General features: G+C 62.0%; 212 protein-coding genes, 2 tRNA genes and 2 pseudogenes (1 of these 216 running past the window's edge). 117 read left to right on the plus strand and 99 right to left on the minus strand.

The genetic code is table 11. From position 1 onward, the window contains the following. The 10 genes from sseA to OOT43_RS01200 all read right to left on the minus strand — a co-directional run. Window positions 1-727, minus strand: the 5' portion of a protein-coding gene (gene sseA / locus OOT43_RS01155; protein ID WP_266022816.1) for a 3-mercaptopyruvate sulfurtransferase. The gene continues 128 nt to the left of window position 1, outside the view; 727 of the gene's 855 nt are visible here — the first part of the coding sequence; it begins with the start codon at window positions 725-727; the stop codon falls past the left edge of the window. A 388-nt stretch (window positions 728-1,115) separates the two neighbouring features. Beyond that, window positions 1,116-2,249: a succinyl-diaminopimelate desuccinylase gene (dapE, locus tag OOT43_RS01160; protein WP_266022817.1), complete on the minus strand. Its 1,134-nt coding sequence runs from the start codon at window positions 2,247-2,249 to the stop codon at window positions 1,116-1,118. Continuing rightward, window positions 2,246-2,587, minus strand: coding sequence for an arsenate reductase (locus tag OOT43_RS01165; RefSeq protein ID WP_266022818.1), 342 nt, complete (start codon window positions 2,585-2,587; stop codon window positions 2,246-2,248). The genes dapE and OOT43_RS01165 overlap by 4 nt, the downstream gene beginning before the upstream one ends. Window positions 2,588-2,589: 2 nt before the next feature. Next, window positions 2,590-3,168 (minus strand): DUF2726 domain-containing protein, encoded by a 579-nt coding sequence (locus OOT43_RS01170; protein WP_266022819.1) that lies wholly within the window; start codon window positions 3,166-3,168, stop codon window positions 2,590-2,592. Between the two features lie 123 nt (window positions 3,169-3,291). Continuing rightward, window positions 3,292-5,079: a succinate dehydrogenase flavoprotein subunit gene (gene sdhA / locus OOT43_RS01175; protein ID WP_266022820.1), complete on the minus strand. Its 1,788-nt coding sequence runs from the start codon at window positions 5,077-5,079 to the stop codon at window positions 3,292-3,294. 5 nt (window positions 5,080-5,084) lie between these two features. Continuing rightward, on the minus strand, window positions 5,085-5,465 hold the full coding sequence (sdhD, locus tag OOT43_RS01180; protein ID WP_266022821.1) for a succinate dehydrogenase, hydrophobic membrane anchor protein: 381 nt from the start codon (window positions 5,463-5,465) through the stop codon (window positions 5,085-5,087). A 5-nt stretch (window positions 5,466-5,470) separates the two neighbouring features. After that, on the minus strand, window positions 5,471-5,887 hold the full coding sequence (gene sdhC / locus OOT43_RS01185; RefSeq protein ID WP_266022822.1) for a succinate dehydrogenase, cytochrome b556 subunit: 417 nt from the start codon (window positions 5,885-5,887) through the stop codon (window positions 5,471-5,473). A gap of 84 nt (window positions 5,888-5,971) precedes the next feature. After that, the gene (locus tag OOT43_RS01190) at window positions 5,972-6,184 is read right to left on the minus strand and encodes a DUF2970 domain-containing protein (protein ID WP_266022823.1); all 213 of its coding nucleotides are present in this window, start codon (window positions 6,182-6,184) and stop codon (window positions 5,972-5,974) included. Between the two features lie 43 nt (window positions 6,185-6,227). Further along, window positions 6,228-6,668: a hypothetical protein gene (locus OOT43_RS01195; protein ID WP_266022824.1), complete on the minus strand. Its 441-nt coding sequence runs from the start codon at window positions 6,666-6,668 to the stop codon at window positions 6,228-6,230. Between the two features lie 10 nt (window positions 6,669-6,678). Then, window positions 6,679-7,071 carry a hypothetical protein gene (locus OOT43_RS01200; RefSeq protein ID WP_266022825.1) on the minus strand — a complete coding sequence of 131 codons (393 nt, stop codon included), beginning with the start codon at window positions 7,069-7,071 and terminating at the stop codon, window positions 6,679-6,681. A 199-nt stretch (window positions 7,072-7,270) separates the two neighbouring features. Between OOT43_RS01200 and metH the strand changes: the two genes are divergently transcribed. The 7 genes from metH to OOT43_RS01235 are packed head-to-tail and all read left to right on the plus strand — an operon-like array spanning window position 7,271 to window position 15,925. Continuing rightward, the gene (metH, locus tag OOT43_RS01205) at window positions 7,271-10,984 is read left to right on the plus strand and encodes a methionine synthase (protein WP_266022826.1); all 3,714 of its coding nucleotides are present in this window, start codon (window positions 7,271-7,273) and stop codon (window positions 10,982-10,984) included. After that, window positions 10,974-11,210 carry a glutaredoxin family protein gene (locus OOT43_RS01210; RefSeq protein WP_266022827.1) on the plus strand — a complete coding sequence of 79 codons (237 nt, stop codon included), beginning with the start codon at window positions 10,974-10,976 and terminating at the stop codon, window positions 11,208-11,210. The genes metH and OOT43_RS01210 overlap by 11 nt, the downstream gene beginning before the upstream one ends. Window positions 11,211-11,229: 19 nt before the next feature. Beyond that, a complete protein-coding gene (locus OOT43_RS01215; RefSeq protein ID WP_266022828.1) occupies window positions 11,230-12,639 on the plus strand; it encodes a class II fumarate hydratase in 1,410 nt (469 codons plus the stop codon). Between the two features lie 32 nt (window positions 12,640-12,671). After that, window positions 12,672-13,454: a succinate dehydrogenase iron-sulfur subunit gene (locus tag OOT43_RS01220; protein ID WP_266022829.1), complete on the plus strand. Its 783-nt coding sequence runs from the start codon at window positions 12,672-12,674 to the stop codon at window positions 13,452-13,454. Then, window positions 13,451-13,708: an FAD assembly factor SdhE gene (locus tag OOT43_RS01225; RefSeq protein WP_266022830.1), complete on the plus strand. Its 258-nt coding sequence runs from the start codon at window positions 13,451-13,453 to the stop codon at window positions 13,706-13,708. The genes OOT43_RS01220 and OOT43_RS01225 overlap by 4 nt, the downstream gene beginning before the upstream one ends. Next, complete coding sequence (locus OOT43_RS01230) at window positions 13,702-14,124, plus strand: protein YgfX (RefSeq protein WP_266022831.1); 423 nt, start codon at window positions 13,702-13,704, stop codon at window positions 14,122-14,124. Before OOT43_RS01225 ends, OOT43_RS01230 begins: the two co-directional genes overlap by 7 nt. Before the next feature lie 10 nt (window positions 14,125-14,134). Then, complete coding sequence (locus OOT43_RS01235) at window positions 14,135-15,925, plus strand: VWA domain-containing protein (protein WP_266022832.1); 1,791 nt, start codon at window positions 14,135-14,137, stop codon at window positions 15,923-15,925. Window positions 15,926-15,989: 64 nt separating this feature from the next. Here the strand turns inward: OOT43_RS01235 and OOT43_RS01240 are convergent, their stop codons facing one another. Then, complete coding sequence (locus tag OOT43_RS01240) at window positions 15,990-17,114, minus strand: PilT/PilU family type 4a pilus ATPase (protein ID WP_266022833.1); 1,125 nt, start codon at window positions 17,112-17,114, stop codon at window positions 15,990-15,992. 14 nt (window positions 17,115-17,128) lie between these two features. Beyond that, window positions 17,129-18,163, minus strand: coding sequence for a type IV pilus twitching motility protein PilT (locus tag OOT43_RS01245; protein WP_266022834.1), 1,035 nt, complete (start codon window positions 18,161-18,163; stop codon window positions 17,129-17,131). Between the two features lie 53 nt (window positions 18,164-18,216). On the opposite strand from OOT43_RS01245, the gene OOT43_RS01250 reads away from it, so the two are divergent. From OOT43_RS01250 to OOT43_RS01265, 4 genes are all read left to right on the plus strand, one after another. After that, entirely contained in the window at window positions 18,217-18,906 is a 690-nt protein-coding gene (locus OOT43_RS01250) for a YggS family pyridoxal phosphate-dependent enzyme (protein ID WP_266022835.1), read from the plus strand. Between the two features lie 67 nt (window positions 18,907-18,973). Further along, window positions 18,974-19,801 carry a pyrroline-5-carboxylate reductase gene (proC, locus tag OOT43_RS01255; RefSeq protein WP_266022836.1) on the plus strand — a complete coding sequence of 276 codons (828 nt, stop codon included), beginning with the start codon at window positions 18,974-18,976 and terminating at the stop codon, window positions 19,799-19,801. Continuing rightward, complete coding sequence (locus tag OOT43_RS01260; protein ID WP_266022837.1) at window positions 19,801-20,379, plus strand: YggT family protein; 579 nt, start codon at window positions 19,801-19,803, stop codon at window positions 20,377-20,379. Before proC ends, OOT43_RS01260 begins: the two co-directional genes overlap by 1 nt. Window positions 20,380-20,515: 136 nt before the next feature. Continuing rightward, window positions 20,516-23,986, plus strand: coding sequence for an EAL domain-containing protein (locus OOT43_RS01265; RefSeq protein ID WP_266022838.1), 3,471 nt, complete (start codon window positions 20,516-20,518; stop codon window positions 23,984-23,986). Here OOT43_RS01265 and trmB read toward each other — a convergent pair. The 11 genes from trmB to OOT43_RS01320 form a co-directional block, all read right to left on the minus strand. Then, the gene (gene trmB / locus OOT43_RS01270) at window positions 23,971-24,663 is read right to left on the minus strand and encodes a tRNA (guanosine(46)-N7)-methyltransferase TrmB (RefSeq protein WP_266022839.1); all 693 of its coding nucleotides are present in this window, start codon (window positions 24,661-24,663) and stop codon (window positions 23,971-23,973) included. The two genes, OOT43_RS01265 and trmB, sit on opposite strands and share 16 nt — an antisense overlap. An 85-nt stretch (window positions 24,664-24,748) precedes the next feature. Further along, on the minus strand, window positions 24,749-24,964 hold the full coding sequence (locus tag OOT43_RS01275; protein WP_266022840.1) for a DUF2905 domain-containing protein: 216 nt from the start codon (window positions 24,962-24,964) through the stop codon (window positions 24,749-24,751). Beyond that, window positions 24,951-25,877, minus strand: a complete 927-nt coding sequence (locus tag OOT43_RS01280) for a vWA domain-containing protein (RefSeq protein ID WP_266022841.1) — start codon at window positions 25,875-25,877, stop codon at window positions 24,951-24,953. Before OOT43_RS01280 ends, OOT43_RS01275 begins: the two co-directional genes overlap by 14 nt. Beyond that, the gene (locus tag OOT43_RS01285) at window positions 25,874-26,428 is read right to left on the minus strand and encodes a YbbN family protein (protein ID WP_266022842.1); all 555 of its coding nucleotides are present in this window, start codon (window positions 26,426-26,428) and stop codon (window positions 25,874-25,876) included. The genes OOT43_RS01280 and OOT43_RS01285 overlap by 4 nt, the downstream gene beginning before the upstream one ends. Continuing rightward, complete coding sequence (locus OOT43_RS01290) at window positions 26,422-27,399, minus strand: vWA domain-containing protein (RefSeq protein WP_266022843.1); 978 nt, start codon at window positions 27,397-27,399, stop codon at window positions 26,422-26,424. The genes OOT43_RS01285 and OOT43_RS01290 overlap by 7 nt, the downstream gene beginning before the upstream one ends. Further along, a complete protein-coding gene (locus tag OOT43_RS01295; RefSeq protein WP_266022844.1) occupies window positions 27,396-28,289 on the minus strand; it encodes a hypothetical protein in 894 nt (297 codons plus the stop codon). The genes OOT43_RS01290 and OOT43_RS01295 overlap by 4 nt, the downstream gene beginning before the upstream one ends. A gap of 10 nt (window positions 28,290-28,299) precedes the next feature. Further along, complete coding sequence (locus OOT43_RS01300; protein ID WP_266022845.1) at window positions 28,300-29,139, minus strand: DUF58 domain-containing protein; 840 nt, start codon at window positions 29,137-29,139, stop codon at window positions 28,300-28,302. After that, window positions 29,136-30,164: an AAA family ATPase gene (locus OOT43_RS01305; RefSeq protein ID WP_266022846.1), complete on the minus strand. Its 1,029-nt coding sequence runs from the start codon at window positions 30,162-30,164 to the stop codon at window positions 29,136-29,138. The genes OOT43_RS01300 and OOT43_RS01305 overlap by 4 nt, the downstream gene beginning before the upstream one ends. 86 nt (window positions 30,165-30,250) lie before the next feature. Further along, entirely contained in the window at window positions 30,251-30,583 is a 333-nt protein-coding gene (locus tag OOT43_RS01310; protein WP_266022847.1) for a hypothetical protein, read from the minus strand. Window positions 30,584-30,807: 224 nt separating this feature from the next. After that, window positions 30,808-31,017, minus strand: coding sequence for a cold-shock protein (locus OOT43_RS01315; RefSeq protein WP_266022848.1), 210 nt, complete (start codon window positions 31,015-31,017; stop codon window positions 30,808-30,810). Window positions 31,018-31,106: 89 nt separating this feature from the next. Beyond that, window positions 31,107-31,928: a 4'-phosphopantetheinyl transferase family protein gene (locus tag OOT43_RS01320; RefSeq protein WP_266022849.1), complete on the minus strand. Its 822-nt coding sequence runs from the start codon at window positions 31,926-31,928 to the stop codon at window positions 31,107-31,109. A gap of 186 nt (window positions 31,929-32,114) precedes the next feature. Here OOT43_RS01320 and OOT43_RS01325 point away from each other — a divergent pair, with 186 nt between their 5' ends. From OOT43_RS01325 to pta, 3 genes are read left to right on the plus strand one after another with little or no spacing between them, the layout of a single operon-like run. Next, window positions 32,115-33,380 carry an MFS transporter gene (locus OOT43_RS01325; RefSeq protein ID WP_266022850.1) on the plus strand — a complete coding sequence of 422 codons (1,266 nt, stop codon included), beginning with the start codon at window positions 32,115-32,117 and terminating at the stop codon, window positions 33,378-33,380. A gap of 3 nt (window positions 33,381-33,383) precedes the next feature. Next, window positions 33,384-34,367, plus strand: coding sequence for a hypothetical protein (locus tag OOT43_RS01330; RefSeq protein WP_266022851.1), 984 nt, complete (start codon window positions 33,384-33,386; stop codon window positions 34,365-34,367). Then, the gene (pta, locus tag OOT43_RS01335; protein WP_266022852.1) at window positions 34,364-36,466 is read left to right on the plus strand and encodes a phosphate acetyltransferase; all 2,103 of its coding nucleotides are present in this window, start codon (window positions 34,364-34,366) and stop codon (window positions 36,464-36,466) included. The genes OOT43_RS01330 and pta overlap by 4 nt, the downstream gene beginning before the upstream one ends. Before the next feature lie 28 nt (window positions 36,467-36,494). Here the strand turns inward: pta and OOT43_RS01340 are convergent, their stop codons facing one another. Together OOT43_RS01340 and OOT43_RS01345 are read right to left on the minus strand one after the other, a co-directional pair. After that, window positions 36,495-36,896 carry a GIY-YIG nuclease family protein gene (locus OOT43_RS01340; protein WP_266022853.1) on the minus strand — a complete coding sequence of 134 codons (402 nt, stop codon included), beginning with the start codon at window positions 36,894-36,896 and terminating at the stop codon, window positions 36,495-36,497. 111 nt (window positions 36,897-37,007) lie between these two features. After that, complete coding sequence (locus tag OOT43_RS01345; protein ID WP_266022854.1) at window positions 37,008-38,747, minus strand: cation:proton antiporter; 1,740 nt, start codon at window positions 38,745-38,747, stop codon at window positions 37,008-37,010. A gap of 302 nt (window positions 38,748-39,049) precedes the next feature. Here OOT43_RS01345 and OOT43_RS01350 point away from each other — a divergent pair, with 302 nt between their 5' ends. The 6 genes from OOT43_RS01350 to OOT43_RS01375 all read left to right on the plus strand — a co-directional run bounded on the left by OOT43_RS01350 (window position 39,050) and on the right by OOT43_RS01375 (window position 47,732). Next, window positions 39,050-39,367, plus strand: a complete 318-nt coding sequence (locus OOT43_RS01350) for a hypothetical protein (RefSeq protein WP_266022855.1) — start codon at window positions 39,050-39,052, stop codon at window positions 39,365-39,367. A 20-nt stretch (window positions 39,368-39,387) separates the two neighbouring features. After that, the gene (locus OOT43_RS01355) at window positions 39,388-41,142 is read left to right on the plus strand and encodes a tetratricopeptide repeat protein (RefSeq protein WP_266022857.1); all 1,755 of its coding nucleotides are present in this window, start codon (window positions 39,388-39,390) and stop codon (window positions 41,140-41,142) included. Beyond that, window positions 41,132-42,751 (plus strand): methyltransferase domain-containing protein, encoded by a 1,620-nt coding sequence (locus OOT43_RS01360; protein ID WP_266022858.1) that lies wholly within the window; start codon window positions 41,132-41,134, stop codon window positions 42,749-42,751. The genes OOT43_RS01355 and OOT43_RS01360 overlap by 11 nt, the downstream gene beginning before the upstream one ends. Before the next feature lie 341 nt (window positions 42,752-43,092). After that, entirely contained in the window at window positions 43,093-43,791 is a 699-nt protein-coding gene (locus tag OOT43_RS01365; RefSeq protein ID WP_266022859.1) for a glycosyltransferase family protein, read from the plus strand. Window positions 43,792-43,822: 31 nt separating this feature from the next. Then, window positions 43,823-47,215 carry a tetratricopeptide repeat protein gene (locus OOT43_RS01370; protein ID WP_266022860.1) on the plus strand — a complete coding sequence of 1,131 codons (3,393 nt, stop codon included), beginning with the start codon at window positions 43,823-43,825 and terminating at the stop codon, window positions 47,213-47,215. A gap of 103 nt (window positions 47,216-47,318) precedes the next feature. Continuing rightward, complete coding sequence (locus OOT43_RS01375; protein ID WP_266022861.1) at window positions 47,319-47,732, plus strand: pilin; 414 nt, start codon at window positions 47,319-47,321, stop codon at window positions 47,730-47,732. Window positions 47,733-47,778: 46 nt separating this feature from the next. On the opposite strand, the gene OOT43_RS01380 is transcribed toward OOT43_RS01375, so the two are convergent. The 8 genes from OOT43_RS01380 to soxC form a co-directional block, all read right to left on the minus strand. Then, window positions 47,779-49,827: an O-linked N-acetylglucosamine transferase, SPINDLY family protein gene (locus OOT43_RS01380; protein ID WP_266022863.1), complete on the minus strand. Its 2,049-nt coding sequence runs from the start codon at window positions 49,825-49,827 to the stop codon at window positions 47,779-47,781. A 57-nt stretch (window positions 49,828-49,884) separates the two neighbouring features. After that, entirely contained in the window at window positions 49,885-50,589 is a 705-nt protein-coding gene (locus OOT43_RS01385; protein WP_266022864.1) for a glycosyltransferase family protein, read from the minus strand. Window positions 50,590-50,757: 168 nt separating this feature from the next. Continuing rightward, the gene (locus tag OOT43_RS01390; protein ID WP_266022865.1) at window positions 50,758-51,582 is read right to left on the minus strand and encodes a glycosyltransferase family 2 protein; all 825 of its coding nucleotides are present in this window, start codon (window positions 51,580-51,582) and stop codon (window positions 50,758-50,760) included. Between the two features lie 249 nt (window positions 51,583-51,831). Further along, complete coding sequence (locus OOT43_RS01395; protein ID WP_266022866.1) at window positions 51,832-52,356, minus strand: hypothetical protein; 525 nt, start codon at window positions 52,354-52,356, stop codon at window positions 51,832-51,834. After that, entirely contained in the window at window positions 52,353-52,652 is a 300-nt protein-coding gene (locus OOT43_RS01400) for a nucleotidyltransferase domain-containing protein (RefSeq protein ID WP_266022867.1), read from the minus strand. The genes OOT43_RS01395 and OOT43_RS01400 overlap by 4 nt, the downstream gene beginning before the upstream one ends. Before the next feature lie 147 nt (window positions 52,653-52,799). Then, window positions 52,800-54,494: an MFS transporter gene (locus tag OOT43_RS01405; protein WP_266022868.1), complete on the minus strand. Its 1,695-nt coding sequence runs from the start codon at window positions 54,492-54,494 to the stop codon at window positions 52,800-52,802. Window positions 54,495-54,513: 19 nt separating this feature from the next. Further along, window positions 54,514-55,050: a c-type cytochrome gene (locus tag OOT43_RS01410; protein ID WP_266022869.1), complete on the minus strand. Its 537-nt coding sequence runs from the start codon at window positions 55,048-55,050 to the stop codon at window positions 54,514-54,516. Then, entirely contained in the window at window positions 55,037-56,296 is a 1,260-nt protein-coding gene (gene soxC, locus OOT43_RS01415; protein WP_266022870.1) for a sulfite dehydrogenase, read from the minus strand. Before soxC ends, OOT43_RS01410 begins: the two co-directional genes overlap by 14 nt. 287 nt (window positions 56,297-56,583) lie before the next feature. On the opposite strand from soxC, the gene OOT43_RS01420 reads away from it, so the two are divergent. The 5 genes from OOT43_RS01420 (at window position 56,584) to glcF (ending at window position 61,951) form a co-directional block, all read left to right on the plus strand. After that, window positions 56,584-57,486, plus strand: coding sequence for a hypothetical protein (locus tag OOT43_RS01420; protein WP_266022871.1), 903 nt, complete (start codon window positions 56,584-56,586; stop codon window positions 57,484-57,486). Further along, on the plus strand, window positions 57,483-58,196 hold the full coding sequence (locus OOT43_RS01425; protein ID WP_266022872.1) for a rhomboid family intramembrane serine protease: 714 nt from the start codon (window positions 57,483-57,485) through the stop codon (window positions 58,194-58,196). The genes OOT43_RS01420 and OOT43_RS01425 overlap by 4 nt, the downstream gene beginning before the upstream one ends. A 74-nt stretch (window positions 58,197-58,270) precedes the next feature. Then, entirely contained in the window at window positions 58,271-59,668 is a 1,398-nt protein-coding gene (locus tag OOT43_RS01430; RefSeq protein WP_266022873.1) for an FAD-linked oxidase C-terminal domain-containing protein, read from the plus strand. 6 nt (window positions 59,669-59,674) lie between these two features. Beyond that, window positions 59,675-60,742 carry a glycolate oxidase subunit GlcE gene (gene glcE / locus OOT43_RS01435; RefSeq protein WP_266022874.1) on the plus strand — a complete coding sequence of 356 codons (1,068 nt, stop codon included), beginning with the start codon at window positions 59,675-59,677 and terminating at the stop codon, window positions 60,740-60,742. Next, window positions 60,743-61,951 (plus strand): glycolate oxidase subunit GlcF, encoded by a 1,209-nt coding sequence (gene glcF / locus OOT43_RS01440; protein WP_266022876.1) that lies wholly within the window; start codon window positions 60,743-60,745, stop codon window positions 61,949-61,951. Window positions 61,952-61,956: 5 nt separating this feature from the next. Here glcF and OOT43_RS01445 read toward each other — a convergent pair whose 3' ends face one another. The 7 genes from OOT43_RS01445 to OOT43_RS01475 all read right to left on the minus strand — a co-directional run bounded on the left by OOT43_RS01445 (window position 61,957) and on the right by OOT43_RS01475 (window position 68,192). After that, the gene (locus OOT43_RS01445) at window positions 61,957-62,415 is read right to left on the minus strand and encodes a hypothetical protein (RefSeq protein ID WP_266022877.1); all 459 of its coding nucleotides are present in this window, start codon (window positions 62,413-62,415) and stop codon (window positions 61,957-61,959) included. A 9-nt stretch (window positions 62,416-62,424) separates the two neighbouring features. Further along, window positions 62,425-63,573, minus strand: coding sequence for a transporter (locus OOT43_RS01450; RefSeq protein ID WP_266022878.1), 1,149 nt, complete (start codon window positions 63,571-63,573; stop codon window positions 62,425-62,427). Between the two features lie 182 nt (window positions 63,574-63,755). Beyond that, window positions 63,756-64,250 carry a nucleoside deaminase gene (locus OOT43_RS01455; RefSeq protein ID WP_266022879.1) on the minus strand — a complete coding sequence of 165 codons (495 nt, stop codon included), beginning with the start codon at window positions 64,248-64,250 and terminating at the stop codon, window positions 63,756-63,758. A 38-nt stretch (window positions 64,251-64,288) separates the two neighbouring features. Then, window positions 64,289-65,056: a glycosyltransferase family 2 protein gene (locus OOT43_RS01460; RefSeq protein WP_266022881.1), complete on the minus strand. Its 768-nt coding sequence runs from the start codon at window positions 65,054-65,056 to the stop codon at window positions 64,289-64,291. Then, a complete protein-coding gene (locus OOT43_RS01465; protein ID WP_266022883.1) occupies window positions 65,053-65,829 on the minus strand; it encodes a lysophospholipid acyltransferase family protein in 777 nt (258 codons plus the stop codon). Before OOT43_RS01465 ends, OOT43_RS01460 begins: the two co-directional genes overlap by 4 nt. Before the next feature lie 18 nt (window positions 65,830-65,847). After that, window positions 65,848-66,867: a chorismate transformation enzyme, FkbO/Hyg5 family gene (locus OOT43_RS01470; protein ID WP_266022884.1), complete on the minus strand. Its 1,020-nt coding sequence runs from the start codon at window positions 66,865-66,867 to the stop codon at window positions 65,848-65,850. Next, window positions 66,867-68,192, minus strand: a complete 1,326-nt coding sequence (locus OOT43_RS01475; RefSeq protein ID WP_266022886.1) for an NAD(P)/FAD-dependent oxidoreductase — start codon at window positions 68,190-68,192, stop codon at window positions 66,867-66,869. Before OOT43_RS01475 ends, OOT43_RS01470 begins: the two co-directional genes overlap by 1 nt. A gap of 415 nt (window positions 68,193-68,607) precedes the next feature. On the opposite strand from OOT43_RS01475, the gene OOT43_RS01480 reads away from it, so the two are divergent. The 15 genes from OOT43_RS01480 (at window position 68,608) to hrpA (ending at window position 87,163) form a co-directional block, all read left to right on the plus strand. Beyond that, window positions 68,608-72,267 (plus strand): cellulose binding domain-containing protein, encoded by a 3,660-nt coding sequence (locus OOT43_RS01480; RefSeq protein WP_266022888.1) that lies wholly within the window; start codon window positions 68,608-68,610, stop codon window positions 72,265-72,267. Window positions 72,268-72,277: 10 nt separating this feature from the next. Beyond that, window positions 72,278-73,543, plus strand: a complete 1,266-nt coding sequence (locus tag OOT43_RS01485; RefSeq protein ID WP_266022889.1) for a DUF1552 domain-containing protein — start codon at window positions 72,278-72,280, stop codon at window positions 73,541-73,543. 93 nt (window positions 73,544-73,636) lie between these two features. Continuing rightward, window positions 73,637-74,833, plus strand: coding sequence for a succinyldiaminopimelate transaminase (gene dapC / locus OOT43_RS01490; RefSeq protein ID WP_266022890.1), 1,197 nt, complete (start codon window positions 73,637-73,639; stop codon window positions 74,831-74,833). Between the two features lie 11 nt (window positions 74,834-74,844). After that, window positions 74,845-75,660 carry a 2,3,4,5-tetrahydropyridine-2,6-dicarboxylate N-succinyltransferase gene (gene dapD / locus OOT43_RS01495; RefSeq protein WP_266022891.1) on the plus strand — a complete coding sequence of 272 codons (816 nt, stop codon included), beginning with the start codon at window positions 74,845-74,847 and terminating at the stop codon, window positions 75,658-75,660. Between the two features lie 39 nt (window positions 75,661-75,699). Beyond that, window positions 75,700-76,104: a hypothetical protein gene (locus tag OOT43_RS01500; RefSeq protein WP_266022892.1), complete on the plus strand. Its 405-nt coding sequence runs from the start codon at window positions 75,700-75,702 to the stop codon at window positions 76,102-76,104. Between the two features lie 83 nt (window positions 76,105-76,187). Then, the gene (tatA, locus tag OOT43_RS01505) at window positions 76,188-76,406 is read left to right on the plus strand and encodes a twin-arginine translocase TatA/TatE family subunit (protein ID WP_266022893.1); all 219 of its coding nucleotides are present in this window, start codon (window positions 76,188-76,190) and stop codon (window positions 76,404-76,406) included. A 7-nt stretch (window positions 76,407-76,413) separates the two neighbouring features. Continuing rightward, window positions 76,414-76,728, plus strand: a complete 315-nt coding sequence (gene tatB, locus OOT43_RS01510; protein WP_266022894.1) for a Sec-independent protein translocase protein TatB — start codon at window positions 76,414-76,416, stop codon at window positions 76,726-76,728. Beyond that, window positions 76,715-77,521 (plus strand): twin-arginine translocase subunit TatC, encoded by an 807-nt coding sequence (gene tatC, locus OOT43_RS01515; RefSeq protein ID WP_266022895.1) that lies wholly within the window; start codon window positions 76,715-76,717, stop codon window positions 77,519-77,521. Before tatB ends, tatC begins: the two co-directional genes overlap by 14 nt. Before the next feature lie 30 nt (window positions 77,522-77,551). Further along, on the plus strand, window positions 77,552-78,271 hold the full coding sequence (locus OOT43_RS01520) for an SAM hydrolase/SAM-dependent halogenase family protein (RefSeq protein ID WP_266022896.1): 720 nt from the start codon (window positions 77,552-77,554) through the stop codon (window positions 78,269-78,271). Between the two features lie 229 nt (window positions 78,272-78,500). Further along, the gene (locus tag OOT43_RS01525) at window positions 78,501-78,737 is read left to right on the plus strand and encodes a hypothetical protein (protein WP_266022897.1); all 237 of its coding nucleotides are present in this window, start codon (window positions 78,501-78,503) and stop codon (window positions 78,735-78,737) included. A gap of 141 nt (window positions 78,738-78,878) precedes the next feature. After that, the gene (locus OOT43_RS01530; protein WP_266022898.1) at window positions 78,879-79,802 is read left to right on the plus strand and encodes a hypothetical protein; all 924 of its coding nucleotides are present in this window, start codon (window positions 78,879-78,881) and stop codon (window positions 79,800-79,802) included. Window positions 79,803-79,879: 77 nt separating this feature from the next. Next, entirely contained in the window at window positions 79,880-81,208 is a 1,329-nt protein-coding gene (locus OOT43_RS01535) for a hypothetical protein (protein ID WP_266022899.1), read from the plus strand. Window positions 81,209-81,585: 377 nt separating this feature from the next. Further along, the gene (locus OOT43_RS01540; RefSeq protein WP_266022900.1) at window positions 81,586-82,515 is read left to right on the plus strand and encodes an ATP-binding cassette domain-containing protein; all 930 of its coding nucleotides are present in this window, start codon (window positions 81,586-81,588) and stop codon (window positions 82,513-82,515) included. Then, window positions 82,508-83,272: an ABC transporter permease gene (locus tag OOT43_RS01545; protein ID WP_266022901.1), complete on the plus strand. Its 765-nt coding sequence runs from the start codon at window positions 82,508-82,510 to the stop codon at window positions 83,270-83,272. Before OOT43_RS01540 ends, OOT43_RS01545 begins: the two co-directional genes overlap by 8 nt. Window positions 83,273-83,278: 6 nt before the next feature. After that, entirely contained in the window at window positions 83,279-87,163 is a 3,885-nt protein-coding gene (hrpA, locus tag OOT43_RS01550) for an ATP-dependent RNA helicase HrpA (RefSeq protein ID WP_266022902.1), read from the plus strand. 137 nt (window positions 87,164-87,300) lie between these two features. On the opposite strand, the gene OOT43_RS01555 is transcribed toward hrpA, so the two are convergent. Beyond that, window positions 87,301-90,003 carry an Rne/Rng family ribonuclease gene (locus OOT43_RS01555; protein ID WP_266022903.1) on the minus strand — a complete coding sequence of 901 codons (2,703 nt, stop codon included), beginning with the start codon at window positions 90,001-90,003 and terminating at the stop codon, window positions 87,301-87,303. A 653-nt stretch (window positions 90,004-90,656) separates the two neighbouring features. Here OOT43_RS01555 and rluC point away from each other — a divergent pair. The 3 genes from rluC to OOT43_RS01570 all read left to right on the plus strand — a co-directional run bounded on the left by rluC (window position 90,657) and on the right by OOT43_RS01570 (window position 93,268). After that, window positions 90,657-91,613: a 23S rRNA pseudouridine(955/2504/2580) synthase RluC gene (rluC, locus tag OOT43_RS01560; RefSeq protein ID WP_266022904.1), complete on the plus strand. Its 957-nt coding sequence runs from the start codon at window positions 90,657-90,659 to the stop codon at window positions 91,611-91,613. A gap of 69 nt (window positions 91,614-91,682) precedes the next feature. After that, window positions 91,683-92,666 carry a signal peptide peptidase SppA gene (gene sppA, locus OOT43_RS01565; protein ID WP_266022905.1) on the plus strand — a complete coding sequence of 328 codons (984 nt, stop codon included), beginning with the start codon at window positions 91,683-91,685 and terminating at the stop codon, window positions 92,664-92,666. Then, the gene (locus OOT43_RS01570) at window positions 92,666-93,268 is read left to right on the plus strand and encodes an NUDIX domain-containing protein (RefSeq protein WP_266022906.1); all 603 of its coding nucleotides are present in this window, start codon (window positions 92,666-92,668) and stop codon (window positions 93,266-93,268) included. The genes sppA and OOT43_RS01570 overlap by 1 nt, the downstream gene beginning before the upstream one ends. Before the next feature lie 15 nt (window positions 93,269-93,283). On the opposite strand, the gene glgA is transcribed toward OOT43_RS01570, so the two are convergent. Further along, the gene (gene glgA, locus OOT43_RS01575; protein WP_266022907.1) at window positions 93,284-94,765 is read right to left on the minus strand and encodes a glycogen synthase GlgA; all 1,482 of its coding nucleotides are present in this window, start codon (window positions 94,763-94,765) and stop codon (window positions 93,284-93,286) included. Then, on the minus strand, window positions 94,762-96,984 hold the full coding sequence (gene glgB / locus OOT43_RS01580; protein ID WP_266022908.1) for a 1,4-alpha-glucan branching protein GlgB: 2,223 nt from the start codon (window positions 96,982-96,984) through the stop codon (window positions 94,762-94,764). Before glgB ends, glgA begins: the two co-directional genes overlap by 4 nt. A 150-nt stretch (window positions 96,985-97,134) precedes the next feature. Between glgB and glgC the strand changes: the two genes are divergently transcribed. Continuing rightward, the gene (glgC, locus tag OOT43_RS01585; protein WP_266022909.1) at window positions 97,135-98,409 is read left to right on the plus strand and encodes a glucose-1-phosphate adenylyltransferase; all 1,275 of its coding nucleotides are present in this window, start codon (window positions 97,135-97,137) and stop codon (window positions 98,407-98,409) included. 104 nt (window positions 98,410-98,513) lie between these two features. Next, window positions 98,514-99,998 (plus strand): 4-alpha-glucanotransferase, encoded by a 1,485-nt coding sequence (gene malQ / locus OOT43_RS01590; RefSeq protein ID WP_266022910.1) that lies wholly within the window; start codon window positions 98,514-98,516, stop codon window positions 99,996-99,998. On the opposite strand, the gene nadB is transcribed toward malQ, so the two are convergent. Then, window positions 99,968-101,611, minus strand: a complete 1,644-nt coding sequence (gene nadB, locus OOT43_RS01595; protein WP_266022911.1) for an L-aspartate oxidase — start codon at window positions 101,609-101,611, stop codon at window positions 99,968-99,970. The two genes, malQ and nadB, sit on opposite strands and share 31 nt — an antisense overlap. A gap of 178 nt (window positions 101,612-101,789) precedes the next feature. Here nadB and rpoE point away from each other — a divergent pair, with 178 nt between their 5' ends. The 19 genes and pseudogenes from rpoE (at window position 101,790) to lnt (ending at window position 118,505) form a co-directional block, all read left to right on the plus strand. Beyond that, entirely contained in the window at window positions 101,790-102,368 is a 579-nt protein-coding gene (gene rpoE / locus OOT43_RS01600; RefSeq protein WP_317134080.1) for an RNA polymerase sigma factor RpoE, read from the plus strand. A gap of 20 nt (window positions 102,369-102,388) precedes the next feature. Continuing rightward, a complete protein-coding gene (locus tag OOT43_RS01605) occupies window positions 102,389-102,886 on the plus strand; it encodes a sigma-E factor negative regulatory protein (protein ID WP_266022913.1) in 498 nt (165 codons plus the stop codon). A gap of 18 nt (window positions 102,887-102,904) precedes the next feature. Next, window positions 102,905-103,903, plus strand: a complete 999-nt coding sequence (locus tag OOT43_RS01610) for a MucB/RseB C-terminal domain-containing protein (protein WP_266022914.1) — start codon at window positions 102,905-102,907, stop codon at window positions 103,901-103,903. Window positions 103,904-103,914: 11 nt separating this feature from the next. Next, window positions 103,915-104,355, plus strand: a complete 441-nt coding sequence (locus OOT43_RS01615; protein ID WP_266022916.1) for a SoxR reducing system RseC family protein — start codon at window positions 103,915-103,917, stop codon at window positions 104,353-104,355. Window positions 104,356-104,413: 58 nt separating this feature from the next. After that, a complete protein-coding gene (locus OOT43_RS01620) occupies window positions 104,414-105,835 on the plus strand; it encodes a DegQ family serine endoprotease (RefSeq protein ID WP_266022917.1) in 1,422 nt (473 codons plus the stop codon). Continuing rightward, window positions 105,832-107,637, plus strand: coding sequence for a translation elongation factor 4 (lepA, locus tag OOT43_RS01625; RefSeq protein ID WP_394358027.1), 1,806 nt, complete (start codon window positions 105,832-105,834; stop codon window positions 107,635-107,637). The genes OOT43_RS01620 and lepA overlap by 4 nt, the downstream gene beginning before the upstream one ends. A 14-nt stretch (window positions 107,638-107,651) precedes the next feature. After that, window positions 107,652-108,440 carry a signal peptidase I gene (gene lepB / locus OOT43_RS01630; RefSeq protein ID WP_266022918.1) on the plus strand — a complete coding sequence of 263 codons (789 nt, stop codon included), beginning with the start codon at window positions 107,652-107,654 and terminating at the stop codon, window positions 108,438-108,440. 3 nt (window positions 108,441-108,443) lie between these two features. Further along, on the plus strand, window positions 108,444-108,821 hold the full coding sequence (locus OOT43_RS01635; RefSeq protein WP_266022919.1) for a DUF4845 domain-containing protein: 378 nt from the start codon (window positions 108,444-108,446) through the stop codon (window positions 108,819-108,821). Next, a complete protein-coding gene (gene rnc, locus OOT43_RS01640) occupies window positions 108,818-109,510 on the plus strand; it encodes a ribonuclease III (RefSeq protein ID WP_266022921.1) in 693 nt (230 codons plus the stop codon). Before OOT43_RS01635 ends, rnc begins: the two co-directional genes overlap by 4 nt. Beyond that, window positions 109,507-110,388: a GTPase Era gene (era, locus tag OOT43_RS01645; RefSeq protein WP_266022922.1), complete on the plus strand. Its 882-nt coding sequence runs from the start codon at window positions 109,507-109,509 to the stop codon at window positions 110,386-110,388. The genes rnc and era overlap by 4 nt, the downstream gene beginning before the upstream one ends. A 75-nt stretch (window positions 110,389-110,463) precedes the next feature. Further along, entirely contained in the window at window positions 110,464-111,183 is a 720-nt protein-coding gene (gene recO / locus OOT43_RS01650; protein WP_266022923.1) for a DNA repair protein RecO, read from the plus strand. Window positions 111,184-111,483: 300 nt separating this feature from the next. Next, a pseudogene (locus tag OOT43_RS01655) lies at window positions 111,484-112,366 on the plus strand (transposase). Window positions 112,367-112,423: 57 nt separating this feature from the next. After that, window positions 112,424-112,546 (plus strand): annotated as a pseudogene (locus OOT43_RS20500) (BBE domain-containing protein); the annotation flags it as partial. A gap of 126 nt (window positions 112,547-112,672) precedes the next feature. Then, a complete protein-coding gene (locus OOT43_RS01660; protein WP_266022924.1) occupies window positions 112,673-113,209 on the plus strand; it encodes a hypothetical protein in 537 nt (178 codons plus the stop codon). A 134-nt stretch (window positions 113,210-113,343) separates the two neighbouring features. Further along, window positions 113,344-114,717 carry a tRNA (N6-isopentenyl adenosine(37)-C2)-methylthiotransferase MiaB gene (gene miaB, locus OOT43_RS01665; RefSeq protein WP_266022925.1) on the plus strand — a complete coding sequence of 458 codons (1,374 nt, stop codon included), beginning with the start codon at window positions 113,344-113,346 and terminating at the stop codon, window positions 114,715-114,717. A 13-nt stretch (window positions 114,718-114,730) separates the two neighbouring features. Continuing rightward, window positions 114,731-115,696 carry a PhoH family protein gene (locus OOT43_RS01670; protein ID WP_266022926.1) on the plus strand — a complete coding sequence of 322 codons (966 nt, stop codon included), beginning with the start codon at window positions 114,731-114,733 and terminating at the stop codon, window positions 115,694-115,696. Then, window positions 115,693-116,145, plus strand: a complete 453-nt coding sequence (gene ybeY / locus OOT43_RS01675; protein WP_266022927.1) for an rRNA maturation RNase YbeY — start codon at window positions 115,693-115,695, stop codon at window positions 116,143-116,145. The genes OOT43_RS01670 and ybeY overlap by 4 nt, the downstream gene beginning before the upstream one ends. After that, complete coding sequence (locus tag OOT43_RS01680) at window positions 116,142-116,996, plus strand: HlyC/CorC family transporter (RefSeq protein ID WP_266022928.1); 855 nt, start codon at window positions 116,142-116,144, stop codon at window positions 116,994-116,996. The genes ybeY and OOT43_RS01680 overlap by 4 nt, the downstream gene beginning before the upstream one ends. A gap of 3 nt (window positions 116,997-116,999) precedes the next feature. Beyond that, the gene (gene lnt / locus OOT43_RS01685; RefSeq protein WP_266022929.1) at window positions 117,000-118,505 is read left to right on the plus strand and encodes an apolipoprotein N-acyltransferase; all 1,506 of its coding nucleotides are present in this window, start codon (window positions 117,000-117,002) and stop codon (window positions 118,503-118,505) included. Here the strand turns inward: lnt and OOT43_RS01690 are convergent. After that, window positions 118,502-119,278, minus strand: a complete 777-nt coding sequence (locus tag OOT43_RS01690) for a ParA family protein (RefSeq protein ID WP_266022931.1) — start codon at window positions 119,276-119,278, stop codon at window positions 118,502-118,504. The two genes, lnt and OOT43_RS01690, sit on opposite strands and share 4 nt — an antisense overlap. A gap of 114 nt (window positions 119,279-119,392) precedes the next feature. Between OOT43_RS01690 and leuS the strand changes: the two genes are divergently transcribed. Genes leuS through OOT43_RS01710 form a run of 4 tightly spaced genes read left to right on the plus strand, consistent with a single transcriptional unit; the run spans window position 119,393 to window position 123,836 of the window. Next, window positions 119,393-122,083: a leucine--tRNA ligase gene (gene leuS / locus OOT43_RS01695; RefSeq protein ID WP_266022932.1), complete on the plus strand. Its 2,691-nt coding sequence runs from the start codon at window positions 119,393-119,395 to the stop codon at window positions 122,081-122,083. 2 nt (window positions 122,084-122,085) lie between these two features. After that, window positions 122,086-122,598, plus strand: a complete 513-nt coding sequence (locus OOT43_RS01700) for an LPS-assembly lipoprotein LptE (protein WP_266022933.1) — start codon at window positions 122,086-122,088, stop codon at window positions 122,596-122,598. After that, window positions 122,595-123,599: a DNA polymerase III subunit delta gene (gene holA, locus OOT43_RS01705; RefSeq protein ID WP_266022934.1), complete on the plus strand. Its 1,005-nt coding sequence runs from the start codon at window positions 122,595-122,597 to the stop codon at window positions 123,597-123,599. The genes OOT43_RS01700 and holA overlap by 4 nt, the downstream gene beginning before the upstream one ends. Before the next feature lie 24 nt (window positions 123,600-123,623). Beyond that, window positions 123,624-123,836, plus strand: a complete 213-nt coding sequence (locus OOT43_RS01710; protein ID WP_266022935.1) for a hypothetical protein — start codon at window positions 123,624-123,626, stop codon at window positions 123,834-123,836. 324 nt (window positions 123,837-124,160) lie between these two features. Here the strand turns inward: OOT43_RS01710 and OOT43_RS01715 are convergent, their stop codons facing one another. From OOT43_RS01715 to OOT43_RS01795, 17 genes are all read right to left on the minus strand, one after another. Next, window positions 124,161-124,763 carry a hypothetical protein gene (locus tag OOT43_RS01715; protein WP_266022936.1) on the minus strand — a complete coding sequence of 201 codons (603 nt, stop codon included), beginning with the start codon at window positions 124,761-124,763 and terminating at the stop codon, window positions 124,161-124,163. Between the two features lie 381 nt (window positions 124,764-125,144). Continuing rightward, complete coding sequence (locus tag OOT43_RS01720; protein WP_266022937.1) at window positions 125,145-125,801, minus strand: TMEM175 family protein; 657 nt, start codon at window positions 125,799-125,801, stop codon at window positions 125,145-125,147. 101 nt (window positions 125,802-125,902) lie between these two features. Then, window positions 125,903-126,292, minus strand: a complete 390-nt coding sequence (locus tag OOT43_RS01725; RefSeq protein WP_266022938.1) for a hypothetical protein — start codon at window positions 126,290-126,292, stop codon at window positions 125,903-125,905. Further along, window positions 126,289-126,756: a DUF302 domain-containing protein gene (locus OOT43_RS01730; RefSeq protein WP_266022939.1), complete on the minus strand. Its 468-nt coding sequence runs from the start codon at window positions 126,754-126,756 to the stop codon at window positions 126,289-126,291. Before OOT43_RS01730 ends, OOT43_RS01725 begins: the two co-directional genes overlap by 4 nt. 110 nt (window positions 126,757-126,866) lie before the next feature. Then, window positions 126,867-128,270, minus strand: coding sequence for a cytochrome B6 (locus tag OOT43_RS01735; protein WP_266022940.1), 1,404 nt, complete (start codon window positions 128,268-128,270; stop codon window positions 126,867-126,869). Between the two features lie 101 nt (window positions 128,271-128,371). Then, window positions 128,372-129,325 (minus strand): alpha/beta hydrolase, encoded by a 954-nt coding sequence (locus OOT43_RS01740; RefSeq protein WP_266022942.1) that lies wholly within the window; start codon window positions 129,323-129,325, stop codon window positions 128,372-128,374. Between the two features lie 118 nt (window positions 129,326-129,443). Then, window positions 129,444-129,746 carry a ferritin-like domain-containing protein gene (locus tag OOT43_RS01745; RefSeq protein WP_266022943.1) on the minus strand — a complete coding sequence of 101 codons (303 nt, stop codon included), beginning with the start codon at window positions 129,744-129,746 and terminating at the stop codon, window positions 129,444-129,446. A gap of 657 nt (window positions 129,747-130,403) precedes the next feature. After that, entirely contained in the window at window positions 130,404-131,978 is a 1,575-nt protein-coding gene (locus tag OOT43_RS01750; protein ID WP_266022944.1) for a hypothetical protein, read from the minus strand. Between the two features lie 48 nt (window positions 131,979-132,026). Continuing rightward, window positions 132,027-133,286 (minus strand): cytochrome-c peroxidase, encoded by a 1,260-nt coding sequence (locus tag OOT43_RS01755; RefSeq protein WP_266022945.1) that lies wholly within the window; start codon window positions 133,284-133,286, stop codon window positions 132,027-132,029. Window positions 133,287-133,546: 260 nt separating this feature from the next. Then, window positions 133,547-136,822 (minus strand): BTAD domain-containing putative transcriptional regulator, encoded by a 3,276-nt coding sequence (locus OOT43_RS01760; RefSeq protein WP_266022946.1) that lies wholly within the window; start codon window positions 136,820-136,822, stop codon window positions 133,547-133,549. Window positions 136,823-137,193: 371 nt separating this feature from the next. Then, the gene (gene pqqE, locus OOT43_RS01765; RefSeq protein WP_266022948.1) at window positions 137,194-138,315 is read right to left on the minus strand and encodes a pyrroloquinoline quinone biosynthesis protein PqqE; all 1,122 of its coding nucleotides are present in this window, start codon (window positions 138,313-138,315) and stop codon (window positions 137,194-137,196) included. Then, entirely contained in the window at window positions 138,284-138,565 is a 282-nt protein-coding gene (gene pqqD, locus OOT43_RS01770; protein ID WP_218806996.1) for a pyrroloquinoline quinone biosynthesis peptide chaperone PqqD, read from the minus strand. Before pqqD ends, pqqE begins: the two co-directional genes overlap by 32 nt. 5 nt (window positions 138,566-138,570) lie before the next feature. Further along, the gene (gene pqqC / locus OOT43_RS01775) at window positions 138,571-139,296 is read right to left on the minus strand and encodes a pyrroloquinoline-quinone synthase PqqC (protein ID WP_266022950.1); all 726 of its coding nucleotides are present in this window, start codon (window positions 139,294-139,296) and stop codon (window positions 138,571-138,573) included. A gap of 8 nt (window positions 139,297-139,304) precedes the next feature. After that, the gene (gene pqqB / locus OOT43_RS01780) at window positions 139,305-140,219 is read right to left on the minus strand and encodes a pyrroloquinoline quinone biosynthesis protein PqqB (RefSeq protein ID WP_266022951.1); all 915 of its coding nucleotides are present in this window, start codon (window positions 140,217-140,219) and stop codon (window positions 139,305-139,307) included. Between the two features lie 86 nt (window positions 140,220-140,305). Continuing rightward, window positions 140,306-140,380 (minus strand): pyrroloquinoline quinone precursor peptide PqqA, encoded by a 75-nt coding sequence (gene pqqA / locus OOT43_RS01785; protein WP_010960722.1) that lies wholly within the window; start codon window positions 140,378-140,380, stop codon window positions 140,306-140,308. A 171-nt stretch (window positions 140,381-140,551) separates the two neighbouring features. Continuing rightward, window positions 140,552-140,938, minus strand: a complete 387-nt coding sequence (locus OOT43_RS01790) for a hypothetical protein (RefSeq protein WP_266022952.1) — start codon at window positions 140,936-140,938, stop codon at window positions 140,552-140,554. 41 nt (window positions 140,939-140,979) lie between these two features. Then, window positions 140,980-141,156: a hypothetical protein gene (locus tag OOT43_RS01795; protein WP_266022953.1), complete on the minus strand. Its 177-nt coding sequence runs from the start codon at window positions 141,154-141,156 to the stop codon at window positions 140,980-140,982. 409 nt (window positions 141,157-141,565) lie between these two features. Here OOT43_RS01795 and OOT43_RS01800 point away from each other — a divergent pair, with 409 nt between their 5' ends. From OOT43_RS01800 to OOT43_RS01810, 3 genes are read left to right on the plus strand one after another with little or no spacing between them, the layout of a single operon-like run. Continuing rightward, window positions 141,566-143,173, plus strand: coding sequence for a SulP family inorganic anion transporter (locus OOT43_RS01800; RefSeq protein ID WP_266022954.1), 1,608 nt, complete (start codon window positions 141,566-141,568; stop codon window positions 143,171-143,173). 55 nt (window positions 143,174-143,228) lie between these two features. Then, complete coding sequence (locus OOT43_RS01805) at window positions 143,229-143,873, plus strand: carbonic anhydrase (protein ID WP_266022955.1); 645 nt, start codon at window positions 143,229-143,231, stop codon at window positions 143,871-143,873. A 53-nt stretch (window positions 143,874-143,926) separates the two neighbouring features. After that, the gene (locus OOT43_RS01810) at window positions 143,927-144,562 is read left to right on the plus strand and encodes a class I SAM-dependent methyltransferase (RefSeq protein WP_266022956.1); all 636 of its coding nucleotides are present in this window, start codon (window positions 143,927-143,929) and stop codon (window positions 144,560-144,562) included. Between the two features lie 8 nt (window positions 144,563-144,570). Here the strand turns inward: OOT43_RS01810 and OOT43_RS01815 are convergent, their stop codons facing one another. Genes OOT43_RS01815 through OOT43_RS01860 form a run of 10 tightly spaced genes read right to left on the minus strand, consistent with a single transcriptional unit; the run spans window position 144,571 to window position 155,377 of the window. Further along, on the minus strand, window positions 144,571-144,978 hold the full coding sequence (locus OOT43_RS01815) for an ATP-binding protein (protein ID WP_266022957.1): 408 nt from the start codon (window positions 144,976-144,978) through the stop codon (window positions 144,571-144,573). A gap of 4 nt (window positions 144,979-144,982) precedes the next feature. Then, a complete protein-coding gene (locus OOT43_RS01820; protein ID WP_266022959.1) occupies window positions 144,983-146,188 on the minus strand; it encodes a PP2C family protein-serine/threonine phosphatase in 1,206 nt (401 codons plus the stop codon). Then, a complete protein-coding gene (locus OOT43_RS01825; RefSeq protein ID WP_266022961.1) occupies window positions 146,189-147,685 on the minus strand; it encodes an NDP-sugar synthase in 1,497 nt (498 codons plus the stop codon). Further along, window positions 147,682-148,839 (minus strand): hypothetical protein, encoded by a 1,158-nt coding sequence (locus OOT43_RS01830; protein WP_266022963.1) that lies wholly within the window; start codon window positions 148,837-148,839, stop codon window positions 147,682-147,684. Before OOT43_RS01830 ends, OOT43_RS01825 begins: the two co-directional genes overlap by 4 nt. Before the next feature lie 37 nt (window positions 148,840-148,876). After that, complete coding sequence (locus tag OOT43_RS01835; RefSeq protein WP_266022964.1) at window positions 148,877-150,193, minus strand: WecB/TagA/CpsF family glycosyltransferase; 1,317 nt, start codon at window positions 150,191-150,193, stop codon at window positions 148,877-148,879. A gap of 1 nt (window position 150,194) precedes the next feature. After that, a complete protein-coding gene (locus OOT43_RS01840; RefSeq protein WP_266022966.1) occupies window positions 150,195-150,713 on the minus strand; it encodes a serine O-acetyltransferase in 519 nt (172 codons plus the stop codon). 5 nt (window positions 150,714-150,718) lie between these two features. Then, entirely contained in the window at window positions 150,719-151,693 is a 975-nt protein-coding gene (locus OOT43_RS01845) for a glycosyltransferase family 2 protein (protein ID WP_266022968.1), read from the minus strand. Continuing rightward, window positions 151,680-152,870: a glycosyltransferase family 2 protein gene (locus OOT43_RS01850; RefSeq protein ID WP_266022970.1), complete on the minus strand. Its 1,191-nt coding sequence runs from the start codon at window positions 152,868-152,870 to the stop codon at window positions 151,680-151,682. Before OOT43_RS01850 ends, OOT43_RS01845 begins: the two co-directional genes overlap by 14 nt. 18 nt (window positions 152,871-152,888) lie before the next feature. Next, window positions 152,889-154,118: a glycosyltransferase family 4 protein gene (locus OOT43_RS01855; RefSeq protein WP_266022971.1), complete on the minus strand. Its 1,230-nt coding sequence runs from the start codon at window positions 154,116-154,118 to the stop codon at window positions 152,889-152,891. Then, on the minus strand, window positions 154,115-155,377 hold the full coding sequence (locus OOT43_RS01860; RefSeq protein ID WP_266022972.1) for a glycosyltransferase family 4 protein: 1,263 nt from the start codon (window positions 155,375-155,377) through the stop codon (window positions 154,115-154,117). Before OOT43_RS01860 ends, OOT43_RS01855 begins: the two co-directional genes overlap by 4 nt. Window positions 155,378-155,556: 179 nt before the next feature. On the opposite strand from OOT43_RS01860, the gene OOT43_RS01865 reads away from it, so the two are divergent. The 7 genes from OOT43_RS01865 (at window position 155,557) to OOT43_RS01895 (ending at window position 163,145) form a co-directional block, all read left to right on the plus strand. Continuing rightward, window positions 155,557-155,901 (plus strand): STAS domain-containing protein, encoded by a 345-nt coding sequence (locus OOT43_RS01865; protein WP_266022973.1) that lies wholly within the window; start codon window positions 155,557-155,559, stop codon window positions 155,899-155,901. 61 nt (window positions 155,902-155,962) lie between these two features. Further along, window positions 155,963-156,964, plus strand: a complete 1,002-nt coding sequence (locus OOT43_RS01870; RefSeq protein WP_266022974.1) for a polysaccharide biosynthesis/export family protein — start codon at window positions 155,963-155,965, stop codon at window positions 156,962-156,964. Between the two features lie 10 nt (window positions 156,965-156,974). Then, window positions 156,975-159,104 carry a GumC family protein gene (locus OOT43_RS01875; protein WP_266022975.1) on the plus strand — a complete coding sequence of 710 codons (2,130 nt, stop codon included), beginning with the start codon at window positions 156,975-156,977 and terminating at the stop codon, window positions 159,102-159,104. Beyond that, window positions 159,101-160,159 (plus strand): glycosyltransferase family 4 protein, encoded by a 1,059-nt coding sequence (locus OOT43_RS01880; protein ID WP_266022976.1) that lies wholly within the window; start codon window positions 159,101-159,103, stop codon window positions 160,157-160,159. Before OOT43_RS01875 ends, OOT43_RS01880 begins: the two co-directional genes overlap by 4 nt. Next, on the plus strand, window positions 160,152-161,168 hold the full coding sequence (locus tag OOT43_RS01885) for a glycosyltransferase (protein ID WP_266022977.1): 1,017 nt from the start codon (window positions 160,152-160,154) through the stop codon (window positions 161,166-161,168). The genes OOT43_RS01880 and OOT43_RS01885 overlap by 8 nt, the downstream gene beginning before the upstream one ends. 4 nt (window positions 161,169-161,172) lie before the next feature. Next, a complete protein-coding gene (locus OOT43_RS01890; RefSeq protein WP_266022978.1) occupies window positions 161,173-161,763 on the plus strand; it encodes an acyltransferase in 591 nt (196 codons plus the stop codon). Beyond that, window positions 161,763-163,145 (plus strand): O-antigen ligase family protein, encoded by a 1,383-nt coding sequence (locus OOT43_RS01895; protein ID WP_266022979.1) that lies wholly within the window; start codon window positions 161,763-161,765, stop codon window positions 163,143-163,145. The genes OOT43_RS01890 and OOT43_RS01895 overlap by 1 nt, the downstream gene beginning before the upstream one ends. Here the strand turns inward: OOT43_RS01895 and OOT43_RS01900 are convergent. After that, complete coding sequence (locus tag OOT43_RS01900; RefSeq protein ID WP_266022980.1) at window positions 163,140-165,959, minus strand: MFS transporter; 2,820 nt, start codon at window positions 165,957-165,959, stop codon at window positions 163,140-163,142. The genes OOT43_RS01895 and OOT43_RS01900 overlap by 6 nt on opposite strands. A gap of 124 nt (window positions 165,960-166,083) precedes the next feature. Between OOT43_RS01900 and OOT43_RS01905 the strand changes: the two genes are divergently transcribed. From OOT43_RS01905 to lapB, 13 genes are all read left to right on the plus strand, one after another. After that, window positions 166,084-166,812, plus strand: a complete 729-nt coding sequence (locus OOT43_RS01905) for a glycosyltransferase family 25 protein (protein WP_266022981.1) — start codon at window positions 166,084-166,086, stop codon at window positions 166,810-166,812. Next, a complete protein-coding gene (locus tag OOT43_RS01910; protein WP_266022983.1) occupies window positions 166,785-168,662 on the plus strand; it encodes a cellulose-binding protein in 1,878 nt (625 codons plus the stop codon). The genes OOT43_RS01905 and OOT43_RS01910 overlap by 28 nt, the downstream gene beginning before the upstream one ends. Window positions 168,663-168,755: 93 nt before the next feature. Then, the gene (gyrA, locus tag OOT43_RS01915) at window positions 168,756-171,338 is read left to right on the plus strand and encodes a DNA gyrase subunit A (RefSeq protein ID WP_266022984.1); all 2,583 of its coding nucleotides are present in this window, start codon (window positions 168,756-168,758) and stop codon (window positions 171,336-171,338) included. A gap of 130 nt (window positions 171,339-171,468) precedes the next feature. Then, window positions 171,469-172,551 carry a 3-phosphoserine/phosphohydroxythreonine transaminase gene (serC, locus tag OOT43_RS01920; RefSeq protein ID WP_266022985.1) on the plus strand — a complete coding sequence of 361 codons (1,083 nt, stop codon included), beginning with the start codon at window positions 171,469-171,471 and terminating at the stop codon, window positions 172,549-172,551. Window positions 172,552-172,560: 9 nt separating this feature from the next. Next, window positions 172,561-173,739, plus strand: coding sequence for a phosphoglycerate dehydrogenase (locus OOT43_RS01925; protein ID WP_266022986.1), 1,179 nt, complete (start codon window positions 172,561-172,563; stop codon window positions 173,737-173,739). Between the two features lie 25 nt (window positions 173,740-173,764). Next, window positions 173,765-174,853: a prephenate dehydratase gene (pheA, locus tag OOT43_RS01930; RefSeq protein ID WP_266022987.1), complete on the plus strand. Its 1,089-nt coding sequence runs from the start codon at window positions 173,765-173,767 to the stop codon at window positions 174,851-174,853. Between the two features lie 10 nt (window positions 174,854-174,863). Beyond that, window positions 174,864-175,979: a histidinol-phosphate transaminase gene (gene hisC, locus OOT43_RS01935; RefSeq protein ID WP_266022989.1), complete on the plus strand. Its 1,116-nt coding sequence runs from the start codon at window positions 174,864-174,866 to the stop codon at window positions 175,977-175,979. Further along, on the plus strand, window positions 175,976-176,848 hold the full coding sequence (locus OOT43_RS01940) for a prephenate dehydrogenase (protein ID WP_266022990.1): 873 nt from the start codon (window positions 175,976-175,978) through the stop codon (window positions 176,846-176,848). The genes hisC and OOT43_RS01940 overlap by 4 nt, the downstream gene beginning before the upstream one ends. Further along, a complete protein-coding gene (aroA, locus tag OOT43_RS01945) occupies window positions 176,841-178,154 on the plus strand; it encodes a 3-phosphoshikimate 1-carboxyvinyltransferase (protein ID WP_266022991.1) in 1,314 nt (437 codons plus the stop codon). Before OOT43_RS01940 ends, aroA begins: the two co-directional genes overlap by 8 nt. 6 nt (window positions 178,155-178,160) lie before the next feature. Further along, complete coding sequence (gene cmk / locus OOT43_RS01950; RefSeq protein ID WP_266022992.1) at window positions 178,161-178,829, plus strand: (d)CMP kinase; 669 nt, start codon at window positions 178,161-178,163, stop codon at window positions 178,827-178,829. A 118-nt stretch (window positions 178,830-178,947) separates the two neighbouring features. Then, a complete protein-coding gene (gene rpsA / locus OOT43_RS01955) occupies window positions 178,948-180,615 on the plus strand; it encodes a 30S ribosomal protein S1 (RefSeq protein ID WP_266022993.1) in 1,668 nt (555 codons plus the stop codon). Between the two features lie 74 nt (window positions 180,616-180,689). Continuing rightward, window positions 180,690-180,977, plus strand: coding sequence for an integration host factor subunit beta (locus OOT43_RS01960; RefSeq protein WP_266022994.1), 288 nt, complete (start codon window positions 180,690-180,692; stop codon window positions 180,975-180,977). Between the two features lie 77 nt (window positions 180,978-181,054). After that, entirely contained in the window at window positions 181,055-182,260 is a 1,206-nt protein-coding gene (lapB, locus tag OOT43_RS01965) for a lipopolysaccharide assembly protein LapB (protein ID WP_266022995.1), read from the plus strand. Here lapB and asd read toward each other — a convergent pair. The 4 genes from asd to OOT43_RS01985 all read right to left on the minus strand — a co-directional run bounded on the left by asd (window position 182,226) and on the right by OOT43_RS01985 (window position 186,319). Next, a complete protein-coding gene (asd, locus tag OOT43_RS01970) occupies window positions 182,226-183,092 on the minus strand; it encodes an archaetidylserine decarboxylase (protein WP_394358028.1) in 867 nt (288 codons plus the stop codon). The two genes, lapB and asd, sit on opposite strands and share 35 nt — an antisense overlap. Continuing rightward, entirely contained in the window at window positions 183,089-184,015 is a 927-nt protein-coding gene (locus OOT43_RS01975) for a hypothetical protein (RefSeq protein WP_266022997.1), read from the minus strand. The genes asd and OOT43_RS01975 overlap by 4 nt, the downstream gene beginning before the upstream one ends. Before the next feature lie 48 nt (window positions 184,016-184,063). Beyond that, window positions 184,064-185,035, minus strand: coding sequence for a 2-hydroxyacid dehydrogenase (locus OOT43_RS01980; protein ID WP_266022998.1), 972 nt, complete (start codon window positions 185,033-185,035; stop codon window positions 184,064-184,066). 96 nt (window positions 185,036-185,131) lie between these two features. Then, complete coding sequence (locus OOT43_RS01985; RefSeq protein WP_266022999.1) at window positions 185,132-186,319, minus strand: aminotransferase class V-fold PLP-dependent enzyme; 1,188 nt, start codon at window positions 186,317-186,319, stop codon at window positions 185,132-185,134. Window positions 186,320-186,595: 276 nt separating this feature from the next. On the opposite strand from OOT43_RS01985, the gene OOT43_RS01990 reads away from it, so the two are divergent. Beyond that, window positions 186,596-186,672 (plus strand) — tRNA-Met (locus OOT43_RS01990). 309 nt (window positions 186,673-186,981) lie between these two features. On the opposite strand, the gene OOT43_RS01995 is transcribed toward OOT43_RS01990, so the two are convergent. Both OOT43_RS01995 and OOT43_RS02000 read right to left on the minus strand, forming a co-directional pair. Continuing rightward, on the minus strand, window positions 186,982-187,521 hold the full coding sequence (locus OOT43_RS01995; protein ID WP_317134035.1) for an ATP-binding protein: 540 nt from the start codon (window positions 187,519-187,521) through the stop codon (window positions 186,982-186,984). Then, window positions 187,443-187,832 (minus strand): hypothetical protein, encoded by a 390-nt coding sequence (locus tag OOT43_RS02000; protein ID WP_266023000.1) that lies wholly within the window; start codon window positions 187,830-187,832, stop codon window positions 187,443-187,445. The genes OOT43_RS01995 and OOT43_RS02000 overlap by 79 nt, the downstream gene beginning before the upstream one ends. A 268-nt stretch (window positions 187,833-188,100) precedes the next feature. Between OOT43_RS02000 and OOT43_RS02005 the strand changes: the two genes are divergently transcribed. Continuing rightward, window positions 188,101-188,352, plus strand: a complete 252-nt coding sequence (locus OOT43_RS02005) for a hypothetical protein (protein WP_266023001.1) — start codon at window positions 188,101-188,103, stop codon at window positions 188,350-188,352. A 411-nt stretch (window positions 188,353-188,763) separates the two neighbouring features. On the opposite strand, the gene OOT43_RS02010 is transcribed toward OOT43_RS02005, so the two are convergent. The 4 genes from OOT43_RS02010 to OOT43_RS02025 form a co-directional block, all read right to left on the minus strand. Then, window positions 188,764-189,675 (minus strand): hypothetical protein, encoded by a 912-nt coding sequence (locus OOT43_RS02010; protein WP_266023002.1) that lies wholly within the window; start codon window positions 189,673-189,675, stop codon window positions 188,764-188,766. Between the two features lie 261 nt (window positions 189,676-189,936). Further along, window positions 189,937-190,275 carry a hypothetical protein gene (locus OOT43_RS02015; RefSeq protein WP_266023003.1) on the minus strand — a complete coding sequence of 113 codons (339 nt, stop codon included), beginning with the start codon at window positions 190,273-190,275 and terminating at the stop codon, window positions 189,937-189,939. 281 nt (window positions 190,276-190,556) lie between these two features. Then, window positions 190,557-190,967 carry a helix-turn-helix domain-containing protein gene (locus OOT43_RS02020; protein ID WP_266023004.1) on the minus strand — a complete coding sequence of 137 codons (411 nt, stop codon included), beginning with the start codon at window positions 190,965-190,967 and terminating at the stop codon, window positions 190,557-190,559. Between the two features lie 370 nt (window positions 190,968-191,337). After that, window positions 191,338-191,592: a hypothetical protein gene (locus OOT43_RS02025; RefSeq protein ID WP_266023005.1), complete on the minus strand. Its 255-nt coding sequence runs from the start codon at window positions 191,590-191,592 to the stop codon at window positions 191,338-191,340. A gap of 310 nt (window positions 191,593-191,902) precedes the next feature. Between OOT43_RS02025 and OOT43_RS02030 the strand changes: the two genes are divergently transcribed. The 9 genes from OOT43_RS02030 to OOT43_RS02070 all read left to right on the plus strand — a co-directional run bounded on the left by OOT43_RS02030 (window position 191,903) and on the right by OOT43_RS02070 (window position 197,568). Next, entirely contained in the window at window positions 191,903-192,085 is a 183-nt protein-coding gene (locus tag OOT43_RS02030) for a hypothetical protein (protein WP_266023006.1), read from the plus strand. Between the two features lie 89 nt (window positions 192,086-192,174). Next, a complete protein-coding gene (locus OOT43_RS02035) occupies window positions 192,175-192,477 on the plus strand; it encodes a hypothetical protein (RefSeq protein ID WP_266023007.1) in 303 nt (100 codons plus the stop codon). Beyond that, the gene (locus tag OOT43_RS02040) at window positions 192,474-192,665 is read left to right on the plus strand and encodes a hypothetical protein (RefSeq protein ID WP_266023008.1); all 192 of its coding nucleotides are present in this window, start codon (window positions 192,474-192,476) and stop codon (window positions 192,663-192,665) included. The genes OOT43_RS02035 and OOT43_RS02040 overlap by 4 nt, the downstream gene beginning before the upstream one ends. A gap of 5 nt (window positions 192,666-192,670) precedes the next feature. Then, entirely contained in the window at window positions 192,671-193,717 is a 1,047-nt protein-coding gene (locus tag OOT43_RS02045) for a phage/plasmid replication protein, II/X family (RefSeq protein WP_266023009.1), read from the plus strand. Window positions 193,718-193,788: 71 nt separating this feature from the next. Further along, a complete protein-coding gene (locus tag OOT43_RS02050) occupies window positions 193,789-194,088 on the plus strand; it encodes a single-stranded DNA-binding protein (protein WP_266023010.1) in 300 nt (99 codons plus the stop codon). Between the two features lie 73 nt (window positions 194,089-194,161). Then, window positions 194,162-194,359: a major capsid protein gene (locus OOT43_RS02055; protein WP_266023011.1), complete on the plus strand. Its 198-nt coding sequence runs from the start codon at window positions 194,162-194,164 to the stop codon at window positions 194,357-194,359. 434 nt (window positions 194,360-194,793) lie between these two features. Continuing rightward, a complete protein-coding gene (locus tag OOT43_RS02060; RefSeq protein WP_266023012.1) occupies window positions 194,794-196,218 on the plus strand; it encodes a virulence factor TspB C-terminal domain-related protein in 1,425 nt (474 codons plus the stop codon). A 1-nt stretch (window position 196,219) separates the two neighbouring features. Beyond that, entirely contained in the window at window positions 196,220-196,498 is a 279-nt protein-coding gene (locus OOT43_RS02065; protein ID WP_266023013.1) for a DUF2523 domain-containing protein, read from the plus strand. Continuing rightward, window positions 196,495-197,568, plus strand: a complete 1,074-nt coding sequence (locus OOT43_RS02070; protein ID WP_266023014.1) for a zonular occludens toxin domain-containing protein — start codon at window positions 196,495-196,497, stop codon at window positions 197,566-197,568. The genes OOT43_RS02065 and OOT43_RS02070 overlap by 4 nt, the downstream gene beginning before the upstream one ends. A 97-nt stretch (window positions 197,569-197,665) precedes the next feature. Here OOT43_RS02070 and OOT43_RS02075 read toward each other — a convergent pair whose 3' ends face one another. The 3 genes from OOT43_RS02075 to OOT43_RS02085 all read right to left on the minus strand — a co-directional run bounded on the left by OOT43_RS02075 (window position 197,666) and on the right by OOT43_RS02085 (window position 200,161). After that, window positions 197,666-198,100 carry a DUF29 domain-containing protein gene (locus OOT43_RS02075; protein ID WP_266023015.1) on the minus strand — a complete coding sequence of 145 codons (435 nt, stop codon included), beginning with the start codon at window positions 198,098-198,100 and terminating at the stop codon, window positions 197,666-197,668. Continuing rightward, a complete protein-coding gene (locus tag OOT43_RS02080) occupies window positions 198,081-198,791 on the minus strand; it encodes a DNA-binding protein (RefSeq protein WP_266023016.1) in 711 nt (236 codons plus the stop codon). The genes OOT43_RS02075 and OOT43_RS02080 overlap by 20 nt, the downstream gene beginning before the upstream one ends. Window positions 198,792-199,696: 905 nt before the next feature. Beyond that, entirely contained in the window at window positions 199,697-200,161 is a 465-nt protein-coding gene (locus OOT43_RS02085) for a helix-turn-helix domain-containing protein (protein ID WP_266023018.1), read from the minus strand. A gap of 1,305 nt (window positions 200,162-201,466) precedes the next feature. On the opposite strand from OOT43_RS02085, the gene OOT43_RS02090 reads away from it, so the two are divergent. From OOT43_RS02090 to OOT43_RS02105, 4 genes are all read left to right on the plus strand, one after another. Next, window positions 201,467-202,036 carry a molybdopterin-dependent oxidoreductase gene (locus OOT43_RS02090; protein WP_266023019.1) on the plus strand — a complete coding sequence of 190 codons (570 nt, stop codon included), beginning with the start codon at window positions 201,467-201,469 and terminating at the stop codon, window positions 202,034-202,036. Window positions 202,037-202,377: 341 nt separating this feature from the next. Then, window positions 202,378-203,505: a hypothetical protein gene (locus OOT43_RS02095; protein ID WP_266023020.1), complete on the plus strand. Its 1,128-nt coding sequence runs from the start codon at window positions 202,378-202,380 to the stop codon at window positions 203,503-203,505. 34 nt (window positions 203,506-203,539) lie between these two features. Beyond that, window positions 203,540-203,944 carry a group III truncated hemoglobin gene (locus OOT43_RS02100; RefSeq protein ID WP_266023021.1) on the plus strand — a complete coding sequence of 135 codons (405 nt, stop codon included), beginning with the start codon at window positions 203,540-203,542 and terminating at the stop codon, window positions 203,942-203,944. Beyond that, complete coding sequence (locus OOT43_RS02105; RefSeq protein WP_266023023.1) at window positions 203,941-204,387, plus strand: hypothetical protein; 447 nt, start codon at window positions 203,941-203,943, stop codon at window positions 204,385-204,387. Before OOT43_RS02100 ends, OOT43_RS02105 begins: the two co-directional genes overlap by 4 nt. Window positions 204,388-204,440: 53 nt before the next feature. Here the strand turns inward: OOT43_RS02105 and nifK are convergent, their stop codons facing one another. The 9 genes from nifK to OOT43_RS02150 form a co-directional block, all read right to left on the minus strand. Continuing rightward, window positions 204,441-206,000, minus strand: coding sequence for a nitrogenase molybdenum-iron protein subunit beta (nifK, locus tag OOT43_RS02110; RefSeq protein WP_266023024.1), 1,560 nt, complete (start codon window positions 205,998-206,000; stop codon window positions 204,441-204,443). Window positions 206,001-206,172: 172 nt separating this feature from the next. Next, a complete protein-coding gene (gene nifH / locus OOT43_RS02115; protein ID WP_266023025.1) occupies window positions 206,173-207,054 on the minus strand; it encodes a nitrogenase iron protein in 882 nt (293 codons plus the stop codon). A 362-nt stretch (window positions 207,055-207,416) separates the two neighbouring features. After that, complete coding sequence (moeA, locus tag OOT43_RS02120; protein WP_266023026.1) at window positions 207,417-208,682, minus strand: molybdopterin molybdotransferase MoeA; 1,266 nt, start codon at window positions 208,680-208,682, stop codon at window positions 207,417-207,419. 96 nt (window positions 208,683-208,778) lie between these two features. After that, on the minus strand, window positions 208,779-209,984 hold the full coding sequence (locus OOT43_RS02125; protein ID WP_266023027.1) for an NAD-dependent formate dehydrogenase: 1,206 nt from the start codon (window positions 209,982-209,984) through the stop codon (window positions 208,779-208,781). A 130-nt stretch (window positions 209,985-210,114) separates the two neighbouring features. Further along, window positions 210,115-211,032, minus strand: a complete 918-nt coding sequence (locus OOT43_RS02130; RefSeq protein WP_266023028.1) for a LysR family transcriptional regulator — start codon at window positions 211,030-211,032, stop codon at window positions 210,115-210,117. Between the two features lie 176 nt (window positions 211,033-211,208). Then, the gene (locus OOT43_RS02135; protein WP_266023030.1) at window positions 211,209-212,186 is read right to left on the minus strand and encodes a foldase protein PrsA; all 978 of its coding nucleotides are present in this window, start codon (window positions 212,184-212,186) and stop codon (window positions 211,209-211,211) included. Further along, a complete protein-coding gene (locus OOT43_RS02140; protein WP_266023031.1) occupies window positions 212,186-212,473 on the minus strand; it encodes a BolA family protein in 288 nt (95 codons plus the stop codon). The genes OOT43_RS02135 and OOT43_RS02140 overlap by 1 nt, the downstream gene beginning before the upstream one ends. Further along, the gene (locus OOT43_RS02145; protein ID WP_218809110.1) at window positions 212,470-212,772 is read right to left on the minus strand and encodes a YciI family protein; all 303 of its coding nucleotides are present in this window, start codon (window positions 212,770-212,772) and stop codon (window positions 212,470-212,472) included. The genes OOT43_RS02140 and OOT43_RS02145 overlap by 4 nt, the downstream gene beginning before the upstream one ends. Before the next feature lie 5 nt (window positions 212,773-212,777). Then, entirely contained in the window at window positions 212,778-213,320 is a 543-nt protein-coding gene (locus OOT43_RS02150) for a septation protein A (protein WP_266023034.1), read from the minus strand. Between the two features lie 178 nt (window positions 213,321-213,498). Here OOT43_RS02150 and OOT43_RS02155 point away from each other — a divergent pair, with 178 nt between their 5' ends. Further along, the gene (locus tag OOT43_RS02155) at window positions 213,499-213,810 is read left to right on the plus strand and encodes a DUF1244 domain-containing protein (protein ID WP_266023036.1); all 312 of its coding nucleotides are present in this window, start codon (window positions 213,499-213,501) and stop codon (window positions 213,808-213,810) included. Here OOT43_RS02155 and gloA read toward each other — a convergent pair. After that, window positions 213,807-214,199, minus strand: coding sequence for a lactoylglutathione lyase (gene gloA, locus OOT43_RS02160; RefSeq protein WP_266023037.1), 393 nt, complete (start codon window positions 214,197-214,199; stop codon window positions 213,807-213,809). The genes OOT43_RS02155 and gloA overlap by 4 nt on opposite strands. Before the next feature lie 424 nt (window positions 214,200-214,623). Further along, complete coding sequence (locus OOT43_RS02165) at window positions 214,624-219,339, minus strand: putative Ig domain-containing protein (protein ID WP_266023038.1); 4,716 nt, start codon at window positions 219,337-219,339, stop codon at window positions 214,624-214,626. A gap of 333 nt (window positions 219,340-219,672) precedes the next feature. Here OOT43_RS02165 and OOT43_RS02170 point away from each other — a divergent pair. The 10 genes from OOT43_RS02170 (at window position 219,673) to OOT43_RS02215 (ending at window position 227,850) form a co-directional block, all read left to right on the plus strand. After that, a tRNA-Ser gene (locus tag OOT43_RS02170) sits at window positions 219,673-219,763 on the plus strand. 200 nt (window positions 219,764-219,963) lie between these two features. After that, window positions 219,964-221,172 carry a tyrosine-type recombinase/integrase gene (locus tag OOT43_RS02175; RefSeq protein WP_266023039.1) on the plus strand — a complete coding sequence of 403 codons (1,209 nt, stop codon included), beginning with the start codon at window positions 219,964-219,966 and terminating at the stop codon, window positions 221,170-221,172. Between the two features lie 172 nt (window positions 221,173-221,344). Continuing rightward, entirely contained in the window at window positions 221,345-221,899 is a 555-nt protein-coding gene (locus OOT43_RS02180; protein ID WP_266023040.1) for a hypothetical protein, read from the plus strand. A gap of 81 nt (window positions 221,900-221,980) precedes the next feature. Continuing rightward, window positions 221,981-222,259: a helix-turn-helix transcriptional regulator gene (locus OOT43_RS02185; protein WP_266023041.1), complete on the plus strand. Its 279-nt coding sequence runs from the start codon at window positions 221,981-221,983 to the stop codon at window positions 222,257-222,259. Then, window positions 222,256-222,456 (plus strand): hypothetical protein, encoded by a 201-nt coding sequence (locus OOT43_RS02190; protein ID WP_266023042.1) that lies wholly within the window; start codon window positions 222,256-222,258, stop codon window positions 222,454-222,456. The genes OOT43_RS02185 and OOT43_RS02190 overlap by 4 nt, the downstream gene beginning before the upstream one ends. Further along, complete coding sequence (locus OOT43_RS02195) at window positions 222,453-224,990, plus strand: DUF3987 domain-containing protein (protein ID WP_266023043.1); 2,538 nt, start codon at window positions 222,453-222,455, stop codon at window positions 224,988-224,990. Before OOT43_RS02190 ends, OOT43_RS02195 begins: the two co-directional genes overlap by 4 nt. 695 nt (window positions 224,991-225,685) lie before the next feature. Further along, window positions 225,686-226,330 carry a hypothetical protein gene (locus OOT43_RS02200; protein WP_266023044.1) on the plus strand — a complete coding sequence of 215 codons (645 nt, stop codon included), beginning with the start codon at window positions 225,686-225,688 and terminating at the stop codon, window positions 226,328-226,330. Between the two features lie 4 nt (window positions 226,331-226,334). Further along, window positions 226,335-226,745, plus strand: coding sequence for a hypothetical protein (locus OOT43_RS02205; RefSeq protein WP_266023045.1), 411 nt, complete (start codon window positions 226,335-226,337; stop codon window positions 226,743-226,745). Between the two features lie 495 nt (window positions 226,746-227,240). Next, window positions 227,241-227,639 carry a J domain-containing protein gene (locus OOT43_RS02210; RefSeq protein WP_266023046.1) on the plus strand — a complete coding sequence of 133 codons (399 nt, stop codon included), beginning with the start codon at window positions 227,241-227,243 and terminating at the stop codon, window positions 227,637-227,639. A 4-nt stretch (window positions 227,640-227,643) separates the two neighbouring features. Beyond that, entirely contained in the window at window positions 227,644-227,850 is a 207-nt protein-coding gene (locus OOT43_RS02215) for a hypothetical protein (protein ID WP_266023047.1), read from the plus strand. 308 nt (window positions 227,851-228,158) lie between these two features. On the opposite strand, the gene OOT43_RS02220 is transcribed toward OOT43_RS02215, so the two are convergent. Together OOT43_RS02220 and OOT43_RS02225 are read right to left on the minus strand one after the other, a co-directional pair. Continuing rightward, window positions 228,159-228,452, minus strand: coding sequence for a BrnA antitoxin family protein (locus OOT43_RS02220; protein ID WP_266023048.1), 294 nt, complete (start codon window positions 228,450-228,452; stop codon window positions 228,159-228,161). Next, window positions 228,424-228,711 (minus strand): BrnT family toxin, encoded by a 288-nt coding sequence (locus OOT43_RS02225; RefSeq protein WP_266023049.1) that lies wholly within the window; start codon window positions 228,709-228,711, stop codon window positions 228,424-228,426. The genes OOT43_RS02220 and OOT43_RS02225 overlap by 29 nt, the downstream gene beginning before the upstream one ends. Window positions 228,712-229,489: the final 778 nt, after the last annotated feature.

A 229,489-nucleotide genomic window follows, 5' to 3' on the forward strand; every position in this document is an offset into this window, starting at 1 on the left:
CGCAGGTGGCAGCCACCGGGCGGGCAAGGTCGATGCCGGCTTCGCGGTAGAGCGCTTCCAGTTCGGCAACCGGTTTAAGGCCTTGGGTTGCTTCGTCGATAAGGCGTTTGAAGAACAGATTACGGCTGCCCGGAATATGCCCGGAGCGCAAGCCGGCCCGCGGTTCCGGCTCGGTGCCGGCGAATCGGCCTGGCGAGCGGGCATCCAGAACCTGGACGGTCCGGTCATCGCACAGCCGCCGCATGGTTTCGAGATTCAGTACCAGTTCTGGACGGAATCCGGGCCGGAAGGCGCGGTCAGGGCCGGCCGTGTCTTCGCTGGATACCGGCAGGCCCAGCGCCTGCCACCGCCTGAACCCGCCGTCGAGCACCGATACCCGATCATGGCCAAACACCCGGAACGTCCACCAGACCCGGGCCGAAGCCATGAAGTCGTTGCCGTCGTAAGCGATGACATGGCTGTCGTTGGCTATGCCCAGCCGGCCAACCTGCTCGGCGAAGAACTCAGGGGCAGGCAGCATGTGGGGCAAGGGATTGCAGGTGTCCGCGATCGCGTCGACGTCGAAGAAGCGGGCGCCCGGAATGTGGGCGGCGGCGAATTCGGCCCTGGCGTCGCGCTGCTGGGCCGGCATGAAGAAGCTGGCGTCGACTACCGCGACCCGGGGATCGTGCAGGTGCTCGGCCAGCCAGCGGGCCTCGACGATGGGAGGGAAGACAGTGTCGGGCATGGAACAGTCCTGAAATCTCGAAGGGTCTCAGGATGATACCATCGCCGTCTGCCCATCCGGCGGACAAAAAAAGACCCGCCGAAGTGGCAGGTCAAGCGTGAGCTCTATGGCACACGAGGAGGAGACCGTCGATGTGTGGGAAATCGGGCTCGGCGCCTATTTTCCGAGCGAGCGGTAATGGTTCCAGCAATAGCCGACGCTGCCGGCGAAGGTGCCGAAGACCGCCGTGAACAGGACAAGTTCGAGACCAGTCATAAGAAATACCTCGAGCCTGGAAAGTGGAACACGGCTCTAGGTTATAGAGATGCCATTGTGTTGACAATGGTGGGCAGCGGTAATTAATTGTTAACTGAACGAAGCGTATTTGCTGTGGTCCGCTTCGGCGGGATCAGGCCGTTGCCTGCAGATTGTCGAGGATGCGTTCGTAAATCGCGGACAGTGTTTCGATGTCCTCGAGGTCGACGTGTTCGTCGATCTTGTGGATGCTGCCGTTGAGCGGTCCCAGTTCCACCACTTGGGCACCGGTCGGGGCTATGAAGCGGCCGTCGGATGTGCCGCCGCCGGTGTCGGCACGCGTGCTGCGGCCGGTGACTGCCGCGATGGCGTCGCGGGTTGCGTTCACCAGCTCCTTTTCCCGGGTCAGAAAGGGCGCGCCGGACAACCGCCAGCTCAACTCGTAGCGGAGGCCGTGGCGGTCGAGAATGGCTTTGACCCGCCGCTGTATGTCCTCTACCGTGAGTTCGGTCGAAAAGCGGAAATTGAACAGGAGCTCGAGCCTGCCGGGAATGACGTTGTCCGCACCGGTCCCGGCGCGGATGTTGGAGACCTGGAAGCTGGTGGGCGGGAAGAATTCATTCCCCTCATCCCACACTTCGGACGTCAGTTCGTGGAGTGCGGGAGCGAAGCGGTGGATGGGATTGTCCGCCTTATGCGGATAGGCGACATGGCCCTGCACGCCCAGAACCCGCAGCACGCCACACAAGGAGCCGCGGCGGCCGACCCGGATGACGTCGCCCAGCAGATCGAAGCTCGAAGGTTCGCCAACCAGGCACCAGTCGATCGCCGTGCCTCTTGATTTCAGGACCTCCACCACTTTGACCACGCCGTCGTGGGCCGAGCCTTCCTCGTCGCTGGTGAGCAGGACGGCGATGGAACCCCGGTGCTCCGGGTGCCGGGCGACGAAGCGCTGCAAGGCCGTGGTCATGGCGGCGATGCTGCCCTTCATGTCGGCCGCTCCACGCCCGTACAACCTGCCGTCGCGGATTTCGGGCTCGAAGGGTGGGGACGACCAGTCTTCCAAGGGACCCGGCGGTACTACGTCGGTATGGCCCAGAAACACGAAGAGCGGCGCCGCATCGCCGCGCCTGAGCCAGAGGTTCTTGGTGTCGCCGAAGTTCAGCCATTCGGCACGGAAGCCTTGCGGCGCCAGCCATTCGATCACCAGGTCCATGCAGCCGGCGTCTTCGGGGGTGACGGACTCGCGCCGGATCAGTTCGATGGCGAGGCTAAGAGTATCGCTCATGGGTCGGACAGGAAGTCGGCAAGGCCGAGAAAAAATTTGCCCGCGTCTTCGATGACCGGGCGCTTGATCAGCGCGGGGTGTTCCAGCATCAGTTCCATCGCGCGGGTCCGGTCGAGCGGCGCGCGGGCGGCTTCCGGAAGCGCGCGCCACGTGGTACTGCGGCGGTTGAGCAGGTTCTCCCAGCCCAAGCCGATCTCCATGCGTTCGAGCAGCAGAGGGTCCAGCCCGTCGGTACGGAGATCGTGGAAGCGCGAGGCGCGACCCCGGCTTTCCAAGGTTTGGCGCGCTTTGCGGCAGGCATCGCAGCTGGCGATGCCATAGAGGGTGAGGGTGGCCATGTTCAGAACTTGAGGTCTTCCAGGCTCGATATCCGCGGCTCGATCCGGCCACCCTCGCTGTCGCCGTGAATGATCGCGGGTTCCCGGCGGATTTCGTCCCTGACCTGCCGGGCGATTTCACCCGGGTCGTAATACGGGCTGGCCGGAATGCGGATCAACGGCAGTCCGGCGGCGTGGCACAGCAGCGCGACCGGGTCGTCCGCTTCCTGAGACTTTCGTCCTGCCGCGTGCTCGGTAAGCTCTACGATCCCTGCGACGGACAGGTCGGCCTTGTGGCAGAGCACGAACGTGAAGCGGCGGCCAGCCATCGACTGATAAAGTTCAGCCGCCTCCTTGCGGGCAATGCTGCGATGCGGAGACAGGATGTCGCTCGCGCGGATTTTGGCGAAGATTTCGAATTCTTCCTCGACTGCGCTTTTCAGAACGGCAAACAAGGCATGTTCTTCCGGGGAGAACAGGACCCGCTTGATTTGGCAGGGAAGGCTGCGGGCGCGCCTAAGCCTGCGGCGGGGGATGGCGCGCATCAGCCCGCCGACTGCCACGAGAGCCGCCGCGCCATAAATGTACCAAAGCCAGTTCATCGGGATGCCGAGTTGACGCAGGGAAATTTGGTTAACGCGTAAAGATACCAGAGCTGACGCGCGATTTCCCGCAAGGTTGGGAAAATTCGGGAAGCGGTGTCTTTCCGCGGAGGGAATGGCAGCTCAATACACCCGCCTCTGGGGCGGTATCGGCTCAACGTCTGAGGTCAAAGTATGGAGGTGGACCGGCCGGTAGCCGATGGTCGTGTCGTGCCGTTCATCGAGCCAAAGCAGCGAATGCTTGAGCCAGTTGACATCGTCCCGCTCCGGGAAATCCTCGCGGGCATGGCTGCCGCGGCTTTCCTCCCGGTTGAGCGCCGCGGCGACGGTCGCCATCGCCTGCTGGAGAAGGTTTTCCAACTCCAGGGTTTCGAGCAGATCGGTGTTCCAGATCAATGAGCGGTCCCGAATGCACACATCACCGAAGGATTCCAGGATCCGCTTGAGCTCTTTCACCCCGTCCCGCAATACCTCGCCGGTCCGGAACACGCTGGCGTGGCGCTGCATCGTGCGCTGCATGTCCAGTCGGATTTCCGCGGTGCGGCGGCTGCCGTCTGCATGGCGCAGTCGGTCGAAGCGGGCCAGGACGACGTCGCAGGCGCCCTCGGGCAGCGCCTTGTGCGTCTGGCGCGGACGGATCAATTCGGCGCAACGCAGCGCGGCTGCCCGCCCGAAGACCACCAGGTCCAGGAGCGAGTTCGATCCGAGCCGGTTGGCGCCGTGCACGGAGACACAGGCGCCCTCGCCGATCGCCATCAGGCCGGGCACTACGGCTTCCGGATTCCCGTCCTTCAGAGTCACGACCTCGGCGCGGTAGTTGGTGGGAACGCCTCCCATGTTGTAATGCACGGTCGGCAGTACCGGGATCGGTTCGCGGGCCACGTCGATGCCGCCGAAGATCCGGGCGGTTTCCGCGACGCCGGGCAGGCGTTCGTGGATGACCGCCGGGTCGAGATGTTCCAGATGCAGATGCAGATGGTCCTTTTCCGGGCCGAGGCCGCGGCCTTCACGGATCTCGATTGTCATGGCACGGCTGACCACGTCGCGTGAGGCGAGATCCTTCGCATGCGGGGCATAGCGCTCCATGAAGCGCTCGCCTTCGGAATTGGTGAGAAAACCGCCTTCGCCCCGCACGCCCTCGGTGATAAGGCAGCCGGCGCCGTAGATGCCGGTGGGATGAAACTGGACGAATTCCATGTCCTGCAAGGGAAGCCCGGCCCGCAGCGCCATCGCATTGCCATCGCCGGTGCAGGTATGGGCCGAAGTGGACGAGAAATAAGTCCGTCCGTAGCCGCCGGTCGCAAGCAGCGTCATGTGCGCCCGGAATAGATGCAAGGTGCCGTCGTCCAAACGCCAAGCCAGCACACCGCGGCATTCGCCTTCATCCATGATGAGATCGAGCGCGAAGTATTCGACAAAGAACTCGGCTTCGTGTTTCAGCGACTGTTGGTACAGGGTCTGCAGGATGGCATGGCCGGTATGGTCTGCCGCGGCGCAGGTGCGCTGGGCTACGCCTTTGCCGCAGCGCGTGGTCATGCCGCCAAAGGGGCGTTGGTAAATCTTGCCGTTTTCGGTGCGCGAGAACGGAACGCCGTAGTGTTCCAGTTCGATGACCGCCGGCACGGCCTCCCGGCACATGTATTCGATCGCGTCTTGGTCGCCCAGCCAGTCCGAGCCCTTGACTGTGTCGTACATGTGCCAGCGCCAGTCGTCCTCGCCCATGTTGCCGAGCGCGGCGCTGATGCCGCCCTGGGCTGCCACGGTATGGCTGCGGGTGGGAAATACCTTGGTGATGCAGGCGGTCTTGAGGCCCTTCTCGGCCATCCCCAGGGTGGCGCGCAATCCCGCACCGCCGGCGCCGACCACGACGGCATCGTAGGTGTGTCGGATGATTTCGTAGGCCTTGCTCATTTCTGCTACGCGAATACGATGCGGAGGGTGGCGTAGACCGCTGCCAGCGTAAGAAAACAAACCACCAGCTTGACGCCGAGAATGCCGACCAGCTTGAGCCAGTCGAGATGGACGTAGTCCTCGATGATGACCTGCAAGCCGAGCATGGTGTGGTAGAAGACGATCAGTATGAAGGACAGGAGCAGCAGGGTATTCCATGGCACGTTGAGCCATGCCACCAGTTCGGCATGACTGGCGGAAGGAAGCAGCGCCACGCTGAAGGCGAACCAGAGTCCCAGCGGAACCAGGGCTACCGCCGTTACCCGCTGCCGCCACCAGTCATGCAGTCCTTCGCGGGCGGAACCGAGGCCGCGGGCCCGGGCGAGCGGGGTCCGGTAATTCTTCATCGGCTTCAGCTCCGGGCGATGGTGGCGACGGCGACCGCCAGTAACATCACCAGGGTAGCCGCAAGTTCGCCCAATGCGTAGTAGGTCAGGGAGTTCCGCGAGAAACCGTGTCCGGTATCCCAGGCGAGATGCCGAATGCCGTGGCATAGATGAAAAAGCAGAGCGGCGATCCAGGTCCAAAGCAGGATTCTGCCCGCGATGCCGGACAGGAATGCGTGGACCGGTGCATAGGCCGACGGCCCCTGTACCACCGACATGAGCACCAGCACCAGCCCGACCAGTCCCAGACTGAGCAGGATTCCGGTGATCCGGTGGGTGACGGAGAGCAGCGCGGTGACCGGCAGGCGATAGGCCTGGAGATGAGGGGAAAGTGGACGTTCGCAGACGGACGTGCGGGGCGGCTCGGTGTTCATTCTCTCCATGGGCGGCGCGGTATCCTCCCGGGTCAGGTTCCGCCGCCGCGTGTGGCTCGCTCGCGATCGCACCGGAGGCTCATGGCGCCGGTGTCACTTTCCAGTGCCGCTTAGAACGAGCTTTACCACACCGTACACCGTCAGGACAAAAAGGACCGTTCCGATGATGCCAGCCACGATGTACGCCTTGGCGGAGCCATGCTGGAAATCGCGGAGCCGGTTTTTTTCGCTCTGTACGCCGAACGCGCCGGCCAGCGTGCTGGCGACCACTTGCAGCAGATTGGGTTTGTCTTGGGTATCGGACATGCTGGGTGTCGAGTTCGCGGAACGTCCCTGTTCCAGCCGTCTGTCAGGATGCCGGACTGGATGAATTCTTCCGGAGCAGATAGTACTTGATTCCGAAGGCGCCAGCGATCACCAGGAGCACCAAGCCCACGGCGATCTTGTCGCTGCTGATCACGTCTTCGTCCACGTTCAGGCCATAAGTGCGCACATAGGTGCTCAGGAAATAAAGCGTCTGAACCGTGGCGATGGAGAGAGTCAGGGAGACGATGAACTTGTCGGCGATCGGGTGCTCCGAAAATGCCATCTTGTCGAAGAAAAGCTTGGTGATCAGATAGCCCGGTACGAACATTTCCAGGATAGTGATCACGAAGCGTTCGACCCAGTAGAACGGGGAGGTCGTGGCGAACACCGACAGCAGGATGATGACGATAGCGCTCACGCCGGCGATGCCGATCCAGAGCTTTTTGTCTACTTCGCTGAATTCCAAAAAGTCGCTGATTTTCATTATTTTTCTCCTAGCGTTTCTTGAAGAAATAGAAACCCTCTATTCCCCCTTTCAAAATCATGCTGTCGGCGGATTTTTCCTGAACCGCGTAATCGATCGTCTTGCCGGGGCGGCCGGGATCGTCGGCGGAGATCTTGCCGTTCACGATCTGGTACTTCCATTCGTGCACGTCATTCATCTTCAGGTGCCGGTTGTAGCCGGAGGTCACGATGACGCCGTCGGCGCGGAAGTCCCAGGTGCGGTTCTCCTCGATGCGAGGGCCTTTCAACGACGAAGACACCGTTTCGAGCTGCCAGGTCCCCACGATTTCGCTCGCATCCTTCAGGAAAACATCCGCGACTGCCGTGCCTGCCGATAGTCCCGCGAGCAGCGCAATGCCCGTCAGGGTGGAAAAACGCTTCATTCCGATCCTCCTCATAAGTGCCCGTTGCGGGATGATGCCTCTCCTTCCGTCCGGACGGGAATCGGAGGAAAGCGCTCGTCGTAACCCGAGTTCCTTTCAATTGTCTCCCGGTTGACTCGCATCTGGCAAGGAACCCGCCAAGTTTATCCATGGGGCCCAAGCGAATACAATGGAGCGCTTTTCGCCTTAGCTCTGGACCATGACCATTGCCGTTACCGCTGCGGAGCGCTCGTCGCTTCTAAGAAGCCTGCTCAAGGAGCGCATCCTGTTTCTCGATGGCGCCATGGGTACCATGATCCAGCGCTACAAGCTGGAGGAAGCCGACTACCGGGGCGTGCGCTTCGCCGCATGGCCGCAGGATGTCAAGGGCAACAATGATCTGCTCTCGCTGACGCGTCCGGACGTGATCGAGGCCATCCATTGGGCCTACCTCGAAGCCGGCGCCGACATCCTGGAAACCAACACCTTCAACGCCACCCGCATCAGCATGGCGGACTACGGCATGGAGGCGCTGGTTTACGAGATCAACGTGGCTTCGGCCCGGCTGGCACGGCAAGTGGCGGACCGCATGAGCGAGCGGACCCCGGACAGGCCGCGCTTCGTCGCCGGCGTGCTGGGGCCGACCAGCCGGACCGCGTCGATTTCGCCTTCGGTGAACGACCCGGGTTTCCGCAACATCAGTTTCGACGAGCTGGTGGCGTCCTATACCGAGGCGGTGCAGGGTCTGGTCGACGGCGGCGCCGACATCGTTCTGATCGAAACCATTTTCGACACCCTTAACGCCAAGGCGGCGATTTTCGCCGTGGATCAGTTCTTCGAGCGGCAAGGCATCAGCTTGCCGGTGATGATCTCGGGGACCATCACCGACGCTTCCGGCCGCACCCTGTCGGGCCAGACCGCGGAAGCCTTCTGGAATTCGCTGCGCCATGCCCGGCCGATTTCGATCGGCCTGAACTGCGCGCTCGGCGCCAAGCAGTTGCGGCAGTACGTCGAGGAGCTGTCGCGCATCGCCGATACCCATGTCTCGGCCCATCCCAACGCGGGCCTGCCCAACGAGTTCGGCGAGTACGACGAATCGCCCGAGGCCATGGCGCGCGAGATCGCCGACTGGGCCGAACAGGGCTTCCTCAACATCATCGGCGGCTGCTGCGGCACCACGCCGCCGCACATCAAAGCGATCCACGATGCGGTCGAACATTTCCCGCCGCGGCGGATCCCCGGGATTCCCCCGGCCTGCCGGCTGGCTGGGCTGGAGCCCTGCAACATCACCGCGGACTCGCTGTTCGTCAACGTCGGCGAGCGCACCAACGTCACCGGCTCGGCGGCATTCCGGCGCCTGATCCGCGACGAGAAATACGACGAGGCCCTGGACGTCGCCCGCCAGCAGGTCGAGAGCGGCGCCCAGGTCATCGACGTCAACATGGACGAGGGCATGCTGGATTCGCGTGCCGCGATGGTGCAGTTCCTCAACCTCATCGCCTCCGAGCCGGACATCGCGCGGGTACCGGTGATGATCGATTCGTCCAAGTGGGACATCCTGGAAGCCGGGCTCAAGTGCATCCAGGGCAAGGGCATCGTCAACTCGATCTCGCTCAAGGAGGGGGAGGAGGCCTTTCTCCACCATGCGCGGCTGGTACGCCGCTACGGCGCGGCGGTGATCGTCATGGCCTTCGACGAGCAGGGCCAGGCCGACACCCGCGAGCGCAAGATCGAGATCTGCGAGCGCGCCTACGAACTGCTGACTGAACAGGTCGGGTTCCCGGCCGAGGACATCATCTTCGATCCGAATATTTTCGCGGTGGCGACCGGCATCGAGGAGCACAACCGCTACGGCCTGGATTTCATCGAAGCCGTGGCCGAGATCAAGGCCCGGCTGCCGCATGCGCTGATCTCCGGCGGCGTCTCCAACGTGTCGTTCTCGTTCCGTGGCAATAACCCGGTGCGCGAGGCGATCCACGCGGTGTTCCTGTATCACGCCATCCGCGCCGGGATGGACATGGGGATCGTCAACGCCGGCCAGCTGGCGATTTACGAAGAGGTGCCGGCGGATCTGCGCGATGCGGTGGAAGACGTCATCCTGGCGCGGCGCGAGGATGGGACCGAGCGCCTGCTTGCCATCGCCGACCATTACCGGGGCGAGGAGGGCGCCGTGGCCGAGCGCAAGGCCGACCAAGCCTGGCGCGCCCTGCCGGTGGACAAGCGGCTGGAACATGCCCTGGTCAAGGGCATCGACGAATTCATCGAAGCCGATACCGAAGAGGCCCGCCAGCAGTTCGAGCGGCCGCTGCACGTCATCGAGGGGCCGCTGATGGCCGGGATGAACGTGGTCGGCGATTTGTTCGGCGCCGGCAAGATGTTCCTGCCCCAGGTGGTCAAATCGGCCCGGGTGATGAAGAAGGCCGTGGCCTACCTGATGCCGTACATGGACGCGGAGCGGAGCGGCGGGGTCGCCAGCTCCAACGGCAAGATCCTGATGGCGACGGTGAAGGGCGACGTGCACGATATCGGCAAGAACATCGTCGGCGTGGTGCTGCAATGCAACGGCTTCGAGGTCGTCGACCTGGGCGTGATGGTGGCCTGCGACAGGATTTTGCAGACAGCCCGCGAGGAAAACGTCGACATCATCGGCTTGTCCGGCCTGATTACGCCATCGCTGGACGAGATGGTGCACGTCGCCAAGGAAATGGAGCGGCTCGGCTTCGAGATTCCGCTCATGATCGGCGGCGCGACGACTTCGCGGGCGCACACGGCGGTCAAGATCGAGCCCAATTACCGGGGGCCGACCGTTTACGTGACCGATGCCTCGCGCAGCGTCGGTGTGGCGAGCAGTCTCCTGAGCGGAGATCTCAAGGACGAATTCACCGCCAGGGTGCGCAAGGAATACGAGGAGGTGCGGCGGCATCACGCAGGACGGCGGGCCCAAGGCACGTTGCTGAGTCTGGAGCAGGCGCGTGCCAAGGCTTTCCGTACCGACTGGGCGCATTACGCGCCGCCGAAGCCGCGCATATTGGGGCTGGAGGTATTCGACGCCTATCCTCTGGAAGAGATCGCCGAGTACATCGACTGGTCGCCGTTCTTCCACACCTGGGAACTGGCCGGCAGCTATCCGAAGATCCTCGACGACGAAGTCGTGGGCGAGCACGCCCGCACCCTGCTGCAGGACGCCCGCGCCATGCTGGCGCTCCTGATCGAACAGCGCTGGCTCACGGCCCGCGGCGTGATCGGTTTTTTTCCGGCTAATTCGGAAGGGGACGACATCGTGCTGTGGACCGACGAGAGCCGGACCGAGCGCTTGGCGGTGCTGCACCATCTGCGCCAGCAGCAGGAGAAACCGGGCGGCCAGCCAGACTATTGCCTGGCGGATTTCATCGCGCCGGTCGGCAGCGGGGCGGCGGACTACGTGGGCGGTTTCGCGGTCACCGCGGGGCACGGCATCGAGGCGCAGTTGGAGTGCTTCGCGCAGGCCCACGACGACTACAGCGGCATCATGTTGAAGTCCCTCGCCGACCGGCTGGCCGAGGCTTTCGCGGAGCTGATGCACCGGCGGGTGCGGCGGGAGTTCTGGGGCTATGCGCCGGACGAGGCGCTGGCCAACGAACATCTGATTGCCGAGGAATACCGCGGCATACGGCCGGCACCGGGCTATCCGGCCTGCCCCGACCACACCGAAAAGGCCACGCTGTTCCGCCTGCTGGACGCCGAAGCCAACACCGGCATCGCGCTGACCGAAAGCTTCGCCATGTATCCGGCTTCCTCGGTGAGCGGCTGGTATTTCTCGCACCCGTCGGCGAAATATTTCAACGTCGGCAAGCTCGGCCGCGATCAAGCCGAGGACTATGCCCGGCGCAAGGGGATGGCGGTACGCGAGGTCGAGCGCTGGCTGGCTTCCAGTCTCGGCTACGATGCCGACTGAGTCCGGCTTGCTTTTATACGGCACGGACGGTTGCCATCTGTGCGAGGAGGCCGAGTCGGTGCTGGCGAGTCTGGGGGTGGCGGCGACGGCGGTGGACATCGCCGGCGATGACGATCTGTTGCAGCGGTACGGCATCCGGATTCCGGTGCTGCGGGACGGCGCGGGGCGCGAACTGGGCTGGCCGTTCGACGCCGCGGCGGCGCGGCGGTTTCTTGAGCACGAATGAATCGAAGGGGAATCAGACCATGAGCCACAACGACTATCGCATCGAAAAAGACAGCATGGGCGAGCTGATGGTGCCGGCGGCTGCGCTCTACGCGGCCCAGACCCAGCGCGCCATCGACAATTTCCCGGTGAGCGGGCTGCGCTTGCCGCCGGCGTTCATCCGCGCCATCGCCCGGATCAAGCAGTGCGCCGCCAAGGTCAACGTGGCTCTGGGGCATCTGGAGGCCGCCAAGGGCGGGGCGATCGTCGCAGCGGCCGAAGACATCGTCGGTGGCGCCTACGCCGAACAGTTTCCGATCGACGTGTTCCAGACCGGCTCCGGCACCAGCACCAACATGAACGTCAACGAGGTGCTGGCGACGCTGGCTTCCCGGCGCTTGGGAACGCCGGTGAGCGCCAACGACGACGTCAACATGGGCCAGAGCAGCAACGACGTCATCCCCACGGCGATCCACGTCAGCGCCGCGCTGGCGCTCAACGAGCAGCTGATCCCGGCGCTCGAGCACCTGGCGGCGACGATCCGCTACAAGGGCGCGGCGCACCCGGACGCAGTCAAGACCGGGCGCACCCATTTGATGGACGCTATGCCGGTGCGGCTGGAGCAGGAGCTTTCCGGGTGGGCGCTGCAGATGGCCAACGGCGTCGACCGGCTGCGGGCGAGCCTGCCGCGGCTGTACAAGCTGGGGCAGGGCGGCACCGCGGTGGGCACCGGCATCAACGCCGATCCGGCCTTCGCATCCGGCTTCGCCGAGGCGCTGGCCGATGCCACCGGACTGCCGTTCCGGCCGAACGATTCGTTCTTCGAGAGCCTGAGCTGCCAGGACGCGGCGGTGGAACTGTCGGGCCAGCTCAAGACCATCGCCGTCGGGATCATGAAGATCGCCAACGACCTGCGCTGGATGAATTCCGGGCCCTTGGCCGGCCTGGGCGAGATCGAGCTGCCCGCGCTCCAGCCCGGCAGTTCCATCATGCCGGGCAAGGTCAATCCGGTGATCCCGGAAGCCGCCTGCATGGCGGCGGCGCAGGTGATCGGCAACGATGCCACCATCACGGTGGCCGGGCAGTCGGGTTCTTTCCAACTCAATGTGATGCTGCCGGTGATCGCCTACAATCTGCTCCAGAGCATCGAGCTGCTGGGCAACATCGCCCGCCTGCTGGCCGACAAGGCCATCGCCGATTTCCGGGTGCGCGAGGACAATCTGCAGCGCGCGCTGGCGGTCAATCCGATCCTGGTCACCGCTCTCAATCCGGTCATCGGCTACATGAAGGCCGCGGAAGTCGCCAAGACGGCCTACAGGACCGGCCGTCCGGTGCTGGAGGTGGCGATGGAGCTGACCGGCATGGCTCGCGAGGAACTGGAGCGTCTGCTGGACCCTGTGGCGCTGACCACCGGCGGCATCCACGGCACACCGACCGGCGGGGCGGGCTGATTCGATATCTCAACACCTTTGGGAGCGGCGCCATGGGCTTGTTCAATTTGCCCAAGAATTCGGTGGTCCAGCCGGGCAAGACTTATCCGGCGCCGGAAGGCGCGCGGCGGATCAAGGTCGTCCAGGTCTACCGCTGGGAACCGGATGCGGGCGGAAACCCGCGGCTCGACACCTACCCCATCGACCTGGACCGCTGCGGGCCGATGGTGCTGGATGCCCTGATCAAGATCAAGAACGAGATCGACAGTACCTTGGCGTTCCGCCGCTCCTGCCGCGAGGGCGTGTGCGGTTCCTGCGCCATGAACATCGACGGCTGCAACACGCTGGCCTGCACCAAGCCCCTGAGCGATTGCGGCGAACCGGTCAGGATCTATCCGCTGCCGCACCAGCCGGTCGTCAAGGATCTGGTACCGGACCTGACCCATTTCTACGCTCAGTATGCGTCGATCAAACCCTGGATCGCGGCTCAGACGCCGCCGCCCGCGGACTGCGAGCGCCTGCAGAGCAAGGCGGAGCGTTTCGAGCTGGACGGCCTGCACGAATGCATCCTGTGCGCATGCTGTTCCACCTCGTGCCCGAGCTACTGGTGGAACGGCGACCGCTTTCTGGGGCCGGCAGCTCTGCTGCAGGCCTACCGCTGGATCGCCGACAGCCGGGACGAAAACACCGGCGAGCGCCTGGATGCGCTGGAAGACCCCTTCAAGCTGTTCCGCTGCCACACCATCATGAACTGCACCCAGGCTTGCCCGAAAGGCCTCAATCCGGCGCGGGCGATCGCCGAGATCAAAAAACTGCTGGTCGAGCGTCAAAAATGAACGGACAGGGCCGGCTGCTGTGGCGTTGCCGCCGGGGAATGGCCGAACTGGATCGGATGCTCGCGCTTTATGTGGACGGCGGTTACCGGCATGCGGACGCCGCCGAGCGGGATGCATTCGAGCGTCTCCTGGACATGCAGGACACCGAACTCTGGCGTTGCCTGACCGGCCTCGCCGGTCTGGACGATCCGTCGCTGGCCGCCATGGCGGCCAAACTCCGCGCTCTCGCCACCGGTGAGCGTGCGGCATGCTGATCGTCGAACCCGCGCCCTCGCGTATTCATTCACTGGCCACGTGCGCCGTCGGCCTGCTGGCTTGCGCCGGCATCTGGACCGCGGGAATTCCGCTGCCGGCCAAGCTGGGTCTGATCATGGGCCTAGCTGGATACGCCGCTTTGCTTCGGAGTCGCCGAGGCTTCGGTGTGCGTTTCGACGGCACGGATGCCTGGCGCTTGATTTCATCCGGCGGAGAGACCTTCGCGGCGAAGCTGATGGCATCGAGTTTCGCTTCTTCGCTTTGCGTGGTGCTGCATTTCTCGACGGAGGGCGGCAGGGTCGCAGTCCCCGTGTTCAGGGACAGCGTCGACGCCGAAACCTACCGCCGCCTCCGCGTCCATCTGCGATGCGGCGCGATGTCGCAACAAAGCCGGAATACCGGCATTCTCCGTTGAAGCTGCGCCGATGAGCCGTCTCCGCATTTGCCGATCCCCCGCCGCCGCCTACCCGCTCCCGCACGCCGACCGGCCGGATGCGGCATTGCACGCACGGCTGTGCGAGGCGATGCGGCGTCATCTTTCCCCCGCCGCGGCGACCCTCCTGGCAGAGCCGGCGCCGAGCGGGGACGGAGCATGGATCGATTGGTACACCGGGCTGGCGGGCCAGCCCATTCCGCTGCGTTCTCTGTCCGGGGAAGCCTTACGGCGTGCGCGCAACCTGCTGGACGACCGTATCCAGGCCATGCAGGCGCTGGCGGAGCGGCTGGCTTCCGCCGATCCGAGCCTGGCCGAGGCGATGCGGCGGGCGGCGGATTTTCCCGATGAATCCGCGGTCTATGTGGTCGACGGCCAGCCGGTACTGACGTTCTGGGGCTACGGCGTCGCGACGCGGATCGAGCCTGCCGCTTCGCCTTCCGGTCGATCGTCGGCGAAGCTTTTCCGCCGGCTATGGCTGGCCATGGCCGGCCTGTTGCTGGCAGCCGGCCTGGGGTGGGCCGCGCTCCATCTCGACCTGTGGCGCTGGCCGCCTTGGGGGCCGGACTACGTGGCCATGCTCGCCGCCGAGCGGCAGGCCGGCGACGATTTGCGGCGCGCTCTGCTCGAACGCCAGTCCGAGCTGGCAAGGTCCCAGGGCCTATGCGCGCTTCAGGCCCAGCGCGATGCCTTGGCGCAGGAGGGGGCGCTGTTGTCGGGGAGACTGGAGGCACTGACGGCTGAATTGGCTCGAAACCTGGAAACATGCCGGGACAAGGCGGCGCTGGAAGCCATGGCGAAGGAGCACGACGCCCTGAGCACCCGGGTCAGCGGCTTGCGGAGCGAACTGGCGGCTCGGCTTGAAAAGTGCGGCAATGGCAAACTGAGCGGCGAACTGGCCGAGTCGGCGAGGCTGCGCACCAAGCTGACCGCTTTGAAAGCCAAACTCGCAGCCAAACTGAGCCGCTGCGGCAAGAAGCCGCCGCCCGAGAAGGCCGAGGCGACCGCGGCTCCCGGCGTTTCGCCCGTTCCGGAAGCATCGCCCAAGCCGGCCAAGGCGGCGGAGGGCCTGCCGCCCTGTCCCGGTGAACGTCCCCCCGAGGACGCGCCGGATGTCGCGATCGTGCTCGACGCTTCCGGCAGCATGCGCATCCCTTCCGTTCTCGACGGGAACAGCGCCCAGCTCATTGCCCGCTTCGAACGCTGCATGATGGACAGCGGGCTGCTCGCCCCCGTGGTCTGTGCGGATCTCATCGGCGCCTACGAGTCGATCACCCAGGCCGGCCGCGGCCCCACCCGCCTGATGGCCGCCCAGCGGGCGGTCAACAACGTGGTGAGCGGCCTGCCCGGCGACGTCGACGTCGGCCTGGTGGTACTGGAAGACTGCCCGCAGGCTTCCGACTACGGCATGTACGACAGTGCCCGCCGGGGCCAGCTCCTGCAGCGGGTCAACGGCCTGATTCCGCGCAAGGGCACGCCACTGGGCAACGGGATCGTGCAGGCCGCGAACAAGGTGGACGGCGTGAGGGCGCCGGCGGTCATGGTCGTCGTGTCGGACGGCAAGGACAGCTGCAACGCCAACCCCTGCTCCATCGCCGCGGCGGTCAAGGCGGCCAAGCCCAAACTCAAGATCAACGTGGTCGACATCGTCGGCGACGGCGCCGTGAGCTGCATTGCCCAAGCCACGGGTGGAGATGTGCTGACGCCGAAATCGGGCATGAGCCTGGACCAGATGGTCAGGCAGGCGGCAAAGGACGCCGAGAAGCCTGCGCACTGCAAGTAGCCGGATAGGCGGGAGCGGGTTTTAGCCCGCGACCATCCCCGGAATCGCGGGTTAAAGTTCATTTCTACTCGTCGTCCTCGACGATCCGGATTGAGTCGTCCTTGGGCGCGTATTTGTCGATGCTGCCTTCTTCGCTGAGCTTGATCATCAAGCGGACTTCGTTTTTGGAATCGGCGGAGTAGAGGGCATCCTCGTAGCCGATCCTGCCCGCCTTGAACAATTCGAACAGCGCCTGGTCGAAGGTCTGCATGCCCTGTTCGCGCGACTGTCTCATCACGTCCTTGAGCTTGTGGACCTCGCCCTGGCGGATCAGGTCCGAGACCAGAGGGGTATTGATGAGGATTTCCACCGCTGGATAGCGCCCCTTGCCGTCGGCGCGCTTGACGAGCTGCTGGGCGACGATGGCGCGCAGGTTCAGCGACAGGTCCATGAACAGCTGCGGATGCATGTCTTCCGGGAAGAAATGGAGGATGCGATCCAGCGCCTGGTTGGCGTTGTTGGCGTGCAGGGTGCTCAGGCAGAGGTGGCCGGTTTCGGCGAAGGTGATGGCCTGCTGCATGGTCTCGCGGGTGCGGATCTCGCCGATGAGGATTACGTCCGGCGCCTGCCGCAGGGTGTTCTTCAGCGCGACTTCGTAGGATTCGGTGTCGATGCCGACTTCGCGCTGGGTGACGATGCAGCCCGCGTGCGGGTGTACGAACTCCAGGGGATCCTCGATGGTGATGATGTGGCCGCTGGAGTGCTCGTTGCGGTACTTGAGCATCGCCGCCAGCGAAGTGGACTTGCCGGTGCCGGTCGCGCCCACGAACAGGATCAGGCCGCGCTTGGTCATGACCAGGTCGTTGAGGATGGGTGGCAGGTTGAGCTGTTCCACGGTGGGAATCTCGGTTTCGATCCGGCGCAGCACCATGCCGGGACTGTTGCGCTGGATGAAGGCGCTGACCCGGAACCTGCCAAGCCCGGTCGCGGACAGTGCGAAGTTGCATTCGTTGGTGTTTTCGAACTCGTCGCGCTGGCGCTGGTTCATGATGCCGAGTACGAGTTGACGCACCTGTTCGGCGCTCAGCTTGGTGCTGGACAGCGGCACGATGGCGCCGTCGACCTTCATGCAGGGCTCCTTGGCCGCGGTGATGAAGAGATCGGACGCTTTCTTCAGTACCATCAGCTTGAGCAGCGATTCGAATTCCATCGTGGGGCTCCGGGCTAGAACGCGGCTTTATTGACGGCGATTTGACGGGCGACCTGGCGGGTCACGACCCCTTTTTCCACCAGTTCCTGCAGGTGCTGGTCCAGGGTCTGCATGCCGTCCTTGCGGCCGGTTTGGATCGCCGAATACATCTGGGCGACCTTGGCCTCCCGGATCAGGTTGCGGATGGCCGGGGTGCCGACCATGATCTCCCAGGCCGCGGTCCGGCCGCCGCCGGCTTTCTTGATGAGCGCCTGCGAGATCACCGCCTGCAGCGATTCCGAGAGCATGGAGCGGATCATCTCCTTTTCCGCGGCGGGGAATACGTCGACGATACGATCGATGGTCTTGGCGGCGGAACTGGTATGCAGGGTGCCGAACACCAGGTGGCCGGTTTCGGCCGCGGTGAGCGCCAAACGGATGGTTTCGAGGTCGCGCATTTCACCCACCAGGATCACGTCCGGGTCTTCGCGCAGCGCCGAGCGCAGGGCTTCGTTGAACCCCAAGGTGTTGCGGTGCACCTCGCGCTGGTTGATCAGGCATTTCTTGCTCTGGTGCACGAATTCGATCGGATCTTCGATGGTCAGGATATGGGAGTAGTCGTTGGAGTTGATGTAATCGATCATGGCCGCGAGCGTGGTGGACTTGCCCGAACCGGTGGGACCGGTGACCACGATCAATCCGCGCGGCTGGCGGGTGACGTCCTGGAAGAATTTCGGGCAGCCCAGTTCCTCTAGTGTGAGGACCTTCGAGGGGATGGTCCGGAACACCGCCGCTGCGCCCCGGTCCTGGTTGAACGCGTTGACGCGGAAACGCGCGACGCCGGGCAGTTCGAACGAGAAATCGGTTTCCAGGAATTCCTCGAAATCGCGCCGCTGCTTGTCGTTCATGATGTCGTAGACCAGGGCGTGGACTTCCTTGTGCTCCAGCGGCGGCACGTTGATGCGCCGGATATCGCCGTCGACCCGGATCATCGGGGGCAGTCCGGACGATAGATGCAGGTCGGAGGATCTGTTTTTGACCGAGAAGGCGAGCAGTTCGGCGATATCCATCGGGCGCAGTCGGGTAAAATTCGGAACGAAAAGTATAGCCAACGGTGTGTGCGATGCTGGAACTCGAGGCAAATTTACAGGCGGTGCGGCGGAGAATTCGGGCGGCGGAGTTGGCGTGCGGCCGTCCAGAAGGCTCGGTGCGGTTGCTGGCCGTCTCGAAAACCCAGCCCGCAGCGGTGTTGCGTACGGCCCATGGATTGGGCCAGCGGGAGTTCGGCGAAAATTATCTGCAGGAGGCCATGGAGAAACAGGACGCCCTTGCCGACCTCGACATCCTCTGGCACTTCATCGGTCCGATCCAGTCGAACAAGACCCGGCCCATCGCCGAGCGCTTCGCCTGGGTGCACGGTATCGACCGCCTGAAAATCGCCCAGCGCCTCAGCGACCAGCGCCCGGAAGACATGATGCCATTGAATGTCTGCATCCAGGTCAACATCGGCGGGGAGTCGACCAAGGCCGGGGTGGCGCCGGCCGGTCTGGCCGGGCTGGCGCATGCGGTCGCCGCCTTGCCGCGGCTGCGCCTTCGGGGTCTGATGGCGATTCCGGCGCCGACCGCCGAAGCCGGGGAGCAGCTTGCCGCTTTCCGTCGCCTGCGGGAGCTGCTGAATGGACTGGACATGCCGGAACTCGATACGCTGTCCATGGGCATGTCCGATGACCTCGAGGCGGCGGTGGCGGAAGGGGCGACCCTCGTGCGCATCGGCACCGCGATTTTCGGCCGGCGCCCGCGCACCGGGATCTGACGACGGATTCCGAAGTGCTTGCGATAAACTATGACATTGCATGTTTCTCAGTGGAGAGGGCAGGAAAATGAAGCACAAGACACTTGGGTTCATCGGGGCCGGCAACATGGCCTCGAGCCTGGTGGGAGGCCTGGTGGCCGATGGTTACCCGGCCCGTGACATCTGGGTATCGGATGTGGATGAAGCCAAGCTGGATGCGCTTTCGCTGAAATTCGGCGTGAACGTGAGCGGAGACAACCGGCGGGTGGCCGGGCTGGCGGAAATCCTGGTCCTGGCTGTGAAGCCGCAGATCCTGCGGGGAGTGGCGGAAGGCGTGGCGGACCTCGTTGCGGAAACCCGGCCGCTGGTGCTGTCGGTCGTGGCCGGCGTCGGCGAGTCCGCCATCGACCGCTGGCTGGGCGGCGGCCAAGCGATCGTCCGCTGCATGCCGAACACCCCGGCGCTGGTCAAGAGTTCCGCGACCGCTCTGCATGCGAACGGCAAGACGACCTCGGCCGAGCGCAGCGAGGCCGAGAGCATCCTACGTGCCGTCGGCGTGACCGTCTGGGTCGAGCGGGAGGAGGCGCTGGACGCCGTCACGGCGATTTCCGGCAGCGGACCGGCCTACTTCTTCCTGCTGATGGAAGCGATGGAAAATGCCGCCGCGGACCTGGGTCTCGATCCGGCGATCGCACGCCTTCTGGTACAGCAGACCGCGCTCGGGGCCGCCCGCATCGCCATCGAGTCCGAAGAAGGTCCTTCTCAGCTGCGGCAGCGGGTCACCTCCCCCAAGGGGACGACTGAGCAGGCCATCGGCGTGTTCGAGGAACGAGGGCTGCGTGAAATCGTGAAAGAAGCCGTATCGGCCGCTCATGCGCGAGCGATCGAGCTGGCGCGGGACCTGGGAGAGGAGTGATGGACTTGGGCTATCTGGTCAATCCGGCGGTGTTCTTGGTGGAAACGCTGTTCGGCCTGTACATACTCGCCGTGGTCCTGCGGTTCCTGCTGCAATGGACCGGTGCGGACTATTACAACCCCATATCGCAATTTCTGGTCAAGGTCACTCATCCGCCGCTCAGGTTGCTGCGGCGCTTTATTCCGGCACTCGGCAGGGTCGACACCGCTGCGCTGGTCCTGATGCTGGCGCTGCAGATGCTGGCTAGCTATCTGGTGTTTCTGCTTCAGGGCACCGTCGCTGTTTCGGTTGCTGCCCTGGCGGTTTGGTCGGTTCACGATCTGCTCGATCTCGTATTCAACATCTTTTTCTTCTGCATCATCGCCCGCGCCCTGCTGAGCTGGTTCGGTCGGATGCCCTACAATCCGGCCGCCTCCCTTCTCACCGGTTTGACCGAGCCGCTGCTGCGCCGCTGCCGCCGCCTGCTGCCGCCGGCCGGCGGGCTCGATCTTTCCCCGCTCGTGCCGCTGATCGGCATCCAGTTGGCCAGGATGCTGATTCTGCCGCCGCTGCAACAACTCGCGGCCTTTTTGAACTAATGCGGCATCGGTCGGTCACACTTCCTCGATAGATGGTGGCGCCTCTTCTCGTGAAGAGGCTGGTGGAAAACACGGGTGTCAGCAGGCTCGCGCCGGGACAGGGCGCGGGATGTGGGCCTCGGCATGGCGGCAGCAAATGGGCTACCTGACTTTCTGTTCGAGTGTTGCTTTCGTTTTACCCGTGCTGGCCTGCGCGGTCCTGTGCAGAGACAGGCCGTGGATCTGGCTGCTGGGCTCCGGCGCGTTTTTCGGGACTTGGCTATGGCTGGGGCCGCTTCAGGCGGGATTTGGCGATTCGGCGCCGGTTTCGGGCGTTTCTCCGGCCGTCATGGCGGCCGCCCTCTCGGCGGTGCTGCTGGTGCCAGGCATCGTCGCCAGCCGCCAGCGGCTCCGTGAAGCCGCGGCGCGCACGGCGCACAGTGAGCGGCGCTACCGTATCGTCGCCGACTTCACTTACGACTGGGAATACTGGCAGGCGCCGGATGGCGGGCTTCGATATGTATCGCCCTCCTGCGAAAGAATCACCGGCTATACCGTCGAGGCCCTGTCCCGGGACCCTGGATTGCTGGAGCGTATGGTGCATCCGGACGACCGGGCGCTGATGGCCGGCCATCTCATGGAGTTCGCCGGCCGGCCGTCCGAGATGGAATCTGACTTCCGCATCGTCCGCTCCGATGGCGAGATACGCTGGATCGGCCATGTCTGCAGGCCGGTTTACGGCGAACACGGCGAATATCTGGGGCGGCGGGTCAGCAACCGCGACATCACGCCCCGCAAGCAGGCCGAGGAGGCACTGCGGCGGAGCGCCTTCCATCTGCGCGAGGCGCAGCGGGTGGCGAATCTCGGCAGTTGGGAACTCGATCTGGCCGAAGGCCGGCTGGCGTGGTCGGATCAGGTCTACCGGATTTTCGAGATCGATCCCGAACAGTTTGGGGCGTCCTACGAGGCGTTTCTCGCCCTCGTGCATCCCGACGACCGGGAAGCGGTCGACGAGGCATACCGCCGCTCGGTCGCCGAAAGGCTGCCTTACGAAATCGTTCACCGTCTGCTCATGCCGGACGGACGGCTCAAGTATGTCTGCGAGCGCTGCGAAACCTTCTACGGCGACGACGGCCGGCCCCTGCGATCAGTGGGGACAGTGCAGGACATCAGCGAGCAGCGTAGGCTGGAGGACGGCAGCCGCCTGCTGGCGGCCATCGTGGAAGCCAGCGACGATGCGATCATCGGCGCCAGCCTCGAGGGGATCGTCATCAGCTGGAATCGGGCGGCGGAACGGATTTACGGTTATTCCGCTGGCGAGATCGTCGGCCAGCCGGTGATTCGCCTATGTCCTACCGACCGGCGGGAAGAAGCCCGGAACCTCCTCACCCGCGTCGGCCAAGGGGAGCATTTCGTCCAGTTCGAGACGGTCCGGCGGAGGCGAGACGGAACGGACGTTCCGGTTTCCCAGACGGTGTTTCCGTTCCACGACTCCGCGGGACGGACGGCCGGCGTCGCCGCAATTTCCCGCGACATCACCGAGCGCAGGCGCGTCGAAAGGGAAAACAAGGAGCGGTTCGACCTCGCCGAGGCGGTGTTCAATCACAACGTGGGATGCCTCGCCATTCTCGACCGCGATTTCAATTTCGTCAGGGTCAATCCCGCCTATGCCCGTGCGTGCCGCCGGGAAGTTTCCGAATTCACGGGCCGCAATCATTTCGAGCTCTACCCTTCGGAGGCGCGTTCGATCTTCGACGAAGTCGTTCGCAGCGGACTTCCCTACGAAACGTTTGCGCGGCCGTTCGTATTTCCCGATCAGCCGGAGCGGGGGACGACCTACTGGGACTGGAGTCTGGTGCCCATCCTGGATGGGGAGGGAAGGGTGGAGTATCTGGTCCTGTCGCTGTACGAGGTGACTGAACGCGAGCGAGCCGAAGAGCAACTGCGCCTGGCAGGGGTGGCATTCAGCCATACCCGAGACGCCGTCATGATTACCGATGCCCAGGGGACGATCGTTTCGGTCAATCAGGCTTTCGAGAGCATCACCGGCTACCCGTCCGGGGCGGCGCTTGGGAGGAATCCGCGATTGCTGAACTCGGGACAGAACGATGCCGACTTCTACGCCCAGTTCTGGCACACGCTGCAAACCGAAGGCTACTGGAGCGGAGAAATCTGGAACCGGCACCGCGATGGCCATGTTTTTCCGGAATGGCAGTCGATATCGGCAGTCAAGGGAGCCGATGGGCAGACGACGCACTACGTCAGCATTTTTACCGACATCACCGAGTTCAAGCAGGCCGAAGCGCAGATCCGCTACCTTTCCTACCACGACGACCTGACCGGTCTGCCGAACCGGGCTTTCTTCCAGGTACGGCTGGATCAGCTCATCGAGGCGGCGGAACGGGACCGGAGCCGGATCGCCTTGCTGGTGCTCGATCTGGATCATTTCAAGACCATCAACGATTCGCTCGGGCACAGCGTGGGCGACCAACTGCTGCAGCAGGTGGCGGACCGGCTGAAGGCCAATGCCGACCTGGGCGACACCGTGGCGCGCCAGGGCGGGGACGAATTCATCATCGCGCTGGCGAGCTGCGATGCGACGCGAGCGGCACATGTCGCGGACGACATCATGTCGTCCGTCGCAGAACCTTATGCCGTCGGCGGCCAGACACTCGTCGTAACGCCGAGCCTCGGCATCAGTCTCTATCCCCACGACGCCGCCGATGCGGAGAGTCTGATCAAGAGTGCGGACGTCGCCATGTACCATGCGAAATCTCTGGGCCGCAACAGCTACCAATTCTTCTCGGCAGAGATGAGCGCCGTCGCCGCCGAGCGGCTTGCCCTGGAAAACGCATTGCATCAAGCCGTGTCGAACGGGGAGTTCCTGCTTTACTATCAGCCGCAGATCGAGGTGTCTTCCCGCCGGCTGGTCGGCCTGGAAGCGCTGATCCGCTGGCGGCATCCGGAGATGGGCTGGGTGCCGCCGCTGCGTTTCATCCCGGTGGCTGAAGAAACCGGTTTCATCAATCAGATCGGCCGGTGGGTGCTGGAGGAAGCCTGCCGCCAGCAGCGCGCCTGGCAGGCTGACGGGCTCAGCATCGTCCCCATCGCGGTCAACCTGTCTGCGCTGCAGTTGCAGAAAGGCGATTTCGCGGAGCAGCTCGATGCGCTGATGTCGCCCACCGGGCTCGATCCCGCTTTTCTCGAACTGGAGCTGACCGAGACCGCGGTCATGCGCGATGCCGGGCGGATGGCTGAAATGTTGCAGAAACTCAGGGAGCGGGGCATACGGTTTGCTATCGACGACTTCGGGACCGGTTACAGCTCGCTCGGACGCTTGCGCCGTTTCCCCGTCGACAAGCTGAAAATCGACCAGTCCTTCATTCGTGACGTGACCGGTACGGAGGACAACGCCACGATTACGCGCGCCATTATCGCGTTGGCCAAGCAACTGCGTCTGAAGGTTCTCGCCGAAGGTGTGGAGACGGCGGAGCAGTTCGAATTTCTTGAGGAGGCGGGGTGCGACGAGGTGCAAGGGTATTATTTCAGCCGGCCGGTGCCGGCGGCCGAGGTCGTACGATGGCTGTCGGGGGACGGGATCGCGGGCGAAATTCAGGATCGTAGATAAACCAGATCCCACACCCCGTGGCCCAGCCGCTGGCCGCGGCTTTCGAACTTGGTCAGCGAGCGGTACGGCGGCCGTTCGCTGAAGCGTGCGTCCGGCGCCCGGTTTGCCAGCAGCTCGCAGCCGTTCAACACCTCCAGCATCTGCATCGCATAGTTTTCCCAGTCGGTGGCGGCATGAAACACGCCCCCCGGCGCCAGCCGGGAGGCGGCCAGCCGGGCGAATTCCGGCGAGATCAGGCGGCGCTTGTGGTGACGCTTCTTGTGCCAGGGATCGGGAAAGAACACCAGGATGCGCGCCAGGCTGGCTTCCGGAATGCGTTTCTCAAGCAATTCGACGGCATCGGTCCGGAACACCCGGACGTTCTCCAGCCTGCGCCGGTCCAGCTCGATCAGGAGATGGCCGACGCCGGGCGGATGGACTTCGGCGCCGATGAAATCCTCCTCGGGCAGGCTCTCGGCCATCGCCGCCAGACTGTCGCCGTTGCCGAAGCCGATTTCCAGGGTGAGCGGACCCTTGCGGCCGAATACCGCGACTGGGTCGAACGGTGCGTTCGGGTCCAGGCCGTAGCGTGGCCAGAGATTGTCCAGGGCGCTTTTTTGCGAATCGGTGATGCGGCCTTGCCGGAGCACGAAGCTGCGGATGCGGCGGGGCGGGGTAAGGTTCTCGGGTTCGGTCATGGTTATAAGGGTGGTAACAATGTAGGAGTGGGCTTCGGTCCGCGATTGTTTGCGGACTGAAAGCCGCCCTCACAGGTTTGCTTGCTCAGCGCCGGAAAAACAGATTCAGTATCAGGCTGATGACGATGCTGATCACGATCATGGAAGCGATGGGAATGAAGACGGTGCGGTTTTCGTCGCCCAGCCTGATGTCTCCCGGCAGCCGTCCGAACCAGCCGAACAGGCCGGGCGCGAAATGCAGCAGCGCGCCCAGGGCAGCGACGCCGAGCCCGATGACGATCAGCAGCTTAGCCGGAGACATGGCGAGCCTTCAAGTTCGGGACGATATGGGGCCAGAGTACCAGCACCCAGGCTCCGAGGGCGAGTATCCAGCCGATGCCGGTGGGCACCCGGCGCAGCTCGCCGAGTCCGGGATCGCGCAGGGCCCGGCTCAGGGTTTCCGGCGCATCGAGCCGCAGATAGCCCAACCCGGCCGTGTTGGCGAATTCCTTCAGCTCCGCTTCGTGCAGCCAGGACAAATACAGGCTGCCGTCGTTCTTGCGCCGGTGGGTGGAGTCGGTGGACGCGTCAAGGTAAGCGGTGGTCGTCACCGGCGCCAGGATGTCGGCTTTTTCCCAGAACCCCAGCGGGCGGTTTTCGCGGTCCAGCCTGGGCACCGGCACCGGTTTGACGTCGCCGGTGCCGACGATGAGCCCTTGGACTTCGCCCGGCTTGACTTGGAGCTCCGGCCGGACCGGATCGTCCGGCGTCTGCTGGCCGTCGCTGAGGAACACCAGCCGGAGGCCGGGCCCGCGCTTCTTCACGATGCGCAGCGCAGCGTTAAGCCCCTGGGCGATGTAGCTGTCGGCGGCCCAGGCCGTACGCCAGTCGATGTGCTCCAGCACGTCCTCGATCACGCCGGCATGGCGGCAGACTTCCAGCGGCTCGAACAGCAGTTCCACGTTCTGGGTGGTGAACAGCCCCAGCCCGGCTTCGGAACCGCAAGGCAGGTCGGCGATGGCGCGGCGCATCGCGGCTTTGGCGAAGCCGAGCCGATCGGCGGGCAGGCCTTCGAGGTGGTAGTCGCGGGTGTTCATGCTCTGGGTGATGTCGAGCACGAACAGGTAGCGGAACACCGGCTGTTCCAGCGGGATGCGCGGATCGGCCCAGGCCAGCAGGGCGAGCAGCGCGGCCATCGCCAGCCCCGCGAAGGGCCGGCCGAACCGCGGTTTCACGGTCCGCCTCCGGGGATGCCGGGCAGGGTGGAGAACACGGAGGACTTGGTGCCCTGCCAGTTGGCCTTCTCCTTTTCCTTGGGCGGCGGGGTGATGCGGAAGGCGTATTCCAGATTGAAGCGGGCGTCCTGGTCGTCCGGGTTCAGCCGCAGCGCTTCCTTCAGATTCTCCTTGGCCATCTCCACCAGGGCATGGACGCGAGCGTATTCCAGCACGCCGCGGGCATTCCACAGGCTGGCCGCCTCGCGCAGATAGATCGTGCCCATGTTGTAGTGGACACGTTGCCGGAATGCCGGGACCGGGTCGTTCTGGATCGTGTGATAGAGCCTCAGCGCCTCTTGGTAGTCGCCCTCCCGGTCCAGTGCCTGGGCCTTGGCGAAGACCACTTCCGGTGCCGTGTCCTCGTCCAGAGTCACGTCCCGTGGATCGTGGATGGCTGCGTTTTCCCGCGCCAGGACGATCAGGCGATAACCGGAGCCGGCGGCGACCGCCAGGCCGAGCAGAAGGAGTCCGGAGGCGAGGGCCTCGCGGAGCTTGACTCCGGTTACCATGCGCGCACCTCCAGGGATTTGGCCGCGAGCAGGGGCAAGAGCAGAACCGCGGCGCAGCCGTAAAAGAAACGGGACCAATCCTGTTTGGGGATTCTTTCGAGGTAGCGCAAGGGCTGGTTGGCCAGGCGTTCGACGTCGGCGATGGCGTCTTCCACCGCCTGTGGATTTTCCGCTTCGTAGGCCGTGTAAGGTACCCCCAGGCTCTGGAAATACCGGTGCAGCAGGTATTCGGACGAGGCGTTTTCGCTGGTCTCCGTCGGTGCCCGCTCCAGCGGCGCGCTGTTCTTGCTTCGCAGGTAAATCCAGTGCAGCCGCGCCTGGCCGTCCTGGAACCACTGCCGGATCAGGTCCTGGGACTCGTCCTCGATGCGGGTGGCGCCGTCGGAGACCAGCAGGATGATGCGGGCGCCGGTCACCGGTTTGCCGTTGAAGAAATCCAGCGCCATGGCGAGGCCGGGCGCGATGTTGGTGATGCCGTGGCCGCGGTCGCCGATGCTGTCGATGGCGGCCCGCACCGCCTCGCGGTCCTGGGTCAGCGGCATCACGTAGCGCGGCGCGGCGCTGAAGCCGACCACGGCGAACAGGTCGTCGCTGCGCCGCTGCACGAAATCCGACAGCAGCCGGCGGGCGACGGCGTTCTTGGATTCGCCGGCGGCGCCGCCGAGATACCGTCCCGAGAAGTTTTCGTTCATGCTGCTGCTGCGGTCCATGAGCAGGACGATGTGGGCCCCGGTGCCGAGCCGTTCTTCCCACTGCTCGAGCGCATAAGGGCCAGCGATGCCCGCAGCGAGCGCCAGCAGCGCCAGCGAAGCCAGGGCGCGCAGTCCGCGGTCGATGGCGGCGGAGAGCCGGTCCTCCGGAATCATGGCAGCGCTGGAATAGTCCACGGCGGGCTGGCCGGGGCGCAGCCAGGGCAGGAAAGCGCCCACACCGAGCAGCAGCCACCAGGGGGAGGCGAACCCGAAGCTCATGACGTCCGCCTCTCCAGCCGCCGGGCCTGGCGCGCGAGTTTCAGGCAAAGCGCGTAGGCTTCGCCATCGGAGCCGTCCTCGAAGAACAGCCGGCGCGACGAGGCGAAGAATTCGACCAGCGTCCCGCGGAGGCGGCCGAATTCCGGGTGGCGGTCGAGGAAGGCCTCCAGGCCGCTGGCGAATACCGCCTCTCCGGCGGTCTCGTTCAGCGCCCGGTGCAGGACGAGGCAGGCGGCCCGGCCCGGCGAAGGCTGATTCGCCAGCCGCTGCAATTCGCGGCTGGCGCGCCGGAACGGCAAAGGGCCGGCGAACGGCGGCAAGAGCCCGCGCATCCACATCAGGTAGACGAGCCCAGCGCCGAACGCGCCTAGGCCGAGAGCCAGCCATTGCGGGTACGGTGAATAAGTCCGAGGTTCGGCCGGGCGGAGGGCACGGATGGCTACCTTTTCGTCGGGAATGCCGGGCGGGATCAGCGGCATGACGCTGACCGGCAGCGCCGGCGCCTCGACGTCCGGCGAGCCGCCGTCGCCTTCGAAACGCAGCCGCAGCGGCGGGAGTTCGGCGGTTTCCGGGCCGCGCACGCCGTAGAAGACCTGGTAGGTGATGCGGACTCGGGTCTGTTCATCGGTTGAAGCGGTTTCCACCGTGCGGATTTCCGCCCATTCATTGATCGCGCCGGGAGCGGGGAGGGACGCCGGATCGATGTGGACGCCGGCACCGGTGGACACGACGACGTCGCGCACGATCGGGTCGCCCATCGTGTGGGTGGCGGCGTGATCGTCCTGGCTCTCGAACTTGGCCGGTGCGGCCCCGTCGTTGGCGTTCATCAGCAGCGCGAAGACCACAACGACGGCTAGCATGATGGCGAGCGGTAGGGTGAACTTGCGCATGATGCCGCCTTCAGGTCTCGTAGAAATACCGGGTCAACGCGTCGGCGTCGAAGCGGCCTTCGAGAAAGAACGGGTCGCGGGCGCCGTGATGGATGGCCAGCTCCCGCAGACGATCCCGCCGTGCCTGGAACGCGTCCCGGACTTGTCGCTTGAGGGCGGGGCGCATGAATAATCGCCGTCGCTGGCCGGTTTCGGGATCGCGCAGATGGATCAGTCCCCAATCGGGGAGCGCGTCATATTCGGCGCGGCTCCACATAGCCACCGGCACGACGTCGTGGGGCCGCAGCGCGTCGAACAGCGATTCCAGGAAGGCATCGTCCAGATGGAAGTCGGACGCCAGCAGCACCAGGGCCCTGCCGCGCCCGAGATGGGGCACGGCGTCTTCCAGGGCCGCGGCGCTGCGGGCGACGGGCCGGACCCTGGCGAGGCCGTCAGCCGTGTCGGCGGGCAGCCCGCCCTTGTGCCAGCGCAGCGGCAGGCTGAGATCCCAGTGGATGGCCTCGCCACAAACCAGGAGGCCGAAAGGATCGCCGCTGCGGTAGGCGGAATAGGCCGCGGCCGCGGCGAGCTCACTCAGCACCTGTGCCTTGCCCGCGAAGGCCATCGAAGCCGACAGGTCCGCGATAACGAACACCGGAATCGCGCTGCGCTGGCGGAAGGTCTTCACCATGAGCTGCCCGAAGGGATCGTTCAGGGTGGCGTGGGCGTCGATGTTGCGCGGGTCCGGGAAGGCCGCGAGCGGTACATGGCCGGCGAATTCGTAGCCGCCGCCGGTCTGATGGCCGGCGTGGCGGCCGGGATGCGCGCCGCCGGCGCGCCAGCGGACCCGGTAGTGGAACTCCGGGATCACGGCGCCGCGACCCTTTGCCGGATGGCGTCCAGGAGTTCGTCGATCAGCGCCGTCCGCCGCAGTTCGTATACCGGATTGAAAAACACGCGGTGGGCGATGGTCTCGCGGAACACGCCGTGAATGTCCTCCGGCACGACGAATTCGCGGCCGTCCAGCCAGGCCGCAACCCGGGCGGCGCGCATCATCATGCTCACGCCGCGGGCACTGGCTCCGGCCAGGATCAGCCGGTCCATGTCGATGCCGTCCAGCTTAACCCCATAGCCGGCCGGGCGGCGGGTGGCCTCCCACAGGTCCAGCGCATACTGCTGCAAGGTCTCGCTGGCTGCGACCGATTGTTGGATGACGGGCGCGATCTGCGGGATTTCGCGGTAGGGCAGGAGGCCCGGCGTCAGCGTATCGAGCAGGCGGTCGACGTCGTGGAACTTCGGGTCGAACATCAGGGCGCGGCGCAAAGCCGGGTCGGCCGGCGTCTCGATGTGCAGCTCCATCATGAAGCGGTCGCGCGCCGCCGAGGGGATCTCGAAGGTCTCTTCCTTCTCCACCCGATTGCGGTCGGCGAAGACCTGCAGGTACGGGAAGAAATGTTCGCGGTTGAAGGCGCTCACGGCGTGTTCGGCCATGATCCGGAGCAGCAGCGAATGCACCTGCGGGCGGGCGCGGTTGACCTCGTTGAAGAAGAAGACGGAGAGGTCCTCGCCGTGCTTGAGCACCGGGCCGGGGTCGACCTGCGGCTTGCCGAACTCGTTGATGTAGGTGTGGTAGACCAGGTCGTTCGGCATCAGGTCGATGGTGCCCTCGACGCGCTCATAGGCGCCCCCCAGGCACCTCGCCACGGCGCGCAGCAGGGTGGTCTTGCCGACGCCGACGTCGCCTTCGAGCATCACGTGGCCGCGGGCGAATACGGCGATCAGGATGTGGCGGATCGGCTGGTCCAGCCCGATCACGGCCTTGCCGACTTCGCGCTCGAAGCCCAGCGCACGCTGGCGCCAGTCGGCGAGTTGGGTTTGTTTCAGGTCAGCGGACATGGCGAATCCGGAAAGTACAGGGTCTTAAAACGAGCGATGCCCGGCGGCGCCGGGCATCGGGGAAACGTCGGGACGACCCGGAGCGCTCAGCTCTTGCCGGCCTGTTCGGCGGCGATGAGGTCGTCGAAACGCTTCAACTGGAAGCGGGTGAATTCGATCAACTGGTAGCCGACATCGAAAACCAGCTTGTACAGCGAGGGCGCGAGGTAGACCTTGTAGCCGACATAGCCCAGGGCGCCGATGCCGACCAGAGCGGCGATGACCGTGGGAAAGCCGATGCCCGCGAAGATGCGGATGACCTGGAACATGATGTCCAGCGGCAGCAGGATCAACAGCCCGGCGTAGACCAGAATGATGAAGCTGAAGAACACGAAGGTGATGAACTTGAATACGTAAGCCAATATCAGGTTAATTTTCATATGTTTTGCCCTTCCCGGGATTTTTCTAATCGAATCTTCGTCTGCATATCGGTCCGGTCTCCGGGCGCGGATCGGGATGGCGGCACGCCGGGAGCGGGACACAACCTCAAAATGAGCGGCATTCTAGCACAGCCGGGGTCCAAGCTCCGAACGCGATAGCGAAACGAGGTGCAAAAAAACAGGCCCCGCAGGGCCTGTTTTTCGGAGACATCCGGTTCCGGAAGTCAGATGAGGTTGACCTGATCCGCCTGCGGACCTTTGGCGCCCTGGACTTCCACGAAGCTCACCCGCTGGCCTTCCTTCAAGGTCTTGAAGCCCTCGCCCTGGATGGAGCGGAAGTGGACGAACAGATCGGCGCCACTTTCGCGCTGAATGAAGCCGTATCCTTTTGTTTCATTGAACCATTTAACGGTGCCCTGCTGAACTTGACTCATCTCTCTCATCTCTCAGTGTGGATCGAACTATGCCGCTGCCGACGGCGACCGGGCGAACTGGTAGCAGGAGATCGATGGCGCAAGTAGCTTTACCGGGAAGGGTACCGCGATGAATCCGCTGCCGCGTTGTTTCCCAATACGCAGTCGGGCGTAGCATACAGAAGCGATTTGAGCTTTTCAAACTTCAGAGTTTCGCCGTCGAGCCCGATTCCACCCCAGTAAAACCGGGCATTCGCGGCGTGTACCGTGACTGCGGCCTCAAATTCTTCCCGAACCGGAATCTCGGCGAGCGACCAGCTTCCCACGGGACCGGATTCCGGTGGAATCTCGAGCCAGCGCGGTGGGCCCGCGAGGCTGGACACGCAGCGCTGAAGACCCAGCGCCATGCCGCGTCCGGAGGCCTTGCCCAATGCCTCCTTACGCACCCAAAGGCGGAGGAAACCGCGGGTCATGGCATCGGTGTCAAGGCCGCTGAGCTCCGCGTATTCGCAAGGTGCAAGGCAGCGCCGGGCCAATGTGTCCAGATGATCCAGCCTGCGTCGGGCCTCGATGTCGACGCCGACCGGTGTGTCCCGTGCCAGGGCGAGCATGATCCGCCCGCCGGAATGGCTGATATTGAATTCCAGTCCGGGGGTACCGCGAAGCGCCGGCTTTCCGTATTCGCCGATGCTGAATTCGAGCGATGCCGGGTCGCGCCCCAGATACTGCCCCAGTACCGCCCGCAGGACCGTGCGGGCGGCGATGAACTGCGCTTTCGGGGTCTCCAACGAGAAACGGTCGGCCCGGGCCTTTTCTTCGGCGGAAAACCATTCCTGGCGGAAAGGGCGGACGTCGCCGACTGCACAGTGCCACACGTGAACCTGCCCCCCGGCGAGTGGCGCCGGCAAGGACGGGCCGGTCTCAAAGTCCATGTGTCGGGGCATCTGCGGGCTTGAAGTGGATGGGGCTTGCGACTTGGGGTGCCGTTTGCAGCCGGCGTACGGGATTGTAAGTCCCGCTGGACCCGTTGGCGAGATTGAGCTTGTCACGCGCGTCACATTTCCGGACGATATCCCGTTCCCCTGCCCCCTTCCGGAAAACAACTCGGCAAACGGTCCATGACTATGGCGACCTCGGTGTATCCCCATCGCAACCGCATCATCCTCGCCGGCCTGATCGGCAACGTGATGGAGTGGTATGACTTTGCCGTTTACGGCTATTTCGCCGGAGCGATCGGCAAGCTGTTTTTCCCGGCGGACGATCCCGCAGTCTCGCTGATCGCCTCGTTCGGCGCCTTCGCCGCCGGCTTCCTGGTTCGCCCGATCGGCGGCCTGCTGTTCGGCCGGATCGGGGACCGGGTGGGGCGGCAGCAGGCGCTCAGCTGGTCCGTCGTCGCCATGGCCGTGCCTACGGTGCTCATGGCTTTGCTGCCGACCTACGCCTCCATCGGTCTTGCCGCGCCGGTCGCCATCGTCCTCCTCCGCATCGTTCAAGGCCTGTCCGTCGGCGGAGAGTTCACCAATTCCCTGGTATTCCTGGTTGAACACGCGCCATGCAACCGCCGGGCATTCACCGCGGTGTGGGGAAGCTGGGGCGCCTCCGCCGGCATACTCCTGGGTTCGGGGGTTGGCGACCTGCTGACCCATGTGCTGAGCGAAGCGCAGATCCTGAGCTGGGGTTGGCGCCTGCCGTTCGTCGCGGGCGGCCTGGTGGCGCTCACAGGGTATTGGGTTCGGCAGGGGCTCAGGCCGGAACTGCCGGGCGGCGAGCGCGCGAGCCCGGTCCGGGCCGTTTTCGCCAGGCATAAGGGGGCGATGCTGCGCGTCGCGCTGCTGAACTTGGGTTTCGGCGTCGGATTTTATGCGGCCTTCATTTATGCGGTGAGCTACATCAAGAATATCGACCATTTGCCGGAGGCGACGGTGTTCAACCTGAATACCTCGGCCATGGCCTTGCTATTGGTGCTGCTGCCTGCCGCCGCCTGGATTTCCGACCGGCTCGGCCGCAAGCCGGTGCTGATCGCCGGCTTCGGCCTGCTCGCCGCGGGCGCGATCCCCTTGTTCCAATTCATGCATTCCACCGATCCTTTCACCATTTTCACGGGCGAAGCCGGCTTCGCCGCGATCATCGGTTTGATTAGCGGGGGCATCGTCGCCACCAACGTCGAATTGGTGCCGGCGGAGGTGCGCTGTACCGGGCTGGCCTTCGCCTACAACGCGGCGGTGGGCTGTTTCGGCGGAAGCACGCCGCTGATTGCGGCCTGGCTGATCAATCGAACCGGGGATCCGATCATGCCGGCCTACTGGATCGCCGCGACTGCCACCGTATCGCTGGTCACGCTCCTCCTGTTCGTGCGTGAATTCCACTTTCACATGCCCCGCTAGGCCGTGTCCGGCATCGCTGATCGCCGCCCGGATGGTGCGCCGCGTCCCGAGCGGGCCGAGTCCCTCCTCCGCGACCGGATCGGCGCGCTGGCCGAGCGCTGGCACAACGGCGCTATCGGCGACGCCCAATATGCCACCGGCTACTTTCTGATCTGGCAGATCGCATTGCACGGGGCGCGATTCGCCTCCCGCAAAAGCCGGTGCGATCCCAGGGCCGCGCCCAAGGACTGGCTCGATACGATCGATCACGCGGAGGCCGGAGCGCTGACCCCAGCCCTTTGCGGCCGCCTCGAGCGGCACCAATTCCGCGGCGTGATCCCGGCGGTACCGGCGGCGCTGCTGGCGTGGCTCCAAGGCCGCTGGGCACTGCGCCTGACCGGGCGGATTCCCTCGCCGCGGGAGGTTCTGGCCATGCAGGGCAGGGGAGAACGGCCGGTGACCCTGCTGTCCGCCTATCCGCGGATGCTCGAGCCGGTTCTGTCCAAGGCCAATGGCTTCGAGTTCTTCCTGCACGATCTGGAACACGCCTACAAATTCTTCCACGATGCGGCATTGCACGCCGGACAGCGGGCTTTCTTCCTCGCCGTGGCAGCGGCGCTCGATGGCGGTTGTTTCGGGGAGTGCCTGGCCGATCCCGGGTTCTCGGCGCGCTTCGATTACCTGGTCAGCGACATGAACACCCATGTCGTCCACAGCCTTCAATATTTGCGCGCTATCCTGATCGAAAGAGTCCTGCGCGTCGAAGGCAAAGCTCCGAACGAGCGGATGTCCGCCGGCGGCAGGGATTCGATCGCCGCCCTGCTCGCTGCGCTGGGAGAGCGCTGGCGCTTCGGCCGGGCGGCGCGCGTCGCGCTGGCGAGGTTGCTTGACGGCTGTCCGTCCGGCGTTGATGCCTTGGCCATCGAGCGCGCTCTGGCCGAATTCGCGAGAGCGGAAGATGTCGCCCGACTTCAAACCGCTTTTCCATCCAACCGGACGCAAGCATGACCCGATCACTCTATGTCGCGGCAACCGAAGCAGACAGCGGCAAGGCCCTGGTGGCGCTCGGCCTGACCGAACTCGCTTTGAGGAAAACGACGCGCGTCGGGTTTTTCCGGCCGGTGGTTCCGGACGGCGGCAGTCGCGACGAAGACATCGCCCTCGTGCTCGAAAATTTTGCCCTGCAGCAGCACTACGAGGATTCCTGCGCGCTGACCTATCGTGAGGCGCAGGCGCTGCTCAGCGAAAACCGGGCCGACGAACTGCTGGAGCGGATCATAGCGGCTTACAAGAGGCTGGAAGCGGGCTGCGATTTCATCATCTGCATGGGCACGGACTATCTCGGCGAGATGGCTTCCCTCGAGTTCGAGCTCAACTGCGAGATTGCGCGCAATCTGGGGGCGCCGGTCCTGATGGTCGGCAGCGCTGAGGGAAAGACCCTGGACGAGGCGGTGCATCCGTTGGCGATCGCCGTAGATGCCTGCCGCGAGCGAGGCGGGCAGGTGGCCGGGGTATTCCTGAACAAGGCCGACCCGCAACGCCTGGACGCCTGCCGCGACGCGCTGGCCGGCCATTTCGGCGACAGGATCGGGCTGAAGGCGGTGATCCCGTTCGATGCCAGGCTCGGCAGTCCCACCGTGCGGGAGATCGCTGCACGGCTGGGCGCGGAAATCCTGAGCGGCGGAGAGCGCCTCGACGGCCTCGTGTCCGGCTATCTGGTAGCGGCCATGCAGTTGCAGCACGCTCTGACCTGGCTGCGGGAAGGGCAGTTGGTCATTACGCCGGGAGACCGCGGCGACATCATCATCGGCATGCTGCAGGCCGACCGCTCGGCCAGCTATCCCTCGCTGGCCGGGCTGTTGCTGTCGGGCGGACAGCGGCCCGAGCCTTCGATCCAGAGCCTGATCGAGGGCCTGCCGGATTCGTTGCCCATCATCGCGGTGCCCGCGGATACCTACACCACGGCGACCCGGGCGCTCCAAATCAAAAGCAAGCTCAGCGCAGGCGACCGCGGAAAAATCGAACGCAGCATCACTGCCTTCAACGAGCATGTGGACACTGAATGTCTGGAATCCCAGGTGCGCGATGTCCGCTTCGAAGGCGTTACGCCGCGGATGTTCACCTACAATCTGATGCAGCGCGCCAAGGCGGACAAGCGCCACATCGTGCTGCCCGAACCCACCGACGCCAGAGTGCTGCGGGCCGCGGCCCTGCTCATCGAGCGCGAAGCCGTCCGGCTCACCTTGCTGGGGTCCAGGCAGGAGGTTGAGAAAGCGCTGAGGCGGCACGCCATTGTTCTGGACGCCGAGGTTCTGGACATCGTCGACCCGGCCACCGACGGCCGGCGCGAATCCTATGCGGAAACCTACTTCGAGCTGAGGCGGCACAAAGGCATGACCCTGGATGCCGCCCGCGACTGCATGCTCGACGTCTCCTATTTCGGCACCATGATGGTCTACCGCGGCGATGCGGATGGCATGGTCTCGGGAGCCATCCACACCACCCAGCATACCGTCCTGCCGGCCCTGCAGATCATCAAGACCCGGCCCGGCTGCTCGATCGTGTCTTCCGTGTTCTTCATGTGCCTGGAAGGCGGCGTGGTCGTATACGGGGACTGCGCGGTCAATCCCAATCCCACCGCCGAACAGTTGGCGGAGATCGCCATCAGTTCCGCCGATACGGCGAAGACCTTCGGAATCGAGCCCAGGGCCGCACTGCTGTCCTATTCCTCCGGAACCTCGGGGGCAGGGGCGGACGTCGAGCGGGTGAGGGAAGCGACCCGCATCGCCCGTGAACGCCGGCCCGATCTGCTGCTGGAAGGGCCGATCCAGTACGATGCCGCGGTCGATGCCGGCGTCGCCGCCCAGAAAATGCCGGGGTCGCCGGTGGCCGGCCGCGCCACCGTGTTCGTGTTTCCCGATCTGAACACCGGCAACAACACCTACAAGGCCGTGCAGCGCGAAACCGGAGCGCTGGCCATCGGCCCCATCCTGCAGGGCCTCGCCAAGCCGGTGAACGATCTCAGCCGCGGCTGCACCGTGGCCGACATCGTCAACACGGTGGTGATTACGGCGATTCAGGCACAGGGCGCCATGGCCAGCAGGTAGGAAGCTGCAACCGAGGCTCGTAATGAGGTCATTCCGGCAGGGAGTGCCGGACCAATCCGCCGGGAGCGGATTGGCACTGGCCCGAAGGGTGCCGGGTAGGACAGCCCGGCATGAACCCAGGTTCCATGGACGAACTCGCCAGAATTGGCCAGAGATCTCGCCACTCAGGATTGGCGCGCTCGATCAGATTGATTTTCGCGCCACGAGTCCACTTCTTGATCTGTTTCTCGCGGAGAATCGCGCTCTCCATGCGTTCATGAACCTCGTACCAGACCAGTTCATGGACGCCATATCGTTTGGTAAATCCGTCGGCCAGTTCGTTTCGATGCTGATATACGCGGCGGATCAGATCAGAAGTCACGCCTACATACAGGGTGCCGTTACGTTTGCTGGCGAGGAGATAGACGCAGGGTTGTTTCGGCTGGGTCATTTGTGCGGGCTGCCCATCTGAACCTCCCTGTCACTGGGTTCCGGCATTCCCTGCCGGAACGACGGGTGTTTCTACCTTAAAGCCCTTGGCGTCACCGGGGGCAGATTGCGACTACGCATCCTCCCGATCCGGCGCGGCGGATTCCTTGACCTGCGCGTGCAGCGCCCGCTCGGCGTCGATCTGCGGCTGCACCACGGTCTTGGAATAGCCCAGCAAGTTCAGGACTTCGGCTGCAATCACCAGACTCGACTCCAGCATTTCCGGGATCACGTAATCGGCGCCGGCTTCGATCAGTTGTGCATGGTCGGCTTCGTTCTGGGTGCGGACCACGATCGGCAATGTATAGCCCTGGTGGCGTATCTGGGTAATGATCCGGCGCGCTTCGTTCAGCGACTTGAAGGTCAGGATGGCGAGCCGGGCGCGCTCCATGTGGCAGCGCCGCAGCAGGTCGATCCGTGCGCAGGAGCCGTAGATCACCGGATCGCTGGCCGCGCGCCCTTCCTTGATCCGGTTGCCGTCCGGGTCCAGGGCGATGAACGGGATGCCGTTGTTCTTGAGAAACTTCGCGATCATCTGGCCGACCCGTCCGTAACCGGCGAGGATGATGTGGTCGGACAGATGCGGCGGAATCCGGCTCATCTCGCGGTCCCGGCCCGAAACTTTCTGGCCGGCCAGCCGACCGACCCACTGGCTGATCTCGAAGTTGTACCGGATCAGCCAGGGCGCGAGGACCAGGCTGCCGACGATGATGGCCAGCGCCAGCGAGGCGATCCGCGGCGCGAGCACGTTGAGCTGCGCACCCAATGTGATCAGGGCCAGCCCGAATTCGCTGGCCTGGGCCAGGATGATGCCGGTCTTGCTCGCGGTCGTGGCGGATTCGCCCATCAGGCGAGCGGCGAGGGTGATGACGGCGGCCTTGGCGAAGATCAGCAGGGCGATGCCGAGCAGGACGATGCGGCCTTCCTGCACGAGGAGGCCGAAATCGATCTGCATGCCGACGCTGGCGAAGAACACGCCCATCAGAATGTCCTTGAAAGGGCGGATGTCCGCTTCCACCTGATGGCGGAATTCGCCCTCCCCGAGCATCACGCCCGTGAGGAACGCCCCCAGGGCCATGGACAGGCCGAAGGTCTGGGTCAGCCAAGCGGAAAGCAGGATGATGACGAGCACTGTCAGGACGAAGATTTCTTCCGAGCGGCTCCGGGCCACCTCATGAAAGATCGGCGGCAGCAGCCACTTGCCGGCGCCTACCAGGATCACGACCAGGATGCCTCCTTTTTCCACGACATGGAGCAGTTGTTCGTGCAAGGCTTCCCCGCCGTTCCCGGCGAGCGCCGGCACCAGGATCAGACCCAGCAGCGCCGCCAGATCCTGAAAGATCAGCACGCCCACCGCGAGCTGGGCATGGTGGCGGCTGATCAGCTTGAGCGAACGCAGCTCGCGAATGACCAGGGCGGTCGAGGACAGCGCCATGGAGCCCGCCACCACCAGTGCGGCGCCCAGGGGCCAGCCCAGGCCGAAGAAAAGCACCGAGGCGAAGGCCGAGAGCGTAAGCAGCATCTGCAGCGAGCCGAGGCCGAAGACGGCACGGCTCAGGTGCAGCAACTGCCGGACCGAAAATTCGAGTCCCAGCTCGAACATGAGGAAAACCAGTCCCAGCTCGGATAAGAAATGAATGTTGTCGCCGTTGGTAACCATCCCGAAGCCGAACGGTCCCACCAGGCCGCCGGCGAACAGATAGGCCAGGATGTCGGGCAGGCGAAGGCGCTGAAACAGCAGCACGCTGGCGAGAGAGGCCAGCAGCAGCACCAGGAGTTCACTGAAAAAGCTTGGGTAGAGATGTTCGGGCATGTTCCGGGCGTCGGGTAGGACAAAGAATCGGGCGTTCTTTCCGCGCCCTGTATCGGAACTGTTGTGCCGGAAAGCGCATTCGTCAAGCCGGTGGCGATGGAAACACGGCGTTTTTCGGCACCGGGTCAGATGGATGAGGCGCCGTGGTCCTGTCCGCCGAGCAGGCGGACGGACTCGCCAGCGGTGCAGGCTCCCTTGCGGAAAGTTCCAAATCTGCTAGTTTTTTCCATCCGGGCGCGACGCGGAAAAGCGCCCCAGCGCGTTGAGACCAAATTCCAAATACAGTCGAGGGATGCAACAACATGGGCCTGTTCTCCTGGTTCACCGCCAACAAAGAGGTCGACCTGTTCGCCAAGACGCTGGCGCAGGACATCGCCAAGCGCTACCCGCCATCCATGGATACCGCCCAGGAGAAAAGAATTTCCGCCAACCGGCTCACCAAGATCCTCGAGGACGCCTACGCGAAGGCCAAGCAGTTCAACCAGGAAAAGGGCCTGGGTATGTACAAGAAGGCCAAATTCGGCAACACCTTCCGCTGGGAGCTGAAGGAGCTCGGCTACAGCAAGGACTTCGTGGAAGTGGCGACGGAAGGGCTGATCGTCTACCTCAGCAGAAAGTAACGCCCGTAAGGCCTAAGCGCATGCTTGCTCAGGTCCTCAAGCGGGCTGTGGGTCTATTGGCGGATCGCGGCAACCGCGGAGATTTCGACATTTCCAGCCGCTTGGCGGAAGCGCGCGAACTTGCAGCGTCGGGCGATGTGGAAGGAGCGGAACGGGCTTTCGCCTCCGTCCTCCAGCGGGTTCCGGAATCGCCGGAGGCCCTGCACGGGCTCGGGCGGTTGCAGGGTATGCGCGGCGATCTGGCGCTTGCCGGCCAGATTCTGGCGAAAGCGGTGGGGTTCAAACCCGATTTTGCCGAAGCCTGGATCGATCTCGGCAACGTTCACCACCTGTCCGGCAGGCTGGGGGAGGCGGTATCGGCCTATCGGCAAGCCTTGGCTGCGGACCAGACCAGCGCTTTGGCCTGGTGCAACCTCGGTGTGTGCCAGCAAAAGCGCTCCGAACCGGCGCAGGCGTCCGAAAGCTTCCGTCGGGCGCTCGATCTGAATCCCCGGTTCGATTTGGCGCTACGGCATTGGGTTGGCATCCAGATAAAACTCGATTGGCCGGATGGCGGCCCGGAATTTCTGGAGCGCTGGGCGGGTATGGCGCCGGGCCACGCCGAAGCGCACGCCGCACTGGGTTTCCTGTCGCTCAAGCACCGCTTCCGGCCCGATGAGGCGCTCGTGCATTTCGACCGCGCGCTGGATCTGGGGCTGAGTAATGCCGAACTGCACGGTAATCGTGGCATCGCCCTGCAGGATCTGGGGCGCATCGATGAAGCGCTGGCCAGCTACGACAAGGCCTTGTATCTGGAGCCGGAAAACCGCGCGGTGCGTTTTCACCGCGCCCTTGCCCGGCTGCTGGTTCACGATTTCGAAAACGGCTGGCCGGACTACGAACTCCGCCTGCTCAGCGATGATCACCCCAAGCGGGCATTCCCGTTTCCGCGTTGGGACGGATCCAGTCTGAGCGGCAAGACCATCCTGGTCCATGCTGAGCAGGGTCTCGGCGATGAAATCATGTTCGCCTCCTGCCTGCCCGACGTCATTGCCGAGGCCGGGCATTGCGTGATCGAATGCCACGAGAAGCTGGCGCCAATTTTCCGGCGCTCATTCCCGACGGCCACCGTGCATGGCGGCAGCCAGCATGACGAACTGACCTGGCTGTCCCGGCTGCCGCCGATCGATTGCTGCATCCCGATCGGCAGCCTTCCTCTGCGTTTCCGCCGGCGCGTGGAGAGTTTCCCGCGTCACAGCGGCTATCTCAGGGCCGATAACGCGCGAGTGGCGCATTGGCGCCGGTCGTTGGATGAACTCGGTCCCGGCTTGAAGGTCGGCATTGCCTGGCGGGGCGGTACACGGCAGACCCGCCAGAGCTACCGTTCCGTTCCTTTGGAAGCGCTGGCGCCGGTGTTCGAGGTTGCCGGAGCGCATTTCGTCAGCCTGCAATACGACGAATGCCAGCACGAGATTGCAACGCTGGAGGCGGCGCGGGGATTGATCGTCCATCATTTCCCTTCGGCCATCGCCGATTACGACGAAACGGCTGCGCTCCTCGGTGCGCTCGATCTGGTCATCAGCGTCTGCACGGCGGCGGTTCACCTGGCCGGCGCGCTGGGACGGCCGGTGTGGGTCATGGCGCCGGCCGGGCCGGAATGGCGGTATGGAATTGTCGAGGGCGCCATGCCTTGGTACCCAACCTGCCGCGTCTTCAGGCAGGCGGTGCCGTTTGCTTGGGAAGACGTCCTGGTTCGCGTAAGGAACGAGTTGAGCGCGTATCTCGATGAAAATTAGCTGGATTACTTTCGCCAGCCTCCGGATGGAAAATGGAGAAATCGCATCGGACATGGCGAGCGCGCGCTATCGCATGCTCCAGCCGGGCAGGTATCTTCAGGATCAGGGGAATGCAGTGGAGTTTCACAGCGTCGGCCTGGACGTGACCTGGGATTCCTATCCTCAGGGTGCACTGAACGCCGACGTCGTTATCTTCTCGAAAAGTTTCAACAGGGCGAACGAAGACGCGGCATCTTTCGCCGGAAGGAACGGCGCGAAAGTCATATTCGACGTCAGCGACAACCATTTCATCAATCCCGAATTCAGTGCGCATTATCATGCGATGGCGGCCCTGGCGGACCGGGTGGCCGTACCGACAGCGGAGATGGGCAAAGTGGTTTTGGAGCACACCGGTATCATCGCTGCCGTCGTTCCCGATCCGGTCGAAGGACAGAGAAAGCCGCCTTCCGCCATGAGGACCGCCGGGCACCGGCGCTTTGGATTGTTCCCCCGCCCTAGAGAGGCCGTCCGCCTGCTCTGGTTTGGGCATCCCTCCAATATGCCTGCTCTGCTCGCGGTGATTCCCTCTCTCATGGTGCTGACGAAGGAATATCCGGTGGCGCTGGAGATCGTCACTTCCAGAAACCCTTTATTGGAAGGTCTGCTGTCGAAGCATGCGACGGAGGCGAGCAAAAATTTTAGTCTCGCGTTCTCGGAATGGTCCCCGCAAGCCATAGAAAATGCTCTGGAACGCTGCGACTTGGTGATCATCCCCGGCGATCCCGCGGGCGGCAGAGAGTCCGTCAAGAGTCACAATAGGCTGACCGAAGCGCTTTGGGCCGGGAAATATTCCGTCGCCCATCCGCTGCCGGCCTACCAGGATTTGATCGACTGGGCCTGGATCAGCGAAGATTTGGTGACGGGTATCAAGTGGGCATTGACGCATCCGGCTATGGTGTCGAGCCAGGTGGCGGAGGCCCAAGAGTTCATAAAAGATAATTTTTCCCCCGAAAAGATCGGACCTCGCTGGCTGGAGGTTATCTCCGAAGCTCTTCACGGCTCCTCACACAAAGTGGCTCCGGTTGGCGCCGGACCGGTCGCCGATCCGCTTCGTTTGAATCTCGGTTGCGGGGATAAAATACTTCCCGGTTATATGAACGTCGATGTCGCCCCCGGCCGTGCTGGAAAAGTGCCGGAGATTATTAGCGATCTTCGTGCCTTGCCGTTTGATGGCGACTCGGCGGACGAAATCCTTTCCGTTCACGTCATCGAGCATTTCTGGCGATGGGAGGTTCAGGATGTGTTGCGGGAGTGGGTCAGGGTTCTGAAACCCGGCAGCAGGATGATTCTGGAGTGTCCGAATCTGATCGCGGTATGCCAGGAAATCATCAGGAATCCCGGCAGTGCCAAAGGGGAAGGGATGGAGTGCCAGCGGTCGATGTGGGTGCTTTACGGCGATCCCTCCTGGTGTGATCCGCTGATGGTCCACCGCTGGGGTTACACGCCCGAGAGCCTTGCAGAAATCATGCGGCAAACCGGGTTGATCAACGTGCGTCAGGAGCCCGCCCAATTCAAATTAAGAGAGCCCAGGGATATGAGGATAGTTGGCATAAAGCCATACCGTATTTGATATCGGCCGCCGGATGTCAATAAAGTCATATCAGAATATACAAAATGCTCCTCTGCATAATTCAGTTGACTTATGCCGTCATACCGGCAGGGAGTGCCGGTATCCAGGCCACAAGGACGTGTACGGCTGTCGGCATCCCTGGCTTCGGAGTTCCGGCATTCCCTGCCGGAACGACGAGTTCTTCTTCAGTGAACGGCATTATCCCTCTGGAAGAGGGTTGAGGTGAGGGAGGCTGATATATGGCATCGGTTTTTTAACTCTTAGTAGGTAGTTCGCTGAGTGGATTCGAAGCTGAAATGCCGGCTTCTGCTTATTTATAAAAAAATTATTTCCGAGAAAACATGCAAGAAATCTCCCCCATTAAAATATTCATCGGCTACGATCCGCGGGAAGCCGGAGCCTTCAGCGTTCTGGCCCACAGCATTCACGTCAGGGCTTCACAGCCGGTTTCCGTCACGCCCTTGATGCTGAGCCAGCTGAGCCAGGTTTACAGGCGGGAACGCAATCCGCTTCAATCGACGGATTTTTCGTTCAGCCGGTTTCTGGTGCCGTATCTATCAGGATTTTCTGGGTGGTCCGTTTTCATGGATTGCGACATGCTCGTCCTCGACGATATCGCAAAGCTTTGGGCTTTGCGGGATGAGTGTTACGCCGTGCAGGTAGTCAAGCACAACCACGTTCCCGAGGAGGAGATCAAATTCCTGGATGCGGCACAAACCCGATACGAGAAAAAGAACTGGTCCAGCGTCATGCTTTTCAATAACGCGAAATGCAGGGCTTTGACGCCGGATTACGTCAATACCGCCTCCGGCCTCGAGTTGCACCAGTTCAAATGGCTCGACGACGAGGTCTTGATAGGCGAGATACCTCATCGCTGGAACCACTTGGTAGGATATGACGCCCCGTCCCGCGCAGTATCCATCGTGCACTATACCATAGGTGGGCCTTATTTCGAGGAATACCGCGATTGCGAATATTCCGAAGAATGGCGCGCCGACCTCGCCGGCATGTTGCGGGTCGACCAGAGACAGAGCCGCTAAAGCTGGTTCCTAAAATAAGTGCGGGCCGATCATGTTGCTGCGGTTGTTCAAGGATATCTGTTTTCCAGACGGGAAAAAGCGCCCACGGAAAGCGGAAGCCGCTGCAGTTCCTCTGTCGGATGTGGGCGCTTCCTGTACCGACGAAGGGGGACGCGGCGAGGCCGACACGGCGATAGATCAGTTATATCGGCAGATCGAGAAAGCTTTGGCGGAGGGCGATCTCGCCCTCGCGGAAGCCGATTGCCAAAAGGCTCTGGCCCTGCGGCCCGGGGCGGCCCTCGCCAGTCTTCATCTTGCCAGGGTCAGGCTCGCTCAAAGGCGGCTGACGGAAGCCTCTGAATGTCTAAACCGGGCCGAAAACGCCCCAGGGCTCGATCCGAAAACCCGTAACCGCATCGGGATCGTCTGGCTGGACATGGACGACTGCGCAAGGGCGGGGGCCTGCTTCCGTTCGATACTGGCCGAGGACGGCACGCAAGCTTATGCCTGGTGCAATCTGGGCATCGCGTTGCAACGTAAAGGGGACCTCGATGAGTCCCTGGTGTGTTTCCGGCGCTCCCTGGAATTTATGCCGGATTTTGCCGAGGCGACATATAACCTAGGGCTTTTGCTGAGGGACTTGGGGAGGCCAGCCGAGGCGCTGGAGATGCTCGAACGAGCCTTGTCGCTGAAGCCGGAGTTTGCGCTGGCCCAGGCCAATATCGGTGTTGTGCATCAAGACCTCGGCGATATCGACCAAGCGTTTGCGGCCTTCGAGCGGGCATTGGAACTGGAGCCCGAATCCGGTGATATTCACCTGACGAAAGCTCATTTGTTGCTTTCGGCCGGACGATTCCGCGAAGGCTGGGAGGAACAGGAATACCGGCGTCTGGCGCCGGAGTTCCCGCGCGACCGGTTCCCGTTTCCCGAGTGGAAGGGAGAGGACCTGACCGGAAAAAACCTGCTGGTTTACGCCGAGCAGGGAATCGGTGACGAAATCATGCTGGCCGGCTGCTTTCCCGATCTGTTCGCAAAGGGAGGCCGCTGTCTGATCGAATGCGATCCCCGGCTCGAAAGCCTGTATTGGCGTTCTTTTCCACAGGCCGAATTTGCCGGAAAAAGGTTCAAGAAGCCTGATGGCTGGCTGGAGGCATTCCGCCCCATCGACCTGCAAATACCGGTCGGCAGCCTTCCCCGTTTTTTCCGCAATGAGGCGGCCGATTTCCCTCGCCATTCGGGATATCTGGTGGCCGATCCGCAGCGTATCTGGCGCTGGAAAGAGCGCCTCGACGCGCTCGGGCCAGGGCTGAAAATCGGACTGTCGTGGCGGGGCGGGACCAGCAGGACGAACGCTTATCTGCGTTCCATACCTTTGGAAACCTGGTTGCCGGTTCTCAGCCGACCGAATACGCATTTCGTGAGTCTTCAGTATACCGATTGCCGGACCGAGCTTGATTCGCTGCATTCACGGCATGGTGTCCGGATTCATTCCTGGCAGGAAATAGAAGGCGACTATGAGGAAACGGCGGCCTTGGTCGCCAGCCTGGACCTGGTCATAAGTGTATGCACTGCCCTCGTGCATCTGGCCGGTGCGCTGGGCATGCCGGTCTGGGTCCTGGTGCCGAATTCGCCGGGCTGGCGATATATGCGTGATCGGGATAATTTGCCGTGGTATCCATCAGCGAGGTTATTTCGGCAGGCAGTGCCGATGGATTGGGCCCCCGTCCTTCAGCAGGTCGCTGCCGAGTTTCTGAATTTGGCAAACGAGCGGGGTCCCATCAACGAGGGTGTTGGGCCGCAAATCCAGGCGCCGTCACCTTGCGTATCGGCGAGTAAAGCCAAGAATTTCTACCATCAAGCTTTGGTTGAAAAAGCCAATAAGAACATCGAATCGGCGATTTCATGCCTGGAGCGCGCCATCGATGCCGATCCGGAGTATGTCCCTGCGTACAGCATGCTGGGTACCATTTACTGTGAGCGGGGAGAAACCACCGAAGCGGACTATTGTTTCCGTATGGGCTTGCGATATGCGCCCGATTCAGCGGAACTCCTGCTTGGTTTGGCCAGGAATTGCGTGAGTCGAGGGGAGCGCTCGAAAGCTATTTTGCTTCTCGACGAAGCTAAAACAGCTAACTGGAATTCCACTGACTTTCTTTTCCGGTTAGCGCTCTATTATGGGGAGTTATGTGAAACCGAGTTGGCTATAGAAGTCTGGCATCGTGTCATAGAACTGCGGCCTACGGATGACTTGGCGCACAACAATCTTGGTTTGCAATGGCATCTTGGCAAAGGCGACCTGAGCAGAGCCAAGTCAGCTTTCGAACGAGCGCTCGAACTCCAGCCTCATCTGACGGAGGCCCGGTTCAATCTGTTTTCAGTCTTGGCGGACCTCGGTGAGGTGGATGCAGCGGTTGCCGGATTCGACCAGATGCGTGGTAGCGCATTTCACGATGATGCCATGTTCCACCGTGCCATCGCTTTCTTGAAGAACCGGCGCTTTCGAGAAGGGTGGCCGAATTATCGTTATCGGTGGGGTTACCAAGGCGCGCCGCGCAAGCCTGCCAGCTATCCCGAATGGCGCGGTGAGCCTTGTCAGGATAAAACCCTGTTGGTGTTTGGTGAGCAGGGGCTTGGAGACGAAATCATGTTCGCCTCCTGCCTAGACGATCTCAGGGCGCACGTGGTGGGGCAAATCACATTGCAGTGCGACGTTCGTTTGGAGAAGTTGTTCCGGCGTTCGTTTCCTGAACTTACGGTCGTCGGCGTTCCCGCTGGCGCAGCCGGCAGGCCGGAGGCAGCGGCCTGCCTGGATCGTCGAATCGATTACCAAATAGCAATGGGTGATTTGCCCGGTTTCTTCCGCAAGGACGAGGCATGTTTCCCCCGGAGTGGCGGCTATCTCAAGGTGGCACCGGAGCGCGTCGAATACTGGCGCGGCCGTTTAGGTACGCTCGGCAAAGGACCGAAGATTGGCATTTCCTGGCGGGGGGGGCAGGACAAGACCCGGCGCCAACTCCGGTCCATTCCGCTGTACGAGTGGATTCCCATTTTGACGATGGAGGGCGCCCATTTCGTCAGCCTACAATACACGGATTGCAGGGACGAGCTTCAAGCTTTGACTGAACGGGACGGGATTATCGTCCATCATTGGCAGGATGCCATCGACGACTATGACGAGACGGCGGCCTTGGTTTCGGCCTTAGACCAGGTTGTTACCGTGTGCACGTCAATCGTACATCTGACGGGGGCTTTGGGGAAGCCGGCCTGGGTGCTCGTGCCCGTTGTGCCGGAATGGCGATATCTTGACTCTGGAGAGACCATGCCTTGGTATCCGTCGGCACGCCTCTTCCGCCAGGCGCGGGAAGGGACTTGGGCTGAGGTGATGGAAAAGGTCAGGCAACATTTCGAGAACTGCCAGAGCACAAGAGATCGCCATTGTCCGTGAAAACGGTCAATGCACCCTTTTGACAAGGTCGCGTCTCTGCTATGTTTACGTAGGTGGTGCAAGCCACGTTCACCCGCAAACAGGACGATAAAAAGGAGATGATATGAAAGCGGTACAAAAAGGTTTTACATTGATCGAACTCATGATCGTGGTGGCGATCATCGGCATTCTCGCTGCGGTCGCTTTGCCAGCCTATCAGGATTACACCGTTCGAGCTAAGGTTTCCGAGCTTCTTCTTACCGCCAGTAAGTTCAGAACGGATGTGACTGAAAAATGTCAGATTGACGGCGGCTGCGCCAACGCTGGGACAGGCTTGTCTGTTGGTCTTGGGGGGAAAATTACTTCAGGTAGCGTTGCAGCTAATGGGCAGATCACTATCGGAGGAAATACAACATCGGCCAGCGTAGGCGCGGACGTCACTATCGTACTTACCCCAAGCTGGAATTCGGCACTGGGGTCGGCTGTTTGGTCATGCACTGGAACACCTTCCAGGTATGTCCCTGGTTCTTGCCGATAACTGACGAGCACTGCTATTTAGAAAGCGCCCTTTTTAGGGCGCTTTTTTAATGGGCACGCGTTGAATTTTTCCTGCACCAACATTTCCAGAAATAACGATACCCTTGCTCCTGGTCTTGAATAAATGCTCGGTGATCAATCAAGGGGGATTGGAGAAATAGCATTCTAAGCTCCGATCTCAATTGTTGGAGTCTCGTCAAATCATGGCCTAGTTCAAGTGCAATGGATAAATAGTCACATTTAGTTGCGGCTATAAGTTCTGGCAACCCCAGATTCATCAACATCGCAATTGTCTGACGGCCCGCCAGCCGTTGCTGTTCCAGTGTCACGACCGGCACCCCCATCCACAAGGCGTCGAAACTGGTGAAGCCGCCGCAAAAGGGGAAAGGGTCGAGCGCGATGTCGATTTCGTGATAGGTCTGCGCGAACTTTTCCAGTGGAGTTGCGGGCCGAAGTTCCAGCCGGGCCGGGTCTATACCCCGTTTAACGCAAAGAGCGCGAAACCTCTCGAGGTTGAGCTTGTCGCACAGCGCGAGTGTCTGAATAAGCAAGCGACTGGTGGGCGACGCCGCCAAAATTTCTGCCCAGAGGTCGAGTACTTGGGTGTTGATCTTTGCCAAATTGTTGAGACAGCCGAAGGTGACGTAGCCGTTCCGCTTGGCCGGCAGTTCCCCGACCTCCGGCATGCCAGGATAGGGGTGGTAATAGAGGCGGGTATGCGGCAGACGGTACAGCCGCTCGGAGAAATACTGCTTCTGACCCGGAGGCGATGAATACGGATCGGTGATGAACCAATCCATCGTCGCCAACCCCGTTGTATCGAAATAGCCGAGCCAACTAACCTGGACGGGAGCTGGCTTGCGGGCAAAAACCAAGGGCTGGGTTTTGGAGGTATGCCCGGACAAATCCACGAGAATGTCTATACTGTCCTGGCGGATGGCGTCCGCAACCTCATCGTCGGAAGCGCCATGAATATGGCGCCAGTCATCCGAAAGCGCGGCAATTCTGCGGCTCATGTCGTCTTCCTTTTTCCCGATGTGATAACAAACGACGGAAAACCTGTCTTGACTCCGGTGTTCGAGCACGGGTAGGAAGTTGTGGCCGACGACATGCTGTCTAAGGTCCGGCGAGAGATACCCTATCTTGAGGGGACGCTCAGGATCGCGCTTATTCGTAAATTTCAGGTTGAACGGATAATTTGGTGATGCCAGTTGTTTCTCCCAGTTTCGCACTTCGGCTTCGTGCATATCTGGTGTCATATCCGGATCGTAATTTAGGCCGGCGAGTAAGGCCGAAAACGCATGAAATTTGTCCGGCGCCGCGTTCACGCACAACCGATAGTGTATTCTTGATTCATCCACCTGCCCAAGCTGGACCAGGCAGCGGGCTAAATTATTGCGAATTCCAATATGTTCAGGGTAAGCCCCTAGCAGGGACTGATACTGCTTGATCGCCTCGCTGAGCCGGTTGCGGTGTTCCAGCGCTCTCGCCAGAATGACGCCCGAGGCATAACCTTCATAGCCCTCCTTGGGTTTCGATTCGAGCAGCGCGATTGCCCGGTCCACCATGGTCGGTTCGTTTCGCACCGTTCCCGCGCCTACTAAGGCGGAAGCGAATGCGAGATCGACGTCGTATTCAGGCGCAAGTTCCAATACGTGTATGAATGCCGAAACGGCTTCCTGATGACGTTTCATCTCTATCAACGCGAACCCGAGGTTAATCCACGCTTCGGCCCGATCTGGGTTTAGACTCGTCGCTTGCTGAAACGCTTGGATTCCGTTTTCAGTTGCGCCTGATGCGAGATACGCATTGCCGAGATTGAAGTAATAAAGGCCTTCGTTAGGGGCATGTTCGGTCGCCTTTGAAATGAGCGTGACGGCGCGCGCCTGGTCGCCTTTAAGGTGTGCGATTAGACCCGCTAGGTGCAGCGCATCAGCGTTGACAGGTTGATGGCTGAGCACGGCAAGCAAATATTGCTCTGCATCCTCCAGCCGTCCTGCTTCAACCCACGCCGACGCCATAGAAATATCGGCGTTCTTCAATATTCTCCCGGCCACAGCAGTTGCAATGTGCTGTAATGTACGCTGAAGAATCATTTAAATTGGCGAAATCGTAAGAAATTCAGGGCGCTGACGCTATTGACCCGAAATATGTCACAAGATATGTTCTCCATATTTTTTCAAATAAGTAGAATAGGCTTCTTTCCAGTTTTTGGAAGTATAGTTACCACGGCTGCCGTGAATGACCGTTACAGGGCAGGTTCCCATCCGTAAACTTCTAATTTCTGCTTGACGGCAGAAATCCATGTCATAGAAATGAAATTTAAATAAGGAATCGAATCTGAGATTGTGTCTGTGCAGTGTTTCGCTTCGAGAAATCAGAAGCAAGCCATCTAACAGCTTAACGGTTTTTCCTGGGGGCCCGAAATAGTTCACAACGCAATCAGGGAAGCCATTTCCATGCATGACTGCACCGCTCAAGTTGATTTTCTCATCTGGGATAAGCGAATTTCCGTGAAAAATTGCGAAACACCACGAAGGTTGACCAGGAAGTCGACGGACGTTGCCTGCTATCCCTGCAATGTCGAAATGTTCCATTGTCATGTAGACATGGTTGGGGAAATAAATGTCAGGAATTTGGACGTCGTCGTGTGCAAAGAGTAGAATTGCTGGATCATTTTTTGATTTTTCTATAGCTTCGTTGTAAATCTCTGGTAAGCCTCTTGTGTTTTGTGCGCTAAGCTCCAGTTCGACCATGGGAAGGAACTCAAATAGCTTTAATGTCCTGCCAAGAAGGGTGTTTTCAAAAAAACCTTCTTTGGTTTCACGCGTTGCGCAGACGAAACGTAGTTTTTCCAAAGTGTTTTACCTTGAATGAAACGGAAATCAGCCTGAGTGATTAAGGTGTGAGACTATACGGTTAAGAGCTGCAGTGTGATATAGCGGCTTTTCCGTCGTTCTGGACGTCCGCCAGTCGGAGCTGTTCCATACCATTGGCGTTGGCTGGATACGCCTATGAGATGGAATTTATTTGCGAAGACCAAATACGCTGAAATCCCCTATAAAATCTTCTATCTTTACGATGAAGTTTTCTTCTAACAAATATTTCGCTTTGTTCTCATCTATTAGCATAGCATCATAAAGTTTTTCCAGCTTGCCGAGCTGATATAGCTTGTACCACTCTCTCCAGTGAACCCCAGTGCTTTCCGGAAAGTCCGAGTTTTCGTAGGCGCTGCCTCCGTTTATGACTTTTCTAAAAAACGACTGCTTATCTCTGACAGGAAGATGGATAACAGAAACTTCCTCGGTATATTCGGATGGCAAGCTTGCTCTGTGATTCCCTTGCGATACGGAAATCATTCCGTGCCGCACGTCAAGCACAACTTTTTTCCAAACAAAGTTTAACATCGGGTTTTCTAAGAGACTTCCATTGCACGGTTTTATCGAAACGTATTCGATATTATGCGGCCATGGATTATCCGACAGGACGATATTGTTCGCTCTTATTTGTTTGACTCTGAATTGTCCGTTAAATATGGTTTTGTATTCGGTTCTCGGTTTCCAGAACTCGTCGGCGTCGGCATGGATCAGGATTTCGGCTTGAAATTCACATGTGGCAATCTCGGCCATGCGATTGACCCATAACTGTTGATTGTAATTGTGTTGCGGCTCATCGATTATTTTCAAGATTTTTCTGGCATTTAAATAATCCTGGAGTATATCCCTAGTTCCATCGATTGAACCGTTATCAGTTACTATGATTCCGTCAATTTGATTTTCAAGATGAAAGTCGATGTTCTGTTTTATGATGTCGATTTCATCTCTTACCAGGAGCGTCATGATGGTTTTCATTGGAGCGGCTTCATATATCTAGGCTAATATCTGGCCCCGCCATGTCGGTAGATCTTGTAAGCGCGACAATGGAGTGTGGCTGTGTCAAATCTCAGGATGATGATCGGTAAAATTATCGTTTTGTCGGCCTGAGAAAACGCACTTGGAACCCAGAAAATGCTATTGGTGTCGAGTGGTTATCACAGGCGGCAACTTTGGCATTTTAGTTTCATATCATATGTGGCTTATAACAATTCGAACATTTTCCTCTTAGTTCGAGCTCGTGTCGAGCGAAGGCGGCAATTCATTTAGCGCAACGCCAATGCGGGCGACGGTATCCCTCCGGAAATTCTCATAGGTCCGAAGCAGCATGGAGCTGTAACTGTCCGCCAGGGTGAGGTTGGCGAGAAAATCGCTGCTGTCGGCCATATATTCGTGGACGAGGCGGTTTCGTAGCTGGCGAGCCTCGAGCCAGAGGTCGACGCTTTCGATGACACCGAGCCTTTCTGCACGATTGAGCGATTCGATCTGGCTGGCGGGGCGTTCCGCGAGCGCCAGCAGCCAGCGGGGCAGGAGCTTGTCTCCGATGGTGTCTTGCAGGCGGCCAAATCGGGAAATGAAGGCTTCGAGTTGTTCTGCACGCTCGGGGTACGTGTCGAGACTGTCGACCCAAGCGAGATCGATCTGCTGAGCAAATAACCTGCGGTGGCTCCAGGCGAGATGGCGTGCTTCCCGGTGGACGATGTCCAGGGTGGCGAGAAAACGCTGCAAAGGCGAAAGTATCGTTTCGTTCACAGCGCAATCCCGGTTTTACGCGCTACCCGGTATATCGGCAGTTCCGGCGTCGACGGGTCGGCTACCAGGACGTCGATCCGCTGGTCGCCCAGCCGTCTCTGCAGGCGGGCCACGAAGGTCAGACCCTTGCGTTGTTTTTCCGCGTCGATATTCGGCAGGTCGATCAGCAGGTCGATGTCGCCGCCACGTTGGTCGTCGTCGGTTCTGGAGCCGAACAGAACGACGCGCGCCTCTTCGCCGAATAGCTCGGCGGCGGTTTGCCGGATGACGCTGCGGGTCTGCGGGCTGATGCGCATGGATAGGCCGTTGGCGAGAGTCGGATAGTAGTTTAGCTGCTTATTTGAAATGCAGAAGGTTTTGCATTCTTCCCGTGGCCGGTGTCTCGTCGCGATCGCGCTTGGCATTCCGGAGCTTATCCTCCTGGATGAGAAGCACTGCCCTCTTTAGCTTCGAGCCTCCTGCTTTGCCAACAGCGGCGCATTGCGCTGTACCAGATAGATCGCGGTGAGGGGCAGGATCAGGCCGAGCAGGGCGACGGTGACGTAGAGCTCGCCGAGCTGGCTGTAGTCCGCGGGGACCTTGATGGCGCCGGTCGCGCTGTCCTGCACTTCACGGGTCACCGTGAAGATCTGGTTCATGTATTTGGTGCCGAGCTGCGAGAGGGATAGCGCCAGGTTGGTGAATGCGGCCATGACGGCAAAGTAGGTGGCCTTGAGCGCCGACGGGGCGGAGCGGGCGATCCAGGTCAGCATCGGGATCATGGCGATCTGGCCGAGCGGGGATTCCAGCGCGGTGTCGATCAGGGCGATAGCGCGGGCATCGACGACGCCGTGGGTGAGTTCGGCGGTCCAATGATGGAAGCCGTAGAACATGGCGATGTTCGGGAGATACAACACGGCGCCGGCGACGGTGAGCGCGCCGAACACGTAGATCACCGAGCGTTCCGCCATGAAACGGCGGAAGACGAACATGCCGAACAGGGCCAGGGCGCTGGCGAGCAGGGACAGTTTTGACAGGAACTGCTGGTCGAATCCGAGTTCGTCGATCATCCACCAGGTGGAGCCGGCGCCGCTGGTGGGAACGGCGCGGAACACGAAGATTACGGCAGCCGTGCCGAGGAGTTCGAGTCGGGCGTCGGGCGACAGGTTTTCGGTGAGCTGCCGCATGAGGAACAGCACGATGCCCATCGAGCCGGCGAAAACGATCTCGGCGCTGAATTTGAAATCGGCCAGGCCCATGACGATCGAAAACGCGAGGAAGCCGAGGCTGCCGCCGAGTATCCACCAGTTCACCTCGGGGGTTTCAATCTGCGTGGCCTGAAGCCGTTGGATGGCGTCCGTCTCGAAACCCTGGGCGGCGAGGCGCCGGGCTTCCCGGTGCTTGAGGATTTCGGAGAGCCAGACGCCCCCGATGGAAACTGCGGGGATGATCAGAGCCAGTCGGTAGATTTCGAGATAGATATCCTTCTTCTGTTCCAGGCTCATGCTCTCGACACCGCTGAACATGAGCACGTTGACGGCGGCGACCAGCAGGGTGCCGCTGATGATGGCGACGCGGCCCAGGGTCTGCATGGTGGTGTGGGCGAGCTTGAGCTGTTCCGCCGGCACGGGGTGGCCTGCATCGTCGACGCGGGGCACGGCTTCCACGGTCATGGCGTCGGCCACCGTGTCCTGGATGACATAGCCCATCGGGGCCAGGAGGACGGACAGCACATACCAAGCTTCAGGCGACATGATTTCGCGCATCGCCGTCGGCTTGGCCAGCAGCCCGATCATGATCAGCAGGCTCAGGGCGACGAGTCCCGCGCCGAGGTAGATCAGACGGCCCTTGTGGCGCCAGAGCAAATCGACCAGGTGCCCCATGGGCATCTTCATCGCCCAGGGCAGCATGGCCCAGAAGCCGAGCGCGGCCAGGAATTCCGCAGATAGGCCTAAGTATTCCTTGACGAAGAAGGTGCCGACGATGCCGGTGAGCCCTGAGATGCCGGCCGCCAAATAGACCATGAGCGGCGGCAGGTAGCTGAGCCGCACCTGCCGGCCGAGTTCGAGGATGTTGGCGTCCAGCCATTGCCGTACCAGGCCGGCGTGGGTGGCGATGGATTCGCGGTCGCGGGGGGATTGGTCTTCTGGGAACTGCATGGTCGTATGGATAAAGAGTTCAGCGGGGTTGCCGTTCGGGGTAAACCCAGACGAAACCGGCGGCGTTGGGCATGCGGATTTTCGGCAGCGTCGCTGCATCGAGCCGATCGCGTTCGCCGATGATGCCGTTGGCGTGGAGGAGGTAGGCCGTGACGGCATAGACCTCGTCGTTGCCTAATGAGCGCGGCGCGTCCAGCGGCATGGAGCGGCGGATGAAATCGAAGACCGTGCTGGCATAGGGCCAGTAAGTGCCGATGGTCTTGTCGGGCTCGGCGCTGGTCAGAGGATGCCGGCCTCCGGCCAGTTCCTCGGCGCTGCCGCCGCTGCCGTTCGGGCCGTGGCAGGCGGCGCATCTGGCATCGTAAACGGCCTTGCCTTCGACCGCCGTGCCATTGCCGGGCGGAAGTCCGGTGCCGTCGGGGAAGACGGTGATGTCCAGGGCGGAGATCGCGGCCGGTTCCAGGGGTTGTCCCAGGCGCGGGCCTTCGGTGGCGGCCTGTGCCGGAGTGTTGGCTACAGCGAGAAGCAGGGTGAGGGTCAGGTCACGCATAGACATGGCTGACGCTCCCATCGGCGGCGACGGCCCAGGACACGATCGCGTTGTAATGGAAATAGCCGTGGCGGCCGCGCTCGGCGACCAGGATCTGGCGTTCGGGCTGGACGTAGCCGGTTTCGTCGGTGGCCCGGCTCTTGAGTACGGCAGGTGAACCGTCCCAGCGCCAGGGGAGGCGGAAGCGCGTGAAGCACTTGGGCAGCACGGGCGAGTCGAGCGCCGCGTCCTGCCAGGTCTTGCCGCCATCGGTCGAAACTTCCACCCGCCGGATCGCGCCCCGGCCGCTCCAGGCCAGCCCGGAGATCGGGTGCAGGCCGGGGCCGGGCAAGGCTTGGACGGCGGAGGGGCGGGTGATCACCGACTTGGCTTCCATGACGAAACTGAACTGGCGGGCCTGGCCGGAAGGCAGCAACTCGGTGTACTTGGCGGTTTCGTTGCGCGCCATCGCCGGCTGATCGGCGAGCTGCAGCCGGTGCAGCCATTTGACGTTGGTGACGCCCTCCCAGCCGGGCAGGACCAGGCGCAGCGGATAGCCGTTCTCGGGCCGCAGCCGCTCGCCGTTCTGGTACAGGGCGAGCAGGGCATCGTCCAGCGCCTTGTCGAGCGGGATGCTCACGTTCATTGCCGCGGCGTCGGCGCCTTCCGCGATCAGCCATTTGGCGTCCGGCTGCAGACCGCATTCCGCCAGCGCGGTGGCCAGCGGAACGCCGGTCCATTCGCTGCAGGAGGCGAGGCCGTGGATATTCCCGGCCGGCGCCTGCATCGGCTCCTGGTGCCAGCCGGCATTGCTGTTGCCGCCGCATTCGATGAAGCACAGCCGCGAGGTCATCGGGTAGCGCAGGAGGTCGTCGATGCCGAAACTCAAGGCCTTGCCGACCAGCCCATGCACCGCGAGCCGATGTACGGCGGGATCGATCTGCGGCACGCCGTTGTGGTGGCGCTCGAAATGCAGGCCGCTGGGGGTGACGATGCCTTCCAGCCGCTCCAGCGGTGTCCAGGAAATCCCGTTCCCCGGCGCGTCGGCATTGGCCGCGACCCAGCGGATGACGGCGCGTTCATGCGGCGAGGGCAGGCCGTAATTGGAAAGCGGAGCGCCGGGCCGCGTCATCCAAGGCGGCGGCTCAGCCCGGTCGGTGCCGGTCAGGGCGGCGCCGGTGACGGCCAGCCCTGCTTTCAGGAAGCGGCGGCGGTCCGGCTCGGTGCCGACGGTTTCGGACGGAAGGGCGTCGGGTTCGATGGAGGGCTTCATGTCGGGCTTTCGTTTCTGAGGGATGAAGCGCGGACAGATTCCATTTCAGGTACCTTTGGTGGCGAGTTCGGCCCGTGGTGGGGGTACTACGCCAGCGTGGGTCGGTTTCCGAACGAATTTGTGGGTATCAAATGTGATGGTGGCCATTTCCGCACCTCGTCATCGCTTACAGTCTTACAAAATTCGAACTTCGGCGCCACGGCGTAGGATATCCCACTTGTCCCAGGGTTTTTATTGCCCGCCGCCTAAGTTAACTTAAGCCCATAACAACGAAACGGAGGTCTGGTATGCGTGAGGTCATGCGGGATTTTGCCGGGCTGATCATGCGGGGGACGGGTTTTGCTTTCCTCATTGCGAGCCTGTTGGGCATGCTGTCGCTGTATTTTCTCCCGGCCGCATCATTCAGCGCGGCGGCCATCGGCCTGGTCGGCCTGCGCCTGGGCGCGGCGAGGGGAGTCCTTCTGGCGCTGGCGGTCGCCGTGCCGGTGGCGGCCTGCGGCTACCTTTTCCCGCCGCGGCCGGGTCTGGAGCTGCCCCTGCTGGTCCTGATTGGTCCCCTGGTGCTGGGCGCTGGGGCCCTGCTGCTTCGGGGCGGCAAACAGGGGCCTGCGCTGCTGCTCATCGGCGCGGCGTGCATGGCCGGCGTCATCGCCATAGAACTGCTTTCGGGCGATGCCACGGCATTCTGGAAGAGCTGGCTGCAGCATGCGGTGAAGGGCGTGAGGGGCGCAACCGTCCAGGGCTTCGAGGAGAACGGCACGCTGGTGCTGATGAACGGTCTCATGGCCTTCCTGGTCGGCGCCAGCGCGTATCTGACCCTGCTCCTGGCGCGCTGGTGGCAGTCGCTACTCTACAACCCGGACCAGTTCGGACCGGAATTTCAGCGCCTCCGTTTGCCCCGCACCGCCCTGGCTGTGGCCGCGGTGCTGCTCGTGGCCGCGCATTTCGGGCGTCCCGCGCTTCAGATGCACCTCCTGCTGGTGGGAATTATGATGTACGCGTTCCAGGGCCTGGCGGTGGTGCATGGCGTGGTGGCCCAGCGCGGGATCGGCTGGACCGGCTGGCTGCCGCCGTATCTCGCCCTGGTCTTCGTGCCACAGTTCGGCGCCGTCGGGCTGGCGGTGCTGGGTGCCGCCGACGCGCTGGCGAATTTCCGGCGGCTGCCCGCAGCGGAGAGCAGGACGGCGTGATTCCCTATCGCGATACCATCCCCTGCCGCCATACGCCCTGGTTAACGTGGAGCCTGATGGCGCTCAATCTCGCGGTTCATCTTTACACGCAAATGCTCCCGCCCAGGGGGGTGCAAGCGCTGTTCACCCTGCACGGCCTGGTGCCGGCGCGCTACGGACTGCCGGACTGGGCGGCGACGGCGGGCTTCCCGCCCGATGTGTACAGCCCTTTCATCACCAGCATGTTCCTGCACGGCAGCTGGTTCCACCTGGTAGGCAACATGTGGCTGCTGTGGATCTTCGGCGACAACATCGAGGACCGCATGGGCAGGGTGCGGTTCCTGTTCTTCTATCTGCTGTGCGGCGTGGTGGCGGCGGGGCTCCAGGTCTATTTCAGTCCGCAGTCGACGGTCCCCACGGTGGGAGCGTCCGGCGCGATTGCCGGGGTCATGGGGGCCTATTTCTTCCTGTACCCTTACGCCCGGCTGGTGATCTGGGTGTTCTTCCTGCCGCTGTTCGTCACCGTGCCGGCGATTGCTTTTCTCGGGGCCTGGGTCATCTTCCAGCTTTACAAGGCGACCAGCGGCTTCGGCGGCCATGCGCCGTATGCGGACGTGGCGTGGTGGGGGCACCTGGGCGGTTTCCTCATCGGGGTGCTCACGCACCGGCTGTTTCTGCTCCCGGAGCGCGAGCCGCCTGAAGAGACCGGTTTGCGCCGGGCGCGCACGTGAGCATTCCGGAGCGAAGCGTGGACCGGGCGGCCTTTGTCCGCGAATTGAAGCGTGTTCTCCCGGTGGAGGCCATATTGAGCGCTCCGGAGGATCTGAGACCCTTCGAATGCGATGCGCTTTCCGCCTACACCGTCCTCCCATGGATCGCCGTGTTGCCGGAAACCGTGGAACAGGTCCGGGCGGTGCTGCGTCTATGCCATTCACAGAAGGTGCCGGTCGTGGCCCGGGGGGCCGGAACCGGTCTGTCCGGCGGCGCCTTGCCAGTGGCGGAGGGCGTGCTGCTGAGCCTGGCCAAGTTCAACCGTATCCTCGAAGTCGACCCCGCCAACCGCCTGGCCCGCGTGCAGCCGGGGGTCCGCAATCTCGCCATTTCCGAGGCGGCGGCGCCTTTTGGCCTGTATTACGCTCCCGATCCTTCGTCCCAGGTTGCCTGCACCATCGGCGGCAACGTGGCGGAGAACTCCGGTGGGGTGCACTGCCTGAAATACGGGCTGACCGTGCACAATGTATTGCAGGTCACCCTGCTGACCATCGAAGGCGAGCTGCTGACGCTGGGTTCACTGGGGCTGGACTCGCCCGGCTACGACCTGCTCGCCGTGATCAACGGCTCGGAAGGTCTGCTCGGGGTCATCGTCGAGGTGGTCGTCAAACTGTTGCCGGCGCCCGAAACGGCCCGGACGCTGCTGGCTGCGTTCGACAGCATCGAGGCGGCCGGGAAGGCCGTGGCCGGCGTGATCGGCGCGGGTTTGCTGCCGGCCGGGCTGGAGATGATGGACAAGCTCACCCTCCGAGCGACCGAAGAATTCGTCCATGCCGGCTATCCGGTGGATGCGGCGGCCGTCGTGCTGTGCGAGATGGACGGCATGGCCGAGCAGGTCGAGGCCGAGATCGCCCAGGCGCGGGCGGTACTGGCGGCGCACGGTGCTCTGGAGGTGCGCGAATCGCGCGACGAAGCCGAGCGCCGGAAATTCTGGGCCGGACGCAAGGCTGCCTTCCCGGCGGTCGGGCGCATCGCTCCGGACTATTACTGCATCGACGGCACGATTCCCAGGAAGCGGCTGGCGGAGGTGCTGGGGCGGATCGGCGAACTTTCGGAGCAATTCGGCTTGGCCGTAGGCAACGTCTTCCATGCCGGCGACGGAAACCTGCATCCCCTGATCCTTTACGATGCCTCGCATCCCGGCGAACTGGAGCGCGCCGAGGCGCTGGGGGAGGAAATTCTCACCCTCTGCGTCGAGGTCGGTGGCACGGTGACCGGCGAGCATGGGGTCGGCATCGAGAAGCTCAATCCGATGTGCGTCCAGTTCGGCGCACCGGAGCTGCGGCAGTTTCACTCGTTGAAGGCTGTGTTCGACGCCGGCGGGCTGCTCAATCCCGGCAAGGCCGTGCCGACGCTGGCGCGCTGCGCCGAATTCGGCCGGGTGCATGTGCATGGCGGGCGGCTTCGCTGTCCCGAGCTGGAGCGGTTCTGAGACCCCATGATTCGGGATAACGACGATTCGGCAAACCTGGCGGGGCGAGCGCTGGAAGCTTGTGTCCGAGGCGAGCCGTTGAGGATTCATGGCGGAGGCAGCAAGACGTTCTATTCGGGAACGGGCGAGGGCAGAGCATTGTCGACCCTGGCCCACACCGGCATCGTCCATTACGAGCCCACCGAACTGGTGCTCACCGCTCGCAGCGGCACGCCGCTCGCCGCGATCGAAGCGGTGCTGGCGGAGTCCGGCCAGATGCTGGGCTTCGAGCCGCCGCATTTCGGCTCCGGCGCGACCTGGGGCGGGACCGTGGCCTGCGGATTGTCCGGACCGCGCAGGCCCTGGGGCGGCGGCGTCCGGGATGCGGTGCTGGGATGCCGGATAGTCAACGGGCGGGGCGAGGTGTTGTCGTTCGGCGGCCAGGTCATGAAGAACGTCGCGGGGTTCGACGTTTCCCGCCTGATGGCAGGCGCGCTCGGGACGCTGGGACTGCTGCTGGAAATCTCGGTGAAGGTGCTGCCCCGGCCCGAGTGTGAGACTACGCTGTGCTTCGATTGTTCGTCTGTGGAGGCCCAGGAGCGGATGATCCGCTGGGGCGGCGTTGGGCTGCCGCTTACCGGCATGGCCTGGGACGGGCGGCTGCACCTGCGCCTGGCCGGACCGGCGCAGGCGGTTCTAGCCGCCGCACGGCGAGTCGGCGGCGATCGGCCCGTGGCACCGGAGGCGCTCTGGAACGGCCTGCGCGAGCAGACGCATCATTTCTTCTCCGGAGAAGGCGACCTGTGGCGGTTGTCGCTGCCGCCGGCCGTGGACATCGGCAGCCTGTCCGGCGACTGGCTCATCGACTGGGGTGGTGCCCAGCGCTGGCTGCGGACGGCGGTCTCAGGTCCGGATGCGGTGTTCGCCGCCGCTCGGGCCGCCGGCGGGCACGCCCGCTTGTTCCGCGGCGCGAATTCCACGGCGACGCGTTGCGCCCCCCTGGCCCCGGCGCTGGCCGCCCTGCACCGGCGGGTGAAGGCGGCGTTCGATCCGGTAGGGATTCTCAACCGTGGACTGTGCCAGGAGGCGTCCTAAATGCTGACCCGCTTGTCCGACAATTTTCTCGGCACGCCGGCGGGGCGGGAGGCCGAAGCGATCCTCCGGGCTTGCGTCCATTGCGGCTTCTGCACTGCCGCCTGTCCCACCTATCGCCTGCTCGGCGACGAACGCGACGGCCCGCGCGGCCGTATTTACCTCATCAAATCGATGCTGGAAGGCGAGCCGGCGACGGAGCGCACGCGCAGCCACCTAGACCGCTGCCTGAGCTGCCGTGCCTGCGAAAGCGCTTGTCCCTCCGGCGTGCGCTACGGGCGGCTCGCCGACATTGCCCGCGGCATCGTCGACGAGCAGGCGCCGAGGCCGCGCCTGGCGAGGGTCCAGCGCAAGTTGTTGCGGATGATCCTGCCGTACCCGGCCAGGTTCGCGCCTTGGGTCGGCTTGGCCCGCCGGTTGAGCCCGCTGCTGCCGCCCGTCTTGCGGAACAAGCTGCCGCTTGTTTCGGAAACGCGACCCTGGCCGCCGGCCAGACACCCGCGCACCATGCTGGCCTTGGGCGGCTGCGTCCAGCCCGTCCTGGCGCCGTCCATCGACGCGGCGGCGGCGCGGGTGCTGGACCGCTTGGGGATTTCGCTGATTCGGATCTCGGAAAGCGGCTGCTGCGGCGCGCTGAGCTACCATCTCGGCGCTCATGAGGAGGGACTGGATTTCATGCGCCGCAACATCGACGCCTGGTGGCCCGCCATCGAGGCAGGCGCCGAGGCTGTCGTCATCACCGCCAGCGGTTGCGGCGTCATGGTGAAGGAGTACGGTGAGCTGCTGCGGCACGACCCGGCCTATGCGGAAAAAGCGGCGCGGGTATCCGCGCTGGCGCGGGACCTGAGCGAAGTCGCCGCCGCCGAGGACTGGCGTTCGCTGGCGCCGCTTCCCGCCCGGCGGATCGCCTTCCATTCGCCCTGTACCCTGCAGCATGGCCAGGGTCTGAACGGGCGGGTCGAGGAGTTGTTGCAAGGGCTGGGATTCGAACTGACGCCGGTCGCGGATGCCGCCATCTGCTGCGGCTCCGCCGGCGCCTATTCCCTGCTGCAGCCGGCGTTGTCGTCGAGGCTGCGGGAAGACAAGCTCCGGAACCTGGAAGCCGGCGAGCCCGACGTCATCGCCACGGCCAACATCGGCTGTCTGGCTCATCTGGCTTCCGGCACCGGGCGGCCGGTGCGACATTGGGTGGAATTGCTGGACCGGTCCTGACCGGCTTATCGGCTCAAAGGCAGCGCAGTCGTTTCGGCGGCGCTGACGGCCGCCCGGATGCGGGTGTCGATCTGATAGAAGCGCACCACTTTCTTCGGCGGCAATACCCTGCCGAAGTGCGGCAGATAGGATTTCGTCAGGCGCAGCCTTTCCTCTTCCAGGGCCAACATCCGCTCCAGCAAGCGGCGCGCCACGTCATCCGGCATATCTTCGTAATTTTCGCCGAACTCTGCGGCCAGCTCCGCTTCCTTCCGGTACCAGGCTTCCAGTTCCGCGCCGAAGCGATCGTATACCGGCCAAAAGCCTCGAGCCTCGTTCGGGTCGAGCTGCAGGCCTTCCGCGATCAGCCGTTTTCGTTGCTGTTCCAGCCCCGCGGCGGCGGCCGGTTCGGCCGACCAGACGGGAGTCGACGAGAGCAGTCCCGCACAGACCCAGAATTTGCAGACAGCTTTGATCTTCGTCATTTTTCAGTCTCAGAAAGCCGCCGCGAAGCCCATGAAGCTGATGATCGAGGCGGTGATCCGCGTAGTTCCGCGGCTTGTTTGCCCCCAAAACGAGATGCGGTTGTTGAGCGTCCATATGAAGCCGGCGCCGACTGCGTTCTGGCTGTCGCCGCCGAGCGTTCCCGGCGCGGTGGTTGAGCCGCGGGGCAGCGACAGATTGTTATGGTAACCGTGGACGAATACGGCGAAATCCCTGTCGAACAAATCGCGCTGCAGAGCCCACTGGATGCTGAGTTCCCAGACGTTGTCCTGGTTGACGTTCTGTGTCCGGGTGGCTCCGAAATTGTATTCGAGGTCGATGTCGAACGGCAGGGACTGGTCGAAATTGAAGGTGAAAGACGGCTGGGTGCCCTGATTGAAAACGGACGAACTGCTTAGCCAGGGCGTCTGTAAATAGGCCTCGAAGCCAGCCGCGGGCAGAAAATAATCCTGTTTTTCCAGCCAGAGCTGGATCTTGGTGTCGAATGCCAGAGGGGAAAACCCCCATTCCGGTTTCGCGCCGCCCTGCCAGCTCACTCCGTTGCCGAAAAGCCGGAGTTCAATGTCGTCGGTCAGGCCGTAGCGCAGCAGGAACTCGGTGTTGTACTGGGCCGGTTGGTTTTCGGCAGACCCGTAATAGGCGAACGGCGCGATTTCCACATAGGCCCGTCCTTCAGGCAGCGTGAACGCGCTGTTGGGAAAGTTCGCGAGGTCCGCTCCCGGATTGGCGATGTCCGGCTGCGAGCGCCAGCTTTCCAGGTTCTCCGGTGAACGGGCGCGGGAGCGGTTGTAGCGTCCCTTGAAAAACGCGTCCTCCAGGACGGCGCCCCGCTCCCTCCCGTAGGCGAGCAGCGCTTCGTCGTAGGCGCGATCTGCCGCTTGAGGCGCCTTCGAGTTGGATTTTAATACCGCATCGGCGCGGGCCGCTCCGTAGGCTGCGATCAACTCGTCCAAATGCCGATCCGGCTCGGCGTCCCCGTTTTTCCGTGCAGCGCGTGACGGAGCATGCCCGCTTCCGCCCGATTCCGGTACTGGCTGTCCGGGAGTTGTCGTGGTGCAAGCTTGCAGGGCGCACAGCGCGGCCAGCGCCAGCGCGTTTCGATAAGGCCTCATGAGTTCCTTGGCAAGCGAGGTCGGCATGGATTTCTTGACCGGGTTTGGCGATTGCGCCGAGTCGGCCCGGGAAAACGCGGAGCACGTATTGGTAATGTGGAATGTCCCCGAGCTTGCCCGCTGCTACGCCGCCATCTGGCAGACGAGATTCGATCGCGCGGGACCGTACGGTGGGGCAATAGAGTCGACCGGCAAGAAACCGGATTCGCTTAGTATCTTGCACCGTTCGGCAACGTTCGGAATTCCCGCCAGACCTCGAGCGCTTCCTCTCGCATGAGCTGCTGCGGCGTCAGCAGACGCTCGGCGTAGGACTTTGCGATGTCCTGATTGATCCGGGCGTCGTCGAACAGGTCTTCGTAGTCGTTCCAGGCGGCGGCGTAGAAGACCTTGTCGATCCGGGCCCAGTAAGCCGACGCGTAGCACATCGGGCAGCATTCGCAACTGCTGTACAGCACGGCGCCGGAAAGGTCGTAGGTGCCGACTTTGCGGCAGGCGTCGCGGATGGCGTTGACTTCCGCGTGGGCCGTCGGGTCGTTGTCGCGGATCACGCTGTTGCCGGCACTGGCGAGCACCTGTCCGCCGCGCACGATGACCGCGCCGAACGGGCCGCCGGTTCTGTCGACGACACCGGCGTGCCGCATGATTTCGATCGCCAGCCGCATGTATTCCCGGTCCTGTTCGGTGGCGTGAGTATTGGCGGGCACTTGGGTTCTCCCAAGGCAGGGGCGTGCCATGCGGTCGGTCAGATTTCCGGACGGCGGACGATTCTTGCGAGCAGAACCGGCAAGCGTGCCAGAAAACCGAACACCAGACGGATGTGCATCCAGGTCAGCAGGACGTTGTCGCGCCAGTAGTGGAAGTGCGAGGTGCCGCCCTCTTCGGGTTTGGGGTAGTAGACCGGTACCGGCAGATTGACCGGCCGGATGCCTGCCCAGCAGAGCCGGACGGCGGCTTCCGGATCGAAGTCGAAGCGCCGCATCCATTGGTGATCCTGCATGACGACGCACAGCGCCTGGATCGGATAGACGCGGAATCCGAACAGGGAGTCGCCGATCCCGGTCCACAGCGTTTCCAGATTGGCCCACCAGTTGGAGATGCGCCGGCCCTTCACGCGCAGTGGCGGAGCCGAGTCGTCGAACACCGGCACGCCCAGAATCATGGCATCCGGCTCTTCCTGCGAGCGTGCCATGAATTCCGGAATCCGGTCGGCCGGATGCTGCCCGTCGGAATCCATGACCAGGGCGTGCGTGAACCCTTTGCGGCGGGCGGTCAGCAGGCCGCGCAGCACGGCCGCCCCCTTTCCGCGGTTGGCGGGCATCCCCAGCACGACCAGCCCGGTGTCTTCCGCCGAGAGTTTCAGCAGCCCTTCCCAGGTGCCGTCCGAGCTGCCGTCCACCACCACCCATACCGGGTTCCAGTGATGCCGGGCCGCCTTGACAGTCTCGTAAACCTTGGGGCCGGGGTTGTAGCTCGGAATGATGACGAGGTGGGTGCGGGAGGGCGTGTTCATGTCGGATCGGACTGTGGGCGAGCGGTCGGGGCGCCGCTGAGCTCGCGGGCGTAATAGGCTTCCAGCGCATGGGTGAATGCGACGGGGTCCTCGGGCGGATCGAATCTCAGGCCCAGCCGTATGCGGAACCGGATCGGAAGGCTGGGCTTTGCATAAACCGGCCAGCGTTTGCTCAGGAACGGCGAATCGGTTTCTACGATCAGCGTCTGCACCGGCACGCCGGCATGGCGGGCGATCAGGGCGGCGCCGCCCTTGAAGCGGCCGACCGGCGGCTCCGCCGTGCGGGTGCCTTCGGGGAAGATCAGCAGTTGCCCGCCCTTGCGCAGTTCCGAGACAGCTGCCTTGATCATGCCGTGGCCGGAGTCGTTGCCGATGTAACGGGCGAGGCGGGCGCCGGCACCGAGGAAGATGTTGTCGCTCAGGTTCGCCTTCATGATGCAGACCAGGTCGGGCAGGCGCGAGGCAACGATCACGGCATCCAGCAGGCTGGGATGGTTGGCGACCAGCAGCAGTGGCGTTTCTTCGCGCAGGGATTCGAGTTCCGCGGTATCGAAGCGGAACGCGCCGCATGCGCTCATGATGCTGAAAAAGATCCGCCAGCCGTACATGATTCCGAACCGGCCGACGGGGCGTCCCAGCCGCTCCGGCAGCAGGGGATGGAGCAGTACGGCGGTACCGATCCAGGCCAGGGACATGGAGGCATACAGCAGCAGGCCCAGATACAGCGCGGCGTATTCGTACAAGGCCCTCAGCGGGCGGGTCAGCAGGGTCAAGTAGGGACTCCTCGGTTTCTAAGGCGATCTGCTCCCGAAGGCTTCGATTTCCACCAGCAGTTCTTGACGGCAGACGTCGGCCTGCAGGAACAGGACCTCGGTGGCCGCCGGCAGGGCAGCGGCGAGTTCCCATTGTATCGGTTCCGTAGCGCAGCCGGGCCGGACATAGGCTTTGTAGCGGAAATCGGCGAGAGTGAAGCCGGCGCCGTCGGGTTCCCCGTTCAGCACGGAAACCAGAGCGGCGATGTTGGCCAGGGTTTCCCGCGTCTGCGCCGCGGCGTCGCCGGGATGCAGGCTTTCATGGCCGACTATGCTCGCGGTTCCCGAAATGAATACCGTCGTTTGGCCCTCCGAGCGCAGCAGTGCGGCGCGGGAAAAGCTCGGGCTGCGGGGCCCGTATTCCCCGGGATACAGGTAAGCGCTGAGCTGGCGCGGGTTCTCGATCGGGATCGCAGCAGTGCGCGAGGCAATGAAGTAGACCGTCAGCGGGCCGGTTTGCGTTCCGAGCGCACAGGCGGCAGGCAGGGCGCCGGCGATAGGCCGGTTCGCGCGAAGGAAGGCATCCTGCCGACCAATGTTGAACTGCCGGTAGCGTTCGAGGCCAGCCTCCTCCCGATGGATCCGGGGAAAGTAGTTCCAGATCCGTACGAGGTGCGGGTAGCCGTGCCGGTCGAGAAATCGGAAGAGGGAATCGTAGGTCTGCCCGGTTGCGCTGCGAATGTCCGAACCCGTCTCGGTTTGCAGCGTCCCGAAGAGATGGTGGCCGTCGCAGGCCCAGTCGATGGCTCCGGTCCGCCCGCGGCTCGTACGGCGCGTGCTCATCCAGATCTCGACCACCGCCTCGGCCGGCTGCATCTGCGGCGTGGCGATCCCCAGCCGGGGAAGCGAGCGGGGGAGGTCGACCGGCTGATCCGCCCCGAAGCCTACGGCGCCGAGCCCGCGTTCCTCGATCAGGCCGGCCATGGCCGGCAGTTCGGCCTGCGGCAGGTAGACGAGTGACAGGGCGCCTTCTGCTGGCGTGACCATGGTTGGGGACATCAGGCGGCGTCGGCGTCCTGGATGTTCAGGCCGCGCCGCCGGCGCGCGTCCAGGGTGCGGCGGAGGTACCACAGGCAGTTCAGGTAATAGACCACCTTGAACGCGTACAGCGAGAACCAGATCGGCGTTTTGCCGAAGATGTCGCCGGCCAGCAACGACAGCAAGGCCTCCTTCATGCGCAGGAGGTTCTGCGGCGCCATGAAAAGTTCGCGCATCGTCGGGTTGGTCATCCGGTAGATGAACCAGGAAAACTCGCGCGGGCCGTGCCGCATCCGCCGGTCGAAGCGCTTGAGCGCCGCGCTCGCACGCTGCGGCCGGCTCAGGCAGGCATCGACTGTCTCGGCAGCGGTCACCCCCCCCTGCATGGCGAACAGGACGCCGGAGGAAAACACCGGGTCGATGAAGGCGAATGCGTCGCCAATCAGCAAATAGCGCTCGCCGTGCGTCCGAGAGGAAACATAGGAGAAATTGCCGGTGGCCTGCACGTCCGAAACCAGGTCGGCAGCGGCCAGGCGCTCGGCAAGAGCCGGACACAAGGCGATCGTGTCGAGAAAGAATTCGCGCAGCGGTTTGTCTCTGCGTTTCATGTAATAGGGCCACGTCACCGCGCCCACGCTGGTCGTGCCGTCGGCCAGGGGGATGAACCAGAACCATCCGTGCTCGAACCAGAATACCGAGATGCTGCCCTCGTGGCGGCCGCTGCGGCGGCGCGCGTTCGCGAAGTGGCCGTAGACCGCGGCGCTGTTGTGCTTCCTGTTGCGCTGCTTGAGCTTCAGACGGTTGGCGATGAAGGTATCGCGGCCGGAAGCGTCGATCACGAAACGCGCCAGCCACCGCCGGCTCCGCCCTTCGTCGTCCTGGGCATCGACTTCCGCGTTTTGCCCGTCGCCCAGAAACCGGATGTCCGAGGCCCGCCAGCCCTCCAGGACTTCCGCGCCGCACTTCGCCGCGTTCCGGATCAGGATGTGGTCGAACTCCGATCGCCGCACCTGGTAGGCGTGCGGCATGGATTTGTCCCAGGCGTCGGCGAATTCGAAGGTGAGCGTGTCGTCGTGATCGGGCGACACGAACTCCGCGCCGGGTTTGTACATGCCGATGCGCTCGACTTCATCCTTCACACCCAGCCTTTCCAGTAAGGGGAGGTTGGCCGGCAGCAGGGACTCGCCGATGTGGAAACGGGGATGGCGGCATTTTTCCAGCACCACCGTGCGGTAGCCGCGCTCGGCCAGGAGTGAGGCGGCCGTGGAACCGGCGGGTCCCCCGCCTATGACCAGCACGTCGCATTCGGCGGATTGTGGAGTCAGAGATTCGCAGCGCGGGTTCATTGGGATGGATCGAATCTGGACCGGGTAGGTGACGCGGGCCGGCAATTATAGCTTTAACGATCCGGCAGTTGCGAACCACGACGCCCCGGCGGAAAGCGACTCGGCCGGTTCTCGCCGAAGTTATCCATGAATCCGATGCAGGGCCGGCGGGCAGGGGGGGGTGTGTCAGATTTTTCCAATGCACTTCGGTTTGCAGATTGTTAGAGTTCAGCCGCGTCGAATTGGCCACAATGTTCATTTAGTTGGACTAGATTTGCTCGACAGGAAGGGCGGGGGCAAAGAAGGATTCAGCGGACAGTTTTGGCTGAAACCGGCGGCGCGATCTTTGCTGAGGTGCATGGAGTGCCAATGCCGGCCGTTTGCGCGACGTCTACGGTGAACCGGGGAAGCTTGGATGATGAAGGAGCCGATAAAAATGAAACGTTACTTTTGGGTTTGGGCAGGGGGGCTTTGCCTGTGGGGACTGTTCTGCGGCGCGTCGTGGGCGGCCGTATCCTGCAGCGCGGATTACGTCGTCGATACTCAGACTTCATCCGGTTTCACGGCGACGGTGCGGCTCGTCAATCAGGGCGACGCGGTCGATGGCTGGACCGTTACCTGGACCATGCCCGATGGCCAGAAGATCACTCGGCTATGGAATGGCAAATACGCTCAGAAGAAGGGCGCAGTCAGTGTGAGGAACAAGGCGTCGAACCGTAAAGTGGCTGCCGGCGAGGTCATCGAGTTCGGCTTCCAGGCGAGCCATAAGGGGACCAACCGGATTCCGGGGGACATCGCCCTGAACGGAACGCAATGCGCAGGAACGCCGGCATCGGCTACCGTTTCGGCCACCGCTGGGGCGTGCGAAGCCAGTTACCGGATTTCCGAACAGTGGAACAGCGGATACACCGCCGAAGTGAAGATCAGGAACGACGGCCCTGCGCTGGCGGGATGGAACGTCGCCTGGGAAATGCCGGACGGCCAGCAGGTCACGAATTCCTGGAACGGCCAGTTCGTCCAGACGGGCGCACACGTCGACGTCGGCAACCTGGACTGGAACAAGGACATTCCCACGGGATCGAACATCGAATTCGGTTTCAACGGCAGTCACACCGGCATCAATCGCACGCCTGCGAGCCTGAGCGTCAACGGCGTGAAATGCACGGTGGCCGTGGTCACGCCCCCCCCTTCGCCGAAACCGGAGGCGTGCGAAGCCACCTATCAGATTTCCGATCAGTGGAACACCGGTTTCACGGCCAACGTCCGGATCAGAAACGATGGGGACCCGCTGGCTGGGTGGAAGGTCGCCTGGGATATGCCCGATGGCCAGCAGGTCACGAATTCCTGGAACGGCCAGTTCGCCCAGACCGGGTCCCACGTGGAAGTCGGCAACCTCGACTGGAACAGGGACATTCCCACCGGATCGAACATCGAATTCGGCTTCAACGGCAGCCATGCCGGCGCCAACCGCGCACCTTCGAGCCTGAGCCTCAATGGCGTAGCCTGTGCGCTGGTCACGGCTACGCCGTCCCCCACGCCCGCGCCGACCGCTACGCCGAGTCCTGCTCCGACGCCGGCTCCCACGCCCAGCCCGGCGCCGACAGCGAGCCCGAGTCCGGCGCCCACGCCGACACCGGCGCCGACTTCCAGCCCCAGCCCTACGCCTACGCCTACGCCGACAGGGCCCTGCCAGGCCGACTACCAGGTGACGGCGCAATGGAATGATGGATTCACCGCCAACGTGAAAGTCAGAAACAACGGCACCGCCCTGGACGGCTGGACGGTCGCCTGGACCATGCCCAGCGGCCAAACCGTGACGGAAATGTGGAACGGCCAGTATGTCCAGACCGGCACCCAGGTCGCGGTGACGCCGGCGGACTGGAATCGCCAGATCGCCAGCGGCGCTTCCATCGAATTCGGCTTCAACGGCAGCCATTCCGGCACCAACGCCGTACCCGGCGTGCTGACGCTGAATGGTGCCGCTTGCGCCACCACCACGGGCGGCGGCACCCCCACGCCGACCCCCGTACCGGTGGCGCCGGGGGCACCGGCCGGTCTGTCCGCCGCCGTGGCCGACAACGCCGTCGTCAACCTGGTTTGGACCGCGGCGGATGCATACGCCCAGGGTTTCCGGATCGAGCGCCGCGCCGCCGGCGGTGTCGACTGGGCTCTCGTGGCCGAAACGGCTGCCGGCGCCCCGTCGTTCGGCGACGGCACGGTGGCCATGGGGAACGACTACGAGTATCGGGTCTACGCCTTCAACGCGGTGGGGAACAGTCCGCCAGCGACGGCATCCGCATCCTTGCCGACCTTGCTCAAGTACGGCGAGTCTCAGTACCAGAAACAGGGCTGTGCCAGCTGCCACGGAAAGGACGGCAAAGGAGGCTTCACCAACAAGCCGCTGGTCCATTTCACGGCCGACCAGCTCGCGACGCTCACCGAGATCATCCGCGTCCGCATGCCCCCGTCCAAGCCTTCGAACTGCGTCAGCAACTGCGCGGCGGGTACCGCAAAGTACATCATCGAGGTGCTTGCCGCCGCCGCTTCGGGGGGCGGTGGCGGCGGCGGCAACGCCTGCGCCGGCAGCCCGCCGCCCGGCGGACGGGCATTGCGCCTGCTGACCCGCCAGGAATACCAGAACACGGTCAACGACCTGCTCGGGCTGTCCGAAAATCTGGTGCATCTCCTGCCGGAGGAAAACCGCGTGGATGGCTTCGACAACAATGTCGCAACCAACCTGGTGACGAGCATTCGCCTCGAGGCTTACCTGACCCAGGCCGAGGCCCTCGCCGCGAAGGCGGTGCAGCAGAACTGGAACGCCCTGCTGCCCTGCACCCAGCAGGATGCGGCCTGTGCCCGTCAGTTCGTCGAGGCTTTCGGCAAGCGTGCCTACCGGCGGCCATTGACCACGGAAGAAGCCGACGCCTATGCTGCGCTGTTCGGGCAGGGCTCATTCCGGGAGGGCGTGGAGGCGGCCATCACCCATATGCTGGTTTCGCCGAATTTCCTCTACCGTTCCGAGCTGGGCGAGGTGCAGGCGGACGGGACCTACAAGCTGACGCCTTACGAGACGGCGAGCGCCCTTTCCTATCTGTTCCTGGGGTCGCTGCCCGACGGCGAACTGGTCAGTGCAGCCGACCAGAACCTCTTGGACACGCCGGACCAGCGCATCGCCCAGGCCTCGCGCCTCTTGAGCCTGCCGCGCAGCCGCAACCGGGTGGGCCATTTCGTCGGCCAGTGGCTGCTGGGTTCCAGCCCGTACACACTGCCGGAGAAGGACCAGGCGGTGTATCCGCGCTACACGGCGGCGGTGAAGTCTTCGATGTCAGAAGAGCTGATCGGCTTCTTCGACCATGTCGCCTTCGAGTCCACCCAGAGCTTTCCGGAGCTGTTCACGGCGAACTACGTCGTCGTCAACAACACCCTGGCGGGCTACTACGGGCTCGGCAGTCCCGGCGGCAGCGGATTCGCGCCCGTGACGGTGAGCGACGGAACCCGCACCGGCATCCTCACGCTCGGCGCGGTGCTGTCCCGCTACGCCAACAGCAACGAGTCGCATCCGTTCAAGCGCGGCGGCTTCCTGTACAAGCGCCTGCTTTGCCGCGATCTGCCGCTGCCGGCCAACGCAGGTTTCATCCAGGCGCCGCAGCCGGATCCGAATGCGACGACGCGGCAGCGCTTCGAGTTCCACAGCAAGTCCAATACCAGCTGCTACGGCTGCCACCAGTACCTGGACGGACCGGGCTTCGGATTCGAGAACTACGACGGCTCCGGCATCTTCAGGGCATCCGAAAACGGACAGGCGATCGACGCCAGCGGCGTCCTGCGCGGCCTGGAGACGTTCACGCCCACCGAGGAGCTGAGCTTCACCGATCTCCCCGATCTCAGCCGGAAAATCGCCGCCAGCCCGACCGCGGCGCAGTGCGCGGCGCGCCAGTACTACCGATTTACCACCGGCAGACGGGAGGCGTCGTCCGACAGCTGCTCCCTGGACAGCTTCCTGCGGAACTATTCGGCCAACGGCTACAACCTGCAGACCATGCTGCTCGGCATCGTCAACGCCCCCGGCTTCACCTCGCGCCGCGCCGATCAATAAGGAGAATGCAATGAGCTATTCGATCAAACGCAGGGATTTCCTGAAACTCGCCGGGGCCACCGGGCTCGGCCTGAGCTTCGCGCGGCTGGCGCTGGGGGCGGGCTCAAGCCCGCGCCGGGTGATCTTCGTCTACACCCCGGATGGCGCCATTCCGGCCCAGTGGCACGCGCAGGGCACCGGTACCGATTTCACGCTGCCGGCCATGACCCAGCCGCTGGAGCGGGTGCGCCAGCATTGCATCTTCCTGAGCGGGTTGAACATGGTCGGTCCCGGCGGTACCCACGAGGGGGGCGTCATCAAGCTGCTGACCGGTACGGGGGGGCAGAACAGCACGCTGGGCGTGTCGCTGGACTACTACCTGGGCCAGGTCTTCAAGACCCAGACGATACGGCCTCATTTGAACTTGAACATCGTTCCGATCTACACCGACAAGCACATCACCTACGACAACAACGGCGTTCCCGTCGTACCCGAAATGAATCCCCTGGCGGCGTTCGACTCGCTGTTCGGCGCCAGCGCCGGCGATAACGCGCGGGCCCAGCGCCGCATCGGCGCCCTGGATCATTCGCTGAGCGAACTGAACGCCCTGCGCACCCGGCTGGGTACGACGGAAAAGGTCAAGCTGGACACCCATCTGGACGCCTTGCGCGAGCTGGAGCAGAAACTGCAGTCGGCGGCGGCCGGAAGTTGCCCTGCCTGGAATTTCAATCCGACCGGCTTTCAGGTGACGCGCACGGCGCTGTGGCAGAACCCGGAGTTCATGGACGCCAGCCGGATGGGGACGATCGCCGATCTGCACACGGACGTGGCGGTGCACGCCCTGGCTTGCGATCTGACCCGCGTCGTCACCCTGAAGTGGAACAACTCGGTGCACGACAACGTGATCAAGGAAGCCGGCAGCCCGATGACCTGCCACGGCGCATCGCACGACGCGGGGCAGGACTTCGTGACCGTCAAGGCCTGGTACATGGAGCGCTTCGCGCGCCTGATCGAACAGTTGCAAGCCACGCCTGACGGCGGTGGAACTCTCCTGGACAATACCCTGGTTTTCCACGGCAGCTGTCTCGCCAACGGGAGCTGGCACAACCACGACGACATGCCCTTCATCTTGGCAGGCGGCGCAGCCGGCGGAATGGCGACCGGGCGCAGTCTGAAGTTCAGCGGCGTTCCGCACAATAAACTCTTGGTGTCCATCGCCCGGTTCATGGGCGTGAACATCAACAGTTTCGGGGACCAGGACAGCTCGCCAGGGCCCTTGTCAGGTCTGTCCGGCTGAGGCCGGGGCGGACCGATTCTGGAAGAAAGCGGGCGCCATGACTTATACTTGCGGCCCTTTTCAACGAAGACGGCGCCCGCGGTTCTTCCCGACATGAATCCCAAGCTCGCCAGCCTGCACCCTTATCCCTTCGAGAAGCTGGCGGATCTCAAACGGGGCCGGGTGCCGCCGGCGGACAAGCCTCACATCGCGATGTCCATCGGCGAGCCCCAGCATCCGACACCGCACTTCGTCGCCGAGGCGCTGCTGCAGCATCTGCACGGCCTGTCCGCCTATCCGACCACCAAGGGTGGCCCGGAATTGCGCCGCAGCATCGCGCAATGGCTGGAACGGCGGTTCGCCCTGGGGGAGGGCGCGGTAGACCCGGAGCGGCAGGTGCTGCCGGTCAACGGCACGCGGGAAGCGCTGTTCGCCTTTGCCCAGGCCGTGATCGATCCGGCGGAGCAGCCGCTCGTGCTGATGCCGAACCCGTTCTATCAGATCTACGAGGGCGCGGCGATCCTGGCCGGCGCGGAGCCTTTTTTCCTCAATACCACGGCTGAGTCCGGATTCCTGCCGGATTTCGATGCGGTGCCGGAATCGGTATGGCGGCGGTGCCGGCTGGTCTACGTCTGCTCCCCGGGCAATCCCACCGGCGCGGTGATGGGGGCCGATCAGCAACGGCAGTTGCTGGAACTGGCAGAAAGGTACGATTTCATCGTCGCATCGGACGAATGCTATTCGGAGCTGTACGCCGATGAGGCCGATCCGCCGTCGGGTTTGCTCCAGATCGCAGCCACCATGGGTAATACCGAATTCCGCCGCTGCGTGGTGTTCCATTCCCTGTCCAAGCGCTCCAATGCGCCGGGCCTTCGCTCGGGCTTCGTGGCCGGCGACGCCGGGATCCTGAGCCGTTTCCTGTTGTACCGGACCTATCACGGCTGCGCCATGTCGCTTCCGGTGCAAACGGCCAGCGAAAGGACCTGGGCCGACGAAGCCCATGTGCGCGAAAACCGGACGCTTTACCGGCAGAAGTTCGACGCCGTTGCCGCCGTGCTGGGGGACGTCCTCGAGATGGCCGTGCCCTCGGCCGGGTTTTATCTTTGGCCGCGCACCCCGATCGAAGACACGGCATTTGCCGCCGGCCTGTTCGAGGCTCAGAATGTCACGGTGCTGCCGGGGCGGTTTTTGTCACGTCACAGCGGCGGCTCCGATCCGGGCGCAGGCCATGTCCGCATCGCCCTGGTCGCTCCTTTGGAGGAGTGTGTCGAAGCGGCGCATCGTATCAAGCAGTTCATTCAAACCTTATAGTCAGCGATAACATGTCTTTGGAAAACATCATCAACGAAGCTTTCGAAAATCGTGCGCAGATCAGCCCGGGTGCGGTAGGCGCCGAAGTGCGCGAGGCGGTGGAAGAGGCGCTGCGGTTGCTGGACAGCGGCGCGGCCCGCGTCGCCGAGAAGAAGGACGGAGGCTGGGTCGTCAACCAGTGGCTGAAGAAGGCGGTACTGCTGTCCTTCCGCATCAACGACAACCGCGTGATGGACGGCGGCGAGACGCGCTATTTCGACAAGGTCGAACCCAAGTTCGGCAGCTTCAGCCCGGAAGATTTCCGTGCCGCGGGCGTCCGCGTGGTGCCACCCGCCGCCGTCCGCCGGGGCGCCTATATCGCCCCCGGCGTGATCCTGATGCCGTCCTTCGTCAACATCGGCGCCTATGTCGATTCCGGCACCATGGTCGACACCTGGGCCACGGTGGGCTCCTGCGCCCAGATCGGCAAGAATGTCCACCTCTCCGGCGGCGTCGGCATCGGCGGCGTGCTGGAACCGCTTCAGGCGGGCCCGACCATCATCGAGGACAACTGCTTCATCGGCGCGCGTTCCGAAATCGTCGAAGGCGTCGTCGTGGAAGAGGGTTCGGTGATCTCGATGGGCGTCTACATAGGCCAGAGCACCAAGATATACAACCGGATGACCGGCGAGATCAGCTACGGCCGGGTTCCCGCGGGCTCCGTCGTGGTGTCCGGCAACCTGCCGGCCAAGGACGGCAGCCACAGCCTGTATTGCGCGGTGATCATCAAGCAGGTGGATGAGAAGACCCGCGGCAAGGTCGGCATCAACGAGTTGCTCAGAGACTGATAATCAAACAAAAAATATATTGAAAATCGAGGACGAGTCATGAAACGAGTATCCGCTGCGGTATTGGGCCTTTTGTTTTCCGCCAACGTGTTCGCTGTCGCCCAGCATTACGTTCGCCAGGATGGCGGCCATGTCCAGCACCTGAAGGTCAACAAGGTGGGCAATGAAATCCGCGTCGGGGTGGACGTCGACTTCGAGCCGGTCGGGAGCGTCGACGAAGGCAAGCGGCCCTGTTCGCACGAACTCGACGGCATTGCGGAGCAGGCCGCCGAGAACGAACTGGTGCTGAAGAAGCAGGTGGAAAGTGAAGCGCGTTACTGCGAGCTGAAGATTCATCTCAAAGGCGATGCGGCCGTGATCGAGCAGTCCAAGGATTGCGATTATTTCCTCGGCACCTACTGCAAATTTGCCTCTGAAGGCAAGCCACTGGTTCTCGTCAAATGACGAGGAGAATGCGGTGCGCCCCCCGATTGACCCGGGCCGGGCGCCACGCGAATCCATATGAATCCAACCCCGGAGTTTGAACCATGGGCATAGGTGTTTGGGAGTTGCTGCTGCTCTTTCTGATCGTTCTGGTCGTGTTCGGCACCAAGCGCTTGCGCAATATCGGCGGCGACCTCGGCGGCGCAATCAAGAGCTTCCGCTCCGCAATGAGCGAAAGCGAGGATAAGGACAAGCCTTCCGAGGACACGACGCGCACCATTGAAGGCGAGGTGGTCGACAAGAAAGAGACAGACAAGGTCTGACCGGGCCATGTTCGATATCGGCTTCACCGAAATGCTGCTGATCGGGCTGGTGGCCCTGCTGGCGTTCGGGCCGGAGCGCCTGCCAAAGGTGGCGCGTGAGACCGGCTACTGGATCCGCAAGGCCCGCAGCTCGCTGGCTTCGGTTCGCGCGGAAATCGAACACGAAATGGAAATGCAGGACTTGAAGCAGGCCATGTTGGAAGCCAAGTCCGCCAGGATTCTCGAGCCTGCCTCGGACAAGGCTGCCGAACTTGCAGCGAATCCGCCGAGGGAGCCCGAGCCGAAGCCTGCATCGCCGGAACACGTCGATGACCGACCGTAAGTCCAGGCTGGCCGAGGAGGACGTAGAGCAGCCGTTCATCTCCCACCTCGTGGAGCTGCGGCAGCGGATTTTGCGTGCTCTCGCGATGGTGCTGGTGCTGTTTCTGGGGCTGGCGTTCTACTCGAACGAAATTTATTCCTTCCTGGCCGGGCCCTTGCTGAAGCATATGCCGGAAGGATCGCAGATGGTCGCCATCGACGTGGCGTCTCCGTTCCTCACGCCGTTCAAGCTGACCTTGATGGTCTGCGTTTTTTTGTCGATCCCGTTCATTCTTTACCAGGTCTGGGCATTCATCGCTCCGGGCCTCTACCGTCACGAGCGGCGCATGGTGCTTCCGCTGCTGGTGGCGAGCACGCTCCTGTTCTATGGGGGCGTGGCGTTTGCATACTATGCGGTATTCCCCCTGATGTTCGGATTCCTGACTGCCACGGCGCCGGTCGGGGTGGCTGTGATGACAGACATCGCCAAGTATCTGGATTTCGTCCTGACCTTGTTTCTTGCCTTCGGCATCGCATTCGAGGTGCCGATCGCGACCATTCTCCTGGTATGGAGCGGCATCGTCTCGCGTGAAACCATCGGTAACAATCGTCCCTACGTCATCGTGGGTGCATTCGTGGTGGGGGCTGTCCTGACGCCGCCGGATGTCGTGTCGCAAACCCTGCTTTCGATTCCGATCTGGTTCTTGTTCGAAGTCGGGTTGTTCTTCTCCCGGTTTTTCGAAGGCAAGACGGATCACGAGACGGTTGCCGCAACCGCCATCGAACACCGCGATTCCTCTTCTTCCGGGCATTGAGGCCGGGTTTCCACACCGGGCTCTTCATCGATGATTCTGTTGTTCACCGACTTCGGTCCGGCCGGGCCCTACCTGGGCCAGATGGAAGCGGTGCTTCGGCTGAACGCGCCCGGCGTGGACGTCATCCACCTGGTGAGCGATGCACCGGCGCCGGTGCCTGCCGGTTACCTGCTTGCGGCGCTATGCCGGCAGTTTCCTGAAGGCTGCGTTTTTCTCTGCGTGGTCGACCCGGGAGTCGGCGGCGACCGGGAGGCTTTCGTGCTCGAGGCGGACGGCCGTTGGTTTGTCGGACCCGACAACGGCCTGCTCAATGCCGTTGCAGCGCAGGCGGGGCGCAAGCGCTGGCTCCGTTGCGACTGGCGGCCGGCGAGCCTCTCGAACAGCTTCCACGGCCGCGACCTGTTCGCGCCGGTCGCGGCCCGGATCGCCATACGCGACTTCGGCTGGGATCACCAGGTTGTCGCCGGACCGGACTTGGCGGCATGGCCGGCGGACCGCGCCACGATCGTCTATTTCGACCACTACGGCAATGCGCTGACCGGGTTGCGGTACCGCCAGGAGTTCGCGGAGCGGGTGTTACGGGTCAACGACCGGCAGGTGCCGTATGCGGAGGTTTTCTGCGCCGTCGAAGCCGGCACGGCATTCTGGTACCGCAACTCGCTGGAACTGGTCGAGGTTGCCGTCAACCGAGGCAGGGCGGACCAGGCATTGGGCCTTGCCATCGGCGACACCGTACAGTTCGAGCCCTGACTGCCTGCCGGACTTCAGGGCGCCGGACCGTCTTGCGTAGCGGTAGCGAGCTATTCGTACCTCGGGCTGAGTGCGAAGAGGTTCGGCGGCTGCGGCGCCTCTTCGCGGCCTCGCTTCTCCGGACGCTTCCTTGACATGCCCCCTTCACGGGTGCATTTTCTGCAATGGGCGGCAGTGCCCATTTAATCGCCTATTTCTAATAATAAGACTGAATCTGGGGGGGAACTCCATGATGCAGAAGGTGGTGACGTTTCCCGCGCTCCTGCTTTGGGGATGCGCGGTGCAGGCGCAGTCGGCGCATGGGCGGCAGTGCGAGGTGCAACTGGACGAGGCGGCCGGGCGGTATGCGCGGTGCCGGCTGGAGGCGTCGGCGGCGTATGCGCGGACGGGCAACACGTATATGCGCGAGGCGGCGTTCAAGGCCTGTGCGCGCCTGTTCGAGTGGAGTTTCGCGTCGGCGCTCTAGCGCGGCGGCTCCACGTGCGCCGTGACCGCGAAGGCGGCGGAGTTCATGGCGGTGCTTGCACGCAGCGCCGACAAGGTGGCTGCGGCGGCAGCAGGTTCGACGTTGGCGGTGAACTGCCAGAGCAACCATCCGCAGGCGGGCATGGTGTACTGTACCCCGGTGTCGAACGCCGCTTTCGATCTCTACAACGACTTGCTGGCTGCGGCAGCCTCGTCGGGGGTGACCGAAGATACGGTGCTGCAGGTCATCGCCTATGGCGGGAATGGCGGGAATGGCACCACCGAGGCCGGCGGCACGACTGGCTACGGCGGTGACGGGGGCTATGCAAACACCATCACGACGGTCAAGACCATCGCGCAGACGACGGGCACCACCACCGTTCAGTGGCTGGCCGGGCACGGCGGAACGCACAATGGCGCAGCCTTGAGCGCCGGCACGGGCGGGTCGTCATCGCTCGTTTGGATGGGTTCGAGCGGCGCGCTCCCGAGCGTAACGAACACTCTCGTCGTGGCAGCAGGCGGCGGCGGGGGAAGTTTCGCCGACTGCTGCACGCATCACGGTCACGACGGCGGCCACGGCGGCTATGTCAACGGCAGCGGTAGCAAATCGAACGGGAACTACGCCAACTACCAGGTGGCGCAGAACGGTGTGACGTTCTGGGTGGGTACCGGCGAAAACGGCCACGGCGACGGCGGTAACCCGGGCAGTCCGCCGGGGAGCCCCGGTAGCGGGGGCCTTTCGTACCATGATGAGTCCAATGCAGGTGACGACGGTTTCGGTGGCGACGGCGGTTCAGCCCAGTACGTCAGTCGTCCCGGCTGGTCGGGCGGATCGGTAGACGGGGGAACGCTACTCGGGACCGTTGGTTCCGGGGGTAACGGCGAAAATATCAGCGGGGGCGGCGGCGGTGGCTACGGCGGAGGCGGCGCGGGAGGCACTGGAAGCACTGGCGGCGGAGGCGGCGGTGGCAGTTTCGCCCTGGCCGATACCGTTACCGTTACCGGCTCGGATGCCGCTCCGGAATATCAGGGCAGCTACGTGGTGTTCCTGTTCGTCACCCATTGAGGGAGGGACTTTCGTTGTTGGATGGGGGAGTGTTCCCATTTTGACTTCACGGTCATGACTCTGGGAGGGACAACGCGATGATGCCGAAGATTTCTACGGTAGCCATGCTGCTGCTCTGGGCGGCCGGAGCGCAGGCCGAGCTGCAAATGGCGCGGGGTGAGAAGTGCGAAATACGCCTGGACGAAGCCTCGGGGCGCTATGCGCAGTGTGTGCTGCAGGCGGAGGCGGTGTTTTTGCGGACGGGCCGGCCGGCTAAGCGTCAGGCTGCGGTGGAAGCGTGCGGGCGGGACTTCCGGAAGAGCTACGAGGGCGCGTTGCGGCGCGGTGGATCGGCGTGCGCCGTCAAAGCGTCGCCGGACGATTTCATGGCGGTGTTGGCAAAGAGCGCCGGCCGCGTGGCGGCGGCTGTTCAGGGGGCCTCGCTGAACGTTACTTGCAAGAACGATTACCCGCAGTCGGGGATGGTGTACTGCACCCCGGTGGAGAACATCGCGCTGGATCTCTACAACGATCTGCTGGCCGCGGCGTCCACTTACGGCGTGACGGAGAATACGCAGTTGCAGGTCATCGCCTACGGCGGGAGCGGCGGAAATGGCACGACTTCTCCAGGCGGCACGACCGGCCACGGCGGCGACGGGGGTTACGCGAACACCATCACGACGATCAGCGCCATCAAACAGGCCATGGGCACGACTACTGTCCAGTGGCTGGCCGCCCATGGCGGCAGCCACGACTCGTCGCAATTTGAGGGTGGCACAGGCGGGTCCTCGTCACTCGTCTGGGTGGGTACGTCCGCCCCAAGTACGGTAAACACGCTCGTCATCGCTGCCGGGGGTGGCGGTGGGACGTACGGCGATTGCTGCACCGACAAGGGCCATGACGGGGGACACGGTGGTTACGTCAACGGCAGCGGCAGCAAATCGAACGGGAATTACGCGAACTACCAAGTGACCCAGGAAGGCGTGACCTTCTGGGTGGGTACCGGCGAAAACGGCCATGGCGACGGCGGTAATCCGGGGAGCCCGCCGGGAAACCCAGGTGGCGGGGGTACGCCATACCACGATAACTACAACGGATCGGGGCTGGACGGTTTCGGCGGGAACGGAGGTGCGCTCCAGTCAGGGTCCGTGTCCGGGAGTGTCGGTCGTCCCGGCTGGTCCGGAGGCTCTGTCTCCGGGGAGACGCTCGTCGGCACAACGGGAGTCGGGGGAGATCAGATCACGTACTACACCTCCGGCGCGGGCGGCGGTGGTTACGGCGGCGGCGGTGCGGGAGGCAGCTGCGATGACTGCACCGGCGGCGGTGCCGGAGGAGGCAGCTTCGCGCTGGCGAACGCGATTTCCGGTACGGATGCCGCCCCGGAGTTTCAGGGCAGCTACGTGGTGTTCCTGTTCGTGACGAATTGAGGAGCGCTCCTGGTCTCGCGCATGGGCGAGCCGGCTGATGATGCTTGGCTGTATCGGAACGAACTGACGCGCGAATACGCGGAGCGCGGCGGCGCCAGGACGTGCAGCTGCTGCTGGCCTTTGCGCGAGCGCAGCGCTTGCCCTGCAGCGCCCGATGGTAGGGAGTTGTTGGCGTTCAAGACGGAGTCGCATCGCGCGCCGCGGCCTCAAAAAACTCACTGCCCCTATGCAAGACAGTCCGGCCACTTCAAGTCCGACAGGCTCCTAGACGCAAACCCCGCGGCTCGGAATAGAACGCCCCGCAGCCTCGCCGCGTGGCGGATGCGATAGTATAATCGCCGGGGCTACACCCGGCATTCCCGCTTTCACAATCTCCCGTGAGTCCATCCGGTTTCCCCATTGCCATCGCCCGCCATTTGACCAAGTCTTTCGACGGGAAGCGGGTGGTGGATGGTTTGTCCTTCGAAATCCGGCGCGGGGAATGCGTGGGCATACTCGGTCCCAACGGAGCGGGCAAGACCACGACGCTGCGGATGCTGGTGGGCAATACGCCGCCGGGGTCGGGCGAACTTTCAGTGCTCGGCTTTGCCATCCCGGTCGAGGGGCGGGCGATGCGCGCGAGAATCGGTGTCGTGCCGCAGCAGGACAATCTCGACATTGATTTCACGGTAATGGAGAACCTGCGGATCTACGGCGGCTATTTCGGCCTGAGCGAGAAGAGGTTGAGGGCGCGGATCCCTGAACTCCTCGATCTCGCCGCTCTTACCGACAAGGCCCAAGCCCGGATCGGCCAGCTTTCCGGCGGCATGAAGCGGCGGCTGTCGATCGTCCGCGCCCTCATCAACGAACCCGAAATGCTGGTGCTGGACGAACCGACCACGGGTCTCGATCCCCAGGTTCGGCACAACATCTGGAGCATGCTGCGCCAGTTGCAGAACGAAGGACTGACGATCGTCCTGACCACTCATTACATGGAAGAGGCCGAGCGCCTGTGCGGACGCATCATCCTGATGGACCGCGGGCGGATTCTGGCCGACAGCAGCCCGCAGGCCCTGATTCGCGATCATATCGAACCGCACGTGCTGGAGGTGCACGGCGCCAATGCCGACAGCTGGCGCCGTTCGCTGGCCCTGGCGGGCGGGCAGCGTTGCGAGCGTATCGGCGAGAGCATCTTTCACTACGGGGAAGATCTTGAGGTCCTGGTCCGATCGCTGGATGTCTGGGACGGCGTCCGTTACGTCTACCGCCGCGCCAATCTGGAGGACGTGTTTCTGAAACTCACCGGACGGGATCTGCGCGATGCTTGAAGCCGCTAAGCGCTGGAAATCCGTGTGGCGCCGCAACGCCTGGGTTTGGCGCAAAGGTGCGCGGACGGCGCTACTGGGCGGTTTCGTCGAGCCGTTGTTCAATCTGCTGGTGCTCGGTTTCGGACTGGGCAGCTACGTCGGCCGGGTCTCCGGTCTGCCCTACCTCGATTTCCTGGCCGGCGGCATACTCGCGACCAGCGCTATGAATGCCGCGACCTTCGAGGGACTGTACCTGGCTTATACCCGCATGGCGGTATTGAAGACCTGGGATGGCATGCTGGCCGCGCCCCTATCTTTGGCCGACGTCGTGTGCGGGGAGGTACTGTGGATGGGAACCAAGAGCGTGATCGGCGCCGGGTTGATCCTGGCGGTACTGGCCGGCTTTGGGCTGGCCACCGGCTGGGCCGCGCTCGGCTTGCTGCCTCTGGCTTTCCTGGCCGGCGTCTGTTTCGGCAGTATCGCCCTGGTAGTGACTTCCTTCGCCCGCAGCTACGACTTCTTCGTGTACTACATCACGCTGGGCATCACACCGATGATACTTCTGAGCGGGGTGTTCTTTCCGTCTGGCAGCCTTCCTCCCGCCGTCCGGGCCGGCGCCGAATGCTTGCCGCTGTTTCATGTCGTCGAAGCAATCCGGCCGCTGCTGGCCGGAAACCTTGAGCTTGGCGTGCTTCGGCATGCCGCGGCGCTGCTGGCTTTTGCCGTGCCGGCGATTTTCCTTGCCATCTGGCGCCTTGAGCGCAGGCTGACGCAATAATCTCTCATGCTCGATCGCATCACCCGGCTGGAACAATCGCTGGATCAATGTTTCGGTAAGGACCGGTTTGCACTGCGGCGCAGCCTGCAACGTCTGAAAACTTCCGCTGGAAAGGGGAACACCCCGGAAGGGGAGCTGGAAGCGGTAGCCCGACGGATCGAGGCATCGATCACCCTGTGCGCGGCGCGGGCGGCGGTTCTCCCGGCGCTGGAATATCCGGAGGAGCTGCCGGTGTCCGAGCGGCGAGGGGAGATCGCCGAAGCGGTCCGACAAAACCAGGTCGTGATCGTGTGCGGCGAGACCGGCTCCGGCAAAACCACCCAGCTCCCTAAGATTTGTCTCGAGGCGGGGCGCGGGATCAAGGGCTACATCGGCCACACCCAGCCCCGCCGCATCGCCGCCCGCAGCGTGGCCGCGCGCATTGCCGACGAGCTGAAGCGGCCCTTGGGGGAGACGGTGGGCTACAAGGTCCGCTTCCACGACCAGACCCGCCCGGACAGCCTCATCAAGCTGATGACCGACGGCATCCTGCTGGCCGAGACCCAGGCCGACCGTTTCCTGGACCAGTATGACACCCTCATCGTCGACGAGGCCCACGAGCGCAGCCTCAACATAGACTTCCTGCTGGGCTACCTCAAATGGCTGCTGCCGCGCCGGCGCGACCTCAAGCTGGTCATCACCTCGGCCACCATCGACCCCGATCGTTTCTCCCGCCATTTCGACAATGCCCCTATCGTCAGCGTCTCCGGGCGCACCTACCCGGTGGAAATCCGCTACCGACCGCCCGACCTCGCCGACGAGGAGAGCGACGAGACCGACCGCGGCGAGCAGCAGGCGATCCTGAATGCGGTGGACGAGCTGCATCGGGAGAACACCGGCGACATCCTGATTTTCCTGAGCGGAGAGCGGGAGATTCGCGACACTGCCGAGTCCTTGCGCAAGCATCATCCCGCCGACTGCGAGGTGCTGCCGTTGTACTCGCGGCTGGCGGTATCCGACCAGGAGAAGATATTCAAGCCGCACGGCCGCCGCCGTATCGTGCTGTCCACCAACGTGGCGGAGACCTCGCTGACGGTGCCGGGCATCCGCGGGGTGATCGACGCCGGCTATGCCCGGATCAGCCGTTACAGCCACCGCAGCAAGCTGCAGCGCTTGCCGATCGAGAAGGTGTCCCGCGCTTCGGCCAGCCAGCGTGCCGGCCGCTGTGGGCGAGTGGGGCCGGGGGTGTGCATCCGGCTGTATTCAGAACAGGATTTCCTGAACCGGCCAGAATTCACCGATCCGGAAATCCTCCGCACCAACCTGGCCGCCGTCATCCTGCAGATGAAGGCGCTGAACCTCGGCGACATCCGCGCCTTTCCCTTCGTCGAGCCGCCGGACGAGCGGCTGGTGCGGGACGGCCTCAAGACCCTGCAGGAAATCAATGCGCTGGACGACCAGGGCCGGTTGACCGAGCTGGGCCGTCGGCTGGCCAAGCTCCCGGTCGATCCGCGCCTGGGCCGCATCCTGCTGGCCGGAACGGACGAAAACTGCCTGAACGAGGTCTGCATCATCGTCGCCGCCCTGAGCGTGCCCGATCCGCGGGAGCGCCCGGCGGACAAGGCCCAGGCCGCCGACCAGAAGCACGCCCGGTTCCGCCATCCGGATTCGGATTTCATGGCGATTCTGGCGCTGTGGAAGGACTACGAGGAGCAGCGCGAGCATCTCTCCGGCAGTAAGCTGCGCCAGTATTGCCGCGACAATTTCCTTTCGGCCCTGCGGATGCGCGAATGGCGCGACATCCACCAGCAGATCATGGAAGTCATCAAGGGCGAACTGAGCCTCCGGATGAACCAGGTCCCCGCCGAATACGGCGAGATCCACCGGGCCCTGCTGACCGGGCTGTTGTGCCATGTCGGTTTCCGCCAGGACCAGAACGAATACGTCGGGGTGCGCGGGCAGAAGTTCCAGATCTTCCCCGGTTCGTTCCTGTTCAAGGCCCGGCCGGTATGGATCATTTCGGCCGAGCAGGTCGAGACCAGCCGGGTCTATGCCCGCACCGTGGCCAAGATCGAGCCGGAATGGATCGAAAAGTGCGGCGCCCATTTGTTGAAGCGCCACTATTACGAGCCGCACTGGGAGCGCAAGGCCGCGCGCGGCGCGGTGTTCGAGCGCACCGCCTTGTATGGCCTCACCGTGCAGAACGGGCGCAAAGTGCCTTACGAGAACGTCGACCCTGCCGGGGCGCGGGAGCTGTTCATCCGTTCGGCCCTGGTGCGCATGGACTACGACAGCAAGGCGCCGTTCCTGCTGGCGAACCGCAAGCTGCTGGAGGAGGCGGAATACTCCCAGCAGAAGGAGCGCCGGGTGGACCTGGTGGTGGACGAGGAGACCCTGTACCGCTTCTTCGACGAGCGAGTGCCCGCCGAGGTGGTCAACGGCGCCAGCTTCGAAGTCTGGCGCAAGGCCGCCGAGCGGCGCGAGCCCCGGCTGCTGATGCTGTCGCGGGAAGACATCACGCTGGATAGCAGCGTAGCGGGGGCGGCGGCCGATTTTCCGGACGAATTGGCCTTGGGGCCGGTGCGCCTGAAGCTGGAATACCGCTTCGAGCCGGGCCACGAGGACGACGGCGTCACCGCCATCGTGCCGCTGCACGTGCTCAATCAGATCGATCCCGAGCCGCTGCGCTGGCTGGTGCCGGGGCTGTATCGGGAGAAGGTGGTGGCCCTGATCAAGTCCTTGCCCAAGACTTGGCGCATCCATTTCGTGCCCGCCCCCGATTTCGCCGACCGTGCCCTGCCCATGCTGGACTACCGGCAAGGCACGCTGGCGGCGGAGCTGGCTAAGGCGCTGAAGAAAATCGGCGGCGTGGCGCCGCCGGTGTCAGCTTTTGACGAAACCGCGCTGCCGGTGCACCTGCGCATGAACTACGCCCTGGTCGACGAAAACAACGTAGTGATCGCCCGCTCGCGCGACCTGGCCGAGCTGCGCACCCGGCACGGCGCCGAGGCCGGCCAAAATTTCCAGAACATCGCCCGCCAGGAGATTGCCGTGACCGGACGGCGGGCCTGGGATTTCGACGATCTGCAGGTGGCCTACAGCGGACTGATCGACGGCCAGGCTCTGCACGGCTTTCCCGCCATCGTCGACGAAGGCGAGAGCGTTGGGGTCCGAGTGTACGACTTGGCCGAGGAGGCACGGGTACAGCATGAATTTGGCTTGATCCGGCTGTTCCGGCTGACATTGGCCAGGGAGATCAAATATCTGCGCAAGAATCTTCCGCTCACTGCATCGGCGGAGCTGCTTTACCGCCAGTTGCAGCCGGCTGGACGCGATCTGCGGGAGGATGTGCTGGACCAGCTCATGGCGGCTCTGTTCCTCGACGACCGGCCAGAACTGCGGACACGCCAAGCCTTCGAGTCCCGTCGCGAACAGGGGAAGGGAGACCTGGTACTCAAAGCCGACGAAGTGGGACGGGCGGTCGAGCAGGTGCTGGGACTCTACGCCGAGTGCCGCAAAGCCCTGTCCGCTCTCGCCGGCCGTTCCGCCGCCGGCGACTCGGCCGACCAGTTGAACCGCCTGGTGTACGGGGGATTCGTGGCCAAGGTGCCGTACCCGCGTCTCAAGCACTTCCCTCGCTATCTCAAAGCGCTGCTGCACCGTCTGGAAAAATGCCGTCAGGACCCTGTCCGTGACGCCAAGCTTCAGAGCGATCTCGTCCCATTCTGGCAAACTTATTGGGAGTCTGTGCAGCAGGGCAGGGTGCCCCCCGTGCCCGAGCGCGACGAATTCCGCTGGCTCCTGGAAGAATACAGGGTATCGCTGTTCGCCCAGCAGATGAAAACGGCATATCCGGTTTCCGCTAAGCGCCTGCGGGAGCTATGGTCGCAGCGGGTATTACCCCAGCGCTGACAAAGCGACGAGCTGGCATCACCGGATAAGGGGGGACGGGCGCCGTTCGCAGCCGAGGCTAGGTGTGTAGCGACCGATAGTTGTCTTTTAGTTGCGCCGCCGGGCACGGATCATCTCTCCATGCCCGACGGCTATGCTCACTCGGAAGAACCGGTTCCGTGTTCGGCAGGAGAGGGGGGATCAGCACGATCGTCCCGCGGTTTTTGATCGGGTTCTGGATTTTCCCATGCCTTGGGCGGTAGACCGGGCGCCCGATATTGAGGTTCCGGACGGAATTCCGTGCGTGCTTCCCGTTCGGCAGGGGCTGACTCCGCCCCGGAGGCGGGCGGCTCACTGCGGCGATCGCCGGTATCCCGCTGCGCGGCTGGCTCGGAGTTTGATTCCGCGACATTGCGTTCAGATACGTCGTTTTCCCAATCGAGACTGATCGGTTCGAAAGCTTCGCCCCCCTCAGGTTCGCCCGGCGTTGCCGGTCGGCGATCCCGCCTGCCACGTCCCCGCCGTCTCACGCCACCCCGGCGCGACCGTGAAGTCTGCGGGCGGGATTCCGCTTCCCCAGCGTCTCCATCGGCGGTTTCTGCGCTGCCGGCATCACTTTGATCGGGAGTTTCCCCGAAATCGACGGGGGAGGCGGTGGGCACCAAGTCCTTCAAATCTGTGGCGTCTGCCGGTAATTCCGCCGTTGCCGTCTCGTCGGCGAAATCTTCCGCTGGTGATTCAGCCTTTGGCTGAGCGGCAGCCCGGGGGCGCTGTCCCCGGCCATTCCGCCGGCGGCCACGACTCTCCTGGGCCCTCGTTCGGTTCTCTTGCGCGGCCGCGGTCTGAGGCGGCTCCTCCGTCGCGATGTCTTGGATAGCTTCGGCTTCCGCCGATACCTCGTTGCGGTGCTTGTCGGCAGTATCGTCCCGCTGTGCAGGATGCTTCCGGCGACTGCCACCGCCGCGCCTGCCGCCGTCTCGTTCGCGGTCGCGGCGGCGCTGGCCGCCGGGGCGTTCGCTTTCTTCCGCTGGAGTTGCGCCGGTTCCCGATTGTTCGCTGGGTGTCCTGACCGGCTGGACGAAAGGTGCGGGCAGTGGCAGACCCACGGATGGCTGAGCCGCGTCGGAGGATGACGGCTGGTCGTCGATGCGCTGTCCCGTCAGGATGTTGAGGAAACGTTTGATCAGCCCGCCGCCGGGCTGACCCGGTTGTTGTGCCTGGATACGCTGATCGCCGCCGCGGGGCTGCGGCGCAGCGGGGATAAATTCTCGCACCGCAGGAGCTTCTGCCGCTGCACCGGGTGTCCGCATGGGCTTATGGGACTCGGCCGATTTATCAGAAATGAGTTGGTAGCTGCTCTTGCGCGTGTCCTCCTCCGCACCGGCTCCGCCGCTCCGGATCCGCTGGATGTCGTAGTTGGGCGTTTCGAGGTGAGGATTGGGGACGATGGTGATGGACACGTTGTACCGCGTCTCGATCTGCTGGATCGCTGCGCGCTTCTCGTTCAGCAGGTAGGTGGCCGACTCCACCGGCAATTGGGCAATGATGCGGTCGGTGTTCTTTTTCATCGTCTCCTCCTCCAGGACGCGGAGGATGGACAGGGCCAGCGATTCGACGCCGCGAACCGTTCCCTGGCCCTTGCAGCGAGGGCACGTCAACAGTGCGGTTTCGGTGAGCGAAGGCCGCAGGCGCTGGCGTGACATTTCCATCAGGCCGAAGCGGGAGATCCGGCCGAGTTGGATGCGTGCCCGGTCGACGCGCACAGCGTCGCGCAGACGGTTTTCCACAGCGCGCTGGTTGCGGGCGGCCATCATGTCGATGAAATCGATCACGAACAATCCGCCCAGGTCGCGCAGACGCATCTGGCGGGCGATCTCGTCGGCTGCCTCGAGGTTGGTGTTCAGTGCGGTTTCTTCGATGTCGCCGCCCTTGGTGGCCCGCGCCGAATTGATGTCGATGGTCGTCAGGGCCTCGGTGTGGTCGATGACGATGGCGCCGCCGGAGGGCAGGGGTACTTCGCGGGAGTATGCCGTCTCGATCTGGCTCTCGATCTGGTAGCGGCTGAACAGAGGCACGTTGTCCTGGTACAGGCGCGCCTTGTTGATGAACTGCGGCATGACCTGCTGCAGGAAGCTGTGGACCAGCCTGAAAGTCGAAGGGTTGTCGACCAGGATTTCGTCGATATCGCCACGCAGGTGATCGCGCAGGGCACGGATGATGACGTTGCTTTCCTGGAAAATCAGAAACGGCGCCGGCTTTTCCCGCGTCGAGCGTTCGATCGCTTCCCACAGCTGCAGCAGATAGTTGAGGTCCCACTGCAATTCCTCAACCGTCTTGCCGCCCCCCGCCGTACGGATGATCACCCCCATGTCTTCAGGGATATGGAGCTGGCTCAGCGTCTCCTTCATGTCGGACCGGACGTCGCCCTCGATGCGGCGGGAAATTCCGCCCGCCTTGGGGTTGTTCGGCATCAGCACGAGATAGCTGCCGGCCAGGCTGATGTAGGTGGTCAGCGCCGCACCCTTGGTGCCGCGTTCCTCCTTTTCGACCTGGACGACGACTTCCTGGCCCTCCTTGAGGACGTCTTTGATTTCCCGGCGGGAGACGGACTCCTCGCCGCTGGCGCTGAGATATTTCGGCAGGATTTCCTTGAACGGCAGGAAGCCGTGCCGCTCCGCGCCGAAATTCACGAATGCCGCCTCGAGGCTCGGCTCGACGCGGGTAATCAGTCCTTTGTAGATATTGGCTTTTTTCTGCTCCCTCGAAGGGATTTCTATGTCGAAGTCATAAAGCTTCTGTCCATCGACCAGCGCGACCCGCAATTCCTCGGGTTGCGTGGCGTTGATCAACATTCTTTTCATCAATGGATTCCTTGGGCGTTCTTGCTGGAGAACCGCCTGAACCGGTGGTGCCGCAGGATTCCGCCAACATCCCTTCCTGTTCTGTTTCTTCTGTCATGCGAATGCTCTTCTTCAGGTTCGCGATATCGAAGTGATCGATCGGATGATGGGTATCCCGATGCCCTGTGTTAAGGATGGGTTGCCGGGGAACCGGGTGGTTCCTGCGCCGGTCCCATTCGGCGAACGGTATGCTGTGTCATGCCGGCCGTGAACCCGCGTTCTGCGAGGTTTTTCGTCGTGGCCCGTCCACTTTCATACCGTGCGAAAACACGGCCAGTCCGCTCGGCCCGAAGGCCGGTCCGGCGGATGTTAATTTTGTCCGAAAACGCAACTCTTGAGCTCGTCAAGGGTCGAGCATCCAAACTTTTGGGTTATGACTTGTATATCGGATTCCGGCAGGCACCGCCGCCTAACGACGACGCCGCCCGCGCGGGAACCGCGTCTGGCGTACCGCGTGTTCATGCGATGCACCGGTTCATTCGTTCAACAATTCTTTGGGGCTTTCACCGAGGGTGAGTCGCGCTGCCAAGCGCACACCCGGCGAAGTGCCATACAGACTATAGCAATCTTCAGCAATCGCATCAATTTAAGGTGTAAAACTGATATCATTTTTCATGATGAAATCTCTCCCGCAAGACTCGAACCCGCCTCGCCTGATCGAAGTCGACGCCGAGGCTGCCGGCCAGCGCATCGACAATTTCCTGTTTTCGCGCCTGAAGGGCGTTCCGAAGAGCCATGTTTACCGAATCCTCCGGACCGGTCAGGTACGGATCAATGGTGGTCGGAGCAAGGCGCAGCACCGGCTGAGCGCCGGCGATGTGGTTCGCGTCCCACCCGTGCGCGTCGCGCAGGTGCAGGACGCGCAAGTGCCTGCGCCGTGGCTGCGCGACCGGCTGGAATGCCGGATTCTGTATGAGGACGACGAGGTTCTGGTCATCAACAAGCCTCCGGGGATGGCTGTGCACGGCGGCAGCGGCCTCAGTTTCGGGGTGATCGAAGGTCTGCGGGCGGCACGTGAGGAGGCTCGGTTTCTCGAACTGGTACATCGGCTGGACCGCGACACCTCGGGCTGTCTGCTGATTGCAAAGCGGCGCTCCGCGCTGCGCCAGTTGCACGAGCAATTCCGGGGGGACGGTGTGGAAAAGAGCTATCTGGCGCTGCTCAGCGGTGTCTGGGCGCGTCGGCACCAAGTCGTGGACGCTCCATTGCTCAAGAACGTGCTGCAGAGCGGAGAGCGGATGGTGAGGATCTCCGCGGAGGGAAAAGCGGCGATCACGGAGTTCCGCCGCCTGGAATCGCTTTCCGGCGCCACGTTGGTGGAAGCCCGTCCGGTTACCGGCCGCACCCATCAGATTCGTGTGCACGCCAAGTCGCTGGGCCATCCCCTGGCGGGTGACGAGCGTTACGGCGATTCTTCGCTCAATCAAGCTTTCCGCCAGCTGGGCTTGAAGCGGCTGTTCCTCCATGCCGCTACGCTCGCATTCGCGCATCCGCGAAGCGGTAGGGAGGTCCGCGTCGAATCGCCACTGGAACCCGATCTCGCGGACTTTCTGACGGCCGTCAGGCCTTAAAGCCTTCCCCGGCCCGAATTCTCGGGCGCTCTTGTCTTCCGTCTCAAAATTCCACAAGGTTTAAAGACTATGAACGAGGATTCGACACCCCAGTCATCGACCGAACCGGCCCGCCCGGCCTCCGGCTGGGAGCGTGAGCTATTGGAAAAGCTGCTGCTCGAGGCATTGGTGGAGCAGCGGAAGGCGAGGCGGTGGAGCTTGGCGTTCAGGGCTTTTCTGATCGCCTCGGTCGGGCTCGGCTTCGCGCTGGCGTTCCGACCGCTGTCACAGGAAGGGCTGCCCGGAGCCGGAAAGGTGCACACGGCGGTGGTCGACGTCATCGGCACCATCGCCGAAGGCGGCGAGATCGACGCCGACACAATCATCGAAGGGTTGCGTGAGGCGGTCGAGGCGGAGGGCGTCAAAGGCATCGTGCTCAGGATGAATACGCCGGGCGGGAGTCCGGTGCAATCGGCCTACGTATACGATGAAATCCGGAGGATCAAGAAGGAACATCCGGCTCTGCCGGTTTACGCCGTCGTGTCGGACCTGTGCGCCTCGGGCGGCTATTACATCGCCTCGGCCGCGGACCGGATATTCGTGAACCCGGCCAGCATCGTCGGCTCGATCGGCGTCATCATGAACGGTTTCGGCTTCGTCGGCACGCTGGAAAGGCTGGGGGTGGAGCGTCGGGTGATGACTGCCGGCGACCACAAGGCGATCCTCGATCCGTTCGGCCCCGTGGATCCGGCCGAAAAACAGCATGTGCAGCAGCTGCTGAACGCTGTTCACCAGCAGTTCATTGCGGCGGTAAAGGCTGGTCGCGGGGACCGTCTCAAGGACCGGCCCGAAATCTTCTCGGGCTTGGTTTGGACCGGCGCCGAAGGGATCGAACTGGGTCTTGTGGACGCCGTCGGCGAATTGCATCAGGTGGCCGAGACGGTCATCGGGGCTAAGGAGATCGTGAATTACTCCCACAGAGAGACGTTGCTGGATCGCATCACCCAGCAACTGGGCACCAGTCTGGGGGCGGCTTTGAGAAACCTGTCCGCCTCGTCGCCGCGCCTGTACTGATGACTCGCGACTTCGAGGTTCTGCGGGAGGAGCGGCTCCACGGCGGATTCTTCACACTGCTGCGGATGCATCTGCGCCATACCCTGCACGGCGGCGGTTGGAGCGAGGTCCTGACCCGCGAGCTGTATCACAGGAGCAGTTGCGTGGCGGTCGTTCCTTACGACCCGGTGGCCGACCGGGTGGTGCTGATCGAACAGTTCCGGGTCGGCCCGCTCAAGTCAGGGGAAAATCCCTGGCTTCTGGAAATCGTCGCCGGCGCCGTGGAGCCGGGCGAACACCCGGACGAGGTGGCGCACCGCGAGACGATGGAGGAGGCCGGAAGCCGGATCCGCGAGCTCATCCCGGTGTCCGAGTTTTTCACTACGCCGGGCGGCTGTTCCGAAAGCATCGCCCTCTATTGCGGCATCATCGATTCCGTCGGCCTTGGCGGAATCCATGGCCTGGCCGAAGAGCATGAGGACATCCTGGTCAGCGTGGTCGATTTCGCCGAAGCGATGGTCCTGCTCGGCGAGGGGCGGATCCGCTCGGCTATCCCCATTATCGGCCTGCAGTGGCTGGCGCTGAACCGGGAACGCCTCAGGATGTGTTACGGGGCAGCCTGACTCGGCTGGGGCGGATCAAGCGGCACAGCGGGGGTCCGCGAGGGGACGGCCGGCGTTCACGTCGGCCAGCGCCTCGCTGTAGAGTTCGACATACTGGGATGCGCTCTTGCGCCACGAAAAATCCTTGCCCATGCCGCATGTGCAGATAGTCCGCCAGACCTCAGGTTTCCGGTACAGCGCCAGGGCCCGGTAGACGGCTTCCAGCAGGAAGGCTGGCTTCGCCGGCTCGAACACGATTCCGCTGGCCTGTCCGGCTGCAATGCGTTCGGGCGTGGCGTCTTCGACGGTATCGGCCAGTCCGCCGACCTTGCGCACGATCGGTACGGTGCCGTAGCGCTGGCTGTAGAGCTGGTTCAGCCCGCAGGGCTCGAAGCGGGAAGGCATCAGGAAGATGTCGGCGCCGGCTTCGATGAGATGGGCCAGCGGTTCGTCGTAGCCGATGGTGACGGCGATGCGTTCCGGGCAGGCCACAGCTGCCCGTTCCAGGGTGCGCTCGAATTCCTTGTTGCCGCTGCCCAGGACGACGAGCTGGATCGGCAGTTGGAGCAGGTCGTCCAGAATGTCGATCAGGAGATCGATGCCCTTCTGTTCGACCATCCTCCCCACCACCCCCAGAACGGCGACCTCCGGATGGTCCGGCAGGCAGAACCGTTGCCTGAGCGCCGTGCGGTTGACCCGTTTCCTCTCCAGCGTATCCAGGCCGTAGGTGGCGGGCAGGTACGGATCGGTAGCAGGATTCCAGGCCACGTCATCGATGCCGTTGAGAATCCCGCTCAGGCATGACCTACGGCTTCTCAGCAGTCCGTCGAGGCCGCAGCCGAACTCCGGCGTCTGGATTTCTTCCGCGTAACTCGGGCTCACCGTGTTGATGCGGTCGGCGAATACCAGGCCGCCCTTGATGAAGGACAGCTGGCCGTAGAACTCCAACGCCTCCATCTTCCAGAGCCGGGGAGGCAGCGCCAGTTGCTGGAACGTATCGTGAGGAAACAGGCCCTGGTAGGCGAGATTGTGAACGGTGAACACGACGGCTGGCCGGTTCGGCTCGTCGCTCAAGAGCGGCGGGATCAAGCCGGTTTGCCAGTCGTTGCAATGGACGACGTCGGGTTTCCAGCCGAGGCCGAGCCGATCCTGGGTCAGGTCGACGGCGACGCGCGCGAGCAGGGCGAAGCGTTCGGCGTTATCGGGCCACGGCGCGCCGTTGGGCGCCAGATAAGGATTCCCGGAGCGGCCGAACGAGGCCGGGGCGTCCAGCAGCCAGAGAGGAACAGCGGTTCCCGGCAACAGCGTCGACAGGAGGGTCAGCTGGCTGCCCGACTGGCGCAGACTCTGTTCCTTCGGCGTGTCCGCAGCGGCGATGGCCTCCGGATAGGCGGGCATCAGGATGCGCACGTCATGGCCCAGTGCGGACAAAGCCGCCGGCAGACTGCCGGATACGTCCGCGAGGCCGCCGGTCTTCATCAGGGGGAAGACCTCGCTGGAGACGAACAGGATTTTCATTCGTCGGTCGGCGTCCCGGTATCGGAACCGGCCAACGATGCCGCGGGGGCCAGCACGATGCCGGCCAGGGGCGGGAGAGTCAGCACGACGGACTGGGCCCGCCCCATCCATTCCACGCTTTGGGTTTCGATTTCCCAGTTGCCAAGATTGGCACCGCCGTAGCATTCGGCGTCGGAATTGAAAATTTCCCGGTATTGAATCGGCTCCGGTACGCCGATGCGGTAATTATGGCGTGGCACCGGAGTGAAATTCATGACGACGATCACGTGACTGTCGTCGTCGCGGCGAAGGTAGCTGATGACCGATTGCGCGGCGTCGTGACTATCGATCCACTCGAAGCCCTGGCTTTCGAAGTCGTAGGCATAGAGCGCGGAGGTGCCTTGGTACAGCCGGTTCAGGTCGCTTACCAAGTGCAGCATGCCCTTGTGCAAATTGGATTCGAGAAGCTGCCAATCCAGCGCCGCCGTATGCTTCCATTCACCGGTCTGGGCGAATTCGCAGCCCATGAACAACAGCTTCTTGCCGGGGTAGGTGAACATCATGGTGTACAGCGCGCGCAGGTTGGCGAAGCGCCGCCAGTCGTCGCCCGGCATTCTTGCCAGCATGGAGCCCTTGCCGTGGACGACTTCGTCGTGGGAGAAGGGCAGGACGAAGTTTTCGGTGAAAGCGTACAACAGGCCGAACGTGAGCTGGTCGTGATGGTAGTGCCGGTGCACCGGATCCTTGCTCATATAGACCAGGATGTCGTGCATCCAGCCCATGTTCCACTTCATTGAGAAGCCCAGGCCTCCGGTCCAGGTGGGCCGGGTGACCTGGGGCCAGGCAGTGGACTCCTCCGCCACGACCAATACGCCTGGAAACTGCTGGTGTACGACGGTGTTGAGGTCGCGAAGGAAGGCGATGGCCTCGAGATTTTCGTTGCCGCCGTACTTGTTGGGTATCCAATCGCCGGCCTGGCGAGAATAGTCGAGATAGAGCATCGAAGCGACGGCATCGACGCGCAGGCCGTCGAGGTGGAATTCCTCTAGCCAGAATAGTGCGCTGCCCAGCAGGAAATTCTTGATTTCGTTGCGGCCGTAGTTATAGATCAACGTACCCCAGTCGCGGTGCTCGCCTAAACGAGGGTCTTCGTGTTCGTACAGTGCGGTACCGTCGAAGCGTGCCAAGCCATGGGCATCCTTGGGAAAATGCGCGGGCACCCAGTCCAAAATCACACCGATGCCGTTCTGGTGGCAATGATCGACGAAATAGCGAAAGTCGTCGGGGGTACCGAACCGGCTGGTAGGGGCAAAATAGCCGGTGGTCTGGTAGCCCCACGAGGCGTCCAGCGGGTGCTCCGTGACCGGCATCAGCTCGATGTGGCTGAAACCCGCCGATTTGACGTAGTCCACCAGCTCGTGTGCGAGATCGCGATAATTAAGATAACCGCCCTCGAGATCGCGCTTCCAGGAGCCGGCGTGCACCTCGTATACCGACAGCGGCTGGTGCAGCCACGGCCAGTCCTTGCGTTGTGCTAGCCAGGCGTCATCGTTCCAGGCGTATTCACTCTCGCAGGTGATGATCGAGGCTGTGTTCGGCCGGCGCTCGAATTGGCGTCCGTAGGGGTCGGTCTTGAGGTGAATGGTGCCGTGCGGCCGGTTGCGTATCTCGAACTTGTATAGCAGGCCAGGCTGCAGTTCGGGGATGAACAGCTCCCACACGCCGCTGCCGCCGCGGACTCGCATGGGATGCCGGCGGCCGTCCCAGCCGTTGAACTCCCCGACCACGCTGATGCGCTCGGCATTGGGCGCCCAAGTCGCGAACAGAATGCCGTCGATGCCGTCGACACTGTGCGGATGGGCACCCAGGATACGATAAATGTTCCAGTGCCGGCCTTCGCCGAAAAGATAGAGATCGAAGTCGGAAAGCCGGGGAGGGAAAGTGTACGGATCGATGAAACTGTGGGTCTGGCCCGTCTGGTCGGTCCAATACAGCCTGTAATGGGGGTCGGTGGCTCCCGCTTCGACTTCGCGTTCGAAAATGGCGGTACCGGCGACGCGCTCCATTACCAGTCCGTCGGGCCCCACGCGCACTTCTTCGGCGCGGGGCAGGAAAGCACGGACGAGGTCCCTGCCTTCCCGCCGATGACGGCCCAGCACCGCAAACGGATCGTGATGGCGGGCTTCGATGAGCCGCTGGAAATCCTGCGAGAGTTCTGCCAAGGTCGATCTGTCCGTCAAACCGCATCCCTCCCGTTCGGATTCACTTTGCTGGAATTCTGATAGTACAATGCCGGCACGTTGGTGCCGGAAAATGCGATGTCTGCGGCAGGATGTTACCAGATTTCCCACCGCGTATGCCCCAGCCAGGAACAGGAATAGGAGTCCCATATGCCCGAGTCGATGCACGCATCATCCCGTTTCGTAAGTCGGCTGACCCGGCAAACCATGGCCCTCATCCTGGCGGGCGGGCGGGGGAGCAGACTGCAGAAACTGACGGAATGGCGTGCCAAGCCAGCCGTGCCGTTTGGCGGCAAATTCCGGATCATCGACTTCCCTCTGTCCAACTGCGTCAATTCCGGGATACGCCAGGTCGGTGTGCTGACCCAGTACAAGGCGGATTCGCTGATCCGCCACATTCAGCAAGGCTGGGGCTTTCTGCGCGGAGAGCTCGGCGAGTTCGTCGACATCATGCCCGCCCAGCAGCGTCTGCAGGAGAGCTGGTACGCAGGTACGGCCGACGCGGTGTACCAGAATCTGGACATCATCCGTCAGCGCGATCCCGAATACATCATGATCCTGGCGGGCGACCACGTGTACAAGATGGACTACGGCCTCATGCTGGCCTACCACGTGGAACGGAAGGCCGATCTCACCATCGGCTGCATGGAGGTGCCGCTCGCCGATGCCAGGGCGTTCGGCGTCATGCAGATGGATGGCGAGCAGCGTATCCAGAAATTCGTCGAGAAACCGTCCGATCCGCCCGCCATGCCGAACCGCCCCGATCACGCCGCGGCTTCCATGGGAATCTACATCTTCAATACGGCATTCCTGTTCGAGCAGCTCATCAAGGATGCCGATACCCCCGGTTCGAACCACGATTTCGGGATGGATATCATTCCCCAGGTCATCCAGAAATACCGCGTCTTCGCCTACCGCTTTCGCAACGCTCAGAGCGGCGTGCAGTCTTACTGGCGCGATGTGGGGACGGTGGACTCGTACTGGGCAGCCAACATGGAGCTGATCGGTGTCGATCCTGAACTCAATCTGTACGACCAGGAATGGCCGATCTGGACCTATCAGGCCCAGACGCCGCCGGCCAAGTTCGTGTTCGACGACGACGACCGGCGCGGCATGGCGGTGGATTCGATGGTTTCTGGGGGCTGCGTCATTTCCGGCGCCGAAGTCCGCCACTCCCTGCTGTTTTCGAATGTGCGGGTGAATTCGTTCTCGCGCGTGCACGACTCCGTGATCCTGCCCGATGTGAACGTCGGGCGCCATTGCAGGATCAGCCGGGCGGTGATCGACAAGGGATGCAGCATCCCGCCCAATACCGTCATCGGCGAAAATCTCGAGGACGATCGCAAGCGCTTTTACGTCAGCCCGGAAGGCATCGTCCTGGTGACCCCCGACTGCCTCGGTCAGCGTCTGCATTTCCACCGCTGATCGAGAATTGAAAGTGCCGGCCGGACGCTACGCCTCCCGGTCTGGCGGGCGGGGCATGCCGGCCGGACTGTCGCTCCACCCGCTGTCTTCGGTGTCATAGCCACATGGATGCTCACGGAATATTTGATCGGCGCCGCGCGGGTATTCTGCTCCACATCAGTTCCTTGCCCGGCGGGCCGGGAAATGGGGATCTGGGGGCGGATGCCTTCCGGTTCGTGGATTTTCTCGCTGCGGCGGGCGTTTCGGTATGGCAGACGCTGCCGATCAATCCGACCCACGAGGATGGTTCACCCTACCAGTGCACCTCCGTGCATGCCGGAAATCCGCTCCTGATAGGGTTGGACTGGCTGGTCGAGCGTGGATTGCTGGAAGTCGATGTCATTTCCTCCACCGAGGATGCGAAAACGGTTCGGCATCAGGCGCTGCAGCGGGCCTTCGAATCCTTTCGCCGCCGGGGAACTTCCGATAGCTTGTGTTCTGCTTTCGGCGACTTCGTGAGCGCGAACGACTGGTGGCTGGCCGATTACGCCCTGTATGCGGCGCTCAAGGAGGTCAACGGCGGCCTGCCTTGGCAGGCCTGGCCCAAGGCCTTGCGCGACCGCAAACCCGATGCCCTGGCTTCGGCCGGCGCCTTGTATGCCGACATCATAGCCAGGGTCCGCTTCGAGCAGTTCGTGTTCTTCGAGCAGTGGCACGGCCTGCACGAATATGCCCGGCGGCTCGGAGTGCTGCTGTTCGGCGATATGCCGATCTTCGTCGCTTCGGACAGTGCGGAAGTCTGGGCCGGGCGGGACTATTTCGAGCTGAGCGAAGACGGTGAGCCGCGCGTCGTTGCCGGTGTGCCTCCGGACTATTTCTCCGCCACGGGGCAGCGCTGGGGAAATCCCCACTACAATTGGGAAAACATGGCGCGCTCCGGTTTCTCCTGGTGGCTGAATCGGTTGCGCACCCAGCTAAGTCTGTATGACCTGATTCGCATCGACCACTTCCGGGGATTCGAAGCGTACTGGGAAATTCCCGCCTATTCCGAAACGGCGATGGAAGGGCGCTGGGTCAAGGCTCCCGGCGCGGCACTGCTGTCCTGCTGCGCAGAGACATTCGGCGAAACCCTGCCCCTGGTTGCCGAGGACCTGGGCATCATCACCGCCGAGGTCGAGGCATTGCGGCGGCGTTTCCGCATCCCCGGCATGCGGATACTCCAGTTCGCTTTCGACGGCGGTCCCAGGAATCCCTATCTGCCCCACAACCATGCCGTTGACAGTGTCGTTTACACCGGCACCCACGACAACGACACGACATTGTCCTGGTTCGAGGGACTGTTGCCGGATCAGCAGGGCTATGTCTACGACTACCTGGGCCGGTCCGGGCTCCCCATGCCGGCGGCGCTGGTTCAAGCCGCCATGGCTTCAGTCGCGAGGCTGGCAATTGTTCCCATGCAGGATGTACTGGGGCTGGGAGGAGGGCACCGCATGAACACGCCGGGCACGGTGGGCGACAACTGGAACTGGCGTTTCGGTTGGACCCAACTGCGCGACGAGCACGCCGACCACCTGGCCCATCAGGTTCGCATGTACGGCCGGGCGGCCTGAGCTTGGAGCCCAGTGGGCTCGAGTATGGTGTTTTGCGGCGGATGAGTCTCGTCCCGTTCCGGATAGTCCAGCGTGAAATGCAGCCCGCGGCTCTCCTTCCTTTGCAGGGCCGAACGGATGATGAGTTCGGCGACGATCACCAGATTACGAAGTTCCAGCAGATCGCTGGTTACGCGGAAGTTGCCATAGTATTCGGCGATTTCCTGCTTGAGCAGTTCCGCCCGATGCAGGGCGCGCTGCAGCCGTTTGTCGGTCCGCACGATCCCGACATAGTCCCACATGAAGCGCCGGATTTCGTCCCAGTTATGAGACACAACGACCTCTTCGTCGGAATCCGTAACCTGCGACTCGTCCCAGTTCGGCAGCGGCGGGGGAGGAGGAATGTCGCCCAGGCGCTCCATGATGTCCAGGCTGGCCTGCTTGGCAAAGACCAGGCATTCCAGCAGAGAATTGCTGGCCATGCGGTTGGCGCCGTGCAGGCCGGTGCAGGCTACCTCGCCGACCGCATAAAGGCCTGAGATATCCGCCCGCGCCTGCCGGTCGGTCACTACGCCTCCGCAGGTGTAATGGGCTGCAGGTACCACTGGGATGGGCCGCCGGGTCATGTCTATTCCCAATTCCAGGCAGCGCGCATGAATCGTTGGGAAATGGCTCCGGATAAAATCGGCGGGGCGGTGACTGATGTCGAGGTAGACGCAGTCGGCGCCCAGCCGCTTCATTTCGTGGTCGATGGCGCGCGCCACGATATCGCGGGGAGCCAGTTCACCGCGGGGATCGAACCGCTGCATGAAGGGGCTGCCGTCGGGTAGCAGCAATCGGCCACCTTCGCCGCGCACTGCCTCGGAGATCAGGAAGGACCGGGCGTGAGGGTGGTAGAGACAGGTGGGGTGGAATTGAATGAATTCCATGTTCGCCACCCGGGCGCCGGCCCGCCATGCCAAGGCGATGCCGTCGCCGGTGGAAACGTCGGGATTGCTGGTGTAAAGATAAACCTTGCTAGCGCCGCCCGTAGCCAGCGCTATGACTCGCGCGCGGAAGGTGCGGGTCCGGTGGCTTCGCGTATCCAGCGCATAGGCGCCCAGCACGCGCTGCGGGCCGGCGAGGCCGAGCTTGCGCGAGGTGATCAGGTCGATGACGTTGTGGTGCTCGAACAGATCGATGCTCGGATGGGCGCGGGCATGTTGCTCGAGCGATGACTCAACGGCCCGACCGGTGGCGTCGGCGGCATGCACGACCCGCCGGTGGGTGTGGCCGCCTTCCCGGGTCAGGTGCAGATGATGGGCGCCGTCGGTGCTTTCGATTTCGGTGAAGGCTACGCCGTGCTCGAGCAGCCAGTCGATGCACTCCTTCCCCTGGGATACCACCAAGCGTACCGCCCCAGAATCGCACAGGCCGGCCCCGGCCACCAGCGTATCTTCGATATGCGATTCGAGGGAATCCTGGGCATCGAGCACCGCGGAAATACCGCCCTGGGCGTAACGGGTGTTGCCTTCACTCAAGGCGACCTTCGACAGGACGGCAACCCGCGCACGATCGGCGAGCCGCAAGGCCAAGCTGAGGCCGGAAGCGCCGCTGCCGATGATGAGCGCGTCGTAGGTGATGTCCTGGTCCATGGTATCGTCGTGTTAACGGCATGTTACAGTAAATCGGCATTGCGTTGAAGCGCGCTTCCGAACGTAAGATAATCAAAGCCCTGTTTCCGCCTATCCGTTCCAGCAGGGGATCGTGAATGTCCGCGGTTCCGAGGATTTCCCGGAAGGAAGTGGTGTAATGTCCAAGGCGATGCGTGGAATGGAGATGAGTGAAGAACTGGACGACGAGCTCGTCAGGCGGGTACAGCGCGGCGACAAGAGAGCTTTCGACCTACTCGTCAGAAAGTACCAATACAAGATCACCCAGCTCATTTCTCGCTACATCAAGGATCCGTTCGAATCCCTGGATGTGGCGCAGGAGGCCTTTATCAAGGCCTACCGGGCATTGCCGGGATTCCGCGGGGACAGTCAGTTCTACACTTGGCTTTACCGCATCGCGATCAATACGGCAAAGAATTATCTCGTCACCCGTTCGCGTCGGCCCAGCGAAGATGAATTTGATGTCGAATCTGCGGAACAATTCGAGAATGGCTCTCGTCTAAAGGATGTCGATACGCCTGAAGCCGCTGTCTTGAGCGATGAGCTGGCGGCAACGATTCAATCAGCGCTGAACGAGTTGCCGGAGGAACTCAAGCTGGCTATAACTCTGAGAGAGCTTGAGGGACTGAGTTACGACGAAATTGCGGAAGTCATGAGCTGCCCGGTGGGTACCGTCCGTAGCCGTATCTTCAGGGCAAGAGAAGCCATAGACAAACGGCTCCGGCCGTTACTCGATTGATTGAGGACAGGAACCGAGCGATGTTGGACGAGCATATGGCACAAAAGGCCTCTGTTTTCGTGGATAACGAAATGGATCTGGCCGAAGCGCGGGATTACTTCCGGCTGATCGAAAAACGGGAAGATGTCCGTTCGACCGTGAGTCGGTATTACCTGATCGGCGAAGTGCTCCGAACCGGCCGGACTCCCCTCGGTGGACAGTTGGCGGAGACGGTGGCGCGTCAGGTCGCGATCGAACCGTTGATTCTTGCCCCTGCAAGGGCGAAGTCCCCGGACACCTTCCGCAGGCACATCGTGACCGGAGCGCTCGCGGCATCCATGGTCGCAGTGGCGGTGTTCGTCTGGAGGGGCTTGAGCGGTTTCGCTGCATTCGACGGAGGCCTGTCCGGCGTGGCCTTGGCCGAGGCGCGAATGGATCCGGAAATGCAGGCCTATCTGCTGGCGCACAGCGGCACATCCCATGTGGCAGGTTCGGGGACGTTGATGCCATACATGAGGATGGTCAGTTATGAGCAATGACACAGTTCGAACCCTGTCATGTTCAGAGTTCGAATAATTGCGGCGGCTCTGGGGGCCGCCGTTGCGTATGAATGTCCACAACCGTCTCTGGCCGATGAAGCGCCGCATGCGCTCGGTGCTCGTGCGGGTGTGGAGTGGCTGTCGAATATGCGCGATGCCATGATCCGTCTCAATTATCGTGGCTTGGTAGCCTACGTGAAGGACGACAAGGTCAACAGCATGGAGTTCGTGCACGGTCTGTCGAACGGCGTCGAGCACGAGCGGCTTACCTCGCTGAACAGTCCGATGCGGGAAATCGTCAGGGACGGCGATCTGGTCCGGTTCTTTTTTCCGGAAACGAAGTCGGTCATGACGGAACGCGTGCCCACAAACCGTTCCTTCCTGGTCGATCTTCCCGAGTCGTTCGTCGGCTTGTGCGACTACTACGCGTTCCTGGTCGGCGGCCAGGAGTATGTCGCGCAGCGGCATGCGCAGAGCATCGACATCGTGCCGGTCGACGACTACCGATACGGGCGTAAAATTTGGATCGATACGGAGTCCCATCTGCCGCTTCGCTTCGAACTGCTCGATGAGAACGACAAGCCCGTCGAGCAGATGGTATTCACTTCGCTGGAGGTATCCGGTGAAGCACCCGGCCGGGGCGCGGCACCGGCGGCGGCGTCAGGTGCTTACTCGGAACAGTCGTCGAAGCGGGAGATCATACCCATCGAGGCGATGGACTGGAGCCTGGACAGCGTACCCGTGGGTTTCCGCATCAGCGGCTACAGCCGCATCCAGCATCCCCCGCTGAAACACCCCATTGAACATATATTGTTGAGCGACGGGCTCTCATCTGTTTCAATCTACGTGGACGAACTGAAGGAAGAGCCCTTCCTGGAAAAACTGAAAAGGATCGGCGCCGTGAATGCCTATACCCGGAAGATCGATGGCTTTGTGGTGACAGTGATGGGAGAGGTTCCGCCCAAGACTGTTCACATGATTGCCAACGGGATCCGATACCAGAAATCCGATGAATGACCGTGACGTGAATGATTGAGGAAGAGGCGGTGGTCACCGAGGTCGAAGGACGTTCGATCTGGGTGGAGAAGTTTCAGAAATCGGCTTGCGGAAGCTGTACCCAGGGCTGCAGCACCTCCCTCGTAGCCAGACTGCTGGACGGCAAGCCCATGCGCCTTAGGGTCGACGCGGAGGCCCCCGTGTCGCCGGGGGATCGAGTCATCATCGGGGTGGAAGAAGGTGCTTTGCTCACGGGTTCTTTCAGGATGTACCTGTTGCCCCTGTTTTCCCTCTTCGGAGGCGCCTTGCTGGGCAAACTGCTGGCCGACCAAGGGCTGTTCGCTTCGGCCGACGCGGGGTCGATCGCCGGGGGCCTGCTCGGTCTGGGGCTGACTTTCGTATTGCTCAAGTACTATCCCGGTCTACATCGGCAGAATCTTCACCCGGTATTCATCCGCCGCATTTCCCGTTAAGGTGCCCGGGCTTATCCGGGCGTGCTAACGGTCGCCGCCTTTGCATTCAGGAGTCACCATGTTTAATAAATACCGCTTTGCCGGCGCGATTTGTGCGGTCCTGGTTTTGGCTGCTCCCCCGGCCGTTCGGGCACAGCTTCCCGATTTCACCGAACTGGTCGAACAGAACAATGCCGCCGTCGTGAACATCAGCACGACCCAGAAAGTGGCGAGCAACGAACAACAGATGCCGGAGGGGTTGGACATTCCGGAGGGCACGCCGTTCGACGATTTTTTCCGGCATTATTTCGGCGAAGGTGGCGGCAGCGACGGCCAGCCCAGCGAGGCGAAGTCCTTGGGCTCGGGTTTCATCCTGTCGACTGACGGCTACATCATCACCAATCACCACGTCGTGAAGGGCGCCGATGAGATAGTCGTGCGCCTGCAGGACCGGCGGGAACTGGTGGCCAAGATCGTCGGCTCCGACAAGCGCAGCGACGTGGCCCTGCTTAAGATCGAGGCTACCCAGCTGCCCACGGTGAAGCTGGGGTCCTCCGAAAAGCTCAAGGTTGGCGAATGGGTGCTCGCCATCGGTTCGCCGTTCGGGTTCGACCATTCCGCTACCGCCGGCATCGTCAGCGCCAAGGGGCGCAGCCTTCCCAGCGACAATTACGTGCCGTTCATTCAAACCGACGTGGCCATCAACCCCGGCAACTCCGGAGGACCGCTGTTCAACCTGAACGGCGAAGTGGTCGGCGTCAATTCCCAGATTTACAGCCGCACCGGCGGTTTCATGGGGCTGTCCTTCGCCATTCCCATCGAAGTCGCCACGCAGGTGGTGGACCAGCTCAAGGCCGGCGGACGGGTTTCCCGGGGCTGGCTCGGTGTCCAGATCCAGGACGTGACGCGGGAGCTGGCCGAGTCCTTCGGCATGAAGAAGCCGCAAGGCGCCCTGGTGTCCAAGGTTCTGCCGAAGAGCCCGGCCGAGGCGGCCGGCGTGCAGATCGGTGACATCGTGCTGGAATTCAACGGACAGGCGGTGGACACGTCGGCTGCGCTGCCGCCCATGGTGGGGATGACCAAGGTCGGCGAAGTCGCCAGGATCAAGCTGTTACGCAACGGTGCTACCAAGGAGCTGAGCCTCAAGATCGGATCGCTTCCTGATGAGGACGAACCGGCCATGGGCGCCGCCGAGCCCGATGCCGTGCCGCTGAAACGCATGGGTGCCAGCGTAGCGGACTTCACCCCTGAGCTGCGCGAGCAGTTCGAGCTGCCGCGCGGTGGGGTTCTCGTCTACGGCGTCAATCCCGGTCCCGCCTACGATGCGGGACTCCGGCGGGGCGATGTGATCCTCAGGATCCAGGACAAGGAAATCAACAGCGTGAAGCAACTGGTGGAAATGGAGAAGAACCTGCCGGCGGGGAAATCCCTGGCGGTTCTGGTGCAACGGCGCGATGGCTCCATCTTCCTGGCGATGAAATTGAAAGACGAAAAGCAGTGACCGACCTGACGCATATACGCAACTTCTCCATCATCGCGCACATCGACCATGGAAAATCGACGCTTGCAGACCGTTTCATCCAGATTTGCGGAGGACTGAGCGACCGCGAGATGGCCGAACAGGTGCTCGATTCCATGGACATCGAGCGCGAACGCGGCATCACCATCAAGGCCCAGAGCGTCACCCTGGACTACAAGTCCAGGGACGGCGACATCTACCAGCTCAACTTCATCGACACGCCGGGGCACGTCGATTTTTCCTACGAGGTGTCCCGCTCGCTGGCGGCCTGCGAAGGCGCGTTGTTGGTGGTCGATGCCGCCCAGGGGGTGGAGGCGCAGAGTGTGGCGAACTGCTACACGGCCATCGAGCAAGGCCTGGAAGTCCTTCCGGTGCTGAACAAGATCGATCTGCCCTCGGCCGATGCTGCGCGCGTGAAGAGCGAGATCGAGGAGATCATCGGTATTCCCGCGGAAGACGCGGTGGAGATCAGCGCGAAAACCGGCTTCGGCGTGGATGCCTTGCTCGAAGAACTGGTGAGGAATATCCCGCCGCCCAAGGGCGACGCCGAGGGTCCGCTGCAGGCGCTGATCATCGATTCCTGGTTCGATAACTACCTCGGGGTGGTATCCCTGGTCCGGGTGGTGAACGGCTCGATTGCGCGCAAGCAGAAGATCACCATCATGTCGACCGGCAGGAGCCATCCGGTCGAGAAGCTGGGCGTGTTTACCCCCAAGCCGCTGGACAAGACGGTCCTGAACACCGGCGAGGTAGGCTTCGTGGTGGCGGGTATCAAGGACATCTTCGGCGCGCCGGTGGGCGACACCATCACCGCGACCGACTGCCCGACGACGGAAGCGCTGCCTGGTTTCCAGAAAGTCCAGCCGCGGGTGTTCGCCGGCCTCTATCCTGTCGAGTCGGATGACTACGAGAACCTCCGGGAAGCGCTCAACAAGCTGCATCTGAACGACGCCGCGCTGCATTTCGAGCCGGAAGTCTCGCAGGCCTTGGGTTTCGGCTTCCGCTGCGGTTTCCTGGGGATGCTGCACATGGAGATCATCCAGGAGCGGCTGGAGCGGGAATACGACCTGGATCTCATCACCACTGCGCCGACCGTGGTCTATGAGGTCGCCAGATCCGACGGCACGGTGGTTCCGGTCGACAATCCGGCCGATCTGCCGTCGCCGAACGAGATCGAGGAAATCCGCGAACCGATCATCGAGGCCAACATTCTGGTGCCGCAGGATTATCTGGGCGCCGTGATCAGCCTGTGTATCGAAAAACGCGGCGTGCAGAAGAAGCTGAATTATATGGGTGGGCAGGTGGCCTTGAGCTTCGAACTGCCCCTGAGCGAGGTCGTGCTCGATTTCTTCGACCGCCTCAAGTCGTGCAGCCGCGGTTTCGCCTCCTTCGATTACGAATTCCTGCGGTTCCAGGCGGCGCCCCTGGTCAAGCTCGACATCCTGATCAACGGTGAAAAGGTGGATGCGCTGTCGCTGATCGTGCACCGCGATATCAGCATGAACCGCGGCCGCGACCTGGTCGAGAGGATGAAGGACCTGATTCCGAGGCAGATGTTCGAAGTGGCGATCCAGGCCGCGATCGGCTCCAAGATCATCGCCCGTTCCACGGTCAAAGCCATGCGCAAGAACGTTTTGGCCAAATGCTACGGCGGCGACATCACCCGCAAGCGCAAGCTTCTGGAAAAACAGAAAGCCGGCAAGAAGCGGATGAAGCAGGTGGGCAAGATCGACATTCCCCAGGAGGCATTCCTCGCCGTCCTGCGCGTCAACAAGGATTCCTGATAACGGTATTTCCAATGGACTACGATTTCTCGTTTTTTCTCGTCGCCGCCACGTTCGTCACCGGTGCGGTTTGGGGCGGTTACGTGCTCTGGCTGAAGCGGCACCCCGTGCCGGAAGGCCCCGCCCACAAAGAGCCGCTGCTGGTGGAATATGCCCGGTCGTTCTTCCCGATCGTGCTTATCGTCATGCTACTGCGCTCGTTCCTGGTGGAGCCGTTCCGCATCCCGTCGGGTTCCATGATGCCAACGCTTCTGATCGGCGATTTTATCCTGGTGAACAAGTTCACCTACGGCATCCGCCTGCCGGTGCTGAACACCAAGATCGTCGAGATGGGGGAACCCCAGCGGGGCGACATCGTGGTGTTCCGCTTTCCGAAGGATCCGACCGTCGACTACATCAAGCGCGTGATCGGTCTGCCGGGCGACAAGATCGGCTATTACAACAAGCAGCTTTACGTGAACGGCAAGTCCATTGGCCAGACCTCGCTCGGCACCTACGACGGAGTGGGGCAGGGGGCCAGCATGAGCGGCGCCGAGCTGCTGTCCGAGGATCTGGAGGGCCTCAAGCACGATATTCTGATCCGCCATGGCCAGCCGACGGTGCAGGGCGAGTTCACCGTGCCCGAAGGCAGCTACTTCGTGATGGGCGACAACCGCGACAACAGCAACGACAGCCGCTACTGGGGCGTGGTGCCGGAAGCCAACCTGGTGGGCAAAGCCTTCTTCATCTGGATGAGCTGGGACTTCGAGAATGGCGGCATCGGTTTCTCGCGCCTCGGCACCGTGTTGAATTCCGGACGTTGAACCATGGGCGGCACGCCCCGCCATCAGCGCGGCCTGACTTTCATCAGCTTCGCCCTGCTGATGGCGGTGGCGGGTTTTTTCCTGCTGCTGCTGTTCCGCATCGGGCCGGTTTACCTGAATCACTACAAGGTCCGCAGTTCGCTGGAATCCCTGAAATCCGACCGGGAACTGCTGGAGAAGACCCGCGAAGACATCCTCAAGACGCTGGAGAAACGCTGGGACATCAACATGGTGGACACAGTGACGACGAAGGACGTGAGGATCATCCGCAGCGACGGCATTCTCCGCGTGCAGGTCGCCTACGAAGTGGCGCGGCCCATCATGGGCAACGTCGATGCGCTGATCCGCTTCGACGACCAGATCGAGGTCGAACGGCGTTGATACGCAGCCACGAGCACTTGGCGCGCAAGCTCGGCATCCCTTTCCGTGAGCCGAATCTGCTCCGGAACGCCTTGACCCACCGCAGTGCCGAAGGCGTAAACAACGAGCGCTTGGAATTCCTGGGCGACTCCGTGCTTGGGTTCGTGATTGCGGAGTATCTCTATCAGCGGTTTCCGTCGGCGGACGAAGGCGTGCTGAGCCGTCTGCGGGCGACCCTGGTGAATGAAACTGCCTTGGCGAAAATCGCGCGGGAGCTGGACTTGGGAGAATATCTGATCCTGGGCTCGGGCGAACTCAAGAGTGGTGGCTACCGCCGCGATTCTATCCTGTCCGATGCCTTGGAAGCCATTCTCGGCGCCGTGCTGCAGGATCAGGGCATCGACGCCTGCCGGGTGCTGATCCTGAAGCTGTTCGAGGGCCCGCTGTCCGCCTTGTCGCTGGACGACTGGAAAAAGGACCCGAAGACGCGTTTGCAGGAGCTGATGCAGGGGCGCGGCTTGCCTCTCCCGGTTTACACTCTGATCGACCAGTCGGGGCTGCCGCACGACCAGCATTTCCGGGTGCGCTGCGAGATTCCGCTGGGGGTCGAGCCCTGCCTCGGCGAGGGCAGCTCCCGCAAGAAGGCCGAACAACAGGCGGCGGAAAACATGCTCAACCGCCTTTCGGAACAAGCGAGGACTAAAGTTTGAAATCAGGCTACGTGGCCCTGGTGGGCCGTCCCAACGTCGGCAAGTCGACCCTGCTCAACCATCTGCTGGGCCAGAAACTCAGCATCGTCTCGCGCCGGCCGCAGACCACCCGCCACCGCATACTCGGGATCAAGACCGACGAGCGCGGCCAGGCCATCTATGTCGACACGCCCGGCATCCACGGCGGCGCGCAGCGGGCCATGAACCGTTATCTCAACCGCACTGCGATTTCCTCCCTGCTCGGGGTCGACGTCATCGTCTGGCTGGTGGACCGGGCCGGCTGGCTGCCCGACGACGAACTGGTCATGGCCCGGATCAAGGAAGCCAAGCTTCCCGTCATCCTCGCCGTCAACAAGGTCGACCGCCTCGAGGACAAGGACCTGCTGCTGCCGTTCGTTGCCGAGGCCGACGCCCTGGGGATGTTCTCCGACATCGTGCCGATTTCTGCACTCAAGGGCGTCAACCTCGCCGTGTTGGAAGAGCGTATCCTGGCCCTCCTGCCCGAGGGCGAGCCGATCTATCCGGAAGACCAGGTTTCCGACCGGCCGGAGCGTTTCTTCGTGGCCGAGATCATCCGGGAGAAGCTGTTCAACCGGCTGGCGCAGGAAGTGCCGCATGCGCTCACGGTCCAGATCGAGCAGTACAAGGAATCGCCCACCCTGGTCCGCATCCACGCCGTCATATGGGTGGAAAGGGAAGGGCAGAAGGCCATCGTCATCGGCAAGGGCGGCGAGGTTTTGAAACGGGTCGGCGAGGCGGCGCGCAAGGACCTGGAGCGCATGCTGGAGCGGCGCGTCTATCTTGAACTCTGGGTCAAGGTCAAGCGCGGCTGGTCGGACAACGAACGGGCGCTGCAAGGCCTGGGCTATGCCGAATGACCGGTATCTGAGGCTCGCTTTCCATAATCGGGCCGCAGACCTCACGGCGCACCGTCACCCCGCCCGGACCCACTGATGCCGGATGCGGGCGCCGCCACTCGTGTCCTGCTTGACAGCGCCTATCTTCTGCATCGGCGCGACTACCGCGAAACCAGCCTTCTCCTCGAACTCTTTACGCTCCAGCATGGCCGCATTGGCCTGATCGCCAAGGGCGCCCGACGCGGCAAGGCGGGCTTGGCGCCGATACTGCAGCCATTCCGTCCGCTGTTGGCCTCCTGGGCCGGCCGCGGAGAGCTCGCCACCCTGACCCACGCCGAAGCAGGCGGTGCCGATATCCGGCTACGGCACACCGCCCTGTTCTGCGGCTTTTACCTGAATGAACTCTTGGTGAGGCTGCTGCCGCTTCATGATCCTCACCCCGAACTCGTCGAAGTCTATCGAACCGCGTTGGCGGGGCTGGCCGCCGGGAGGGACCTCGAAGCCGTCTTGCGCCGTTTCGAACTCGCCTTGTTGGAATGCCTCGGCTACGGACTACAACTCACCGCCGATGCCCAAACCGGCGACGCCATCCAGCCCGATCGCCTTTATATCTACCGTATCGATACCGGACCGATCATCGCCGACTCGGACGATCCCGTCGCGCTGCACGGTGCAACATTACTGGCGTTGCGCGATGGCCGTTTCGATACCCCCGAACTCCGGACCGAATCAAAACGCCTGATGCGGCACGTGCTTGCCCATTATCTGGAGGGGCGCCCACTAAAGAGCCGGGAGCTGTTTCGTAACAGCACCTGATCAATGCTTCGCCATGCGGAGGTAAGCACGGATCAGGAAGTTCGTTTGCATTCTATTTCACGCGCAACCGATGGATCTGAAATAGCGGCATCGCAAACGAATTTCACGCGACGCGCTTATCGACGGAAGGAAGGCCCATACCCCGAGCGCGCTCCCTTGAATTTTCTAAATGAATTCACGCCTCTGTCATTCATGCGGCCATCCTTGACCCCGGCTTCAGTGAACCGCCCCGGGTTTGGTGGAGGCTCCAACCGTTGAGAAGATGGAGCCATGAAAAAGTCTTAGAAGTTTTCCCCCGAGGTGCGCGAGCGCGCCGTTCGTCCGGTGTTGGAGCTCCGCAACGAGCACCCCTCGCAATGGGCCGCCGTTGAATCCATTGCCGGCAAGATGGGCTGCACGCCCCAGACGCTGCTGGAGTGGGTGCGACGGCATGAACGCGACACCGGGCGACGAGAGGGTGCGACCTCCGCTGAGCAGCAACGCCTCAAGGAGCTGGAGCGCGAGGTGAAGGCACTGCGCAAGGCCAATGAGATCCTCAAGCTCGCCAGCGCTTTTTTCGCCCAAGCGGAGGTCGAACGCGTCTGGCAGGCCAACCTGCAGGTCTATGGTGCCGACAAGGTTTGGCGGCAGTTGAACCGAGAAGGTATCGCGGTGGCTCGCTGTACGGTTGAGCGGCTCAGGCGACGTCAGGGTCTACGCGGCGTCATCCGTGGCAAGTCGGTGCGCACCACGATCAGCGCCCCTGAGGCGCTCTACCCGCTGGACCGGGTCAACCGGCAGTTCAAGGCCGAACATCCTAGCCGGCTTTGGGTGGCGGACTACACCTATGTCTCGACCTGGCAAGGTTGGCTGTACGTGGCGTTCGTCGTCGACGTGTTGGCCCGGCGCATCGTCGGCTGGCGGGTGAGCGCTTCCATGCACACCGATTTCGTGCTGGATGCACTGGAGCAAGCGCTGTACGCCCGCCAACCAGGCCGAGACGATCAACGGACGGTACTAGGCCGAGTTGATCCACCGGCGGGCGCCTTGGAAGACCCGGGAATCCGTCGAACTGGCCACGCTCGAATGGGGGTCCTGGTTCAACCACTCCAGGCTGCTTGAACCCATCGGGTATATCCCGCCCGCAGACGCTGAGGCAAACTACTACCGGCAACTCGCCACTCAGGCCACCATTCCAGCCTGACTTAAACCAACCCGCCTCCACGATTCCCGGGGCGGTTCACTCCAGAACTTCGTCGATCCTTCCCTGAAAGACTGGGAAGAGGCCTATTACGGCAGCAATTTGACCCGCTTGCGTTCGATCAAGTCGAAATTCGATCCGGACAATCTCTTCCGCTTTCCCCAGTCGATCCGTCCGCAATGAAGGCGGCGAGAGTCGACCAAGAGCAGTTGACAGATGTCGCCGATAGGCATAAGAGGATTGGTCAATCCTGGCCGCTTAGGCCAGGAGACTTTCAGCTTGTACCTTCACTTAGGTAGGAGGCAGGTCATGAAACGACTGTATTATCTGACGGACGATCTCGACTGCGTCGAAAGGATTTCGAGTGCACTGCACAAGGAAGGTGTCTCGGACTGGAACTTCCATGTCATCAGCAAGAATCAGGCGGGGCTTTACCGCCGCCACATCCATTCGGCGAACTTCATCCAGAAATCCGACGCGGTGCGCTACGCCGAGCGCGGGGCCATGGTGGGATTCATCTTTTCCATCCTCGGCAGCGTTTATGTGGCCAGCGAGCAGCCGTTCGGTCCGGACATGGGCGGCATGGTTTATCTGGCGATTTTCGGATTTGTCACACTGTTCGGCGTCTGGGTGGGCGGGCTGATGGGAATGGCCACCGAGAATCAGAAGATCGCCGCTTATCATGGCGAGATTGAGGCTGGGAAGCACCTTATCCTCATCGATGCCAAGGCTGAAGAGGAAGAGCGCGTCCGTGAGCTGATGGCGCGCACGCATCCGGACGCTTATTTGCTGCGGGTGGGGTCGACGCTGATCAATCCCTTCAAATTCGCGCATCCTGCCGTCTGATCTTCGAGCGACAGCCGGTCCCTGCCTTGCTTGCCATGGAGGTACGGGCCGGCTTTCTTAATCGGGGCGGGCAAGTCTGCTAGAATGGTGCCATCCCCTGACGCTGATCCCCGACGGCCCTCCAACCCGAACACATGCCGCAAAAGCTCTACATCGAGACCTTCGGCTGCCAGATGAACGAATACGATTCCGCCAAGATGCGGGATCTGCTCGATGCTACCGACGGATTCATACTTGCCCGGACGCCCGAAGAGGCGGACGTTCTGCTGCTCAACACCTGCTCGATCCGGGAAAAGGCCCAGGAGAAAGTCTTTTCGCAGCTGGGGCGTTGGCGCCCGTTCAAGCTTCGGCGTCCTGAGGTGATCATCGGCGTTGGCGGCTGCGTTGCAAGCCAGGAAGGCGAAGCCCTGCAGAAGCGGGCGCCCTATGTCGACATCGTATTCGGCCCACAGACCCTGCATCGGTTGCCCGCCATGCTCGCGCAGGTCCGGCGCGATCGACGGCCCGTGGTGGACGTGTCGTTTCCGGCGATCGAGAAGTTCGACGCATTGCCGGAACCGCGCGCGGAAGGGCCCAAAGCTTTCGTATCGGTGATGGAAGGCTGCGGTAAGTACTGCACCTTCTGCGTCGTGCCCTATACCCGCGGCGAGGAAATCAGCCGCCCGGTGGACGATGTGATCGCCGAGATCGTCGCGCTCGCGGAGCAGGGCGTCCGCGAGATCAACCTGCTGGGCCAGAACGTGAATGCCTACCGCGGTGTTTTGGCCGATGGCGGCGTGGCCGACCTGGCTTTGCTGCTGCATTACGTGGCGGCGGTGGAAGGCATCGACCGTATCCGCTTCACCACCTCGCATCCGGTGGAGTTCTCCGACAGCCTGATCGAAGCATTCCGCGACATTCCGCAACTGGTGAGCCATCTGCACCTCCCGGTGCAAAGCGGCAGCGACCGGATTCTCGGGCTGATGAAACGGGGCCACAGCCGTGCCGAATACGCGGCCAAGATAGTCAGGCTGCGCGAGATTCGTCCCGATCTGAGCCTCTCGTCAGATTTCATCGTGGGCTTTCCGGGCGAAACCGACGAGGACTTCGAGGAAACCATGGCGCTGATCGAGCAGCTCGGTTTCGACCAGTCCTTCAGCTTCATCTTCAGCGCCCGGCCGGGAACGCCGGCGGCGGATATGGCCGACGACGTGCCGCTGGAAACCAAGCGTGCCCGCTTGGTTCGGTTGCAGACGCGCATCGCCGAAAATGCCGCGGAAATCGCGTCGCGGATGGTGGGCAGCGTGCAATCAGTACTGGTCGAGGGCACTTCACGCAAGGATTTCAGCGAGCTCAGCGGTCGCACTGAAAACAACCGGGTTGTGAATTTCGAAGGCCATCCCCGCCTCATCGGCCAGTTCGTCGACGTCGTCATCACCGAATCCCTGCCCAATTCGCTGCGAGGCCGGCTGGTCGGGCTGGCCGGCGAGTCCCCGTCCGCCCCATTGACGACCGCTCAAGTTGCCTAATCATCCCAGTTCAATGCAATTGCTCCTGGAGCCGTCGGACAACGCCAGGCTCGCGAATCTTTGCGGCCAATTCGACGAACATCTGCGCCAGATCGAGCGGCGGCTCGGGGTCGAGATACAGAACCGCGGCAACCAGTTCCAGATCATCGGCGCCGGCAAGGCGGCGCGGGCGGCCTACGAAGTGATCCGTAGCCTGTTCGATGCGGCCCAGGACGAGATCATCACGCCGGAGCGGGTGCATTTGTCGCTGCAAACCGCGAACGTCGACACCCTGGTTAGCGAAGCCGGCGGGCCGGATGAGGAGGTGCTGATTCGCACCAAGCGTTCGGTGATCCGGGCACGCGGAACCAATCAGCGGAAGTATCTGCAGAACATCGAGCAGCACGACATCAATTTCGGTATCGGCCCCGCCGGCACGGGCAAGACTTATCTGGCGGTGGCCTGCGCGGTGGCTGCGCTGGAACAGGAACAGGTGCGGCGCCTGGTGCTGGCGCGGCCGGCGGTCGAGGCGGGCGAGAAGCTGGGCTTCCTGCCCGGCGACATGGCGCAGAAAATCGATCCCTACCTGCGCCCGCTGTACGACGCCTTATACGAGATGCTGGGCTTCGAGCGGGTTGCCAAGCTGATCGAGCGCAACGTGATCGAAGTGGCACCCCTGGCATTCATGCGCGGCCGTACCCTCAACGATTCCTTCATCATCCTCGACGAAGCCCAGAACACTACGATCGAACAGATCAAGATGTTCCTGACTCGCGTCGGATTCGGCTCCCGCGCGGTCATCACTGGCGACATCACCCAGACCGATCTCCCGCGCAACAAGGAGTCCGGCCTCCGCCACGTGTTGCAGGTCCTGCGCGATGTGGAAGGCATCAGCTTCACCTTTTTCAGCACACGGGATGTGGTACGGCATCCGCTGGTGCAGCGTATCGTCGCCGCCTACGAGGCGCATGAAAAGGGACAGCAGGAGGGCGGCGAGTGATCGATCTGACCCTGCAGCAGGCGAGTGCGTCGGTGGTGCCGGAGGAGTCGGCGCTCCGGGTTTGGGCCGAGGCCGCGCTGGAAAAACAGCATGCGGAGGTCGTCCTCCGGATCGTCGATGCGGACGAAAGCGCGGCCCTGAATGCGGCGTACCGGGGCAAGACCGGTCCGACTAACGTGCTCAGCTTTCCCTTCGTGGTGCCGGATGGCGTTCCCAACGACCTTCTGGGCGATCTGGTGATCTGCGCGCCGGTGGTGGAACGCGAAGCGGCGGACCAGGGCAAGCCTGTCAGCGCCCATTGGGCCCATATGGTCGTGCACGGCATGCTGCATCTTCAGGGCTACGACCACATTGAAGATGCGGACGCCGAAATCATGGAAAACCGCGAGATCGAGATCCTGCGGGGCTTGGGTATCGAAAATCCCTATCTGGAGATTCAGCCGGAATGAGCGAGGAAAACTCGGGCGAACATCGAAGTTGGCTGGAGCGGCTCGTGCACTTCCTGTCCGGGGAACCGGAGAGCAGGGAAGAATTGCTCGAGGCGCTCCGGCATGCCCAGAAGCGTCAACTGATCGAAACCGAAGCCCTCAATATGATCGAAGGCGTTTTGCAGGTTTCCGAGCTTCGCGTCCGGGATATCATGATCCCCAGAGCACAGATGGCGGTGGTGCCCCAGGATGCGGAGCTGGAAAGAGTTTTCCCGCTGGTCGTCGAGTCGGGCCATTCCCGTTATCCGGTCATTGCCGACGACCGCGCCGAAGTGGTGGGCATCCTGTTAGTAAAGGATCTCCTGGCGCACAGCCTCCGCAACCGCCAGCTCAAGGTCTCCGAAATCATGCGCCCGGCCCTGTTCGTGCCGGAGAGCAAGCGCCTCAATGTGCTGTTGAAAGAGTTCAAGACGTCCCGCAGCCACATGGCCATTGTGGTCGACGAATACGGCGGCGCCGCCGGCCTGGTGACCATTGAGGACGTGCTGGAGCAGATCGTCGGTGAAATCGAGGACGAGCACGATCTGGGCGATGAAGAGTACATTTTCCGGAAGAACGAGCAGGAATACACCCTGAAGGCCATCACGCCCATCGAGGAGTTCAACGAATATTTCGGTACCGATTTCGAAGACGATGAATACGACACCGTGGGAGGAATGATCGTACACCGCCTGGGACACGTCCCGGAACGGGGCGAGCGGATCGAGATCGGCCCCTTTCGCTTTACCGTGATTCGCGCCGACAGCCGGCGCGTGCATCTCTTGAGGCTGCTGCGCCTATCGCCGGATGCCCTCAGTCCGGCGGCGGGCTGAAAGATGAAAGCCGTGCTGCTCGCGCTGACCGGCGGTGCCCTGCTGCCGTTCGCCTTCGCGCCATTCGGCTACGCGTTGGTGGCGCTGCTGTCTCTGGCGCTCCTGTTCCGGGTCTGGCTGAACGCCTCCCCCCTGAAAGCCGCCCTGTATGGCTATCTGTTCGGGCTGGGCCAGTTCGGGGTCGGCGTGTCCTGGGTCTTCGTGAGCATGCACGAATATGGCGGCAGCGACGTGTTTTCGGCCGCCGGCCTGACCGCGCTGTTCGTGGCCTATCTGGCTTTGTTTCCAGCGCTGGCGGGCTGGCTCGGCGTCAAGGCCGGCGGCGGTTCGTTGATCGTTCGGGCATTGCTGGTATTCCCCGCCGCCTGGGTCGTCACCGAATGGCTGCGTGGCTGGCTGTTCAGCGGCTTTCCCTGGCTGCAGATCGGCTATAGCCAGACCGATACCGGATTGCGCAGCATGGCGCCGATGTTCGGCGTGTTCGGGGTAGGCTGGCTGCTCGCCGTACTGGCAAGCCTGGTGCTGTGTGCCTGGTTGCTGGACAGGCGCAGTCGCCGATTGGCACTGCTCGGCGCCGCGGTCGTGCTGGTCGGCAGCACCCAGTTCGCAAAGGTGCAATGGACTCAAGCCGCCGGCGATCCGATCCAGGTCACGCTGCTGCAGGGCAATGTGCCGCAGGACCAGAAGTGGCGGCCGGAAGCGAAAAGCGCCACCGTCCAGATGTACGTCGACATGACCCGCCAGCATTGGGATTCCCGGCTGATCGTATGGCCTGAGACCGCGGTGCCGGCGTTCTATCAGCAGGTGGCGGAGAGCTTCATGGCGCCGTTGGAGGCGGAGGCACGGCAGCACGGTGCCGACATTCTGGTCGGCGTGCCCTACTACGAGGCCCAGGGCGATCGCTACTACAACGCGGTAGTGACGCTGGGCGCCAAGCCGGGCCGCTATTTCAAGCGCCATCTGGTGCCGTTCGGGGAGTTTCTTCCGCTGCGGCCCGTGCTGGGCTTCATATTGGAAATTCTGCAGATCCCGCTGGCGGATTTCACCGCCGGGGCACCCCGCCAGACTCTGCTCCAGGCGGCGGGCTATCCACTGATCGCGTCGATCTGCTATGAGGACATCTTCGGCCAGGAATCGCTGGCGGGGCTGCCGGAAGGGGCCTATCTGGTAAACGTCACCAACGACGCCTGGTTCGGCGATTCCTTCGCACCCTACCAGCACTGGCAGAAGGCGAGGATGCGGGCCTTGGAGACGGGGCGTTACATGCTGCGCGCCACCAACACCGGTGTCACCGGCATCATCGATGCCGGCGGCAAGCCGGTCGCCGTTGCGCCCATGTTTCAACGTGAGGCGCTGACCGGCATGCTGCAGCCCATGGCGGGCGCGACACCTTACGCCTTGTGGGGTGACTGGCCGGCGGTCGGGCTATGCGCGGGGATCGTCGGCGTCTGTTTCTTCAGACGCCGACGCAACGTCTTGTTCCCTCTCGCCGGGGGGGAAGGGATCTAGGTCTCCAGTTCGTCGAACAGGGCCTGGAATTCATTGGACAGCTTGTGGTCCGGCGCATAGTAAAGCAGGGGCTTGGATTCGCTGTGTGATTCCCTGACTTTCACCGAGGGTGAAATCCGGGTATCCAGTACCGGGTGGCCTTCGGCGAGCAGTTCCTCGACCAGCTTCTGCGGCAGACTGGCGCGGCTCTGGTACTGGTTGACGATAATGCCTTCCAGCATCAGGCCGTCGTTGTGGTCCGCCTTGATTTCGGCGATCACCGCCAGCAGGTTGTACAGGGCCTCGCGCGAGAAGGCATCGCAATCGAACGGGATCAGGCAGCGGCGGGCCGCGATCAGGGCCGAGCGGCTGTAGAAATTGAGCACGGGTGGCGTATCGATAAACACGCGGTCGAAGCCGGACAGGGCTTCCAAGGCTTCGCGCAGCTTGTAGATCTTGTAGCGGGATTCGAGCCGCCCCTGCAGCGGTTCCAGTTCGGGATGAGAGGGCGCGATGTACAGATTGGGGTAGGGCGTTTCGTGGATGACCGCGTTCAGGCCGTCGTCCTGGCCCTTGCCGAACAGGCTCAGGCCCAATGTGTCCTTGAAGAAGCGGGCGATGGTGCGGTCCTGGTCCGCCACCTTCTGCCCCAAAAGATAATGCGTGGAATTGCCCTGGACATCCAGATCGATGACCAGCGTCTTCTTGCCTTTGGCGGCGCTGATGGCGGCAAGATTGCAAGTGATGGTCGATTTACCGACGCCGCCCTTCTGGTTGAATATGACCCTGTGCATGATTGTCTCCCCGAACGCTGCCGCCCTCATGCGTTCATTGCCCGTTCCGGCTTCAGATTAGACGCGGCGTCCGGTATTCTAGCCACTTTTGCTTGATTGATCGAATCGGTTCGAATGGAAGAGCTTTACAGTCCGAAGGCCATTGAAGAGGCCGCGCAACGCGCATGGGAAGAGGGCGGGGTTTTTCGCGCCCAGGAAGACCCGAGCCGCGAAAAATTCTACTGCCTCTCGATGTTCCCGTATCCCAGCGGGCGGCTGCATATGGGGCATGTGCGCAATTACACCATCGGCGACGTCATCGCCCGCTACCAGCGAATGCGCGGCAAGAACGTGCTGCAGCCCATGGGTTGGGACGCCTTCGGCCTGCCGGCGGAAAATGCGGCGATGCAGAACCAGGTCGCGCCGGCCGCCTGGACCTACGCCAACGCCGATTACATGAGGAAGCAGCTCAAATCCTTAGGGCTGGCGATCGACTGGGACAGGGAGCTGGCAACCTGCAAGCCGGCGTATTACCGCTGGGAGCAGTGGCTGTTCACGCGGCTGTTCGAGAAGGGCCTGATTTACAAGAAGACCGCACCGGTCAACTGGGACCCGGTGGACCACACCGTGCTGGCCAACGAGCAGGTCATCGACGGCCGCGGCTGGCGCTCCGGCGCGCTGGTGGAAAAGCGCGACATCCCCATGTATTTCATGCGGATCACGGCCTACGCGGAGGAACTGCTGGCCGAGTTGGACAATCTCCCCGGCTGGCCCGAACAGGTCAAGACCATGCAGCGCAACTGGATCGGCAAGAGCCACGGTTGCGAAGTGCATTTCCCGATCGTTCCCCCTCTCCCTTTGGGAGAGGGTCGGGGTGAGGGCTCGGTGCTGAAGGTCTATACCACCCGTCCCGACACCTTGATGGGCGCGACTTACGTCGCCGTGGCGGCGGAGCATCCGCTGGCGCTCGAAGCTGCCGAAGACAATCCGGAACTGGCCGCGTTCGTCGAAGAATGCAGGCATGGCGGCACAGCCGAGGCCGACCTCGCCACCATGGAAAAGAAGGGCATGGCCACCGGGCGTTTCGTGGTCCATCCGCTGAACGGCGAGAAGCTGCCGGTATGGGTCGCCAACTATGTGTTGTGGGGCTACGGCGAAGGCGCGGTGATGGCGGTACCGGCGCACGACGAGCGCGATTTCGAGTTTGCCCGTAAGTACGGTTTGCCGGTCAGAACGGTCATCGCTTCGACGATAGGCGCTTACGAAACCGTGGACGCCGAAGGCGCTTGGATGGATGCCTACGCCGATCATGGCATCTGTATTAATTCGGCCAAATACGACGGCCTGGCTTTTAGCCAAGCTTTCGATGCCATCTCCGCCGATTTGGAGGCCAAAGGCCTGGGCCAGAAGCGCACCCAGTTCCGCCTGCGCGACTGGGGCATTTCCCGCCAGCGCTATTGGGGCTGCCCGATTCCCATCATCCACTGCCCGAGCTGCGGCGATGTACCGGTGCCGGAGGACCAGTTGCCGGTAACACTGCCGGAAGACGTCACCATCGACGTCGGCTCGCCGCTCAAGAGGATGCCGGAGTGGTATACCACGACCTGTCCCCAGTGCGGCGGCGCGGCGGAACGCGAGACCGACACCATGGACACCTTCGTCGAATCGTCCTGGTACTATGCCCGCTATGCCTGCCCGGACAATGCCGAGTCCATGCTGGACGGACGCGCCGATTACTGGCTGCCGGTGGACCAGTACATCGGCGGCATCGAACACGCCATCCTGCACCTGCTCTATGCCCGTTTCTTCCACAAGCTGATGCGCGACGTCGGCTTGATCCGTTGCGGCGAGCCGTTCGCCAATCTGCTGACCCAGGGCATGGTGGTCGCCCCGACGTTCTATCGGGAGGAAAGCGGCAAGAAGCATTATTTCGGCCCCGCCGAGGTGGACCTGAGCACTGACGACAAGGGCCGCCCGCTGGGCGCGACCCTGAAGTCCGACGGCGCGGCGGTCACCGTGGGCCATATCGAGAAGATGTCCAAGTCGAAGAACAACGGCGTGGACCCGGAGGCCCTGGTGAACCAGTACGGCGCCGATACGGTGCGGCTGTTCACCATGTTCGCGGCGCCCCCGGACCAGTCGCTGGAGTGGTCCGACAGCGGGGTGGAAGGGGCGTTCAGGTTCTTGAAGCGTTTGTGGACCCGGGCCGCGTTCAACCTCAACACGGCGTTTTCGCAGTATGGCCGGGATGAGCTGCGGGTCGCCGATTGGGCCGCGTTTCCGCTGGCGCCGAACCACAAGGAGGCCCGCCGCCAGATCCACGCGACTCTGAAGCAGGCGAATTTCGACTTCGCCCGTCATCAATTCAACACCGTGGTCTCGGCGGCAATGAAAATCCTCAATACTCTGGCGGACGACAAGGGGTTCTGGAGTTGCGACCACCTCCAGGACGAGTCTGCCAAGACCGCCTTCCGCCGGAGCGCCGCGGTGGTCGCCTTCGAGGGCTATTCGCTGCTGACCCGGCTACTGTACCCGATCGCGCCCCATATCTGCGATGCACTCTGGCGGCAACTGGCTCCGGGTACGGATATTCTCGAAGCCGGCTGGCCGGCCGAGGACGCATCCGCCCTGGTACAGGATGAAATCGAGTTGGTGGTTCAGGTCAACGGCAAGCTGCGCGGAAAGATCACCGTGCCGACGGACGCTTCCCGCGAAGCCGTGGAACAGACGGCCTTGGCCGACGCCCAGGTGCAGCGCTTCGTCGAAGGCAAGCCGCCGAAGAAGGTCGTTGTGGTGCCGGGCAAGCTGGTCAACATCGTGGTATGAGCGTGAATAAGGCTTCCCTGCGTCTTTCCTTGATTCTCGTAGCTTCGCTGACCGGTTGCGGCTTCCATCTCCGTGGAGGCGAGACCTCGGACGGTGCCGGTCAGGTCCTCTTCCTGGAACAAGCCGGCGCCAGCCGCGTAGCCTCGAGGCTTCCGGACGCGATCCGTCTCACGGGTGCTCAGGTCACGCGCAATAGGGTCGACGCCAAAGGCGTGATCCGCATTCTCAAGGAAACCGACGAACGCCGCACGATGTCCTTGAACCTGGGCGGCCGCGGCAACTTGTTCGACCTCTATACGCGCGTGAGATACGAAGTCACGACGCCACAGGGCGAGATCATCATTCCGCCCCAGGAGGTCGAGGTGAAGCGTGAGTATTTCAACAATCAGCTCTCGCCGATCGGGCAGGGGGAGGAGGAGTCGCTGCTCAGGTCCGAAATGGAGCGGGAGGTCGCGGAAACCCTCGTTCGTCGCGTGCTCATCGAAATGAGCCGGACTCCCGGCGGCAAGTCTTGAGGCTGAAGCCTGAGCAGTTGACCGGGGCGCTCGAGCGCGGCTTGGCGCCTGCCTACGTCCTGTCCGGCGATGAGCCACTGCAACTGGGGGAAGCCGCGGACGCCATCCGGGCGGCAGCTCGCCAACGGGGCTATGGGCTTCGCGAGCTCTTCCACGTCGAGCGCGGGCTCGGCTGGGCGGCTTTTCTGGAGGCCTGCGACTCCGCTCCCCTGTTCGGGGACCTGCGTGTCCTGGATCTACGCGTCAATGCCAAGCCGGACAAAGAAGGCGCCGCCGCGCTGCTGCGTTACCTCGAAAAACCGCCGCCGGATGCGATCCTCGTACTTACCCTGCCGCGCCTGACCAGGGAAGACCTGAATGCAGCCTGGGCGAGGGTCGCCGACTCGTCCGGAGTAGTCATACAGGTTTGGCCGCTGGAAGGGCGCGAACTGATTGGCTGGCTGGACCGGCGGATGAACCGCTTGGGTCTGCTGGCGGACCAGTCCGGTCTTCGGCTTCTGGCCGCCCGGGTGGAGGGCAATCTGCTGGCGGCCGCTCAGGAAATCGAAAAGCTGGCCATTCTGTACGGCGCCGGCCGGATCGAAGACGAGCAGATCGTATCGGCGGTCTGTGATTGTGCGCGCTATGACGTGTTCGATGTCGCGGAGGCCATGCTAGACGGGCACACAGGCCGGACCTTGCGGGTTCTGCGCGGCCTCGAAGGGGAGGGCGTAGCACCGCTGGTGGTGTTGTGGGCGCTCACCCGCGAATTGCGGTCCCTGGCTGCGGTTCAACAGGAGATTGCGCGGGGTCGGCAGGTTGACGGTGTCATGGCAAGGCAGCGGATATTCGACAAGCGCAGGGACGCATTCGCCAGGGCTGCGAGGCGGCTCAGCCGTGACGGCGTGCTGAATGCCATCCGGCTATGTGCCCGAGTCGACCGGATAGCCAAAGGGTTGGAGCCAGGCGATCCCTGGCTCGGCCTCTCCGACGTCTGCCTCCGCATAGCCGCTCCACGTTGATTTCAGATATTGGAAGGTAGAAACATGAGAATAGACAAGCACGGCAACATGGAACTGACCGAAGAAGAGGACGCGGACCTGCTCGAGCGCCTCGAGATCCCGGAGAGCGAGCACGACGATCCGCCGGTGGAAATCGAATGCGTCGGCATGGAAAACGATGTCGCGACTTTCAAAGCCACCAACACCAAGACCGGAAAGCATGTTCTTATGGTGTTCGATCTGACGAGCCCGGATTGAGAAAACCCCGGAATGTACATTTCTCTTCTCCCCTTGGGCCGGGCCTGCCCGGAGCAGAATTAAATTTGCCCGCAAGATGATGAACATGGGTTCAGCGTGAAGGCACCGGGGATAAGGGGCGGCGCCATTTCCAGCGTCTCAGGCTGGCCGGTAAATAGAAATATTCCCGAACCTAAGCCGGTGCCATCGACCGCTGCCAAAATTCGCCAATTACCTAACCGGTTCGCTCTGACCCGATATCCCGTTGTCCTTACTGACGCTCTCGACATCACAACGGTTGGTGTTGGCGGTCAACCCAGCGCGGGTAGCATCAAAACGATCGGGCTATCGCCTTGTATTGACAAACTTCACAGAGAATGGCGGCTTGTAGACCGAGTAAAGGTCGAACGCTGGAGCAAACGGCATCATGTAACCGCTCTGCAATTGGGATGAATCAACGTCGTTGGAACAGTACACCAGATTGGAGTCTGCAGCAGAATTCGTTCCCAACTGAACCGAACGTACGACGACATCCTTCGCGGCTACTGAGTTCCCACTTAGCAAAAACAACGTTGCATTCCGGCCTGATACTATCGCCATGTCCAATAGATAACGGGACTTGGGATCATCGAAAACTGCGTTGTAGTAATATGCATTACCGGCACAGTTAGCTTCAGTGAAGTATAGATGTCGCCAATTGGCAATACCATAATAATTCATTCGGACTGCAATGGTCTTTCCCTTAACCTGCATCACGACGGTGGCGGGAGGGGCACCGGTATCGGCCGTCGGGCTATCCGCCTCGATGACCTGCCCCATCACCTTTCCTTTCGAGTCTACCGCAACTAATACGCCACTCGGAGCCATCTTTCTGGCGGCATGCGCATGGCCTGTACCGAACATTGCGGCCACCACGGCCAAGAGAATCGCTGAATTTGCTCTCAACATGGATTACCCCCAAAGGTTATTGCGCCTCTATGGTTCGATCCGCAGCTTGGTGCCCCGTAGCATACCCGAACCAAATTTATAATATAGTTCCTATTCATGACCGTTGAAAGACTGTGGAAGGCAGTTTCCTTAAGTTGGGAAGATTAAAAACAGCCGCCCACAGTTCGCCCCATTATGGGATTTGCGCATCTGACGGCCATTTTTCGGTGCCGACAACTTATTGACTTTGCGCTGATTTGTTTTGCAAGACCGCATCTCAATGGCAGAATTCTCCCGTACAGCGGTTTTTCAGGGTCCCCGATAGTCTGACCGGTCCGAATTGTGGGTCCACCTGGCGAGTACTTTCTGGCTCGCGACCAACCCAAAAAGCCAAATACTCTACTAAATGGGATGTCTCCGATTCAGAACATTGGGCAAAATGCTGAAAACGACGGGGACGACCCCATATAATATCAGCGTCACTTTTGTGCTGATGAGCGAAAAACCAATAGCGATGGCATAAATTCCGATGGGGATAGCGATTAGCTTTGCTACAGCGTTTACTCGGAATGGGTCAAGCCCAGGTGCAACTAATCGATGGTTCTTGGTAGCATATCTCCAGATCATAAGCAGCAGTAGCCTTGTCACAACAACATTTATACCGTAGATGACAACGGCAAGCTCCTGATCGCTATACTCGCCTATAAGTGCTGTTGGGAACGGCACGAACGTTACTGATGACAGGAATAATATATTTAGCCACAGCAACGTTCTGTCCGAGCGCTCGACATGATGAAACACATGATGGTGCGCAACCCAATATACCCCAACAATGACAAAACTGAGTGCGTAGCTTAGTAATTTTGGTAATAGTTCGATCAGGCGGGGTCCTAATTGGTCCGTTACCAAGTCATCAGCAATTTCGGGCACCTTAAGGTCAATAACCAACAAAGTGATGACAATGGCGAATACCCCATCGCTAAATGCTTCGATCCGCCCAGTACTGAGTCCGCTGAGGGAGTATTCAGCTATCTTTTGTGGTTCTTGGGAGTGAGGCATATTAGGATATACCGTTCCAATCTATATTTTACGAGAAGCATTTCAAGAGCTTCGAAAAAAATATGAAGACCTTGGGCTTTGGGAAGGAGACACCCGCCAAATCAGCCCACGCGCTGCCAAATCTCGTAAACTTGACCATCGGATGCAGTAAATTCCGTAGGCCGGGGGTTGCCCGGAAAGGCAAAATTAGCCTTCAAGATATCGTGATCCAGCTCAAATATGCCTAACAACGCCTTGCCTGAAAACGGCCCTTCGTCGGGAATGAAATCGATTCGATGTCGCTTGCTAGCGGAGTCGATGACGACCTTGCCCGATTTGCTCTTAGGAAAGCCGCCTACGAATTGAGGATATGTGAGCTCCGACCAATCCAATAGAAATTCATCCTCGAGAGTGAACCTGTAGCGGAATTCCCTGAAGATAGAATCCGGCAGCCACTTGGTATTGAGCTGGCATCCGATTACTTTCCAACTACCCACTAACTCATTCATCATAAGCTTTCCTCTCTGGTTGTTATTGGCTTTGAAATTGCGCTGGTAACGATGGTTCTCAAGCTAGCAGCCATGTTCGATATTACCGCTTCGCTCTGCCGGATTCCGTATTCTTCAGTCAGGCTTTCCAGTTTGTGATGTGCTACTTTAGTACAAGATTTATCGCTCCAGGCCAGTATTTTCAATGGGAGCTCTATGCCGATTGCTGGATTTTCCAGCATCAAATTGGTTCCTATTTCCGGATTTCCGAAGATCAGTAGTTCTTCTTCCTGCATGTCAAGCCCAGCTTGTCTCGCTCCCCGGCAATGATCTATTCGGGCGAACACCGTCACTCCTCTTTCGCGCAGGGTATGTTCTATCCTGTCGATGGTCTCTTTGACACTAAAATGGGAGTCATAGATAGTGATGGGTGGTGTCATATCCAGCATTTTTCCAATGAAAATCACCGTGAAGAATGTGGTTACCAAGCAACCGTTTTCGTAGTCCGTACAGGGCTGAATGATGGTTTACGGCGCATGCCACGTAATCAATACGTCTTTTGTGACGAAGGGTGGATGGCGGAACGGATATCTCCATTTCAAAGTGCCCTGAGAAAAGCCACCAAATCGGTCTTATCCTGCTCGTTGAGCTTCAATTCCAGAACCAGGTTGAAAAATTCTACTGCATCATCCAGCGTCAGTAGTCGACCATCATGTAGGTAAGGTGGGGATTCCTTGATTCCCCGCAAGGGAAACGTTTTAATAGGCCCGTCTGCTGAAGCCATCAATCCATTGATCATTCTAGGTTTGTAGAAGCGTTCCACCTGAAGGTTATGCATCAGATTGTCCGTATAATATGGTGGAATATGGCAGACTGCGCATTGCCCCTTGCCATAAAAAACCTCTTGCCCGCGCAGCTCGGATTCGCTTCCCTTGCGGGGGTCGAGTTTTCCGAATACATTCAGTTTCGGTGCCGGCGGGAAGTCTAAGAGTTCCTGGAACTCCGCCATGAAATGGACTTGGCTTCCCCGCTCCAGTACGTTAACGCCTTTTTTTTGAGCGATGACCGGATCACCATCGAAGTATGCCGCGCGCTGCTCAAATTCGGTGAAGTCCTCGACGCTCTTAAGCGCTCTCTGGGATCCGAACAGCCGCTGCACATACATGCCGCGCAGCGAAGGCGTGTCAATGCGATGACGGAATTCCTGCGGCCGGATGTCGCCGACCAAGTGCGTCGCGGAATTGGTGTGGCCGTTAGCGTGGCAGTCAAAACAAGCCACCCCCGAGGAAGGCTTTTCGGAACGCCTGTCCTCGGTTGTATTGAACTGCTGTTGGGGAAAAGGCGTTACAAGTAGCCTCAGACCTTCGAGTTGCTTTGGATTCAGCACACCATTAAACAGCTCATAGTAATTCGAAAGCGTGATAAGTTGGCCTTGAGAAACATCTCCGAGATCTGGCCGGGTCGTTAGGAATAGCGGCGGTGGAAACTCGGGCTGGAAATGCGCCATCACATCCAGATCAAGGTCGAATCTAGTCAGATCACGACCCTCTTGTGCCTTGATGGCCTCTAACCAGGTTGTGGGAAACACCGCCCCACCCTCCGCATGATTGGGGTGGGGTAACGGCAGGAATCCCTGCGGAAAAACGTCGGCCGCCTTAATCTCCTCCGGAGTCATCGAGGCCAGCTTTCTCCAGGTGACCGTACTAGGCAACTTAACGCGCACGCCCTCCTGGACAGGTTTGCCACGGAACATGGTTATGCTTTTCGCCGCTTTATCGCTCAAATCGTAGCGTTCATTCAGCAAAGCAAAATGGTGCTTCATCACCGTCGGCTTTTCGGACTTCATCCGCTTCATGAGGCTCTCGAAATCATCCCTGATATCCACCGGCGCATAACTTGAAGGCTTTCCGCCAGCCTCCTTTGCCGATGTTTGGGTACACAGCACAACCAAGGACAAGCTCAAGCCGAGAAATCCCACAATCGTTATCCGCTTCGGTGTCATTTTCATGCTCCTCTTGTGAGTGCTTAGCATTAGTCACCCGACTCTGTGCATGTAACAGGTTGAACTTCCAAAACCGTGCGCTTTCAGGGCAGTCTAGCCTGCTACTCGGAAAATCCCTCGCGCAGCCATCCCGTCGCAAGCGTCATGGCTCCGCGAGCAGCCGCAGTATCGGCAAGGGCGTTCAACATCACGAAATCGTGAATGATGCCCTGGAAGCGTACTGCTGTGACCTTGACTCCGGCCTCTCGGAGCTTATTAGCGTAAGCTTCCCCCTCGTCACGCAGAACATCGGCCTGACCGGTAATTACCAAAGCTGGCGGTAAACCGCGCAATTGATCGGTAGTTGCTCTGAGGGGAGACGCAGTAATTTCGTTTCGTTCGTCGTCGTCCGTAGTGTACTGATCCCAGAACCATTTCATGGCATCACGGGTGAGAAAATAGCCATTCGCAAATTGCTCATAGGATTTGGTATCGAAGGAAGCGTCGGTAACCGGATAAAACAGCAGTTGCAGTTTGATTGAAGGCCCACCCCGTACTTTGGACATCAGCGTCATCGCTGCGGCCATATTGCCGCCTACGCTATCACCGGCGACCGCCAAACGCTCCGAGTCCAAACCGTGTTCCTGGCCATTTTCGGCGACCCACTTCAATGCGGCATAGCATTCCTCGATCCCCGTGGGATATTTAGCTTCCGGAGACAAGCTATAGTTCGGAAAGACAACCGCCGCACCGGTACGGACGGCGAGTTCGCGAATAAGACGATCATGGGTATGCGCGTTGCCGAAAACCCAACCCGCGCCATGGAGGTAAAAAATCACCGGTAGCGGGCTCGACGGCTCCTCTGGCCGAACGATTCTCACGGAGACTTGTCCGGTTGGGCCTCCAGAGATCAGCAAGTCTTCTACTGCAGCGGGCGGCTTGCTAATAGGAGTCGCCTGAACTGCATCAACGACCTCCCGCCCCTTTTCGGGTCCAAGCTCATAAAGGAACGGCGGATTTGCGGTTGCCGTGGCAAACTCGATGGCTTGAGGCTCAAGTTGAATACTGGTCGACATTATTTCGTTCCTTTTTCTCTTTGGTAACTGTCAAAAGGCGAGTAGGGATGGCGGACGGCTCATTTCACCCGTGATCTCTCGCTTAAGCGGGGGATACGCGGCCGAGTCTGCTGAACGCTTATGTTCCCTCTTCGAGGTGGTGTGCGATTGGCTTTTCTGTGAACAAGTAGTCCTTGAGCTCCTTGGAAAATCTCGCGTCCTTTCGCCGAATCCATTCAAGCACCATGGAGGCGTGCTCTTTTTCCTCATCTCGATTGTGCTCAAGGATCGCTCTAAGTTCAGGATCCTTGCATGCGTCAGCACGCTGGTTGTACCAATCAACGGCTTCAAGCTCTTCCATCAATGACACGATGGCTCGATGCATATCCCGCGTTTCATCTGAAATATCCTCGACGGGCTCGTGATAACCAATACTGGACATCTATTTCTCCTGTGGGTGTGGCACTCTGGCCCTTGATAGCTTGACACAAAACTCGAAACTTAGTCTGTAACGCGAACACAGCTACGCTCCAGCGGTAGGTTGCCAGATCGTATACACTCAGTGTGTGCTGTATGCCTATCGGTGAGCGTAGGAAAAATTCCACTTCCGTCTCTATAGCATCGGTGATAGCCGCAATGCTCGTTCATCTATATCGACGCTACTCGTCAAAAAGGTCTTCTATTATTTTTTTTCATATCCTAACACAAGGATACGGGCGATTGGCGAAAGTTATTTCTTAAAGCGTTGGCGTCCACTTTTTTTAGTCTATTTTATTATTGCCTGGCAACCCAGTGGCCGTGCTATAGCTACCTGGCTCAATCCATGCTTCCCTTCAAGATGGATCTCATCCGTTCCGGGTGATCCTGCTGTGTGCCGTTGTTTTTATACCAACATCGTACCGAGCGATGCCGTCTGACCCTAATCGTCTAGGATCTGCCGTACAGAAACCCCGTTCAGCATCTTGGCATCAAAACAGTACTCGTAGATGGGCCAAGACCCTGCCAATCCACGTATGCTAACCTGGTGTTACAGTTTCGAAACCGCGTTGAGTAGGTTTTTTATGTCTGAAAAAAGTTAAATATTCTGGCTCTAGTTCCATCAACGAATCGAGATCGTGACATCCGCGTTCGACAACCCCTCTTGGGTATTAATCACGATGCTTTGATTATCTCCGGTCGGCTGATTTCCAGGAATGACAATTTTCAGCTTGGTGTTGCTTTCTACCACTTCGTAGTTGGCTGCGGGAACTTGAGTGCCGCCGATCAAGACGCCGCTGATTAAATAAAAGTTAGTGCCGAACACGGTGATGACATCGCCGGGCTTCGCTGTGGGTTTGCTTACACTTGCTACCGTGGGAGGGGCGAGCGTGGTATGGTTGAAAGGCTGGGGCACGGAAGACGATAGCGTGATACTAACTGTTGGAGAGTCGCGGTAAAAAATTAAAGCAGGTTCTCCTTCCGCATAAGTAGAATAGACAAGCGGTTCTCCGGATATATATGCCTGCAGAGGCACTGCCCAGATCCAGTTCTGGGTATAGGCAAAGGTCTTGTTTGCTAATGTGTCGTTATCGTTGGCTGCAGTTATATACTTCCAACGCGTGACCCCGTTCTGCGGATTTCCCTCATAGGTAATATTCGTGCGTTGGACGGTAGTGCTGGTGGAATTGGAGATTGTCATGCCCGTATTGACTGTCGCAATCGCCCCTTTGTTGTATCCTGCGACTCCGCCGATGCTATAATTCACGCCGCTGGAATAAGTTGTCGCTCTCTCGGTATTCCCAGGCCCGAATTGTATGGTGACGGGATCAACGACAGGCGTTAACAAAATATTGTTTGACTTGAGATGGTCAAAAGGAATAAACGATATATTTGGATTTCGCAAGGTCAACCATTGCTGGACGTAATAATAGTCAACGCCCGAAAGGAACGATCGCGCCGCCCAAGTATGATTGACCAACTGCAAGACGGTGCCGTTGGAAATGCTCTGCACCTTATCCGTCAGGGTGGAGTTTGCAAGCTCTGTCAGGTCGTTTGAAGGACTTTCCGCGTTCGGACGCGGAGCCTCAGGCCATTTAGTGAATACCGCCTTGAGCCATTGGGCCTCGCGTCGCTCCGCCAATATCGGGTTACGCATCTCGAAATTGCCTTGGAAAGATCGCTCGCCCAAGATGTGTGTTCTATGCAATCGATGGGTACCGCAGCAGTTCTCTGCTACGTCTTCACGAACGGCTACCAGCGGCACAGTTGGGGAATTGGAAGTCTCGTCGGCCAGCAGAATGGGGAGAGCCCTCCCCACCAGCACTCGCAAATGTTCGGCTTTTTCGTCATCCGCCTCAACCATGGCAACCGTCAAGCCCGCAGCATAGGCATGCTGAATGAATTTCGCTATGGCCGGATTAGCCAGGTCCTCTGCGGTCAGCACGACTCCTCTTGCGTTGGACGGAAAATCCGTGATCGGCGTAGGATTATGGATATCCTTCAACCTGAAGCTCCCGCGCAGCAATTTCACGGCATGGCCCGGATAGCCAAAATGTTGAGCTCCGGGCGCAACGTATACAACGCCACGCGGATTGTCTGCACCTAGTACCGTTCCGGAGCCCAGCCAGAGGGAGAGTGAAATAACCCCAAGTGCGAAATTGTGGCGCTGAGGCCGATTGTTATTCCAATTAGTCATCTCGGGTTCCTGTCATGAAAGTATAGTTTGGAAAATGCCTTCGCCGCCCTATTCTCTACTGCGTTTCGTCGAGGAAAAACCATCCGAGAGCGTTCTTAGAAAGGCAACGATCGCATCTTCTTCTTGAGCCGACAATTTTAGATTTCCTAACTCCGTCCGGTTGACGTTAGCCGCCACCTCGGGAGCTGGCCAGCAGTTGATGCCCGCCTTCGGCTCGGGAATGTCATCGCAAACCGGCAAGACATCCCGAGTGTTGTAAAAATGGACTACTTCTTTCAGGCTCTTGAAGACGCCGTTATGCATGTATGCCTTCAAAAAGGCCAGCGATGGGCGCTTATCCACATTGCGAACGCTTGGAACTTTATGCTTGCCGCTATTTTCGTCCGCATACTGAGCAAAATCAGGCCTACTAGCCAGGAAGCCACCTAAACCCATATCTATCCAATCGGTCCCCAGCGGATTGAACTCAGCCGGCATATGGTAGAACGGGTTTTCCAGATTTTTTGGAACACCGATATTGTCGTAAGTAAAATCGGTCAACAGCGGCAAACGGCGTCCATGATTCGTTTTTTTCGTGGTGTGACAGTTCGAGCACTTGGCCTTCCCTTTGAACAACTCGAGGCCTTTTTTCTCCTGCCTCGTCAATTTTGCTCTGCCTGTCAGATATGCGTCGTATTTCGAACTGAACGGGCTGACTTCCTCGGAGGCTTCGAACGCCGCAATAGCTAGCGCGAAGCGGTTATAGGTCTCGGACCAATTGTTGCAATCCAGGGCGCCAATACCGAAGGATTGAGTGAAAAGATCTGAATAGCTCAAGCCGGTTAGCTGCTCGGCGAAGTCGGAACTGAGAACTTTTTGGCAAACCTCCAAAGAGCTGGAATTATTTTGTTCCAGAGGATGAAGAAATGGGCCCAGGGCCTGGTCGGCCGCGGGATTTCCGAGTTTTTCTCCGGTCGCACGACCGTCCCAGAAATTGCCACCCACAAAATTTCCCGTTTCGTCTCGGTGTAAGACTGGACTGAACGACGCATATCCTGCAGTCGGCAGTTTGCGGTTGCCGAACCGCTTTTGCATCGCTCCTTCGTGAACTCCCCCGTGAAGGTTGCTATCCTGATCGGGACTTGTCCACCCAGCTTCAGCGCTGTGGCAGCCCGCGCAGGATTGCCCAGGGGGTATCGACAAACTGGCATCAAAAAACAGCGCCTTACCAAGCAGTTCCTCAACCGTCAGACCCCGCTCCGCGTGGACTTCACAGGTTGCAGCAAGCAAGCACGCTATGGCAGGGCCCAGATTGCCTGCAAATCTCATATCGCTGACTCTCTATGTGTATATAGGACCGCAAGAATTAGGTTTCCCGCGCTCTCATGGAAAGACGCAGGTTTGGCGAGCTAGTGCGGCGATAGGTTCCGCCCAAACGGGCTGGAAAACACCGACGAGCAAGGCGGCTGCAAGGTCTTGAAGAGGTTTGAGGCATGCGCCGGCCTGTTGATCGGGGGCACACTATCGAATGGGAGCCTACAGATAGCCTACAGATCCGGGATGTCGAGAGAAAAGTGCTGCTAGGGTGGTTAGTGCTGTGCGATGCTGTCGTAGACTGCCAGGGTGGCGGCACCCGGCGCCACGCCAAGATGGGTGGTGAGCATTTGTTTGCAGCGCAGGAAGACTTCAACTGCTTCGGCCGAACGTCCGCTGTCGCGGTAACAGAGCATGAGGCCGCGGTAGAGAGCTTCGGCAAGGTGGTCGAGCTCGATGCCACGACGGTAGAGAGAGATGGCCTGTTCCAGATCACCGGCCTGCTGCCGGTGGGCGGCCACCATGGCGATTATCCGCTCCAACCTGCCTCGTAGGCGCTGCCGGGTCGCCAATATCCAGGCCTGATCTTCTTCGCACGCCAGGAAATGCCCTTGGTAGGTTCGCAGCAGTTTATCGGACAGTTGCAGCAATGGAGCGGGATTCGACGCGCCGGGCCGGAGCAGCAATTCGATGTCGGTGATCAGACGCTCCATCTGCCAGACATCCACCCACACATGGTGGGTCTCCAGGCTCAGCTTGCCGGCCCTCAAGGTGATGGCCTTACCGCTGCCCAGCAATTTGCGCAGCCGGTGCAGGGTAATTTCGAAGAGCTTCTGGGTATCGCCTTCGGCGTCCGGCCACAGGGCATCGATCAAGGCATTGGCGTGGACGTCCCGTCCACCCTGGGCTATCAGCGCCTTGAGCAGTTCCATCGGTTTGTTTTGCGCCTTGGCCTGAAAGCGCATTTCCGCGCCGTTTCTAACCACGGCGAAGCGGCCGAGCGTGTAAATCCTTATCTCCCAAGGCCAGTGCTCGATTTCCAGCGGCGGCTGATCGGGCATCATGCGGTGCCGGCGGATCACTGACTGTACGTAGTCCACCTCGATACCGGCCTCCAGAGCTCGCAAGAACAAGGGCAATACCAGCGGCGGCAGGCAATGGGGCCAACTGACGAATTCCCGTTGCCTACCTTGGGCCAAGGCTCTGCGCAGGTGCTCCAGACCCGATGTTTCCTCGTCCCGCGCCAGGACTAGATAGCTTTCGGCCAGTTCACTTTGGAAATCGAACAAGGGACTGCCGAGATACTGGACGCCGAGGCGACGTGCCTCGGCGAGTTCGGCAGTGGCTTCGGCGTGCGACTCTTGTCCGCAGGCGATATAGGCAAGCGATAGCCTCAAGTAAGGCTTAATAAAATAGGTCGTTGTTTCTTTCGCGATCCGCAACGCCGTGCGGGCGTGTTCCTGGGCTACAGCGTAGTCTTTTCGGCACAGGGCATCGCCGACGGACTGGCAATGGTAGGTCAGGCTGCCGTTGCCACGGCCGCCGGAGGCGGCGACGGCAACAGCGAGGCGCTCCAATAGGTCACGGGACCGAGCCAGATCGCCGAATTTCTGGGCGATCATGGCTCCCTGGCAAAGGAACGCTATATCCGAGCGATGAATTCCCAGGGCATGGCATTTTTCCAGGCCTTCCTCCATCGCCCGCAGGCAATCGTCGTAGGCGCTCGTCATCTGGAAGTACTGAGCCCGGGCCGCCCAAGCGGCTACTTGCATGGTGGGCGTCGTCGCCTGCCAGGCAGGGTCACGGCAAAGCCGGTCGAACACCAGGCGTGCTTTGGCGAAATCTCCGGACCACAGGTGCTGGTGCAGCACCGTGCCGGCGAGGCCATTTTTTGTGTCGGAGTCGATGCCGTCCAGCGCCAGCAGCCGTTCGGCGCGCATGGCCCAATAGGCGGTACGCTGCGGCTGGCCGTAAAAGAGCAGCAACGACCACAGCAGTGCCAGGGTGGTGCGTGCTTCGACCGTGAGGGAAGGGAACTCTGGATGGCGCGTCCGTAGCGCATCGAAGTCTTCCCAACAGGTACTGTCGATGACCTGTACGTCCAAGTCGCCAAACAGGGATTCAAGCATCCCGCTCCAGGCAAGGTATTGGCCGTTGGGGTCTCGTAAGGTCTGAAATCGACTAAAAGCCAGGCCGAAATGGCGACGCGCATCTGGGGGGTCGAACGCCATGGCGGCGACGCCCTGCCAGTAGGACAGCCAGGGTTGCTCTGCCACGACGTCCGCAGGCACGGCGCGCAGCCAACCCGCCAGTGTTTTCGATCGTCCTTCGGACGCGAGGATCGGAGCCTGCCGCAGCAACAGTGGGACGAGTTCGTCCCAGGCCTGCGCATCCCGCAGCAGTTCCATGGCCCCTTCCGGCTCGTTTGCCTGTTCAAGCAGCGCGCCGGCCCGCCGGCGCAGGTCCTTGAGACGCTGGGGAGAAAAAACCGATTGGGCGCGGGCCAGCAGGAATTCGCGGAATAAGGCGTGATAGCGATAGGCGGCGCCGTCGGCGTGAGGGCGCCGCTCGATGAAGTAATGCCGCCGGTACAAGTCCGCCAGGATGGCGGGTGCCTCCGGACGGCCGGTGAGTTCCATGGCCATCGCCGCGCTCATGCCCGGCAGGATGGCGGTCTGCAGCAGGAAATCCCGAGCTACCGGTTCGGTTCTGGAAAACAGTTCGCCGGCAAAGTAGTCGAACACGATTTCGCGCGCTTGGGGGTGGTCTTCCATCCGCGGTTGATCCGGCTTCCGCGCCCATTCCGCCAACAGGACCAGGCCCGCTACCCATCCCTCGGAACGAGCATAGAGCCGTTTCAGCAACTCTGGTGAGGGAACCCACTGTCCGTGGGACTGGCAATATACGATGGCTTCGGCTTCGTCCGGCGTCAGTCGCAATGCCTCCCAATCAAGCAGGGCGAGCGACTGATTGAGGCGCAATCGGGCCAATGCGGGCGGCGGCTGATCGCGGCTGATCAGAATCATGCGGAATCCGGCGGGAAGCTCGGCTAAGCCGTCGCGGATTACGTCGTGTAACAAGGCTTCCGGACCTACCTCATGGCAATCCTCGAGCACAATTACGAAAGGCGGTTCAAAACGGCCATACGCCTCCCGGAAATAGCGGTGGCTAAACACCGACAAATTCGGCAGAAACTCGGGGGAGAAACGGGGCAGGGGGACAGTTGCCGGCGCTGTTTGCCGCACCGCCTGGTTCATGTAGTGGAAGAAGCCTGCCACGTCGACGTCGTCGCTCTGGACTTGATACCAAAGGCAAGGCAGCTTGCGCGCCTCCAGATAACTCGCCACCAAGGTGGTCTTGCCTGCACCGCCGGGAGCCGTGACATGGATCACCGGGCGGTTTTGCTCCTGGTCCAGCAGCTGAAATAGCCGCTCTCGCCAATAGACCTCCCCCAAGCGCGGACGATTGATCTTTGCAAGATTTCGCTCGCCGACGGATGAAATCGGCGCGGGAGGGGACGGAAGCTCGGTTTCTTGTTGCTTTTCGCTCATGGCTGCCGGGGTGTACCGCTCCCCAAAAGGGACCAGTAAAAAAGTCGTACTTCGAAAGACGAACTCTTAGAGTGATCTTGCACCTCCCTTGTGACACCCATTCTGAACAAGCGGCCATTCGCGCGTCAAAGTCAGATGGTGACAGGTAATTGAGCACCGAATCCGTCCCTGCTGCCGGTCGCAGCAGGGCTCCATGTATAGGAACAGACCGACTAGAGGCTCATATTTTCTTCTCGGGATTGCGCGATGTCAGGATAAGCTCGATGCACTGAACCCGACATCTGTGGAGAGCAGGATCGGGCTGACGTCATCCCAATCTTATACCGGCTACCGTAGCCGCATGAGCAAAGCCGGTCACCGTCAAAAATAGGTCAGCCCGTTAAAACGCGGGAGTTCCTCACATTGCGGAAGACGAGTGGTTTGTCTGCGCCAGGCTGCTGCGCCGAGGCGATGGCTTCCGCCACACGATGGTGGTGCGGAGACTTGCTGCAGACCGGATCGGCATCGGTCATGTCGCCGGTCATGAGATAGGCTTGGCAGCGGCAGCCACCGAAGTCTTTTTCCTTCTCCGGACAGCTGCGGCAGGGTTCCTTCATCCAGCCGTAGCCGCGGAAGCGGTTGAAGGCGGTCGATTCGTACCAGATTTCCCTTACGCTGAAGTCGCGTACGCTGGGGCAGTTCAGCCCTGGCAGTTCGCGGGCGGCGTGGCAGGGCAGGGCGATGCCGTCCGGCGCGACGGTGAGGAAGGTGGTGCCCCAGCCGTTCATGCACGCCTTGGGCCGGTCTTCGTAGTAGTCCGGGACGACGTAGTAAATCTTCATCCGCCCCTTGACCTTCTCCTTGTAGGCCTGGGCGATCGTTTCGGCTTCGGCGAACTGTTCGCGGGTCGGAAGTAAATGGTCCCGGTTGAGCAGCGCCCAGCCGTAATACTGGGTGTTGGCCAGTTCCAGGTAATCCGCCCCGAGCTCCTCGGCCATCTCCAGGATCTGCCGCATCTGGTGGATGTTCTGGCGGTGGATGACGACGCACAGCACCATCGGATAGCCGTGCTTCTTCACCCAGCGGGCGACGTCGAGTTTGTGCTCGTAGGAGGCGGTGCCGGCGAGTTCATCGTTCAACAGCTTTTCCGGTGACTGGATGCTGACCTGGATGTGGTCGAGGCCGGCCGATTTCAGCTCGGCGATGCGGGCTTCGTCCAGGCCGTAGCCGGAGGTGATGAGGTTGGTGTAATAGCCGAGCTGGCGGGCGTGCGCGACGATCTCCGCCAAGTCGCGGCGGGTCAGCGGTTCGCCGCCGGAAAGTCCGAGCTGCACGGCGCCGAGCGTGCGGGCCTCGCTCAGCACCCGCTTCCACTCCTCGGTGCTCAGCTCATTTCCTAAGCGGGCGTAGTCCAGTGGATTGGAGCAATAGGGGCATTGCAGCGGACAGGAATAGGTCAGCTCCGCCAGCAGCCAGCGAGGTTTACTGAGGGACGAATTCTCTGATCCAGCCATTGTTCAAGGCACTTTCGAGCATTTCGCGCACATCGGCTTCGATTCCGGTAGCCTCGTATTTTTGCTCCAGCTTCTCCACGATGCTGGTGAGATTGTTTTGTCCGTCGCAAAGTTCCAGAATCGCGGCGGCGGTGTCGTTCAGTTCGATCATGCCCTCGGGGTAGAGCATGACGTGGCGCTGCTGGGCTTCCTCCCATTGCAGGCGCAGCAGGGGCGAAATTTCCAGCAGGGTATCGGGTTGTAGGCTCATGCGGATCAGGCGATGTTGAAATAGGGCGGTTTCTTGTCGACGTATGCCAGATACATGGCATCCAGCATCGACCACAGGATGTCGAGCTTGAACTGGAGGATTTCCAGCGCCCGCTCCTGCTGTTCGCGGGTCTTGAAGTGATCCAGGGTGATCTCGATGCCGTGCTCGACGTCGCGGCTGGCCTGGGTCACCCGCTTGCGGAAGTAGGCCAGGCCGTCGGCGGCGATCCAGGGGTACAGGTCCGGCCAGCCGGCCAGGCGCTGCTTATGGATGGTCGGCGCGAACAGCTCGGTCAGCGAAGAGCAGGCGGCTTCCTGCCAAGTCGCGGTGCGGGCGAAATTGACATAGGCGTCGACTGCGAAACGCACGCCGGGCAGCACGTGCTTGAGCGAAACCAAGTCGTCCCGGTCCAGACCGCAGGCGATACCGAGCTGGATCCAGGCTTCTATGCCGCCGGGATCGTCGCCGTAGCCGTCGTGATCCATCACGCGCTGCATCCATTTGCGGCGGGTTTCGCGGTCCGGACAGTTGGCCATGATGGCCGAATCCTTGCGCGGAATGGCAATCTGGTAGTAGAAGCGGTTCGCCACCCAGCCCTGGATCTGCTCGCGGTTCAGTTCGCCGTTCGCCATCATCACGTGGTAAGGATGATGGATGTGATAGAACTTGTCCCTGGCGCGCAGCCGGGCTTCGAATTCGTCGCGGCTCCAGGGGGTCGTATCTTGGCTCATGGGATTCCTCACAAAACGATTTCCAAACCGTCGTAGGCGACTTCGACCCCGGCTTCGGTCAGGGCCTGGCGCTGCAGCGAATCTTCGTCCAGAATCGGGTTGGTGTTGTTGATGTGGATCAAGACCTTGCGGGCGTCCGGCAAGGTATTCAAGACTTCCAGCATGCCGCCGTCGCCGGACTGCGGCAAATGGCCCATCTCCCGCGCCAGCTTGTCGCAGATGCCGGCATGGTGCATCTCGTCCTCGCGCCAGAAGGTGCCGTCGACCAGCAGGCAGTCCGCCGCTTCCATGGCGGCGCGGACGTGCGGTTCGATCTCCCCCAGCCCAGGCGCATAGTAGAGCTTGCGGCCGTTCTCCAAGTTTTCGACGATCACGCCGATGTTGTCGCCGTCGTGCGGATCCTGGCGATGGGGCGAATAGGGCGGCGCCTTGCTTTTCAGCGAGTGGGTCGAGAATTTCAGGCCGTCGATGCCGGGGATCGCGAAGCTGCCGCCGTCCAGCGGCACGGCATGGTGCTCCACCCCGCAATAATGCTCCAGCATCCGGAACAACGGAAAGCCGGTGGACAGATCCTGCTTCACCATCTCGGTGCAATAGACTTGCAAGGGACGGGTGGATTCGCGCAGCATCAAGAGGCCCGTGGTGTGGTCGATCTGGCTGTCGATCAGCACGATGGCGTGGATGCCGGTGTCGCGGACACCCTCGCGCGGATGGCTGGCCGGAAAAGCTTCGAGCTGGCTGCGGATGTCCGGCGATGCGTTGAACAGCACCCAGCGCCTGCCATCGGCGCTGACCGCGATCGAGGACTGGGTGCGGCCTCGGGCGTTGAGCTTGTTTTCCCGGAAGCGCCGGCAATTGTCGCACCGGCAGTTCCACTGCGGAAATCCGCCGCCGGCGCCGGCGCCGAGCACACGAATGATCATAAGGAAACTTTTAGAGGTTTATGCTGCCGCGCAAACGAAAACGGGGCTCGAATGATCGAACCCCGCTCTCGCACAGCCGTTTGGGATTAACGGTTGTAGATGTACATGGTGACTTCGAAGCCGAAGCGCATGTCGTTGTAGCTCGGTTTTTCCCAACGCATCTTAATGTCCTCCAGATAATGTTATACGTCTGGTCTTCAAGAGAAAGAGCAGGTTACAGCTCGGCGGCCAGTATACGTACCGCTCCGGTTCGACGCAACAGAGTTTTTCCCGAAATGGAACCGTTGCCATCGTCCGGCGATGGTCTCCATTATTTAATGGGCGGGGGATGCTCACCCCTGGCCGGGGATCAGGCCGACAGAGCCGGGTTTGATCCGCTTGCATTGTACGACCACGTCTTCCAGATGACAGTGGAACCGGTCTCTGTCTCCGCCTCCGCCTTCCCCGCATTCCTCGCAGATCACCTTGCCCGCGCTCTTGCGCTGTTCGACGTGCCAGCCATAACCTTGGGATTCACAGAATATCCTGGCGTGCTTTTTTAGATTGTATTCTTCGGACGCAGCTGCCTCGGCTTCCGTTCTCGCCGCGCATTTCTGCGGCGGGAGCGTATTGCCGATCAGGTCGCGATAGATGTACTCCGTGGCGAAGACGCTTCCGGGCAGCACCGAGACCAGCGCCAGGAGCAGAAGTGAATAGACTTTCAAGCTTGTGTCGATCATGGGGATCTCCTTTCGGCAAAGCCGGTGATGCGGTTCTGGATTCAGCTGAGAACGCGTATGTTCATGCGCGCGACTTCTTCGTTCTGCTGCGCCCGGATGGGATCGTATTTTTCGTTTTCGCTGAGCTTCGCCATCACGACTACGCCCACCAGCGCGGCCGTTGCCAGCGCGACGTATATCCAGAAATAGTCTTTCCCCGTCTGTGTCTCTTCGTTCATCTTGTTGTTCTCCTCTCTTTCGTTCGTATGCTCGTCTGCGTGAAGGCGGAGCCGTGTCCTCGCCGTAGCGGGCATGTCGGAGCTTTGCGTTTTCATGCAGGTTATAGTAGTTTCGTAACGAAACTATGAACCAGGGTAGGCGTCATAAGATTCATTGTCAATACATGATTTAGTCGATACTTCCAGCCGCCTGTCCCGTGGGACTGGAAAGGGTGTCCGGGGAAATGGTTGATATCAACCAGATTGTTGAAATCCACCTCATCCGTATGGTGTAATTCAGCCACAGTCAAACGAGTTGGCGGAAGACCTGCGGTGTCCTCCGCCTGAACGAATGAACTGGGCCGGGCTCAGCGGCGAACCCGCCGGCATGCCCGGGCCAGTTGTACCACACGAGTGGAAAGCATCAGACATGGTCAGAAAACATCTCGCGTACTATCTCGCACATCTCACGCAGGACATCCCGGCCGGCATCGTGGTCTTCCTGGTGGCGCTTCCGCTCTGTCTGGGCATTGCGCTGGCTTCCGGTGCACCCCTGCTTTCGGGCGTGGTTGCAGGCATCGTCGGTGGGCTGGTCGTCAGCTGGGCCAGCGGGTCCCAGTTGAGCGTGTCGGGCCCGGCCGCGGGCCTTACCGTCATCGTACTGCAAGGCATTGAAAAGCTCGGCGGCTTCGAGCACTTTCTGCTCGCCCTGATCCTGGCGGGGCTGATGCAGCTCGCTCTCGGTTTCCTCAGGGCGGGAACCATCGGCGCCTATTTCCCGTCGTCCGTCATCAAAGGCATGCTCTCGGCCATCGGGCTGATTCTGATCACCAAGCAACTCCCCCACGCCGTCGGCTACGGCCAGGACATCATGGGTGAGGAGACCTACCTGCCTCAGGACGCGGAGGGTACTTTCTCGGAACTGCTGCACGCGATGGAGTCGATTTCACCGGGCGCAACGGTGGTGAGTGCGGTCGCCATAGCCATCATGGTGCTGTGGGAGTCCCGTCTTATCCGCTCCGCCCCGCTCCTGGCGCAGATTCCAGGTCCACTGGCGGCGATACTCTGGGCGGTGGGGTTCAATCTCTCGATGGCGGGGTCGTCGCTGGAGATCGCACCGGAGCATATGGTTCAGCTTCCGGACATCCGGGGTTTCGAGGATCTGGCCGGCCGGCTCGTATTTCCGGATTTCAGCCGGATCATGGACCCGGCGGTTTACGCAGTAGCATTCACGATCGCCGTCATCGCCAGTCTGGAAACCCTGCTCAGTCTGGAAGCGGTCGACAAGCTTGATCCGCTGAGGAGGGTGGCGCCGACCAACCGGGAGTTGAAGGCGCAGGGCGCCGGCAACCTCTTGGCTGGCCTGTTGGGCGGGCTGCCGATCACAGCTGTCATTGTCCGCTCGTCGGCAAACATAAACGCCGGCGGGCGTACCAAGGTGGCTTGCTTCATCCACGGCCTCCTGCTGCTGTTGAGCGTGGGCTTCCTCGCCCGCTATCTCAACCACATCCCCCTGGCGGCGCTGGCGGCAATCCTGCTGATGACGGGCTACAAGCTGGCCAAGCCGGCAATGGTGGTGCAGATGTACCGCAAGGGGGCGACCCAGTTCATCCCATTCGCGGTCACCGTCATGGCAATACTGGCCACCGATCTGCTCAAAGGGATCGCCGTCGGCGTCGCCTGCGGTCTGTATTACGTCATCCGGGCGAACTTCCACGCCGCCATTTCTCTCACCCGTCACGGCAATCATTATCTGCTGCGGCTACGCAAGGACGTCTCGTTCCTGAACAAGGCCCTGCTGCGTGAGCAATTGGACCAGGTCGAGCCCGACAGCGAGCTGATCATCGACGGAACCTATGCCGAATTCGTAGATCAGGACATCCTGGAAACCATCGAGGACTTCGTTGAGGCCGCGCGCGATGACCGTATAGTGGTTCATCTGAAGAATCTGAGAACTGCGCAGGGGCATGCCGGCCGAGACTCGGAGAGCCGGCAAGGCGAGGCCGAGGCGGCCCCCATGTATAAGATTTCCGGCTGAATCCCTGGCCGGCAGAACATTCACCGTTCCCTTCAAAACATCAAAGAGCAGACTCATGGAAGCTTTCGAGCGAATGCTGTTGGAAAACAAAGCCTGGGCCAAGGATCAGACACTGAAGGACTCGGGTTATTTCGAGCGGCTGGCGGCCGATCAGAATCCCGCCGTGCTCTGGATCGGTTGTTCGGACAGCCGGGTGCCGGCGGAAATCATCGTCCATGCCCAGCCCGGTGAAATCTTCGTGCACCGAAACATTGCCAACCAGTTGGTCACGACCGATTTTAACGGTTTGAGCGTCTTGCAGTACGCGGTCGACGTCCTCAAGGTCCGCGACGTCGTCGTCTGCGGACACTACAACTGCGGGGGCATCAGGGCCGCGCTGCAGAAGCAGAGCGCGAAGCTCCTGATCGTGAACAAATGGCTGAAACACATCAAGGACGTCTACCGGCTGCATGCCGACGAGATAGAGGCCCTGGGCAGCGAGGAGGAGCGTGTCGGCCGCCTGGTCGAGCTGAACGTGATCGAGCAGGTCTACAATCTGGCCCACACCTCGATCATCCAGCAGAGCTGGAAGCGGGAGCACGGTCCGACCCTGCACGGCTTGGTATACGGACTGCAGGACGGACTCCTCAAACAGTTGATCACCTTGCCTGCCGGCAGCGAGGTTGGCCCCATTTACCAGTACGTCGATTTTTCCGAATAGCGCGGGTATCCTGATCCGCAGCTTGGCAAATAGGCTGAATCCAGGAGCCGGACATGAGCGAGTCCCCCGACGCTACCGAAACGGTCCGCCATCGTTACGACCGCATCGCGCCTTTCTTCGACTTCATCGAAGGCGCCATGGAAGCCATGTGGTTCAAACCCTGGCGACACCGCGTCTGGAGCCTGATCGAGGGCGAACGCGTGCTCGAGGTCGGCGTCGGGACGGGCAAGAACCTCGCGTTCCACCCCGCAGGGCGGCATGTCACCGCGGTGGATTTCAGCGAGCGGATGCTGCGCCGGGCCCGCGAGCGCGCGGCTCGGCTCGGTGTCGGGAGCGATCTGAGACTCATGAATGTCCAGGCTCTGGCATTTGCCGACGGCGAGTTCGACACGGTCGTCGGTACCTTCGTGTTCTGTTCGGTGCCCGATCCGCTCCGCGGCCTCGGGGAGTTGCGGCGAGCCCTGAAACCGGGAGGCAAGCTCGTCCTGCTGGAACACGTACGTTCGGAACGGAAAGCAGCCGGATGGGTAATGGACTTGCTCGATCCCTGGGTTTCCCGCCTGGTCGGCGCTCACATCAATCGCCGCACGGTGGAGAATGTGGAAGCCTCCGGATTCCGGCTGGAACGGGTCGAACGGCTGAACGCCCTGGTGCGGCTGATAGAGGCGCGCAGTCCGTACCCTGCTTGAGGGGCTGCTCAGGCGGACTTGATCCCTTGAGCCTTCACCAGGGTCAGGGTGTTCCTGGATGCCTCCACCCGATATTCGATGCTGTCGAAGCAGGCGGCGATCAGGGGCCAGCCACGGCCGGATTCTTCGAAGGGCTCCGGAAAATCGCTGCGCGGAGGCCAGTGGGGGAGGGGTTGGCCGCTGTCCTCGATCTCGATCGAAATGCTGTGGGGGGCACGGTTCCATGACACCGTGACCGGTTCGCTGGCCCCCCCGTGCAGGATGATGTTGTTCAAGGCTTCGACGATGCCGAGTTCGATGCGGGCGGCATCCACCGGTGAAATGTCGGCGGCGAAGCACAAGGCGCGGATCGTCACGCCCACCAGATTGACGTTGTTCGCTTCGCTGCTGATGGCGAGCCGGATGGCCTGATACATCGAATCACTTCCTCTCTATGGCGACCAGCGAAATATCGTCCGTATAGCTGCCCTGGCCGCGCCAGGCGGACAGCGACTCTTCGAGCCGGCCAATCGCCTCCGCCAGCGGCAGATGGGCGGTCTCTTCCAGCAGGCGGCGGAAGCGTCCGCTGCCGAAAGCTTCCCCCGCCGGGCTCATGCATTCGGTGATCCCGTCGGAGTAGACGAAGAGCCGGTCTCCCGGTGCGAGCCGGTGCGATTCCGAGGCATAGCGCCGGTTTGCGACTACACCCAGCGGCAGTCCGCGAACTGCACTTTCCTCGATCGTTCCCTTCTCTCGGTTCCACAGCAGCGGCGGCGGATGCCCGGCTGCACCGAGTTCGAGGCGGCCGGTCTCCCGGTCCAGTACGGCGTAGATCATGGTAGCGAAATAGCTGTTGGACTCGGGCTGGCCGGCGAAGAAGCGGTTCAATTCTTCCAGCATGCGATTGGGCGAAGGGCTCCCGCAGCCGGATGGTGTGCGAGTTCCTGCTTGGACCTCGAGCGATCGGCTTTGCGCCAGGCATTTGCTCAAGGCGACGGAAATCAGCGCCGATGACACGCCGTGACCGGAGACGTCGAGCTGGAACAGGGCAAGATGGCGATCGTCCAGCGGGAAGTAGCCGAACATATCTCCCGCCAGGAAATCGCTGGCGATGAACAGGGATCGGATTTCCAGGTCAGGCAGCGTCCACGGTTCGGGCAAGAGCGATTTCTGGATCGCGGCGGCTGTGGCCAGATCGTTACGGATGGTCTGATAGGCCTGTTTGAGCTCGCGGTTGACGTTCTCCAGCAGGCGGCTCCGCTCTTCGAGCTGCTGTTCCAACCGGACGATGCGCTCTCCCGCCCTGATCCGGACCCGCAGTTCCTCGCGGTCGACCGGCTTGACCAGAAAATCGTCGGCCCCGGCTTCCATGCCATGCAGCAGCGAGTCCTTGTCGTCACGCCCGGTCAGGAGAATGAAATAGACGTAGTGGGGCAGCTTCATCGACCGCACTCGGCGGCACAGCTCCTCGCCGTTCAGGTGAGGCATGTTCCAGTCGCTGATGACGAACTCGAAACGCTGGGACTGGAACTGCTCGAGGGCTTCACGCCCGTCCCGCGCCGAAGTGACCTCGTAGCCGAGCTTGCGGAGGTACACGGCGACCGCAAGTACCGAAATGGGGTCGTCGTCGACGAGGAGTATCCGCACTCAATCCCCCGGATGCCAAGCGCGGCTGCTGAACAGGGCGCGCATACCGCGCAGGATGACGCGAAACGTCTTGCCCGGCCCCGCCTGGGCGGCGAACACGGCATCGCTCATCAGCCGCTCCTCGGCCGGGGCGGAGGCCGGCAAATCCAGTTGGGTCGGTCCGATCAGGCCGGCAGGGGCCCGGTCCGCCATTTTTTCCCACTCGGCGGTACGGCTGGCAGCCTGCTCGGGTGTGATGGCTTCCGCGCCGACCAATCTCAGGTCGCCCTTCGCCACATTCAAGAGCCAGGGGAGCTTCGCCAGCAGGGGAATGCCGATTGCCCACTCGGCGGCCGTGAAGTCCGCCCGCACCAGGGTGCCGGTGCCGTCCCGGACCAGCCGGTTGCCGCGCATCTGCCGGAACCGCAGTGGCCGGGTCGGGTGCGTCACCACTGCTGCCAGCGCGGCCAGGAACCAAAGCGGCGCCGACGCCGCCAGAAGCAGGAAGCCGCCCAATTGGTTCAACAGGCCGGAAAAATCGTGCTTGATCGAGACTTGATCCAGGTCGGCCAGCAGGAACGCATCGACGATCTTGAGCTGGGCACCGGTGTCGACGCGGAGCAGATCGCTCCCGCGCACGATACCGTTCTCGACCGTCACGAGTTCGCCGACGTAGGAGTGGGGCAGTACGACGGCGTTGGACAGCCGGGCTCCGCGGTCGACGATCACACCGTCGGAGATCACGGTCTGGCCCTGAAGCTGTGCGCTCGGATGGATTCGGCACTGGCTGCCGATCAGCGCGGTGCCGCCCGCGAGGTTTGCGGTCGATACCGAAGAGTTTCGGCCCACTGTGAGTCCCGGCTGGAACTGCCGTCCTGGAATGGCGAGTCCTTGGATGCGCCCGGCCGCGGCGTCGAGGTTTGCCTCATGGAACGTCCGCAGCGATTCCAGCAGACATGCGGTGCCTTCCTTCAGCAGGAGCTTGGCGGCCTCAGGAACAGCCGTTCCGGACATCACGTCTTGCCAGCCCATGCCGCGAGTGTCATCCGCGCTGGCGCGCAGCAGCCACACTCCGGCCGGCTTGCCGTCGCACCAGCCATGAAGGACTGGCGCCTCGCTGGAGCCGGCCGCCTTGAGAAATTTGTCCAGGATCGGCGAGCGCAGCATGTCGCCGCGCACGATCAGAGTCGATTTATCCGGGGACTTGGGCAATTGGCTCAGCAGCAAGGCGATTTCCACTTCGCCGGGGGAGGGCCAGAAGTCCAGACTCAGGCCGAAATTCCGCCCGTCGCCGAGATGCGCGCGGAGTTGCTCGCCGAATGGGCCGACGGCCATCGTCGCTTCCCCGCTGCCGGCGGCCGCCAGCATCTCCAGGGTGTAGTCGACAAGAGGCTTTGCCGCCACCGGCAGCAGAGCGACGCAGGTGCGGTCGGTCAAGGGCAGGAGCTCGCGGCCGATGCGGTCGGCCAGGACGATCACGCGCATGCGGGTTTCCTCGGGCTGGTCTGACTTCTTCATTGCCGTTGCGTTCGCCAGCCGGTCCATGCCAATAGCGACCAGAGCAGCAGATTGGCCGCCGAGACAGCAAGGAAGGTCGGGTCGAAACGGGGGATGTACCAGGTTTCGCGCATGCCCAGATACAGCACTTGCGCCATGGTGATGCACAGCGTCGCGCTGAAGCCGAGGAACAGCCATAACGCCCGCCGGTCCCGGCTGAGGATGTGATAAGCGAGCAGCATGGCGAGAGCGGGGAAAAGGTAGCGCTCGTGCATCTTGATCGACCAGAGGTAGACGGAAACCGGCAGGAAAGCCGCCAGGTAAACGCAGTCCGAAGGGGCCAGTCCACGCCAGGCCAGCCGTACCGCCCAGGCGACGATGATGAAAAGAAAGACCGTACCCCAGTTTTTGAAACTCAGGAACAGCACCGCCTGAGCCGCGTCGGCGCCATTGCCGCCGATGAGTGCAAAGACGTTGGCGGCATTCAGGCTGGCGTAGGGATAGGAGGCCAGGGTTGACGCATATTTCTCGACGACCCAGGCCGGCCCGTGTACCGCGGCGAATGGCAGGACTCCGATGGCGAACACCAGGATCGCGGACGGCAGGAAAAGGCTCAGTTCGGCAGCCGTGTGCCGGCGGAACAGACGGTTCCCGAACCACAGCAAGGGGACGGGAGCAAAGATCAACGCCTGCGGCTTCACCAGCAGCGCCGCCGCGAAAGCCGCACCCGATGCGGCAGGGCGGCGTTCCAGCCACAGCACGCCGAGCAGGACGAACAGCGTAAGCACGGAATCGACCTGCCCCCAAGCCGCCGAGTCGGCGATGACGGCGGGATTGAAGGCATAAAGCGCAGCGAGAGTGAGCGCCTGGGTGGAGCCGAAGTTTTGTGCGGTCGCTAGGCGGTGGATCACCCAGATCGTCGCGAGATCCGCTGCGATCGCCGGGAACTTTAGCATCACCAGAAATTCGGGGGTGTCGAAGCCTGTCTGCAACAGCGCCCGCAATTTGCCGATCAGCCATAACACGTAGATGTAGCCCGGCGGGTAGTCCGCGAAATAGCCCGGACTGTAGAACGAAAGCAGTCCTTCCGCCGCGTGGCCGGCCCAGGCGCTGAAGGTGCCGACGTCGATGGGGTGGCCCTTGAAGGAGGCCGCCAGCACGACGCGCAGCAACATCGCTCCTGCCAGAATCACCGCCAGCCCATATTTCCTTTCAGTTGACGAGTTTTCCAATTTTCTGCCGCCACACGCGATAGAGAAAAAGGGGATTGCCGATGATGTAGCGCCGCCACATTCGTCCCGGCTCCTGCAGCAGCCGCCAGATCCATTCCAGCCCGACTTCCCGCAGCCAAAGCGGAGCTCTCGGGATCCGGCCGGAGTAAAAATCGAACAGCCCGCCCACGCCCATCGCGACGCGCGGCTTGAGCCGGGAGCGGTGTTTCCAAAGCCAAAGCTCCTGTTTGGGGACGCCGAGGGCGACCAGCAGGATGTCCGCCCCGGACCGGTTGATGGCGTCGATGACCTCCGCTTCGGCGTCCGGCGCGAAATAGCCGTCGCGGGTACCGGCGATCTTCAGGCCCTGATAGCGCTGAAGCATGTTGTCGGCTGCCTGCCGGGCCACGCCCGGCCGGGCGCCCAGCAGGAACAGCGACAGGTTTTCGTCCGCGCAGCGTTCGCACAGACGGGGAAACATGTCGGTGCCGTTGACGTTGGCGCGCAGGCTGATGCCCAGAATCCGGCAGCCGAAACGGATGCCGATGCCGTCCGGCAATACGCGTTCGACCTTGCCCAGGACGGCGCGGTATTCCGGATCGCCATGGGCGATGTTCAGGCAATCCGGGTTGACGAAGGCGATCGTCGCCGGACGGTCTTCGCGGACGCGGCGGATGATCCAGTCGATCGCCTCGCCCATCGTGGTGTTGGCGATCGTAACGCCGAAGAACTCCAGATGCTCCGGCATCGGCCGCACGGCATCACCGGCGAGCAATCCGCCGACGCCGGTGCGCAGGACCAGGCCGAGATTGCCCGCCGCCGTTTCGGTGTAATAAAACTCGCGGTCCAGATCCGCTTCGCCCTCATAGGCGATCCCGACCTTGGAGCGCAACGCGTAGGGTGAAAAAACACCGGGCCGGAGGCTGAAACGGATGCCCTGGTCCGCAGGTACCGCCGCGGCCTCGTCGAGACTCAGGGGGCGCGGTCCGGCGAATGCCATGTCTCCCCAGAATATGTTCAGCAGGACCGGGAGCGAGCGGCCTGGAGCGTCGTCGGCGAAGGCGAGCCGCCGGAACGGCGTCTGGAAACGGCCCACCTGCTCCGTGGCGGCGAAGACGCGACCCGCGCGCAGTTTGGCGACGAGGGCGCGGACCAAAAGCAGCGGTGCAAGCAGAATCAGCAGCGCTCCGGCTAGGCTGAAATCGACGATCCGTGGCAGCAGACTGGCCCCCAGGGTCAGCAGCGGCAGCAGCCACAAACGCCAGTGCCAGTGTGAGCGTTTTCCCAGGGGGCCGGGGATGGGGGTGGGGTGGCCCATGTCAGCGTCCGGTGCCGGCGTTCGTCCGTGGCTTGATGCGCGCCGGAACGCCGACCGCGAGGCTGTTCGGCGGTACGTCGGTGATGACCACCGCGTTGGCGCCGATGACGACGTCGTTGCCGATCCGGATCGGTCCCAGCACCTTGGCACCCGCCCCGATATCGACCCGGTCGCCGATCACGGGGGAACCGGGATCGTTGGTACGTTTCAGGCCGATGGTCACCCCGTTGCGGATCGTCACGTCGTCGCCGATCACGGCATCGCCACTGACGATCACGTCGCCGAAGTGCTCGATAGTGAAGCGCCGTCCGACCTGCGCTTCGCAGGGAAGGTCGATGCCGGTGAGTATCTGCGACAGCAATTTCAATATCTTGTAGAGGAACGAGAGTGGCAGCCTCAGCCAGCGCGGTCCAACCCGGTAGCGCCAGCGTCCGAACCGGTAGACCAGCATGACCCAGAGCCCTTGCCGGGTCAGGTCGCCGTCGTAGTTTTTCCAGTCTTCCCGAATATGCTCGAACATGCGGATCACCACGGTTGCGGCGGCGAGACCGTGCCGCCTTCGGTTTCTTTCCAAGCCTGGTTCCACAGGCGGATCAGTCCCTCGGATTCGCGCGCCTTGGCAGGGATGGATTTGCGGTTTCGGAAGGCTCGAAGTGCGTGCCAAGCCTGCTCGAGCACCTTGGCGCTCCAGGCGCCGGCAAAGCCGTGCCATTTGCGGTAATACAGCGCCTGGCTCCGCATCCGCCATAGCGTGAGTTGGGAAGCATGGGAGGAGAAATCCATTTCGCTCAGTGTCTTGGCCGACTCGCCGCCGAGATGGGTGATCACGAGCACCGGCCAGTACATGATCCTGCAGCCGGCCTCCCTGATCCGCCGGCACAGGTCGACTTCCTCGTAGTACAGGAAGAAACGGGGATCGAAAAAGCCGATACGGTCGATCAGGTCGCGCCGCAAAATCGCGAAGGCCCCCGGCACCCAGTCCACTTCGGCTTCCTCGGCCGGGTCGGCCCAGGTACGGTCGAAACGCCCGAACAGCCGGGATTTCGGGTAGCGGTACGCGAGACCGCTCAGGATGATGAACTCGTTCAGCAAAGAGGGGAACATGCGGGCGGAAGGCTGCCAGCCGCCGTCCGTGCCGATCAGGCGACCGCCGGCCATGCCGACATCCGGCGAGGAATCCATGCGTTCCAAGGCGGCGTCGAGAACGCCGGGCGCGAGATAGGCATCGGAATTCAGCAAGACCAGGTAGCGTCCGCTGGCTTCTTCGAACGCGCGGTTGTTGGCGTTGCCGAACCCGAGGTTCACGGGACTTCGGATCAGCCGGACTTCCGGAAACTCGGCGGCGGCCATGTCGGCCGATCCGTCACGGGACGCGTTGTCCACCACGATGGTTTCGATGCCAGCCCGTCCCGCCTGTTCGCGCAGGCTGGACAGACACTGGCGCAGCAGATCGCGGGTGTTGAACGATACGATCAGAACCGAAATGTCAGGCGGAGTCATCGGATTTGGTCCTTTCGGTGCGTACCCAGGCGGCTTCCCGACTTGCGGATGAGAGCATACGTTTGCCCAGCGTGAGCTTCCAGACGATATAGAAAGGCGCCGTGGCCAACGCCGCCCAGTCCCGCCAGCCGGCGCGTCCTACGGCCAGGGCGGCGGCGACGTGCAAACCGACGACGGCCATGCCGGACGCGGCGAGTATCCTCCCCGGTCCCCAGGGCCAGGCCAGCAACAGGGCCAGCAAAATCATGTGAAAGGCCAAAGGCAGCAGCAGCAGGTCCAGCAGTGGCTCCAGCAGCGGCCAGTGGCCTCCCGCCACCTGCCGGACAAGTGGAGGGATTTGTTCCCGCATCATCCGGAACCGCCCGCCCTCCCAACGGGCGCGCTGGCTGGAAGCCACCGCACCGGTGGCCGGGACTGGCGACCACACCGTCGTGCCGTCGCAGAAGCGGACGCGCTTGCCCGCTTGCACCAGGCGAATGTGGTATTCCAGGTCCTCGGCGATGGAGCCGGCGTCGAAGGGGACGCTTTCCAAAGTCCTGCGATGCAGCCCGAAGCCGCTGCCGAGGATTCCGGCGGACCAGCCCCAATATTCCCGCCCGCGCGGACGCAGCACGTTGAACGCCAGCCAGGCCACGTGCATCAGGCGGGCCCGGATCGATTGTTCAGGGTTGGACACGCAGTAACGGGCCTGCACTGCGTCGGCGCCGGCCTGGAACCGCGCCGCGAGTTCGGTGAGGAAGTTCGCTTCGACCCGCGTGTCGGCGTCCACCACGACGAAAACCTCGTGATCCTCCTTCAGCAGGATCGAGAAGGCATGGTCCAGCGCATAGCCCTTGCCGCGCCGTTCCGGGTCGTCACGGACCAGCACCCGTGCACCGGCGGCCTCGGCGCGCGCGGCGGTGTCGTCGCCGCAGTTGTCGGCGACGACGACGACCGTTACGGTGTGAAGGCCCACTTCGGCCCCCTGGATGCCGCGCAGGCAGGCCTCGATGCCTTCGGCCTCGTCGTGCGCCGGGATCACGATGCAGAAGCGGATAGGAGCGGTGCCGCTGCCGGCCACGGTTTTTCGGGGAGGCATCGCGCCGCCGAGCGTCAACATGGCGAGTTCGAAGGTGCCGGGCAGGACGGCTGCGCTCAACAAGGCGCCGGGTATCATGATGAGGGTGTCGGTCGGCATGCCGGAGCCTCGAAGCGGTCAGGAAGGGGAAAGCCGGTGTGCGAAAACATCCGCCAGCCGCGCGATGCTTCCATCCAGTTCGTATTCGGCCAGCACCTTGGCGCGCCCGGCTTCCGTCAGTCGGCTGCGGAGCGCCGGATCGTCCATCAGCCGCTCGATGGCGGCGGCGAGGCCTTCGACATCGGACGGCGCGACCAGCAAACCTTCGATGCCGTCTCTGATCAGTTCCGGCACGCCGGTGATGTGGGTGGTGATGCAGGGAACGCCCAGCGCCATGGCCTCCATCAGCACCACCGGCAGCCCCTCCGCCAAGCTGGGCAGCACGAAGGCGTCGGCGGCAGCGTAGTAGCCGAACACCTCGTCCTGGTTGACGGCCCCGGCGAAGCCGACGGCGCTTTCCAGCCCCAACCGAGCGGTCTGGGCTTCCAGCGAGGGGCGGTCCGGTCCCTGGCCGACCAGGGTGAGGTGGACCCGGCGGCCGCGGGCGAGCAGCAGGGCCAACGCATCGAGCAGGATGTGCTGCCCCTTGGCGGGCACCAGACGGCCCACGCAAAGCAGATCGAACACGGCGCCGGCAGATTTGCTCTCACGCAGGGTAAAACGGGAGGGATCGACGCCGAGCCGGCAGACCTCTAACTTGTTCCAGTGCGCCACCGGCGAGAGCTTCATCAACTGGCTGCGGGCATAGTGGCTGATGCAGACGATGAAGTCGGCGCCGGCAACCTTCTCCGTCAGGCGGTAGCCGGGGGCGTCGTAGAACTCGTCGGGACCGTGTACGGTGAAGGAAAAGCCGATGGGAAAAATTTTGCTGGCGATCAGGCCGACCATTGCGGCGGGCGTCGCGAAATGGACGTGCAGATGGGAAAGCCCCGCCCGCCGCATCCAGTCGCCGAGCATGACGGCTTCCACCCAATAGGCGAGTTGGTAGCCCAATTTTTTGACGTCGGTGCCGCCAAGCCGCAGCGCGAACCACAAGCCTGCGGCGAGGGCCGACGGGCGGCGCAGGGCGGTCAGGCACAGGGCCTTCAGCGCGCCGACCGCGCCTTGGGGTTTGAGATACCAGGATGCGTCCGCCTCCTGCCGTTCCTCCGCCGTCAGTTTTTCGGGCGGCCGATCCGGCGGGTTCACCGAGGCGACGCGGATCGCGAAACCCCTCGTTCTGAGGCCGAGCACTTCCCGCAGGATGAAGGTATGGGAAATGGCGGGGTATTGGCTGACCAGATAAGCCAGTTTGTAGGTGGCGGTCATCGGCTCTCCAGGCATTCGCGGTAGAGGGACAATGCCGAGTCAATCTTCGCGGGCCAGGAATACCGCTGTTCGACCCGCCGGCGGCCCGCCTGGCCGCGGCGGCGCCAACTCTCCGGATCGCCGATGATGTCTTCGAAGATTCCGGCGAGTCCTTCCACGACGGGTTTCCAGCCGGTGGCGGGCACCAGGGCGCCGACCTCGCCGTCGACGATTTCCGAAGGCCCGCCGTAGTCCAGCGCGACGACCGGCCTTGCGGCGGCCATCGCCTCCAGCAGCACCGCTCCGCCCGATTCGCGGATGGAAGGCAGGCAGAACACATGGGATTCGGCCAACCGGCGGGCCACTTCGGCGTGGGGGAGGGAGCCAAGAAACTCAACGTGAGGGGCGAGCCCGAGTTCTTCTGCCTTTTGCCGCAGCGAATTTTCTTCCGGGCCGGCGCCTGCGACGGCGACATGGACGGGCGCCCCGGCGCAGACCCTCGCCACCGCTTCGAGCAGCATGGCCACCCCCTTGAAGGGAAGCAGACGGCCGACGAAAAGGATACGCAAAGGCCGCCCCTTGCCGGGGGGTGCTGGCCAGGGCGCGGCGCGGAAGACTTCGAGGTCTACACCGTTCTCCAGCATGTCCCGGCACTTCGGTCGGTAGCGTTGCGGCATGTCGGCGCGGGTGGCGGCGGTGGCGGTCAAGATCAAGCGCGCATTCCGGCTGGAGCCGAGCAGCCGGTCCGCCAGCCGGCCCAGCCGCCGCACCGGATAAAGCCAGCCGGATTCGGCGGCCATGATTTCGGGAAAGTTGTCCGGCGACTTCAAGCCACCGTTCCAGGGACCCAGGATCAAAGGCAACCCCAACCGGTGCAACGTGGTGGCCGCCAAGGGAGACACCGGCGTCGGCTGATGGATAAGGTCCCAGCTTTTCCCTTGCTTGCGGAGCTTCCGCAGCACGCGCAGCGCCAGCCGGTCGTAAACGAAAAAATCCAGCGAGGAGATCAGGAATACCGGATGTTCGCTGCGGGGAAACAGGCGGGAGGCCAGACGGTAGAGGGGGCCGGCGAACCACTCAGTGTCGACGTAAACGATGTCGGTACCGGGCAGCGGGGCACCGGCCTCTTCCAGCACCTTCCGGTTGCGCACGTGGGTCACCAGGGTGAGTGGAAGGCGCCCGGCCAGCCGCGAATACCATTCCCAGCCGATCTGGGAGACCGATCCCATACCCGGCGCGCACTGGTAGGCCGAAAGGAGCAATCTGCCGAAGTTTTCCATACTTTCCCCAGTCGATAGCGATCGAGCCGATGCTTGCTGCCCCACGGGCGCACGGAATTGTAGCACCCGCCCGGCCATGGGCGGACAGCGTGCCGTGCAATCTCATCGACTTTGTGAAACCGTTCTAACTACAATAACCAAGCATAGCCATTTCTCGATGAATGCCAGGAGTAGGGGGGATGCTTCTCAAGCACAGGACGCAGGACAACGTGGACATCGCCGAGCTCGGCGGACGCCTGGTGATGGCGGATGCTGCCAAAGCCAGGGCCGAGCTTCTGGCCGTCGTGGAAAAAGGCACCGGGTGCCTGGTGGTGGATCTGGGCGACGTGAGCTTCGTCGATTCCAGTGGACTGTCGGTGCTGATCGCCGCCTTCAAGGCCATCGAAGTACGGTCGGGAAAGATGGTCCTGGCGGGGCTGTCCCCGGAAATCCAGGCCTTGATAGAACTGACCCGGCTCAACGAGATTTTCCTGGTTTTCTCCGACGCAGAGCGCGCCGTCGGCTATCTCACGTCGGCCGAATGATTTCCGGCCGAAGGGATTCGTCGCGGCCATCGAGAGCCATCGCCGACAGGGACGCTGGAAGATGAAACCGTGCCGTCTGGCTGGGATTGTCACGAGCTTCGCGCTGATCGCGGGACTGGCAGGGTGCGGTTCGTGGGAATCGGTGCCGGATGCCACACCCGGCGCACGGGAGGCGTTCAGCGCGCCGCAGAAGGCTGAGACGATGTCGCCGGCGGATGTGCTCAGGGCTTTCCAGGAGGATACCGTCACCGATTATCGGGTCGGCGACGGAGACCAGATCAACATCGACGTGGTCGGCCGGACCGAGCTTTCGGGTCCTCAGGTGATCGGGCCGGATGGTTATGTCACCCTGCCGGTGGTCGGCAACATTCCCATCCGCAACCTGACGCGGGAAGGGGCGGCGAATGCCATCAGCAAGGCATTGAGCAAGTATTATCGTGATCCCTTCACCACGGTGCGGGTGCTTCAATACGCTTCCAACCGCGTCACTGTGCTGGGCCGGGTCGAACATCCCGGCCCGGTGCCTTTCGATACGCCCCCCACACTGCTGGAAATCCTGTCGAAAGCTGGCGTGTTCCCTTTGATCCGCCCGGAGCAGGTGCTTACGAGCTGCGCGGTGATTCGGCACGACCGTATCCTCTGGGTGGACATCGGAAGGCTACTGGGGGGCGATCTGCAACTCAACGTGCAACTGCATCGGAACGACGTGGTGTACATCCCCGACGCTTCGGACCGCCAGGTGTTCGTGCTCGGCGCCGTCAACAAGCCGGGCGCCTACCGGCTCACTTCGCGGATGTCCTTCGTCGATGCGCTGGGGCAGGCCGGCGGTCCTACGCCGGATGGCCACCAGGGAGAAATACACCTGATTCGCCCGCAAAAGGGCGTTAACCTGCAAATAGCCCTGAGCGATATCATGAGACCGGATCCCAGCCTGTCGCTTGCCCTGGAACACGGCGACATCATCTATGTGCCCATGAATACCGCGTCGAAGATCGGCTTCGTTCTGCAGCGGGCCAACCCGTTCATGCAGGCCTGGATGCTTCGCCAGATCGGCACAATGTAGCGCGGTCACAATGAACGCATCCGGCGCCGAGACTAGCCCGACTCCGCCGCAATCCGGCGGCACGCTGATGCCGCTGGTGAGCTTCCGCAGGCATCGGCGCATCGCTCTGATCGTCATGGCCGTGGTCGTCGTGCTGGGGGCAGGATTTGCCTGGGTCAAGGGCACGGCTGTCTACTCGGCTACCGCGGTGCTGTACGTAGCACCGCATTTCGTGAACATCCTCAAGGAATCCAAGGAGCTGGACATCCCCGCCTATGACCAGTTCATCGAGCATCAGGCGCTGACCGTACCGCGCTACGACATTCTGCTGGAGTCGTTGGCCAAGCTCGGCGACAAACGCTACGCCTGGCAACTGAAGAAGGAGTCGGACCGGCGGGCCGCTGAGCGGCTGCAAGCCGCGCTCGAGGTGAAGCCGGTCAAGGACAGCTATCTCATCACGGTCACGTTGGAATCGACCACGCCGGATTATCTCGACGAACTGGTCAACACCATCGTCGACACCTATCTCGAAAAATCCCGTGAGTCGGATTCCTTTTTTGCCCGCAACGTTCGCTTGGCCAGCTTGCAGGAAAGGCGGACCCAGATCCAGGCGGATATCAACGCGCACCTGGCCCGCCGCACCAAGATTGCAGAGGAGCTGAGCATAACGACGTTCAGCGAGCAGATCGCAAGTCCTTATGACAAGTTGCTGGGCGAAAGCCAGAACGCTCTGGCGACGGCCCAGCGCAACCGGTTGGCGAGCGAGGCCGCGCTGGCGCTGTTCGAGGACAGAAGCAGCCGGCAGGGGCAGGACGCCATCGCCGCGGCGGCTTTCGACACCATCCAGAAGGACCCGGGGCTGATCAGCCTGAAAGGCAGCCTCTATAAGCGCCGCAGCGACCTGCTGCAGCAGACCAGCGGTCTCGATCCGAGGCATCCGCTGAAGGTTCAGATCGATCGTGAACTCAAGGAAATCGACGAGGAGCTCAGTCGCACGGTCGACAAGCTCACCGAACAGGTGGCGAAAAGCCTCATCGACCAGCGCAGGTCCGACGTGAAGCGCGACCGCCAGATCGAACAGGAACTTTCCCAACAGCTCGAATCGTTCCGCCAGAAGGCCTCCTGGTTCGCTGCGCTGTACAACGAAGCCTTGAGCCTCAACGACGAAATCGAACGCAGCCGGAAACAGCTAGACGTGATCGACGGTCGTATCGAATTCTTCGAGTTGGAGTCGCGGGCGCCCGGTTTCGTTCGTGTCGAAACCTATGCCCGTTCCCCGGAGCTTCCGATCAAAGGCGGCCGGAAGAAGCTTTTTGCCGTGGTGTTGGTGCTGGCGATGATCCTGGGCGTCGCCACGCCGGTTGGGCTCGACATGCTGGATCAGCGCATCCGCACGACCGGTCAGGTCGCCAAGATCATCGGGCACAGGCCGGTCGCCTGGTTCGTCGAACATCACGGCAGCCCCGACTTGAAGCGGATGAGGGCGGATCAACTGCGCCGGCTGGCCATCGCCGTTAACCGGGAGCGCGAGTCGCAGGCCGCCCGGCTGGTGTTGCTGACCTCGGTCAAGCCGGAGGCCGGGGTGACCGGCCTCGCCCTGGACTTGGCCTCCGAATTGGCCGTACTTGGTGTGCGTACGGTAGTCGTGGAAGCCAATCCGTGCAAGCCCGACCCTCGCTACCGGGCCGGGTCGGCCAAGCCGGGTTTGGCCGAACTGCTGGCCGGCTCGGGCGAAGCTCCGGCGGCGGTCGTGGCCGCAGCGGGCGGACTGCCCGATCGATTGGGCGCAGGAAGCGCGCCGGGTCGGCAGTTGTTCGCCTATCCCGTCTTGCGCCGGTGCCTCGACGAGTTGAAGGCGGCCTACGATCTGGTGTTGATCGATGGGCCGCCCCTGCTGTTGTCCGCCGATACCGAATACTTGGTGGAAACCGCGGACGTCACTCTGATGCTGGTCGGAGCCGGCCAGGTCAAACCGGGCGAACTGCGAAGAGCGGCGGGCATCCTGCAGAAGATCGACCCGAAGGCGGTGGGCTTCGTGGTCACCCGTCTGGAGGTCTACCGGGGCGGCGGCTACTACGCCAAACTGGCCGAGGAATTCGCATTGGCCGCCGCCAGCCACGAAAATGGGCAGGAACACACATCGAGGAGGCTGGAGGGATGAAACCGGCGTTTCTTTACGTGCTGCACAGCGGCAACCTCTACGGCACCGAGCGCATGGCGCTGGCGACCCTGGACGGTTTGCGCGATCGCCTGGAACCCGTCCTGTTCGCCCCGCCCGGCCCCGCCCTGGGCGAGGCGCGGCGGCTGGAGATCCGGACCGCGGAATTCCGCGGCGCGCGCGACCTGGCCGTCAAACTTAGGCCTTGGATCGCCCGTCACCGCCGGATCGCTTTCGCCGCTACCGGCGTCAGCCATTCGATGATATTCCTGGCCTGGAACCTGCTATACCGGCGTCGCAACGTGCACATCCATCTCGTGCACGGCGGCACGGATGAGCGCGAAAGCTACGGGCGCAAACGTATCTTGAACGGAAGAGGGCTACGCTTCGTCGCGGTGTCCAATTTCGTCCGGGACCGTCTGCTCGCTCACGGCGTCGCCGAAGCCGATATCGACGTGTGCGAAAATTTCCTGCCGGACCGGCAGATCGCCGAGGCCCCGCGGCGGTCCGCATTCCACGCTGGGATCCGCAGCGTCGTCGTGGTTTCGCGCGTCGATCCGATCAAGCGGATCGACTTGCTGCTCGACTGTCTGGACCGGCATCCTGCACTTCAGAGCCTGAATTTCCGCATTTGCGGTACCGGCTGGGACCTGGAGGCACTGCGGGAGCGGGCGGAAAAGCAGCATCCGAACGTGGTGTTCGAAGGCTTCAGCGACAGGATTCCGCAAGTCCTGGCGGAGAGCGACCTGTTGCTGCATCTGTGCCCGTGCGAGCCGTTCGGCCTCGCCATTCTGGAGGCCATGGCCGCCGGCATTCCCGTGCTGGTGCCGGACGCCGGCGGTGCGGCTTCCTTGATCGAACCCGGCATTTCGGGATTCCAGTTCCGTGCCGGCGACGCCCGCGATCTGGGAGTCGTGCTGGAAGAGGTGGCCGGCCTGCCGGCCGCGGGCATCAACGGGGTGGTCGCGGCGGCCGACGCCAGGCTGCGCGAGCGCTATTCGAGCAAGGCGGGGCTGGAGCGCTACGCCAATCTGTTCAAGGAGCTTGCCAATGACTGAGCCGACACCGTTCATCCAGCCTTTGCTTTCGGTCGTGGTCATAGGACGCAACGAGGGCGAGCGCCTGAGCCGTTGTCTTGCGTCCGTGTGCGGAATGCGCGACCCCGGCGGTCCGTTCGAGATCATCTATGTCGACTCGGCCTCGCGGGACGACAGCGTGGCGCGCGCGCGCGCGTTCGGCGCAAGAGTCGTCGAGGTGAGTCCCGAACGGCCCTCCGCCGCCCTCGGACGCAACGCCGGCTGGCGGGAAGCCCAAGCGCCGTACCTGCTCTTCCTAGACGGTGACACCGTGCTGCACCCGGATTTCGTGGCCGACTCGCTGCCCGAGTTCGGCGATCCGAAGGTCGCCGTGGTGTGGGGGCACCGGCGCGAGCTCCATCCCGAACAGTCATTGTTCAACCGCGCGCTGGACCTCGACTGGGTCTATCCGCCGGGCCCTTCCGATTTCTGCGGGGGCGATGCGCTGGTGCGCGCCGACGTCATTCGCTCCGTCGACGGTTTCGATGCCAGCCTGATCGCCGGGGAAGAGCCGGAAATGTGCCAGCGCATCCGCGCGCAGGGGTTCTCCATCCTGCACGTCGACCGCCCCATGACCGGGCACGACCTGGCGATGAAAACCTGGGCGAGTTACTGGAAGCGGGCGTTCCGGGCGGGCTATGCCTATGCCGAAGTATCCGAGCGGCTCCGGCACACGGAATTTCCGCTCTGGGTGGAGGATGCGCGGCGGAATCGGGTGCGCGGCGGTTTCCTGAGCTTCCTGTTCGCTGCCGGAGCCGTGGCCTCGGTGATCACCAGGACTTTGCTGCCCCTGGGACTGGCGCTGGCGGTCTTCCTGGCGCTGGCCCTGCGCTCGGCCTGGAAGGCGCGCTGGAAAGGGGGGGGGCTCTGGACGCTTCTGCTCTACGGCATCCACTCGCATCTCCAGCAGATCCCCATTCTGGCCGGCCAGATCGCCTGCCGGATCGACCGCCGGCGCAGACGCGGCCGGTTTCTCATCGAGTACAAGTGATGCCATGTCCAGAACAGCCAAACGCCTCCTGCTGGGCTTATTGAATCCCGCCGCGGCGATCGCAAACCGCCTGGAATCCTGGCGCCGCCTGTGGGCCCACGCGCGGCTCAAGGCGGCCCTCGATTCGCCCCTGGACCCCTCCGTGGTGGTGCTGGGGACGCCCGAACTGCACGGCAGCAGGAACATCCATCTGGGGCGGAACCTGTACCTCTATCCGGGGCTGTACCTGGAAACCCAGGATCGAGGCAGCATCGAGATCGGCGACGGCGCCGTGCTGTCGCGCGGGGTGCACATTGTGTCCTACGCCTCGGTCGTCCTCGAAGACGGCGTGATGGTCGGTGAGTACACCAGCATCCGGGACGCCAACCACCGTGTCGCCGAAGGCCGCTCCGTGCGGGACACCGGCCATGACGCCAAGCCGGTGCGGATCGGGCGCAACGCCTGGATCGGGCGGGGCGCGGTCATCCTGCGGGGAGTCACCGTCGGCGAGGCCGCCGTGATCGGCGCCAACGCGGTTGTGACGCGCGACGTGCCCGCCGGCGCGGTTGTGGCCGGGGTTCCCGCCCGTCCCATCGAGCGTGCACGCGGCGGCTGATGCTGTCCTACATCGCGCTGCTGCCCGGCATCGCGGCCTTCCTGATCGCCACCCGGCACGATACCCAGTACGCCTTTCTCCGCGTCTATCTGCCGGTGCTGCTGCTCCTTCCGGATTATTACCGCTGCATCTTTCCGGGCCTGCCGGACCCGACCTTCAACCAGGCGGCCTGCGTCGCGGTGGCGGCGAGCTTCGCGATGACCGGCTTTCCCGGCTACCGTTTCAGCCTGAACGATGTTTGGGTGTTCGGCTACGCGCTGTGCGTGTCGATTTCCGAATACCGCGCTTCCGGCTATTCCGACGCCCAGAACCTGATGTTCGCGATGCTGTTCAGCGGCGTCGTCCCCTATCTGCTGGCGAAGAGCCTGATCGAGCCGTTCGGCAACCGCTTCCTGTTCGCCAAGGTCTGCGTGCTGTCGATGGCGGCCGTTTCGATCCTGAACCTGATCGAGCTCCGCCTGGGGATGAACCCATGGCGCTTCGTGTTCGACCGGTTTTTTCCCGGCCAGGGGATGGAGTGGGTCACGACCTTCCGCTTCGGCTTGGCGCGGGCGGCGGGTCCCTACGCCCATGCCCTGCTGGCGGGGATTATGATGATCGTCGCTTTCCGCTTGCAGCGCTGGCTGCAATGGTCCGGTGCCTGGCCGGACAAGTTCCGGCTGCTGCCCTGGCTGCCCTACAAGCCGGCGCTGTGGCTGAGCCTCATCACCGCCGGCGGCCTGTTCATCACCTTGGCGAAAGGCTCCTGGCTCGCCGCCTTCATTGGTGCCGGGTTGGTCGCCGTGGGCAGAAGCAAGTACCGGCGGGTGGCGATGTCGGCAATCCTGAGCGGGATGGTCATCGTCGGAATTCCTGCCGTCATCGCCTTTCTCGATTACGCCTCCGTCGGCCGCGAAAACGCCAAGGACCCGAATCAGGAAACCGCCGCCTACCGGTACGAGCTGATCGAGCACTACATGGACATCGCCAACCAGGAGCCGCTATGGGGTTGGGGCCTGACCAAATGGCCGAAGGTGCCGGGCGCGGAGTCCATCGACAACCATTTTTTGCTGCTGCTGTTGATGCACGGCTACCTGGCCTCGTTGTTCTTCCTGCTGTTGCTGCTCGGCACGATGACTCGGCTCCTGATCTACGGGCTGCGCCAGCCGCCCACCGGCCCGCCGGGAAGCTCGCTGTCCTTCACGCTTGCCGGCATCTATCTCGCCTATTTCGTCGCCATCGGCACGGTGTTCATGGGTCAGCAGACGGTGCCGATGTTCTTCATGCTCACCGGCTGGGCGGAGAGCTACATGCAGCGGCGCAGTCGGGAATGGGGCGGGGCCGGCGAGGCTGTGCGGCGGTTCGAGGCGGCGGTGCCGTTCCGGTTCAGACGGGTCTTATGACGCGCTGGCCTCTTCGGTCTGGCTGACCAGCAGATTACAGAGAAAACCGATCAGCAGCAGGCCGGACGCCATCCACAACATGGCGAACCGGGCATGGGCCTCGGCGAGGCCGAGGCCGGTCAGCCAAGTTGCCGCCCGGGAAACCAGCGGCGGAACGGCTACCGCCGCCACCGCCCAGGCCGTCAGCAGGCTGCCGTAGACTTGCCCGATCCGAAGAGTTCCGAATAAATCCGCCGCATAGGCGGGCAAGGCCGCGAGTCCGCCACCGAAAAGGCTCACCGCGGCAGCGCAGCAAGCCACGAAAACAGGAACGTTGCCGGCCAGACCGGCGAAAGGCAGAGCCATGCAGAGCGCCGCTCCTCCCAGGAAGACCAGCGTATAGGCCGACTTGCGGCCGATGTGGTCGGACGCCCAGCCCCAGGCCAGACGGCCTCCGAGGTCGGCCAGCCCCAGGAACCCGACGAGTGCCGCGGCCGTGCCGGCCGCGTCGGGCATACCCCGCAGTATCGGCGCGGCCAGACTCGAAAGGCCGATTCCCGCGGCGGTACTTAGAGAGAACATCAGCCAAAGCAGGTAAAACCGCGGCGACCGCCATTCCCGTATCGTGGGGAGGGTGCCTTCCGAAGGCGGCACGCGGATGGCAAAACAACCGGCAAGCAGCAAGGCCAAGCCCAGTAATCCGAGCGCAAACACGGTTTCCGCCGTTCCCAAGGGTTGGGGATTGCCGACGATCCTCGGGATTGCGTCCGCCAGTGGCCCGGCCGACGCTATGCCACCGCCGAAACCCGCGAGCGCCAGCCCGGCCATCAGTCCGCGGCAAGCGGGAAAGGCTCGCATCAGGGCGGGCATCGCGGCCGCATACCCGAGCCCCAAGCCAAGGCCGACCGCAATGCCATAGCCGGGAAAAATCAGGACGGCAGTTTGGAGATGCGCGCCGAGCAGCACCGAGAGGAGACCGGCGAAGACGAAAACGCAGGCGGCGAAAAGCGGTGGGCGCGGTCCGGCCCGGTCGGCCCAGCGCCCGCCGAAGCCTGCCGACAGCCCCATGCCGAGCACGGTCAAACCGGACATCCACTCCCGCACCGGCTCGACGGTGGGCATTCTGAGGTTGGTCAGGAGCCCATCGGGCATGGCCAACGCATACAACAGGCCGACGCCCACAAATACGCCCAATGCGGCGACCGGGGCCGGCCAATGGCTGAACCCGGTCTGGGCCAAGTGCGAAGGAGAGTCGCCGGCCCGACGCTCATCGCGCGGCTTCCAGCCCAGCCTGGCCAGGGCACCGTAGACGATCTGCCGTTCGTCGGGCCGGGACAGGAAGGCGAACACGAGGCCGAGGGTGACTGCGGAATAGGCAACGCCCAGTAATGCCAATACTCCGAGAGCCTCCCAACGTGTGAGTTCGGCAAGTCCGGCCCAGCCGGAAACGGCTTGATAAGCCAAATAGCCTACCAGATAGGGCAGGGCGCCGATGGGGGCGACCTCTCTGAAAAACCGGAGCTGGCCGATACCCAATTGGGCATTGGCGTAAACGATGACGCCCAGGCTGCTTCCAATCCGGGTCAGCATGATCATCCCGGCCAGGGAGAGCAGGCCGGTTTGACCCCGCCACATCACCCAGGCCAGCCCAATCGCCAGCAGGACGATCTGCGGCACGATGAAGGCCCAGAAGGTGCGGGCGGGCGAATTCACCGCCTGGAAGTAGCTGGTGACCGGAGCCGTCAGCGCATGGACATGGAAACCGACCGCGGCGTAGAGCAGCAGGGTGCCGGCGTCTGCGATCGGGACGCTGTGGCCCATCCAGGCCGTGATGAGAACCGCCGAGAACGGCGCCATGAACCCCAGCGCCAAGCCGTTGAGCGCGTTCAGGTAGCGCGAGGAACGCAGATACAGCCGCACCAGTTCCTCGCGCTCTCCGAGCGTGTGCAGGTGCGTGATCGCCGACAGCAGGCTGTTGGTCGCCGAATTGAAGAGCTGGGTGGCCATCATCGGAAACTTCTGGCTGATGTCCAGCAGGCCGACGGCGCCGGGATTGTGGGTGACGTAGCCGGCCAGCGCCCGCTCGCTGGTATTCAGGAATACGCTGAGCAGGCCGTTCACCTGCATGACGCCGCCGTATTGCAGGAACGGCCGCCACGGGGCCTTTCCCAGCCCCCACAGATGGATGCGGAATCCAGGCAGCAGCCGGTGAAACCAGGTCAGGGTGAACGTCAGCGCGAACACGGCGCGCAGCACGTAGGCTGCCATCATCCCGACCAGACCCCAGCCCTGGAGCAGGAAGACGACGATCAGCACGGCCTCCAGGGTCGAGCAGACCAGCGAGATCACCGCATTTTCCGCATTACGGTGAATGCCCCCCATGACGTAGCCATAAGGAATCAGCAGTTCCAGCAGCATCGCCCCCACCACACCCAGTACCAGGATGCGCATCGTTTCCTGCATCCCCGGCTCGACGTGGAACCAGGCGTAGAGCCAGGGCATGGAGATCCACAACGCACCCAGGATGAGACTCCCGAGCGCCAGCGTCAGCCAGATGCCCGCGCCCATCATGCGGCCTATCTCGTCGAGCCGGCCGTGGGCGTAGTATTCGGCCGAATAGCGTATGTACACCCCGGCGATGCCGAAGGTGCTCATGCCGATGTATCCCAGCACCAGGAAGCAGGTGGCCCAGATGCTGTAGTCCTGCAGCGAAACGTGCAGGAGGATGAACGGGGGCAGGCCGACACGGGTGACGAGGTAGATCATCTGCCCCACGACGCTGGCGATGGCATTCCTGGACAGGCGGGTATGGGCGTTGCGGTGGTCGTCGGCCATGGAATGCAGTTCCGGTAAGTCGAGGGGCGCGTTATTTTGCCACGTGCGCCTGCCTCCGGCTGCGGTGCATCTGGCCGCACGATGGCTGCGGTATGATGGGCGGTAACGACCGGAGGAGGAAGCCATGCCGCTGATGGATTATTTCGACCGCTGCTACATCATCAATCTGCCCGAACGCAAGGACCGTCGGCGCGAGATGGAGAAAGAGCTGGAACGGGCCGGAATGTCCCCGGAGCCCGGACGGGTGGAGTTTTTCCCGGCAATCCGGCCCGAATCCGCCGGACCGTTCCCCAGCGTAGGCGCACACGGCTGCTTCATGAGCCATCTGGGCATTTTGCGCGAAGCCAGGGCCCAGGGTCTCCGCAATGTCCTGATACTCGAGGATGACCTCACCATCGATGCGCACTTTCCGGCGGTCGAAGAAAAGCTGCTCGGGGAGTTGCGGGCAACCCCGTGGGATTTCGCGTTCTTCGGCCATGTGCTGGAACTGCCCGAAGCCGGCCTGGACAGGGCGCATCTGGAGCCCTACGGCGGTCCCGTCGTCACCGCGCACTTCTATGCGGTCAACGGCACGGTCATCGAACGCCTCCTGGCTTTTCTCGACGCCCTGTTGCAGCGCCCGCCGGGCCATCCGGACGGGGGCCCCATGCACGTGGACGGGGCGTACTCGACGTTCCGGCAGCAGAATCCCGATGTCCTGACCCTGGTGGCGGTGCCCAGCCTCGGATGGCAACGCAGTTCGCGCAGCGATATCTATCCCAACCGGTGGTACGACCGCTGGCCTCTGGTGCGGACTCTGGTTGCCCTGGCACGCCGTGGCAAGGTATGGATGCGCGGCAACCGGCGGGTTTGAGACTTCGCCGGGCGGCGGACGCGGTGTCCGGGCCGATGGGCGGCCGTCGGAACGGCGGACTTTACACGGCAGCGCTGGCGCTGATTCTGACGGCCTGCGGTGAATCGGACTCTCCGGCGCCGGTGCCGGACTCCGGCTTTGGTATCGGCGTGAACGTCGCGGGCCTGGCCTACTATGGCACCGAAATTCCTTTCGTCGATCTGTTGAAACTCTCGGGGCCGTGGCTTACCCAGTGCCAGCCCGGGCGCGATCCGGGCTGCGGCGAGGAAGGCTGGCCTCCCGGCGCGAGCGCCTGGAACACGCTAGAGCAGGACAAGCTGGCGCTGGATGCGGCGGGCTATCCGAAGTCTTTGCCAGATTCGGCTCCAAGCTCCGCCACTGGCGTCCGTTTCACCTCCGTCGCGACGCTGGTGCCCACCGGCTTGAGTCGTTCACGCCCGGCCGGGCGCTTCATCGTTCTCTACCAGGGCAAGGGCACGCTCGGCTATGCGCGGGGAGCCGCCCGCAATCCCGCCTTGTCCGTGCCTGGACGGGACATCGTCGAGGTAACCGGCGACGGCAGCGATTCCTGGTTCGAACTCGCCATTCTGGCGACGGACCCGGCGGGCAGCGGCGACTACATCCGGAATATCAGCGTGATCCCGGAAGGCGGCACGTGCGACGGGCCGGCCCCCGCCTACTGCATGGATTTCGGGGCATGCGGAGAACAGCGCGCCTGCCGGCCGTTCGAGGAGGAGGGCCAGACCCGATTCTTCGATCCTCGCTTCCTGCGCAACCTGGCGCAGTTCCGCGCCATCCGTTTCATGGCCTACCAGAAAACCAACGATTCCGCCGCGGTGAGTTGGACTGATCGCACCGTTCCGGAGAGCCGAACCTGGGCGCTCGAGTCCGGTGATGGAGGGCCAGCCGAGATGATCCCGGCACTGGGCAACCGGCTGCAGGCGGACATCTGGGTGAACATGCCCGCCCGCGCCGACGACGGTTACGTCCGCCAGTTCGCCTCGCTGGTGCGGCGGGGACTCGACCAAGGCATCCAGGTGTATGTCGAGTATGGCAACGAAGCCTGGAACGATGCCTTCTCCGCCGGGCGCTGGATGGAGGAGCAGGCGCTGGCGAAATGGCCGGACGCGGGCGAGAGCGCATACGGCAAGAGGTTGCAGTGGTACGGAATGCGGACGGCGCAGGTCTGCGACATCTGGAAAGCGGTGTGGGCGGAAGAGGCGGACCGGGTCGTCTGCGTCATGGGAAGCCAGGCGGCCAATCCCTGGACCGCGCGCCAGGCGCTGGACTGTCCATTGTGGCGGGCCGAAAGCGGCGGCGCGCCGTGCTACCGCCATCATATTCGGGCTTTGGCCATCGCTCCCTATTTCGGCCATTACCTGGGCCTGCCTGAACATGCGGCGGCAGTGAAAAACTGGGGCGCCGATCCCGACGGGGGACTGCACCGCCTTTTTGCCGAGATCTTCCACGGCGGCGAGCTTCCCGGCGGCCCGGCCGGGGGGGCCTTGGAGGAAGCCAGGCGGCAGATACAGGAAAATAAGCGGCTTGCCGGCGAATACGGGCTGGCTCTGGTGGCCTATGAAGGCGGCCAGCATCTGGTGGGGGTGGGCGAGGCCGGCAACGAGCCGGCGATCACTGCCCTGTTCGTGGCTGCCAACCGGGACGACCGCATGGGTGATGCTTACCTTCGCCATCTGGAAGACTGGCGGGCGTCGGGCGGCGGACTCTACAACCTGTGGAACAGCGTGGGACCATATACCCGCTGGGGCAGTTGGGGCCTGCTCGAATACAGAGACCAGCCTGGCGCACCGAAATACGACGCGGTCAGGGCTGCGATGCCCCAGGAATGAGCGCGGGGCAAGGGATGACGCTTTTGTTATAATGGCCCGATTCTATCCTGGGCAGGCGTCCTCGCCGCGCCCATTCCCTACCGTTCGGTGCCGATGACAGCCTTCGCCAAAGAAATCATTCCGGTCAACCTCGAAGACGAGATGAAGCAGTCCTACCTCGATTACGCCATGAGCGTGATTGTGGGACGCGCCCTGCCGGATGCCCGCGACGGTCTCAAGCCGGTGCATCGCCGCGTGCTGTATGCCATGCACGAGCTCGGCAACGACTGGAACAAGCCCTACAAAAAATCGGCCCGCGTGGTCGGCGACGTGATCGGTAAATACCATCCGCACGGGGACACGGCGGTGTACGACACCATCGTCCGCATGGCCCAGCCGTTCTCGCTGCGCTACATGCTGATCGACGGCCAGGGCAATTTCGGCTCGGTGGACGGCGACCCGCCGGCGGCCATGCGTTACACAGAGGTGCGCATGGCCCGCATCGCCCACGATCTGCTGGCGGACCTGGAAAAGGAAACCGTCGATTTCGTCCCCAACTACGACGATTCCGAGAGCGAACCTTCGGTCCTGCCGACACGGATCCCCAATTTGCTGGTCAACGGTTCGGCAGGCATCGCGGTCGGCATGGCTACCAACATTCCGCCGCACAATCTCCGGGAAGTCATCGATGCCTGCCTGGCGCTGATCGAAAATCCCGAGGCGACGGTGCAGGATTTGATGGCATATATCCCCGGCCCCGATTTCCCCACCGCTGGCATCATCAACGGCGCCGCCGGTATCCGCGAAGCCTATCTCACCGGCCGCGGCCGCATCTACCTCCGTGCCCGTTGCCATTTCGAGGGCGAGGAGGGAGGACGCCAGAGCATCATCGTCGACGAACTGCCGTACCAGGTGAACAAGGCGCGGCTGCTGGAGAAGATCGCCGAGCTGGTCAAGGAGGGCAAGCTGGAAGGCATCTCCGGACTGCGCGACGAGTCGGACAAGGACGGCATGCGCATGGTGATCGAACTGCGGCGCGCCGAAGTGCCGGAAGTGGTGCTGAACAATCTCTACCAGCAGACACAGATGCAGAGCGTGTTCGGCATCAACATGGTGGCCCTGCTGAACGGCCGCCCGCGTTTGATGAATCTGCGCGAACTGATCGCCGCCTTCGTCGACCATCGCCGCGAGGTGGTGACCCGGCGTACTCTGTTCGAGCTGCGTAAGGCGCGCGAGCGGGCGCATGTATTGGAAGGCCTGGCGGTGGCGCTGGCCAACATCGACGAAGTCATCGAGCTGATCAAGACCTCACCGAACCCCGCCGAGGCCAAGGAGCGCCTGGTTTCGCGCGCCTGGCGGCCGGGCGCGGTGACCGAGCTGCTGGAGCGGGCCGACGCCGCCGAAGCCTCCCGGCCGCGCGATCTGGACCCGGTCTACGGCCTGCGCGAGGGCGCGTATTACCTGTCGCCGACCCAGGCCCAGGCCATCCTGGACCTGCGGCTGCACCGCCTCACCGGCCTGGAGCAGGACAAGATCATCGCCGAATACCGGGCGCTGCTGGAGCAGATCGCCGACCTGCTGGACATCCTGGCCAAGGATACGCGCCTGATGCAGGTGATCCGAGACGAACTGGCCGCCGTCCGCGAACAGTTCGGCGATGCCCGCCGAACCGAGATCATTGCCGACCGCCTCGATCTTTCCGCCGAAGACCTGATCACCGAGGAAGACATGGTGGTGACGGTATCGCACGAGGGCTACGTCAAGGCTCAGCCGCTGACGGATTACCGCGCCCAGCGCCGCGGCGGCCGCGGCAAGCAGGCGGCGGCTACCAAGGAAGAGGACTACATCGAGAAGCTGGTCGTGGCCAACACCCACGACACCATCCTGTGCTTCAGCAGCAGCGGCAAGGTGTACTGGCTCAAGGTTTACGAACTCCCAGTCGCCAGCCGAACCGCACGCGGGCGCCCCTTCGTCAACCTGCTGCCGTTGGAGGAAGGCGAACGTATCAACGCCATCCTGCCGATCCGTGAATTCGACGAAGCCCATTTCATCTTCATGGCCACCGCCTCCGGCACGGTCAAGAAAGTCGCGCTCAGCGAATTCGAACGACCGCGGCCGAGCGGCAAGATCGCCATCGAGCTGCGCGAGGACGATCGTCTGGTCAATGTAGCGATCACCAACGGCGAGCAGGACGTGATGCTGTTCAGCAGCGACGGCAAAGTGGTGTGCTTCAAGGAGACCGACGTGCGCGCAATGGGCCGCACCGCCGCCGGGGTGCGCGGCATGACCCTGCAGGAAGGGCAGAAAGTCATCGCCCTGATCATCGCCAGCGAAGGCACGGTGCTCAACATCACCGAAAACGGCTACGGCAAGCGCACGCGTCTGGAGGATTTCCCCCGCCACCGGCGCGGCGGGCAGGGCGTGATCGCCATCCAGACCAGCGCCCGCAATGGTGCAGTGGTCGGCGCCGCCCTGGTCGAGGACGACGACGAACTCATGCTGATCACCGACGCCGGCACCCTGGTGCGGACGCGGGTGGGGGAAATCTCCGTCCTGAGCCGCAACACCCAGGGCGTCACTGTCATCCGGCTGAACGGCGGCGAGAAGGTCGTCGGCATGGATCGTATCGGCAATCTGCCCGATTCCGAAGGGGAAGAACCGGAGGACGGGTCCGAAGACAGCGCGGACTCGGAATGAGGCCAACCGGGCGGGTCGTAGGTATCAATGAAATCTTGCAGATGTTCAATGCCGGATAGGGGAAGGCAATGAGTTCGGATTCCGAGCCGTCACGCCATCCCGCACGCCAACGAATCCCGGGAGTCTATCCATGACACGCATCTACAATTTCAGCGCGGGCCCCTCGATGCTGCCGGAGGCGGTGCTGCGCCGCGCCGGGGAGGAAATCCTCGATTGGGGCGACAGCGGCATGTCGGTGATGGAAATGAGCCATCGCGGCAAGCATTTCTGTTCCATCGCCGAAAGGACGGAAGCCGACCTGCGTGAACTGCTCGCCATTCCGCCGGAATACAAGGTGCTGTTCCTGCAGGGCGGTGCCACCGCCCAGTTCGCCATGGTGCCGATGAACCTGCTGCGTGACCGGGCTGCGGCCTGCTACGTCGATACCGGCATCTGGTCGGGAAAGGCGATCGAGGAGGCCAGCCGATATTGCGAGGTCGGCGTTGCGGCTACCGCCAAGGCGGGCGGTTTCACGACCGTGCCGCCGCGCAGCGAATGGCGGATCGATCCCGAAGCGGCTTATCTCCATTACACCAGCAACGAGACGATCAACGGCGTGGAATTCCAGGATGTCCCGGATTCCGCCGGCTTGCCCCTGGTGTGCGACATGTCCTCGAACATCCTGTCCCGGCCGGTCGATGTGAGCCGGTTCGGCCTGATCTATGCCGGCGCCCAGAAGAACATGGGGCCGGCGGGCATCACCGTGGTCATCGTCCGGGAAGACCTGATCGGCAAGACCATCCCCGGCACGCCCACCATGTTCGACTACAAGAAGCATGGGGACAACGGCTCCATGCTCAACACACCGCCGACCTACATCTGGTATCTGCTCGGACTGGTGCTGGAATGGCTGAAGCAGGAGGGCGGCGTGGCAGCCATGGAAGCGCGCAACATCCGCAAAGCGCAAAAACTCTATGCCGCCGTAGACGCCTCGGCGTTCTATTCCAATCCGATCGATCCCGCCTTCCGCTCGCGCATGAACGTGCCTTTCCGCCTCGCCGACGCCGGGCTGGAAAAGATCTTCGCGGCCGAGGCCGCCGGCCACGGACTGGTGGCGCTGGAGGGCCATCGCTCGGTCGGGGGCCTGCGCGCCAGCATCTACAACGCGATGCCCGACGCCGGGGTAGATGCGCTCATCGCCTTCATGGCGGACTTCGAGCGCAGGTACGGCTAGGAGGGCGCGATGTACAAGATACTGACATACAACAATATTTCCGTCGCGGGGCTGGAGCGCCTGCCGCGCGACCACTACGAGGTTGCTTCGGAGATCCAGCATCCGGATGCCATTTTGCTGCGGTCCTTCGATCTGCACGGCGTGGCGATCCCGGATTCGGTCCACTGCATCGGCCGGGCCGGCGCCGGGGTCAACAACATTCCGGTGGAGGAATGCAGCCGGCGCGGCATCCCGGTATTCAACGCGCCGGGCGCAAATGCCAATGCCGTCAAGGAACTCGTCGTCGCCGGGATGCTGCTGGCAGCGCGGCACATCTGCGAGGCCTGGGATTTCACGCGTTCCCTCGCGGGCGATGACGCGGCCATCGCCCAGGCGGTCGAACGGGGTAAGAAGAATTTCGCCGGCACCGAGCTGGCCGGCAAGACGCTGGGCGTGCTCGGTCTGGGAGCGGTCGGCGTCGGCGTCGCCAATGCCGCGGTATCCCTGGGGATGAACGTGGCCGGTTTCGATCCGGCGCTCACCGTGGAGCGCGCCTGGCAGCTTTCCGCCGCCGTCTCCCGCGCCGGCGGCATTGACGACCTGATCGCCCGCGCCGACTTCATCAGCCTGCACGTGCCGCTCAACGGCGAAACCCGGCACATGATCGGCGCCGGCCGGCTGGAATCCGTGAAAAAAGGGGCCGTGCTGCTCAACTTCTCGCGTGCCGGTATCGTCGACGAGCCTGCCGTACGCGCGGCGCTGGAGGACGGCCGGCTTTCCGCTTACGTCAGCGATTTCCCAACGGCCGGTCTCATGGGCCTTAAAGGTACCATTCTGCTGCCACACCTGGGCGCGTCGACGGTCGAGGCCGAGGACAACTGCGCGGTCATGGTCGCGGACCAGATCCGCGATTTCCTCGAAAACGGCAACATCCGCAATTCGGTCAACTATCCGACGGTCGAAATGCCGCGGTGCGACGCCCATCGCATCGGCGTCGCCAACGAGAACGTCCCCAATATGGTGAGCCAGATCTCGGCGGCCTTGGGGGAGGCGAACCTGAACATTCTCGAGCTGTTGAACAAGTCGCGCGGCGAATACGCCTATACGCTTATCGACCTCAACGCCGAAGTTCCGCCAGCGGTTCTGGACAGGATCGCGAAAATCCGCGGGGTCCTGTCCGTCCACCCCCTGTCCGCCTACGAATCCTAGGCCACAGCCTTTCTCAAGACCAAGCATGGCGAACGATCTCTCTCTCGCGGAACTGCGCGAACGCATCGACCAACTCGACGACCGGGTGCTGGAACTTCTCAACGAGCGGGCAAGATGTGCTCAAGAGGTGGCGGAGATCAAGGTCGCGGCGGGTGAGACCGACTGCTTCTACCGTCCCGAACGGGAAGCGGAAGTGCTGCAGCGGCTGGCGGCGGCCAATCCCGGTCCGCTCGGCAGGGAGGCCGTGATCCGCTTCTTCCGCGAAGTGATGTCGGAATGCCTGGCCCTGGAAAAGCCACTGAGCGTCGCCTTCCTCGGTCCGGAAGGGACGTTCACCCAACAGGCCGCGTACAGGCATTTCGGCCATGCTATCCAGGCCGTCCCACTGCCGGCCATCGACGAGATCTTCCGGGCGGTGGAGAGCGGCGCTTGCCATTACGGCGTGGTGCCGGTCGAGAATTCGACCGAAGGTGTCATCACCCATACCCTGGATAGTTTCGTCCGCTCCAGTTTGATCATCGCGGGTGAGGTACAACTGCGCATCCACCACAACCTGCTGTGCAAGGTCCCTGCGCCGTTGGATACGCTGACCGAGGTGTTCTCCCATCCGCAGTCGCTGGCGCAATGCAGGGAGTGGCTGGACCGTTTCGTCCCCGGTGCGCGGCGCACGCCGCTCGGCAGTAACGCCGAAGCCGCCCGCCGTGCGGCGGAAACCCCCGGCACGGCTGCGATCGCGGGCGAAGTTGCGGCGGGGCTCTACGGCCTGGAAATCCTGGAGCGCAATATCGAGGACGAACCCGACAACACCACGCGGTTCCTGGTCATCGGCGGCCAGCCGGTGGGGCCGACCGGTCGCGACAAGACTTCCCTGCTGCTGTCTACCCGCAACGATCCCGGTGCGCTCTTCCGGGTCATCGAGCCGTTCGCGCGCCTGGGAATCAGCATGACCAAGGTGGAGTCGCGGCCTTCGCGGCGCGGCATGTGGGACTATTTTTTCTTCATCGACGTGGAAGGGCATCAGGCCGGTCCCACCTTGGCGCAGGCCCTGGCCGAGGTGCGGGAACAGGCCAGCACGATGCGCATCCTCGGCTCCTATCCGCGTGCATTGAGCTGAGATTTTCGACATGAGCATCGCTTCACTCGCCGTCCCCGGCATTCGCGGACTCACGCCCTACCAGCCCGGCAAGCCGATTGCTGAACTGGAACGGGAGTTCGGTCTGCGGCGTATCGTCAAGCTCGCCTCCAACGAAAACCCTTTGGGCGCGAGCCCCAAGGCGCTCGAAGTCGTGCGGCGGATACTCGCCGGCAGCCACCTCTATCCCGATGGCAGCGGCTTCGAACTGAAGGCCACACTGGCGGAAAAACTGGGCGTCGATCCGGCGCAGATCGTCCTCGGCAACGGCTCCAACGACGTGCTCGATCTCGTGGCTCGAGTCTTCCTCGCCCCCGGACTCAACGCGGTATATTCCGAGCACGCCTTCGCGGTCTACCCCATCGCCACCCAGACGGCCGGGGCGGAGGGAAAGGCTGCCCCAGCCCACGATGGCGGCCGGGGGCCGCGCTTCGGCCACGATCTGGAGGCCATGCTGGACCGCGTCGATGCCGATACCCGCGTGGTCTTCGTTGCCAATCCGAACAATCCCACCGGGACACTGCTCGGCCGGTCCGAGTTGCATTCATTTCTGTCGGCGCTGCCCGAGCGCATCGTCGTGGTGGTGGACGAGGCTTATTTCGAGTACGCAAGTTCCCACGACTATCCGAATGCGCTGGACTGGCTGAGGGAATTTCCCGGCCTGATCGTGACCCGCACATTTTCGAAGGCCTACGGGCTGGCGGGCCTGCGGGTAGGCTATGCGGTCACCGGGGCGGAGGTCGCCGACCTGCTGAATCGGGCCAGACAGCCGTTCAACGTCAACGCCCTGGGGCTGGCCGCCGCGGCCGCCGCCCTGGAAGATGCCGAGTTCCTGGAAGCCACTGTGCGGGCAAACGACACCGGCCTGCGCCGACTGGAAGCCGGACTCCATGGACGGAGCCTCGATTTCATCCCGTCCGCCGGCAACTTCCTCAGCTTCGACCTGGGCCGGACGGCAGGCCCTGTCTTCGATGCTCTGCTGCGTGAAGGCGTCATCGTGCGTCCGGTGGGGAATTACGGCCTGCCGAACCATCTCAGGGTGTCGGTCGGCACGGTGGAGGAAATCGATATTTTCTTCGCCGCCCTGGACCGCGTGCTGGGACGATGATCCGCAGGCTCTGCATCATAGGGGTCGGCCTGATCGGCGGTTCGGCAGCCCGGCGCGCCCGCGGGTTTTGCGAGGAAATCGTCGGAATCGACGCGGATCCGGAGAACCTGCGGCGGGCTGAAACCCTGGGCGTCATCGATCGAGGCTGCGCCAGCCTGGAACGAGGCGTGGCTGCGGCCGATTTCGTGCTCATCGCGACGCCCGTCGGCGCGATCGAGCCGTTGTTTCGAGGGCTGCAGCCGCTCTGGCGGTCCGATTGCGTCTACACCGATGCCGGCAGCACCAAGGGCAATGTGGTGGAAGCCGCCCGGCGGGTGTTCGGCAAGGTGCCGCCCAATTTCATCCCCGGCCATCCGATCGCCGGCGCCGAGCGCAGCGGAGTGGAGGCAGCAGACCCTGATTTGTTCGAAGGTAAGCGCGTGATTTTGACGCCGTTGCCGGACAGCGCGCCGGGAGCGCTGGCGCGGGTGGATGCGTTCTGGACGCATCTGGGCGCGCGGGTCGAGCGCATGGAAGTCGGGCATCACGACGAGGTGCTGGCGGCGACCAGCCATCTGCCGCACGTGCTGGCTTTCACCCTGGCGCGGATGCTGGGCCGGAAAGACGAGCAGGCGGAGATTTTCCGCTATGCCGCGGGGGGCTTCCGCGATTTCACCCGCATCGCTTCCAGCGATCCCAAGATGTGGCTGGACATCTGCCGGGCCAACCGCGGACCGTTGCTGGAACTGCTGGGCGAATACGAAACGGCGCTGCGCGAAGTGGCGGGGCTGGTCCGCTCCGACGACGTCGACGGCTTGTACGCCTGCTTCAGCGAAGCCAGGGCCGCCCGCGAAAAATTTCTAAAGTTGACGGAAAGCAATCATGCATGACACAGATGTGGTTTTCACCGCCAGGCCGGGCGGGCGGATGCAGGGCGACATCCGGGTGCCGGGCGACAAGTCCGTCTCCCACCGCTCGGTGATGCTGGGTTCGCTCGCCGAAGGCATAACCGAAGTCAGCGGCTTTCTCGAAGCCGAGGACTGCCTGGCGACGATGGCAGCGTTCCGGGCCATGGGCGTCGTGATCGAAGGCCCGGAGAACGGCCGGCTGCGCATCCACGGCGTCGGCCTGCACGGGCTGAAACCGCCCGCGGCGGCGCTGGATCTCGGCAATTCCGGCACCTCCATGCGGCTATTGAGCGGGCTGTTGGCGGGACAGGCATTCGACACCACGCTGACCGGCGATGCCTCCCTGGTGCGCCGGCCGATGCGGCGCGTGACCGAACCGCTGCGCGCCATGGGCGCGCGGATCGACACCACCGAAGCCGGCACCGCGCCGCTGCGCATCGCCGGCGGAAGCCGCCTCAAAGGGATCGACTATGCGATGCCGGTCGCCAGCGCCCAGGTGAAATCCTGTTTGCTGCTGGCGGGCCTCTACGCGGAAGGGAAGACCTGCGTCACCGAGCCGGCGCCGACCCGCGACCACACCGAACGCATGCTGGCCGGCTTCGGATACCCGGTTGCGCGCGACGGCAACCGCGTCTGCCTCCAATCCGGCGGCAAGCTTTCCGCGACCCGTATCGACGTGCCGGCGGACATTTCCTCAGCGGCGTTCTTCATGGTCGGCGCGGCGATCAGCCCCGGCTCCGATGTGCTCCTGCGCCATGTCGGGATCAATCCGACCCGTACCGGCGTCATCGAAATCCTGCGCGAAATGGGCGCCGACATCGAGATTCTCGACCCTCGCGAAGTCGGCGGCGAACCGGTGGCGGACATCCGCATCCGCCACCGCGAACTGCGCGGCATCCGCATTCCCGAGCACACCGTGCCGCTGGCCATCGACGAGTTTCCGGCCCTGTTCGTCGCCGCCGCCTGCGCCCGCGGCGAGACCGTGCTGACCGGCGCAGAGGAACTACGGGTCAAGGAAAGCGACCGCATCCAGGTCATGGCCGACGGACTGGTTGCGCTGGGCATCGATGCCCAGCCGACGCCTGACGGCATGATCGTGCAGGGCGGCAGGCTCCGCGGCGGCGCGGTCGATTCGCGCGGCGATCACCGCATCGCCATGTCGTTCTCGATCGCCGCCTTGCGCGCCTCCGGTCCTATCGAGATCCACGATTGCGCCAACGTTTCGACCTCGTTCCCCAACTTCGTCGCGCTGGCGCGGACACTGGGTCTGGACATCGGGCTGAGCTGAATCGCCATGCACAATCCTGTTCCCGTACTCACCATTGACGGCCCCAGTGGGGCAGGCAAGGGCACCGCGGCTCGCGCAGTCGCCGCCCGATTGGGTTGGAACTTCCTCGACAGCGGAGCGATCTACAGAGCACTGGCAGTCGCGGCGATGGACCGGGAGGTTTCCTGCGAAGACGAAGCGGCGCTGGAGGCGCTCGCCCATTCGCTCGATCTGGTTTTCGAAGCGACCGCCGTCCCGCGTGCGCTCTTGTGGGGTGCCGACATCGGCGATCGGATCGTGACCGAGGAATGCGGCAATCTGGCGTCGAAAGTGGCGGCTTTCCCGCGGGTCCGCCAGGCGCTTCTCGAAAAGCAGCGTAGTTTCCGCCGACCGCCGGGCCTGGTGGCGGACGGACGCGACATGGGAACGGTGGTTTTCCCGGATGCACTTTACAAAGTGTTTCTCACCGCGAGCGCGGAAGTCCGCGCGCTTCGGCGTTATAACCAGTTGAAAGAGAAAGGCATAGATGTTAGCCTTGCCAACTTGACCGAAGAGATCGAAGCGCGTGACCGGCGCGATCGGGAGCGGGCAACCGCCCCGCTCAGAGCCGCGGACGGCGCTGTGGTCATCGATTCCTCGGATTTATCCGTCGAGGAAGTGATCCTGGCGTGTCTCGCCGTAGCGGGATCGCGCTGAGAGTCCTTAAGGTCATACAGCATAGGGTGTGTTCGTCCGCAGAGCGGGGGAACACGGTCATAAACCAACTTAAACTTACTACGTCCGATTTTTACCTCGGACGCCGGAATCATAGATCATGGGCGAAAGCTTTGCAGAACTGTTTGAAGAAAGTCTGGCGAAAGCCGAGATGCGCGCTGGCAGCATCATCACCGGCACGGTCGTCGACATCGGCACCGACGCGGTGGTTGTCAATGCCGGACTGAAATCCGAAGGCGTCATCCCGAAGTGGCAATTCCTCAATGCCGACGGCCAACTGGAAGTCCAGGTGGGCGATCAGGTCGAGGTGGCCCTGGACATGGTGGAAGACGGCTTAGGGGCGACCCTGCTGTCCCGCGACAAGGCCAAGAAGCTCAAGGCCTGGGATGACCTGGAAAAAGCCTTCGAAGGCAGCGAAACCGTCGTCGGCCGCATCGTCGGCAAGGTTCGCGGCGGGTTTACCGTTGCGATCGGCGCTCTGCGAGCTTTCCTGCCCGGTTCGTTGGTAGACGTGCGCCCCGTGCGCGACACCACCTTCCTGGAAGGACGCGACCTCGAATTCAAGGTCATCAAGATTGACCAGAAGCGCAACAACGTCGTGCTGTCGCGGCGTGCCGTCGTCGAATCCGAATTCAGCGCCGAGAAGGAAGCGCTGATGGAAAGCCTCAAGGAAGGCGCCATCGTCGCCGGCGTGGTCAAGAACCTCACCGATTACGGCGCGTTCATCGACCTGGGCGGCATCGACGGCCTGCTGCATATCACCGATATGGCCTGGAAGCGCGTGCGCCATCCGTCCGAAGCCGTCCAGATCGGCCAAGAACTGCAGGTCAAGGTTCTCAAGTACGATCAGGAGAAGAACCGCGTATCCCTGGGTCTCAAGCAACTCGGCGAAGACCCGTGGGTCAATATTGCCCGCCGCTATCCTTCCGGTACCCGCTTGTTCGGCAAGGTCAGCAACCTTACTGATTACGGCTGCTTCGTTGAGCTGGAAGAAGGCGTCGAGGGTCTGGTCCACGTCTCGGAGATGGACTGGACCAACAAGAACGTCAATCCGTCGAAGGTCGTTCAGCTCGGCGATGAAGTCGAGGTCATGGTCCTCGACATCGACGAGGAACGCCGCCGCATATCCCTGGGCATGAAGCAATGCAAGATGAATCCCTGGGACGAGTTCGCTACGACTCACAAGAAGGGCGAGAAGATCAGCGGCACGATCAAGTCGATCACCGACTTCGGTATCTTCATCGGCCTCGACGGCAACATCGACGGGCTGGTCCATCTCTCCGACATTTCGTGGTCCGTAACAGGCGAAGATGCCATTCGCCAGTTCAAGAAAGGCGACGAGCTGGAAACCGTCATCCTGGCGATCGACCCCGAACGCGAGCGCATCTCGCTGGGCATCAAGCAGCTCGAACAGGATCCGTTCCAGAACTTCCTGGCGGCTCACGACAAAGGTTCGATCGTGCGCGGCGTAGTCAAGGAAGTGGATGCCAAGGGCGCAGTCATTACCCTGGCGGACAATGTGGAAGGCTATCTGCGCGCTTCCGAGATCCAGCGTGACCGGGTCGAAGACGCGCGGGCACTGCTGAGCGTAGGTGACGAAGTCGAGGCCAAGTTCATCGGCGTCGACAAGAAGACCAAGTCGATCTCTCTGTCGGTCAAATCCAAGGACCAGGACGAGGAAGCGGCGGCGATCAAGGACTACTCGCAACAGGCATCCGGTACGCCGACCCTCGGCGATATCTTCAAGGAGCAGATGGAAAACCGCTGATCGTTCCGGTTTTCCCTGGTGGAAGGGACCTTGAACGTCCCTTCCGTTTCACTTTTTGGAACCTGGAAATCGACATGACTAAATCGGAATTGATCGAATCCCTGGCCGGAAAGTATCCGCATCTGTCTCCCCGGGACATCGAATATGCCATCAAGGAGATGATCGGCTACATGAGTGAGGCGCTGGCAGGGGGCGAGCGCATTGAAATCAGGGGGTTCGGCAGCTTCTCTCTGCATTATCGGCCTCCTCGCGTCGGCCGGAATCCCAAGACCGGCGAATCCGTTCACCTTCCTTCGAGGCGCGTTCCGCATTTCAAACCCGGCAAGGAGTTGCGCGACCGGGTCAATCCGATCAAGGAATAAGACCTGTATCGGAGGGGTCGAGTTCGCCTCCCCCCTCCCTGGGCGAATCGCGGGGTATCGGAATGCCGGACGGCACCATGCTCGAACTGTTGACCCTGCTGCTTCCGGTCGCTGCGGCTTCCGGCTGGTATGCCGCCACCAGGCACCACGGGCGGTATCTGTCGGGCGAGCGGAAAGACAGTATCCGACGAGCCTATCAGGGACCCGCAGATCCCACCATCGGCGTGAGAGCCGACGAGACCTTTTATCTGCTCAGACAAATCGCCGATTCCAGCACCAAAACCCTGGAACTGCAACTGGCTCTCGGCAGCCTGTTCCGCAGGAGCGGCGAACTTTCCAAGGCGATCGAACTGCACGAACGCCTCCATTCTCAGCCTCAGTTGACGAACGAGCAGCAACATGCCATTCGATTCGAACTCGGCATGGATTATCTGAGCGCGGGTTTGCTGGATCGGGCCGAAAACGTCTTTGCGGATCTGACGGCGAGCGCTTCACATGGCAAAGCCTCTCTCCAGCAGATGCTGGCGATCTACCAGAGCGAAAAGGATTGGGTAAGGGCGGCCGAGTGTGCCCAGTCGCTCAAGAAGCTCGATGCGGGCCAGCGCAATGCCACTTTGGCCCATCTCCTGTGCGAGCAGGCTGAATCGGCGGTCGCCCGGGGGGAAACGGTTAAGGCACAGACACATCTCCAGCAGGCCCTGGCGGAAGATCCGCGCTGCGTTCGGGCGACCCTCCTGAAATCACGGCTCGCGTTGCAACGGCAGCATTGGGCGGAAGCGGGTGTCCTGCTGCGATCGGTAGAGTTCCAGAATCCCGCCTTTCTTCCGGAAGTCATCGGGCAATTGCGGCTCTGCCACGCCAATCTCCGGGACATGGATGGATATTTGACCTATCTCGACTATGTCTACCAGCGCTATCGTGCGGATGCGGCCGCCTTGCTCCTCGCCGATGAACTGGCGCAACGGGAAGGGGCGTTTGCAGCAGCAAGCTATCTGACGGCGCTTCTGTCCGAACGGTCGAGCCTGAATCTGATCCGCCGCACGCTGCATTATGCCGGATCGGCCACCTGCATCGACAGTGATTGCGTGTCGGTCCTGCGACGCTGTCTGACCGCTCTCGACAGCCTTGCCATGCAACAGCCCGGTTACGGCTGCATCCAATGCGGATATGAATGCCGTGAGCTGCATTGGCATTGTCCGACCTGCCGCGGCTGGGGAACGATCCAGCCGGCCGGTTCAGGCGTCGGCTTCATCGGCAAGAACCCAGCGACACTCCCATCTTGACGGATGAACCAGCCTGTAATTTCGAGCTCCAACGCGCGTGGCCGGTACCGAAGAGGACGATTACAGTCGACCCCATGTTGAAGCGGCCGATTTCGGCGCATCGTTCGAAACTGAGGCCTTGCGTCGAATAATCCCACCGCCGGATCGTCTTGGAGCGGGGAGGTGTGACTTCGCCATGCCACACCGTCTCGATGCTCGACACGAAAATCGCCCCAACCAGAATGACCGCCATCGGGCCCGCGGCGGTGTCGAAATAGCAGATCACCCTTTCATTGCGCGCGAAAAGATTCGGAACGTTTTCCGTCGTCGCGACGTTTACGCTGAATAGCTCGCCCGGCACATGAGTCATGGCCGCCAGAGTGCCGGCTACCGGCAGATGGATACGATGGTAGTCGCGAGGCGAAAGATAGACGGTGACGAAGCTGCCGCTCTCGAATTTCTCCGCCTCGCCTTCATCGCCGCCGAGCAGATCCGCCAGTTTGAAGCTGTGTCCTTTGGCCTGGAACAGCAGTTTGCCCTCGATGGCGCCGATCTGGCTGATCGCGCCGTCCGCTGGGCAAGCGATCGCGTCCGGCTCGCTGCAGATCGGCCTGGCGCCGGTTTTCAGCGCGCGTGTGAAGAACGTGTTGAAGCAGTCGAAAGAGTCCAACGAATCGCATGCCGCCTCGGTAAGATCCACCCGATAGAGTTTGCAAATCGCTCGGATCATGGCGTTCTTGACCCAAGGCCGGCGAATACGGACGGCCGTATGCATGAGCCGTGAAACGCCGTGCTGGGGCAGCAGATATTGGAGGCCGGCAAACAGCTTGGACGAAAAGGCAGCCATGGTCATTCTTTGATGTGAATTCGGGCGAAGCGATGATTGTCATCGAGAAACAGTGTGACATCGGCGCGCGCTGGCATTTCCGCCAGCATATGCCGCGTCAAGCGTTCGTAATGCATGATAAAGCGCCGCAGGGCTGTTTCGTCCATCAGACGGTGACCCGGAGAGCCGTTCTCCCGGATCGCTGCTGCGAGTTTTCGCTCCTGCAAGCTCCTCCACTGGTGCACGCATTCCATACCGGGGACCTTCAGCATGATGAGCCGGTCCAGCCGACCGAACAGTTCCGCATAAGGTCCGAGGAGCTGTTCGTTGACATGGGTCCGCCAGCGGCCGTCCTCATCCTCCTCGGCCTCCAGGGCATTGATCGGACGGAGCAGTTCCTCCTGAGTTTGAGGGGCACAGCCGACGCACCAGCCTTCGAAGATAACGATATCGACAGGGGCTTGCGTAAGAGGCCAGGCGGACATCGGACGCCGGTCGTCGACCGACTTGTCGAATGCCGGCAAAGCCACGGAGCTTTCCGAGCCGGCTGTTGTCAGACGATCGAGCGTTTCCAGCCCCAGGCCTACATCATGGGTACCGGGGACGCCTCGCGTCGCCAGCAGGGGGTGAATCTCCCGCGCCAGCCGCTCTCGTTCCGCTCTCGTCTTGTAGATATCGTCGATGGAAAAGCCGGCAACCCTGCACCCATAGCCCTCGCGCAGAATCAGAGCCAGGGATTCGCACAGCGTCGACTTCCCGGAGCCTTGCGCGCCGTTGACGCCGAGCACGAACGGCCCATCCTTCTTGTGTGACACAACCCAGGCAGCGAGCGGCAAATAGACTCTCGCCAAGGGTTCGGCCAGCGTGAAGGGTATGCGCTGCTTCGCCATCGAAACAAGGAAACCCGGCCGGACCCGCTCCCAGATCAGCCGGTATGCGTCATCCGGCAATATCCTGGCAGGCCACAACGGAGATGAAGCAGTGGCCATTACCTGCAATCAGGCCACCTGGTCCCCCGGGGGGCGCCCGTTAAAAAACGCGGTGATGTTGTCGATGACGCGCATGCCCATGGCGATCCGCGTTTCCTCCGTGGCACTGCCAAGATGGGGAAACAAGACGGCGTTGTCGAGCTCGAGAAAACCCGGATTCAGCCGGGGTTCGCCTTCGTAAACGTCCAGGCCCGCGCCCCGGATGCGCCGGCTCCGCAGTGCGTCGATCAGGGCTTCGCTGTCGACGACGTCCCCGCGGGCGGTATTGATGAGATAGGCGTGGGGTCTCATTCGAGCCAAGCGCTCCGCACCGATCAAGTGCCGGTTTTCCTTGCTGCCGGGACAGTGGAGCGCAACGAAATCGGCCCGTTCCAGCACCTCCTCCAGCGTGCCGCACTGCTCGGCGCCCAGGGCATCGATCGCGTTCTGCGGTGGTGGGAAGGGATCGTAGAAAATGACGGACATGTCGAAGCCGAAATGGGCTTTTTTTGCCATGGCGCGGGCAATCCGGCCGAAACCGACGAGTCCCAGGGTCTTGCCCGTCACCTTGGTGCCGAGCATGTGGGTGGGGCGCCATCCCGTCCATAGGCCGCCACGGACCTCCCGCTCACCCTCTCCGCCCCGGCGGGCGACCTCGAGCATGAGCAGCATCGCGATGTCGGCGGTACAGTCGGTCAGCACGTCCGGGGTGTTGGTTACGGCGACGCCGCGCCGCCTCGCGGCTTCGAGGTCGATATGGTTGAAGCCTACGCCGAAGTTACCGAGGATCCTGCAACGCAGCGGCTCCGTGGCCAGCACGTCGGCATCGATGGTGTCGGTGACCGTGGGCAGCACCGCGTCGTAATTGCGGAGGGCCGCCTTCAGCTCTTCCGTATTCAGCGGATGGTCGTCGGCGTTGAAGACCGTGTCGAACGATTCCCAGAGTCTGCTTTCACAAGATTCCGGCCAGCGTCGCGTCACCAGGACTTTGGGTTTGCTCATGCTGCAGTTCCAAAAAGGGGAGGGCGCACCTAATAGCGCGCCCCCGTGGCATCTTGCCTCGCGCCGACGATCTGTCTCGACGCGAGATCTGGTGGGTCAAGTCCGGGCCTTGATTGCCGGAGCTGTTTCGCGCCAGTAGGTGCTGGCAGCCGCGATGCCGCTGCCAGGCGTCACCGGGATGCCCACGTCCAGCATGGCCATTTCAGAACCCACGATGGCGCTGGACAGACTCAATTCGTTGAGGTCACCCAAGTGACCGATGCGGAAGACCTTACCGGAAACCTCGGTCAGACCCGCACCCAGCGACAGGTCGTAGCGGTAATAAGCCGTGTGGATCACGTCGCGCGCGTCGAACTCGGGCGGCACAACGACGGCCGAAACGGTGTTCGAATACCATTTCGGATCCTGGGCGCAAACCTTGAGACCCCAGGCGGACACCGCTCGGCGGACGCCTTCGGCCAAGCGGGCATGGCGGGCATAAACGTTCTCCAGACCTTCCTCGAGCAGCAGTTCCAACGACTTGCGCAAGCCGTACAGCAACGGAATCGACGGCGTATAGGGAAAGAAGCCGCCGGCGTTGTGAAGGATGTGATCGTTGATGTCCAGGAATGCGCGCCTGCACTTAGCAGACTCGCGGGCCTTGAGTGCCTTTTGGCTGAATCCCAGGAGCGCCAGGCCAGCCGGTAGCATGAAGCCTTTCTGGGAGCCGGCCACACCGATGTCAACACCCCATTCGTCCATGCGGAAATCGAGGGAGCCGATCGAACTCACGCCGTCCACATAGAACAGGGCAGGGTGGCCGGCCGCGTCGATGGCCTTGCGCACGGCCGGAAGATCGTTGGTTACACCGGTCGCAGTTTCGTTGTGGCAGATCAGAACCGCCTTGATTTCACGTGCGGTATCGGCCTTCAGGCGCGCCTCCAGTCGGTCCAGCGGTACACCTTGGCCCCACGGTACTTCCTCGTATTCCACTTCGAGCCCCAAGCGCTTGGCCAAGTCGATCCAAAGATGGCTGAATTGCCCGAAGCGGTAGGACAAGACCTTGTCGCCGGGAGAAAGCGTGTTCGAGAGAGCGATTTCCCAACCCGCGGTTCCCGTGGCCGGAAATACGAAGCATTGTCCTGCTTCCGTTCGGAATATTTTCTTCAGATTCTCCAACAGCGGGCTTACAAGGGCAGGGAAGTCCGGCCGCCGATGGTCCTCCATCGGCACGTGCATCGCGCTAAGAACGGCATCCGGGATATTCGTTGGACCGGGAACGTAAAGATGGTTGCGACCAGGCATCAAATTCACCTTGAGTTTAGGATTTGGATATTGCTCTTGTTGGTAGAGGTGCGGACGGAAACAGGACGAACCTCGGCACGGAAAGTCGCGACAAAGCCGGTCCATCCCCTCAGGAAGGAGGGCAATCATGCCACAGCGGCCGGACATTCTTCAATAATGAAGCGCTCTTGACATGATTGTGATCAAAAAAGATAATGCCTCTTTTAGAGGACAGTGTGTCATGCTGCCCTCCATGCAACGCACTGTCTCTCGTTTTTGGCATGCAGACAGATCAACGGTGGCGTAGCTCAGTTGGTTAGAGCGAGGGATTCATAACCCCTAGGTCGGCGGTTCAATTCCGCCCGCCACCACCAAATCACAGCTTTACGTCGTCTTACAACTCCCCAATGCTCTACAAGCTTCTAGGCTTGGCGTCTTTTTTGTTGCCGCTGCACCTCCCAGCAGGTACCGTCAAAGCCCATCACTTCCTTCCGTAGGCGGTCGAACTCCGCCTGCACGAAAAACGCCGACGCCAGGCGGAGAAGCTCGTTCGCGCGCTTCCTATACGATTTTCCCGCCCCAAAGCCTCGAGCCCCTCGCGATCCGTGCCAACAAAGCTCTCCAGTTCGGCCACTACACCCACTTCCGCAGCGTGTCAAACAGCGTGCAAGTTTGACCAGTTGTCAGGGTCGAAAACTGACCAGGGAGAGGGCTGGGTTGCGCTGTATGAAGCGGAAGGAATCGTTGCCTGTCTCGATGATGTCGCAATGGTGAGTGATGCGGTCGAGGAGCGCGGTGGTCATCTTGGCGTCGCCGAACACTTGTCCCCACTCGCCGAAGGAGAGGTTGGTCGTGAGGATGAGAGAGGTCCGCTCATACAGCTGGCTGATGAGGTGGAACAACAAAGCTCCTCCGGCTTCCGGGAAAGGGAGATCGCCGAGGTCGTCGATAATCGCCGCGTCCACCAGAATCAGGTTATGCGCTTCAGCCATGAACTGGCCACTGGCCAGCTGTTCGATCTGGGGCTGTGACACCGGCGACAGTGCCCAGTCGAAATGGGCGAGATCGCTGTGGATGGAAAAGCGCGCGACGTGCATTTGGGAGCACAGGCTGCGGGCTTGGCGGTCCACGGTTTTCGCCTCGATTAAGCGCTGGACCCACATTTCCGGCTCCGGAGGCTGGCGCGGGCGTTCCGCATCCAGCTCCGCAAGTGCCGCCGCCATGCCGTAAAAAGGTGCATGGCCTTGAGGAATGCCGTCATATCAGCCAGCAAGGGCGGCCTCCCGCAGGCGGTCATAGCCTCCGCAATCAGCTTGGGCTCGTGGGTGAGCTTCAAGGCGGTCGGCACCTGGAGCTCGATCGGTGGCCTTACGGGTGCGAGCAGACGGTGCAGGTGATTGAGGACGATCGGGGCTGACACGGCGCCTCTCTCCAAGGTCAGGGCGCAAGCCACTTCGACCGGTTCCGTGCCATGCCTGCGCAAGGCGAGCAACACTTCGACGAAGGCACGGTCGCCCTTGGGTTGTTTCAGCAAGCAATCGTGGACGGCGGCGATAGACGCGGGCAATTACCAATGGCTAAAGGGAACCCCGTTGCGCAAGGCCCCCGGTTTCTTCTCGAGCAAGAGAGGTGGTGCCAAGGATCGAGTACCCAACTGTCACGCGCAAAGCTCCGCGCATGGCGTGCAACCTCACGGGCATAGGCGACGATGACGACCGTATCGGCATATCAGGCCGCCATTCCAACCTGACTTAAACCAACCAGCCTCCACGATTCCCGGGGCGGTTCAGTATCAGGACAAGGTGTACCGCTACTATCGGAGCGCGACAAAAGGGGTAGGCGACACAGGGCCGAAAGGCGGCAAGATCGTCAAGCAAAGCCTCTTGCGTTCCTGGCGCTTCCAGGCCGGCGCGGTGGTGGTGGTAGCGTTACTTGTATCCGGGTTTTCGGCGCGTAAGGCAGCGGACAGCGTGGGCGAAATGAAAAAGCCGAAGCTCGCGGAAATTCCTGCGCCGTCGCCAACGGTCGTCGCTCAAGCCACGCTGATTCCCTAACCGGTTGCGAGAAATCCGGCTCCACCGCCTGAACCAATCGAGTCCGACCGCTGGCGCTTGGCCGGTGCTCACGGCCAGGGCGCGGAGCAGCGTTACCTCATCACGGACGGCAAGCGGTCGCGGCGGGTGTCTGCCTCAAAATGCCACCGGGACGACCTTGAGGACGTCTGCATCGTCCGGGGCGAACTGGTCGCATCCTGGACCGGGCCGGCAAGGAGCGGAGGGCGGTGGCTGCCGAAGGAGTTCGAGCGGGGTTTCGAGTCGGGACGTTCTGACGGGGCCGTATCGGACTCGGAGCGGGTTTCTTCAGTCTCTGCGGTGGGGCTACGCGATCGGGATTAATGTGACAGGTGACAGATTTTGAGTATCTGTCCAGAATTAACGTGTATTCCTGATTCTGATAGAGGACTCCTAGTCGATCGAGGGCTTGCTTGTAATATGCATTTTAGTTAGTTTTTCGAGTTCTGGATTTCTTTCCAGTAGCGCCAATCGAATATCGTCCCATTCGAGATCAATTAAGACTTTGCGAATCGCTATCATATTTTCTAATTCAAACGCGTAGAGATTTCGCGGCATGTCGTTGGAAAATTCAATATATTGATTTCTAGCATCTTCGAATGTTTCCCGTGAAAAATTGACAGATTCGCAAATTAATTCTCGTGTCTTCTGTTGTATCCTACTTAACGACTCGACGTAACTTCGTGCGGCCTCACGGAGATTTACGCGGGTTGGCATTTTCTTCAGTGTTTCCCTTTTAAAACTATTATCAAGGCTGAGAGTGGATTTCTTTGCGTAAAAATCTACAGCAAATTCCTTTGCATTTTCACCGTCATTTTGAATCTTGTATTGTTTGCATATTTGATGAACGGGGGTGGCGCAGTGTTGCGCGTAATTTCTTAGGGCCTCCATAAAGCAGTAGTTAAAGTTCGATTCAAATTCATCGACGAACAGTTGTCTTATATCGGTGCTTTTAATGCAAGTATTGGATATGCAAGATAAAATATGATTAGTAAGCGAGTCGACGTATAAACGGGCCGCAGTCAACAAATTGAGAATCCGAACAGTTATCGCGTTTTTGATCTCAGAAAAGTTAGGGGTTCCTGTATGCTTACGGACAAGGCCAGTGATCGCGAAGTTCGTCGCTTCTTTTTCAAGATCGAGATAATTGGTTATAATTAGCTCGTACTTTTCCTCTATCGCTAGGGCGTGTCTTAAGACGTCACGTGCCTTCTTTAATTTATCAAATCTATCATAATCAATTTCTAACTCTGGAAACCCGCCTAGAGCATTGCTTCCGATGATATATCTTTTCTTGGTGCTCATAATGGTCATTCCCTTTGTAGCTGTAATGCTGTTTTCCTAATTTTATCGACGCGGGGAGGCGGAGTGAAGGGTAAGAAATTTCACGCCAAGCCTGAACGCCTAAGGAGATCTGTGAACGCTCGGCCGCACGGGTTCAGTCGAATCAAAGAGTGTCAGGCAATGGCAGTTACGACGGAAAGACAACCCGACGGAGGACGCTGGCTGAGAACTGAAAGAACGCAACCGGATGCAAAAAATACTTGCCTTATAATTTGTAACCGGTTACGCTAATACCAACTTCAACGCAGTGGGATCACGACCATGAGCATCGACACAAACGACACCGCCACCGTAGATGCCTTTTCCCCAGTGAAACGGGGCCGTGGTCGACCCCGTAGCGCCAATCCCAAAACGCCAGCGCAACGCATGGCCGAAAGCCGTCGGCGTCGGGTTGTGACAGGGGAGGGCGAGCGTCGGCTTGAACTCTGGGTCTCGACTAAAGCCTTTTTTGCGCTCGAGCGCTTGCTTGCTCACTTCCCTGAGGTCGGTAGACAATCCCTGGTCGAAAAGCTGATTCTCGAACACGAAAAGGGTGTGACCGATGCCATGTCGGATGCACATCCCGGCCTCGATACAGCAGCACGTCACGGGAGAAGCAAAAATTCTCCCATCCTCGGAACGGCACATGGTAGCGGTCCCAGAACGGCAAAAGGCGCATGGCCGACACCGGTGGGCCTTTCTCGTCCCAATTCTGAATCGTCCGCTGAGTGACGCCGCACAGGTCGGCGGCGTCCTCAGCCGAAATCATCAGCCTACGCCGCAGCTTGTAGAATTCCGAAGTGGTCTTCCGAGTACGCTTCACGTTTTTCATATTTACAGTACGGACCATTGAGTGTAGCCGTTTAGCGACGCTGCGGCGGATTTTGCGCAAACGATACCGCGCTGCGCATAATGTATATTGCATGGTAGTTCAATGACGAAGCGCACGCTTTTCCTTCCGTGCTGTAAGTTCCTGAAAATACGCTGAAGAACATGAGGCCGGCAGCCGCGCACCGGCTGTAGACCTTTCGCCATAACTCCTGTCTTTTTGCATCCTTTTCCCGCTCCAGGTTGGCCGCTGCGATCACTTCGAGCGGGTCTATTCCGAGAGCGTCGGCGATCCTTACGGCGGTGTAGTCGTCGATGACGTTTTTGCCGTGTTTCCAGTTACTTGCGGCGGATTTGTTTACGCCTAGATATTTCGCCATTGCGTAGTCACTGGGAAGGTTGAGCGCTTGCTTGGCTGCTTCGATGTAATCGTGAGTCGTTTTCATGTGGGCGTCCTCGGTAAGGATTTCTAGATGTTGAGACCCTAAAACGGTTGCGAGGTCTTGACAAGGTTGCAAGGTCGCAACTAAGCTGGTTGTGACCTTGCAACTATAGGCTCTGACCATGCCGCAAACCCCAGCTTTCTATGCTCCCGCCGCTCCGACCCTTGACGCGCTGTCGTCGTTGGTCGGGGGTTCGGTCAACCCTGGCGGGAGCTCCCTTTTCCCGATCATCTCCCGCGCTGACGACAGCAGCGCTTGGCCCGTGCCAGATCGGCGGGCCTTTTTTATTGCTTGGCGCTCGGGGCTTCCTCCGGCGTTTCGTGTCCGCCCCGGCCTGGGTGTTCCTGGGCCGGTTGAGCGTGATCCTTTCGTATCACGCCGCCTGCAGCACGTCCGCGACCGCTTCCAGTTCCTGGTGGATGACCACGCCGACACCCGCGCCGAAGCGGAAGCCGACGCCCAGGCCCAAGCCCGGACGTTCAACCCCGAGGAGGACAGCTGAATGCGCACCGACCACCGCACGCCGCAATGCGAATGCCTCACCCGGCTCGGGGATCGCTGCACCATGCCCGGCACCTGGTTCCGCGAACTCCCGGACGGCCGGGAAGTCCGCATCTGCTCCACGCATGTACGTCTAGCCCGGCGCGTTTTCCGTCTCTTCTTCATTCCCGCGCCTGCTGCCGCCACCGGCACCGGTAACGCCCAGATACCGGGGAGAACCTAACCCATGCTCCCCCAAACCCCCAGGATGCGCCCTCCCTTCGTTTCATCTACCTGCAACTCTTCCCCAGATCGGCGGGTCTTTTTTATTGCTTGGCGCTCGGGGCTTCCTCCGGCGTTTCGTGTCCGCCTCGGCCTGGGTGCTCCTGGGCCGGTTGTATCGGATCAATTCGTATCACTCCGCCTTGTTCTTCCGCTCATCGAAGTCGAGGAAGTCCATGCCTGAGCAATACCGCAAATCCTGGGAGCGTCTCGCGATGGCTGAAGAGGACTTCGAAGGCTTCATCGACCGTCGTCAGTGGTGCGCCCTGATCGGCGGGGTTTCCTTTGCTGTATCCCTGACACTTTCCCTGTTCGTATCGTTCCGGGCCTTAACCGGCGATTTGGGCTGTATCGGATAGGCGAGAAAATGGAGGATCGCCCTGTGCAAGCTAATCCTCGCCTCATCACCTGCGGCCGTTGCGGCTCTCAAGTCTATCCTGGCGTCCGCATGGCCACCCGAATCCGTGAGGACTGGGGTTGGATGCAGCAGCAGCTCTGGCTGTTCGATTTCGCCGTTTGGGACGATGTTCTTATGGCCTACCGGAACCGCTTCATCCGCGCCCAGAACATCGCCCGGAAGGAAGGCAAGCCCGAACACCTTGCCGACGCCATGGGCCGCCGTGCCGCGAACTCCTGGCTCCTCGAGTCCCGCCCCACGCCCGAACTTCCGCGTCAGACACCAGCCATGCTCCCCAACATCGTCATGGCGGAAAGCCGTTACGAAATCGTCGGAAAGGGAGACCTGCCGTGATTGACTGGCTAGCAACCTATCAACCCGCCAGCGAAGCCGAACGGCGCGAAAACGTCTTTTGCGTTCGCTGTGATCTTGCAGCCTCGCGCGTCCAGGTTGACCAGGATGCCCGGATGGAATGCCGCTCCGGCGCTTTCGATCTGGGTTGCCCGGACTGCCCATTGAACAGCATGGACCAGCGAGGGTAACTCCGGTGATCGACTGGCTATCCCTTCATTGCCTGTACGACAACTTCCCGGACCCGCTGCCCGCCGTGAACTATCGGAACATGCTGCCCCAGCTCATGAAGTGGAACCCCGCGACAGGCGAAGTCGAATGGTGCAAGCCCACCATCGAATCGATTCGCTCCGACAGCCATCAAGTCACTGTCGCTGTAGCCGGGGACCGGATCAGCATTTGGGGCTCTCCGGCCCGCTCCATGGGCCTGCGTCACAACGTCTTCGGCAGCGCCGATATTGTTGAATGTGCCCTGGCTCATATCCGCGTCGCCCGCGAGCACCTTCCGTTCGAGCTGCCTGATATCGAGCATTGGTTCCCCAGCCGCATCGACGTTACCCACAATTACGATCTCGGCGGCCCGGTTGAAGTCCGCCAAGCGCTTACCTATTTGCGTCAAGCGGACGGCGGACGTCTCAAGGTGAATTCCAAGTATGCGGAAACCGTGTATTGGAACGAAAACAGCACCATCAACGCCCGCAAAGCCTACGCCAAGGGGAGTCATCTGGAATATCAGCTATCCAAAGGCCAGATTGACATCAGTCAAGAAGAACTCCAATACGCCCACCGGTTACTTCGCCTCGAAAACAAGCGCGGCAATGAATGGTGGCGTAGATTCCGTCAAAGCGGACGGGATTGGAAAACCGTCACGGAACAAGAGCTAAATGCAATACATCGGGAATCCTTCGAATCGGTAATAGGCAAAGACAGCATCGAGGTAACGGAAATGGACAGTATTTTGGAACGGTTGAAAGAACTGAAAGATGAAAAGACCGGTAAGGCGATTTCGGAAGCTCGCGCCCTGGGTGCTTATCGCACCTGGGGTCTTATAAAGATGGTCGGAATGGAGGAAGCGAAAGCAAGTATGTCGGAACGTACGTGGCGTTATCACAAAGCCATGCTTTTCGCTGCCGGCCTATCCTGGTCCGACTTCGCCGCCGGAAACGTCGTCCCATTCCGCCGCAAAACCATTCTCCTCGGCGAACCGGTTACCTCCTTCGAACAGCTCCGCAAAGCGGCCTAAATTCCGTGAATGTGTCAACGCCGCGCATATTCATGTAACGGCAACAGCGGCCATATGGGTATAGGTGAAATATGAAAATCGTGGTGGAAAATACGGCAATTCGATCGCGTTCCGGCATCTCCAGCAAAACCGGCAAACCCTGGGAAATGCACGAACAGTCCGCGCTATTGCGCGGCGAACGTGTCATGGGTGAAATCCGGCTCGATGTCGAAGCCCCGGACAAACCCTATCCGGTCGGTGAATATGAAATTGACTTTGAGCGCTCCATCGGCATCGGTGCCTATGGATCGATCACCTTCCGGCCCGTACTCAAGGCGGTTGAGGCCAAGGCGGCTTCATCCGTATTTCAGAAAACTGGAACGGCGGGGTAAAACTTTTTCAGCATTCCGGGATAGTCCCGGATATTCTCGACGCGAAAGCGTCATACAACCAAAGAGGTGTTATATGTCCAAAGTGAAAAATGTTGTGGTGGCAACCGGTGCGGGTTTGACGGTTGCCGCTGGTAACGCAATGGCGGCTGTCCCGACCGAGGTCACCACGGCGCTTTCTGATGCTCAGACTGATGGCACGAAGGTTGCCGGTTTGGTTCTGGTCGTCATCATCGCCATTGCGGCCTTCAAGTATATTCGGAAGGCGCTTTAATTCGGCGCGGCCCATCACTGCAGGGGTGGGCTGTTTTTTTCTGGGGGTTATCGTGGGTATCCTTTACCGTGGCTATTGTTATGATTCGGCGACTACGGTGGGATCTGTCGTCATGTCTGAGCAGGTTCGGGATGGCAGTTGGCCTTGGTATGTCTCGGGCTTTACGGTCGGTGCAGACTCTACGATTTATTCCTTAACGGTGATTAGTGGTGGCGTACTTCGAACGTCGCAAATCTCCGTTCCTTTGGTGACTTGTTCTCCCGTGGGTCCGGCATCGAATTGGAGCGGACTATCTGTTTTGGATGTGACTCAGGTATCGTGGTTGGTCGTCGCTGTTTTGGTTTCGGCCTGGGCGATCAAATCTATTCGGAGGGCGTTGTGATTGTTTCCGATTTCTACCTTATCGCGTTATTCATCGCTATCGTGGGGGCTGCGTGGATTCTCGTGTCGCCCTGACTTGCCTCGTTTGGGGTTTGATTTTCGTTCTCGCCCCGGCTCGCGCGGAGACTGTTGACTACTACGAACCGGGTGATCCGGGCGCGTCGAATCTTCTCGGACCGACCTCGCTTTGGTCGAAACTGGTGGACGGCCTCACGACCACATGGGAACAGTCAGACACCGGAAGCGTCGCGGTCGATCAGGCTGCGCTCGGGGTGGCCGGTGCTGTGGCCGGTTCGGCTCGGATACTTCAGGCAGTCGATAACGAAGGGTATACGGGTTATGGCCATAAGGTTGCGATTCCATCCGGTGTTGAGGGAATTCCTCCGATTGAGGGCGAATTTCGGCGCTTGGTTGATCATGCGACTCTCGCAAAGACGGCCTTGGCTTTTATGCGCCGTGGTAACCCGGCGCTGCTTTTGGGGGTTAGCGCCTTTGCGGAGTGGCTTGCATCCTCTGATTTCGAATGGGACAGTGTGGAGGAATCGTTGGTTAAAGTGCGTACTACTCCATCCGGTCCGCCGAGTCTGGATAAGGTTTATTTCTGTGATGGTTCGAATATTCCCGTTTCTTCGCATGCAGCCTCTTGTTCTTGTTCGGACGGTCATGTGAACGGTCGTGAGGCTTCTTGGAATGCAGGTATTTGCGAAGACGATGCCGGTCACCAGTGGCAGACGCGTTCGGACACTGCGCGTCCGACCAATTGCCCGTCCGGGTACGGCTGGAATGATGGTACGTCCCGCTGTGACTCGCTTCCGCTTAAGGAAAAGGTACCTGATAGTGTGGCGATTCCGCAGCTGGCTTCTCATCCTTCGTCCCAACCGGAAAATATCCTCAGTACGATTGCGCTGACGGGTACTCTGGGTGAGTTCTATTACGTCCCGAAACCGTTTGGCAAATGGTTGACCGATCCGTTTGGTCAAACCAAGACTCAGGTCAAGGGTAAACCGGTAACGACCGCGAATCCGGATGGTTCGACCAGCACGAAAACCCCGACCGTCGATGTGGAATACCCGAAGGGGCCGGATGGCAAGTCGGACGGGAAGGTTAAGACTAAGCCCGGCACGCAAGTCACGACTTGCACGGCGTCGGGCAGTTGCACGACTACCAACACCGATTATTCCGGCTCGGATGTGGTCCAGTGTGACAAATATCCGGATAGCCTCGGCTGCGCCAAGCTCGGCGATCCTGGCCAGCCGACGCAATTGCAAACCAAAGACAATAAGGACCTGTTCAACCCGGTCGGCCTGGGCGGGGCCGCGGGGTGTCCTGCGCCGCTGTCCGGATCCTTCCTCGGTCAAGCCTTCACGATCTCCTATGATCCCGTGTGCCAGTTCGCCAGTGGTATTCGTTTCGTGGTGCTGGCGATCGCTTGGGTGTCGGCGGGCTGGATATTGTTCGGCACGTTGAAGGGGGCGTGAAATGGGTACGCTCGCTCAACTGTTGATCGGTCTGGCCTCGACCTTGCCGGGTAAAGTGCTCTCGGCTTTAGGTATCGGCTGGCTGACCTTTACCGGGATATCCGCCGCCGCCGATTCGGTCAAGGGAGGGCTGTTGTCCGCCTGGGGTTCGCTTCCGGGAGACATCATGCTGCTGTTCGGCTTGGCCGGCGTCGATCAGGCGTTGGGGATCATCACCGGGGCTTTCGTGGCTAAAGCTGCTGTTTCCGCTCTGCCTAAGCTCGGGAAGCTGGTGTCATGATCACCGTCATCACCGGTTCGCCCGGCGCCGGCAAAACCGCCTTCGTGGTTAATGAGCTGGACAAGCTGCCCGAATCCCGCCCCTTGTTCGTGCATGCCGTGCCCGATCTCCAGGTTCCGCACGAAGCGATCTATTGCAAGTCCTCGCTGTGCTCGCATTGCAGTGAAGCCGACAAGCCGGAAGGGGCGCTTTGCGTCGAGGACTGGCCGAGCTGGGCGCCGATCGGGGCGATCCTCTTCATCGACGAGGTGCAACGGGTGTGGCGGCCGCGGGCGTCCGGCTCGGCGGTGCCGGAGTCGGTCGCAGCGCTGGAAACCCATCGTCATCGGGGCGTGGACTTTTTCTTGGTGTCGCAGGGGCCGCATCTGTTCGATGGCAACGTCCGCAAGCTGGTCAGCCGTCATGTGCATCTGGTGGCCAAGTGGGCCGGGCGGATTAGCTACGAATGGCCGGAGTGCAAGCAAAACACCGACATGGTGGGTGATGCTGTAAAGCGGCCTTACAAGCTGCCTAAGCAAGTCTTCGGAAAATACAAGTCTGCGGAAGTCCACACCAAACAGAACCACGCGAAGCCTCTGGCTTTTTATGCGTTGCTGGCAATGATCCCGGTCGGGGGATTCTTGGGTTACAAGGTCTATGCCCGCATTCAGGCGGCGATACATCCTGAGGAAATCAAGCCAACGGCTCCCGCCGCGGTCCCGGCTTCTCCGGCTTTGTCCGCTGTTCTTGCCGTTCCTGTTGCCGCGCCTGGTTCCCCGGTTCATGATTTTAAGCCGCGGGTGGAAGGCAGGCCGGAGACCGCGCCCGCTTATGATGGGCTTTACCGGGTGTCTCGGTCGCCCATCGTTATGGGTTGTGTTGGCACACCGGATTATTGCCGGTGTTTCACTGTCAAGGCGACGCGTGCCGAAGTCTCCGAGCCTTGGTGCCGTGCTTTCTTGCGCCGTGAGGTCTTCTATCCGTTCGAGGAAACGCGCATTCCGGTGCCGGCTGCGCCTGTTGCGGCGTCGGCGTCGCCTCCGGCCTTGGCGTCTTCGAGCGTGTCGTCGGTTTCGCCCGACCAGCAATAACGGACGGGTGGACGGGGCCGCGTAGCGGCCCCGGACGCCCGAACGTATTGCGTGTCGGTCGTTGAGTTTTCAGCGATGATAAGCTTAGGCCGGCCAATCACTCTGGCCAGAAATCTGGGTTTAAGACTTCGGATTCCTCCCACTCGCAAGAAGCTGGGAACGTGTCTTCGAGGAGTGCGGTTTCGTCGGCTGCCAGTTCTACCGCTTCAGGGTATGCGTTCTCCAATTCGCTTTTCACGAAGCGTTTTAGGCTCGGGCTTTCTTTCAAGAGCCTGTCGATATCTCGTCTCTGTACTCGAATTGTTCCTTTCCAGCTCGACGATCTTTGATCGGGTTGGTACTTCCATTTCAGCAAATGCGCTATTAGCACTCGGAAGCGTCGATAAAGTTCTCTCTTGTAGTTCGCCACTTCTGCTTCCAGTTCCTCGAGTAAGTGTGCCTGGTCGACCAGCGCCAGCCGGCCGGATCGGATCAGCTCGGCCTGTTGCGTCAGCCAAGCCGCATGATCCGTGTCATACAGATTTGCGCTCATTACGTTTCTCCGGAGATTTTTGGGTTTTGGCAGGGGAGGGTAGCGCCATCAACAATTCCAGCTTACCACGGAGTTCGGCGGCGGCCTCGATGGCCTTCCGGGCGTCATCGCTTGCTGTCTTCTCTCGCTCCTTGTAGAACTCGATCTCCCGCGCCGCCTGTTCCAGTCGGGCTTGTGCGGCCTGCTCTCCGACACGGGCGGCTTGGCATTCCCGCTCGGCTTTTTCCCGCTTGGCGGTTTCTTCCTGTTGCAGGTCCGCATGACTCTTAGCTTGCTCGTCCATCCGTGCCGCGTGCTCCTTCACGCTGTCGAGTTCTTCCCTCAGATCCGCGATAACGCCTTCCAGCCTCGCATTTTCCTCGGCCAGCTCGTCCCGCTCACGCCGAACCTCGGCCAGCTCTGCCTCGAGGTCGTTCTTTGCCTGTTGGACTTGGATACGAATCTCCGTGAGCAATGCCGCTTGCAATCCGCTGGGCAGCGTCAGTTCTGTCGGCGTTGTGGCGGGCGTACGTCCATCCTTCCACGCCTTCAAATGCGCCTGGATCGTCCCTAGGCTGCCCACGCCCAGCCGTTCACGTATCCCGCGTAAGGTCGGTGTCCCGCCTTCGGCTGCGATCTTCTCCGCGACGGCTGCGACCGTCTCAAAGCCTACGCCCTGCCGACCTGGTTTCTTCAGTTCGATCACGTTCATGGCAATGTCCTCGAGCTCTGGCGGGTGTCGGCCTATCCGTCACCCTTGATATATAGCATAGCAGATACGATATGATATGCCAAGGACAATACGATATGAAATGTTATGATATGTAATGATCCTATATCATTGAGATGATATGAGTGATATGGTATCGGCGCTACGAAACCGCGACGAAGGGCAGGGCACTGACCAGGTCGTCGGCCTCCTGACCGTCTCCGCCCCTGGTCCTTGCCGGCCCGCTGCCGCCCTGACGCGTCATCCGCCCGTTTCGGTCAATCCCAAGCCTATCCGCGCCTAAGCGGACGCTCTTAAATCACCTTGCCGGTCAACGAACGTCGCCCCGGCCGCGTTCCCGGACAGCTCGACGGCATACAGATAACTGACGGTGCAAGGCGCGGAGCGCCACCGACGTGCAGGAATCGAAGCAATGGGATCTGAGCGTAGCGAAGCCGGGAAGGCGATCCGCACGCCTCGGCAGTGACGAAAGCCCTCGGCCTTATCGCTCTCGCTCTTGCTCTGGCTTGTATCCCAATCATGCCGGCAGGAAGCCGGCACCGAGTTCAATCTAAGGCGCAGGGATTGCGCGGCCAACTCGAGCTTTTCGGGAAGTTCGCTCTTGGCTCTTCGAGGGGTTCGCGGTTGCCCTTCGAGCAGCTGCTTTTGCCCTTCCGCTCTTCGGAAAGTTATCCACAGGGGGTCAGAAGTGGGGGTAATAACCCCCACTTCCGGCAATGGTTGCCGGTTTGACCATTTTTTATACAGCTGAGGCAGTGAAGATGAAGTGCCGTTTCATCTTTGGAGCTGGTTGTCAATCCGCCCCACTAAGTGCCATGGGTGGCCGTGACCGATGGGAAAGAAGGGCGGGCACGGGGTGTCTGTACAAAATGAGGTACGCGGATCGCTTAGGCTTGCTCCTGGTCCGATAGCGGCCTGAACTCAATCCTGAATGGTCGCAGATACTGCCGGACCGGTTGCAGCCAATGCGCCAGGATCGCCCAGCCATCTGAGAGCCAGAACCGGACCGGATGCCGCGCCCGCAAGTCCTTTTCCATCTCCAGTCGCCTGAGCCGTTCTAACCGCTCTCGGTTGTGGATCAGGTATTCCGGCGTGAACCGCTCTCGGCCACGGTACAGCAGCACATCACGCGAAAAGCTAAAGTTCTCCCAGCCCCGGAACGGTACATGGTAGCGGTCCCAGAACGGCAAAAGGCGCATGGCCGAAACCGGTGCGCCTTTCTCGTCCCAATTCTGGATCGTCCGCTGAGTCACGCCGCATAGATTGGCGGCGTCCTCAGCCGAAATCATCAGTCTACGCCGCAGCTTGTAGAACTCCGAAGTGGTCTTCCGAGTACGCTTCACGTTTTTCATATGTCCTCCGTTTTACAGTACGGATGAATGAGTGTAGCCGTTTAGCGACGCGGCGGCGGATCGTCCTGGAAAGTCGTCCCAAAGTGCGCATAATTGATATTATGTTAAATCATAGATACGAACGATTTGACGGCTCCTGAAGGGAACCGGCCCCTGCTTTGCCTAATCAAAAGACGGCCACTTTCACCAAGGGGCTAATCTATTGACTCAGAAGATGCCTAGGAGCCAGCCGTAAGACTGCCGACCGCAGACACCGGCTTCGACAAGAACAAGTTCCCGACGACCTGCGAATGGTCCGAGCATGAAATCATGGATGAAGATTTCTGGCCGGAGTGATTCGCCGGCCCTCGCTTATCCTCGCTGAAAACTCAACGACAGACACGCAATACGTTCGGGCGTCCGTGGCCGCTGCGCGGCCCCTTCCACCCGTCCGTTATTGCTGATCCTGCGGATCCGACGAAGCGCTCTAAGACGCCGAAACAGGCGAAGACAGTACCGCATCACGCGTTTCCTCGAATGGATTGAAAACCTCACGACGCAAGAAAGCGCGGCACCAAGACTCTGAGATTTCGGCACGTACGGTATAACACCGGCGACAATCCGAGTGCCAACCCTTTCCATGACGCTCGGCGATCGACGAACCCGCATAACGGCTATCGTATGGCGGGCCAGTCTCCCGCCTGTCCTCAATCCTTGGAACGCCGCATCGAATCAGCTCGTCGGCATTCGGGAAATTTTCCGGAAGAAAGTCGGTTCGTTAAAAAACGCCATCCCTGGCACAGCCATGAGTCACTACCGATGGACACTTCAGCGTGGCGTCCACAATGAGCGACGGCTGAAGCATATCATGCGTAATAGTTATAGCGATATAGCGTAAGCGGCCTGGATCAATTCCTTTTCGGCAATACGCCATTTCCATATTTCTTCAGCCACAGCGCAATCTCTCCGTTCGACGCCGTCACCGGGCTCCTTGCCATTCAGTTAACCCATGTTATGATATTGATTTATTTTATAAGATCGAATTCTTTATAGAATAAAAGCAGAGGCTGCTTCACTGAGCGGTTGCTGCTTTCCATTGAACATCCCACTGACCTAAGGTGAACAAGCGGCGACCTCAGCCGGCTAGGATCGAAATTGGGATTCTGTTATATTTCTTTAGCCATAACGTGTTGGCGACGTCCTGCTTGGGCCGGCCGACGGCATAGGGCGTCGTCCAGTGGGCGGGGACAAGCTGCCAAAGCGGCCAGCAACGATTCGAATCCCTCGACAACAACCAATTCGTAAACGACCCGAGAGAGGTGTGCAATGCCAACAAACCAAGCGTCGAGATCCGGCCTTCTTACAGTCCTCGTTCTTGCTTTTTCCGTACTTGCAACAAGTGGCGCGCATGCCGCTGCCTGCCAGGGAGGGGCATCGACGGCAGTCAGGCTCAAAGGCGCCGTGAAAAATCCTGCCAGCTACACCCTGGACGACCTACGCAATTTCAAGCTTGACCCTGCAAAGGACTACCAGCCGACCACCGTGACGGTTACCTTCAACACGTCCAAAGGCCCCGTCACCGCCACCTATACCGGCGTGCCTCTGATCGATCTGCTTACGGTCGCGAATGTGAAGGTCGATAAGAACCAGAAGAACGACATCCTGCGCAAGTACGTAGTCGCGAAGGCTACTGACTGCTATGAGGTTGTCGTCGCACTCGGCGAAATTTTGGCCAATTTCGAGGCGAAGCAGGTACTGGTCGCCTACCAGGACGGCGATGGACAGCTCTTGCCGGAAAGCGACGGAATGGCCCGGCTGGTGATGCCAGGCGACAAAGCCGGTGGCCGTAGCGTATTCCACCTGTCCCAACTGATCGTCCGCTCGGCGCCAAAATAGCAATCCGGACATCACGGCGGAGAAAATCGATCGAATGAACGGATTCTCCGCCGTTTCCACCGGATCTCGACCAGGGCATGACGGTAGATGTTATGAAAAAGATCGCGCGCTATTTTGCCATACAGGCCGGAGTGTTTTTGACGACGAGTGTTCTGCTTCCGATGACCGGAACGGCTGCAGCCCTCCGGAGTTCAGCGAACCCTTCCGGCGTATCGGCCACTTTCGGCGTTTCCGGTGATATCGACCGGCGTAATGATTTTTTCAATGAATTCGGCGGCAACGGCCGTACTTGTCTGAGCTGCCACCGGCCAGATGAAGGCTGGAGCATTACTCCGCAAGGTATGCGGAAGCGCTTCGACAGAACCGATGGAACCGATTCGACCTTCCGGACCAATGACGGCTCGAACTCGCCGCACGCCGACGTCTCCAACGTCGATGCCCGGCGGCTTGCCTACGGCATGCTCTTGAACAAAGGACTGATCCGGATCGGCTTGCCGATTCCGGCGATGGCCGAATTTACTCTGACGGAAGCCGACGATCCCTACGGTTTTGTTTCAAAGGATACGGCGAATCCGGAGCTGTCGCTGTTCCGGAGGCCACTCCCGACCGTCAACCTCAAGTTTACATCGTCCGTGATGTGGGACGGGCGCGAAAGTCCGGTCACCCTTTCCATCCGGGAAGGGCTTAGCAACCAGACAAATTCGGCCAACACTCAGCACGCGCAGGGGGCGGAACTCACAGCGGCGCAGCGGCAAGGCATCGTCGATTTCGAACTGTCCCTCTTCGCCAGCCAGATCAACGTGAGAGATTCGGTCACATCGATTTCGCTGGGCAAGGCAGCGAGCCCGAAGACCCTGGCCGAACAACGATTCAGCCTCGGCATCAATCCGCCTTATTTGGCCGGCCGTTCCAACCCCGCGTTTGACAACCACGTGTTCAAGCTGTTTGACAGATGGGGCGGACGGCCCGACCGCAGCGGTTCCGACCGCCGGGCGGCCATCTCCCGTGGCCAGCAGATATTCAACACCCGCACCTTCGTCATCAAAGGCGTGGCAGGGCTCAACGACTCGGCACTGTTCGGAAAACCGGAACAACTGACCGCCACCTGCGGCACCTGCCATAACACGCCCAATGTGGGCAACTCGTCCCTTCCGCTGTTCATGAATACCGGCGTGAGCGATGTGGACCGTCGGACCGGCGATTTGCCGCTTTATACCTTGACGAGCAAGGCAACCGGTGAATCCGTCCAGACCACCGATCCGGGCCGCGCCCTGGTCACGGGCCGCTGGGAAGACATCGGCTGCTTCAAAGTCCCCGCCTTGCGCGGACTGGCGGCGCGACCGCCGTATTTTCATAACGGCAGCCGCAGCGACATTCCCGATGTGGTAGATTTTTACGAATCCCGATTCGGCCTGGGCCTCAACAACAGGGAGCGTCTGGACCTGATAAGTTTTTTGCGTGCCCTTTGACGAATCCAATGGCCTATACAGTGAGCGCCTTCCTATGAATACTCTGCCGACCTCCGCCACCGAAGAGCAGATCGCTGAACTGGTCAGGCGTTTTTATGAGCGGGCTCTCGCCGACGATAGCCTGCGACCCGTCTTCGACGCCGCCGTAACGGACTGGGAAACGCATCATCGTGTGGTCCAGGATTTCTGGTCGCGGACTCTGCTGGACACGAACAGGTACCGCGGGCATCCTTACTCTATCCACGCGCAGCTTCCGTTGCGGCCGGAGCATTTCGACGTGTGGCTGGAACTGTTCCGCGAAACGGCGCGGGAGGTGCTTCCGCCTGATGCCGCCGGCAAAGCCATTTCGCGCGCCGAGCACATGGCCGAGAGTTTCAAGGCGGGTATGTTCAGTTTTCCGCGGTACGAAGGCCCGAAGCTGTGGAAGTCGGCACTGTGAAACCGCGGCCGGCTGCCGATGCCGAATCCCGTTTCCTGCTTTATCACCTCCATCCACTCAGCTCGCGCCTGCTGTTCGTGCGCCACGCCACAGGCAGCGTGCTGACCCCGCGTCCCCTGCCCTTTCTGTCCAGCCCCGTCGAAGACGCGGGCTCCGATCCGACACTGGATCCTGTCCTGCAATTGCGCCTGGGCATGCAAATCCATGCCGGGCTGGGTTTCGAGCCCGGCACGCTGTTGGTCGAACGGGGATTTCTGCGCCGCGCGGAAATCCCAAGGGCATTGGTGGACATTTATCTGGCGAAATTCAGCGCCCTGGACGCGCCGCACGACGAAGTACGAGCCAAGGGCGGCGAGTTTCACCCCATCACGGAGCTTCAAGGCTGCCATCCGGTGGAAATGGCCATGCTCCGCTGGGCTTACGAATTCCTGCTCGGCGGCTGAGCCCATCCGCAAATGCCACGGGGAACGCCGGCTGTCCCCGTGGCTTGCAGGCATCAACGGATGATGTCGAAGCTGTAGTCGGTCTTCGAGGGAACGCTGCTGTTTCGGTCAATCTCGCTGAATATCTTGTCCAGGATCGACACCAGTACGTTCAGACCGCCCTCGTAGCCCCACAGGGGGAAACGGTGGTGATGATGGCGGTCGAAGATCGGAAACCCGATGCGGATCAAGGGCGTTCCGGTGTCGCGTTCGAGGTACTTGCCGTAGGTGTTGCCGATGAGGAAATCGACGGGCTCGGTGAACAGCAGCGAGCGCATGTGCCACAGATCCTTGCCCGGATAAACCTTGCAGTTCTTGCCGAATGGCGAAGCATCGAACAGTGTCTGTACTTTCTCCGCCCATCCCTTGCTTCCGTTGGTCGACAGCACATGTACCGGCTCCGCACCCAACTCCAGGAGAAATGCAGCCAAGCCTAGGCACAGATCCGGATCGCCATAGATCGCGAATTTCTGGCCGAAGACATGGGCGCTCGAATCGGCGATTGCATCCAACAATTGGCCGCGCTCGCGCTCCAGCGCGCGGGGAATCGGCTTGCCGGTGATTTGGGACACCTCCATCAGGAACCGGTCGGTCGCACCGACGCCGACGGGATGATTCAACGCCACCACTTCCTGCCCATGTCCGGCGATGAACGGCAGCGTCTTTTCGGTACAGAATTCTTGCATGGAGATGGTGGCCTTGGCGTGCAGCGAGTTGGCCGCCTGCTCCAGGGTGGTGCCACCGTCGTACATGCGGAAAGTGCCGTCGGTCGGGGTATCGAACACGTCGCTGGCGTCGCCCAGGAGGGTGTATTCCACTCCCATCAGCCCGAGCATCCGCTTAATCTCGCGCAGGTTGCCGACGGTGTAGCCGTCGAATCCGCCGATGATGTTGATCGAATCGTTGGGCTTACGCTCGATCGGCGGTACGGTTCCGGCCTTGCCGTCCCAGAAGTGCTCGAGTACGCCCCGCATCGCGTTGTCGTAGCCGGTGACATGGCTGCCGACAAAAGCCGGCGTATGGGCAAACGGCACGTCGAACTCGGCCGGAAGGCTGCCTTTCTCCTTCGAGGTCTTGATGAAGGCGTTGAGATCGTCGCCGATGACTTCGGCCATGCAGGTGGTCGAGACGGCGATCATTTTCGGCTGGTACATGTTGTAGGCATTGGCCAGGCCGTCGATCATGTTGTTCAAGCCGCCGAACACCGCCGCGTCTTCCGTCATCGACGAAGACACGCAGGATGCCGGCTCCTTGAAATGGCGGCTCAGATGGCTGCGGTAATAGGCGACGCAGCCTTGCGAGCCGTGAACGAAGGGCAGTGTGGATTCGAACCCCAGGGCGCAGAAGACCGCCCCGAGGGGCTGGCAGGCCTTGGCGGGGTTGATGACCAAGGCTTCACGGGCGAAGTTCTTGTCCTTGTAATCCTCGGTCTTGGTCCAATCCCGGATTTCCTCCACTTTGTCGGCGGGCTGGGCGTTTTCGAATTCTTTTCTCTTGTTCTCGAACATCCCCTGGTATTCCGGATGACGGAACAGATTGAAATGGTCGATGACGTGTTCAGCGTTTTGGGGCATCGTCGGCTCCAATGATGGGTGATTTGAAAGAAGCGGAATTCCCCGCCGAAGAGCCGGGATATTTCCAGGTTGTTTACAAGGTTATTAGGGCGAATGAGGTCCTGGATTCGGACACGGAAGACGGGCGGCATCGAGTCTCGAGACCCGATGCCGCCCGCGGTTTAAGCAGGAATCAAGCGGCCAGATCCGCAGCCGTCTTGCCGACCTGCGACTCGTCGACCTGCTTCATGATGCCGTGCTCCATCAGCAGATCTTCCAGCTCGTCCATGGTGATCGGGGTCGGGATGGTGCCGTTGCCCTTGTTGGCATGAACCTTCTGCGCCAGCTGACGATATTCGTTGGCCTGCTTGGATTCCGGTGCGTACTCGAGTACGGTCATGCGACGCAGCTCGGCGTGCTGCACGATGTTGTCACGCGGCACGAAGTGGATCAGGGTGGTGCCGAGCTTTTTGGCCAAAGACTCGGCCAGCTCGTATTCCTTGTCGGTCTGGCGCTCGTTGCAGACCAGCCCGCCCAGACGCACGCCGCCGGAGTTGGCGTACTTCAGGATGCCCTTGGAGATGTTGTTGGCCGCGTACATGGCCATCATTTCGCCGGACATGACGATGTAGATTTCCTGCGCCTTGTTCTCGCGGATCGGCATGGCGAAACCGCCGCAGACCACGTCGCCGAGCACGTCGTAAGAGACGTAGTCGACGCCTTCATAAGCGCCTTCTTCTTCCAGGAAGTTGATGGAGGTGATCACACCGCGGCCGGCGCAGCCGACGCCCGGCTCCGGACCACCGGACTCCACGCAACGGATGTCGCGGTAGCCGACCTTCATGACATCGTCCAGCTCCAGGTCCTCGACGCTGCCGGCATCGGCGGCCAGGGACAGAATGGTGTCCTGGGCTTTCGAGTGCAGAATCAAACGGGTGGAGTCGGCCTTCGGGTCGCAGCCGACGATCAGGATCTTCTGACCCATTTCGGCAAGTGCCGACAAGGTATTTTGCGAAGTGGTGGACTTGCCGATGCCGCCTTTGCCGTAAAAGGCGATCTGTCTCAGATCTGACATGGTGTTTCTCCGAAGTTGAGTGGGATGGATCCTTAAACGCTGCCGCCCCGGCCCTCTTTGCCGGAACCCGATATCACGACAAGCCGCTCTGTACCGGGGCCGCACCGTTGCCGCCCTCGGCTATCGTTATATCTTATTATATATATCCAAGGATCGTACCAAACCCTTCAGTAAACTATATTCTATTGATAATAAAGGAAATATATGGATAGTCGCGCAACCGGACGACTGCCGGCACGCACCTAAACATTCCAATTTGGAGGGAATTCCTCAGATGCGCGCACTATGGAAGCGCACGAACAAAGGCGCAGTGCCGGAGGAACGCCAAGCGCGATTCGCGGAATCGGCCCGGTCGACGGAGATTAAACCAAGCCGAAAAACGGCTGCACGTCCACCAGGCTGCCCGGCTCCACCGGCCCGCTATCCAGCGGGAGCACGATGAAACAGTTGGCTTGGCTCATCGAGCTCAGGATACCCGACCCCTGCTGGCCAGTCTTGCGAACCACCATCCGGCCCTCGCGATCCGGCTCGACGATGCCGCGCTGGAACTCTACCCGGCCCGGCCGCTTCCTGAGTCTCGAAAGACTGACGGCCTTGAACACCGTCGGGGCCGGCACCGGCCACTCGCCCGCCATCCGGCGCAGAGCCGGCTGAACGAACTGGTAGAACGTCACCATGGCCGCTACCGGATTTCCCGGCAGGCCGAAGAAGGCGGCGTGGCCGATGGCGCCGACAGTGATGGGCCGACCCGGCTTCATCGCGATCTTCCAGAATTCGGTGCATCCCGTCCGATCCAGCGCTTCCCGCACCAGGTCGAATTCACCCACGGAAACTCCGCCGGTCGATACGATCGCGTCCGCTTCGGCGGACGCCTGGGCCAACACGGCCTCCAACCGTTGCCGGTCGTCACCGACGATGCCGAATTCGCGTACTTCGGTTCCCAAGCGCTTCAGCATGCCGAACAGGGTATAGCGGTTGCTGTCGTACAGGCAGCCTTCCCTCGGCGCTTCTCCCGGCTCCTGCAACTCATCCCCGGTGGTGAACAGCGCGACCCTCAACTTGCGGTAAACCGAGACTTGCGCCTGCCCCTGCCCCGCCAAAATTCCCAAGTCGGCGGGCACCACGCGCCGCCCCTGCGCCAACACAATCTGGCCGATGGCAACGTCCTCCCCCGCTTGCCGTACATTCTGGCCCGGCTTTTCCCCCGAACCGACTAGCACCCGGCCATCTTCGGCAACGACATGTTCTTGCATGACGACGGTATCGGCCGCCACCGGCATCACGGCACCGGTAAAGATCCGCACGCACTGTCCCGCCCCCACCGCGCCGTGGAACGGCGCGCCTGCACGCGATACACCGATGACTTCCAGGCGGCGCTGTCCTGATGATGGCAAATCCGCACCCCGCAGGGCATAGCCATCCATCGCCGAATTCGGCGCCGCCGGGACGGCAACCGTGGCACGGACATCCGCCGCCAGCACCCGGCCCAGCGCGGACCGCAGATCTACGGTCTCGGTTTCCGCTACGGGATGCACAGCGTCCAGAATGCGGGTCTGTGCGACCTCTACCGTCAATGCACTGGGGTCGTAGTCGTCTTTACAGGTAATGGCTTGGATGGCGGAGTTCATGAGGAGGCAGGGAACTGAGTCTTTGTTCAAATTGGCCGCACTGCTGGTGCGTGGGGCGGGAATGATAGCGCTATCATCCCCGCGCTCGAAAGGCGGCTATGCCGTCTTCTTGAACCGAGCCGCCTCCTCCGACCCTCCGGTCGCATCGCCTTTGCTGTATGAGTGCGCCCCCATGCCGGCCAGCTTTCCGCCGTCGACGATCAGATATTCTTCCCGGATGGGACGGGCATCGAACCAGCATTCGAGCACTTCCCGCACCCCCGCGGCATAGCGGGCCTGTGCGGACAGGCTGGTGCCGGAGATATGCGGCGTCATGCCGTGGTAAGGCATGCTCCGCCACGGGTGGTCCTGCGGCGCCGGCTGAGGGAACCAGACGTCGCCGGCGTAGCCGGCCAACTGGCCGCTTTCCAGCGCAGAGGCGATAGCGTCACGGTCGCAGATCTTGCCGCGCGCGGTATTGATGACGTAAGCCCCGCGCTTCATCTTGGCCAACATCACCTCGTCGAACATGTGTTCCGTTTCCGGATGCAGCGGACAATTGATGGTGACCACGTCGCACACCCGGATCATCGATTCGACGTTCGGATGGAAAGTCAAATTCAGCTCTTGCTCGACTTCCGGCGCCAGACGATGGCGGTCGGTGTAATGCAGCTTGACGTCGAAAGGCTTCAAACGCCTCAGCACCGCCAGACCTATGCGTCCTGCGGCGATGGTCCCAACCGCCATGCCCTCCAGGTCGTAGGACCGCGCGACACAGTCGGCGATATTCCAGCCCCCCTTTACCACCCATTGGTACGACGGAATGTAGTTGCGCACCAGCCCCAAGATCATCATGACCACATGTTCAGCCACACTGATGCTGTTGCAGTAGGTGATCTCGGCGACAGTGATGCCGCGCTCCATCGCCGCCTGCAGATCGACATGATCCGAACCGATGCCAGCAGTCAACGCCAGCTTCAACCTAGGCGCCTTGGCGATCCGCTCACGGGTCAGGTAGGCCGGCCAGAACGGCTGGGAAATCACGATGTCGACGTCGTGCAGATGCCGATCCAGCTCGCAACCCTCCCCGTCCTTGTCCGAAGTCACGATGAGGGTATGGCCCTGAGCCTCAAGAAATTTCCGCAGGCCCAATTCACCCGAAACGCTGCCCAGAAGGTGACCGGGCAAGAAATCAATCGCCTCGGGACTGGGAGCGGTCTGCCCGTCGGGATAAACCCGAATCTCCGGGATGGAATCACGCGCATAGGATTGCGGATAGCCGTCGACTGGGTCGTCGTACAGCACACATACGATTTTAGCCATGACACTTACTCCAAAAACTGAAATTGTCTCCGGCGTCCTGAGTGGACTGCCGTCCTTGATCGGGAGTGATCAAGTGAGAAACATTCTCAACGTCGAAACAGGGAGCAAGCCAATCGTTTGCGACAATCGTTCAATAACTCACACTTATCAAAGCATCCAGCCGAGATTGCAGGCCCAGGTTTTCGGCGAGCACCCAAGCTTCGGCAAGAATAGGGGGCAGCAGTTGGTGATTGCGCGCCACCAAACCAATTTGCCGGGAAAGTTCGGGCCGCACAGGAATCGCCACCACTTCCTGCCGCATCTCGAATAGCGTCAACAGGCTATGAGGAACGACGGAATAAAGACCGGCACAGCGGACATGGGCGTAAAGCGCGAACACCGAGTCTGTCTCGACCATGACCCGAGGCGTAGCGCCTGCGTCACGGAAAGCCGCATCGATCAATCTGCGGTTCTGCATGTTGGCGGAAAGCAGGCAAAGAGGAAGCTCAGCCGCCTCCTGCCAGCCAATGGTCTGTCCCGAAGCGACTTCCGCGCCGTCCCGGGCCAGCAGCACATGGGTTTCGCGGTACAGCGGCAAAACACGGAATCCCCGCAGGCGGAGATCCTCAAGGTACGTCAGACCAAGATCGAGTTCGAAGGCATCGAGGCCGCGGATGAGTTCTTCCGCGCACAAAGCGCTCACGCTCAAACGGATGCCGGGATGGACCCGCTGCAGGGATTCGGTGAACAAAGGCGAAACTGGCAGGGTGGTCGGAATGGCCCCCAGCCGCAGTACCCCGCTCAAACTGCCGCGAAGCTGTGCTGCCGCTTGCCGCATGCCGTCACAGTCCGCCTGAACCCGCCGTGCCCATTCGAGCAGGCGCTCACCTTCCGGAGTAAATCCTTGAAAACGCTGACCGCGCTGGATGAGCATCACGCCCAGCTCGGCTTCGAGATTCTGAAGTGCGATGGAAAGCGCCGGTTGCGAGACATGGCAACTTTCGGCGGCGCGTCCGAAATGCCCGGTCTTGGCCAAGGCGACGAGATAGCCGATCTGGCGTATGAACATGGTTGTCCCCGCTCTAAACAGGCAGGTATTCCACGATAGCCATCCCGATGATGCTGGCTAATGCCGAATATGCGCCGTAAAACCTGAAAAACTGCGGTGAGTTTCCGACCGGCAACGCCCGTTGCGCTACCGGCCGGACTTAGGGACGTCGGGACAGGTATCCCGAGTGCGGCCGATTATTTCTTGGGCTGGGCCGCGGGAGCGGAAGTCCCTGCTGGCGCTGCCGCCGGCTTGGCGGCGGCAGGTTCCTGACCCTCCGGTGAGCCGGCCGGAGCCGCCGCAGGGGAAGCCTCGGAGGCCGGCGCCGGCGTCGCAAAGCGCTCGACCTTTGCCTTCGCCATCAGATCATCGATGTACTGATGCAGTTTCTGCGTCTGCAACATGGACTTGATCTGCTCCTTTACGGCATCGAACGCCGGTGGAGCGGACTCCCGCGACTCCTCGCGCTGGATCACGTGCCAGCCGAACTGCGTCTGTACGGGCGCCTGGGTGATCTCTCCGTTTTTCAGACTCTCGACAGCGGCGGAGAAGGGTTGAACCATCTGCTGAGGGCTGAACCACCCCAGTTCGCCGCCTTCGTTCTTGGAGCCCGGGTCCTTCGAAAATTTCTTCGCGAGGTCTTCAAACTTTGCACCTTTGCCGAGCTTGGCGATGATGTCCTTCGCCAAGTCTTCCTTGTCGACCAGGATGTGGCGGGCACGGAATTCGGCGCGCTGCATGGCGCCGACACGGTTGTCATACTCCTTCTTGAGCTCCTCATCGGAAACGGTGAGGTTTTTCATGAAATCCTCGGCCGCGACCTGCGACAGAATCACCCTTTCGGCGTTGTCAATCCGCGCCTGGTATTCCGGATTCTTGGTCAATTGCTTGGCCACCGCATCCTGCCGCAGCAGTTCGCGCTTAACCAGCTCGTCGACGATCTTATCTTCCGAAACGTCGCCGCTGCGACGCTGAGCGAGTTCCGATTTGATGGCGCCGACCTCAGCCTTTGTGATGGCCGTTCCATTGACGCTGGCCACCGAATTCTCCGGTGTCGCAACGACGCCGGCCTTGGCTGCGGACGCCTGGGATTTCGGTGCTTCCGGAGCAGGCTGATTACAACCGGTCAAGGCGACTGCCAAGATCGCTGCGCCGCTGGCAAGAGTCTTTTTCATCAAGAATTTCCTGTTGTTTGATGTTCAGAAGGAGTCAAAGCTTTCATGCTGAGGGCATGAATTTCGTTGTGCATCATGTCATCCAACGCCGAATACACCATCCGGTGACGTTGCACCGGAGATTTCCCGTCGAATGCGGCTGACACGATTGTGGCATAGAAATGCCCACCGCCTGACGTCGCCCCCGCATGACCGGCATGGGATGCGCTATCGTCGGTGATTTCCAGATGAAGGGGCTCCAGCGCCCCCTGAATGCGTTCGCGAATCTGTTCGACCCGGCTGCTCATTTTGGGTATACCTGCCGAAAAGGTTTGACCACCACGCGGGCATAGACGCCGGCGCGACCATATGGATCTTCGTCCGCCCAGCGTTGCGCTTCTTCCAGGCTCGGAAATTCGGCGACGATGAGGCTGCCGGTGAAACCGGCCTCACCCGGATCCTCGCAATCGACTGCAGGATGCGGTCCTGCCAACACCAGCCGGCCTTCGTCCTGCAAACGGTCAAGCCGCTGCAGATGAGCCGGACGCGCGCCCTTGCGAAGCTCGAGGCTGCCGGGGTGATCTTCGCAAAGTATGGCGTACAGCACTTGCATCACTCCTCGGTTTTCGCTTCGGGAATGTGGCGCGCAAGGAAGATCGATTGGGCTACCACGAAAACCAGGGTCAGTCCCAGCATGCCGAACAGCTTGAAGTTGACCCAGGTTTCGGTATCGAAGCTATAGACGACGAACAGATTGGCGGCGCCGACGGCCATGAAGAATACGACCCAGGCCAGATTCAGCCGCTGCCAGATTTCCTTGGGGAGGTCGATCTGCTTGCCCATGATCCGTTCGATGAAAGTGCGCTCGCCGATGAACTGGCTCAGCAGAAATCCCGAACCGAACGCCCAGTTAAGGACGGTCGGCTTCCATTTGATGAACAGTTCATCCTGGAACACCAGGGTAGCTCCGCCGAAGCCGGCAATCAGGACCAGGGTCACCAGGTGCATCGGTTCGATCTTGCGGGTCCGGTACCACGCGATACCAACCTGCAACAAAGTTGCGGCGATGGCCACCGCCGTGGCGATGAAGATGCCCTGAAACTTGTAGGCTACAAAAAACAGAATGATGGGGAAGAAATCGAACAGCAGTTTCATCGGTACTCGAGTATTTAGAAAGGCGCCGGATACAGCCCTCGCCTTCCGGCGTCGCCGCCTGCTGGATCGGACTGCATCGAAATCGCCGAGCAGAGGCAGTTCATAAAAGGCATAGTTTACACATCCCGGTGACGGCGGGCATTATGATCTTGATCCGAATTCAACCTTCACTTCCTTCATGGACCAAGAGCAACGTACAGAAATTGAAGCGCGGGCGTTCCGCCGCCTCGTCGCCCATCTCCAAACCCATACCGAGGTCCAGAACATCGACCTGATGATTACCGGGGACTTCTGCCGCAACTGCCTGGCGAAATGGTACAAGGCGGCGGCGGACGAAATCGGCGAAGAGCTTCCGTATGCCGACGCGCTTGCCGCCATCTATGGCATGTCCTACGACGAATGGAAAACCCGCTTCCAAACCGATGCCTCGCCCGAGCAATTACGGCAATACGAGGAAAAGCAGAAGCGCAAAGAAGCCCCTTCGGCCTAGCCAGCCCGCTTGTGTTCGATCAATTCGATCCGGTAGCCGTCGGGATCCGCCACGAACGCAATGACCGTGGTTCCATGCTTCATGGGGCCGGGTTCGCGCACGATCTCGCCCCCTGATGCCCGTATCCGGTCCACGGCCGTGTGGATGTCATCCACGCCCAGTGCAATATGGCCGAAGCCTGTGCCCAAATCGTACTCGTTCACGCCCCAGTTGTAGGTCAGTTCGATCACCGCGTCGTGCGCCTCGTCTCCGTAGCCTACGAACGCCAGGGTAAATTCGCCGTCCGGAAACTCCATCTGCCGCAGCAATCGCATTCCCAGAACTTCGGTGTAAAACCTGAGGGACTTCTGAAGATCCCCAACTCGCAGCATGGTATGCAAAATACGCATGGTTTTTTGTTCCTTCTTTTCGCCATCGTGACCGGCCGAGGAATCCGGTGCGGAGATGATAGCGCGGTGGGGGGAGAAAAACCCCAGGTCCCCTTGCATGTTCCTCCCCGCCGGTACGACGGGCCCAGCGGGCAGACCTGTCCCGACGCATCGTTCCGAAACCGGGCTGCGACTCCACTTTGAAGAATCGCACACAGCTTAAACGGCGCCACGCCCGAGCGCCGATCAAGAAATTACTCCGCCGGCCACCCCGAATCTCCGAGCCGAAGCATGAAAGCGGATCGGCAGGAAGTGCCTGAGTCCGGAATGCCCAGGTCGGGCCAGCCGCATTTTTTCGCGGTGTAACCCGACTGAAAGCCAACCGATCCTGATTTTCTGGCGCCCGATCCCGGCCGGTAGGGCGTCTCCGGGATGGGGCGATATCCTATTGGCAACTCATGGCGTCGTTGTCCCAATGGGTCGGCAGGCCGCACACGACGATGTTGACGCCCTGCATCGTCTGCCGTCCCTGACCGTCCGTGGCGACGACGGTGTAGCTAAAGCCATCGCCGTTGCTCAGGTCGGTGGGCGCCTGGTAGGTGATGACGCCGTTGGCATCGATGGTCATGCTGTCCGGGGCATCCATCAGGCTCAAGGTGAACGGCCCTCCGTTCGTGTTCCTGGCGACCACCTGGTACGTGAAGACCGCGCCGGCGTCGACGCCCAATACAGGCGGGGGATCGATCACCACCGGTCCCTGGCAATTGCCGTTATCCCAACGCATCCCGGCCTCGCAGACATTGAGCTGGAAGAACTGGCTGGCCGTGGCCGGCGGGACGGCGTTATCGGTGGCGGTGATGGTGATGTCGACGACGGGGTTGTCTGGGTTGTAGACGGCGACCCAGTCGATCTGCCCGGTCTGCGGATTTATCGTCATGCCCTCCGGAGCGCTGCTCAAGCCATAGGAGATCGGCAGGCCCATGAGGTGAGTGGCGGCCGCCTGGTAGGTGAAGTGATCGCCCCCTACCGCGCCCATGTTCTGCGGCTGTGGAGGGAACTGGATGGGGCTTTGGCATATGCCGTTATAGTCGATATCCGGTGACACGCAGATGCTGATCCACTCGGCCTGTTCGGCCATGCCGCCCTGGCCGTCCTCGGCCCTGACCGTGTAGGTGACCGTGGTGCTGTTGCCGGAGCTGCTCTGGGCTCGCCAGTCGATCCGGGCGCTGTGGTCGTCGATGCGGCTGAGGGTCATGCCGTCCGGGGCGCCGCTCAGGCTGAAGGTCAGGGGCAGGTTGTTCCAGTCCGTGGCTATCACCCGGTAGTGATAGGCCTCGCCGCTGGCGACGGCGTTGACGAAGGGTTTCGACGTGATGGCCACCGCACCCACGCACCCTCCATACCAATGCAAGGGCGGAGCGCAGACGGTCACGGTGTTCCGCTGCTGGGCGGCGCCTCGCTGGCCGGTGGCGATGACGGTGAAGCTGGCCGGGCCGGTCTGGCCGGCTTGCGGAGTCCATTCGACCACGCCGGAAGCGTCGATGGTCATGCCGTCCGGCTGGCCCTGGAGGCTGTAGCTCAGAGGCTGGCCGCTGCGTTGCTGTGCCTTGACCGCGTAGCGGAAGGTGTCTCCGGGATTGAGACCCGTACTGCTGATGAACGAAGTGACGGTCACCCCGGTGCAGCTCGCGCCGCCCATGTCGTAGATCAGGTCTTGCGGGCAACTGGCGATGACGCGCAGCAATTGCGTCGTTTGCCCGCCCTGGTCGTCGCTGACTGTGACGTAATAGTCCAGCACGTGCGGGTCGACCACGTTGTGCACTCCCGTCACGTAGTTGCGGTCGTGTACGTGGGGTCCATGGATCTGGGCGGCGGGAATCCGCACGACCCCGTTGCCGTCGATGGTGGCGCCTTCGACTTGGCTCATGCTATAGGTCAGCGGATGGCCTTCGGGATCGGTAGCCGTGACCGTGTGCTGGTAGTCGTCGCCGAATACCGCCTGGGTATCGCTGGACGAGGTGATGACCGGCTTCTGGTTGGGAGCGACCGCGACCTTCTCGGAGGGATGGCCGCAATCGCCGCCCGCCGGGGAGCCGGTGCAGCTTTTCTCGATGCTGTGGCACAAGTCGCAGCCGATCGGCGTGCCCGCGGCCACCTTGATCTTCCTGCCCTTGGCGGTGACGAACTCGCGGTCCACCGGCGTCTTCGACAGACGGGCGCCCTTGTGGTCGTTGCCGTGGCAGGCGGCGCACTGGTCCTCGCCGGTGTGGCCGGGTTTCTTGGCGTAGTCGTTGTGCCAACCGCCTTTGATCCTGCCGCTGCTGGAATTGGGGGTGTTGTCTTCCGCTGCGCCTTTCCACCAGCTGGGATCGTAGACGGGATGCATGTTGTGCGGTCCGCCCAGAACGCCGGCCAGGGCGTCCACCACCTTCGCCCCTTCGTCCAGATCTTCCGATTTGGCGAACGAGTCCGCGGTGTGGCAGACCTGACACTCCGCGATGGGGCCGGTGTGACCCTGCAACTGGAGCGAGGTCACGTTGTCGTTGGAATTGGGATCGCGCATTGGCCAAATCCCATGGGCCGCGCCATGACAGGCGGCGCAGGGCACCTGACCGTGGACATCCTTGCTGGCCCGGTACAGCCTGGCCCTGGTGATGACTGGCCGCGGCGGGCCGCCATTCGGGTCGGGAAAGGTATCGCCGAAACGCATGGAGGTTACCGGCACGGCGAAACGGATTTCGTCCGGATTGGCAGGATCGGGCTGGCGCGGCGACGCCGAGCGGTCGGTTTCGTCGAAGGCCGTCTTCATCACCCCGGCGCTGTAGAAACCGTCCGCGCCGCTCTTGCCGCGGTTGGCGTTGCCGGTGTGGCAGGCGCCGCAGTCGGGCGCGTCGACCCAGGGCCGGTGGCGGGACGTGCCGTCCGGATTGGGGTGAGCCAACGTGGGTCCCCCGGTAACGGCGGTCACGTCGCCGTGGCACTGATAGCAGGTGACGCCGGCGGTGTACATGCGGTCGCGGTAGCTCTGCTCGCGCAGGCCGCCGTGGCACAGCAGGCAATTCTGCTCCATCGGCAGCACCTGGCCGCTGGCGTCCTTCACGGGGAACAAGGTATTCGGCAACGAGCCGGTTTTCGGGTCCCAGTAGCTCCAGTCCTGTCCCAGCGGGACGCCGTATCCGCGGTCCTGGACGCCCAGTTGGCTGGTGCGGGCAATGTCGGTCTTGTGTTCGTCGTTATAGAAAAAGCCGGCGTGAATGCCGTGCACGGTGGACGCCAACATCCCGCCATGATGCGCGCCGGGCAGCGGAAGGCCGAAGGGCATGGTTTGCATGACCGAGGAGTGGCAGGCGCTGTTGGCGTTGGCGCAGCCGATGGGGCCGTCCCAATGAATCTGCTTGTTTTTCAGCACGAAGACGCCGTCATTCCCCATCTCCATCTGGTCGATGTAAGGACCGACGTTGCTGTGCAGGGCGGCCGTGTTGCCGATGGCGGAGTATTCCAGGTCGAACAGGCTGTCGCTGGCTGGTTCGTGAAAAACCAGGGGGTCTCCTCGGCCTTGTTTGGCATAGGCCGGGTTGGAGCCGATGCCGCCGGTGAGGTGGCAGGTGCGGCAGCGCATGTCGCGGGCGGAGGAGATGGCCAGATCGGTCGCGGTCACGGTGCCGTTGCGGTTGCGGGCCTCGATGCGGAACAAGGGGTTGGGGTTGACCCGGCCGGCGTCGTCGATATCGGTGACCGGCAGCAATCGGGCGGCGAAGGCATTGTTCTGGCTGTCGAATCCGCTGAATTCCTGGGGGACGTTGGCCTGGTAGGGTTGATCGATGCCCGGCATGTAGCGGCCATGGTCGGTGTTGACGGTGGTGCCGTTGTGGAAGCCCTCGTCCGGCCGGGTGGTGAGCTTCCCGTCGAGGAAGCCGGCGTAGCTGAAGCTGATATAGTCGGGAGCGAGCAGGTCGGCCTGGTCGGAGGGCCGGACATAGCTGTCGAACCAGTCGCTCTTCTGCACCGTGGCCTGTAGCAAGGGGGCGCCCACCGGCCAGTTCTGGCTGGTGGTATTGATGGAGTCGGGACCTACCGGATCGACCGGATTGGAGGCCGACGAGTAGAACAGGGCCGCGGTGTTGGCGTCGACAATGACGGGCTTTCGCGCCTTCTGGTAGACGAGGGCGTTGATGTTGGTGACCGGCGGCCCGAGCGGGTTAGTGATGTTGGGCATGGTCTTGGCGTCGCTGGCGGTCTGCATGGTCCAATCCTGGTAGGGCAACACCACCCAGTCGTCGGCCTTGCCCTGCATCTGGCTGCCGCTCGCCGGCGCCGACTGCCGGGAGGCTTGCGCCATGCTCTGGATCGCGGGCAGGGCGGCGCCGAAGCCCGGATCGGTATCCGGCGGATTGCCGACTACGACTTCCACCGAGTCCTCGCAGAAGCGTTGCTGCTTGTCCCAGGCCATGAACCGCACCCGGTAGCGGCCGTTGTCGCGGATGAACTGAACTTTGGCGTCGGTGCCGGTGGGGCGCAGATAGAGGGTGGGCGTGGTACCCGGCACCGTCTGGCCCATCGAGCCGCCGCCGAAATCCCATTCCATCTTCAGCGGCCCGGCTTCGGGGTCGTTCAGAGCGGCCTGTCCCCGGAAGCTCACGTCGGTGTTGACTGCGGCATGAACGCTGCCAACGGGTGAGATGATCTGGCACGACGGCGTCTTGGCGCAGGTCTTGGGCCGGCCTTTGACCGTCACCGATGCCGTGGCCTCGCCGGTCTTGGCCTCTACGGTACAGAGCGACCCGGGACGGTCCAGATCGGTCCGGGTCAGCTTGAAACGGTGTTTCGCATCCACCGCCGCCTGTCCCAGCAAGCGTCCGCTGCCGTCGTAGAGATCGACGGCAGTGGCATTGCCCTGCTTGAGCTTGCCCTTGACGCTCAAGGCATGGCCGTTCCATTTGGCTGTGAGAACCATGGCAGGATGGGCTGCGGTCTTTGCCACGGCATCTGCGGCAAATGCCGCGGGCGCCAGCAGCGCACCGATGAACAGAAACCAAAGCACCCGGTAGGTCGGGTAGGTCTCGTCGCACCCAACAAATGCGTTTGCGAGGGGATGACTCTGAGCATCCAGAGCCGTACGCAAACTGAGGGCTGTGCTCCGATTGCAGCCGCGATGATTCATGGTCCTTATCCTTGCTGTTGTGGCCATCTTGAGGTTTCAAGCACTGCGCAGCTTGAATGCATGTTCTCGCCCCCAACGAATTCGCTTACGAGGGGATGACGTTATAAGGCAAAAGTTGTACCCAAATTGCGGAGGATCCTTGGGCTTCAGCGGCGACGGTTCAAGGGCCTTGTCTTGTCGTCGTGATCAGCTGAAATTCGACGGGGCCAAAAGTCTCCCCGACGGATGACCCGTCACAGGTAGATAGCTAGGAGTGAGGCTGCCCAACAGTGAGAGCCCAAGAGTGATGGCTGACAGTAGACAAAATCTCGGCTAAAATGCGCGCCTTCCAGCGGAGAGATGTCCGAGTGGTTTAAGGAGCACGCCTGGAAAGTGTGTATACGGTAATACCGTATCGAGGGTTCGAATCCCTCTCTCTCCGCCATCCGACTGTTCCAGGCAGTCCCAGAATGTCCCCAAGCCCGCAGAATTGCGGGCTTTTTCGTATAAACTACGTCCCAGACTGTCCCACATGATCCCCCGCAAGCCCGTGCTTTTTGGGGGCACATCTGGGGGCATGACCCAACCCGGCCGAGGCTGATGCCCCCAAATGGCCGGAAGCCGCGCCACGTCTGAGGTGTAGCCATGTTGACCGATACCGCGATCAAACGCATCAAGCCCAAGGAGAAGCCCTTCAAGCTCTCCGACGAGAAAGGCCTTTACCTCGAAATCATGCCGACCGGCGCCAAGTATTGGCGGATGAAGTACCGGTTCGGTGGCAAAGAGAAACGCCTGGCATTCGGGGTATATCCGGCCGTGAGCTTGCGGGATGCCCGTGACCGGCGCGATGAAGCCCGCAAGCTGCTGGTGGCCGGGGTCGATCCCGGCGAGAACAAGAAGGCGGCAAAGATCGCGAAGGCGGGCGGCGATTCGTTCGAGGCCATCGCCCGCGAATTCATGGCGAACAAGTCCCCAAGCTGGTCGGCGAGTCATCACCGCCACGTCAAGGAATGCTTCGAGCGCGATGTCTTCCCTTGGATAGGCAGCACACCCATCAAGGAATTGGGTCCGGTCGAGGTGCTGACCATGCTGCGGCGCATTACGGCCCGCGGTGCGTTGGAGACGGCGGCGCGCACCCGTCAGTTCGTCGGCCAGGCCTTCCGTTACGCGGTGGCCACGGGGCGCGCCGACCGCGACCCGACTGGCGACCTGAGAGGCGCGCTGCCCTCCCCCACCAAAGGCCACTTCTCCGCGCTGACCGATCCGCGCGAAGTCGGCGAGATGCTGCGGGCGCTGGCGCGCTATTCCGGCACCCATGTGGTACGGATTGCTCTGCAACTGGCCCCGCTGGTGATGGTGCGGCCGGCGAATCTGGCGCAGATGGAATGGTCCGAACTCGATCTCGATGCCGGGGAATGGCGGATTCCGGCCGAGAAGATGAAGGCCAGGGCGGCGCACTTCGTGCCCTTGAGCAAACAAGCGGTGGCGCTTTTGCGGGAGATATACCCCTTGAGCGGCGACGGGCGGTATGTGTTCCCCAGCGCGACGAATGCCGAGGCCTCCATGAGCCGCGAAACACTGGGCGCTTCCATGCGGCGGCTGGGACTGACCGACAGGCAGACAGCCCACGGGCTGCGCACCACGGCGAGCACCATTCTGCATGAGCAGGGATTCAATTCCGACGTGATCGAGCGGCAGTTGGCCCACGCGGAGCGCAACAAGGTGAAGGCCGCCTATTGCCGGGCGGAATTTCTTCCCGAGCGGCGAAAAATGATGCAGGTATGGGCGGACTATCTAGATCGGCTGAAGCACGGCGCGGAGGTGATTCCGCTGGCGCCAAAGCGTAAGGCTTGATATGAGCGGCGAACTTCTCCTTATCGGTCCGATGATGGAGCGTTGATGCCGTAGCGCCCCTATCTCCGAGTTTTGCCAAGCCTAGCCTTTGGCCGGGCGAAAAGGCGGTTCCCTCGCCGCTGAAGGCTTGGCGCCTATCTTTCTTGAGGGGTTGAACACGCGAGGGTGTGTTATGACCGATCTTCCTTTTACTCCCGAGGAACTGGCGGCGCGTTTCGTAAACTCGGAGGAAGAAGCGGAAGAATTCGTGGCGAATGCTACTTTATCCGCTTCAGACCTGAGGAGGTACCTGGCTGACGTCATCGTTGGAAAAAACCCAGCCGCCGCCCGCGCGCTGATTGGCTATTTTTACTGGCGCATTGAAAATTATGAGGACTACGACAGAGACGTTTTGCACGAGTACTTAAGGCATGCCTTCGGCCGAATCCTGGGAAAGGGAGAGTCGAAACCAAAATCGGCAGATGTCGCTTTTGGTTTGAAACGTGGACGCGGCGAATATCCTCGGCCCGATCACTTGGCACGTGATGTAGCCATGGCCGCGCACGTACATGTTTTGCAAACCTACAAGAACTTCACGTGGCTTGATGCGGTCACTGAGACGGCTGGCTTGTTTTTCGATGAAGGCGGTGAAAAGGCCGTTGAAGCCGCCTGTAGAGATTTCAAAGACTTCGTTGGGCATTTTACATACGAAGACCTGAAAGACTTGGCCCCTACGCTCCGGCCATAAATCGCGTTATGACCGATTAGAGCGCTACACCCAAATCCGGACAATCCCGCACAGCCCCGCGCAATTCCGCGCAGGCCTTAGATGACGGGAGATAGCTATATGGTGACGCCTTCGGCGGTAGCGCTTCTGCGCCGACCGCGTGTCTCGGATTTGACGGGTAAATCTCGTACGAAAATTTACAACGACATCGCCGCGGGCCTTTTCATTCGGGGCGTAGCGCTCGGCGGCGGCCGTGTTGCCTGGCCCCTGCACGAGGTCGAGGCGATTAACCGGGCCCGTATTGCTGGCGCGACGGACGACGATATCCGGGAACTGGTCGCCCAGCTCCACGCCGCGCGAACCGGAGAAGGTGCGATATGAACGGCACCACGCCCAGTTTGCACGAGCTTTGGCGGGACGGATGGTTGGTGGATGCCGAATCCGGCGCGCTGCTGCGGCTCAGCAAGTTCGAAGAAATCATCCCGCGCCGCGACGGATGTGGCGATGCATTTACCAAAGGTCGATCCCGGCGGGTGGTTCGCTGGCCCTGGGCCGTGGCCAAGGAGGGCGAATTATGACCGGGCAAGCTGCGGCGGTGTGTTGGCAGAAACCACGCTGGCGCCGTCGCCGGCATCGCAACCAGTACGAGGCTTACGTTCGGTACGCCGACTGGCGACTATGCCTGCTCCGGGCCGGAACGAAGGCACCGACCGGCAAAGGGTGGAACCGGGAAGAGAACGCAATCAGCGACCCGGATCAGGCGGCCACGCTGGAGGCGGCAGGTCTGCTCCACGCCTGGAGCGGCACGGCGACGCTGGACATCGACGATTATCAATCGGCCGTGGAATGGCTGGGAGATCGAGGAATCGACCTCATCGCCCTGTTGGGCGCTCCGGAAGCGGTGCAGATCGTTTCCGGCAAGCCGGGCAAAGCGAAGCTGCTGTTCCGGCTTGCGACGCCAAAGCCGAGCGTAAAGGTTACCGGGGCCGACGGCCAAGTCATCCTTGAATTGCGCTGCGGCTCGGCAGACGGTCTGACCGTGCAAGACGTGCTTCCGCCTTCGCTGCACCCGGACACCGGCAAACCCTATCAGTGGGGCGGTACCGGCAAGTGGTGGAGTCCGCCGAAAATGTCGGAGGCCCTACTCAATATTTGGGACGAGCTGGGGTCTTCAGCACCACGGCGGGCGGAGCGGACGATGCAGCACACCGCCCCGGCGCAGACGCTCGACGCTTCGGGGCTCCAAGACCTGCGTGAGGCGCTGTTTACACTCTCGGCCGATCCCTACGATATGTGGATTAAGGTCGGCCTGGGACTCTCTGGATTGGGCGATACAGGGCGCGGGCTATGGATGGCATGGTCGGCTACGTCGGACAAGTTCGATCCGGCCGCGGCGGCGAAGAAGTGGGAGAGCTTCGACGGCGCCAGCGCCGACTACCGCACGATCTTCGTCGAAGCGCAGCGCCATGGATGGACCAACCCGGCCCGCGAACGGGCGGCGCGGAGCCGGGTGCCACACCCGGCGGAAGCGGGCGAACCCCCGGAAATGGCCGCGCGTCAGCGGGGGGCTACCGGACGGGGCGAACGCGAAGGCAGGAGCGCCGAGCGCGCCAACGCCCGCGTGGAAGCCGGGCCAACGACGTGGCCTGAGCCGCTGATTCCCGACGGCACCGATGTTCCGAATATCCCCGACATACTGCTGCCCGGCTGGGTCGGCAGTATGTCTGAAGCGGTCTCGGCCTCTTGCCAAACGCCCAGCGCAGCGGCGGTTATGGTGGCGCTGGCGACGGTGGCGACCTGCTGCCAGCGGCGCTTTGAAGTATCGCCCCACGCCACCGGCTACGTGGAACCTTTGAGCTTATGGACCATCACCGCGATGCCACCAGGCAGCCGGAAATCCGCAGTGATGGGTGCGCTCACCCAACCACTGGTCCGCTGGGAAAAACTGCAACGTGACCGGCTCCGGCCGGAAATCGCGCGGCGGCAGGCGGCACGGGCCATCGCGGAAAAGCGTATCGAAGCCCTCAAGAAAAAGGCGATGCGGGCCGAATCCGCGGAAGCGCGGCAGGCGTTGACGGGAGAGATTCAGGCCGAGATTGAGGCTACGCCGGCCGAGCTGCTAGCTCCGCGGCTATTCACGAGCGACAGCACGTCGGAGCGCACCCAACAATTGGTCGTCGAGCACGGAGAGGCGATGGCGTTTCTCAGCGACGAGGGTGGCATTTTCCAGGTCATGGGCGGTGCTTATTCCGGAGGCATGGCATCTGTTGACGTATATCTGCAAGGCCACTCGGGGAGCAGCATGCGGGTGGACCGGGGCGGGCGATTGGCCCATGTCGACCGGACGGCCGTGACCATGGGCCTGATGCTGCAACCCGGCGTTCTGGCAGACGTGGGGAAGAACCGCCGGTTTAAGGATTCCGGATTGCTAGCGCGCTTCCTATACGTGATTCCTCAATCCAATGTCGGCCAACGGGACGTACGGCAGCACGTCAGCGTTTCGGAAGATATTCAACGAGATTATGAGGCCGGACTGTTTCGGCTCCTGGAGGGCCGGACGGAACCCGTTTCCGCGCCGCGAACACTGGCCTTCGCCCCCGACGCTAAGGAATGCTGGTTGTCCTTTGCCGAGGAGATCGAGCGCCAACACGGCGCGGGGAATCCCCTGGAACACATCACCGAGTGGACGAGCAAACTGCCGGGCGCGGTGGCACGCATCGCGGGTTTGCTGCACCTGGCAATGCAGGGGCCGACCGTGGACGTGATTGGGCTCGATCCCGTAGAACGGGCCACCGAGCTGGGCCGGCTGCTGATCCCCCACGCGCTGGCTGCGTTCGGGCTGATGGGTATGGCGAAGCAGGAGGAGGACGCCCATGCGCTGCTGCGCTGGCTGCGGGCCGGGCAGCGGCGGACCTTCCGGGCGCGGGAGGCACACCAGGCTTTACGGGCACGTTTTGCCCGCAAGGAGCAGCTCGACCGGGCGTTGGTGACACTCGAGGAGTGGCTGGTCTTGCTCGGCAACCGGCAGGTGCCCGCCAGTGAACGCGGCGGACGGCCGACACGGGAGTACCTCGTCAATGAGCGGGCGCTGGGTCCTGCGGATGCGGCGTGACGGTCCGGATACACAGAACTACACAAAACCCTCAAAACCTCCCGACAAGGGGGTTTTGTGAAGGCATTCCGGTTCTGTGTTTCACAAAACCTCGTGCTTTTTCGGCTTCTGTGCAACAAAAAAGGCGGGTTTCGTGTATTTGTGAATTACGCCTTAAAGGTTTTTTTAACTTAAATATCATCATCTTAATACACAAAATCAACATTACCCCGGAAATCTCTACACAAAACCTCAAAACCCCCTAAGAAGGCAAAACAGGTTTCGTGGGTTTCGTGTAATGAGTTGGGGGTGTAGGTGTGATTTTGAGGGGTTTGGCGTCCGGCGGCGGTCGCCGACCCTGGTACCCGGCTGGCCCAGCCGGGCGAGTTCGCGCCGTGAGGCGCCTTTATCACTTGGAGTGAAAAATGGTTGAGTTTGACAGCAGAGGGCTTCCCCGATTTCCGTATAAGCCGAGCGTTCCAGCGCGCAAACGCTTCGATTGGCGTTCGCAGTGTGGTGATCGAGAGTTCATGCGGTGGCTTGTTGAGGATCGGGACCGGTTCATTCTCAAGCTGGAAAAGCGGATCGACGAGCTAGAGGCGAAGCTCAAGGAGGCCGGCATCGAATAATTGCAAGGTGATAACATCACATTTCAGAGAAATGGAGAGGGGGGGGTATCCCCCTTCACAAACGAACATGAAGCATGAGGTTAATCCATGAGTAGCGGCGGCGGCGGGGCGATGACCCCGCAGATTACGGCGCAGGAAACGGAGTACGCGAACGTGCTCCAGAACATCCTGGGCGCATCGAATGCGATCGCGGCGCCCGTTGAGAAGTTCGCGGTCCGAAACATGAAGGCGCTGGACACGCCGCTGGCTTACAACTCGGCCGGCGGGCTGGGGTTGAGCCATGCGGTGCAGCAGATGGCACCGATGCAACAGCGAGCGATGGCCAACACCATGGCGGCGGGCGCGGCACCGGGAAGCGGGCGCTTCATGGCGGCTCAAACGCAACTGGGGCTGGCGGATGCGAAAGCCCGGGCGCAGGGCTCGACTCAGGGCCGTCTGGGCCATCTCGATAAGCGGCTGGGGCTGATGAATGCGGCCGTCGGCGCGGGTCGGCAACGGCTGGGGTCGGCTCTGGATACGTTCTCGGGCCTGTCCGACAAGGCGAACGCCTGGGAGCGGCAGCGGGCCAAACTGGCGCAAGCGAACGCTTCTTCCGGTGCTAATTGGGGGCAGATCGCCGGCATGGTGGGCGGTGCGGCGCTGGGTGCGATGACCGGCGGCGCGGGCCTGGCCTTGACGGCGGCGGCCCTGGGTGGCGGTCTGGGGTCCGGGCTTTCTAACGCAACGAGGTGATGACATGAGCATGGGGGGCGGCGGTGCGGATGCAGGCACCGAGCAGTTTCAACTGAACGCGGCGGATAAGGTGTTGCGCGACCAGGCGTTCCAGGATTTGAACACCTGGTCGGGCCGGTATCAGCCGATAGAACAGAAGCTGGCCAAGATGGCGCGGGGCGGTCTGATGGGCGACGGAATGAAGCAAGTCGAGCTGGGCTTGAAGGATGCCCTGGCCGCGCAGCCGGCGATGTTGCAGCGACAAGATGAACGGTTCGGGCTGACGCTGACACCGGAACAGCAGGCGTACCGGGCGCGCCATCTGGGATTGTCGAATGCGGCGACCACGGTGGCGGTGAAGAACGCTTCTCGGCTGGGCCTGGCAAACGCCATGGCCGGGATGGCGTTCGGCAGTCCGAGCGGCGTTTCGCAGTAGATCGTGGCGCGGATGAAATAGCCACGAGGCGCCCTGCAAGCGATTGCGGGGCGTTTTTTCATCACCCTGGGGCGTTCCCGGTCCAAGCGGAGCACCCCGCTGTCTTGGAGTGCATCGTGAGCCGGAACAAGTACCACGGGCGGTTTGCCCTGGAGCGGTACCGCGGCTACTGGCTGTGGGCGGTACAGCGGCGGGAGGTCCTGAAGCGGCCGTACCCGAAGGCGATGGCGTGCGGGCGTACCGATACGGAAGACGAGGCCTATGGCCGGATCGCCGCTGCGCTAGCGGGGTTGGCGTTCGGGACCATCACCGGCGGGTGGGCGCCGTCCTGGGCCAAGGTGCGGGAGCAGCTCCGGGCGGAAGGGGAAACGCGGCGCTCCGAGGGTTCGAGGGCTTGGGCGGCGTTCAAGGCGGAGCGAGGGCCGCGAGGCTTGGCGGAACTGGCGGAGGCCGGTCGGCGGTTCCGGGCCGGCTGGGAGGCGGAATTGCGGCGCCATGGCGAACAGCGACGGCAACAAGCCTTCGCCGGAGCGGAATTCGCGGCGTTCTGCCAGGCGACGGGATTGGAACCCGGCGGATCGGTCGGAGGAAGCCTGGCAGGCGTTCCAGGGCTGGCGGATCGAGGACATGATCCGGCAGGCCCGGCTGGCGCAGGCGGAAGCCGAGGCGGCCTTCCGGCGTGGCCAGGCCGGGGAGCGAGCGGGATATGGGCTAAGCTTCGCGGCATTCCAGCGGCACGAGGATTTGAGGGTATTGGGACTGCAAGGCTACGAAGACGCGGCGGCGATCAAGACAGCCTGGCGGCGGCTGGCGATGCGGCTGCACCCGGACCGGGGCGGCGATCATCAGTCCTTCACGCGAGCGAAGGCGGCTTATGAACGGTTGATGGGGTGAAACGATGCAGACTGAGGCGACCGAAGCCATTGTGCTACTTCAGCAGGCCAAGCAGCTCGACCAAGCAGCCCAGGAGGCGCGTTACGCGGCGTGCTGGTTGCTTGCGGCCTGTGATGGCTGGACGATCCAGAAAGCGGCGGAGCGGGCCGGCTGGAGCAAGGACGGACTCGCGCGGTTGGTGCGGGGCATTGCCGGCGGGATGGAGGATTGATTGACCCTTCCGCAGAGACGGCGGTATGCTCCACTCAACGCCCCGCGTGGCAGCGCTCCTCCCCGGCGTTTGAGCCGGTCTGACTGAGAACCACGCGGGGCTTTTTGCGCTTGGGGCTTCACCCGATGCCCCTGGCGGCGCGTTTGGCGGATGCGCTACTCCTTTTCGTCTCCGCCCCTTTCCTGTGGCCCTCCGGCGGTCTTGGGACCGTTCCCGGCGCTGAACGGCAATTCCGGTTTTCTGGAAGAATTAAGCAAGATCAAAAGGTTGAGGGAACAAGGCGTTCCTGCTTTCGGTGTGCCGCTCTCTCAGGCCTGGTGCAGCTCTTCCCGGATCGTTTCCCGCACCACGTCGGCAAGAGTCAAGCCCTGGGCGAACTGTCGCAAGGCTTCGTTCATCAGCGTTTGGTAGTTGCCGCCTGCCATCTCCGCCCGCGCCTTGAACACGGCCAGGGTGTCATTGTCCACCCGGATGGTGATGCGGGACTTCCCTCCGTGCTCGGCTTGCAGTCGCGCCAAGTGCGGGACTTCCCGGACGGGTTTGGCGTCGGTGAAGTCCATATCGGCGTAGCGGTCATACATCGGGTCGGAATTGTTGCTCATAGCGTTTTCGTTGAGGTTGGTTCGCTTTCCAGGCCGAGATCAGCCGCACGTTGTCTCCGCGCGGCGTCCAGACCACGATCAGAATCCGTCCCTTGGCGCCCATGCCAAGGGTGACGAAGCGGTGTTCCCCATCGGTGTCCACGTCTTCACGTGTCAGGGCGTAGGGATCGAGCAAGACCGCTTGCGCTTCCTGGAAGGTCACACCTTCATGTTTCAACGGATTGGCCGCGGCTTTCTCAGGATCGAATTCGATCTTCATCGGGCGAGTATATGCACAATTGTGCATACCGTCTATGACGCGACTATCGCGAGGGGTAGAATGAATCCGCTTCTCTCTGCCCGGTGCTGACCGGCGGCCCGCTGGCCTGGTGGGGCTGACCGGTGTCAAGGCAGGCCATAAGCCAGAGTTCGTGGAGCGTGGATGCGCAGCGCTCCGGAGAAGTTTTCTCGGCCAAGGACCGGGCAGGCCAACCCGCTATACTCCTCGTTGCTTCCCTCCGCTCAGCGCTGGCCGGCGGGTCACTGGTCTATGACGGCCTGACCGGCATCAAGACGGGTGGTATGCCGGAATCCGCGGGGCGTGTTGGCGCGCCGCTCCGGGGAAGCCTCCCGATCACCACCAGGGCGCAGGTTCAGCCGGCCTCCTCGGCTCGGGCTATAATCCGCCGTGCTTTCTCCCGCCCAGCGTCGGGCGTTGCCTGGCCGGTTTCCACAACAGGCTGACGCGCAAAGACGGACGAGCCGCCGGGGCTCGGGGAGCGTGACTGCGCAGCGCTCCGGGGAAGCCCTTGATTCGGTCCCAGCGCCCTTGCTGGCGTCTTCCCCTATTCCCTCGCTCCCTGCCCTGCTGCTACACTCTGAGCCGTTCCCTGGACGCATCCAGGGCCGGGCGTGGAAACCCGGACTTGCATAGGCGCACCAGCGCCATGACAGGCGCTTTTTTGTGCCTGTCGGTTTCCCATGGCGGGCGGTGCGGGGCACGGTTCGTCCGTGGCCGGACCTATGCCCGGTTTTCCACCCCCGTATCGTCCGTCACC

Source organism: Methylococcus mesophilus, from assembly GCF_026247885.1.
Classification (GTDB): Bacteria; Pseudomonadota; Gammaproteobacteria; order Methylococcales; family Methylococcaceae; genus Methylococcus; species Methylococcus mesophilus.

Bases quoted from the DNA above. Each gene is read 5' to 3' on its own strand.
- OOT43_RS01615 (WP_266022916.1), top strand. From the start codon at position 103,915: ATGATTGAGGAAGAGGCGGTGGTCACCGAGGTCGAAGGACGTTCGATC.
- OOT43_RS01475 (WP_266022886.1), bottom strand. From the start codon at position 68,192: ATGAACCCGCGCTGCGAATCTCTGACTCCACAATCCGCCGAATGCGAC.
- OOT43_RS01910 (WP_266022983.1), top strand. From the start codon at position 166,785: ATGGATGCGCGGCAACCGGCGGGTTTGAGACTTCGCCGGGCGGCGGAC.
- miaB (WP_266022925.1), top strand. From the start codon at position 113,344: ATGCCGCAAAAGCTCTACATCGAGACCTTCGGCTGCCAGATGAACGAA.
- OOT43_RS01410 (WP_266022869.1), bottom strand. From the start codon at position 55,050: ATGTCTATGCGTGACCTGACCCTCACCCTGCTTCTCGCTGTAGCCAAC.
- OOT43_RS01235 (WP_266022832.1), top strand. From the start codon at position 14,135: ATGAGCCGTCTCCGCATTTGCCGATCCCCCGCCGCCGCCTACCCGCTC.
- OOT43_RS02195 (WP_266023043.1), top strand. From the start codon at position 222,453: ATGACCGGGCAAGCTGCGGCGGTGTGTTGGCAGAAACCACGCTGGCGC.
- cmk (WP_266022992.1), top strand. From the start codon at position 178,161: ATGCACAATCCTGTTCCCGTACTCACCATTGACGGCCCCAGTGGGGCA.
- OOT43_RS01825 (WP_266022961.1), bottom strand. From the start codon at position 147,685: ATGAAGAAGTCAGACCAGCCCGAGGAAACCCGCATGCGCGTGATCGTC.
- OOT43_RS01195 (WP_266022824.1), bottom strand. From the start codon at position 6,668: ATGAAAATCAGCGACTTTTTGGAATTCAGCGAAGTAGACAAAAAGCTC.
- OOT43_RS02100 (WP_266023021.1), top strand. From the start codon at position 203,540: ATGAATACTCTGCCGACCTCCGCCACCGAAGAGCAGATCGCTGAACTG.
- pqqB (WP_266022951.1), bottom strand. From the start codon at position 140,219: ATGATCATTCGTGTGCTCGGCGCCGGCGCCGGCGGCGGATTTCCGCAG.
- OOT43_RS02190 (WP_266023042.1), top strand. From the start codon at position 222,256: ATGAACGGCACCACGCCCAGTTTGCACGAGCTTTGGCGGGACGGATGG.
- OOT43_RS01895 (WP_266022979.1), top strand. From the start codon at position 161,763: ATGCTGTCCTACATCGCGCTGCTGCCCGGCATCGCGGCCTTCCTGATC.
- OOT43_RS01380 (WP_266022863.1), bottom strand. From the start codon at position 49,827: ATGATTCTTCAGCGTACATTACAGCACATTGCAACTGCTGTGGCCGGG.
- OOT43_RS01870 (WP_266022974.1), top strand. From the start codon at position 155,963: ATGAAACCGTGCCGTCTGGCTGGGATTGTCACGAGCTTCGCGCTGATC.
- OOT43_RS01240 (WP_266022833.1), bottom strand. From the start codon at position 17,114: ATGGAATTCGAATCGCTGCTCAAGCTGATGGTACTGAAGAAAGCGTCC.
- OOT43_RS01200 (WP_266022825.1), bottom strand. From the start codon at position 7,071: ATGAAGCGTTTTTCCACCCTGACGGGCATTGCGCTGCTCGCGGGACTA.
- glcE (WP_266022874.1), top strand. From the start codon at position 59,675: ATGATTCGGGATAACGACGATTCGGCAAACCTGGCGGGGCGAGCGCTG.
- OOT43_RS02140 (WP_266023031.1), bottom strand. From the start codon at position 212,473: ATGAGCAGCCGGGTCGAACAGATTCGCGAACGCATTCAGGGGGCGCTG.
- OOT43_RS01285 (WP_266022842.1), bottom strand. From the start codon at position 26,428: ATGGTAACCGGAGTCAAGCTCCGCGAGGCCCTCGCCTCCGGACTCCTT.
- pqqE (WP_266022948.1), bottom strand. From the start codon at position 138,315: ATGGCTGGATCAGAGAATTCGTCCCTCAGTAAACCTCGCTGGCTGCTG.
- OOT43_RS02055 (WP_266023011.1), top strand. From the start codon at position 194,162: ATGTCCAAAGTGAAAAATGTTGTGGTGGCAACCGGTGCGGGTTTGACG.
- asd (WP_394358028.1), bottom strand. From the start codon at position 183,092: ATGACCATGGCTGCCTTTTCGTCCAAGCTGTTTGCCGGCCTCCAATAT.
- OOT43_RS02015 (WP_266023003.1), bottom strand. From the start codon at position 190,275: ATGTGCATCCGACATGGCATCGGTCACACCCTTTTCGTGTTCGAGAAT.
- OOT43_RS01850 (WP_266022970.1), bottom strand. From the start codon at position 152,870: ATGCCGACCGACACCCTCATCATGATACCCGGCGCCTTGTTGAGCGCA.
- OOT43_RS01225 (WP_266022830.1), top strand. From the start codon at position 13,451: ATGAACGGACAGGGCCGGCTGCTGTGGCGTTGCCGCCGGGGAATGGCC.
- lepB (WP_266022918.1), top strand. From the start codon at position 107,652: ATGGACTACGATTTCTCGTTTTTTCTCGTCGCCGCCACGTTCGTCACC.
- OOT43_RS01860 (WP_266022972.1), bottom strand. From the start codon at position 155,377: ATGGAAAACTTCGGCAGATTGCTCCTTTCGGCCTACCAGTGCGCGCCG.
- sppA (WP_266022905.1), top strand. From the start codon at position 91,683: ATGAACGAGGATTCGACACCCCAGTCATCGACCGAACCGGCCCGCCCG.
- OOT43_RS01815 (WP_266022957.1), bottom strand. From the start codon at position 144,978: ATGTATCAGGCCATCCGGCTCGCCATCAGCAGCGAAGCGAACAACGTC.
- OOT43_RS01485 (WP_266022889.1), top strand. From the start codon at position 72,278: ATGAGCTATTCGATCAAACGCAGGGATTTCCTGAAACTCGCCGGGGCC.
- OOT43_RS01875 (WP_266022975.1), top strand. From the start codon at position 156,975: ATGAACGCATCCGGCGCCGAGACTAGCCCGACTCCGCCGCAATCCGGC.
- OOT43_RS01190 (WP_266022823.1), bottom strand. From the start codon at position 6,184: ATGTCCGATACCCAAGACAAACCCAATCTGCTGCAAGTGGTCGCCAGC.
- OOT43_RS01210 (WP_266022827.1), top strand. From the start codon at position 10,974: ATGCCGACTGAGTCCGGCTTGCTTTTATACGGCACGGACGGTTGCCAT.
- OOT43_RS01725 (WP_266022938.1), bottom strand. From the start codon at position 126,292: ATGATGAATGAGTTAGTGGGTAGTTGGAAAGTAATCGGATGCCAGCTC.
- OOT43_RS01290 (WP_266022843.1), bottom strand. From the start codon at position 27,399: ATGAGCTTCGGGTTCGCCTCCCCCTGGTGGCTGCTGCTCGGTGTGGGC.
- OOT43_RS01710 (WP_266022935.1), top strand. From the start codon at position 123,624: ATGAGAATAGACAAGCACGGCAACATGGAACTGACCGAAGAAGAGGAC.
- OOT43_RS01735 (WP_266022940.1), bottom strand. From the start codon at position 128,270: ATGACACCGAAGCGGATAACGATTGTGGGATTTCTCGGCTTGAGCTTG.
- OOT43_RS02075 (WP_266023015.1), bottom strand. From the start codon at position 198,100: ATGAGCGCAAATCTGTATGACACGGATCATGCGGCTTGGCTGACGCAA.
- OOT43_RS01905 (WP_266022981.1), top strand. From the start codon at position 166,084: ATGCCGCTGATGGATTATTTCGACCGCTGCTACATCATCAATCTGCCC.
- OOT43_RS01855 (WP_266022971.1), bottom strand. From the start codon at position 154,118: ATGACCGCCACCTACAAACTGGCTTATCTGGTCAGCCAATACCCCGCC.
- aroA (WP_266022991.1), top strand. From the start codon at position 176,841: ATGCATGACACAGATGTGGTTTTCACCGCCAGGCCGGGCGGGCGGATG.
- OOT43_RS01680 (WP_266022928.1), top strand. From the start codon at position 116,142: ATGAGCGAGGAAAACTCGGGCGAACATCGAAGTTGGCTGGAGCGGCTC.
- pqqC (WP_266022950.1), bottom strand. From the start codon at position 139,296: ATGAGCCAAGATACGACCCCCTGGAGCCGCGACGAATTCGAAGCCCGG.
- OOT43_RS01810 (WP_266022956.1), top strand. From the start codon at position 143,927: ATGAGCGAGTCCCCCGACGCTACCGAAACGGTCCGCCATCGTTACGAC.
- OOT43_RS01800 (WP_266022954.1), top strand. From the start codon at position 141,566: ATGGTCAGAAAACATCTCGCGTACTATCTCGCACATCTCACGCAGGAC.
- OOT43_RS01830 (WP_266022963.1), bottom strand. From the start codon at position 148,839: ATGTTGCTGCGCGTCGTGCTGGCGGCCTCCTTCAAGGGCCACCCCATC.
- OOT43_RS01375 (WP_266022861.1), top strand. From the start codon at position 47,319: ATGAAAGCGGTACAAAAAGGTTTTACATTGATCGAACTCATGATCGTG.
- nifK (WP_266023024.1), bottom strand. From the start codon at position 206,000: ATGCCCCAAAACGCTGAACACGTCATCGACCATTTCAATCTGTTCCGT.
- OOT43_RS01980 (WP_266022998.1), bottom strand. From the start codon at position 185,035: ATGAGCAAACCCAAAGTCCTGGTGACGCGACGCTGGCCGGAATCTTGT.
- sdhD (WP_266022821.1), bottom strand. From the start codon at position 5,465: ATGAAGAATTACCGGACCCCGCTCGCCCGGGCCCGCGGCCTCGGTTCC.
- OOT43_RS01995 (WP_317134035.1), bottom strand. From the start codon at position 187,521: ATGGCGGCGGCACTTGCGGAGCTGGATGCGGAACGCCCGCGCCAGCCT.
- OOT43_RS01790 (WP_266022952.1), bottom strand. From the start codon at position 140,938: ATGATCGACACAAGCTTGAAAGTCTATTCACTTCTGCTCCTGGCGCTG.
- gloA (WP_266023037.1), bottom strand. From the start codon at position 214,199: ATGCGTATTTTGCATACCATGCTGCGAGTTGGGGATCTTCAGAAGTCC.
- dapC (WP_266022890.1), top strand. From the start codon at position 73,637: ATGAATCCCAAGCTCGCCAGCCTGCACCCTTATCCCTTCGAGAAGCTG.
- OOT43_RS01260 (WP_266022837.1), top strand. From the start codon at position 19,801: ATGGACTTGGGCTATCTGGTCAATCCGGCGGTGTTCTTGGTGGAAACG.
- malQ (WP_266022910.1), top strand. From the start codon at position 98,514: ATGGATGCTCACGGAATATTTGATCGGCGCCGCGCGGGTATTCTGCTC.
- OOT43_RS01165 (WP_266022818.1), bottom strand. From the start codon at position 2,587: ATGGCCACCCTCACCCTCTATGGCATCGCCAGCTGCGATGCCTGCCGC.
- OOT43_RS01525 (WP_266022897.1), top strand. From the start codon at position 78,501: ATGATGCAGAAGGTGGTGACGTTTCCCGCGCTCCTGCTTTGGGGATGC.
- OOT43_RS01555 (WP_266022903.1), bottom strand. From the start codon at position 90,003: ATGAAAAGAATGTTGATCAACGCCACGCAACCCGAGGAATTGCGGGTC.
- OOT43_RS01840 (WP_266022966.1), bottom strand. From the start codon at position 150,713: ATGTTCGAGCATATTCGGGAAGACTGGAAAAACTACGACGGCGACCTG.
- OOT43_RS01500 (WP_266022892.1), top strand. From the start codon at position 75,700: ATGAAACGAGTATCCGCTGCGGTATTGGGCCTTTTGTTTTCCGCCAAC.
- gyrA (WP_266022984.1), top strand. From the start codon at position 168,756: ATGACAGCCTTCGCCAAAGAAATCATTCCGGTCAACCTCGAAGACGAG.
- OOT43_RS01460 (WP_266022881.1), bottom strand. From the start codon at position 65,056: ATGAACACGCCCTCCCGCACCCACCTCGTCATCATTCCGAGCTACAAC.
- OOT43_RS02020 (WP_266023004.1), bottom strand. From the start codon at position 190,967: ATGAAAACGACTCACGATTACATCGAAGCAGCCAAGCAAGCGCTCAAC.
- OOT43_RS01755 (WP_266022945.1), bottom strand. From the start codon at position 133,286: ATGAGATTTGCAGGCAATCTGGGCCCTGCCATAGCGTGCTTGCTTGCT.
- OOT43_RS01545 (WP_266022901.1), top strand. From the start codon at position 82,508: ATGCTTGAAGCCGCTAAGCGCTGGAAATCCGTGTGGCGCCGCAACGCC.
- OOT43_RS01315 (WP_266022848.1), bottom strand. From the start codon at position 31,017: ATGAGTCAAGTTCAGCAGGGCACCGTTAAATGGTTCAATGAAACAAAA.
- OOT43_RS02080 (WP_266023016.1), bottom strand. From the start codon at position 198,791: ATGAACGTGATCGAACTGAAGAAACCAGGTCGGCAGGGCGTAGGCTTT.
- OOT43_RS01215 (WP_266022828.1), top strand. From the start codon at position 11,230: ATGAGCCACAACGACTATCGCATCGAAAAAGACAGCATGGGCGAGCTG.
- OOT43_RS01220 (WP_266022829.1), top strand. From the start codon at position 12,672: ATGGGCTTGTTCAATTTGCCCAAGAATTCGGTGGTCCAGCCGGGCAAG.
- OOT43_RS02205 (WP_266023045.1), top strand. From the start codon at position 226,335: ATGAGCATGGGGGGCGGCGGTGCGGATGCAGGCACCGAGCAGTTTCAA.
- OOT43_RS01660 (WP_266022924.1), top strand. From the start codon at position 112,673: ATGAAACGACTGTATTATCTGACGGACGATCTCGACTGCGTCGAAAGG.
- OOT43_RS01925 (WP_266022986.1), top strand. From the start codon at position 172,561: ATGTACAAGATACTGACATACAACAATATTTCCGTCGCGGGGCTGGAG.
- OOT43_RS01940 (WP_266022990.1), top strand. From the start codon at position 175,976: ATGATCCGCAGGCTCTGCATCATAGGGGTCGGCCTGATCGGCGGTTCG.
- OOT43_RS01885 (WP_266022977.1), top strand. From the start codon at position 160,152: ATGACTGAGCCGACACCGTTCATCCAGCCTTTGCTTTCGGTCGTGGTC.
- OOT43_RS02150 (WP_266023034.1), bottom strand. From the start codon at position 213,320: ATGAAACTGCTGTTCGATTTCTTCCCCATCATTCTGTTTTTTGTAGCC.
- OOT43_RS01230 (WP_266022831.1), top strand. From the start codon at position 13,702: ATGCTGATCGTCGAACCCGCGCCCTCGCGTATTCATTCACTGGCCACG.
- tatA (WP_266022893.1), top strand. From the start codon at position 76,188: ATGGGCATAGGTGTTTGGGAGTTGCTGCTGCTCTTTCTGATCGTTCTG.
- OOT43_RS01390 (WP_266022865.1), bottom strand. From the start codon at position 51,582: ATGAAAACCATCATGACGCTCCTGGTAAGAGATGAAATCGACATCATA.
- rpoE (WP_317134080.1), top strand. From the start codon at position 101,790: ATGGAGATGAGTGAAGAACTGGACGACGAGCTCGTCAGGCGGGTACAG.
- OOT43_RS01570 (WP_266022906.1), top strand. From the start codon at position 92,666: ATGACTCGCGACTTCGAGGTTCTGCGGGAGGAGCGGCTCCACGGCGGA.
- OOT43_RS01845 (WP_266022968.1), bottom strand. From the start codon at position 151,693: ATGACTCCGCCTGACATTTCGGTTCTGATCGTATCGTTCAACACCCGC.
- OOT43_RS01265 (WP_266022838.1), top strand. From the start codon at position 20,516: ATGGGCTACCTGACTTTCTGTTCGAGTGTTGCTTTCGTTTTACCCGTG.
- leuS (WP_266022932.1), top strand. From the start codon at position 119,393: ATGGAAGAGCTTTACAGTCCGAAGGCCATTGAAGAGGCCGCGCAACGC.
- OOT43_RS01340 (WP_266022853.1), bottom strand. From the start codon at position 36,896: ATGACCCAGCCGAAACAACCCTGCGTCTATCTCCTCGCCAGCAAACGT.
- OOT43_RS01520 (WP_266022896.1), top strand. From the start codon at position 77,552: ATGATTCTGTTGTTCACCGACTTCGGTCCGGCCGGGCCCTACCTGGGC.
- rluC (WP_266022904.1), top strand. From the start codon at position 90,657: ATGATGAAATCTCTCCCGCAAGACTCGAACCCGCCTCGCCTGATCGAA.
- tatC (WP_266022895.1), top strand. From the start codon at position 76,715: ATGACCGACCGTAAGTCCAGGCTGGCCGAGGAGGACGTAGAGCAGCCG.
- OOT43_RS01470 (WP_266022884.1), bottom strand. From the start codon at position 66,867: ATGTCCCCAACCATGGTCACGCCAGCAGAAGGCGCCCTGTCACTCGTC.
- OOT43_RS01900 (WP_266022980.1), bottom strand. From the start codon at position 165,959: ATGGCCGACGACCACCGCAACGCCCATACCCGCCTGTCCAGGAATGCC.
- OOT43_RS01305 (WP_266022846.1), bottom strand. From the start codon at position 30,164: ATGTCCGCTGACCTGAAACAAACCCAACTCGCCGACTGGCGCCAGCGT.
- OOT43_RS01690 (WP_266022931.1), bottom strand. From the start codon at position 119,278: ATGCACAGGGTCATATTCAACCAGAAGGGCGGCGTCGGTAAATCGACC.
- OOT43_RS02185 (WP_266023041.1), top strand. From the start codon at position 221,981: ATGACGGGAGATAGCTATATGGTGACGCCTTCGGCGGTAGCGCTTCTG.
- OOT43_RS01890 (WP_266022978.1), top strand. From the start codon at position 161,173: ATGTCCAGAACAGCCAAACGCCTCCTGCTGGGCTTATTGAATCCCGCC.
- OOT43_RS02085 (WP_266023018.1), bottom strand. From the start codon at position 200,161: ATGAAAAACGTGAAGCGTACTCGGAAGACCACTTCGGAGTTCTACAAG.
- OOT43_RS01835 (WP_266022964.1), bottom strand. From the start codon at position 150,193: ATGGGCCACCCCACCCCCATCCCCGGCCCCCTGGGAAAACGCTCACAC.
- OOT43_RS01740 (WP_266022942.1), bottom strand. From the start codon at position 129,325: ATGTCGACCAGTATTCAACTTGAGCCTCAAGCCATCGAGTTTGCCACG.
- OOT43_RS02090 (WP_266023019.1), top strand. From the start codon at position 201,467: ATGCCAACAAACCAAGCGTCGAGATCCGGCCTTCTTACAGTCCTCGTT.
- sdhC (WP_266022822.1), bottom strand. From the start codon at position 5,887: ATGGAGAGAATGAACACCGAGCCGCCCCGCACGTCCGTCTGCGAACGT.
- OOT43_RS02220 (WP_266023048.1), bottom strand. From the start codon at position 228,452: ATGAGCAACAATTCCGACCCGATGTATGACCGCTACGCCGATATGGAC.
- nadB (WP_266022911.1), bottom strand. From the start codon at position 101,611: ATGGACCAGGACATCACCTACGACGCGCTCATCATCGGCAGCGGCGCT.
- OOT43_RS02030 (WP_266023006.1), top strand. From the start codon at position 191,903: ATGCCTGAGCAATACCGCAAATCCTGGGAGCGTCTCGCGATGGCTGAA.
- metH (WP_266022826.1), top strand. From the start codon at position 7,271: ATGACCATTGCCGTTACCGCTGCGGAGCGCTCGTCGCTTCTAAGAAGC.
- OOT43_RS01400 (WP_266022867.1), bottom strand. From the start codon at position 52,652: ATGCGCATCAGCCCGCAGACCCGCAGCGTCATCCGGCAAACCGCCGCC.
- moeA (WP_266023026.1), bottom strand. From the start codon at position 208,682: ATGAACTCCGCCATCCAAGCCATTACCTGTAAAGACGACTACGACCCC.
- lnt (WP_266022929.1), top strand. From the start codon at position 117,000: ATGAAAGCCGTGCTGCTCGCGCTGACCGGCGGTGCCCTGCTGCCGTTC.
- hrpA (WP_266022902.1), top strand. From the start codon at position 83,279: ATGCTCGATCGCATCACCCGGCTGGAACAATCGCTGGATCAATGTTTC.
- OOT43_RS02125 (WP_266023027.1), bottom strand. From the start codon at position 209,984: ATGGCTAAAATCGTATGTGTGCTGTACGACGACCCAGTCGACGGCTAT.
- OOT43_RS02065 (WP_266023013.1), top strand. From the start codon at position 196,220: ATGGGTACGCTCGCTCAACTGTTGATCGGTCTGGCCTCGACCTTGCCG.
- soxC (WP_266022870.1), bottom strand. From the start codon at position 56,296: ATGAAGCCCTCCATCGAACCCGACGCCCTTCCGTCCGAAACCGTCGGC.
- OOT43_RS01530 (WP_266022898.1), top strand. From the start codon at position 78,879: ATGGTGTACTGTACCCCGGTGTCGAACGCCGCTTTCGATCTCTACAAC.
- OOT43_RS01320 (WP_266022849.1), bottom strand. From the start codon at position 31,928: ATGGACTTTGAGACCGGCCCGTCCTTGCCGGCGCCACTCGCCGGGGGG.
- OOT43_RS02165 (WP_266023038.1), bottom strand. From the start codon at position 219,339: ATGAATCATCGCGGCTGCAATCGGAGCACAGCCCTCAGTTTGCGTACG.
- OOT43_RS02225 (WP_266023049.1), bottom strand. From the start codon at position 228,711: ATGAAGATCGAATTCGATCCTGAGAAAGCCGCGGCCAATCCGTTGAAA.
- OOT43_RS01620 (WP_266022917.1), top strand. From the start codon at position 104,414: ATGTTTAATAAATACCGCTTTGCCGGCGCGATTTGTGCGGTCCTGGTT.
- recO (WP_266022923.1), top strand. From the start codon at position 110,464: ATGCCGGATGCGGGCGCCGCCACTCGTGTCCTGCTTGACAGCGCCTAT.
- dapD (WP_266022891.1), top strand. From the start codon at position 74,845: ATGTCTTTGGAAAACATCATCAACGAAGCTTTCGAAAATCGTGCGCAG.
- OOT43_RS01480 (WP_266022888.1), top strand. From the start codon at position 68,608: ATGAAACGTTACTTTTGGGTTTGGGCAGGGGGGCTTTGCCTGTGGGGA.
- pta (WP_266022852.1), top strand. From the start codon at position 34,364: ATGACCCGATCACTCTATGTCGCGGCAACCGAAGCAGACAGCGGCAAG.
- OOT43_RS01370 (WP_266022860.1), top strand. From the start codon at position 43,823: ATGTTGCTGCGGTTGTTCAAGGATATCTGTTTTCCAGACGGGAAAAAG.
- OOT43_RS01985 (WP_266022999.1), bottom strand. From the start codon at position 186,319: ATGCCTGGTCGCAACCATCTTTACGTTCCCGGTCCAACGAATATCCCG.
- OOT43_RS01310 (WP_266022847.1), bottom strand. From the start codon at position 30,583: ATGAAAATTAACCTGATATTGGCTTACGTATTCAAGTTCATCACCTTC.
- OOT43_RS02210 (WP_266023046.1), top strand. From the start codon at position 227,241: ATGGCGAACAGCGACGGCAACAAGCCTTCGCCGGAGCGGAATTCGCGG.
- OOT43_RS02200 (WP_266023044.1), top strand. From the start codon at position 225,686: ATGAGTAGCGGCGGCGGCGGGGCGATGACCCCGCAGATTACGGCGCAG.
- OOT43_RS02095 (WP_266023020.1), top strand. From the start codon at position 202,378: ATGCGGAAGCGCTTCGACAGAACCGATGGAACCGATTCGACCTTCCGG.
- OOT43_RS01715 (WP_266022936.1), bottom strand. From the start codon at position 124,763: ATGTTGAGAGCAAATTCAGCGATTCTCTTGGCCGTGGTGGCCGCAATG.
- dapE (WP_266022817.1), bottom strand. From the start codon at position 2,249: ATGAGCGATACTCTTAGCCTCGCCATCGAACTGATCCGGCGCGAGTCC.
- OOT43_RS01325 (WP_266022850.1), top strand. From the start codon at position 32,115: ATGACTATGGCGACCTCGGTGTATCCCCATCGCAACCGCATCATCCTC.
- OOT43_RS01805 (WP_266022955.1), top strand. From the start codon at position 143,229: ATGGAAGCTTTCGAGCGAATGCTGTTGGAAAACAAAGCCTGGGCCAAG.
- glgA (WP_266022907.1), bottom strand. From the start codon at position 94,765: ATGAAAATCCTGTTCGTCTCCAGCGAGGTCTTCCCCCTGATGAAGACC.
- pqqD (WP_218806996.1), bottom strand. From the start codon at position 138,565: ATGAGCCTACAACCCGATACCCTGCTGGAAATTTCGCCCCTGCTGCGC.
- OOT43_RS02155 (WP_266023036.1), top strand. From the start codon at position 213,499: ATGGACCAAGAGCAACGTACAGAAATTGAAGCGCGGGCGTTCCGCCGC.
- proC (WP_266022836.1), top strand. From the start codon at position 18,974: ATGAAGCACAAGACACTTGGGTTCATCGGGGCCGGCAACATGGCCTCG.
- OOT43_RS01420 (WP_266022871.1), top strand. From the start codon at position 56,584: ATGCGTGAGGTCATGCGGGATTTTGCCGGGCTGATCATGCGGGGGACG.
- OOT43_RS01360 (WP_266022858.1), top strand. From the start codon at position 41,132: ATGAAAATTAGCTGGATTACTTTCGCCAGCCTCCGGATGGAAAATGGA.
- OOT43_RS01745 (WP_266022943.1), bottom strand. From the start codon at position 129,746: ATGTCCAGTATTGGTTATCACGAGCCCGTCGAGGATATTTCAGATGAA.
- OOT43_RS01170 (WP_266022819.1), bottom strand. From the start codon at position 3,168: ATGAACTGGCTTTGGTACATTTATGGCGCGGCGGCTCTCGTGGCAGTC.
- OOT43_RS01670 (WP_266022926.1), top strand. From the start codon at position 114,731: ATGCAATTGCTCCTGGAGCCGTCGGACAACGCCAGGCTCGCGAATCTT.
- OOT43_RS01355 (WP_266022857.1), top strand. From the start codon at position 39,388: ATGCTTGCTCAGGTCCTCAAGCGGGCTGTGGGTCTATTGGCGGATCGC.
- OOT43_RS02035 (WP_266023007.1), top strand. From the start codon at position 192,175: ATGGCCACCCGAATCCGTGAGGACTGGGGTTGGATGCAGCAGCAGCTC.
- rpsA (WP_266022993.1), top strand. From the start codon at position 178,948: ATGGGCGAAAGCTTTGCAGAACTGTTTGAAGAAAGTCTGGCGAAAGCC.
- OOT43_RS02180 (WP_266023040.1), top strand. From the start codon at position 221,345: ATGACCGATCTTCCTTTTACTCCCGAGGAACTGGCGGCGCGTTTCGTA.
- pheA (WP_266022987.1), top strand. From the start codon at position 173,765: ATGGCGAACGATCTCTCTCTCGCGGAACTGCGCGAACGCATCGACCAA.
- OOT43_RS01535 (WP_266022899.1), top strand. From the start codon at position 79,880: ATGATGCCGAAGATTTCTACGGTAGCCATGCTGCTGCTCTGGGCGGCC.
- OOT43_RS01750 (WP_266022944.1), bottom strand. From the start codon at position 131,978: ATGACTAATTGGAATAACAATCGGCCTCAGCGCCACAATTTCGCACTT.
- trmB (WP_266022839.1), bottom strand. From the start codon at position 24,663: ATGACCGAACCCGAGAACCTTACCCCGCCCCGCCGCATCCGCAGCTTC.
- OOT43_RS01635 (WP_266022919.1), top strand. From the start codon at position 108,444: ATGGGCGGCACGCCCCGCCATCAGCGCGGCCTGACTTTCATCAGCTTC.
- OOT43_RS02175 (WP_266023039.1), top strand. From the start codon at position 219,964: ATGTTGACCGATACCGCGATCAAACGCATCAAGCCCAAGGAGAAGCCC.
- OOT43_RS01275 (WP_266022840.1), bottom strand. From the start codon at position 24,964: ATGTCTCCGGCTAAGCTGCTGATCGTCATCGGGCTCGGCGTCGCTGCC.
- OOT43_RS02130 (WP_266023028.1), bottom strand. From the start codon at position 211,032: ATGTTCATACGCCAGATCGGCTATCTCGTCGCCTTGGCCAAGACCGGG.
- glgC (WP_266022909.1), top strand. From the start codon at position 97,135: ATGCCCGAGTCGATGCACGCATCATCCCGTTTCGTAAGTCGGCTGACC.
- glcF (WP_266022876.1), top strand. From the start codon at position 60,743: ATGCTGACCCGCTTGTCCGACAATTTTCTCGGCACGCCGGCGGGGCGG.
- serC (WP_266022985.1), top strand. From the start codon at position 171,469: ATGACACGCATCTACAATTTCAGCGCGGGCCCCTCGATGCTGCCGGAG.
- OOT43_RS01250 (WP_266022835.1), top strand. From the start codon at position 18,217: ATGCTGGAACTCGAGGCAAATTTACAGGCGGTGCGGCGGAGAATTCGG.
- OOT43_RS01610 (WP_266022914.1), top strand. From the start codon at position 102,905: ATGTTCAGAGTTCGAATAATTGCGGCGGCTCTGGGGGCCGCCGTTGCG.
- OOT43_RS01795 (WP_266022953.1), bottom strand. From the start codon at position 141,156: ATGAACGAAGAGACACAGACGGGGAAAGACTATTTCTGGATATACGTC.
- OOT43_RS01960 (WP_266022994.1), top strand. From the start codon at position 180,690: ATGACTAAATCGGAATTGATCGAATCCCTGGCCGGAAAGTATCCGCAT.
- OOT43_RS01880 (WP_266022976.1), top strand. From the start codon at position 159,101: ATGAAACCGGCGTTTCTTTACGTGCTGCACAGCGGCAACCTCTACGGC.
- OOT43_RS01365 (WP_266022859.1), top strand. From the start codon at position 43,093: ATGCAAGAAATCTCCCCCATTAAAATATTCATCGGCTACGATCCGCGG.
- OOT43_RS01445 (WP_266022877.1), bottom strand. From the start codon at position 62,415: ATGACGAAGATCAAAGCTGTCTGCAAATTCTGGGTCTGTGCGGGACTG.
- OOT43_RS01345 (WP_266022854.1), bottom strand. From the start codon at position 38,747: ATGCCCGAACATCTCTACCCAAGCTTTTTCAGTGAACTCCTGGTGCTG.
- OOT43_RS02050 (WP_266023010.1), top strand. From the start codon at position 193,789: ATGAAAATCGTGGTGGAAAATACGGCAATTCGATCGCGTTCCGGCATC.
- OOT43_RS01245 (WP_266022834.1), bottom strand. From the start codon at position 18,163: ATGGATATCGCCGAACTGCTCGCCTTCTCGGTCAAAAACAGATCCTCC.
- OOT43_RS01450 (WP_266022878.1), bottom strand. From the start codon at position 63,573: ATGCCGACCTCGCTTGCCAAGGAACTCATGAGGCCTTATCGAAACGCG.
- OOT43_RS02215 (WP_266023047.1), top strand. From the start codon at position 227,644: ATGCAGACTGAGGCGACCGAAGCCATTGTGCTACTTCAGCAGGCCAAG.
- OOT43_RS02135 (WP_266023030.1), bottom strand. From the start codon at position 212,186: ATGAAAAAGACTCTTGCCAGCGGCGCAGCGATCTTGGCAGTCGCCTTG.
- OOT43_RS02010 (WP_266023002.1), bottom strand. From the start codon at position 189,675: ATGAGCACCAAGAAAAGATATATCATCGGAAGCAATGCTCTAGGCGGG.
- OOT43_RS01720 (WP_266022937.1), bottom strand. From the start codon at position 125,801: ATGCCTCACTCCCAAGAACCACAAAAGATAGCTGAATACTCCCTCAGC.
- hisC (WP_266022989.1), top strand. From the start codon at position 174,864: ATGAGCATCGCTTCACTCGCCGTCCCCGGCATTCGCGGACTCACGCCC.
- OOT43_RS01295 (WP_266022844.1), bottom strand. From the start codon at position 28,289: ATGCGCAAGTTCACCCTACCGCTCGCCATCATGCTAGCCGTCGTTGTG.
- nifH (WP_266023025.1), bottom strand. From the start codon at position 207,054: ATGTCAGATCTGAGACAGATCGCCTTTTACGGCAAAGGCGGCATCGGC.
- OOT43_RS02070 (WP_266023014.1), top strand. From the start codon at position 196,495: ATGATCACCGTCATCACCGGTTCGCCCGGCGCCGGCAAAACCGCCTTC.
- OOT43_RS02025 (WP_266023005.1), bottom strand. From the start codon at position 191,592: ATGCGTGGAGCAGATGCGGACTTCCCGGCCGTCCGGGAGTTCGCGGAA.
- OOT43_RS01760 (WP_266022946.1), bottom strand. From the start codon at position 136,822: ATGAGCGAAAAGCAACAAGAAACCGAGCTTCCGTCCCCTCCCGCGCCG.
- OOT43_RS01865 (WP_266022973.1), top strand. From the start codon at position 155,557: ATGCTTCTCAAGCACAGGACGCAGGACAACGTGGACATCGCCGAGCTC.
- OOT43_RS01350 (WP_266022855.1), top strand. From the start codon at position 39,050: ATGGGCCTGTTCTCCTGGTTCACCGCCAACAAAGAGGTCGACCTGTTC.
- OOT43_RS01405 (WP_266022868.1), bottom strand. From the start codon at position 54,494: ATGCAGTTCCCAGAAGACCAATCCCCCCGCGACCGCGAATCCATCGCC.
- OOT43_RS01605 (WP_266022913.1), top strand. From the start codon at position 102,389: ATGTTGGACGAGCATATGGCACAAAAGGCCTCTGTTTTCGTGGATAAC.
- tatB (WP_266022894.1), top strand. From the start codon at position 76,414: ATGTTCGATATCGGCTTCACCGAAATGCTGCTGATCGGGCTGGTGGCC.
- lapB (WP_266022995.1), top strand. From the start codon at position 181,055: ATGCTCGAACTGTTGACCCTGCTGCTTCCGGTCGCTGCGGCTTCCGGC.
- sdhA (WP_266022820.1), bottom strand. From the start codon at position 5,079: ATGAGCAAGGCCTACGAAATCATCCGACACACCTACGATGCCGTCGTG.